This window comes from Flavobacterium denitrificans DSM 15936 (genome assembly GCF_000425445.1).
GTDB classification, from domain to species: Bacteria; Bacteroidota; Bacteroidia; order Flavobacteriales; family Flavobacteriaceae; genus Flavobacterium; species Flavobacterium denitrificans.
Genome location: NZ_AUDL01000013.1, coordinates 1 through 161675 on the forward strand (window position 1 = coordinate 1; position 161675 = coordinate 161675).

The window sequence follows — 161675 nt, forward strand, 5'->3', positions numbered from 1 at the left end:
TTAGAATATAGAATATATAAGTAATGCATTTAAAAAGAATATTTTAAAAAACAAAAAACCCGAATATTGCTATTCGGGTTTCGTGGTACCTCCAGGGATCGAACCAGGGACACATGGATTTTCAGTCCATTGCTCTACCATCTGAGCTAAGGTACCGTCTTGTGCTCAATGCGGGTGCAAAGATAGAATCATTTTTCGTTTATCCAAAACATTTTTTTAAAAAAATCAATTCGTATCTTCGCAAGGGTAAAAAAATAGATATGATTTTAACTGTTGATGTTGGTAATACACGAATTAAAGCGGCTGTATTTGAGGAGAATAATGTATTGGGAAATTTTGTTTTTGAGAAAAACGATCTCGAAAAAAAAATTGAAGAAATTTTAGAAAAATTTCAAAATTGTTCTGATTTGGTTGTTGCTTCGGTTGGAAATATCGAAAAACAATCTTTTTTGGCTTTCGAAAATCAACTCAATATCCATTTTTTTACTCATGAAGATATTTTTCCCTTCCATAATAAATATGCAACTCCAAAAACGCTCGGAATAGACAGAATGATTTTGGCGGCTGGCGCAACTTTGCAATTCCCCAAAAAAAACAGATTAGTAATTGATGCGGGAACATGCATTACTTACGATTTTATCGACGAAAATGACAACTATTTGGGTGGAGCAATCTCGCCAGGATTAAGATTACGATACGAATCTTTGCATCAATTCACAGCCAAACTGCCTTTGCTGACTTTTGAAGAACCCGAAAATTATGTAGGAAACTCAACTCAACAAGCCATTCATTCAGGAGTTGTCAATGGATTCGTCTATGAGATCGACGGTTTTATCGATGAATATCGAGCTGAATTTTCAAATTTTATAATAATTTTAACGGGAGGTGATGCAGAATTTTTGGCTAAACGATTAAAAAATACCATATTTGCCAATTCAAATTTCCTACTAGAAAGTTTGAACCAAACATTTCAATATAAAATCGACAATGATTAAAAAAATTATAATAAGTGCTTGTTTACTTATCTCGTTCGTTTCATTTGCTCAGCAAGGTACAGCTTCGCCATATTCTTTCTACGGAATTGGGGATGCAAGATTCAAAGGTACTCTAGAAAACAGATCTATGGCTGGGGTTTCAATAGAACAGGATAGTATTCACTTGAATGTTGATAATCCGTCAAGTTATGCTAGTTTAAGACAAACTACATTTACTGTTGGGGGAAGTTTTGGTACAGCTACGCTAAAAAATTCTGATCACTCAGAAAAAGCGCAACGAGCAACTTTCGATTATTTAGCAATAGGTATTCCGATGAAGAAATTTGGAGCAGCTTTTGGTTTGGTTCCGTTATCATCAGTTGGGTATAAAATCTTAAATGATAATACAGCTACTGAAGGAGCGACAAATAGCCAGTTTGAAGGAAAAGGTGGTATTAATAAAGTGTTCTTTGGTTTAGGTTACAAAATTAGGCCAAATTGGAATATTGGAGCAGATGTACAATATAATTTTGGATCGATAAATACATCAAGTGTTGAGGCGATCACTGGGGTGCAAAATGCAACTCGAGAAACTAATGAATCTGATTTGTCAGGTGCGAACTTTAATGTTGGGACAATGTATCAAACCAAGATCGATAAAAAAATGATGTTGTTTACAAGTTTGAACTATACATTCGCCAGTACATTAAATGCAAGCAATGTAAGAACTATTGAAGTTGATTCAGATCCAGATCCAATTGTGTCTGATCCAGTAGAAGCAAAATTAAAACTTGGAAGCAAATTGACTATTGGAGCTGGAGTTGGTGTTCCTAGAAAATGGCTTGTTGGAACAACGCTTGCTTTTCAAGGCAGCGGGCAGTATGAGAATTATTACAATTCAAGTGATGATGTTCGTTATGAAAAATATTCAAAATATGCACTTGGAGGTTATTATATCCCTAATTACACATCATTTGCAAATTACTTCAGCAGAGTTACTTACAGAGCCGGTTTGAAATATGAAAAAACAGGCTTGGTACTTAATAATCAAGAAATAAATGATATCGGAATGACTTTAGGTGCTGGTTTCCCAATTACGGGATCTTTTTCAAATGTGAATATTGGAATTGAATTTGGTAAAAGAGGGACAACTTCTGCAGGTTTGATCCAAGAGAATTATTTGAACTTCAGTGCAAGTTTTTCTTTCAACGACAGATGGTTCTCGCAACGAAAAATTGAGTAATACCTAAGCTATATTTTTCTAAGCTCATTACAATTTACTACTTTTGGCAAATGAATTTACCAAAAAGATATACTATAGCCGTTGTCACAGTTTTTGCTGTGACACTGTTTTTTGGATGCGAAAGTAATTTTAAAGAAGTGCAAAGAAGTAATTTTGCCGAATTCGTTCCGGGAAGTGATGCCGATACGGTAAATATAAAATATACAGATTCTGGTCGTATAACTGGGGTTTTGATAAGCCCGAAAATGCTCGATTATTCTAATCTTGAATTTCCTTTTACAGATTTTCCAAAAGGAATTGATGTAACGTTATATGACAAAAAGCAAAAACGTACTTTTATCAAGTCAAATTATGCAGTTTCTTATAAAAGTACAGGAATAATTGATTTGCAAGGGGATGTTAAAATCACTTCAGAAGCAGGCCAAGTTTTAGAAACCGAACAGCTTTATTTCGATCAAAAAAATGAGTGGTTTTATACCGAAAGAAAATTCAAGCTTACAGATGCAAAAGGAGTGTCAACCGGGCAAGGAATAGATTTTAGCAAAGATTTTAAAATGATCAATTCGCAACGAATAAGTGGTGAAATTGAGTCAAACGAATAAATATCATGGGTTATTTAAAATACACACAATACGTTTACATCGCATTTGCCGTATACTTTATATATGATGGCGTTATAAAACTAAATGAAGGGAACGAAAACTATGCCTTGAGTTTTGTAATTGCGGGAATGGCCGTTTTTATGTTTTTCTTTAGAAGGAAATTTGTCAAAAAATTTGACGACCGCAATAAAAAACAGTAAAAATGGAAATTAGTATTATAATATTGTGTTTAATACTATCAGCCTTTTTTTCGGGAATGGAGATTGCGTTTATTTCCTCCAATAAAATTTATCTTGAGATTGAGAAAAAACAAGATAATTTTTTGTCAAGAATTTTAACCAAACTTACTCAAAATCCGTCAAAATTTATTGCGGCAATGCTTATTGGCAATAATGTCGCTTTAGTAGTTTATGGGTTTTATATGGGAGATTTGATTCTTCGATGTATCATAAGCTTAGGGTTTCAGTTTTCTGACTGGACAAGCCTTTTGGTTCAAACTGTGATTTCAACCCTTGTTGTTTTAATTACTGCTGAATTTCTTCCAAAAGTGTTTTTTCAAATTTATGCAAATTCGTTAGTTAAGTTTTTTGCCGTTCCGGCTTATATTTTTTATAAGCTATTCTATTATATCTCAACTTTTTTTATCTGGATTTCCGATTTTGTTTTAAAGAAATTTTTTAAAACTGAAGGCGACCAAGTGCAATTGTACTTTAGCAAAATAGAATTAGGGAATTATATAACGGAGCAGATGAATGCCGTAGAAGATGATGAAGAAGTAGATTCTGAAATTCAGATTTTTCAAAATGCGTTGGAGTTTTCGGGCGTAAAAGCGCGTGATATTATGACGCCACGTACAGAAATTGTCGATATAGATTTGTTTGAAAGTGTGTCAGACTTAAAAACGCTTTTTATAGAAACTGGTTATTCTAAAATCGTGGTCAGTCAAAATTCGCTTGATGATATTGTGGGTTATGTGCATTCTTTTGACTTGTTTAAAAAACCAGCAACAATCAAATCAGTATTAATGACGGTTGAATTTGTTCCAGAAACAATTTTGATCAAAGATGCATTAAATCTCCTTATTAAAAAAAGGAAAAATGTTGCCGTCGTGCTGGATGAATATGGAGGAACTTCAGGAATTATTACAATAGAAGATATTGTTGAAGAGCTTTTTGGGGAAATTGAAGATGAGCATGATCTTGATGAAGAACTAGTCGAAGAAGATTTAGGAGAAGGTAACTTCTTGTTTTCAACTCGTTTAGATGTTGAGTACTTGAATGAAACCTACAAACTAGAAATTCCTGAAGAAGATTCATATGGGACATTAGGTGGTTTTATAGTGAATTCAACTAAGAAAATTCCGCAAAAAGGAGATAAAATTGTAATCGATAACTATCATTTTGTGATCGAAGAAGCAACAAATAAGAAAATTGAATTAGTGAAAATGTCCATAAAAGACTGATTTTTTTCAATAATTAAAAAAATTGTGCAAAATAAAACGCTAGTTGTATTGTTATTAACTAGATAATTGTATTTTCGCAAACTGAATATAAAATTAACGATAATAAAAATGGCAGTTTTAGCAAAAATTAGACAACGTTCCGCGTTATTGATAGGAGTTATTGCACTTGCATTATTTGCATTTATAATACAAGATCTATTCAACAAAGGAACATTTAGTCAAAGTTCAAAAGATGTGGGAAGCATCGACGGAAAAGATATTTCATTTGAAGACTTTAGAGTTAAAGTTAGTAATGTTGAAAAAAGTGGGCAAGGTATTACTTCCACTGAAGCTGCAAACAGAGTTTGGGATCAAGAGGTTTCAATCGCATTGTTATCTGCTCAATTCGATAAATTAGGATTAAGAGTAGGTGAGAAACATTTAATTGAAGTTTTAAAAGCAGATCCAAATATTGGTAAAAACCCAATGTTTTTAAATGCGGCAGGAATGTTTGATGTTGTAAAATTTAAAGATTACTTCAAAACTAATCCTGAAGCAGCACAATATATTTCGCAAAAAGAAAAAGATGCTGAATTAAATGCAAAATTCCAAATCTACAATACATTAATCAAATCTGGACTTTACACAACTGCTAGTGAAGGAAAGTTGAAATATGAAATGGAAGCAAACAAAGTAAACTTTAGTTATGCGGCAGCTTTATATTCTTCTATCAAAGATAGTGAAGTGAAAATTTCTGATGATGAAATCGTAGATTATATGAAGAAAAACGAGAAAAAATTCAAAGCGGATGAAACTCGTGAAATTCAATATGTTTTAGTTGAAGACAAAGCTTCAAAAGAAGATGAAGCTGAAATTAAAGCAAAAATCACAGGATTATTAAACGGAAGCGTAGTTTACAATGCAAAAACGGGTAAAAATGATACTTTGCCTGGATTTAAAAATGCTACAAACATTGCAGAGTTCGTAAACTCAAATTCTGATGTTCCTTATGATTCAACTTATGTTCCTAAAAATGCTTTGCCAGCTGTTGATGCTGACAAATTGTTCAGCTTACCTGCAGGAGCAATTTATGGGCCATATGTTTACGGAAGATATTATGCAATTTCTAAATCTTTAGGATTTAAAGCTGGTGTTAATGCAAAAGCTAGCCATATTTTGATTGCTTATGATGGATCTCAAACTCCAAATGCAAAAGAAAAAAGAACTAAAGAAGAAGCAAAAGCTAAAGCCGAAGAAATTTTAGCTCAAGTTCAAGCTAATCCAGATAGTTTCATGATGCTTGCTTTTACAAGTTCTGATGATTCATCTGCACAGCAAGGTGGAGATTTAGGTTATTTTGGTCAAGGCCAAATGGTAAAACCATTCAATGATTTTGTATTCAACAACGGAATTGGTAAAGTTGGATTAGTTGAAACTCCATTCGGTTTCCATATCATTAAAGTTACTGATAAACAAGACGGAATTCGTTTAGCTACAATTGCTCAAAAAATTGAGCCATCTGAAGCTACTTCTGATAAAGTGTTTACATTGGCAACTAAATTCGAAATGGACGCTGCTGATAAAGATTTTGCTGCTACAGCAAAAGAATTAGGTTTAAAAGTCTCTGCTCCAGTAACTGCAAAAGCTATGGATGAAGCGTTTGGTCCTCTAGGAAACCAACGTAACATTATCAGATGGGCATTTGACAAAGAAACAAGCATTGGTGATGTGAAACGTTTTGAATTAGCTAATATTGGTCACGTAATTGCTCAATACAAAAGCGAAAACAAATCTGGTTTAGTATCTGTAACTTTAGCTAGACCTTATGTTGAGTCAATCTTGAAAAACAAGAAAAAAGCTGAAATCTTAAAAGCTAAATTAACTGGTTCTACAATCGAAGCTATGGCTAAGAGTGCTGGTGTAACAGTTCAGCAAGCAACTAACGTAACTATGGATAATCCTGTGTTGCCAGGTGGTGTCGGGCAAGAGCCTAAAGTTGTTGGAAATGCATTTGCTTTAGCACCAAATAAAGTTTCTGCTCCAATTGAAGGTAATACTGGAGTTTATGTAGTGAAAAACGTAAGCACTGTTAAAGCTCCTGCAATTGCAAACCACGCAGAGTATGTGGCTAAGTTAAAATCTCAAAGTGCATCTGATGCAAGCAGAGTTTTGCCAGCTTTGAAAAGCAATGCTAAAATCGAAGATAATAGATTGCAATTTAACTACTAGTTTTTAGAAGTTAAAATTAAAATATAAAACCCGAAACTTTAGGTTTCGGGTTTTTTGTTTAAATAGTTATCTGCAACCTTTTTTTGTAATCCAAACAGCTTTGTTTTTTGTAAGTTATATAGGAATAATAGAAATATAATTTAAAAAATTTGGGTTATTAGAATTATTGCATTTAATTTGTTAAAATTTTTATTTAAACAGAATAAATTTTATCTGCACGATATTTAAAATAGAGAGACAAAAATGAATATGTACCTTAATAATCAGATGATTAATGTTTTTTGTATTTAGACTTTTTAGAAGAAAACCACGGGTATATTCCAAAATTGAGAATCATATTTACGGGATTATTATTGAGCTTTTGAAAGTGAGCAGTACTGACATCAATGTTGATGAATTAGGAGGTAAATACTACTTAAGTAATGAGGAGCAACATTTTAAAGTTACAATCTTGAGTAACGATTATGTAATCCGATTGACGAACACACGTGATTCTGTTGCTGAAAAATACGACAAAGGATTCGTTGAAGATGTTCTAAAGGCGGTAAAAGAAGAAAAACACAGGAGAATGGAACTTGTGTATGATTCGATTAACAGCAGCATTGAAAAGATGGCAGAACGTCTTCATAATACACTTATTGAGTCTAATGAATTAGAAAATCAAAAGGTTCGTCATTTACAATCAGAGCCTGAACTTTCTGAAGATAAAAAAGCCAATATTTAAATTATAAAATCATTTCTTTGTAAGTAAGAATGGTGTCGTATCCTTTTGATTGAAAATAGGCTGCCGGATTATCCTCTGCCACTACCATAACAAAATCCCCACCCCATGCTCCGAGGCTTTTAATCGTTCCATTGAAATCTGGAAAAGCTTTTTCTTTGATTGTGCTCATTTCAAGAATATTGCTCAAATGAGTTTCATGTCTTTGAATTTCGTGAGCGAATTCTTTTAATGTTTTAGCATGTAAGATTGCATGGGTAATTTTATTGTTTTCTGCGACACTTTTGGATAAATTTTGCTCCTTATGTTTGTTATAGGCCTGAATGGCAGCTTTGCTGTTTTGCTTTTTATTTAGGTAAACAAAGTAGATGTTTTTTGCGAAATCAGGATTGAAAGTTACAGGATGCACCGTATTTTTTTCTATTTTATAAAGAATTGGCGTATCATTTTGAGCGCATGCAATATCATAACCACTTCCGCCAAAACTATTTCTTAATAGCGTAAAAGCATTTATTTTTGTCCATTGAGCAATATTATTGATCAAAGTTGATGAAGTGCCCAATCCCCAGTTTCTAGGAAAAGTTAGATTTGTTGTGATTTTATAACCCTCAGAATTGTTTATGAAATCTGGATTTAATAAATAGGCTTCGTGAAGAATATTTATAAGCGTTGTCTTTACAGTTTCTATCTCTGAATTGATATTGTTGATGATTTCATCAAATGAAATGGTGTTTTCAAACCAAAGCGTATTATCGTAATCATAGCTTTTCCAATCAATGATTTTGCCTTTTGCATTTTCGACAATTAAATTCTGCCCAAATTTGGTAGGCAAAGCAAATGCATCTGCACCATCTAAAACTAAATATTCTCCAGAGATGAATAATTTTCCGTTACTGTAAAAGGTTGTTGACATACGTATTTTTTAGCCCCGATAGTAGTGAAAATCCTTTTGTGCCGGTCCCGATAGCTATCGGGAGGCAAAAGATTGTGACGGATATCGGGATTAGCTTCTAATTATTTTCTTAAATTTTCGATGAACTCAACAACAGCACTATGCGAAACTGCTGTTTTCTTGAAATGAGCTTTAATTAATTGGCGTTCTTCATCTGTTGCTTCAAACTGGTTGATGATATTATTTAAATGCATTTTCATATGGCCCTCTTGAATTCCAGTTGTTGTTAGAGAACGAAGCGCTGCAAAATTTTGTGCAAGACCTGCTACGGCAGTAATTTCCATCAATTCTGTCGCCGAAGGTTTTTGAAGAATTTCCAAACATAATTTTACCAGCGGATGCAATGAAGTCAAGCCACCTACGGTTCCTAGCGCTAATGGAATTTCCATCCAAAAAGTAAAGATTCCGTTTTCGATTTTTGCATGCGATAAACTAGAATATTGTCCGTTTCTTGATGCGTAAGCGTGAACTCCAGCTTCAATAGCTCTAAAGTCGTTTCCGGTTGCCAAAACTACGGCATCAACACCATTCATGATTCCTTTGTTGTGTGTGACAGCTCTAAAGGGCTCTACTTCGGCAATTTGAACAGCTTGAACAAAACGTTCAGCAAATTCCTGTGGATTCGAAATATGTTTTTCTGATAAATCTTCAATTGGACAAGAAACTTCGGCTCTTACAAGACAATGAGGGACATAATTAGATAAAATGCTCATAATTACTTGCAAGTTGTCTTCTTCGGAAAACAAATCAGAATTCTGAAATTCCTCTTTTAAAGTCGAAGCAAACTGTTCCAAACAAGAGTTGATGAAATTCGCACCCATGCTGTCTTTAGTTTCAAAAGTGGCATGAAGCTGGAAATAATTTTCAAGCAAATTTCTTTTGTCTTTAAGCTGAATGTCTAAAATACCGCCGCCGCGTTGTTGCATATTTTTTGTAATGCTTTGCGTTTCAGAAAAGAACTTTGGTTTTATTTCCTCAAAGAAAGAATGAAGTTTTTCAGCGTTTCCTTTAAAGGTAAAGTGAACTTGTCCGATTTTTTCGGTACTGATTATTGTGGTTTTGAAACCACCACGTGTTGACCAGAACTTGGCGGCTTTTGAGGCTGCAGCAACAACGGAGCTTTCTTCAATTGCCATTGGAATTGTTTTGTATTTTCCATTTATCAGAAAATTAGGTGCAACTCCAAGAGGAATGTATAAATTGGTAATTGTGTTTTCGATAAATTCGTCATGAAGCTGTTGAAGCTTTTCATCTGAATTCCAGTAATTTCTTATAATATTTAGCGCCTCTTCGGGTGTAGAAAAATATTCGTTGGCGATCCAATTAATTTTTTCTTTTTTGGATAATTTAGAAAATCCGGAAACAGCGTTGTTCATTCTCAATGTATTAAATAATATTGTGGGCACAAAGATACTATTTTAAGAGTTTTGATTGCAATCTATTTCAGACATGAAAGTCCGCAATCGTTATTTTTTTTAACATTTAACACTTAAAATGTGTATTATGTTTATTTTTTTTACTAAAATTGGGCTCTTTTTATATTTAAAATAATTATAATGAATACAAGCAAATTTACTGCAGTGCTTTTATTTTTAACTGCGGTTGTTTTTGGGCAGCAGAAAATAACTGTCGAAAACATTTTTGGAGGTACATTTCGTGCTAAAGGAATGGACCAAATGCAATCCTTAAAAAATACTAATCAATATACTGTTTTAAATGTCGATCAGGCAAGCAGAAGTATGCAAGTTGATTTGTATGATTTTGCAACTTTAAAAAAGGTCTCAAATTTAATTGATACTAAAAACTTTGCAGCACTTGCAGACGGAATTGACAGCTATACTTTTGATGCTTCTGAAAAGAAGATTTTAATTGCTTGTAATTCATCTAAAATTTTCCGTCACTCATTTACTGCAGATTATTTCGTGTATGACATCGCAGGAAAAACTTTGACAAAATTGGTTGATTCTCAAATTCAAGAACCAACTTTTTCGCCTGACGGAACAAAAATCGCTTATGCAAAACAAAATAACCTTTATATCTACGATGTAGCTTCAAAAAAATCGACTGCAGTTACAACAGACGGAAAGAAGAATGCTGTTATAAACGGTATCACTGACTGGGTTTATGAAGAAGAATTTGCTTTTGTGCGTGCTTTTGACTGGAGTAAAGACAGTAAAAAACTAGCGTATATCCGTTTTGATGAAAGCCAGGTTCCAGAGTTTTCAATGTCAATGTTTCATAAAGATTTGTATCCAACAATTGAAACGTTTAAATATCCAAAAGCTGGAGAAAAAAATTCACTAGTTTCATTACATATTTTTGACGCAGCAGGAAATGCTTCTAAAAAAGTTGATTTAGGAAATTACAATGATTTCTACATTGCTAGAATGCAATGGACAAATGACAATAACGTATTGTCGGCTCAGGTTTTAAACCGTCATCAAGACAATTTAGATTTATTATTTATCGATGGAACTACAGCTACTTCTAAAGTAGTTTTAAGCGAAAAAGACAAAGCTTATATTGATGTTACAGATAATTTGACTTTCTTAAAAGACAATAGCTTTATCTGGACGAGCGAAAAAGACGGGTTTAATCATATTTATGTTTATGATAAAACTGGAAAACTTAAAAATCAAGTTACGAAAGGAAACTGGGAAGTTACTAATTACTATGGTTTCGACGAAAAAACAAAAACTATTTTCTATCAATCAACAGAAAATGGTTCTATAAATAGAGCAGTTTACCGTATTTCATTAGACGGAAAAAATAAAACAGCCTTAACTACTAAAATTGGGACAAATGCGGCGACTTTCAGCCCAAATTTCCAATTTTTCATCAACACTTATTCTAGTGCTTCACAACCAACAATTTATACTTTAAATGAAGCAAAAACTGGAAAAGAAATTCAGGTTATCGAAGACAATAAGGCTCTTGCTGATAAATTGAAAGATTTTAACCTTCCTTCAAAAGAATTTTTTGTTTTAAAAACGGCTAAAGGAAACGAATTGAATGCATGGATTATGAAGCCAAAAGATTTTGACGCTTCAAAAAAATATCCAGTATTTATGATTCAATATTCTGGTCCGGGATCGCAACAAGTGGTGAATGGATGGGGAAGTTCGAATGAATATTGGTTCGAAATGTTGACGCAACAAGGTTACATCGTTGCTTGTGTTGACGGAAGAGGAACTGGATTTAAAGGTGCTGCTTTCAAAAAGGTAACACAATTACAATTAGGTAAATATGAAGTTGAAGATCAAATCGATGCTGCAAAAGTAATTGGCTCATATCCTTATGTTGATGCTTCAAGAATTGGTATCTGGGGATGGAGCTATGGTGGATTTATGGCGTCTAATTGTATTTTCCAAGGAAATGATGTTTTCAAAATGGCAATTGCAGTTGCTCCAGTTACAAACTGGCGTTTTTATGACAGTGTTTACACAGAAAGATACATGCAAACGCCACAGGAAAATCCAACTGGATATGATCAGAACTCTCCTATCAACCACGTTGAAAAATTAAAAGGCAAATTTTTATTGATTCACGGTTCAGGCGATGACAATGTTCACGTTCAGAATTCAATGCAAATGATGGAAGCTTTAATTCAGGCAAACAAACAATTTGATTCTCAAATCTACCCAGACAAAGATCATGGTATTTATGGCGGAAAAACGAGAATTCAGCTGTACAATAAAATGACTAACTTTATCAAAGAAAATTTATAATCTAAATCTAATAACTTAATTAATACTGAATAATATGGAAGAAACTAAAGTAAAAACTGGGCATCCAAAAGGGCTATGGGTATTATTTGGAACGGAGATGTGGGAGCGGTTCAATTTTTATGGAATGCGTGCTTTATTGACTTTATTTCTTGTAAATTCATTGTTGATGAAGGAAGAAGAAGCTTCATTGATTTATGGAGGTTTCCTTGGACTTTGTTATTTAACTCCAATGCTTGGAGGATTTATCGCCGATAGATATTTCGGAAATAGAAATTGTATCTTATTGGGAGGTTTGCTTATGGCGATTGGCCAGCTTTTGCTTTTTACCAGTGGAAGTGTTTTTGAGGGTAATCAAGCTTTGGCGAGAGTAATCATGTTTTGTGGCTTGGGAACAATTGTATTCGGAAACGGGTTTTTTAAGCCAAATATTTCTAGTATGGTTGGTAGCTTGTATCCAAAGCAAGAGAAAACAAAACTAGATTCTGCTTTTACAATTTTCTACATGGGAATTAATATTGGAGCTTTCTTGGGTCAGTCTATTTGTCCACTTTTAGGGGATGTTAAAGACGCATCAGGTTTTAGAGATGTTCATGCGTTTCGATGGGGATTTTTAGCGGCTGCTATCGCAATGCTTTTAGGAACGATTTTATTTTATTTCTTAAAGAATAAATATGTGGTTTCTCCAGAAGGAAGGCCGTTAGGAGGATTGCCGTCAAAAAATGTTGCTGAGGATTTTGAAGAAGGAGAAGCGCAAAAAGCTAATTTTTCAAGCCAAGCATTAACAATTGCAGGAGTTGCATTTTTAATTTTAGGAGCAATTATTCATTTTGTTTTTGGTCAGAATTTAATCTATACACTCATTTATTCGAGTGGTTTGGCTTTGGCTGGATTGATTATTTCAGATAAATCTTTAACAAAAGTTGAACGTGATAGAATCTTTGTGATTTATATTGTTTCATTCTTCATTATTTTCTTTTGGGCGGCATTTGAGCAGGCAGGTTCTTCTTTGACATTTATTGCAGACAATCAAACTGATAGAAATTTCTTTGGCTTTTTAATGCCGGCTTCTATGGTTCAGATTTTTAATGGAATGTTTGTAGTGATATTAGCTTTGCCTTTTAGTCTTTTATGGGATACTTTAAGAGCGAAAGGGAAAGAGCCAATTTCTCCAGTAAAATTAGCATGTGGTTTAGTGGTGATTTCTATTAGTTTCTTTATGATCGCTACTCAGGTTTCTTACATTGGAACTTCAGGTTTGCTATTGGTTAAATGGTTGATTTTATTATATTTCTTAAATACTTGCGCAGAATTATGCTTATCTCCAATTGGTTTGTCATTAGTTGGTAAATTATCTCCAAAACGTTTTGCTTCTTTATTATACGGAGTGTTTTTCTTGTCTAATGCTTCAGGATATGCATTGGGAGGAACTTTAGGAGCAATCTTGCCTGCTACTGGTGACAAGTTTGCTAAAGCAAAAGACTTAGGGATTGATTTACAGGCTGTTTTAGATAAAACGGTTACACCAACTGCAGAGCAATTAGCATTATTGGAAAAAAATCAAATTAGTGCTGCAAACCACTTTTTTGCAGGATTTGAAATTCATAATCTTTATGAGTTCTTTATGGTGTTTGTTGTACTTACGGGTATCGCGGCAATTGTATTATTTGCTTTGACTCCATTATTGAAAAAAATGATGCATGGTGTTAGATAAAATGGAGAATACAATTACATTAGAAGAAATTCAAAATTTTAAAGGCAAGTACCCAAAACAGTTATGGTACTTGTTTTTAGTTGAAATGTGGGAACGTTTTTGTTTCTACGGAATGAGAGGGGTTTTAGCAGTTTTCATGGTAGACCAATTAGGTTTGGTTGAAGGGGAAGCAAATCTTCAATATGGCGCTGTACAGGCTTTTGTTTATGCTTTTACATTTATTGGAGGAATTTTTGCAGATAAAATTTTAGGTTTTAAAAAGTCACTTTTTTTTGGAGGAATCGTTATGATTTTGGGTAATTTATTGATTGCTGCAAATCCGCATGATTTCTTTTATTATGGAATAACGCTTTCGATTATTGGAACAGGCTTTTTTAAGCCAAATGTTTCTTCGATGGTTGGAGAATTATATCACGAAGATGATGTACGCCGTGATGCAGGTTACGGATTATTTTATGCCGGCATTAATATTGGCGGAATGCTGGGAGGAGCTATTCCTATTTATTTAGGAAAAAATTATTCATGGAGTTTATGCTTCCTTTCTGCTGCAATTGTTATGATTATTGGGGTCATAACATTTCTTTTGACTAAAAAGCATCTTGCTCCAATAGGGAATTCTCCATTAGAAAAACAAACACCTAAAAAACGCAGTCTTTACGAAATCGCAGTTTATGCTGGTTCTATAGTGGTAATTCCACTTGTTTACATAATGGTTATAAATTCTGATTATACAGAGTATTTCATGTATACAATAGGGATTTTGGCATTAATATATTTTATATATGAATTAATATTGATTAAAGAAGGAAAGCAGCAACTTAAGCTTTTGGCAGCATTTATCTTTATTTTTGCATATTTTATGTTCATGGCTATTTCTGAGCAATCAGGTGGTTCGTTGTCTTTGTTTGCAAAAGATAATTTATCTACTAAATTGTTGTTTTTTAACATTGATCCAAATGTGGTAAATAATAGTATAAATTCATTATACGTGATTATTTTTAGTCCATTAGTTGGTTTGTTGTGGATATATATGGCGAAGCGAAAAATTGAGCCAAATACGATTATTAAATTTAGTTTGTCATTTCTTTTACTAGCGGCTGGATTCTTTATCTTTTATGCGGCAAGATTTTTTGTTAATAAAGACGGATTAAGTTCTCTTGATGTTTTTGCTTTAGGATACCTTCTATATACACTTGGAGAATTATGTATTGGTCCAATCGGAATGTCTGTGATTACTAAGTTATCTCCTAAAAGATTATTTGGAATGATGATGGGATTATGGTTTTTATCTAGTGCATTTGGGCAGTTTGCTGCTGGAAAATTAGGAGCTGAAATGTCAAATGCAAATACTGGAACTACTTTAATGTCTAAGTTGATTGCATATACTGATGGTTATTATCAATTAGCTATTTATGCAGTTGTTGCTGGTGTTGTTTTCATAATTGCGATGCCACTGATCAAAAAATTAATGCAAGAAGTAAAATAGAAGATGTTTTTCTGATTCCTTTTTTATTTAAATTTGTGGAAAAATATAGAATATGAAAAAGTTTTATTTAATCGCTTTATTTTTTATTGGAGCTTTGACTTCTCAAGCTCAGGAACTTAAATGGTATACTGATGTAAGAGAGGCTATCACAGTAAGCAACACTGTCCATAAACCAATGTTGATGTTTTTTACAGGAAGCGATTGGTGCGGGTGGTGCATCCGTTTGCAAAATGAAGTTTTGAAAACACCTGAATTTAAAAAATGGGCAACTGATAATGTTGTTTTGGTTGAATTGGATTATCCACGAAGAACTCCTCAGACTCCAGAAATTAAAAACCAGAATAATGAATTACAGCAGGCTTTTGGGATACAAGGTTTTCCAACAATCTTTTTCACAAGTGCTGAATCTAAAGATGGTAAAGTGAATTTTAAAGGTCTTGGGCAAACCGGTTATGTTGCCGGCGGTCCAGCAGCATGGCTGACTGTAGCAGACGGAATTGTAAATCCGAAGAAGTCTTAAAAACTTTCCTACTAAACAAGAAGCTCCTTGTGCTATTTTGCACAAGGAGCTTCTTGTTTAGTAGGAAAGTTTTTATTTAATTTTTAGTCAAATTGATTATTTGATATTTTATTTGGTATAAAAAAACACATTATGTATTTTTTGTATTAATAAAAATTGGATAATTAAAATATTATGTTAATTTCGTCCCACTATCTAACCAAAACCAATATAATATGACTAAAAAATTACTTATCCCACTGTTTTTTTTAGGTTCATTTTTTATGCAGGCGCAAAATCTTGTTTGGAAAACAAATATGGCAGATGCAATTGCAATGAGTAATGACCAAAGAAAACCAATGTTAATTCTTTTCACTGCCTCAGGTGTACCAGAAAATCTTCAAAATGAAATTTTTAAAACGCCAGATTTTGCTGTATGGTCGCGTGATAACGTGATTTTAGTAAAACTTGATTTATCTGATAGTGCAGCATCTGATAGCGATAAAGAACAAAATCTTAAACTGAAAAATGCTTTTGGTGTTGAAGAGCTTCCCCAGGTTTGTTTTGCCAGCGCATCTATCAGAAAAACCAAGACTACTTTTAGTGCTTTAGGAAAGATCTCTTATAAACCAGGCGGAGCAAAGGCATGGATTGCTGAATCTAATGCAATTTTGCATCCAAGTGAGTAAATATTCAGAAGGTTTAGCCTTAAAAATCCCCTTTTCTTATTGAAAATGGGGATTTTTTTTGAGGTCTGGTACAAATGGTTTGACAATTTTCGGGCTTATTTTTTTTTAATTTTTTATTTATTTAACTTTTAATTAGCAATTTCGATTTTCTTAACTTTTTTTTAATTTTTTTTGTTTAAATATGGGAATTGTAGAGGGATATTATATTACTTTAGTCGAAATTAACCTACTCTAAAACCCAAATTATTATGACTAAAAAGACACTGACCTTGCTTTTTTTACTTGGTTCGTTTTTTTTGCATGCGCAAGGATTAGTCTGGAAAACTTCTATGACTGATGCAGTTGCAGCAAGTATGGAACAAAAAAGACCGCTATTTATTTTCTTTACAATTGCGGGAGCACCAACAAGACTTCAAAATGAAATTTTCAATACCCCAGATTTTGTTGTTTGGGCTAGAGATAATGTTGTTTTGGTAAAACTTGATTTATCTGATGCAACAATATCTGACGCTGAAAAAGAGCAAAATGTGAGTTTGAAAGCAGCTCTTGGTGTTGTGGAATTGCCGCAGGCTTGTTTAACTTTAGCTAATGTGCGAAAAGCCAAGACAACTTTCAATTTGTTGGGCAGATTGCCTTATAAGCCAATAACCGCAAAAGCATGGATTGCTGAGGCTAACATTATGATGAATCCTGACTAAAAAACTTTATTTCAAAAGATAATATCCCTTTTCGGCAGTGGCATGAAAAGGGATATTTTTTTTTCGGCAGGTTTCTTTCCAGATTTTTTGAATGGAATTAGAATTGGAGGCATCTGCAATAATTTCGCGCGGGTGCATTTCTTCCAGAAGTCGGCTTAAGTTTATTTTTGGAGATTGTATCAATAATAAAATATCGGGTCGAATGTTGTTTTCATAAACTCCAGAACTATCAATGACAAAGATTTTTTTGCCCTTGTAAAACAGCATGTTTTTTATTGTATGTACTGATTTTATTTTGCTGAAGTTTCCAACTAAATATGAATTTAGAGTATTGTTTTTTGGGTCAGTCAAAAGCGTTTTGTCATTTGAGAAAAGTGTAATATTTTTTCCGTCCCGAATTGTGATCAATGTTCTTTTCTTTTGATTGTAGACGATCATTTCTGTTTTAGTTTCGTTTTCCTTTTTCGTATAAATAAATGAAATCTGAACCAGGATTATTGCAATTAAAATCATTGTGAACTTCATAAAAGCTGGTTTTTTGAACCAAATAATTGTTGAAATTATCAATAAATAAAAAGTGACTAAGAGATAAAAATTAAAGCTGATGTCAAGTATAACGCATGATCTCACAGATGCAACTTCATGTATAATCTGATTTAAGAGATAAATGCTCTTTTCCAAAATTTTGACTAGTAATAGTGGTGGTGTATGAAATGCAGCATAGACCATTACGATAATTCCTGCAATCATTACAAAGGCCAAAACGGGTATAATAGCAATATTTGTAATAAAAAACAAACCCGGAAATTGATGGAAATAATACAGACAAAGCGGGAAAGCACCAATTTGAGCAGCAAATGAAACTGATAAAGCGTCCCAGATATAAAGAACAAATTTGTTAGTTGGGGACCATAATTTTTTCAATAAAGGTTGTAACCAAAGAATAAAAAACAGAGCAATATAGCTTAATTGAAAACCTGCGTCAAATAAAAAGTAGGGTTCAAAAAGCAAAATTAATAGCATAGAAACCAAAAGCGTGTGATAAATATTTCCTGTTCTGCGAAGATGGTTGCCAATCGCAAGAAAAGAAAACATTACAACAGAGCGCAAAACGGAAGGAGATAATCCTGAAATAACGGCAAAAAAGCTTAAAGCTGACAAAATGGAAACTAATTTTATAAGTGAGCCTTTTCGGGTGTTTGGAATAGGTTTCAGAATAAAATTTATCAGCAGCATGATAAAACCGACATGCAGTCCTGAAACTGATAATATATGTGTGGCACCTGAATATTGATAATCTTGAATAATATCTGGAGAAATTTCTTGTTGTTGACCTAGTATTAAGGCGAGCGCCACATTCATTTCTGCAGCGTTGAATTGCGCTTTTTCAAGATTTTGGATGATTCTACGATGCAGACAGCCAGAATAATACCAAATGTCTTTCTTGATTTTTTTATTGATTTTAATATTTGATTTATTTATGTAAACTTGAGCATAAATTTGGCGATCAGATAAATATTTGGCGTAATCAAATTGATTTGGATTTTTATTGGATTTGTTAGGCTGTAATGTAGTGTTGACTTTTATTTCATTTCCAATTATGATAGAATGGTCCGTGCTGTCTTTAGCGATATTTACAATGATTTTTCCAGAATAATTTTTTCCATTTATAGTTTTTATTATGGCGGTATAGCGATCACTATAGGAATTGCTTTTTAATTTTTCGCGAACGGTGAAAATTATTTGTTGCGAGGATTGAAAAGCTTTTTCATAATGAATGTAGCTTGATTTCTGAAGAGAATCAGTGTGGGTGATAAGTGTAAAGCCACCAATGAAGAAAGAAGTAAAGTAAATGCTCAATCCAAAATATGAAACTAATTTTTTGTTTTTTTTAGATAAAAAATACAAAACTAAAACCGCAGAAGTTCCTACAGTAAGTGCAATGGTGGTAATTGTATTTTGAACGGGAACGTTATAAAAAAATAAAATACCTATAAGAAACCAAAGGGTTATTCGGAATAAGGGAAAATCAAATACTTTCATAAATATAAAAGTATTAATTTTTTTGTAAGAAAAAGAATATAATTTGTTTGTTATTACAGAATTCTATTGACCTGAGCGAATGAATTTTGATAATAAGGCTCTTTTGTAGACGAAATGATTACGCCTTTTGTTGTGGAAGAATGTATAAATTTAATCTCGGAGGAATTTACTTCTGTTATAAGTCCTACGTGATTTATTTGCTTGCTTTTGTTGGTTTTAAAAAAAATCAAATCACCTTTTTGAGCTTCTTTTAGCGGAATCACAATTCCAATTTTTGCTTGCTCAAAGGAGCTTCTCGGTAATTTTATATTTTCTGATTCGAAAGTAGTAAAAACAAGCCCAGAACAGTCAAAACCATTTTTAGTTGTTCCGCCAGCTTTATATTTTACACCAATATTTTCAGATGCAGTTTCGATTAAATTATTTACAATATGCTTGTTTTCTCGTTTTGTCTCCTTTTTGCTGACTACGCTTGAAGAAGATTTACAAGACACAAAAACGATTGCTAAAAGCAGTAAAACAATTATTTTTTTCAAAATCAAAAAAATTTTAAGCTTGCTTTAAGTCGGCAACAATAAGTTTTGCTGTTTTTTTGCTTGCGCCAACACCGCCAAGTTTTTGTTCCAAAATATCGTAATTCTTTAGTAATTTTTCGCGTGAAGCTGGCTCTAGCAATTTTTGGAGCTCTTCTTTAATGCGTTTTGTGTTGCAATCATTTTGAATTAATTCGGTTACAACTTCTTGATCCATAATTAAATTGACAAGTGAAATATATTTTAACGTAATAATTCGCTTAGCAATTTGGTATGAAATCTCGCTTCCTTTGTAGCAAACCACTTCTGGGACTTTAAAAAGAGCAGTCTCTAATGTTGCAGTTCCTGACGTTACTAATGCAGCTGTCGAAGAACGAAGTAAATCGTAAGTCTTGTTTGAAACAAATGCAATGTTTTTATTTTTTAAAAACTGCTGATAAAATTCATATTCTTGGCTAGGCGCGCCGGCAATTACAAATTCATAATCTTGAAAATCATCAACAACGCTCAACATTACACTCAGCATTTTTGTGATTTCTTGTTTTCGGCTTCCCGGAAGTACAGCAATTATTGGTTTTTCTCCCAAATTATTTTCTTTTCTAAAAACGGCTTCATCAAAAGCAGGTTGATTCTGAATCGCATCAATTAAGGGATGTCCAACAAAATCAACAGGAAAATGATGTTTGTCTTCATAGAAGCTTTTTTCAAAAGGAAGAATCACAAACATTTTGTCTATATCCTGTTTGATAGCTTTGATCCGGTTTTCTTTCCAAGCCCAAATTTGAGGTGAAATATAATAATGTGTTTTGTAGTTTAAAGCTTTAGCCCATTTTGCAATACGCATATTAAAACCTGGATAATCAATAAAAATGATTACATCTGGCTTGAATTCAGAAATGTCTTTTTTGCAAATTTTGATATTGTTTAAAATGGTTTTTAAGTTAAAAATAACTTCAACAAATCCCATAAAGGCCAAATCGCGATAGTGTTTTACTAAAGTTCCGCCGGCTTTTTGCATTAAATCGCCGCCCCAAAACCTGATTTCGGCTTGTGGATCTTCTTCATACAAAGCTTTCATTAAGTTAGAACCATGTAAATCTCCAGAAGCTTCTCCAGCTATTATGTAATATTTCATATCAATTTTTTTAAAAGTGCGCCTCAATTACTAAGCACAACATTTTTTTTTGCAGAACAAAGATAAGGTTTAAATAAATAAAGTTGTAATTGCCAAAACAATCACGGCAAAAACAACACCTCTTGCCATTAATTCCTTGTTGCGTTTTAGCAGAAATAAAAACAACAAAAGGTCTAAAACAGTACCTAAAGTGACTACTTTTCCTAAATATCCATATTGTTTTATGGTTTCAAGTCCGTTTGAAAGATCAAATGAGGTAAATAATTTAATGAAAAGAAAACTTCCGATAAGTGAAGCAATAATTCCAAGAAAAAAACCAATAAGCATATCTAATTTATTCATTTAATTTCCAAGTGTTAAGTTGTTGCATAGAATGGTGAGCGGTTAAATCAAATTGAACAGGAACGACAGAAATATATCCATTTTCTAGTGCCCATTCATCGGTGTCCTCACCTTTGTCTTCGTTCGTGAATTTTCCAGTAAGCCAGTAATAATCTTTCCCGAAGGGAGTTTGTCTCTTGTCAAATTTTTGTGCGTAATAGGCTTTTGCTTGACGGCAAACTTTAATTCCTTTTATTTCCTTTTCTTTCAATTTTGGGAAATTGACATTTAAAACGACGCCGGTAGGTAATTTATTGGCAAGGGTTTCTAAAACTATTTTTTTGACAAAAGATTTTACGGGTTCAAAATCGGCATTCCAATCAAAATCTAATAAAGAAAAACCGATTGCCTGAATTCCTTCAATTCCTGCTTCGACAGCGGCACTCATAGTTCCCGAATAAATTACATTGATAGATGAATTTGAGCCGTGATTTATTCCTGAAACACAAAGGTCAGGCTTTCGTCTTAAAATTTCGTTTACAGCCAGTTTGACACAATCGACAGGGGTTCCAGAACAGCTGTATTCGGTGATTGCATCATCATTTTTCGAAATTTTGTCTAAAAATAAAGTATTGTTTATAGTAATCGCGTGACCCATAGCGCTTTGGGGTTTGTCTGGAGCAACAACCACAACTTCGCCAATAGTTTCCATAACACTAATCAAGGCTCTGATTCCGGGAGCCAAAATTCCATCGTCATTGGTTACTAATATTAAGGGTTTTTCGTCTTTCATGGTGTAGCGGGATTTTTTGTTTTATCAAAATTAAGGCTTCTTTAGGCAAATGTAGCAACAGATTTTGGTAGAATACTAACAAATAAATAAAAATTGTAAACTAAATCTTAAAGGACTTTTGAACAACAAACTATTTTATATCTTTAACAAAAAATTATAGTGAGCTTGGCTTTGTTGGCACAGTTTTTACCGTAACTTAGATTAAAAAATTTGATGAATGCTATTATTAAGTTTATGAAAAGAAATTATAAAATACTTATAGCCGTATTATGCTTGTCAGTGACGTTGTTTGCATTTAAATTAAATGCTGATAAGTCTGAAGATCCGGACCCAAATAGAGACAAAACACTTTTAGAACTGCTTGCCTTTGTTATTGAAAAAGGACACTATAGTCCGGCTGAGATAAATGATGAGTTTTCTAAAGGTATTTTTAAGGATTATATAGATGCGCTAGATCCTTCAAAAAGGTTTTTTCTGCAATCTGATATTGACGAATTCAAGCAGTATGAATTACAGCTTGATGATCAGTTTTTGAATAAAGACCTAACGTTTTTCAATCTTACTTATACAAGATTGATGAAACGTATGGAAGAAAGCAAAAAACGTTACAAAACGATTTTGGCACAACCTTTCAACTACAATGTTGATGAGACTTTTAATGCTGATTATGAGCATATTCCTTATGCTAAAAATACAGCAGAAATAAATGAAAGATGGAGAAAACAGATTAAGCTTTCAACGCTTTCGTCATTGGTTACGAAACAAAAATTGGAAGAAGACAAAAAGAAATCTGATCCTGCATACAAAGAAAAATCTTTTGAAACATTAGAAAAAGAAACTCGCGAGAGCTCTTTGAAATCTTTAGATGATAATTTTGGGTTAATTAAAGATTTGAATAAAGAAGATTGGTTTTCTGTTTATGTGAACTCAATCATGACTCGTTTTGATCCTCATACAAGTTATTTTGCTCCTGAAGAAAAAGACCGTTTTGATGTAAATATCAGTGGGAAATTAGAAGGAATTGGTGCTCGTTTGACTAAGAAAAATGATTTTACTCAAATTGACGAATTGATTTCTGGAGGGCCAGCTTGGAAAGGAAAACAGCTTGAGGCTGGAGATATGATTTTAAAAGTGGCGCAAGGAAACGAAGAGCCAGTTGATGTAGTTGGAATGCGTCTTGATGATGTTGTGAAAAAAATCAAAGGCCACAAAGGAACTGAAGTAAAACTTACTGTTAAAAAAGTTGACGGAACGATTAAAGTAATTTCAATCATTAGAGATGTTGTTGAAATAGAGGAAACGTATGCAAAATCTAGTGTTGTTGAAAGAAACGGATTAAAATACGGAGTAATTTATTTGCCTAAATTCTATATTGATTTTGAAAATAAAGATGGTCGTGACGCTGGAAAAGATATTGCTCTTGAAGTAGAAAGACTTAAAAAAGAAGATATTAACGGTATCGTGCTTGATGTTCGTGATGACGGAGGAGGATCTCTTTCTACAGTGGTTGATATCGCTGGTTTATTTATCGAAGAAGGACCAATCGTTCAAGTAAAATCTGCTGGTAAAAAGAAAGAAGTTTTATATGATAAAGACAAAAAAATCGAGTGGGACGGACCATTGGTAATTATGGTGAACAGCTTCTCTGCTTCGGCTTCTGAAATTTTGGCGGCAGCAATTCAAGATTACAAACGTGGTGTAATCATTGGAAGTAAACAAACTTATGGAAAAGGAACTGTGCAAAATGTACTTGACTTGAACCAATTTGTTCGTAATGCAAACTACGGCGATCTTGGGGCTTTGAAAATTACAGGACAAAAGTTCTATAGAATCAACGGAGGTTCAACTCAATTAGAAGGTGTTCATAGTGATGTTGTGATGCCGGATCGTTACGCTTATTTGAAAATGGGAGAGCGCGACATTGATAACGCAATGCCATGGGATAAAATTGATCCAGCTGATTACAACACTTGGACTTCTAATGAAAAATTCAATCAGGCGATCAATAACAGCCGAAACAGAATTGCAAATAATGATCAATTCAGATTGATTGAAGATAATGCAAAATGGATTGATGTTAAAAATAAAGAGAATACTTATAGTTTGAATATCAAAAACTTTAAAGCAACTCAGGAACAAGTTGAGAATGAGGGTAAAAAATACAAACCAATTGCAGATTATAAAAACAATCTGGTTTTCAAATCATTGCCATATGAAGAGCTTGAAATGAAGAGCGATGCTACATTAAAAGAAAAAAGAGATGCTTGGCACCAAGCATTATCTAAAGATGTTTATGTGGAAGAAGCTTTAAATGTTTTGGATGATTTACAAACAAAAAGTTATGTAAAAAACACCGTTTCTCCTAAAATGAAAAAGGATAAACTGGTAAAATCTTAGTTCAACAGAATTAATTTGTTATTAAAATGCTCCATAGATTTAATATTTATGGAGCATTTTTTTGTAAGTTTATTTTTGAAATAAAATATGCAGAAGATGAAGAATTATATTGTTTTGGGTTTGATGGTTTTTATGTTGGTTTCATGTAAAAAGGAGATTATTGAAAGAGGGGAAACTAGTCAAGAAAAACAAAATTCTTTCACTTCAACTTCAGTTCAAAATTCTACAGATTCTTTGTATACAGTTGCTTATTTGCCTAGCTCGACTACCGGACAAATTGTAAAGCATAAATATTATACACTTTCATATAATGAAAAATTTGAACAGGCGGAATGGGTAGCGTACGAATTAAAAAAAGAATATTTGAAAAATGGAGATTATAAACGCCCTTATTTTATTGAAGATCCAAAAGTAACAACAGGTTCTGCTGATTGGAGAAATTATAAAAAATCTGGATATGATAAAGGACATCTTTGTCCTGCCGGTGATATGGAGTTTAATAAGGAGGCGTATGATGATACTTTTTATACTTCGAATATTTCACCTCAAAACCATGATTTCAATAGCGGAATTTGGAATAGAATTGAACAAAAAACACGTTATTTTGCTCAAAAGTACAATGATATTTATGTAGTAACGGGCGGAATTCTGAAAGATTCAGATAAAAAAATAGGGACAGAAAACGTTGCTGTCCCTAAATATTTTTATAAAATTGTTATCGCTAAATCTGGAAAAGAACACAAAGCAATCGCATTTTTAGTTCCGAATGAAGACAGTGACAAGTCAATTTATGATTTTGTAGTTCCGATTGAAACTTTAGAAAAAATGACCGGAATTGATTTCTTCCCGAATTTAAAAAACTTAAAAAGCAGTAAGGACTTTTAATTCGGCAATCGTCTGAATTGGGTTTTCTGCTTTAAAAACAAAGCTTCCAGCAACTAAAACATCTGCGCCAGCTTCTACTAATTGTTTTGCGTTTTTGCTTGTTACGCCACCGTCGATTTCAATTAATGTTGAAGCATTTTTGCGAGTAATTAGAGCTTTTAGCTTTTTTACTTTATCATACGTGTTTTCAATAAATGATTGTCCTCCAAAACCTGGATTTACGCTCATAATGCAAACTATGTCGATATCATTGATCACGTCTTCTAGTAAGTCAACATTTGTATGAGGATTCATAGCAACTCCTGCTTTCATTCCTTCCGCTTTAATAGCTTGAAGTGTTCTGTGCAAATGTGTGCAAGCTTCGTAATGTACCGTTAATCCATTCGCACCTAAATCAGCAAAAGTTTTAATGTATCGATCTGGATCAATAATCATTAAATGAACATCGATATATTTTTTTGCATGTTTTGAAATGGCTTCTAACACCGGCATTCCAAAAGAAATATTCGGAACAAAAACTCCGTCCATAATATCAATATGAAACCAATCAGCTTGGCTGTTGTTGATCATTTCGATATCGCGCTGCAGATTTGCAAAATCAGCAGCAAGAACTGAAGGAGCAATAAATGTATTTTTCATTTTCTGTTGTGTGTTGTTTTATACAAAGGTAGATTTTAACCGCAAAGTGCGCAAAGAATTACGCAAAGTTCGCAAAGTTTTTTTGCCACAGATTATAAAATTAAAATGATTAATCTTTTCTAATACTTTAATCTGTGGCAAAATAAAACAAAATAAAAAACTCCGGTAATCAGCCGGAGTTTCAATCATCAATCAAAAAACGAACAGTCAATCAAACTGTTGTTTGCGTTACAAAGGTTTCGTGTTTCATGTTTCAAGCTACGCAAAGCAACTTGAAACCTTAAACCTGAAACAAATATTGTTTTATCCTAAGTATGTTTTAAGGATTTTACTTCTAGAAGTGTGTTTCAATCTACGGATTGCTTTTTCTTTAATCTGACGAACACGCTCACGAGTTAAGTCGAAAGTTTCTCCAATTTCTTCAAGAGTCATTGGGTGTTGATCGCCAAGGCCAAAATACAAACGAACAACATCAGCCTCTCTTGGGGTTAATGTTTCTAATGAACGCTCGATTTCAGTACGAAGAGATTCGTGAATTAATTCTCTGTCTGGGTTTGGAGATTCACCAGAACGCAATACGTCGTAAAGGTTAGAATCTTCACCTTCAACAAGAGGTGCATCCATTGATAAGTGACGTCCAGAGTTTTTCATAGACTCTTTTACATCATTTACAGTCATGTCAAGTTCTTTTGCAATTTCCTCAGCAGAAGGCGGGCGCTCATTAGATTGCTCTAATAAAGCATACATTTTGTTGATTTTATTGATAGAACCAATTTTGTTTAAAGGTAAACGAACGATACGAGATTGTTCTGCCAATGCCTGAAGAATCGATTGACGAATCCACCAAACGGCATACGAGATAAATTTGAATCCACGAGTTTCATCAAAACGTTGTGCAGCTTTGATAAGTCCTAAGTTTCCTTCGTTAATTAAGTCAGGAAGAGTTAATCCTTGATTTTGATATTGTTTAGCAACCGATACAACGAAACGTAGGTTGGCTTTTGTTAATTTTTCTAATGCTCTTTGATCACCCGCTTTAATTCTCTGTGCTAATTCTACCTCTTCATCTGCGGTAATTAGGTCAACTTTTCCGATTTCTTGTAGATATTTATCTAACGATGCAGTTTCACGATTGGTTACCTGCTTGGTGATTTTAAGTTGTCTCATGTTTTTGTCTCCTCAATTTTTAAGTGTACAAGTTGTTATACGTATGAAGTATCAAAAAAGTTACAACTAATTTAAAAATATTTTAAAATTTATAATTAAGTATTGTTTTTGTTGATTGTTTTTATGGTTTTGAATCTCTAATATGTTTGTATTTAACTGATAATCAGTTGTGTGTTTTTGGTTTTTCTTTTTTCTTTAAATAAGAATTAATTGCTGGTTTTTTCTTTTATTTCTATGAAATCTTTAATAAAAACAGGTTTGCCTGAGGCTGAAAATCCTTCAAGTGTTACCTCATATTTGCCTGCAACATCAGAAGCATAAAATTTACTGTTTGTTGTTTTGCTTAAATCAATATTTGGTTGCCATAAAAGTTGATGTCTGTAATCCGGGATTCTTGCGTTCTTGTTGTCTGCATAATCGGGACTAAAATAATTTTTCTTAACCTGAGGTCTCAAAATTTCTGGTCTAACAATAAATTTGCCTTTAAGTTTAGTGTCGTAATCGCCATTTTTTGTTGTGAACGAAACAATACCATTATATGATTTTGATCCATAATAATAAATCCCTCTTACTACATTTACTTTTGAAATGCTTTTAGGAGTAAAGGCGAAAAACTCATTCAAATTTTCAAGAATTAATCCGTCAACAAGAATCATAGCAGGCAATGCTGATTCGTAGTTTTCGTTATAATCATAAACATGAATCGTGTATTCATTATCGTATTTTCGGTAATATACTCCTTTTAAGATTTCTGTTATCGTTTCTTCAATATTTGGAAATCTTGTAAAATCGTCTAGTTTGAATTCTTCAGATGCTAACCCAAAAAACGGGATTGAAGGAGCGGGAGGCAATAAGCTATCTTTTTTTACGTCATAATACGCATTTTCAACTTGGGTTGAAATTAATCGGTCTGTGATGTTTTGTTTGAAATCTGAATTGAATTGAACTGTAGGAAAAGTTAAATTAGAAAAATCTACATCTTTTTGTTTGTCGATTTCAATTGCATAATTTTCTTTTCCGGTTTCGAGGACTTGAACAATAATATTTGAATTTGGGTTTTCTTTTTCTAGAATAAAATAGAATTTGCCTTGATCATCTGTTTTTGCAATTTTCAGATCAGAATCTTTTCCAACTACTGAAAGCGCTACTTTTTTATTTTTAATATCCGCATTTTCAGAAGTTATTTTTCCTGTTATGATTTCGCCACGTAGTTCTGGAAGTAAAAAATTACTGCCTGTAATTTCACCAGATTGGCCTTCTGTATTACTAAAAGTTGCTTTGTTTTGAACCAAATATCCATCAGACTTCCTAACAGATAGAGTATAATTGCCTTTTGTAAATTCTTCCGAATTAGATTTGATATTTAAGTCAATTAAATCTCGGGTGTTGTATGATTTATTTTTTATGTCAAATGAAATATTGCTGTTTTGTATAGCTTCGGAAGAAACAGCATTATAAGAAACCGTATTAGTGCTTGGATTTTCTTTATATGGATTTAAGATATAAATATCGGCAGAAAAATATTCTTGAGCACTTTTATTGAGCATCCAGTTTGTATATCCAATTAATTTATAGCTTCCAGTTTCTAATGTTGTTGGGATAAAAAAATCACCATTACCGGTAGCTTTGTCAAGAAACAGTTTGTGAGTGAAGACAGTTTTCTTGGTATTGTCTACTAGTTGTACGTAAGCTATTTTGCTGAAAACAGAAGCTGTTTTTGCTGATTTGTCAATGCAGAATATTTTGTAATACAAAGTTTCACCAGTTAAAAACGAATTTGCATTTGTGCTGACGTAAATTGACTCATTGATTTTTTTGTCAACTTCATTCAGTTCACTTACAGAGTTGTTTTTTTGAGCAAATACAATTTGCTGGCAGCTAAAAGCTACTGTTATCAATAATATGTATCTTAATCTATCCAAAATGGTGGTTTTACGTTTGACGAAAATGAAGTGCAATCTCCGCATTCTACTGGGTATAAAATGTAACTATTAGGTGATTCGGTAGGGAAATAAACTTTAAAGCCGCTTGAAAGCAAATTCATAATTAATTCTCCTTGACATTCAAAATCAGGGTTTTTATTAAAACAATAATTAAAGATATACTGCTTCACTTGGTCATCAGGAATCGGTGAAGGACAGGTGTAAGGATATTTAGGAATTGGTTCTCCACTCAATAAATCTGTAAAGCTAAAAAACAGTCTTTTTTCAGAATAAGAAGATACATCAAAATAACCAATAACTTTCTCGTTCGGATTTTCAACGGATTTCATATTTCCATAGAAAAATCCTGGCTGTGTCTGTGATAAAATACTTCCAGAGTTTGATATTTCTTTAAGCGTTTGAAAGAAAGTATGAGCTGCAAGACTTTGTACATACTGTTTTACTAAGATGCTATATCTGCTTGCAATAATATAATCAGTACTTGCAAGAAATCGTACAGGGAAATTACTTACTCTATCTTCTGATAAATCATTAGTACTGGTCAAAAGAAGCTCATTTGAATTTTGGTTCGAGTAACAAACTCTCACATCTTCTGTTCGGTCTTCTAAAACAACTTGTCCAGGAGGATAAGAGCCAGCTGGAAAATAAACAGGAATCGCTTTTTTAGGATAATATTTTGGAGCCACAATTCTATATGTTTCCTCATATTCATATCTATAATAATGCGAGTTGTTTGTAGGGTCAAAAGTATTTACGGTAATTTCAACACCTAGCTGGTTGTCTTTTGTTTTTTTAGTAGCTTCTATGCTTTCAATTTCGGTTTGTTGTGGTAATGTTTCGTTGCTGGAAGCGTAGTTTCTGCCGTCTTTGGTACGCACGTGCAATTGATACTGTTTACCTGCAACAACTTGAAATGGAGCAACTGAGGTATAGTTCTCAGTATTTTCCTTAAAATCGTATTTGTTTCCAGTATTGTCAGTAACATATACTGTTGCTCCTTTTTCAAAAATAGGGGCTTTGTCATCGAGCTTGTAAGCTCTTGTAAGTTTTACTTGTTGCGTTTTATTTTGATTCGTGATCGTTGATTCAATGACAATGACATCTTCATATCCGCTACTTGCTTGGTAATCATAAGGCGTTGTGCAGCCAAATGTCGCAGCGAATAATGTTGTTATTAGAAATCTAATTAAAAAGATTTTTTTCATAACGGTTAAAATTTAAAATTATAAGTAATAGTTGGTACTGGAACTGCAAAAATTGAGGTTTGATAAGCTTTTATCTGTCCATCTTTGGTTACAAAAAACACTGAATACGGATTGTTTCTTCCCAATACATTGTAAATTGATATGTTCCAGAAACTATGTGCTAATTTTTTAATTTTATGATTTCCTTCAATATTTAATCCAATATCTAAACGGTAGTAATCTGGTATTCTGAATTTGTTTCTATCCGTGTATAACGTGTATTCGGCGCCATTATAATAATATTTTCCAACAGGATAAGTAACAGGTCGTCCGGTTTGATATACAAAATTAGATGAAAAACTGTAACGATGTGTAAACTTATAGTTCATAACAATGCTGAAATCGTGGGGTTTGTCAAAATTACTTGGAAAATACTCTCCATTATTTACTTTTTCATCGTTAAATTGACTGTTTAATTTGATGAGAGATCTAGAATAAGTATAGCCAATCCAACCGTTAAGTCTTCCGATGGATTTTCTAAGCAAAAATTCAATTCCATAGGCTTTTCCGTCACCTTGAAGCAATTCTGTTTCTAAGTTTTGATTAAGCAGGATTTGTGATCCTACTTTGTAATCTAAAATGTTTTTTGAAGTTTTATAATATCCTTCAAGGCTCAACTCAAGGTCGTTGTATTCTAATTTTTTGAAGATTCCCAAAGAATACTGCAGGCCACTTTCAGGCTTCACATTTAAATCAGATAATTTCCAAGTATCGGTAGGAGATTGAGTCGTATTGTTTGTAAGTAAATGAATGTACTGATAGTTTTTATCAAAACCTGCTTTTACAAAAAGACTTTCGTTAAAAATATAACGCAAACCAATTCTTGGCTCAAAACCACCGTTTTTGCTGATGACTTCGTTATTACCGTATGTCTTTTGCTCAATAACTGTTGATGGAGTTTTAGGCACTCCCTCTTCGTAAATATTTTGTGTCGATGGACCAAGAGCCATATAATAGGAGTATCGGGCTCCAATATCTAATAATAATTTTTCGGAAATCTGGAATTTGTCAGAAAGAAAAGCGGCTGATTCCAATCCCTTTTCATTTTCTATCATTATTGGTGTTACTAACGAGTTTTCTCCATTTGGAGTCATTTCCCCTGGATTTACTTTGTAAAGTTTGCTTGCAACGCCATAAGTAAGTTTGTGTTTGCTGTTTAATTCGCTTGTAAATTTAAAAACAGCCTGACTTTCGTTTATTTTGTATTTTAAAAGAAAAGATTCAGGATTAACTGATTGGTAATTAATGCTGTATTTGTATTCACTATTTGTCACATTAAATTCGCTGTTGTTTTTTTCATTAAATGCGTGTTTCCATTTCAATGAAATTAAGCGATTACTGTATTTAAACAATGAGTCGGGAGTCAAAGTATAGGAATCCTTGCTGTAATAGCCTGTCCCTTCGACTGAGTTGTTTTTGTTGATTTTGTGATTGTATTTGGCAAACAAATCATAAAAAGATGCTTGACTGTTTTTTAATCGATCATCATCCAAAGTTTTTAAAATCCAGTCTGAATAAGTCGCTCTTCCACCAACTAGTAAACTAGCTTTGTCTTTTACAACAGGAACAGACAATGTAAGATTACTTGTTACAGGACCAATTCCTCCTTCTCCAGAAATTTTTTCATTGTTACCATTCTTAGAAATAATATCAAAAACAGAAGATAAGCGTCCTCCAAATTCAGATGGAATACCACCTTTGTAAATATCCACTCTGTTGATTGTATATGGATTAATTGAAGAAAAGAAACCAAATAGGTGAGTAGGGTTATAAATTGTAGCATTATCCAACAATACTAAATTTTGGTCCTCTTTTCCACCTCTAACATTAAATCCCGAAGATCCTTCACCTGCTGTTTTGATCCCAGGAATGGTCAATGCTACTTTTAAAATGTCTCTTTCTCCAAGAACTAAAGGAATATTTTTTACGCCTTCGGCCTCAATTGTTGTAACTCCTGTAATAGCAGTTCTAATGTTTTGAGTGTCTTTTCCTTTTACTAAAACCTCGTCCAGTTGATTGATTTTTTCAATAACAGAAAAGTCTAAAGTTCCGTTGCTGTAAATCATTATTTTTCGAGAAGTGCTATTGTAAAATAAAGATTCAACCTCGATAGTGCTTAGTCCTGTTGGAAGTTTGAAGCTGTAGAATCCTTCGGCATTGGTAGTCGAAATGATTGCAGTATTTTTTACTTTAACATTAATGTCTGCAAGGGGTTTTCCATCTTTTAAATCGGTAATGTGGCCGGACAAAGTATAAAGATCAACATCAGAATCAGCTGCTTCTTTACCAATTAATGCAATAGGTGCAGTTGTGCCCGATTTGTCTTTTTTAACCGAATCATATTGCTGGAAAAAGATAGGAGCATTGGCATCTTTTTTATTATTCTGCAGCTTGTCATAAATGATGCTGTTTTTTGTCAATATGATTTTGTTTTTATTGATATAAAAATTAAGCTCAGTATCTTCTAAAACTTTTGACAAAACTTCTTCAATTGTTTTATTTTGATAATCGCCGGAGATTAATACATTTTTATCAAACCAACTGTCTTGAAAATAGAATTTATACGAAGTCGAAGCTTCGATTTTTTCTAAAACCGCAACTCTGTTTATATTGCTGAAAGTTAAGTTTATTGTGTTTTTTTCGCCTTGTGAATGCAGTACCTGATTAAAACCGAAAAATAATAAAAGGATAGTAAATATTCTCATTTGTAATGTTTTTCCAGATTTTAATTATTTATAAATTTCATTAAATTTTTCATGAATAATGCTGTGTTTTCCTTTCGTAGGTTTCTGTTCATGAGGTAGAAATCATTTATTTTTCTTTTGCTATCAGGGAATAATGCTATAATCGCTTTTTTGTCATTGATTAAATTAAATTTGTTTTCTTTCCACAAAATGAATTCATATCTGGAATTGTATTCAATCAAATTAAATTCTTCCTTGACATTTTTCTTTTTCTCTTTGTAGTATTTGATATAAAATATTTGGTTATTGCCGATTGCTACTTCTTCGTAGTAACCTCCTTTAAAAGAAGTATTGTTTAATTCTTTTAGATTTACAAAATTTTCATTGCCAATCTTAAAATTAGAGGTGTTTGCTTTGATGATATTGATTTTTGTAGTGTTCTGACCATCATATGGACGCAAAACAAGTTCATCACTGTTGATGTCGTATTTTAAAGATAAATCAAAGTAGTTTTGGCCGTTGTATTTGATGTTTCCTTTTTTGAATTCATCTGTACCGTAATAACGATGCTGATTGTCAACGGTTTTATCAAAGTTTAAATGAGCAGGTCCATTTTTAATATCTAATGATTCAACACCTGCATTTTTATCAAACCAATTAAAGATTTCGATTTCTTTGACGCTTTGGCTATGTATCGAAGGAATGTTTAATAATATTCCAAATAAGCAAAGGAATATTATCTTTTTTTGGGAATTTTTCAAAGGATCGGTGGATTTTTGATTTTGTTTCGGTTGATTTCAAAAGTATTAAAAAAAAGTTATAAATGACACTTAAAACTGTTAAAATGTAATAAAATATTCATATTTTAATGTAAAAAACACCTCAGTTTACTAGTAAACCGAAGTGTTTTTATAAAAAAGGGGCAAAATTATCTTTATTAGAGATTGTCTTCCGGAGCATCCAGAATCTCGTCAAATATTTTTTTTAGTGACTTTAAATAGATTGGAAATGATATAAGCAACAGAATGTATTCTTTCCTTAGCACGGTAACGTCATCCAGAATAATATATAAGCTCGGGATTATTATAGCGAGTGATGCTACAGCTCCAAACCATGGATTTTTTGCTAATTGTTTTAATAATAATAGAGGCTTCATTTCTGGTTGGTTGGTTAGCGCAATTTTCATTTAAAACTATTTTGGTTTATTTGTGATGTAAAAATAATTTCGATTTGCCAAGTTTGCCCCGAAAATGTCATGAAAGCTATTTTTCTTGTCATGAAAGCCTGAAAATTGGCTTGCAGTTTGAAATTGATGTGTACAAAATAAAAAATCCTCTTTTTTAAAAGAGGATTTTGAGATCTTGCGCTGAACATTTATTACGATAAAATGTTCATTTTCTTTATGAAGTCTTTATAAGTGTCGCTTAGGTTTATTTTGTGATTCCCTTTTAAAATAATTAGGTTGTCGGCTAAAATGATTTCTTCAATTTTGTCTGCGTTTACAATTGTGTTACGATGTGTTTTGATGAATTTATTTTTATCCAGTAAATCGCTTATTTTGGTAAGCGAAATTAGAATTACGAATTTTTCTTTTTCAGTAATAATATTGCAGTAACGTTCTTCGACTTCAATATAAAGAATGTCATTTATGGAAACTTTTTTTAATGCATTTTTCTTTTTTATAAATAAATGATCGTCGCTTATAACGGTATCTTGTTCTTCACCTAAAAAAACATTTGTTTGCTCATAGAATTTTTCGACTGCCATTTCTATTGCATACAAAATTTCAAGTTCATTGAAAGGTTTCATTAAAAAACTGAAAGGTTTAGTCAATTTGGCTCGTTCAAAAATTTGACGATCTTTTGAACTGGTTAAAAACACGAATGGTTTTGAAGCATTCGGAATAATATTGATTGATTCGGCAAAAGTAATTCCATCTGGTTTTCCGTCCAGAAAAACGTCGATAATAATAATGTCAATTGTGTTTTCGTAAAATAGTTTAAGCGCATCTGTGAAATTTCGGGCGACTCCTACAACAGTATAATTGTTTTCAAGCAATACTTTTATTAAAGCATCACTTTGTTCCGGAGTATCTTCGATAATTAAAACATTAATATTATCCATTTTTTGTTATTTTTGAGAATGTCAATATTATTTTAGTTCCCTTATTTATTTCGCTTTGAATTGAAAGTGTTCCGCCGTTTTTTGCCGTCATTTGCTTACATAATTGTAAGCCTAATCCGGTTCCAATAATTTCAGAATTATTTTTCTTTACTAATGTTTCGCTATCCTGAAGTAGTTCTGAAATTGTATTTTGAGACATTCCAATGCCAGAATCCTCAATAATAATTTGGCAAAATTCAGAATTGATTTCAGCGGTGTAAAAACGGATTTCGTCATTATGTTTTGAAAACTTAATTGCGTTATCAAGCAGATTCCTGAATATAATTTTAAGCGAATCAAGATCTACAAACAAAAATATATTTTTTGGAACAACATTTTCAAATCGAATTTCTTTTTCCTGTAATAAAGATTTATAGTTGTATTCAATCTGTTGTACTATTGAATATAAATGAACTGATTCTTTATGAAAATACAATTGTTTGGTTTGTAACATTGCCCAATGAAGCAAATTGTCTAGTAAACTGTAAGTGTCATTTGCAATGCTGCTATTTTGCGTAATTAATTGGTTTAGTTCTTCGTAATTTTTGGTCTGTAATGAATCTGATAATTTTGAATTGCTTGTTTTTAAGGCGTTTACCGAAGAGCGCAAATCGTGGCTTACAATTGAAAAAAGCTGATCTTTATTCGCATTTAGCTGGTCAAGCTTATTTCGTTGAATTAATATTGTTTTTGCACTTTTTGCTTTTTGGGTATACATGTAAACTCCACCTGTTAAAAGAATTAGTAAGCCAATTGCTGAAAAAAATAAGCTGTTTCGTTGTGTGTTCTTTAGTTGGTTTTCTACTTCAAGTACTTTTATTTGTTTTTGTTTTTGGGCTACAGCAAATTTTTTCTCATAATCTGCAACTGCCCAAACTTTGTTTTGATTATTTAGAGAATCGTTCCACTGTTCGGCTTCTTTTCTGTATTCTAAGGCTTTTTTGTAATTGCCTCTATTTTCTTCTACAACAGCCATATTTAATGACGCATCCCATTTTTTATTAAAATCATTTACTTTTTTAGATAATAGATATGATTTTTCGAAATAAGGGAAAGCTTGTTCGTCTTTGTATTGAACATAATATAGATTTGCAATATTTATATACAAATTGAGTAAAGATCCGTTGTCATTCTCTTTTTCTTTTAGATTTTTGCTTTTAAATAAATATTCTTCGGCCTTCTCAAATTGATTAAGATGTAAATAACATGTGCCAATATTTTGGTATATAGTGCTAGCTTTAAACCCTTGTTTATTTGTTATAGAAGGATTTTCTATTTGGCTGAAATACTCAATGGCTTTTTTAAATTCTTTTAATTGCATTGAAATTTCACCTAATGTTTTATTGGCTAAAGGGTAAAAAATGAATTTTTTAGATATTAAGTTTAATTCTAATTTGGCTTCTTTAAAAAGCTTTTTTTTATGAAATGTAAATCCTCTAAAATAGTGGCAATAATCATTTAGTTCTTTATTGCTGCTAATGCTAAGATGTCTCATTGAATAAACCAGCGTAGAATCCCAATTATTTACTTCAAAATAATGTTGAGCTTTTCGGAAATTTGTTTCTTCTTTAAATATTTCAGCTCTTTTTTTACTTTCAATGTTTAGTATGTTGTTTGCAATTTTACTTTGCGAAAAGAGGCTTGCGGAATACATGGAAAGGAATAGTAAAATAAGAAGATAAAATTTTCTCATATTTAAATTGATGTAATAAAAAACATCATTTCTATTCTTAAGGAAATGATGTTTTTTTAAGTTCTATATTTTGTGATTTAGTCGCCTACCGTTGTTTTTGTTCCTCTTGAGGTTTCAGGATCAATATCTTTTAGATAAGAAATAATTTCAGTTATATCTCCTACAGTGTCAGAAGTATAATCTACTTCTACATACCAAACATCACAACTCTCAGGTGTTTCCTCGGAAAAATCATAATCAAAAAAGAGTGTTAGTGTATTTCCATCTTGTGTTGGCTCTTCAACAGTTGGATTGTTGGGGTCTTCAGAGTTAATGTATAAAGTCGCTCGAATTTTTAATGTAAGTGCTCCGCCTTCAGGGGTGTAGAATGCTGCAGATACTAAAGGTGGTACAGGATAAGTAACTGTCTCTGGATGAGTAAAAATAAAATCACTTGTATTAATTCTGGTGTTCTGTAAAACGGTAGAAGCCATAAGTATGGTTTTTTAAGGTTAATACTATTATTTTTGATAAGTTAAAGATATTTTTTTTTTGCCAATAAATATCATGAAATCCTGTTTTTTAGAGCTTTATATGGCTTTTTTGAAGAAAATAGCACAATTTTGTTCTGTATTTTTCTTTAAACATTAAACAAAATGTATTTGGATTAAACAAAAAACGAAAAACCCCAATTCAATTGAATGAATTGGGGTTTCCTATGAATAAACCTTTAGTAAACTAAGATCTGATTACTCTTTTTTCTCCTCACGTGGAGGTCTTGGAACAAGTGCTTTTTTAGACACTTTTTCTTTTTTAGTTTTAGGGTCAATTCCTAAGTATTTAACTTGGAAAACATCTCCCATTTTAACTACGTCAGCAACATTTTCTGTACGCTCCCAAGCTAATTCAGACACGTGAAGTAATACCTCGTTTCCTGGTGCAGCAGTATATTCAACTACAGCTCCAAAATCAAGCATTTTAATCACTTTTACTTCATAAGCTTCTCCAACTTGTGGTTTGAAAGTTAAAGCGTCAATTTTAGCTAATACAGTTTTGATTCCTTCTGGATCAGTTCCTAAGATTTCAACTACACCTTGCTCGTCTACTTCGTTGATAACGATAGTAGTTCCTGTAGCTTTTTGTAATTCTTGAATTACTTTTCCGCCAGGTCCGATCAACGCTCCAATAAAGTTTCCAGGAATAGTTCTAGTAATGATTTTAGGTGCGTGAGCTTTAACGTCTGCTCTCGGGGTTGCAATAGTTTCAGTTAATTTTCCTAAAATGTGCAAACGTCCGTCGCGTGCTTGAGCTAAAGCTTGTTCCATAATGTCATAACGCAATCCCTCGATTTTGATATCCATTTGGCAAGCTGTGATTCCGTCAGCAGTTCCAGTTACTTTAAAGTCCATATCTCCTAAGTGATCTTCATCTCCTAAGATGTCAGACAATACAGCAAATTTCTCACCGTCAGTAATCAATCCCATAGCAATACCAGAAACTGGTTTTGTCATTTGAACTCCAGCATCCATAAGGGCCATTGTTCCAGCACAAACTGTTGCCATAGAAGAAGAACCGTTAGATTCTAAAACCTCAGAAACAACACGAATTGTATAAGGGCAATCAGCAGGAATCATATTTTTTAAAGCTCTTTGAGCTAAGTTACCGTGACCAACTTCTCTTCTTGAAGTTCCTCTTAATGGTTTTGCCTCACCAGTAGAGAAAGGAGGGAAGTTATAGTGTAAGTAGAATTTCTCTTCACCTTGCTCGCTAGGCGAGTCGATTTGGTTCGCTTCTCTAGAAGTTCCTAAAGTTACTGTAGCCAAAGCTTGCGTTTCTCCGCGTGTAAATAAAGAAGATCCGTGAACAGATGGCAAGTAGTCAGTTTCACACCAGATTGGTCTGATTTCTGTAGTTTTTCTACCATCTAAACGAATTCCTTTTTCAAGGATAACGTTACGTACCGCTTCTTTGTTTGTTTTGTAGAAATATTTTCCAACTAAACCTGCAAGATCTGCATTTTCAGCATATTCTTCTTCTGTAAATAAAGCTTTTGCTTCTTCTTTTACAGCAGCAAATTTTTCACCTCTTTCTGCTTTTCCAGAAGCTTCTTGAGCAATTGCATAGCATTTATCGTAAGCAGCAGCTTTTACTTTAGCGTAAACAGCTTCGTCTTCAACTTCGCCTTCGTAAGTTCTGTATTCTTGAGAACTTAATTTTGCTCTTAATTTTTGTTGAGCAACAATTTGAACTTTAATAGCTTCGTGAGCAAATTTAATTGCTTCAACCATTTCAGCTTCTGAGATTTCTTTCATCTCACCTTCAACCATTGCAACAGAATCCATAGAAGCTCCAATCATCATGTCGATGTCTGATTTTTCTAATTCTTCTCTGCTTGGGTTGATTACTAGTTTTCCGTCAATACGAGCAACGCGTACTTCAGAAATTAGGTTGTAAAATGGAATGTCTGAAACAGCTAATGCAGCAGATGCAGCTAAACCGGCTAATGCGTCTGGCATAACGTTGTCATCATGAGACATTAATTGAATCATAACCTGAGTTTCAGCGTGGTAATCGTCTGGGAAAAGCGGACGCAATACACGGTCTACTAATCTCATTGTCAATACTTCACTGTCGCTTGGTCTTGCTTCTCTTTTGAAAAATCCTCCTGGGAAACGTCCAGCAGCAGCAAATTTTTCGCGGTAATCTACCGTTAATGGTAAAAAGTCAACACCTGGGTTAGATGTTCTTGCAGAAACTGCAGTAGCTAAAAGCATACAGTTTCCTAAACGTACAACAACTGAACCATCGGCTTGTTTTGCTAATTTACCAGTCTCGATTGAGATGCTTCTTCCATCTCCTAAATCGATAATTTCTTGTGAAACTTGTGGAATCATAAATTTTTCCTTTTTGATTATACAATGGGTTTTAGTTGTGTTGTAGTTGTTGTTGTGTGTAGTTGTTGTTATCTAAAACCCAATGAAAAACCAAACTTTTTTTCTTGTAATATGCTTATTATAAACAGCTGTAATGTAAAAACAAAAAGAGGCACTCTCGCACCTCTTTTCTATATTGATTATTTTCTGATATTCAATACTTTAATGATCTCACGATATCTGTTGATATCTTTCTTTTTCAAGTAATCCAACAAAGCTCTTCTTTTACCTACTAATAGTACAAGAGAACGCTCAGTGTTGTAATCGTGACGATTTTTTTTCAAGTGTTCAGTTAAGTGAGAAATTCTGTAAGTGAACAATGCAATTTGACCTTCTGCGCTTCCAGTGTTTGTTGCACCACCGTGTTGTGCGAAAATCTCTTCTTTCTTTTCTTTAGTTAAATACATTCCAATATTATTTAATGATTTTTATGTATGTCAATACAACTTTTGTAAGACGGGTGCAAAATTAAGGTAAAAAAACAAAAGAATCAAACAAAAATAAAAGAATCTAAAAAAAGAATATCGCTTTTTGATTTTTGAATAATTTTGAAACGATTCGATTTTTTAATTTGTTACCGTTATTGGTATTGCATATATTACTCTGACTGGTACACCTCTTTGTTGTCCCGGAATCCAATTTTCGTAACCTGTAACAACTCTTATCGCTTCCTCATCAAGGCCGTATCCTAAAGATTTTAAGATTTTTGGTTCAATAATTTTACCATTTTTGTCAATTACAAATTGAACGACGAGTCTTCCCGAAACTTTGTTCATTACTGCTTCTTTTGTTTTTGTAAAATTAGCTCCAACAAATTTGTAAAAATCACCGATTCCTTTTTGGGGTAATGGTTTTGATTCTAAGACTGTGTATTGTCTTTCTGTACCTTCTGAATTTATGCTTTTTCCAGAAATAAATTTTCCTTCATTATAAATGTCAGTGTATTGATAGTTGGTTTCTTTATTGATTCCTTTCCATTCGCCATCCTTAAAACCATTTTTTAATTTTCCTTTTGCTGAAGAACTGCTGCCCCATTCTTCTTCGAAAAAGCCATTGCCATTTTTTACGACATGTTCATTTTGAGAATTCCAATAGTCGTAAATTTTTAATTCTGAATTAAATCCTTTTTCAGATTCTGTGTACTCACCTTTTAATTTCGGGTTTCCGTTTTCGTACCATTCTGAAAAATTCCCGTTTAATCTTGATTTATGATAATTTTCGGTCCTTTTTTTCTTGCCGTTTTCATAGTAGTAGACATACTCGCCTTCTTTTGAATATCCATCTTTTGTTTTAGAATTTCCTTCAATTTTTAAAATACCAGACTTGTAATAATCTTTTACTTCATACAAATCTTTTTCTATGTAATAATCTTTTATGATTCTATAAAATTTGTAGTTTTCTTTAGTGGCATCTTTCCCAATAGAATCAAAATAAATAATTTTATCTGTTGAATTTTGAGCAAAAAAGAAGGAAGGGAGTAAAGCTAAAAAAACGAAAAAAGTTTTTTTCATAGATTGGTTTTGTATAGTTAGGAGTTTATTTTAGAATAATTTCGCAACCTCTTGATTCACAAATTCTAAAAATCTTTCGTCAGCTTCTGTAAATGGATCAATAACATGGCTGTCAATATCGATTTGGCCAATGTTAACACCATCAACAAAAAGGGGTACTACGATTTCTGATTTTACGGTTAAACTGCAAGCAATATAATTGTCTTGTGCTTTTACGTCTGGCACAACAAAATTGGCATTACTCTCAGCAACTTGTCCGCAGATTCCTTTTCCAAACGGAATAACAGTATGATCAGTTTCAGCACCTACATATGGGCCCAAATGAAGCGTTTTGTTTTCGTGATTGGCAAAGTAAAAACCAACCCAATTGTAGTATTCTACATTTTCATTTAATAATTGGCAAATTGCTAATAATTTTTCGTCTCTAACAGTGTTGTTATCAGCTACAATAGCGCTTATTTTTGGTTGTAATTCTTGAAAAGTCATGATAAATAAATTTTATACAAAAGTATTTAAAGCCTGACTTAAAAAATACATAAATTTGAAAAAAAATTCCGTTGAAAAAATATTTAGCACAATTTAAACCTTTCCTGATTTTTATAGGCACTTTTTTCTCCGCTTATATTTTACTGACAATAGTTTATAAATTCTATTTGAGCAGTTTTGGCCCAATTGATCTCGACGGAATTTCAAGAATAGTTGGAAAAAATGTTGAGCAACTAATGTTGCTTTTTAATTGTGATATTAATATTGTAAAAAGTCTTTCTCAGCCTTATTTAGAAGTTTGGTACAATGATAAATTTACACTTCGAATTGTCGAAGGCTGTAATGCGGTAAGCGTTATTATTCTGTTTATTTCGTTTGTAATCGCTTTTTCAGGAAAACTCAAAACGACTTTATTGTTTATTCTGTCGGGAACACTTTTCATTTATATTTTGAACATTTTCCGAATTATGTTTTTGACAATCTTGCTTTTTAGATATCCAGAAAAGGAACATTTTTTACACGGTGTTTTATTCCCGTTGATTATTTACGGGCTGGTTTTTCTTTTGTGGGTTATTTGGGTCAATAAATTTTCGAAGTATGCTAAATAGTTTATTGAAACATAAATTTAAAATTCTGATTTCGGTTTGTATTGTAATATGTTTTGGAATTATTCGTGCATTTGAAAACAGTCTGTTTTACGATCCTTTTTTGGAATATTTTGAGAAAGATTTCAAAAATTTGCCTTATCCTGAAAACGATTCTGTTAAACTTTTCTGTGGACTTTTTTTTAGATATTTTTTGAATGCAATCCTTTCTCTGTCTTTGATTTACGTGCTGTTTAGAGATATTGATATTTTTAAATTCAGTTTCTTCTTATATGCCTTTTTCGGAGTGATTCTTTTTGTGGCATTTTTTGTGGTTTTAGATTGTTTTCCAAATGCAAATTGGCTTCTTTTTTACGTTCGAAGATTTATAATTCAGCCAATATTTGTTCTTTTGTTTATTCCTGCATTTTATTATCAGCAACAAAATTTAAAAAAAATAACAGATCATTAAATATTTCTTTCAGTCTTTTTGAATAGTTTTGCAGTATGAATATAAAAAAGTGCACGGGATTATTTTTAGCTTTCCTATTGTTGGTTTCCAACATTGGGTTTGCTTTTGACGTGCATTATTGTGGAGGTGAAATCGCTTCTGTGTCTTTGAATACATCAGTAAAAGCTTCTCCAGAAAAAAAATGTTGTGGAGAAAAAGAAAAAAAATCTTCTTGTTGCAAAGACAAAGTAGTTCATATTGAGAAAAAATCAGACAATGCTACTTTTAAAATATTCTTTTTTCAGCTTGCTTTTCCGGCTGTAATCCAAGAATATAAAACTATTGCTTTTTTATCAATTCCAAATTTCAAAAGCAATCAAATAACTTCGTATTATTCTGATGCGAATGCGCCTCCTTTTTACAAGTTATATAATCAATACATTTTTTATTCCTGATTTTAATGTTTAGAATCAAGCCGTTTTCTTGCGCTTGAAAGTCGCTGTTTATCTTTTTTTACAATAAAACAGCTTTTCTAATAACATTAAAATTCATTTATATGCACAAAAATATTATGCTTTTTAGTATGATTTTGTTGTCTGCAACTGCTTTTTCGCAGGAAGATTTGCAGGAAGTAAAAGTCACTAAAAAGCAAAAAGGAATTAAAAAATCCTATACACTTACATCCAATACATCTGTTATTACAAGTAAAGAACTGCTAAAAGCAGCATGTTGTAATTTGGCAGAAAGTTTTGAGACAAATCCTTCAATCGATGTCAATTTTTCGGACGCTTTAACGGGAACCAAACAAATAAAAATGTTAGGTTTGACAAGCCCGTATTTAATGATTACCGAAGAAAATATTCCTTCAGTCCGTGGCGCTTCTCAAGCTTACGGACTATCTTTTACGCCTGGAACTTGGATTGAAAGCGTTCAAATTACAAAAGGAGCGGGGAGTGTTATTAATGGGTACGAAAGTATTTCGGGACAAATTAATACAGAACTTTTAAAGCCTTTAAGCGATATTCCGTTTTTTTTAAATGCCTACGGTTCTACCGATGCGCGTTTTGAATTAAATACACATTTCAATAAAAAAATATCAGACAAATGGGCGACAAGTCTTTTTGTTCATGGAAATGCGCGTGTTGCCAAAAACGACATGAATGATGATGGATTTTTAGATAATCCGTTAGGAAAACAAATCAATGTTTTGAATCGATATCAATATTATGATCCTGAAAGCGGACTGGTGAGTTTTATCAATTTCAGATATATGAATGATAAAAAACAAACCGGAGAAGTTGATTTTGATAAAGATATTGACCGAGGCACTACAAATCATTGGGGTTCTGAAATCAATACAGAGCGGTTTGATGTTTCAACAAAAATAGGTTATGTTTTTCCAGATATGCCTTACCAAAGCATTGGTTTTCAAAATGCTTTTAATAGCCACAAGCAAGATTCTTATTTTGGACTAAATTTGTATGATATCAAACAGAATAGTTTTTATTCGAATTTGATTTTCAATTCGATTATCAATAACACGAAACATAAATTTACGACTGGATTGAATTTTACATACGATCAATATCAGGAATTTGTGAATGTTGTAGACTACAGTCGAATCGATAATTCGGTAGGAGCGTTTTTTGAATATACCTATGATAATACAGATAATTTTAGTTTGATTTTGGGCGGAAGAGTAGATAATCATAACCGATTGGGCTTTTTTGTAACGCCACGTTTGCATATGAGATACAATCCTTGGAAAAATGGAGTGATTCGTTTTTCTGTAGGAAGAGGAAAGCGTTCTGCTAATATTTTTGCTGAAAACCAACAGCTTTTTGCAAGTTCAAGAGCGTTTTCGATTTTGGATACAAATGGGAAAATATACGGTTTGAATCCTGAAATAGCATGGAATTATGGAATTAGCTTTTCGCAAAAATTCAGAATTTTTAATAAAAATGCCGAAGCGGGATTTGATTTCTATAGAACTGATTTTCAAAACCAGGCTGTTGTTGATTTAATGCAAAGTCCACAACAAGTTTTGTTTTATGATTTAAAAGGAAGCTCATTTGCTAATAGTTTTCAATTTGAATTCAATTATGAACTTATTCATAACCTGAATTTAAGAACTGCATATAAATATTATGACATTCAAACAGATTATTTAAGAGGTACATTCCAGCGCCCGTTGCAGGCTAAACATCGTTTTTTAGGAAATCTTGAATACGAATTGGCTTCAGATAATAACAAACAATGGAAGTTTGATTACACTTTCAATTGGACAGGAAAACAACAATTGCCTTATACAGCTTCAAATCCGGCGGAAGATCAATTCCCTGATCTCTCTCCAGCTTACCTAGTTATGAATGCACAAGTGACAAGAGTTTTTTCTGAAGTTTTTGAAGTGTATATTGGCGGAGAAAACATTGGAAACTACAAACAGCAAAAAGCCATTTTAGGTGCTGATGATCCTTTTGGATCAAATTTTGATGCGTCAGTAGCATATGCTCCAATATTCGGACAAATGTATTATGCAGGATTACGATTTAAAATAAAATAATAGAATAATAGAATAATAGAATAATAGAATAATAGAATAATATCAAATTTAATATTTAGACAAAATGAAAAAAATAATTTTAATAGCAATAATTGGATTTTTAGGATTTTCTGCCCAAGCGCAAACTAAGAAAAATAAGAATTTAAAATATACTACTGAGGTAAACGGCAATTGTGAACAATGCAAAAAACGTATTGAAAAAGCGGCTTTTAGTGTTCCGGGAGTAAAAACGGCAAATTGGGATATTACTTCTCACCAACTGTCGGTAATTTTGAATGAAGAAAAATCATCTCCAGCCGATTTAAATAAAGCAATTGCTAAAGTTGGCCACGATACAAAAGAGGTAAAAGCAACTCAAACAGATTATGATAATTTGCACAGCTGTTGCAAGTATGTAAGAGAATAATAATATTTGAAGCCTCAAGCTTTTTCTTGAGGCTTTTTTATAGTTAATTAATCTTTAAAATACCACATTTTATTGTGGTTGAAGTAAATTATTGTTACTTTCACGAACTTAAATTAAGTATAACCAAACCATTTTTATGAATAATTTTGATTGGACACAATTAGTCAACCCTGAATTTTATATAACTTTAAGTATCGGTGGTTTTCAAATTGGTTTATACATCGTGCTGTTTATTGTTTTTGCTGAAACCGGACTCTTTGCTGGTTTTTTTCTTCCTGGTGACAGTCTGCTTTTTTTATCAGGTATTTACAGCCGTGACTTAATTGAAAATGTTGTTTATATTCCGAGTGATTTCATAAACGTTTTTATACTTTCTACTTTAGTTGCCGTAATGGGAGTTTTAGGAAACATGACTGGATATTGGTTTGGGGCCAAAAGCGGTTATTATCTGTTCAAAAAAGAAGATACGTTTTGGTTCAAGAAAAAATACTTGTTGCAATCAAAAGATTTTTTTGAAAAATACGGTGGAAAAGCAATTATTTATGCTCGTTTCCTACCAATCTTTAGAACTTTTGCGCCAATCATTGCGGGAATAGTTTCAATGGATAAAAAGAAGTTTATGTTCTATAATGTTTTGAGTTCATTTTTATGGTCGTTCATATTGATCTTTTCTGGACATTATTTATACGGAGTGTTTTTAGAGCATGGAATTGATTTAAAAGAGCATATTGAAGTTATCGTAATAGGAATAATCATTGTATCGACATTTCCAGTTTTCTTAAAGCTTATTAAAAAGAGAACAAGCCACCAGGAAAAAATATAATCATAAAAAATCCGAAGTTTAAAACTTCGGATTTTTTTTAGACTATTGTTAAGGTAAATCTGTTTTTGGTATGATTTGTATAGGTTTCAATCATTAAGAATAAGAAATGTATTGAGATCCTGTGGCGCTTGAAATATTTGAAGCGGTTGAATAGGTTTTTTTCTTTGGTGTTTTTAAACGTTTGTAAAAAAGTTGTTATAAATTAACAATTAATAAAACTACCATTCATTTACTTTATTCGCATCCATTTTTAAGAAAATAAACAGTAAAATAGTGAATCCCCAGAGTCCAGAACCTCCGTAAGAAAAGAAGGGCAGCGGAACACCAATAGTTGGGAAAATGCCAATAACCATTGCAATATTTACAAAAAAGTGAATGAATAAGATTCCAGCAACGCAGTACCCGTAAACGCGGCTAAATTTCGTTTTTTGTCTTTCAGCCAAATAAATGACTCTTAAAAATAAGCCTACAAAAAGTGCAATAACGGCTAAAGAGCCAACAAAACCCCATTCTTCACCTACGGTTGTAAAAATATAATCGGTATGTTGTTCAGGTACAAATCCTCCTTTTGTTTGTGTTCCTTGTAAAAAGCCTTTTCCAAGCCATCCGCCTGATCCAATTGCAATTTCAGATTGGTTGGTGTTATAACCGATGCCTTTCATGTCGACTGTTTTTCCAAGCAAAATATTGAAACGATCTCTGTGGTGTTGTTTGAAAACGTGATCAAATACATAATCTACAGAGAAAACAAATGCTGAAACAATAGCTAGAAAAATGGCGCTCATCAATAGATTTCGATCTACAACTCGACCCTTAAAATGAATAATTGCCAATACCAATGCCGCCAGTAGTATAACAACATATGGTTCTAAAACCAATGTCAATACAAACAATAAAATTGTAATAAATCCAGTCCATACATACCAAGACGGTAAGCCTTCACGATACAAAACTATGATGAAAACACTATAAATCAACGCACTTCCAGGGTCTGGTTGTGGCAAAATTAGAAGTACTGGCAAAAATACTATGGCTAGAGCTTGAATTTGTCTGTTTACTTCCTTAAGATTGATTTGGGTATCACTTAAATATTTTGCCAAAGCTAATGATGTAGCGGCTTTAGCAAACTCAGAAGGCTGTAAAGTAAAGCTTCCAATGGCATACCAACATCTTTGTCCGGCAATGGTTTTTCCAAAAATAAACAAGCCTGCAAGAGATAATAATGATACTCCAAAAATAATACTCGCGTATTTTTCGTAAAATTTTCCGTCAACAAAAAGTACAACAAAAATTAGAGGAATAGTACATCCAATAAAAATTAATTGCTTTTGATAAGTGCCTTCCGTAGATAATAATGAAGAGGAATAGATGTTTAGCCACCCTAATATTACTAACGTGATATAGATAAAAACACTTATCCAGTCAATGTTATTTTTTACACTTTGATTTTTCATTTGAAATAATCCTTTGTTAGTTTTTCTTAGTAGTGTCTACCGCCGTTTTTTTGACTTCTGTTTTTGTGGTCGTTGTAGCTGGAGCTTTTGGTTTTACAATTTTAGCTTGCAACACAGAGTCTTTTGGAACAGATTCAATTTTGCTAGCTTCATTCATTCCTCCAAGTTTGGCATATTCAGAGGCTAAACTTTTATTTAATACTCTTGTTTCTAAATCAGTTCTTGTAATTTTTCTTCTTAAATATTTTTCAATCATCAAACTCGCAATTGGTCCAGCTACACTTGCTCCAAAACCTCCGTTTTCGATCATAATAGCAATGGCAATTTTTGGATTATCTTTTGGTGCAAAAGCAACAAAAATAGAGTGGTCTTCTAATTGAACTCTTTTTCCTCCAATTTTAGCAAAATTCTCAGCAGTTCCTGTTTTTCCACAAATATCAATTCCTTCTACTCTTAATCTGCTTGCCGTTCCCATATTGTATACATCAAATAGGCCACTTATGATTGGTGGGAAATATTTTTGATCAATAGTTGTAACATGCTTGGTTGTGAACTTTTTGTCGATGGTTTCGCCTTCAATTTTTTTGATGATATGAGGAGTGTAATAATAACCCTGATTTGCGATTGTCGCCATCATATTGGCAAGCTGAATTGGCGTCATTACAACCTCTCCCTGACCAATTGCATTAGAAACAATAGCAGTACTTCTCCATCCTCCGTTAGGATACATGCGCTTGTATGTTTTTGAAGTTGGAATTTTTCCTCTTTTTCCAGTTGGCAAATCATAACCCATGAACTCTCCTAATCCAAAACTTTTAAGGTGAGAACTCCAAACATCTACAGCAGCACTTGGCTTTGTGTATTTATTGATAGTTCTCATGTATGCAGTTGCAAAATACGTGTTACAAGATTGATAAATACCTCTGTGCAATTGTAATTGTCCTCCGCTACAGTGGCATCTCATAAAACGGCCTCGAGCATAGCTAAAACCATGATGACAGGAAACAGTGAAAGTGTTTTCATCAATTACGCCTTCTTGAAGGGCTACTAGTCCGGTCAATAATTTAAAAGGAGAACCAGGAGGATATTCTGCCAAAAGTCCTCTGTCGTATAATGGCTTTGCAATAGAATCATTATATAAAAGAGTGTAGTTTTTAGATCTTTGTCTTCCAACTAAAATTCCAGGATCGTACGAAGGTGCTGTAACAAGAGCTAAAATTTCACCTGTTTTAGGCTCAAGCGCTACGATTCCGCCTCTTTTGTTAATCATTAATTCTTCGCCATATTTTTGAAGTTCAGCATCAATAGTTAAATTGATGTCTTCTCCCGCAACAGCGATTGTGTCGTATTTTCCGTTTTTATAAGAACCTATTTCACGATTGTATTTGTCTTTTTGAATGTATTTTACACCTTTTATTCCACGTAAAATTTCTTCATAGCTTTCTTCAACACCTTGTCGTCCAATTAAATCTCCACTATTATAATATGGATTTTTTGCAATTTGGCGTTCATTTACTTGTGTGATAGAGCCAAAAATATTAGCGCCATAATCTACTTCGTAATCACGAAGTGATCTTTTTTGGAAATAAAAGCCTTCAAATTTTCTGATTTTTTCTTGAAAGGCTGCAAATTCACTTTTGTTTAGTTGCGCTAAAAATACAGAAGGTAGTCTTGGACTGTATACTTTTGCCTTTGCAATTCTCTTTTCGTAATCTTCTTTTGTGATGTTTAATAATGTACAAAATTCATCTACGTTCAAATCTTCTTTGATATCTTTTGGAATTACCATGATATCATAAGAAGCCTGATTGGCAACTAAAAGTTTGCCATTTCGATCATAAATGTAGCCTCTTTCAGGATAATCATATTGCTTTTTTATTGCATTATTTTCTGATTTTAATTTGAAAGAATCATCAATAATTTGCAAATAAAACACCCTGATCACCAGCAAAGATCCTGCAATGATAATTAAAGCGGGCAGCAAAATTTTTCTCATCGTTTATTTGGCTTAATAAGGTAGATTATTATGATTGAAGTTATTATTGTAAAAATCGAACTGAACAAGGTTCTAAGTAAAATATCCCATATAAATTTAAACTGGAAAGCTTCAAGAATAAATAATATAATATGGTGTAATAATACCGAGAGCAGTATAAATGAAAAACGTTCAGGAGTTAGCGATTCGTTTAGTTTGATGGTTTGGTATTCATAGCTTAATCCAAATGAAAACTTAAAAATATAAGGTCTGTAATAAGCAAGAATTACACATGCCGTTGCGTGGATTCCTCCCGAATTGCAAAACATATCCATTGTTAATCCAAGCAAAAAACTTGAAATAATCAAGCCTGATTTGTTGCTGTTGACAGGATAAAGGATGATATATAAGATATACGGAAAAGGACTTATATAGCCTAAAAAATTCATGTTATTAAAAATAACAACCTGAATTGCCAGCAACATAATAAATCGAAAAATATTGACTAACAATGCGCTATTCATCTTTTTCCTTTTTTTCTAAATTAATAAGTTCTTCTCTGTCTTTGCTTTTTATGATATAGACATGACCTAGGTTTGTCATGTCGTTAAATAGTTTCACTTTTATCACATAAAAACTAGTGCCTTCTTTTTTGTATATAACATCTACAGTTCCAATGTTGATTCCTTCAGGGAAAATTACCGATTGACCTCCGGTTACGATAGTGTCACCTTTTCTAATTGATGCTAATCTTGGAACATCTTCTAGCTGAACAAATCCGGTACTTTTTCCGTCCCAGGTTAAAGAACCAAAATGATTTGATTTTTTAATCTTAGCATTAATCTGTGATTTCATGTTTAAGATACTAACAACGGTCGAGTAATTAGGAGAAGTATTATCAACAACCCCAACAATTCCTAAGCTGTTAATTACCCCCATATCTTCTTTAACTCCTTCTTTTGTCCCGGAATTAAGAGTAATATAGTTTTCATGTCTATTGTAAGAGTTATGAATCACTTTTGAAACAATAATGTCGGTAGGTTTTATACCTTTTATACTATCTGGTAGTGGTGCTTTTGTAGTGTCTTCTTTATTAAATAAAAGACTTTTTAATCTTGCATTTTCAAGTACAAGTTCGTCATTTTCAGCTCTTAAATTCAAATATTCGTTTACATGATTAATTCTTTCATAAACACCACCGCTCAAAAAGTTAGCAGAACTGATTACTTTGCTTCTGTGATAGGAATGGGATTGAATTGTGAGCGTCAACGAAATACCTAAAAGCAGCAAAAACAGCAATCGATTACTGTTTCTTATAATGAAATTAAATATTTGCTGCATTTCTTGTCTGGTTATTTTGTTTCAGGATATGCTTTAGGTTTCAAATTTTATAAAGGTCAAATCATATACATTTGACCTTTATAAAAGTAAATTAGTTTGTTATTTTGAATCTTATTTGATTAAGATGCTTTTAAATTTTGCAATGTTTTTAAGTGCCATTCCAGTGCCGCGAACAACAGCTCTTAATGGATCTTCAGCAATATAAACAGGTAAATCTGTTTTTTGAGAAATACGTTTGTCAAGACCTCTCAACATAGATCCACCACCTGCTAAATAGATACCAGTATTGTAGATATCTGCCGCTAACTCAGGAGGAGTTTGAGATAATGTTTCCATTACAGCATCCTCAATACGTTGGATAGATTTGTCTAAAGCTTTTGCGATCTCACGGTAAGATACATCTACTTGTTTTGGTTTACCAGTAAGCAAATCTCTACCTTGAACTGACATGTCTTCTGGTGGCCCGTCTAAATCTTCGATAGCGGCTCCGATTTGAATTTTGATTTTCTCAGCAGTACTTTCCCCAACAAATAAGTTGTGCTGTGTACGCATGTAATATACGATGTCATTTGTGAAAACGTCACCCGCAATTTTTACAGATTTATCACAAACAATTCCGCCTAATGCAATAACAGCGATTTCTGTTGTACCACCTCCAATATCTACAATCATGTTTCCTTTTGGTTGCATGATATCGATTCCAATACCGATTGCAGCAGCCATTGGTTCATGAATCAAGTAAACTTCTTTTCCGTTTACACGCTCACAAGATTCTTTTACTGCACGCATTTCAACCTCAGTAATTCCAGAAGGAATACAAACTACCATTCTCAAGGCTGGTGTGAACATTCTCTTTTTTAATGCCGGAATACTTTTAATGAACATATTGATCATTTTTTCTGAAGCATCAAAATCGGCAATTACACCATCTTTCAAAGGCCTTATGGTCTTGATGTTTTCATGTGTTTTACCTTGCATCATGTTGGCTTCTTTACCAACAGCGATGATTTTGCCTGAAACTCTGTCGCGTGCTACGATAGAGGGGCTGTCAATAACAACTTTATCATTATGAATGATTAAAGTGTTTGCGGTACCAAGGTCTATTGCAATATCCTCAGTCATGAAATCAAAAAATCCCATAAGTTTTTTAGGGGTTTAAAATGTTATAAATTATTTATCGAACAAAGTTAAACAAATTAATGTTTAAAATGACGAGTTCCTGTAAATACCATTGCAAGATTATTTTCGTTGCAATAATTTATGCTTAATTCGTCTTTTATCGAACCTCCTGGCTGAATTACAGCAGTTATTCCTGCTTTTTTAGCTAATTCTACACAATCCGGAAACGGGAAAAATGCATCACTTGCCATCGAAGCTCCGTTCAAATCAAATCCAAAAGCTTTTGCTTTGTCAACAGCTTGAATTAAAGCGTCAACTCTTGAAGTCTGACCTGTACCTGATGAAATCAATGTTCCGTTTTTAGCAAATACAATTGTGTTTGATTTTGTATTCTTGCAGATTTTAGAAGCAAAGATCAAATCTTCGATCTCTTGAGCAGTAGGTTCTGTAATTGTAACGGTTTTTAAATGCTCTTTATTATCCGTAATATTATTTCTGTCCTGAATTAACAAACCATTAAGACAAGTTCTTACTTGACGAGAAGGTAATTCAACATCATTTTGAACTAAAATGATTCTGTTTTTCTTTTCTTGTAAAACGGTAACTGCCTCATCATCATAGGCTGGAGCTATTACTACTTCACAGAATAATTTGTTGATTTCCTGTGCAGTTTCTAAATCAATTTTTGTGTTAGAAATTAACACTCCTCCAAAAGCTGAAGTTGGATCACAAGCCAAAGCCGCTAAATAAGCTTCGCTGATTGTTTTTCTCGAAGCTAATCCGCAAGCATTATTGTGTTTCAAGATCGCGAATGTTGGTCCGTCAGTTTTAAATTCAGCAATTAAATTAACTGCAGCATCAACATCAAGCAAGTTGTTATATGATAATTCTTTTCCGTGAAGTTTGTTGAACATTGCGTCAAAATCTCCAAAGAAGAATCCTTTTTGGTGAGGGTTTTCACCGTATCTTAAAACTTGACCGTTTGCAATGCTTTCTTTGTAAATAGTCTCGTCTGTATTGAAATAATTAAAAATAGCTCCATCGTAGTGAGATGAAACGTGGAAAGCTTTTGTAGCCAACAATCTTCTGTTTTCAAGAGTTGTTGCTCCATTTTGCTCTGTAATCAAATCCAAAAGCAAGCCGTATTCGTTAACTGAAGCAACAATTACAGTGTCTTTGAAATTTTTTGCGCCTGCGCGGATTAATGAAATCCCGCCAATATCAATTTTTTCGATTATATCTTGTTCGCTTGCACCAGAAGCAACAGTTTTTTCAAAAGGATACAAATCAACAATTACTAAATCAATTTGAGGAATATCAAATTCTTTCATTTGCTGGACATCGCTTTCGTTGTCTTGGCGGTTTAAGATTCCTCCAAAAATTTTCGGGTGCAATGTTTTTACTCTTCCTCCAAGGATTTCTGGGAATGAGGTAATGTCTTCAACCGGAACTACAGGAATTCCTAAATTTTTAATGAAATCTTCAGTTCCTCCAGTAGAGTAAAGTGTTACATTTTGCTCGTGTAATTTTCTAACGATTGGCTCTAATCCATCTTTAGAAAAAACAGAAATTAATGCTGATTGTATTTTTTTAGTTGTGCTCATTGTGTAGTTATGATTTTCAGACTGCAAAAGTAGTTTTTTTATATATTATTTTAAAGAAAATTAATGTAACATTATGCTAAAAAAATCTACTGATGAGTAAGTTAACTTTTATTAGGTTTTTGATTTTAAATTATTGAATTTTACTTTATTGAAAAATACTATTATATGCTTCTTTACCTTCGATTATTAAAAGAAAGTCTCAGCTTTGCTATAAATGCACTGCGAAATAATAAATTAAGAACTTTATTGTCGCTTTTGGGTGTGACAATTGGTATTTTTTCGATCATCGCTGTTTTGGCTGCTGTAGATTCTTTGGACAGAAAAATTTCTAAAGATTTGAGCAGTTTAGATAAAAATACGATTTATTTAATGAAATATTGCTTTGGCCCTTCAGAAATTCCACAATGGAAGAGAGAGCAGTTTCCAAATGTGAAATATGATGAGTATGTAGCGTTAAAAAACTCTTTGAATAATACAGACCAAGTTGGTTATCAGCTTTTTGTTGCTAGAGAAAGTTTGAAGTATGATTCAAAAACGGTTGCTGATGTAAATATTATTCCATCTTCATTTGAAATGGTTGATGTTGACGGATTAAGTTTTGACAAAGGGCGGTTTTATAATGAATCGGAATCAAATTCAGGAACGGCAGTTATAGTGCTGGGATATGATATTGCCGAAGGACTTTTTGGGACAAGCGATCCGCTTGGAAAAAATATTCGTTTGTACGGACAACGTTTTACTGTTATTGGCGTGATTGCAAAACAAGGAGCTGGATTTTTTGGAGACAGTAATGACACATCTGTTTATTTGCCTGCTAATTTCTTGCGCCGAATGTATGGTGATAGTGATTCAATGACGCCTGTGATTGTTTTGAAACCAGTAAAAGGTGTTGATATGGATGCCTACAAAGCTGAAGTTGCTCAAAAACTTCGTGCTATTCGCGGTATGAAAGCTGGTGAAATCGATAATTTCTTTGTAAACGTACTTTCTGGTTTCACTGATTTTATTGATGGCATATTAGGGACTTTAAGAACAGCTGGAATTTTCATCAGTATTTTTTCTTTCTTAGTTGGAGGCTTTGGGGTGGCCAATATTATGTTTGTTTCTGTGAAAGAACGAACTAATTTGATCGGAATCCAAAAATCTTTAGGAGCAAAAAACCGATTTATTTTATTCCAGTTTTTGTTTGAAGCCGTTGTGCTTTGTTTGATTGGTGGCGCAATTGGATTGTTTATTGTCTGGCTGCTGTCGCTTCTTCTGACTAATTTGTTGGAGTTTGAATTTGTTTTAAGTTTCTGGAATATCTTTATTGGCGCAGGACTTTCTATTTTTGTTGGGATAATTTCGGGGATTTTACCGGCAGTTTCAGCAGCAAATCTAGATCCTGTTGAAGCAATTCGAACAGGAATGTAATATTGTTTTTGTGTTATTTTACTGTAAATTTTGATGGCTCGAAATAATTAGATATTTTTGATAGACCACTGACAACTTAATCCGCAAAACAAATGAGCTTTAACCTTAGATCTGTTGATACTGTTGAGTCTATTTCCAGAGAAGATTTTAAAAAGAATTATTTGGATAAAAGAAGACCTTTAATTATAAAGGGGCTTACTAAAGATTGGCCTGCAAGAGAAAAGTGGTCAACTGAATATTTTAAGCAAATCGCTGGAGATATAGAGGTTAAACTTGTCGATAATTCAAAAGCAGATCCGAAAAAAGTAATCAATGCTTCAATAGCAAGTATGAAATTTGGCGAATATCTGGATTTGATAAAACGCGAACCAACACAATTGCGGATTTTCTTTTTCAATCTTTTCAAGCACAGACCCGAATTAATTGATGATGTCAAAATCCCAAAAGAATTAATGGGCGGTTTTATCGAAAGTATGCCGGCAATGTTTTTTGGAGGTTCAAAGGCAATTACTTTTTTGCATTATGATATTGATTTACCGCATCTTTTTCATACTCATTTTGGCGGAAGAAAACATATTATACTATTTGACAACAAATGGAAAAAAAGATTGTATTGTCTTCCAAATACAACTTATGCCTTAGAAGATTATGATGTCGCAAATCCTGATTTTGAAAAATTCCCTGCTCTAAAAGGGGTAGAGGGATATGAAGTTTTTCTGGAGCACGGAGATACTTTATTCATGCCAACTGGAATGTGGCATTGGATGCGTTACATAGATGGTTCTTTTTCTCTTACGCTTCGCGCATGGGATTCATCGGTTTCCCGTAAAATTGCCAGTGTTTGGAGCTTGTTTATGCATGGTGCTGTAGATAGTGCCATCAAAGTAGTTTTTAGAGAACGTTACGCAATCTGGCGTGAAAAATTAGTTTTTAAAATTGCTGAAAAAGAATTGAAAAAGGATTTGAAAAAAGCCAGTTAAAAATAGGATTTCCAGATGCCTTCGTGCAAGGTTTTCAAAACCTTGTAGGTTTAGTTTGAGTTTTAAAATTAAAAAAAGCACAATATAAAAATACCTACAAGGTTTTGAAAACCTTTCAGGAAAAGCTTAACTGTACTTATATTTCTTATATGGTTTAAAACAAAAAAATCCCGAGAAGCAATTTTTCTTGGGATTTTCTATTTTGAGTAGTTTTAAAACTATCTAATATCATTATTTTGAATCAAATCGATATATAAGTTGATCTTATCTTTCAATTCTTTTCTAGGCGTGATAAAGTCCAAGAAACCGTGTTCTAATAAGAATTCAGCAGTTTGGAAACCTTCTGGTAAATCTTTTCCTGTAGTGTCACGAACAACACGAGGACCAGCAAAACCAATCAAAGCGCCCGGCTCAGAGATATTGATATCTCCTAACATTGCGTAAGATGCAGTTGTTCCACCCGTTGTTGGATCTGTACAAAGAGAGATATAAGGTAATTTAGCTTCCGCTAATTGAGCTAATTTTACAGAAGTTTTTGCTAATTGCATTAATGAATAAGCAGCTTCCATCATACGAGCTCCACCAGATTTAGAAATCATAACAAAAGGAAGTTTGTTTTTGATCGCATGATCAATTCCTCTTGCGATTTTTTCACCTACAACAGCTCCCATAGATCCGCCAATAAAAGCGAAATCCATACAGCAAATTACAAGTTCTCTTCCTTTAGATTTTCCTACTCCCGTACGTACAGCGTCTTTTAGGTGAGTTTTTTCCATTACATCTTTCAATCGCTCTGCATATTTTTTTGTATCAACAAAATGCAAAGGATCTTTAGAAGTCATGTTTTTATCTAACTCAACAAATTCGTTGTTGTCGAATAAAATTTCAAAATAGGTTGCGCTTCCAATTCGAACGTGAAAATCATCTTCAGGACTAACGAATAAATTTCTCGCTAATTCGTCAGCATCAATAATTTTTCCAGTAGGAGATTTGTACCACAATCCTTTCGGAACGTCCATCTTGTCTTCTGTCGCGGTCGTAATCCCTTTTTCTTGTCTTTTAAACCAAGCCATATTTTTAATTGATAATTGATAATTGACAATTGATAGGATTAGTTATCAATTGTCAATTGTTAATTGTTAATTACAACGTATTTACGTTATTCAAATCAGCAAAAGCTTGTTCAAGTCTTGCGTTGAATGTTACTTCGCTTTCACGAACCCATCTTCTTGGGTCATAATATTTTTTGTTTGGAGCATCTGGACCTTCTGGGTTACCAATTTGAGATTTTAAATAATCTAAATTTTTAACCATGTAGTCACGGATTCCTTCAGTGTATGCAAATTGTAAATCTGTATCGATATTCATTTTGATAACTCCGTAGCTAATTCCTTCTCTGATTTCTTCAAGTGTAGAACCTGAACCTCCGTGGAAAACGAAATCAACTGGGTTATGTCCTGTGTTGAATTTGTTTTGAACGAAATCTTGAGAATTTTTTAAGATTTTTGGAGTTAATTTTACGTTTCCAGGTTTGTAAACACCATGAACGTTTCCAAAAGCAGCAGCAATTGTAAATTTAGGGCTCACTTTAGATAATTCTTCGTAAGCGTAAGCTACTTCTTCTGGCTGTGTGTATAATTTTGAGCTATCAACATCAGAGTTGTCAACACCATCTTCTTCACCACCTGTAATACCAAGCTCGATTTCTAATGTCATACCCATTTTGCTCATTCTAGCTAAATATTCTTTGCAGATCTCGATGTTTTCTTCGATTGGCTCCTCAGACAAATCGATCATGTGAGAACTGAATAATGGTTTTCCTGTTTCTGCGAAATGTTTTTCAGAAGCATCTAATAAACCATCAATCCATGGCAATAATTTTTTTGCACAGTGGTCAGTGTGTAAAATTACAGTTGCACCATAAGCTTCTGCCAAAGTGTGAATGTGTTTTGCTCCAGCGATTCCTCCAGCGATTGCTGCTTTTTCACCTGCGTTAGATAATCCTTTTCCAGCGTTGAATTGTGCTCCTCCGTTAGAAAATTGAATAATAACTGGTGCGTTTAGTTTTGCTGCAGTTTCAAGTACACCATTGATTGTGCTTGATCCAGTAACGTTTACTGCAGGTAGTGCAAATCCTTTTTCTTTTGCATAGTTAAAAATTTCCTGAACTTGATCTCCTGTAGCAACTCCTGGTTTGATATTGTGTGCCATTGTAATTTTTTTTATAGTTGTTTTTAGTTTTTAGGTTGCAAAAATAAGAATTAATTAGCATTAGAACGGATAATTTATTCCAAAATTTAAAACCGAGTGACCAAAATTGTATTCTTTAAACCATCTGTCTCCCTTCTCATGCGCCGGATTATAGGTCTTGAAGCCTAAATCTAATCGAACAACAAAAAAGCTTAAATCGTATCGTAATCCAAATCCTGAGCCCAAAGCTATTTCAGCTAAATCGTTTACGCCATTAAATTTTGCCTTTTCGTCGATGACATTATCGAGCACATTCCAGATATTTCCGGCATCTGCAAATATTGCTCCTTTAACGTCTCCAAGAATTTTGAAACGATATTCGGCGCTAAATGCTATTTTCATATTTGCCTCATTAAAATCATCCATTGCATCTGTACTTCCCGGACCTAATGAGTAAGGTTGCCACGCACGGTTGTCATTTGAGCCTCCAGAGTAATAGCTTCGTGAAAACGGAATGTAATTTGAATTTCCAAAAGGAATTGCGATTCCAAAAAAGCTTCTCACAGCCAAAACTTTTTCTTTTCCAAAATCCCAGTGTTTGATATAGTCAAATTCGGTTTTAATGTATTCAGAATATTCAAGATTGAATATCTCGTAGTTGCCGTTTATGTTTTTAGGCAAATTGGCAATCTCTGAAACAGCAGATAATAAAGTTCCTGCTGATTCTATTTTGGTTTTAAATTGATAAAAATTATTGTCGGCAAGGTCTTTTTTTGTTGTTTTTGTAAATGTATAACTTGTTGCTAAAATAAAGTCATTTTCAGTCAAACGAACTCTTCGTTCTTCGATACTTTCAACATCTCTATATTGAGGGTCTCCGGGTTGTAATGCAGTTCTGTTATTCAATACATCGTCGGTAAATCCTGTAGTTCCTTGAGGAATGGTTAGATTTTTTCTAGCTTGTTCTTCTGGTGTGGTTCCCCAGTTTGCATCATTTATATTATAATCTTTACCTATGCCGTTTAATTCATCATATGAAGAAGTATAAACATTAAAATAATTGTTTGGGTTTAAGTTTCGAACATATTGTGCGTTCAGCAATTCTAATTTTGCTGTATTATGACGTTTTGGGGACCAATTGTACGCAATTCCTCCGGTAAAATTCTCTTTATCCAAACCAATATTTCGCTGTTTAGAAAAACCGCTTGATATTGATGTGGAAGGAATCATTCTTTTCGGAATAATTTTTTCGGTTCCGAAAGGGAGTAAAATCCTTGGGAAATTCAATTTCATATCAAGTCCATATTCAGAAACATTGAAGAAATTATTGTTTGGATTTGCCATGTCTTTTGATGATCCAATATTCATTCTTGCCGAAATTTCAAGTGTTTCAGCACGGTTAAATACATTTCGGATAGTCTCAGAAATACTTGCCCCAATACCAAAATCCTGAATATTAGAGTGTGTCACGTCTAGCGTTGCTCCAAAACTGTATTTTTTTCTTGGTGTCAAATAAACATTGGCAATTAAAGACTGTGCAGTCGAATCTCTTTTATCGACTTCATATTGTATCGAAGGATAATTGAAGATTTTTAAATTGTTCAAATATCTAGAAGAAAGCGTCGTTCTCGTGTCAGAGAAAGTACTTCCTTTTGTAATAAAAACAGCATCGGTAATTGCCCGTGGTTTGTATTTGATTTTTTTATAGCCATACAAATTAAAGTTGTTGTACGAAATACTATCGTTGATTCTTGATTTTGCATTAGCTGGTGAATAATCAGTATAAATATTCACGTCGCTGATTTTATACAATTTAAAAGGTTCTGTTCGGCTTGAATCTTTTTCTTGTATACTATTATTGTTGATGATTAAGTTTACATCGGCTTTATTTTGTTTGCCAATGGTGTCGATGTCAAAAGTTACATACGTAGGCTGAAAATAATAAGCACCGTTATTTCTGAAGTAAGTTGTGATACGATTTTTTTCTTCTTCAAAATCAGTTGTCTTATATTGATTTCCGGATTTCAAAACAGATGGTTCTCTGCTGCTGTGGTATAAAGAATCTAGTGCAGGAGTTAAAATTGTAGTTCTAATGGAATCTAATGTATAAGCGGGGCCAGTTGTAATATTGTAGTTTATTTTGGCTCTCTTGATTCCAACTGTGTCAATAGTATAGTCAGTTTGTACTTTGAAAAAACCGTTGTTTAAGTAGTAATATTTTAATCGGACTAAAGTTTTTCTTGTTTTTGCCGTGTCAATTATTACGGGAGCTTCTCCAGTATTTTTCAAAAAGTCATTTAATCCCTTGTTTATAAAAGATTGTCCCAAACGATCAACTTGTTTTGCAGATAATACTTTTGACCAACGCTCATATCTTCCAGGATGATTGTCGAATTTTGCTTGATAGGTAGAATCGGGATTCAAATTGGCAAGATTGTATAAATTCAAACGTAATTTAAAACCTAATAGTTTTCCGTTAGGTTTTTGGTACATTTGATTCGTGGCAATTTCATCATTTGATGATTTTCCGTTTACAAGAATATTATTTTTTACAAGAAGGTTTTTTCCATCGGGAACTCTTTTTACGGCATTACAAGCACAAATAAGTGTTGCTATTAGGATAAATGCTGTTATTTTTGTGGAATTATTTTTCAAGTGTTTATAAATATTTAATTCAAAAGTACATTATTTTATGGTTAGTAAAAACCAAATAAAACTTATCTCAGGCTTGCATCAAAAAAAACAGCGTTTTGCAAATCAATTGTTTTTTGCCGAAGGAGTAAAAGTAATTCAAGAATTGTTGCAATCCAACTTTGAATTAGAGCATTTATACACCACGCAAAATGATTTTGAAGTGGTTCATTCTTCAAAACGTACTCTTATTAATGAACAGGAGTTAAAGAAAATAAGTGCTTTGTCAACTCCAAATACTTGTTTGGCTGTATTCAAAATCCCTGCCGAAAATAAAATAATCGAATCAGGATTGATTTTGGCTTTAGACGACATTCGTGATCCCGGAAATTTGGGAACAATTATGCGTCTTTGCGACTGGTTTGGCATCAAACAAATCATTTGCTCCAAAGAAACGGTAGATATTTATAACCCAAAAGTGGTTCAGGCTACAATGGGATCTATTACCAGAGTAAATGTAAATTATGTTGATTTGAAAAACTTTATCGCTCAAACAAAACTGCCAATTTTTGGGACTTTTATGGACGGCGATAACATTTATAAATCAAATTTGCCTCAAAACGGAATCATTATTATGGGTAATGAAGCCAATGGTATTTCGGCAGAAATTGAAAAAATGGTTACAAGCCGACTCACAATTCCTCGATTTGGAGAGCTGCAAAAAACCGAAAGTTTAAATGTAGCTACTGCAACAGCAATTATTCTCAGTGAATTTAAACGAAATAGTTAGCTATTTGTTTTAGTGAAAAGTAAAATTTATTAAAATAGCTCTAGATTTCATTGAGTCTATGTTGCCTGTCCATGGACTATTTGGGTCGTTGTCTCTAATTAATTCATCTGTAATTCCAAACATTCCTCTGATTGATGGAGAAAAAATGAAATATTCTGTAAAAAAATCAATTCCAACACCCATTTCGTAAGCGGCTGTCCATTGTTTAACCCTGAATTTTTGCTCAGAATTGTCGTCTTGCGATTTTGCATTGCTTGACAAATTAAGTGTGGTCGACATTCCTCCAACTAAATAAGGACGAATATTTCCAGTACGGAGAGAAGAGAATTTCAGCAATAATGGAAAATGAATATAAGTACTGTTTACTTCTCTCAAGTAATCTGTTTTTGAGGTAAAGTTCGGGTAGTATAAATCACGTTTTGTATAGTATAAACCTGGTTCAAAACGCAGGTTTATATATTCTTGTAATCTTAAATCAGCTACAACACCAACATTGAATCCAGTAGTTTTTTTTACCTGAATGTCTTGATTTGCAACATCTTTATAGTCAAATTTAAAGTCAAAACTATTAAGCCCCAAATAATAACCAAAATACAGACGCTGTTTTTGCCAGTTTTCTAGATTAATAATGGGATCTTTGCTAAACATGCTTTTAGCAAATTGCGAGTATCCTTTTGTCGATAAGACTAATAAAAGTAAGATTACTGTTTTTTTCATACTATTTTTTAGAAGCAGAATAAATGGTTGCAACTCCAAAAGTTTGAGGCATAGCCACAACATCTATAAACCCAATTTTTCTTAAAATATTGTTTAATGCTTCTCCGTAAGGAAAAACCGCAGCAGATTCTGATAGATAGCCATAAGCTGAATTATCTTTAGAAAATAATTTCCCAATTATTGGAAGTATATTTTTGCTGTAAAATTTATAGCCTTGCTTATATGGAGTTTTGTCTGGAACAGAAGTTTCAAGAATTACAAACACACCATTTGGTTTTAAAACTCTTAAAATTTCAGCAAATCCTTTTTCTAGATTCTCGAAATTTCTAACACCGAAACCTACAGTTATTGCATCAAAATAATTGTCTTCAAAAGGTATGTTTTCAGAATCCCCTAAAACTAAATCAATAACATTGGATAGTTTTTTTTCTTCCACTTTCTTTTTTCCAACCTCAAGCATCCCAGCAGAAATATCTAAACCAATTATTTTTTCTGCCTTAGTTTGCGCCATCAAAATAGCAAGGTCACCAGTTCCTGTGGCAATGTCAAGAATGATTTTTGGTTTTGTGTCAGATACTATTTTTAATACTTTTTTTCGCCATTTCACGTCAATCCCAAAAGAGATTACGCGGTTCAAATTATCATAGTTCCCAGATATGTTGTCAAACATTTGGGCTACTTGTTCTTTCTTTCCTAAAGAAGAGTCTTTATATGGTGTGATTTTTTCAGACATTTTTTTTATTTAGGCAAATATAATACAATCTGGCTTAACTGTAATTGGCTTTTTTAAAATGTAAATCAAATGTTTTAAAAGAAAGATTTTTGGTTTTCTCATCATGCGTTTTAGTGGTTAAAATGCATCACCAAAAGCGGGTATTTTTAAAAAATCACCAAAAATGGGTATTGTCTAATGCAGTATTTATGCACAACTTTGTCAAAGATAAAATGATAAAATTTAATGATTGATTCGAAAATATGACTTAAATCAAGTGGTTGCTTTTTTGTGCTGGCAGTTCCATTTGTTCTTGTAAGTAGTTTTCAGGTATTGTTCTAAAACAATACTTTTTTAAAGTGCAAAATACGTTCTTAGGATTAAATTTGTTTTTGGAAATTTTAATTTTCTTGCCTTTAATATCTTAGTGGTATTTGTTATTAAAGGCTCTTTTGGGGCTCGTTCCCAATTAACATTTATGTTATTCAGTTATTTCAGATGTTTTTAAACATTTGTGATTTTTTTTTTACAAAAACTATTTCTCGAAAGAGTCAAAATCTAAAAATCAATCTTTTTAAAAAACATCCTTCAAAAGAGGATGTTTTTTTATTTGCGTATATATGTTTCGTAAGTGTAATCATAAAGATGTTTGTCGTCTTTAAAATTTTCTTCAGACTCTACAAGTATCCATTCACGCTCATTGATTTTTGGAAAAAAAGTATCCGCATCAAAAGTATGATGCACTTTGGTTATTTCTATAATATCGGCGTATGGTAAAGCTAGATTATAAATTTCGCCACCACCAATAATATAAGAGTCTTCATTTTCTGGGCAAGCAGCAATTGCTTTTTCAATACTGTCAACCACAATACAGCCTTCAGGATTATAATCACTTTGTCGCGTTATGATTACATGGGTTCTATTCGGCAAAGGTTTTGGGAAGCTTTCAAAAGTTTTTCTTCCCATTATTATATAATGATTTGTTGTGAGTGATTTGAATCTTTTAAAATCATTTGGCAGATGCCAGACTAAATCATTGTTTTTTCCCAAGGCATTATTTTCGGCTACAGCCGCTATCATTATAATCATGGCAATCTAAACTAAAAAAATTATTTCTGAGTATCCTCGTTTATTTTGGACTCTAATTGACTGATTCTCTTTTGTTGTAATGCAACAAGTCTGTCAATTTGTTCTCTTTCCCATTTTTTATTCATAAAACGGTCAGTGATATACACTTTTATAAAATGCAGAATGAAAATGAAAAGCCAAATCGTTATTCCCCAGATGCACCAATTTTGATTTGAACCTTCTCCAAAACCAAAAAATCTGTTGGCAATAAATAAAAATAAACTTCCTAGTAGAAAAAGTACAAAGTGAAAATACAAGATTTTCTTTTGTCTAAGTCTTCTTCTGGCATATTCATACTGTTCGTGTACTTCTTTTTCCATAGAATATTTGAATGAATGAGGTTATAAAGTTAAAATTTATTTTGAAAACAAGGGATTTTGATTCTATAATATTTGTCCTGGAATGTGTTTTGAATCTGAATTCAAAAAAATATCACGGATTAATTTATGGATATGATTAAAAAAATAATGCATTTTTGTCATTGTCACAAATCGGATATTGGAGTATTGAAAGTTCAGGCGAATTTGTGTAATTTAGAGGTATCAATCTAAAAACTAATTAGTTATGTCTTTAAAAAAGCAATTTATCAAAACGAAACCAGTGTGTAAGGTTACTTTTTCTATAGAAGCAAAAGATGCAAATTCGGCAGCAGTTGTTGGGGATTTTAATAATTGGAATCCAGAAGAAGGAACTTTGAGTAAGTTAAAAAACGGAACTTTTAAAGCTACTTATGACTTGGTAAAAGATGCCATTTATGAGTTTAAGTATTTAATTGACGGAGTGTATGTTAATGAACCTGAGGCAGATTCATATAAATGGAATGATTTTGCTGGAAGTGAAAACAGTGTTCTAGCAGTATAAAAAAATCCGCTTAAATTCTAAGCGGATTTTTTTGTGTTTTTATACAGCGACACTTCCTTTTATAGCAGGATGTGGATCATAATCAACAAGTGTGAAATCCTCATAATCAAAATCAAAAATGTTTTTGATCGCAGGATTTAAAATCATTTTTGGAAGCGGTTTTGGTTCTCTTGAAAGTTGTAATTCCAATTGCTCAAAATGATTGTTGTAAATGTGTGCGTCTCCAAAAGTGTGAATAAATTCGCCAGCTTCAAGATCGCAAACTTGAGCAATCATCATGGTTAATAATGCATAAGAAGCAATGTTAAAAGGAACTCCTAAAAAGATATCGGCGCTTCTTTGATAAAGCTGACAAGAAAGTTTGCCTTTTGTTTCGCCTTTTTCAATATCGGGACTCGACACATAAAATTGAAAAAAGGCGTGGCAAGGAGGCAAAGCGGCTTTGTTGTTTGCTACGTTTTCTTCAAAAGATTTTTTAGTGTCTGGCAAAACTGAAGGGTTCCAAGCCGAAACGAGCATTCTGCGGCTGTTCGGATTTGTTTTTAATTCTGTAATCAATTCTGATATCTGGTCGATTTCTTCACTGTTCCAATTGCGCCATTGATGACCGTAAACTGGTCCCAGATCACCATTAGAATCAGCCCATTCATCCCATATTTTAACTCCGTTTTCTTGAAGGTATTTGATATTTGTGTCACCTTTTAAAAACCAAAGCAATTCGTAAATGATCGATTTTAAATGGAGTTTTTTGGTCGTAACCATAGGAAAGCCTTCACTTAAATCAAAACGCATTTGGTAGCCAAAAACGCTTTTAGTTCCGGTTCCGGTTCTGTCTCCTTTTTGATTTCCGTTTTCTAAAACGTGTTTTACTAAATCTAAGTATTGCTTCATTGTTGTTTAATCGTTTAATCGTTTATTCGTGTAACTGTTTAATCAATTAAAGGATTAAACAAATCCACGATTAAACATAAATTTATCTTTTTGAGATTTCGTCTCTAATTTTTGCGGCTTTTTCGTAATCTTCTTGAGAGACTGCCTGGTCTAAAAGCTCATTTAATTCTTGCAATGAATGTTTTGCGTAAACATCGCCAGATTGATTGCTTTCTTCTTCGTGTCCAAAAGTTTCTGGATTAGAAAGTACATCGTCGATCTCTTGAGAACCTTGGTCGCCATCTCCAGAATTTGATTTTAAATAAATTCCGGCTTTGTCCAAGATGTTTTTATAGGTGAATATTGGTGCGTTGAAACGTAATGCTAATGCAATTGCGTCTGAAGTTCGCGCATCAATAATTTCTTCGATTTTATCTCTTTCGCAGATCAAACTAGAATAAAAAACACCATCAACCAATTTGTGTATGATTACTTGTTTTACAACAATGTCAAATCGCTCTGCAAAGTTTTTGAATAAATCATGTGTTAACGGGCGAGGAGGTTTGATTTCTTTCTCTAAGGCAATAGCAATCGATTGGGCTTCAAAAGCGCCAATTACGATTGGTAATTTTCTTTCACCATCAACCTCATTCAAAATTAAGGCATAAGCGCCGTTTTGAGTTTGGCTGTATGAAATTCCTTTTATGGATAATTTTACTAGACTCATATATGATTGAAAAAAGGGCACTTAGCGCCACATTTTAATACTTTTTTTGATTGGAAAATAAAGGTGCAATTTTAATCAAAAAATATGGAACAAAAAAGCTGCCTTAAAACAAAGATACGATTATCTTGTTTTTAGGCAGCTATATTGTTTAAGAATTCTTTGATTAAGAATGCTGAGCTTTAAAAGCTTTAAGTTTCTCAGTTAATTGAGGAACAATTTCAAAAGCATCACCAACAATACCATAATCAGCAACTTTAAAGAAAGGAGCTTCAGGGTCATTATTGATTACTACTTTTACTTTAGAAGAGTTGATTCCTGCAATATGTTGGATTGCTCCAGAAATTCCGATTGCAATGTATAAGTTTGTTGCAACTGGTTTTCCTGTTTGACCAACGTGCTCGCTGTGAGGTCTCCATCCTAAATCTGAAACTGGTTTAGAACATGCTGTAGCAGCACCTAAAACTTCAGCTAAATTTTCAACTAATCCCCAGTTTTCTGGACCTTTCAATCCGCGTCCGCCAGAAACTACAATATCTGCATCAGCGATAGAAACTTTTCCAGTTACTTTTTCAACAGATTCTACTTTTACACCAAAATCATTGTCTCCAATTGTTGGGTTGAAATCTTCCGCAGCTGCAGCTCCTGCACTTTCGAAAATACCGTAAGAGTTTTTAGCTAAACCAAGAACTTTTACATCAGTATCGATTTGAGTAATATTGAAAGCTTTGTTTGAGAAAGCATTTCTTTTTACTTGAAAAGGAGAAGTGCTAACTGGCAATCCCACAACGTTCGATGCAAAACCAGCATTTAAAGCTACTGCAACTAATGATGAAAGATAAATACTGTCTGTTGTAGACGAAAGTAAAACTACTTTTGTTCCTTCTTTTTCAGCAGCTTGTTTGATTACATCGGCATAAGCCTTAGCAGTAAAACCAGCTAATTTATCGTTATTTACTTTTAGAACTTTATCAACTCCGTATTTGCCTAACTCGCTTACATCGCTGATGTTTACTGTTAAAGCTGTAACAGTTGTTCCTAATGATTCGGCTACTTTCTTAGCGTAAGAAGCTAATTCGAAAGCAACTTTTTTAAATTTTCCTTCTGCAGATTCTGCATATATTAATATTGACATAACAATTTTAGATTTTAGATTTTAGATTTCAGATTTTTGAAAATTGAAACCTAAAAATGATTATTGATTTTAGATTTTGAAGTGAATCAAATGTTGATTTTAGATTTAGTATTGCGTTCTGCAATCTAAAATCTAAAGTCTACAATCTTAAATCACCTTAGCCTCGTTGTGTAATAAATTGATTAACTCATCTAAATTATCTGCAGAAACTAATTTCACTGCTGATTTTGGAGCTGGTTTTTCAAATTTCACCGCTTTTGTGTTTGCAGGAGCGTCAACTGGCTCTAGAATAGTTAAAGCTTTAGTTCTTGCTGTCATGATTCCTCTCATGTTTGGAATACGTAAATCTTTTTCTTCAACAAGACCTTTTTGACCTCCAATAATTAATGGTAGTGTAGTGCTAACAGTTTCTTTTCCACCATCAATTTCACGAACTGCTTTTACGTTGTTTCCATCAACAGTTATTGCTGTACAAGAATTTAAAAAGTTAGAACCTAAAATTCCAGCAATCATTCCAGGAACCATTCCACCATTATAATCTAAAGATTCTTTTCCTGCAATTACAAGGTCATAACCACCATTTTTAATTACTTCTGCTAATTGTTTTGCAACAAAAAATCCGTCAGTTGGGTTAGCGTTAACACGAATTGCTTCGTTTGCACCAATTGCTAATGCTTTACGTAAAGTTGGTTCAGTATCTGGTCCTCCAACATTAACAACAGTTACCGTTGCTCCTTGTTGTTCTTGAAACCAAATAGCACGTGTTAAACCAAATTCGTCATTTGGATTGATTACATATTGTACACCATTGGTATCAAATTCTGAGTCACCGTTGGTAAAGTTAATTTTTGAAGTAGTATCAGGCACGTGGCTGATGCAAACCAATATTTTCATAAGTATATATTTTGAATTTAATAATATGCTTTGACAAATTTAGAAATTAAAATCGGAATAATATACTATGCGTGCATAATATTTTTTAAAAACTATTACGTTTTCGAAGATTTTGAAATTTGGAAGTGGTTTTGTCTGGTTGTGAAATCGAAAATTCAGTTATTTTGCCTGATTCTTAGCAAATTCGCAATGGATGAAAAGGCTTGAACTGTTAAAATTAGAGCAGATTTATACTAGATTTTGATTAATCCCGTTTAGATAGTCGAATTTAAATAAATCAGAATTCAACAAATAGAGTCGGATTTGTATGAAAAGTGTTTTTTGGAAGAGAATAATAACAATTATATCGATTTCGTAAATATCATAATAAGTTTTAAAAAGTTAAAAGCGAAAGAAGAGAAGAAAGTTCCTGTGATTTTAAATTTAATTTATGCTTTTAAGTGATTTAAAATATTTATTTTTGCTCTTCAGAAAATTCAACATACAATATAAATATGAGAACAATACAATTTAGAGAGGCCATTTGCGAAGCGATGAGCGAAGAAATGCGTCGCGATGAATCCATATATTTAATGGGAGAAGAGGTTGCAGAATACAACGGAGCTTACAAAGCTTCAAAAGGAATGCTTGCTGAGTTTGGTGAAAAAAGAGTAATTGATACTCCAATTGCTGAGCTTGGTTTTTCAGGAATTGCAGTAGGTTCTGCAATGAATGGGAACCGTCCTATTGTAGAATATATGACATTCAACTTCTGTTTAGTTGGTATTGATCAAATTATAAATAACGCTGCTAAAATGCGTCAAATGACTGGTGGACAATTTAATGTGCCTATCGTTTTCCGTGGACCAACTGCTTCTGCAGGTCAATTAGGAGCTACTCACTCTCAAGCTTTAGAAAACTGGTTTGCAAATACTCCAGGTCTTAAAGTTGTTGTGCCTTCAACTCCTTACGATGCAAAAGGACTTTTGAAATCTGCAATTCGTGATAACGATCCAGTAATTTTCATGGAATCGGAGCAAATGTACGGAGACAAAGGTGAAGTGCCGGACGGAGAATATACAATCCCGCTAGGAGTTGCTGATATTAAACGTGAAGGAACAGATGTAACTATCGTTTCATTCGGAAAAATCATCAAAGAAGCTTTCATCGCTGCTGATGAATTAGCTAAAGAAGGAATCTCTTGTGAGATTATCGATTTAAGAACAGTTCGTCCAATGGATAAAGACGCAATCTTAAAATCGGTTAAAAAAACAAACCGTTTAGTAATTCTTGAAGAAGCTTGGCCGGTTGCCAGTCTTTCTTCTGAAATCACATATATTGTTCAGGAACAAGCATTCGATTTCCTTGATGCGCCAATTCAGCGTATCACAACTGCTGATACTCCTGCGCCTTACTCTCCTGTATTGCTTAAAGACTGGTTGCCAAATGCTGGTGATGTAGTAAAAGCAGTAAAGAAAGTAATGTACAAATAAGAAATTCAACAATACTTATAAAACTTCATCAGTCATATTAATTGATGAAGTTTTTTTTTGCCAAATGATAAAAAGAATAATTTTACTCAGCCTATTTTTTGTATTCGCCTTTGTGAATCTTGGAACTGCACAAACAAAAGTGAGTGGAATTGTTTTGGATAAATCAAATCAGCCAGTACCTTTTGCAAATGTTGTTTTCAAAGGTTCTAATACCGGAATTGTTTCTAATGAAGATGGACGTTTTTATCTTGAATCTCCCAATACTTATACGGCATTATTAGTTACTTCAGCTGGATTTTCAGATAAGGAAGTTCCTTTGGAAAAAGCGGTCAATTACAATTTTAAAATTATTTTGTTCGAAGAACAAGTGTTGAACGAAGTTGTAATTTACACTGGAAAAACTTCTAAAAAGAATAATCCTGCATTGGATATTTTGAGGAAAATTTGGGAACGAAAGCGTAAAAACGGACTTTACCAATTCAATCAATATCAAATGCAAAAGTACGAGAAAGTCGAGTTTGACATGAACACGATTGATAGTGCTTTGATGAAAAATAAACTTTTCAAAGGAATGGAGTTTATTTTTGATCATGTTGATACTTCTGATGTTACGGGCAAAACCTACCTGCCAATTTTTATCAACGAATCAGTTTATGATGTTTATGGTGATAATAAGATAAAGAAAGTTAAAGAAAATCTGACAGGAAATAAAATGTCTGGTTTCAACGGAAATCAGCAGATTTTATCTTTCGTAAAAGACCTTTATTCGGATTATAATATTTACGACAATCACCTTAAATTTTTTGACAAAAGTTTTACAAGTCCGCTTTCAAAAACCGGAATTGATGTCTACAACTATGTTTTGAAAGACAGTGCTTTTGTCGATAAAAAATGGTGTTATAATATTGTTTTTTATCCGAGGCGAAAAAACGAATTGACTTTTAAAGGAGATTTTTGGGTAAACGATACCACTTTTGCCATCAAGAAAATTAATATGGGCGTAACGAAAAGTGCCAATATTAACTGGGTAAAAGATATTTATATCGAACAGGAATTTGAAGTAGAAAACGATTCTGTTTTCCTTCTGACGCGTGATTATATGATGTCTGATTTTGCTTTGAATAAAAAAGAAAAATCAAAAGGAGTTTACGGAAAGCGAACAACTTTATATCGAAATCATAAATTCAACATCCAAAAACCGGAGAAGTTTTATAAAGAAGAAGTCAATTTTATAGACAATGCCGTTTACGCCCGCCCGCCCGAATTTTGGGAAGAAAATCGTTTTGAGAAATTAAATAAAGACGAAGCCGGAATTTATAAAATGCTCGATACGCTTCAAACAGTCAAGCGTTTTAAGCAATTGTATAGTCTTGTCTCTATTTTAGGAAGTGGATACGTCGAGTTTAAAAACTTCGATTATGGTCCTATTTTCTCCACTTTTGGTTATAATGAGGTCGAAGGTTTGAGGGTAAGAGTTGGTGGTCGAACTTATTTTGGGCCAAATGATCCATGGCGTGTTCAGGCTTACACTGCGTATGGTTTTAACGATAACAAATTCAAGTATGGAGTTTCAGGAAAATGGATGGTTGACAAGAAAAACCGAATCATTATTTCTGGAGGAAACAGGCGCGATATTGAACAAATTGGAGCAAGTTTAACTACGACAAATGATATTTTAGGTAGAAGTTTTGCGTCTTCTGCGTTGTTTACAACGAGCAGTAATGGAAAATTGACGAATATTAATTTGAGCAATGTTTCGTTTGAAATTGAAGCCAAGAAGAATTTTATAATTCAGACAGGTTTTTCATATCGAACTTTGGAATCGGCTTCACCTACTTTTAGTTTGGATTATTATTCTACTTTGCCAAGCCCTTCAAATCCTAATGGCGTTATAGAAAGCAAAGTGAGACAATCTGAAGCCAATATTCAGTTTGAATATATGCCAAATCGTAAAACTATTGGTTACGGAGTTGAAAGAGATTTAGTTGATAGCCCATTTAGCCATTTCTTTGTAAATTTCAGTTACGGTTTAAAAGGAGTTTTTAATAGTGATTTTGCCTACGAAAAAATTCAGATCTACTACAAACAACCAATTATTATTGGGCCGTTAGGAAGAACGGATATTATTGTTGAAACCGGAAAAACGTTTGGCACAATTCCGTTAGGCTTGATGAGCGTTGTTCCTGGAAACCAAACATACTGGACTATTGAAAATACTTTTAGTAATTTAAATTTCTACGAATTTGTTACCGATCAATATACAACCTTGCAATGGCAACATAATTTTCAAGGAAGATTATTTGCAAGAGTTCCTTTTATGAGAAAACTAAACTGGAGAGAATTTGTCGGAATTAAAGCGGTTCACGGGACTATTTCGGATGCCAATAGAGCAATTAATGCTTCTGGTCAGCCATATAATGCGCCGGAAAATGTTTATTGGGAGTATAATGCCGGAATCGGAAATATTTTTAAAGTGTTCCGAATTGATTTCTCTTGGAGAGGGAATTATTTGAATATGCCTGATGCTAATAAATTTGCTGTAAAAGGCTCATTCGGGTTCTACTTCTAAAAATGTTTTGTTAGATTTAATAAAAGCGAAAGCTGTTTAATAATCTCGCAAAGACGCCAAGTCGCTAAGTTTTTAATTTCTTTGCGTCTCTGCGCCTTTGCGAGATTCTTTTTTTATCTAATTTTGGAATAGACTTAAAAGCAAAGCCATGCAAGAAGCGATTGATTTTCTAACCAATAAAAATCCGATTTTTCAGGAAATAATCGAAAAATACGGAGTGCCTCCAATCCCAAAACGTCCTCAGGGTTTTGAGACTTTGGTATTGTTAATACTCGAACAACAGGTTTCTATAGATTCAGCGAAAGCCACATTTTTAAAAATCAAAGCTTATAAAACTTGTAATCCAGAAAACATGGCTGTTTTATCTGACGAAGAATTTAGAAATCTTGGTGTAAGTCGTCAAAAAACAAAATATATTAAAATTTTAGCGGAAGCGGTATTAAACAAGGAATTAGATATTGAGAGCTTGCCTTCAAAATCGGCAAGGCAAGTCAGAGAAGAACTTATTAAGCTAAAAGGAATAGGAAACTGGACGATTGATATTTATTTGATGTTTTGTCTTCAGGAACCAGATTTGATTCCGCTTGGCGATATTGCAGTAATCAATACCATCAAAGAATTATTAAATATTCACGATAAACAAGAAATGGAAATTCATGCGGAACAATGGAGTCCGTATCGATCTTATGCTACTTATTTGCTTTGGCATTATTACTTAAAAAAGAGAAATAGAACAATTACCTATTAAATGCTTGTTTTTTAATAGATAATGCAGATAATTTAACCTGTTTTTTTATTGTAAAAATAGAATGTTTGGTTACTTTTGCAACCGAAATTATAAGATATAATAAAAAACGAAAATGACCGCAGACAAACTAACAACTTTCGATGTGTTAATCGAAATACCAAGAGGAAGCAGAAATAAATATGAGTACGATTTTGAAATCAAAAGAATGCGTTTCGACAGAATGTTATTCTCTTCAATGATGTACCCGGCTGATTATGGATTTATTCCTGAAACTTTAGCTTTAGACGGTGATCCTCTTGATGTATTGGTTTTGGTAAACGAACCAACTTTCCCAGGATGTGTAATGGAAGTTAAGCCAATTGGTGTTTTCCACATGGCAGATGATAAAGGACCAGACGAAAAAATTATTTGTGTACCAGTTTCAGACCCAATCTGGAATTCATTAACAGATTTATCAGATATCAACCCTCACTTAGTAAAAGAAATCGAACACTTTTTCCAAGTTTACAAAGATCTTGAAAACAAAAAAGTTGATGTTGAAGGATGGGGAGACGTAAACGAAGCTTACGCAATTATTGCTGAATGCACGAAACGTTTCGATGATATTGAAAACAAACCAGCAGGATTATTTAGTATTAAATAATTTTAGCATTCATATTTTATAAAAAAAGCAATACTCCGTTAGGAGTATTGCTTTTTTGTTTAAATTCGTTTTAGTTAGAATATTGACTATTAACCAAAACCAATAAAATATTATGAATGCATTTATGATTTACCTGCCAATTATTATGGCAGTTTTAGGATTACTTTTCATGGGAATAAAAAGGACTTGGGTTTTAAAACAAGACGCTGGAGACGGTAAGATGAAAGAGATTTCAGATTACATCTATGAAGGAGCCTTAGCCTTTCTAAAAGCCGAATACAAATTGTTAACCATCTTCGTAATTATTGCCAGTTTAGCTTTGGCAGGAATCACTTTTATTCCGGGAGTAAAAACCCATTTATTAATCGTAGTAGCATTTATTTTTGGAGCTTTATTTTCGGCTTATGCTGGAAATATAGGAATGAAAATCGCAACTAAAACAAACGTTAGAACTACTCAGGCCGCACGCACAAGTCTGCCTCAAGCTTTAAAAGTTTCTTTTGGCGGAGGAACAGTAATGGGGCTTGGCGTTGCAGGTTTAGCCGTTTTAGGATTAACTGCTTTCTTTATTATTTTCTTTAATTTATTTTCAGGCGGTGTTTGGAAAGATACAGATACAATGACTGTTGTTCTGGAAACTCTAGCAGGGTTTTCATTAGGAGCAGAATCAATTGCGCTTTTCGCGAGAGTGGGAGGGGGAATTTACACCAAAGCAGCCGATGTTGGAGCTGACTTAGTTGGTAAAGTTGAAGCAGGAATTCCAGAAGATGATCCACGAAATCCAGCAACAATTGCGGATAACGTTGGAGATAACGTGGGTGACGTTGCAGGTATGGGTGCCGATTTATTTGGGTCTTATGTAGCAACTGTTTTAGCAGCGATGGTTCTTGGAAACTATGTTATAAAAGATATGGGCGGAAGTATTAATGACGCTTTCGGCGGTATCGGCCCAATTTTGCTTCCAATGGCAATTGCTGGTTTCGGAATCTTATTTTCGATTATTGGAACAATGTTGGTGAAAATTTCAGATGATAACGCTAGAGAAGCTCAAGTGCAAAAAGCTTTAAATATTGGAAACTGGGTTTCTATAGGATTAACAGCTATTGCTTGTTTCTTTTTGGTGCAACATATGTTGCCAGAAGTAATGACAATGGAATTTTTTGGAGAAGGATCCCAGCAAATTTCTTCAATGCGTGTTTTTTACGCTACATTAGTTGGATTAGTTGTTGGTGGAGCAATTTCATCGGTAACCGAATATTATACAGGATTAGGAACAAAACCAGTTTTGGCAATTGTACAAAAATCATCAACAGGAGCGGGAACAAACGTGATTGCAGGTTTAGCGACTGGAATGATTTCGACTTTTCCAACGGTATTATTGTTTGCTGTAGCAATCTGGATTTCATATGCTTTGGCAGGATTTTATGGAGTGGCGCTGGCGGCTTCAGCAATGATGGCAACAACGGCAATGCAATTAGCAATTGATGCTTTCGGACCAATTTCTGATAATGCGGGAGGAATTGCAGAAATGAGCGAATTGCCAAAAGAGGTTCGTACCAGAACCGATATTTTGGATTCAGTAGGAAATACAACGGCAGCAACCGGAAAAGGTTTTGCAATTGCATCTGCGGCTTTGACTTCATTAGCATTATTTGCCGCTTATGTGACTTTTACAGGAATTGACGGAATCAATATTTTTAAAGCACCAGTTTTAGCAATGTTGTTTGTCGGCGGAATGATTCCGGTAGTTTTCTCCGCTTTAGCAATGAATTCAGTTGGAAAAGCTGCGATGGATATGGTTTATGAAGTGCGTCGTCAGTTCAAAGAGATTCCGGGAATTATGGAGGGAACTGGAAAACCAGAATATGGAAAATGTGTTGAAATTTCGACAAAAGCCGCTTTACGTGAAATGATGCTTCCAGGAATTTTGACAATTGGTTTTCCTATCGCAATTGTATTAATAGGAAAATTAGTTTATGCAGATAACAATCAGTTGATCGCTGAAATGTTAGGCGGATATATGGCTGGAGTTACGGTTTCTGGCGTACTTTGGGCAGTTTTTCAAAACAATGCGGGAGGTGCTTGGGACAACGCTAAAAAATCATTTGAAGCTGGAGTTATGATCAATGGCGAAATGACTTATAAAGGTTCTGATGCACACAAAGCTGCAGTAACTGGAGATACAGTTGGGGATCCGTTTAAAGATACTTCTGGACCTTCAATGAACATTTTAATTAAATTAACTTGCTTGATCGGATTGGTTATTGCGCCAATTTTAGGTGAAGGACATTCAGCTGCAGGAATGGCTGAAAAAGGTTCTTGTTGCGTTAAAATGGAAATGCATGCCGGAGCTTCTAAATGTGGCGATATGTCGGGAATGACTAAAGAAGAATGTATTAAAATGTGTAAAGAAAAAGGCTGTACCGAAGAAGAAACAGTTAAATGTTTAGCACACTTTGATAAAACTGGAAAATATCAAAAAACAGATTGTTTTGACACAAGTAAATATGAGAAAAAGTCTCTTAAAGTAGAACTGAGAAAAGAAAATGGCAAAACCATTGGGACAGTTACAAAAACAGAAAACGGCAAAACCACAACTGAAGTTTATGAAGGGACTGAAGACGAGGTTAAAGCTAAAATTGACGCTGTAAAATAGAATAACTCGATAGCTTTGTCAAAGTTTTAAACTTTGACAAAGCTTCTTAAAACAGAAAATGCCTCTAGATAATTTTAGAGGCATTTTTTATTGATTTAAAGCATATTCTTTAATCAAAGTTGAAGCTGGAATATGAAGGGTTTCGGTTAAAATTCTTATTTGTTTTATCGTTAAAGCTCTTTTGCGATTAAACAATTCAGAGACTCTTGAGCGACTTTTTAGAATAATTCCTAAATCGGCATCGCTTAATCCATTTTGTTCCATCATGAATTTGATTGCTTCAATGGGATCAGGCTCAGGAATTGGATAATGTATTTGTTCGTACTTTTCTATAAGTGTTACCAGAATATCTAGCTCATCTCCTTCGGGAGTATCAGGTTTGGCATCAAAAATAAGATTAACTCTTTCCAATGCAAAACTATAGTCGTGCTCTGTTTTTATTGGCTTTATATTCATATTATAAATTTTTAATATCTTTTAAATTGTCATATTCATTATGTGTTCCGATAAAAAGAATATACACAATTTGGGTATCGTAGTTAATTTTTACAATTAGACGATAATGATTTCCACAAATATTGAAGACTACTTTATTATTGCCGACAAAGTCTGCGGTTCCAAAAGATGATTTTATAACATTAGAATTTAAAAAATCATTTTTGTCAAAAATTTGATACCAAGCTAATAATTGCTGTTTAGAATTTGGATATCGTTCCCAAAAATTTTGCAACGTTCTCTTTGCTATTATTCTCATAATTAGTTACGCAAATATATTTATTTTTTCCCAATTTGGGAAATTATTTAAAATAAAGCAAATGTAGGAAAATGAAATCAAAAAAAAATGCCTCCAAAATTATTTAGAGGCATTTTTTTATTTTGTAAAAATTCGTGTTCTAAAACAACCCATTCAATTCAGCATCAATTCTATTAATGATGTTTCCTAAATCTTCTGGATTGTCAACAAAGTTAATGTTGTCAACATCAATAATTAATAGTTTTCCTTTTGAATAAGTTTGAATCCAAGCTTCGTATCTTTCGTTCAAACGGCTTAAATAATCAATCGAAATTGAGTTTTCGTACTCTCGTCCGCGTTTGTGAATTTGACCTACTAGATTAGGAATAGAACTTCTCAAATAAATCAATAAATCTGGCGCTTTTACCAAAGATTCCATTAATTCGAACAAAGAAGTGTAGTTTTCAAAATCACGGCTCGTCATTAAGCCCATAGCATATAAATTGGGAGCAAAAATATGTGCATCTTCATAAATCGTTCTGTCCTGAATGATTTTTTTGCCACTTTCACGAATTTGCTGCACCTGACGGAAACGGCTGTTCAAGAAGTAAATTTGCAAATTGAACGACCAGCGCTCCATTTGGTGATAAAAATCGTCTAGATATGGATTGTCAACCACATCTTCGTAATGAGGCTCCCATTTAAAATGTTTGGCTAATAATTTAGTCAAGGTAGTTTTTCCTGCGCCTATATTTCCTGCTATTGCTATGTGCATTACGGTGTTACGATTTTATAATTTACAATTTCTTTAGCTGTAAAAATAGATAAAATTTGGTCTTTGTAATAGAAATTGTCAAACGATTTTTGTAAAATTTCAATTTCAGAAATTACTTCGGTTTTCTCTTTGCTAATGTCTCTTAAATACAAGTGATTACCTTTGCTGAAAATGTATTTTTGTGCATCAATTATTTCCATTTTATCAAAATCTTGCACATTTCCGAGGCTGGTGATTTTTCCAAAAAGATCACATGAAAACCAGTTGTTTTTTTTATCAATCCAATAAAAAGTATTGAAATCGGTGTGGTAATATTTAATAGGTTCTGTAAAGGGAATCGAAATTGTTTTATATTCATTTTTCAAATAATCAAACAATCCAATTTGTTGATTCAATGCATTATAAATCCATAATTGATTTTGAGTTGACATTCCAATCGCGCTTACAACAATTGGTATAGTATTCAACGTAAAATTGATTTCAGTAATTTTGTTTAGCTGATTGTCCAGCAAAACAACTGTATTGAAATCTTCATAATACAAAACCATTTTCAGCGGATTTTGCAAGTCGGTTCTTGTAATGCTTCCTAATGAGACATTTTTGTATTCAAAAACCTCTTTTCCTTTTATTTTACTGAAAACATTGTTGTTTATTTGATAAATAAAACCAAAAGAATCGTAGCCTAAAAATGTATCAGCATTAAGAACTGTTTGAGAAATTGAAACCGGATTTATTTTTAAATTTTGTGCCAAAAGAATAGACGGAAAGCCGGCAATTAAAATAAAAAATAGAAATGTAAGTGCCTTTTTGGTCATGATTTTTTTGGTTTCTGTAGAGCCAAATTACAAAAAACTGTATTATTGAGGACTAAAAAAGTTCGTTTTTACTGATTTTACAATTTAAACCTTTTTAAAACGTAATAGTCTAAAAAATAGTACATTTTGTCTATACCTTATTAGAACTCATATATTATTTTTTTAGTATTTTAAAATAAATAATACATTTGAGTGTAAGTTTATCGGATTTGCCGATTTAAATAAAATGAAAATGAAAAAAGTGTTTTTTTATATGTCTTTACTGCTTGTTTTCTCTCAAATGCAGGCGCAGAAAGATTTTCAGGGAATGGCCGTTTATGAGTCAAAAACCCAAGCTCCAAAAATGGATGGAATGCGTGCCAATAGAGATATTACACCTGAAATGCAAAAAAACATGGAGGAGCGAATGAAAAAAATGCTTGAAAAAACCTTTATTTTAAATTTTGACAAATCGGCTTCTATTTATAAAGAAGAAGAAAAACTAGAAACTCCAGGACAACAAGGAGGAGGAATGCGCATCATGATGAATTCCTTCATGGGCGGTGGAGGCACTTTTTATAAAAATGTAAAAAGCAAATCGTATACAGTTGATAAAGAATTTATGGGAAAAGAATTTCTAGTGGTAGATTCTTTGCCAAAATTAAATTGGAAAATGGAATCTGAAACCAAACAAATTGGAGGTTATACGTGTTACAAAGCAACAGCCGTAAAAGAAGCCAGCAAAACCGATTTTAGAAATTTCAGACCAAAAAATGCTGATGATAAAAAGCCTGAAGAGAAAAAAGATGATGCAAAGAAAACTTCGGGCGAAACGAAAACGAACTTTCAGGATAACTTCGAAATTCCAAAAGAAATTATTATAACAGCATGGTATTCTCCGGAAATTCCAGTGAACCAAGGGCCAGAAAATTATTGGGGTCTTCCGGGTTTGATTTTGGAAGTAAATGATGGAAGAACCACTATTTTATGTTCGAAAATTGTTTTGAATGCCAAAGATAAAGTCGAAATAAAAGCGCCTACAAAAGGAAAAGTGGTTTCTCAGAAAGATTATGATCAAACCGTAATCAAAAAAATGGAAGAATTCAGAGAAATGAACCGTGGCCGTGAAGGTGGTCCTGGTGGCGGTCCAGTAATGATTAGACGCTAATTTTTGAATATCATCTTTTAGATTTTCTCCATGAAAAATGTATTTCTTTTCGTCATTTTTTTAATGACCTCGATAACTTTTGCTCAAACGGTTCGTTTTGATGGAATTATTCAAGACGAGCAAAAAAATCCGTTGGAAATGGCCAACATTATGGCGGTTAATAACGGAACTAAAGCAATGGATTCTTATGGCATTACAAATGATAAAGGTAAGTTTCAGCTGACTTTAAAGCCAAATACTTCATATACAGTTAAAATAAGTTATCTGGGAATGAAATCTAAAGAAATTTCGGTTTCAACCAATACAGAAAATATTGTTCAGAATATTGTAATGGATGGTGCGGGAATTGAACTTGAAGGTGTTGAAATCGTGCGTGAAATGCCAGTTTCTATAAAAGGCGACACAATTGTCTATAACGCCGATTCGTTTAAATCGGGTACAGAAAAAAAACTGGAGGATGTTTTGAAAAAATTGCCAGGCGTTGAGGTAAATGCTGATGGTGAAATCGAAGTGGAAGGAAAAAAAGTCAGCAAATTAATGGTTGAAGGAAAAGATTTTTTTGACGGAGACACTAAACTCGGTGTTAAAAATATTCCCGCTGATGCGATTGACAAAGTTCAGGTTTTAAGAAATTATAATGAGGTAAGTCAATTAAAAGGTCTTGAAAACGATCAGGATAATGTGGCTATGAATATTAAACTGAAATCGGGAAAAAAGAACTTTTGGTTTGGAGATGTTACGGCAGGAATTGGCGTTGCAGAGCTCGACAGTCGTTATATTATTAATCCGAAATTGTTTTATTACAGTCCGAAATACAGTATTAATTTAATTACCAATTTTAATAATATTGGCGAATTGCCTCTTACGGCGCAGGATTATTTCAAATTTACGGGAGGTTTCAAAAATATGATGAAAAAGGGCGGAAGCAATTTTAATGTTTCGTCAAATGATTTGGGAATTTCAATTTTAAGAAACAATCGTGCTAAGGAAATCGAAACCAAATTTGGCGCAACGAATTTTTCGTATAATCCAACAAAAGCTTGGAATATTAGCGGTTTCGGAATTCTTTCGGTTTCAAAAACAGATTTAGAAACCAAATCGCAAACTACAATTTTAGATTCTGGAGATCAACAGAAACGTGATGAAATGACGCATCAAAAAAATAATTTGGGACTTTTTAAATTGAGTTCGAGTTATAAGCCAAACGATAAATTTCAGTTTGATTACGACATTTTGACCAAGTTGTCAAAACAAAATGAAGATACAGATTTACTTCGTGAATCGGTTGTGAGTAATGTTTCATCGTTGGAAACCATTTTAACACAGAAAAAACAAGATCCAACATCGGTAAACCAAAACTTAAGTTTGTATTACACGCAAAGCGACAAAAACATTTTTGCTTTTGAGGCACAGCATTTATATCAAGAAGAGAATCCGTTTTATAATGCCAATCTTCGTTCGCAACCTTTTGATTTGGCGGGATATATTTCAGGACAAAATAGAAATGATTTGAATCAGGATCGTTTTGTGAAAACAAATAAGGTAGATGCAAAACTCGATTACTATTATATGGTAACGCCAAAAAGCAATTTCAATGTTACTTTAGGAAATACGTATTCGTACCAAAATTTCAATTCGCATATTTTCCAGATGTTGGATAACGGAAATAAAAACGACTTGAATGCAGCAGAAAACAACAATGATGTTGATTACAGATTTAATGATGCTTTTTTAGGATTCCATTATAAAATCTTGACAGGGAAATTTACTTTGACGCCGGGACTAAGCATACATTCATACAATATGACAAATGCGCAATTAGGAACAGATTATTCTCAAAGTTTTACGAAAGTGTTGCCTGATTTCTTCGCATTATATCAAATCAAAAAATCAGAAACGCTGACATATAATTTCTCTTTGTCAAATGATTTTACAGATATCAATCAGCTTGCGGCGGGTTATGTTTTGTCTGATTACAGCAGTTTGTTTAGAGGAAATCGTTTGTTGGAAAATGCAACTTCACAAGTGCATTCGCTTCGTTATTTTAAATACAATATGTTCAATTTTGAAAATATTTTTGCCAACGCGACCTACACTAAAAAAGTTGATGCCATTAAAACGAAAGCTAATTTTGACGGAATTAATCAATCTTCGATTCCTTATAATTCCAATTTAGCCGATGAAACTTTAAGCGGAATGGGAAGTTACGGACGTTCTTTCTTGAAAAATTACAAAGCATCGGCAACAGCAAGTTTGAATTGGTCAAAATTCAATAATATTCAGAACAATGTTTTGGCAACAACTGAAAGTTTTGTGCAGAGTTATACGGTAAAAGCAGCTACAAATTATAAAAACTTACCCAATTTAGAAATTGGTTATAATGCGCTGATCAATCAATATAGCGGTTCAACGTATTATACTGATAAACCTTTTGCAAGATTGGATTATTATTTCTGGAACAGTTTTTCATTTGTTTCCGAGTATGAATTTTATCATTACTATAATGGAAGCAAAACGGTGGATAACGAGTATGATTTTTTAAGCGCTAGTTTGGTTTATCAAAAAAAGGACAGCAAATGGGAATACAAAGTCTCGGCGACAAACATATTAAATACAACTTATTTGAATGATGACAGCTTCTCGCAGTTTTCTACACGAGTTTCGCAATACACTGTTCAACCACGTTACATCATCTTTTCAATGAAATATAATTTGTAGTATTTTGATTTCAAAATTTTAATTTTTAGGTATTTTTTTCATTTTAATCAAATATCTTTACGCTTCATTATTAGCACATAAAATAATAGTCATGCGTAATTTTATTTGGAGCTTATTGTTCTTGTTTTCTGGAATGCTTGTTTCTTTTTCTCAAACCAAAGGAATTGAAAAAGGAACTTATTTATCAACAAATAAAGGCGGAAAAATCAAGCTGAATTTGCTGGATAATAATAAATATGAACTGGTTTTTTATTCAGGAAACTATGAAATAAAAGGCGATTCCTTAATTTTTATTCAAAATGAAAAATCTGAAAGTAATTTTGAACTTGCTTATGTAATTGATAAAAAGGCAAAAAAAATAAAAATTAAGTTTTCTGATTCATCTTACTATTCCATTTATATAGGTACACAAAAAGGTTCTGAAGATGTTGTTTACCAAAGGTTTTCTGATATCAAAACAAAATTAGATCCAAATTGGGAAAAAGCAGATTTAGAATTTGAAATTGAAAAAACAGATTACTTATACTTGGTTTATGAAGATTATGACGGAAAAAGCAATGTTTGTAAATATGCACTGCCAAAAGATGTTTCTGAGGTAAGCATCAATTATGAGTATGGAGCTGTTGGTGATTTGAAAATTGGTGGCTATTTTGACAGAAAAACAAATGAATTAAAGATTTCTGAGCCTGCAGGCAAAAATCCGTTAGTATTTGTAAATGAAAAAAATCCGCAGCCAGAAAAAGTAAAGAAAGTAATTCCAATCGAAAACCAAACAATTTCAAATTGGACTTATCCAGGAAAAGAAACTGTTTTATCAACAGAGGATTATGGTTCAGAGGCAATTCCGGTTGATAGCGCTGCCGTAGTAGATTATGCAGTTGCACCTCCTGCCGTTCCTGCTCAATACGATTTTAAACTAAAAATCGAAAACAATCTAAAAAATGCATTAGCAGCAACAAAAGAAGGAAAACTTAAATTTTTAATGTTTTATGCCAACAGCAAAGATAAAGCTGCAAAAGAGAATTTTGATGCCTTTGTAAAAGATCAAGAAACGCAGGCTGCTTATAATATGTATGACTCATATAATCCAATTTATGATGTATACAATTATTATTTAGCTGGTGCAGATGATAAAAAATGGCTGAAAACTAATAAAATCACAGATGATCCGAGCATATTAGTTTTAAACAGCGATGGTGATATTTTGGCAAAAGCAAAATCTGACTTATCAGACAAGAGTTATCAGTTTAGCTATTATGGTGATTTATATAAAAAATTACAGCGCGCAAATACTTTTGTATACATTAATAAGGTATTCAAAAATAAAAAAGCAACGGATGCAGATTTGATCAGAGCTTTTAATAGAGCTGCAGTTTTAGAAATTTCATACGATTATGATTCAGATTCTGGAACTGAAGTTGCCAACTCTACAGAATTTGTATTAACCAAAATTTCATCAGATAAAAAAGAGGTTGCACAAACTTGGAAAAACTTGATAGAAGCGCATCAAAAAGATACAAAACCAGATATGTATTTGGTAGAAACAATTACAAGAGAAATCAAAAATCAAGGTTTTACGAAACAGCTTTTTAATGAAGAACGAGTTTTGAATGATACCGATTTTCTTGCGATAGATTACCTTTTGAAACATTCCGATAAAATTGAAGAGAGTCGTGCGGATTTCAATAATAAAGAAGGAGAAGTACACAATTTAGGAAATGTAATTTCTGAAATTTCTTCGGCCCTTCAATCTAATACTTATATTGCTCAAGAGAAATCTTCTTCAGATATAAATAAGGAGAAGAATATTTCAATTTATAAGAAGATAATTGCTCTAGGAAAAGGAAATTTTGAATCGTACAGCAATTATTTCCAATATTTAAACAATGCAGAAGATGCAACAAAATCTAATATCGATTTCTTAAAAGAGTTCAGTACCTATTTTGATTCTAATTTAACTTCATCAAGTCCAATTGAAAAATTGGATACAATGTTTTCTGCTTTAGATTCTTCTTCGCCATATTCATATGACGGATGGAATTCGTTTAAAGAGTATCATTCTAATCTTTGTAATAATGCGGCATGGTCAGTAGTACTGCAGCCACAAAATTCAAACTTTTTAAAAGAAGCTATTAAATGGTCTGAATACAGTTCAGTTGTAACTAAGAACAATCCTTATTACTTGGATACTTTGGCACAATTATATTATAAAGACGGCCAGAAACAAAAGGCAATTGAAACACAAAGTTTGGCAGTTAAATATATAAATGCTGTGACGGAACCAGAAACAGCAACTGATATTAAAGAAACTTTGACAAAAATGCAAAACGGAACTTACTAATATTTAGTAGTTATGAAAAATGCAAGGTTGTCTGTCTAGACAGCCTTTTTTGTTTGAAATTTGCTGTTAAAGCCTGTTTTTGATGTTAAAAAAACAAAGATTTTGCTGTGAAATGATTAAGTTTGGATTAATAAAATTAAAACACATGAAAAACAAAATGATCCTTGGTTTACTTGCCTCCGGTGCAATGACTTTTGCGCAGGCAGTGAAAAAACCATTAGTTGCGGCAATAACTGACAAAGATCTTAAAACTGATATGTATCAAATGGCCGGCGACCACTTTAACGGCCGTGAAGCGGGGACTCTAGACGAATTAAAAGTATCAATGTGGCTGGCTAATAAAGCAAAAGAAGCCGGAATGGAGCCTGCAGGAGATGATGGAACTTATTTCCAATTTTTTGATTTGTACAGACACCAAGTTACGCCAAATACAAAGTTTAAAATTGGACAAAAAGAGTTTAAACTTTGGAAAGATGTTTTAGTGGCAGAAACTACTAATATTAAGGTAGAAGGTTCATTAGTTTATCTAGGCGCAGCAACAAAAGAAGAAATTGAAAAAGCAGATGTTAAGGGAAAAGCAGTAGTTTTATTAGCTTCAAAAGAAGGAATTGCTGATGATATTTCGCTTTTTGACAGGCGTTATCCTGGGTTAGTTAGAAATAAATATTATGACCTCGTGGTTAAAAAAGGAGCAATCGCACTTATTATGGTTGCAGACGAATTGGCTGAGCAAAGTTGGTCACAAGTGGAGCCACAAATGACAAGAGGTATTTACGGGATTGAAGGTTTCCGTGATAAAATAGGATCTACGATGCCAGTTTTCTGGGTTCACGGTGATCAATTAAATTATTTAAAAACGACTAAAGATTTATTGTCTGCTGAAGTTATTTCTGAAACTTACAAATATCCTTCAGTAAACGTCGTAGGTACAATTGCAGGAACTGATCCTAAGCTGAAAAATGAATATGTACTTTTCAGCGGTCACCAAGATCATGATGGTGTGCGTCAAAAATACGGACAGGATTCTATTTATAATGGAGCCGATGATAATGCAAGTACTTGCGTGGCAATGTTGGCAATCGCACGAGCTTATAAGCAACAACCTGGAAAAAGAACATCTTTGTTTGTATTTCACGGTTCAGAGGAACGCGGTTTGTTGGGATCAAGATGGTATGCAGCACATCCTACCGTTCCAGAAAAAGACATTATCGCAGTTTTAAACGGTGATATGATTGGAAGAAACAATGTAAATCAAGCGGCATTATTGGGTTCTAGTTCGCCACATGAAAATTCATCTGATTTGGTTGCCATTGCCAAAAAAGCAAATGACGAAGGTCCAAAATTTGATTTGGATAAACTTTGGGACAGGCCAGAACATCCAGAATATTTTTACTTCCGTTCAGATCATTTGCCATATGCAAGAAGAGGAATCCCTTCAGTTTTTTACACCAGCGTTTTGCACAGTCAATATCATACGCCAATGGATGAATCTGAAAATATTGATTTCGTAAAATTGCATAAAATGACAGAGTGGATTTACAGAACGGGTTGGATTTTGTCTAATGATCCTAATCGCCCTAAAACATTGCCAAATGTGCAATTGGAAAGATAAGTTCATAATAAAATTAAAAACCCGATTTCAATTTGAAATCGGGTTTTTTTATGTTTAAGATTTAGATTGAATTACAATCCAAATGCAGCTTTAACTTGGTCAACAAAATCAAGTTTTTCCCATGTAAACAATTCAACAGTAACAGTTTTTTCGTTTCCACCTGGAGCAGAGAAAGTTTTAGTAACCGTTTCTGGTTTACGTCCCATGTGTCCGTAAGCAGCAGTTTCGCTATAAATTGGGTTTCTTAATTTCAAACGTTGCTCAATAAAGTAAGGACGCATATCAAAGATAGCTTCTACTTTTTTAGCGATTTCACCGTTCGTTAAGTTTACTTTAGAAGTTCCGTAAGTTTCAATGAAAATACCCATTGGTTCAGCAACTCCAATTGCGTAAGAAACCTGAACTAAGATTTCGTCAGCAACACCTGCAGCAACTAAGTTTTTAGCGATATGACGAGTTGCATAAGCAGCACTTCTATCTACTTTACTTGGATCTTTCCCAGAGAATGCACCACCACCGTGAGCACCTTTTCCACCGTACGTATCAACAATGATTTTTCTTCCTGTCAAACCAGTATCTCCGTGAGGTCCTCCAATAACGAATTTCCCTGTTGGGTTGATGTGGTAGTTTATTTTATCGTTGAATAAATGAGCGTGTTTTGGATTTTTAGCTATAATTCTTGGAATCAAGATTTCAACGATATCTTTTTTGATTTTAGCCAACATTGCAGCTTCTTCATCAAAATCATCGTGTTGAGTCGAGATAACAATTGCATCAATACGAGTTGGTTTGTTATCGTCGCTGTATTCTAAAGTTACTTGAGATTTAGCATCTGGACGTAAATACGTGATTTCTTTGTTTTCACGTCTTAAGATTGCTAATTCTTGTAATAATTTATGAGATAAATCTAATGCCAAAGGCATGTAGTTTTCAGTTTCATTTGTAGCGTAACCAAACATCATTCCTTGGTCACCTGCACCTTGCTCTTCTGGCTTAGCTCTGTCAACACCTTGGTTAATATCTGCAGATTGCTCGTGAATTGCTGATAAAATTCCACAAGAATTTGCCTCAAACATATATTCACTTTTAGTATATCCAATTTTACGGATTACCTCACGTGCAATTTGCTGTACATCAAGATAAGTATTCGATTTTACTTCACCTGCTAAAATAACCTGACCAGTTGTAACTAATGTTTCACAAGCTACTTTTGAGTCAGCGTCAAATGCCAAAAAGTTGTCAATTAATGCATCCGAAATTTGATCTGCAACTTTGTCTGGATGCCCTTCACTAACAGATTCTGACGTAAATAAATAAGCCATAATAATGTATTAAATTAAAATTAATCGAGGAAAATAATTGCTAAAAAAGGGCTAAAGGAGAGTTTCTGCTTTAGCATTTTTTACTGCCGAAATTAATCTCTCGGCGCTCATAACGAACCATTTCATTATGAAGAGGTTGCAATCAGTTCAAATTTTTCCTCTGTATTCAGGTGCAAAGGTATAAAACCATTTTGATTTGCAAATTAAAGTTCAACTTTTTTTATTTTTTTAAAGAGAAATTTAACAGTAGCATACTAATCTGATAGGGTAATGGAAAATATTTTTAATTTTGTTTGGCTGATTCAAAAATAGTTCGCAACTTTGCCTCGTTGAAATAAAAGAAAAACAAAAATGAAATTTACAATTTGCAATATGATGTCTTGTATGATGCCGGAATATTCCGCAGAGACACTATTGTGATTTTTTTTTCAGAAAAAATATATATAGAACCTCTGCTGACTGCAGAGGTTTTTTTTTGGGGCAAAAATGAAAATTTATACAAGAAAAAAATAAAACTGATTTTTAATTTGGTGGATAAAAAAATACTTATTACATTTACTCTATCAAATTGGTCGAATTTAAAAAAAGAAAATAATTTTAATTAAAATGAAAACAATAGCAAGAAAAAATACGATGTGTTGTAGCATGATGCAAATGTGCATCCCAACTTGCTGTTGCCAAAAGTGAAAGATAAAATCTTTGTTATAGTTTCAACTATAAGCCCTTTTGGTCGCCATCCGAAAGGGCTTTTTTATTTACCATTTAAAATTAAAATCATGAAAACATTAAATTCCATAGCAGTAGAATATTTATTGAGAAACGATTCTCAAAACAATAATAAATCAGAAGATATCACAAGAGAAGTGAGCAGAATAAATTCAGAGCAATATCTGAGAAATCAAAAATCATTGTTGCTTCAAATGTATGAATTGGAAGAAGGCGACTTTTTTGCTTAAGCCAATTCAAACCAATTATAATTTAAAAAATCAATTACACTATATATAGTATTAACAATATCTAAAAAACTAAGAAATCATGAGTACACAAAAATTTGCAACAAACGCATTACACGCAGGACACGATGTTACTAAAAACGCAGGAACTAGAGCTGTGCCTATTTATCAAACTTCATCATATGTATTTAATAATGCTGATCACGCTGCCAATTTATTTGGTCTTGCCGAAGCGGGATTTATTTACACACGATTAAATAATCCAACAAATGACGTATTGGAACAACGTCTCGCCACCCTTGAAGGTGGCATTGGAGCAGTAGTAACGGCATCAGGAGCATCGGCAATTTCGACAACATTATTAACACTATTAAGAGCCGGGGATCATATCGTTGCTTCAAACAGTTTATACGGCGGAACTTATAATTTATTAAGTGTGACTTTGCCACGATTAGGAATTACCACCACTTTTGTAGACCCTTCAAAACCAGAAAACTTCACCAAAGCTGCAAAAGAAAATACGAGAGCTTTTTTTGTGGAATCATTAGGAAATCCAAAGCTTGATGTTTTGGACTTAAAAGGAATTTCGGCGGAAGCCAAAGCATTCAAAGTGCCGTTTATAGTAGATAATACAGTTGCGACACCTTATTTATTAAACCCAATTAAATATGGTGCCGATATTGTAATTCATTCCTTGACTAAATATATTGCCGGAAACGGAACTTCATTAGGTGGCGTTATCATCGATGCTGGAAATTTTGATTGGGCAAACGGAAAATTCCCTGAATTTACAGAGCCTTCAGCTGGATATCATGGATTAGTATATCACGAAGCGCTTGGAAATGCTGCTTTTATTGCAAAAGCCAGAATCGAAGGTCTGCGTGATTTTGGCTCGGCTTTGAGTCCGTTTAACGCATTCCAGATTATTCAGGGATTAGAAACCTTGCCAATCCGAATTAAAAAACACAGCGAAAATGCTTTGGCCTTGGCTGAATGGCTTGAGAAACAAGATGAGGTGGTTTGGGTAAATTATCCAGGTTTGAAATCAAGCAAATACCACGATTTAGCAAAACAATATTTGCCAGAAGGACAAAGCGGGATTATCACGTTTGGTTTAAAAGGCGGTTTTGATGCTGCAAAAAAAGTAGTTGATGAAACAAAATTATTCTCATTGCTGGCTAATATTGGTGATACAAAGTCATTAATCATACATCCAGCAAGTACTACGCACCAACAATTGTCTGAAGAAGATCAATTGTCAACTGGGGTTTCTAAAGATTTAATCCGACTTTCTGTCGGGATCGAAGATATCGAGGATTTAATTGCCGATTTGCAAGCGGTTTTCGAAAGCGTTACACAAGCGCAATACAGCATCAATAAAAATTAGGTTTTTTTGTTTTTTGTTTGAAAAATTGCCTTTAGCGGTGTGGTGCCGCTAAGGGTGATTTTTTATGAATAAAAATTTCAAAATAAAATTTCACCATATAAGCAATATAAGTTCATTTAGTAGAGACGTACCGCAGTGCGTCTAACTCGAAACATGAGGTTTCTAAATTGTAAACATTTGATATTAAATGAACTTATATTGCTTATATGGTTAAACATTTAAAAAGTGAGAAATTATGTCAAAGCTTAAAATAAATATTATTCTTTTTGGGATTGGAAATATTGGAAGCACTTTAATCAATCAGATTATCGAAAGTCAGGAATTTTTTCTGCAAAGTAAAAACGTCGATTTTCATTTTCCTATTATAACTAACTCAACCGTTGCTTTTTTCGAGAAGGAAGGCGTGGGGTATTCATGGGAAACCAATTTTAGAGAATTGGCGGTGCCTTTTAGAGTAGAGGATATTGTAGAATTTGCAAAAGAAAATGAATTTGAAAATTTGATTGCCGTTGATGCTACAGCCAGCGATGAGTTGATTGGCCATTATAATACGCTGATTGAAAGCGGATTTAATATTGTGGCGGTAAATAAAAAAGCCAATACACTCCCAATCGATCTTTATAAAAAGCTGAGAGAAAATTTAAAAAAATACGACAAAGAGTTCTTGTATGAAACATCGGTTGATACTGGATTTCCAGTTTTGCAAACTTTAAGAGATTTGTATTATTCGGGCGAAAAAATCACAAAAATCAGAGGTGTTTTTTCTGATCATCTGAGTTATATTTTCAATAGATTTTCCGCAGAAGAAAATTCTTTTTCAGCTATTTTGAAAGATGCCAGTCTCCTCGGATTAATGCGTTCTACTTTCAAAGAAGATTTGTCAGGAAATGATACAGCTCGAAAATTATTGATTTTGACTCGCGAAATCGGGAAAGAGTTCGAATTAGCAGATATAAAAATCAATCCTATTATAAGAGAAGAGCATTTAGAGAAAAACGGAATACTAAATAAAGACGCCATTGACAAATCGTATAAAATAGCAAAAATCACGCAGCCCGAAAATCATGTGTTGCGATATGTAGGTGAATTTGATGTTGAGAAAAACACGCTCGAGGTTAAATTGGTTTCAGAACCTATTACATCAGCAATTGGCCAATTGAAAGGATCAGATACCATTTTTGAAATTTATACGCAATCTTATACAAATGTTCCTATTGTCATACAAAGCGCATCACCTACAAAACAGGCAATTTCAAGAGGAATTATTACCGATATTTTGAAAGTTGCCGAAAAAATTAAAAACAAAGAAGCAGTTTGGCTTTAAGTGGTTTTTTAAATAGTAGAAAAAAAGTTCTTTGAAAGATTGAAACAGAAAAAGTTAGTTAATTTTTGTAAGATAAAACTGTTATTTTGTTAAATTGTGATTTTGTAAGATGTTTTTTGACGATAAAAATGTGTTTTTTAACGTTTTTTTAGAAAAAATAAGCTTTTGTAACTTGGAAAATTAAAAAAAAAGTCGCAAATTTGTAAGACAAGTAAGGTTTGTTAAAAACAGGCGCTTAATTGTTAAAAAATAAATGACTATTTCCTTTTAGATCTTAATCAAATCTAAAAGTTATTAAAGAAAAGTAAATGCAAGATTTAATTAAAATAGAATTCAAATCACAGATGAATAAGTCCCTACAGATGAACAAGATGTTTAACGTCGCACGTATTTGTGTATGCGTCTGTTGATACTAAAAGTATATATAAGTTTCTATAAAAACTTAAACCCTTTTGGTATTAAAAATCCAAAAGGGTTTTTTTATTCATTTTGATTAACATAACACAGATTTAAAGAAAAAGTAAAGATTATAAAACGCAAACTAACTTAAACTTAAATATCATGAGCACATTAAACTACTTAAGAAAAAAGATTACAACTTTCAAAAGCATCAAAAATGAAAGAAACAATCCGCCTCCAACAAATGAGTTGATCCACCCAAGTTTCGGAATCACGGAGACAGATAAAAAAGAGGTGAGAAAAGAACCAAATTCTTTATTGTTCTTGATGTATTCAAAAGAGAATGAAACGCTTTTTATCTAAATCGAAAAGCATCATAAAATAGGGTAAAACCCGCTTAATTTTACTGGGCAGTTTGTTCGGTAATTTTTTGCGTATAATAGTTTTTCATAATTAAGAAGAGAGATTGTCATATTTATTAATTGATGTCAATTTTTTTGACTTTATGACTTTTATCCCGAGGCTTCAGGATCGACTTATTCTAAAGGATGTTTAAGAAATGGAGGAATCAGTTTCGATAAAATTTGCTAGTTTAAGAAATAAGTAGTTAATTTGCACCGTTAAGTTCAAAAACGTATTGAAATGTTATAAAGAAAGGAGGAGGGATTAGACCCGATGAATCCTTAGCAACCCTTCGTTAATTCGAAGAAGGTGCTGCATTCTACCACGCCCAAACGTGGAAAGATAACAACAAGAATTTTTCTAGTTTCAAACTCTAGACTTTCTTTCTAATATTTCCACATACAAATCAATTAATAAAAAGATTTGAAATTGGAAAATATACCAAATCCCATCATAATTCAAGATTTCATCACAGAAAGTGGTGCGATATTTTCATCATTACCGTTAAGTTTTACGCTTTCTGGCTTGCCGTTGCATACTGCGCCAATTGTTTTGGTCAATCATGCTTTGACCGGAAATGCGCAAGTAACTGGCGAAAACGGCTGGTGGAATGATTTGATTGGCGACGGAAAAACAATTGACACCAACAAATACACAATTTTAGCCTTTAATGTTCCTGGAAATGGAAATGATTCATTCCTAATCGAAAATTATCAAGATTTTACAACTAGAGATGTTGCGCGCATTTTTATTAAAGGTTTGAGAGCATTGAATATTGAAAAAGTGTTTGCTGTAATTGGGGGTTCTGTTGGCGGCGGAATCGCGTGGGAGATTTTGGCATTGGAACCAAATATTACAGAACATTTAATTCCGATTGCAACCGACTGGAAATCGACGGATTGGATGATTGCAAATTGTTACCTGCAGGAGCAAATTTTGAATAATTCATCCCGACCAATTGAAGACGCCAGAATTCATGCCATGCTCTGTTATCGATCTCCGGAATCATTCAAAGAAAAATTTCAGCGAACCATCAATCAGGATCTTTTGATTTTTAATATCGAAAGTTGGTTGGATCATCACGGGAAAAAATTGCAAAAAAGATTTCAATTGGCTTCTTATAAATTGATGAACCAATTGCTCAAAACCATAGACATTACTCGAAATAGTGAGGATTTTGAAACTTTAATGTCTAAAACGCCGGCATCGATTCATATTATCGGAATCAATTCGGATTTGTTTTTTACGCCAAAAGAAAACCTGGAAACCTATCAAGAATTAAAAAGGTTTAAAGACAATGTTTTTTACAGCGAAATTGATTCGGTTCACGGACATGACGCTTTTTTAATCGAGTACAAACAATTAGATCATTTACTTGCCGATATTTTTAAGGCAGAAACAATAGCAAAATAAAATGAAAGTATTAAAATTTGGAGGCAAATCGTTATCAAACGGAGAAGGACTTAACAAAGTAGTTTCAATCATTTCAGACAAAGTAAATCAAGGTGAACAAATTGCCGTAGTTGTTTCTGCGCGCGGTAATGCAACAGATGAATTAGAAGATATTTTAAGAATTGCCGCTAAAAACGGAAATTATAAGCCATTATTGGAAAGCTTCAAAGTGTATCAAACTTCGGATTATCCGCAAGTTGATTTGTCTGAAGAATTCAGTATTTTGGATAAACTTTTTGAGGGAGTTAGCCTTATTGGTGATTACAGCAGTAAAATTAAAGATCAGATTTTGTCTAAAGGCGAATTGCTTTCGGCTAAATTATTAACTGCGATTTTGATTGAAAAAGGGATTCCTGCAAACTTTGTTGATACAAGAGAATTGCTTAAAACCGATTCGAAATTTGGCGACGCTCAGCCTTTGGAACAACTTTCAAAGAAAAACGTAATCAATTATTTCAAACTTCATAACGGAGAAACGGTGAATATCGTAACAGGCTTCATTGGTTCAAACAACAACAACGACACTACGACTTTAGGAAGAAACGGAAGCAATTATACGGCTTCATTAATTGCGAATTACTTAAATGCCGAAGAACTTCAAAACTTCACGCACGTTGACGGAATTTATACAGCTAATCCTGATTTAGTTGCTGATGCTAAAAAAATCGAATATTTGTCGTTTAATGAAGCAAACGAGTTGGCTAATTTTGGTGCAACGATTCTTCATGCAAAAACAATTATTCCGTTATTGGAAAAAAATATTCCGCTTCGTATTTTAAATACATTCAATCACGAAAATCACGGAACTTTAATCACGTCAAATTCACAAAAAGAAGGAATTAAAACGCTTTCGGTTTTAGAAAATGTTTCGCTTGTAAATCTTGAAGGACGTGGATTATTAGGGAAAGCGGGAGTTGATGCCCGAATTTTCAAAGTAATGGGCGATCACAACATCAGTGTAAGTATTATTTCACAAGGTTCTTCAGAAAGAGGAATTGGATTGGTTGTTGCAAAAGACAAAGCGACGCTTGCAATGGTTGAATTGGAAAAAGAGTTCGAAAACGACTTTTATTCTAAAGATGTAAACCAAATTACGGTAACAGATAATGTATCAGTGATTTCAATTATTGGTCAGGATTTGAGCACTTTCCATAAACCATATACAGCTTTAATCAAAAACAAAATTGTTCCAATTTTATTCAACAACACGGTTACAGGTAAAAACGTGAGTTTGGTTGTTAAAAAAGAAGAATTAAACAAAGCTTTAAACGTAATTCACGGAGAGATTTTTGGAGTTTCTAAAAAAATCAACATTGCAATTTTTGGCCATGGATTAGTGGGAGGAACTTTGATCAATCAAATTTTAGAATCGGCTTCTGCAATTGAAAAACGTAAAGACATTAAGCTGAATGTTTTTGCCATTGCCAATTCTAAAAAACTGCTTTTAAATAAAAATGGAGTAACTTCAAATTGGAAAAATGATATCCAAACAAAAGGAGAAGCTTATACGCTGAATGATATTATTGCTTACGCAAATGAATACCATTTAGAGAATTTAATTGCCATAGATAATACAGCAAGTGCATCATTCGTAGAAAATTATATTCCGCTTGTAGAAAGCAGTTTTGATTTGATTTCTTCAAATAAAGTGGCTAATACATTGACTTATGGTTTTTATAAAGAATTAAGAAAAGCTTTAGCAGAAAATCAAAAGAATTATCTATACGAAACCAATGTTGGAGCAGGTTTACCATTAATTGACACAATCAAATTACTGCATCTTTCAGGAGAAAACATCACAAAAATTAAAGGAGTTTTCTCTGGAACTTTGAGTTATTTATTCAATAATTTTTCTGCAAAAGATGCGCCTTTCAGCGAGATTTTGCAAGAAGCAATTGATAACGGATATACAGAACCAGATCCGCGCGAGGATTTATGCGGAAATGATGTGGGAAGAAAATTATTGATTTTGGCAAGAGAATTAGATTTGCAGAATGAATTTGAAGAAATCTCAATTCAGAATTTAATTCCGGAACATTTAAGAGAAGGAAACGTTTCTGATTTCTTGACGAAATTAAAAGAATTCGATCCAATTTACGAGAAAATAAAAGCCGAACAACAGCCAAATCACGTGTTGAGATACATTGGTGAGCTGTCTGGAGATTTGCAAAATGATAAAGGAAATTTAGAAGTAAAATTAGTTTCAGTACCAAAAGATACTGCATTAGGCGGATTAAAAGGTTCTGATTCTTTCTTCGAAATTTACACAGAATCGTACGGAGATCGTCCAATTGTTATTCAAGGAGCCGGTGCAGGTTCTGCGGTAACAGCAAGAGGGGTTTTCGGCGATATTTTGAGATTGTCTGACAAAGGATAATTGATTTTGAATTTTAGATTTTAGAGTTCAGATTTTAGATTGAAATCTGAAGCCAAACAAAAACAAAAAATAACAACACAATGAAAGTAACTTTAAACAGAGTAAATGACGCATTTCATTTCAAAGTAAAAAATGAGCGCGGACACGTAGTTGACGTTGACAGCAGAGCCGAATTTGGCGGAAGCGATTTAGGTGCAAGTCCAATGGAATTGGTATTAATGGGGGTTGCAGGATGCAGCGCTATTGATATGATTTCAATTTTGAAAAAGCAACGTCAGGAAATCACTTCTTTCAATGCTGAGGTTGAGGGTACACGCGTACAAATCGAGGAAGCAAAACCTTTCAAAGAAATTGATGTGGTTTTCTATTTAGAAGGAGAAATCAACCCAGAAAAAGCTAAAAAAGCGGCACAGCTTTCTTTCGAGAAATATTGTTCAGTTGCCAAAACAGTTGAGCCAACAGCAACAATCAAATACAAGGTAGTTTTAAACAACGAAGCTTTGTAATAATTAGAAAATTAGTCAATTAGAAAATTAGAAAATGCTCAGATTAAGCATAAATGATTGACTTGTTTTAGTTTGGATTTCAGTTTTAAAACTTGAAACTTGAAACTTGAAACCTGAAACAAAAAAAAACAAAAAAACAAAAAAACAACACAATGAATATAGAAGATTTGGGTTTTGAAACACAAGCCATACGAACACATTTAGAAAGAACACAATTCCAGGAGCATTCAACCCCTTTGTATTTATCATCAAGCTTTATATTTGAAGATGCAGAGGATATGAGAGCTTCTTTCACAGAAGAAAAAGTCCGCAATATTTATTCTCGTTTCAGCAATCCAAATACAACAGAATTTGTTGACAAAGTTTGTGCAATGGAAGGTGCCGAAGCCGGTTACGCTTTTGCAACTGGAATGGCGGCGATCTATTCTACATTTGCTGCATTGTTAGAATCAGGAGATCATATTGTTTCTGCTGGAAGTGTTTTTGGGTCAACTCATGCGTTATTCATGACGTATTTCCCAAAATGGAAAATTGAAACTTCTTATTTTGATATCAATCAACCCGAAACAATTGAAAGCTTTATTAAGCCAAATACTAAAATTCTTTATGCTGAAACGCCAACTAATCCGGGTGTAGATGTGATTGATTTAGAATTGTTGGGTCAAATTGCAAAAAAACACAATTTAATTTTAATAATTGACAACTGTTTTGCTACGCCATATATTCAGCAACCTATTAAATATGGAGCGCATGTCGTAGTGCATTCGGCTACAAAATTAATGGATGGTCAAGGTCGTGTTCTGGGAGGAATCGCAGTTGGGGAAGCAGAGTTAATTCGTAAAATTTATTTGTTTTCAAGAAATACAGGGCCAGCAATGTCACCATTTAATGCATGGGTTTTGTCAAAAAGTTTAGAAACTTTGGCTGTTCGTGTCGATAGACATTGTGAAAATGCTTTAAAAGTGGCTGAATTTTTAGAAAGCCACCCAAATGTAAATAATGTGAAATATCCATTCTTGAAATCACATCCAAAATATGAAATTGCCAAAAAACAAATGCTTTTAGGGGGTAACATAATTGCGATTGAAATTAAAGGCGGTCTTGAAGCAGGGCGAAACTTTTTGAACAAAATTAAGTTATGTTCTCTTTCTGCAAATATTGGTGATGTAAAAACAATTGTTACGCATCCAGCATCAACGACACACAGCAAATTGTCTGAAGAAGACCAATTGGCAGTTGGAATCACACAAGGTTTGGTTCGTATTTCCGTTGGTTTAGAAAAGGTAGAAGATGTAATTGCCGATTTGAATCAAGCATTATCATAAAATATAATCATGAAAATGGAAAGGGCTATTTGTTTTAAATAGCCCTTTTTTGTTATCTTGAAATTGCTAAATTAGAAGTTTGCCTAAATATGATAAAGCCAAGATTAATTTTGCTGTCTGATTTGTTTGGAGGCAATCCCGAATGGATTCAATATTACGTCGAAATATTAGAGCCTAAATTTGATGTTCAATTTTATGATGTTTTAAAATTAGCTCAGATCGATTCTTCAAACGAAGAAAAAGAAATCCATAATCAATTTTTAAGCGGGGGAATTGAAAAAGCCGTAGCAAATTTATTGAATTATGAAAAGGGAGATATAGCCATTTTAGGTTTTAGCATTGGAGGAACAATTGCTTGGAAAGCTTCTTTACGAGGGTTGAAAACAATACAATTAGTGGCAGTTTCTTCAACAAGATTGCGTTTCGAGACTGAAGTGCCAAATTGTGAAATGCAACTTTATTTTGGCAGTAATGATTTTAATAAGCCGAATCAGCAATGGTTTTCAAATTTAAAGATGACAAGTCAAATTTTTGAAAATGAGGATCATTGGCTCTATTCGAAGAAGAACAATATTTTGTTGATTTGTAGTAATTTTTTGTAATTCATTCGCCAAAAAGTATATTTTTGTTAATGCCAAAATTAAAATAAATTATTAACCAAATTAACTTAACCAACTATGAGTAACTCTACCTATGTCCTTGACGATAAATTATTAGCTTCAACTGGGCAAAGATTTCTTAATTACATTTTAGACACTGCAGTAGTTTTTGTATTAGTGTTTTGCTTGGGGATTTTTTTAGCTTTACTTGCAACTTTGCTCGGGCTTCCGGGATTACTAAGTTGGCTTGAAAATATAAGCACATTAGAAGATAGATTGCTTTTTATTCTTATTCACATTATTTATTATGTTTTTACAGAAGGCCTTTTTGGGAGATCTGTTGGTAAATTGATTACAGGAACTGTTGTTGTAGATGAGAACGGTTTGAAGCCTACTTTTGATATTATTTTGAAAAGAAGCTTATGTCGTATAATTCCTTTTGATGGTCTTTCATTTTTTGGATCAAGAGGATGGCACGATTCTCTTTCGGATACTTATGTTGTCAATAAAAAGGATCTCGAGGAAGAATTAAAAACATTCCATGAGTTTAATTTAATTGGAACCAGTGAAGTAATCTGATAGGTTAAGTAGAATTTAACTTCTGTTCTTTTATTATTCTCATTTAAAAAGCCTATTTTTGTTGCAGAAAAGAATACGTCGATTTCGATGTATCAAATTCAGAACAAATATTTTGCAATTTAAAATTTAAAGATGCTTTCAAAGAAAACAAAATACGGAATTAAAGCTTTAACTTATTTGGCGAGAAGAGAGAATAATGAACCTGTCCAAATTGCTGAAATTGCAAAAAACGAACATATTTCGATTAAGTTTTTGGAAAGTATTTTGCTGTTGCTAAGAAACTCAGGATTTCTTGGCGCCAAAAAAGGAAAAGGTGGCGGTTATTACTTGATAAAAGACCCGAAAGATATCAGTATGGCGAAAGTCTATCGTATTTTGGAAGGACCTATTGCATTACTGCCTTGTGCAAGTCACAATTTCTACGAAAGATGCGATGACTGCGATGACGAATCCACTTGTGCGGCACGACGCTTAATGACAGAAGTTCGGGATAATACCCTTAAAATATTAGAAAGTAATTCTTTGGCAGATATAGCATTTTAAGAATTAGGAATAGAATTATTTAAAAAGACCATTTTTATAGAAATGGTCTTTTTGTTTCAGTTTATTATTAAAAAATCAATTTATATCCAGCCATAAAAAGCATTACGGCGATCGCATTTCTAAGAAATTGATCGGGCACTTTTCCGCTTAACATGCTTCCACAATATATTCCAGGAAGTGATCCCATTAATAATTGCCCGAGTAAGCCCATATCTAAATTCCCCATTGATGCATGTCCAAGACCTGCAACTAAAGTTAGTGGAACAGCATGCGCAATTTCAGTCCCAACCAAGCGAGGCGTTGGCAAAAGTGGGTATAAGAAAAATAAAGTTACAGTTCCTAATGCTCCAGCTCCAATAGAAGTTAGCGTTACCGTTGCGCCTAACAAAACTCCAATTCCAATTGTAAGCATGTTTTGAGTTGTGCTTTCATTATGAAATTTATCTCCAGCATGTTTTTGTGAAAAAACCAAAATCTTCTGTTTGAATATAATTGCAACTGAAGTAAATAATAGTGCCCAGCCTAAACTATACTTAATAACGCTGTTGATTTTTTCAATGTCAGTTTTAATACTGTTTAGTATCCATAACGTCAATAAAGCAGCAGGAACACTTCCTAAGGTTAGCCAACCGGTAATTTTCCAGTTGATATTTCCTTTTTTGTTGTGAACAAATACTCCTCCAGCTTTGGTAAATGCAGCATAAAGTAAATCGGTTCCAACGGCTTTTGTTGGCGGAATCCCGAAATATAATAAAATAGGAGTCATTAACGAGCCTCCGCCGACACCAGTTAACCCAACAATAAACCCAACAACCAAACCTGCAATTACAAGACCAATCTGAAAATCCATACTAAAAATTTGGCGCTAAAATAATAACAATTTTATAATTATCCTATAGATTTGGTAGAGATTAAATATGTATTTTTACAAATCACAAAATTAAAGTACACTGTTAAAATCTAACGAAGCAGCGTATAATTTGTTAAATAAATTATTTAATCCTTTATTAAATCTCTTTTGTCTTGGTTTGTAGGATGATAGCTTCTGCAAAAAACTAAATATATTGTTTTGATATTTCAAAATATATAGTACATTTGCAAAGTAATCTACTAAGCCGATAGGATAATGGATTTTTAAGAAAAAAAATCTTAGAAATATGGAAAATGAACTTAAATTAAACAATACTGCGATTAAGTCTAATGCTTTGTCAAAGGGAAATTTATGGGTTTTGATACCTATTGTTCTATTAGTGGGTTTGCTGGGTACATTAATTTACAATCATCACGCGGAATTTACATGGGATGGATTTGTGAATGGTTTTAATGCAGAGTTCTTAGTGTTTTTAGCCATTGGAGTTTTCGCTCAGTTGGTCGACGGAACGTTGGGAATGGGATATGGAGCAACTTCTACGTCATTTTTATTAGCTTATGGAGTTCCGCCGGTTGTGAGTAGTACAGCGGTTCACGTTTCAGAAATGTTTACTACCGGAGCATCGGCGCTTTCGCATCATCGTTTCGGAAACATCAATAAAAAACTGGTAAAGCATTTGTTGATTCCGGGGGTTTTAGGTTCAATCACAGGAGCTTATTTATTGTCAGATGTAATTAATGGAGATGTAATTAAGCCGTTTATTGCGGTTTATATGATTGTTTTAGCGGTAATCATTATCAGAAAAGCGTTAAAAAAGAATATTGTAAAAAAGAAAACTAAAAAGTTAGGCGCTTTAGCTGTTTTTGGAGGTTTTATGGATTCCGTTGGCGGTGGAGGCTGGGGGCCAATCGTAACTTCAACTTTATTAGGAAGAGGAAGAAATCCGAGATATACTATTGGTTCAGTAAACGCAGCTGAGTTTGCGATTTCATTTGCAAGCGGTATCACATTTATGCTTTTTGGAGGAATCCACGGCTGGCAGGTAATTATCGGACTGATTTTAGGTGGAGTGGTTTCGGCACCTTTGGCGGCTTATTTAGTGAATAAAATCAAAAGAAAACCAATGATGGTTGCCGTTGGGATTCTAATTATATTATTGAGTTTAAAAACATTATCTAAATTATTGTAAAAGATAATTTTAGAAAGGAAAAGAATTATGAGTGCGAGTATTGTACAAGAATTATTAGAGAAAACTAAAGACCTTTCGCTTGACAAAATCTTAGTTTTTTTAGCAAAAGAATTTCCAGGGAAAGTAATTTTCTCAACATCTTTCGGTCAAGAAGATCAGGTAATTACTGATTTCATTGCAAAAAGTAATACGGATATTAAGGTGTTTACTTTGGATACAGGAAGATTATTTCAGGAAACGTATGATGTTTTTCACAAAACATTAAAAAAATACAAAAGACCGATTGAGGTTTATTTCCCAGAAGCTGCTTCAGTAGAAAATCTTCTGAAAACAAAAGGACCAAACAGCTTTTACGATTCAGTTGAGAATAGAAAAGAATGCTGTTTTATTCGAAAAGTAGTTCCGTTGAGAAAAGCTTTGGCAGGAAATTCGGTTTGGATTACGGGTTTAAGAGCTGAACAATCGGAGAACAGACACGATTTAAGTTTGTTTGAATACGACGGAAACTTCGAAATCATCAAATTCAATCCGTTATTAAAATGGACTTTAGAAGAAGTTGAAACGTATTTGTCAGAAAACAATGTTCCGCAAAATGCATTGCACAAACAAGGTTTCGTAAGTATTGGATGTGCGCCTTGTACCAGAGCAATTTTTCCAGGTGAAGATATCAGAGCCGGAAGATGGTGGTGGGAATCAAGCCATAAAGAATGTGGGCTTCATAGTGCTAAGAAAGAGTAGGTAGAAGAAAGAAGCAAGATGCAAGACTTTCTTTTAGAGAATAGAATATAGATTATAGAATAAAGAGTGGAGATTTTTAGATCAGGCAACTTGAAACCTAAAACTTGAAACTCACAAAATATCAAACAAAAAAACAATGAGTTCAGTATTAAAAACAAACGCTTTAGAGAGTGAAGCGATATACATTTTCAGAGAAGTAATTTCACAGTTTGACAAACCGGTTTTGCTTTTCTCAGGAGGAAAAGATTCTATTACATTGGTGCGTTTAGCGCAAAAAGCATTTTTTCCTGCTAAGATTCCGTTTCCTCTTTTGCACGTTGATACAGGACACAATTTCCCTGAAACAATCGCTTTCAGAGATAAATTGGTAGAAGAATTAGGTTTAGAGTTGATCGTTCGTAATGTTCAGGATGCTATAGATGAAGGAAAAGTAGTTGAAGAAACTGGGAAATATTCTAGTAGAAACAGTTTACAAACAACAACACTTTTAGATGCAATTGAAGAATTTAAGTTTGATGCTTGTATTGGTGGTGCGCGTCGTGACGAAGAAAAAGCAAGAGCAAAAGAACGTATTTTCTCTGTTCGTGATGATTTCGGACAATGGGACGAAAAAAATCAAAGACCTGAGTTGTTTGATATCTTGAATGGAAAAATTGAAAATGGACAAAACGTTCGTGTTTTCCCAATTTCAAACTGGACAGAATTAGATGTTTGGAGTTATATCGAGAAAGAAAAAATCGAGATTCCGTCAATCTATTTCTCACATAAAAGAAAAGTTTTTTTGAGAGACGGTTTAATCTGGTCGCATTCTCCTTTTGTGTACCAAGAAGAAGACGAACAAATCGAAGAAAGAATTGTTCGCTTCAGAACCGTTGGAGATATGAGCTGTACAGCAGCTGTTGAATCTTACGCAGCAACAATCGAAGAAGTTGTTGGCGAAATCAGATCATCAACCATTTCTGAAAGAGGAGCCAGAATCGATGATAAACGTTCTGAAGCTGCAATGGAAAAAAGAAAACAACAAGGATACTTTTAATTCAATTAAAAATCGAGAATTAAAAATTAAAAGTTAGAATCAAGAAAACAAAAACATACAGATTTAAGTTTCGAGAAAACATGAAACCTGAAACTTTAAACCTGAAACAATATATTAAGATGGACGTTTTAAAAATAGCAACAGCAGGAAGTGTAGATGACGGAAAAAGTACTTTGATCGGGAGATTATTGTATGATACAAAATCATTGACAACTGATAAAATAGAAGCAATCGAAAAAAGCAGTAAACAAAAAGGTTACGATTACCTTGATTTTTCTTTGGCAACTGACGGTTTAGTAGCAGAAAGAGAACAAGGAATCACGATTGACGTTGCGCATATTTATTTTTCGACTGCAAAGAAAAGTTACATTATTGCCGATACTCCAGGTCACGTAGAATATACAAGAAACATGGTTACAGGAGCTTCGACTTCTCAGGTTTCGATCATTTTGATTGATGCCAGAAAAGGAGTTATAGAGCAGACGTATCGTCACTTTTTTATCAATAATTTATTGCGAGTAAAAGAAGTAATTGTTGCTATTAACAAAATGGATTTGGTTGATTACTCAGAAGAAGTTTTCAATAAAATCAAAGCTGATTTTGAGGCTTTAAATGCAAAAAGCACATTCAAAGAACAAAATGTAAGTTACATTCCGTTAAGTGCAATCAATGGCGGAAACGTTGTGGATAAATCGGAAAATATGCCTTGGTATGATGGACAAACAGTTTTAGAACATCTAGAAGGATTGCATTCTCACGATGTTTACGAAGCAGGAAAAGCACGTTTCCCAGTTCAGACGGTTATTCGTCCAAAAACTGAAGAATACCACGATTTTAGAGGATATGCTGGAAAATTATACGGAAACTCAATCAAAGTTGGAGATGCTGTAACAGTTCTTCCTTCTTTAACAGAATCAACAGTTACTAAAATTCACTTTTTCGATAAAACATTTGACGAAGCTACAGCGGGTTCTTCAATCACAATCGAATTAGAAAATGATATCAATGTAACAAGAGGCGATATGATTGTAAAATCTAGCGAGCTTCCAAAAATTGAAAAAGACATTACCACAACAGTTTGCTGGATGGACAGTAAAAAATTGGTTGCAGGAACTAAATATTTGGTGCAACACAATACCAACAGAGTTTTAGCAAAAGTAGAAAGCATCAAAAATACAATTGCAACAGATTACTCTGGAACGACAGAAGCTTCACAATTGGCCATCAACGAAATTGGAGAAGTTACGATCAAATTAAGCAAACCGTTATATTTTGACTCATACAACGAAAACAAATCAAACGGAGCTTTCATCTTAATTGATACAGCAACAAACACAACAGCAGGAGTAGGCTTTATAAGATAGTTGATGGTTTTTAGTTGATAGTTGATGGTTTTTAGAACCAACAACCAACAACCAGCAACCAACAACCAAAAACTAAAGAGAAATGGAAAGTTTTAGAACAGAAATAGAAAATCCGGTAGTTCAGAAGGAGATTATCGAATTAGAAAAAAAGATTCACTTATTCCGTGGAGGAAAAATTGATGATGAGCGTTTTCGTAGTCTTCGTTTAGCGCGTGGAATCTACGGTCAGCGTCAGGAAGGTGTGCAGATGATTCGTATCAAACTGCCATATGGTAAAGTAACCAGCGAGCAATTAGTGCGTATCACACAAGTTTCAGACAAATATTCTACGGGACGTTTGCATATTACAACGCGTCAGGATATTCAGATTCACTATGTGAGTTTAGACCGAACTCCTGAACTTTGGGCAGATTTGGCTAAAGACGATATCACGCTTCGTGAAGCATGTGGAAACACAGTAAGAAATATTACAGGAAGCGAATTAGCTGGAGTTGACGTAAACGAACCATTTGATGTTTCGCCTTATGCACACGGACTTTTTCAATACTTATTAAGAAACCCGATTTGTCAGGAAATGGGACGTAAATTCAAAATTTCGTTCTCTTCTTCAGACGAGGATACGGCTTTGAGTTATTTACACGATTTAGGATTTATTCCGAAAATTAAAGACGGACAAAAAGGTTTCAAAATCATGTTCGGAGGAGGTTTAGGATCTCAGCCAGCACATGCCGAATTACTTTCGGAGTTTATTCCGGTAAACGAAATCATTCCAACAGCAGAAGGAATCATCCGTATTTTCGATAGATACGGAGAACGTGCAAAAAGAATGAAAGCGCGTATGAAATTCTTAATCAAAGAAATGGGAAGAGATGTTTTCCTGGATTTGGTTGAACAAGAGAAAAAAGCCATCGCTTTTGAAACATACGAAATAGATACAACAGCTTTTGATGGTCCAATTCCAGAACCATTATTAGAAGTTCCGCAGGTTACAATCGAAGATACAGAAGCGTATGAAGCGTGGAAAAAATCGAATGTAATCAAACAGAAACAAGACGGTTATTATGCTATTGGAATCAAAGTTTTATTAGGTGATTTTTATACTGATAAAGCCAGATTATTAGCCGATTTAATTAAAAATTACGGAGCAAATGAATTACGTTTTTCATTGCGTCAAAATATTGTAATACGTCACATAAAAGAAGAGAATTTACCTTTCTTTTATCAAGAATTAGCGAAGTTGGATTTTGTTCAGCTAGGATATAATTCAGTTGGAGATATTACGGCATGTCCGGGTACTGATACTTGTAATTTGGGGATTGCAAGTAGTACCGGTATTGCAGAAGAATTAGAAAGAGTTTTAACGGCAGAATATCCTCAGTATTTAAACAACCGCGAAATCGAAATTAAAATTTCAGGTTGTATGAATGCCTGCGGACAACATAATATGTCTGCAATTGGATTCCAGGGAATGTCTATCAACTCAGGAAAATTGGTTGCTCCGGCTTTACAAGTTTTATTAGGCGGAGGAAGATTAGGAAATGGAGCAGGACGTTTTGCTGATAAAGTAATCAAAGTGCCTAGTCGTAGAGGTCCTGATGCGTTGCGTACCATTTTAAATGATTTTGATGCTAACGGTAGCGGACAAAAATTCCTTGATTATTATGATACAAAAGGAGAAAAGTATTTCTACGAAATCTTAAAACCGTATGCTGATGTTACGAATTTAACAGAAGCTGATTTTGTGGATTGGGGTAATGCAGACAATTATGTAAAAGCAGTTGGAGTTGGAGAATGTGCCGGAGTTGTGATCGATTTAGTAGCAACATTATTGTTTGAAGCTAAAGAGAAATTAATCTTGGCTCAGGAATCTTTCGATGAGAAAAAATGGTCAGATGCAATTTATCATGCTTATGCAGGATTTGTAAATGGAGCAAAAGCGTTGTTATTGTCAGAAAACCAAAAAACAAATCATCACGCAGGAATTGTAGACTTGTTTGATACTGTTTTTATCGAAAACAACAAAATCGAATTAAACTCAACTTTTAAAGACTTGGTTTACCAAATCAATAAAAATGAACCATCAGAAGCTTTCGCTAAAGATTACATTGCTCAGGCAGTTGTTTTCTTTGACAAAATCGAAACTTTTAGAGCTCAGGAATTAGAAAATGCTTAATATAAAACCCAAAATAACTTTAGTCGGTGCAGGTCCGGGCGATCCCGATTTACTTACGCTCAAAGCTGTAAAAGCATTGGCTGAAGCTAATGTGGTTTTATATGACGCTTTGGCCAATGAAGAAATTCTGGATTACGCACCTAAAAATGCTATTAGAATTTTTGTTGGAAAAAGAATCGGAAATCATGCTTACACGCAGGATCAAATCAATCAATTGATTGTGGATAATGCATTGACATACGGAAACGTGGTAAGATTAAAAGGCGGAGATCCATTCATTTTTGGAAGAGGCGGAGAAGAAATTGATTTTGCAGAAAGTTTCGGAATTGAAACAATCGTGGTTCCTGGAATTTCATCAGTAGTTGCGGTTCCTGCAAGCCAAGGAATTTCAATTACAAAAAGAGGTGTTTCAGAAAGCTTTTGGGTCATTACAGGAACAACGTCTGACAGAAAATTATCTTCGGATATTGCCTTATCAGCGAAATCATCAGCAACCGTTGTGATTTTGATGGGAATGCACAAATTGCCTCAAATCATCGATTTGTTTCAAAAAGAAGATAAAGGAAATTTACCCGTTGCCATCATCCAAAACGGAACAACAACAGAAGAAAAAGTAGGCGTTGGAACAGTAGATTCGATTTTAGAAGTTGTAAAACAAAAAGAATTGGGTTCACCAGCAATAATTGTTTTAGGCGAAGTTGTAAGAGAAAGCAATAAGCTAAAAGGATTTTACGAAGAATTTCTATCAAAAGAAATTGCAAGATAATAAAACATAGCCTTGGGTTTCAACCCAAGGGAGAAGGAACTATTCATATTGTAGCGTCGAGTTTTAACTCGATGTACGCATGGTAATAACGTCGGATTTTAATCTGGGAAATAAAACGAAAGATTGGAATACATAGCCCGAGGTTTCAACCTTCGGGAACGCATGGATATTTAATTCAATACGCATCAAAAAATCATCTAATTTTGTTTAGATGAAATTAAATTAAAATGGAACAAAACGAATTATATCCCATATTCCTAAAACTTCACAATTTGAACGTTTTAATTGTGGGCGGAGGAAATGTAGGTCTGGAAAAGCTTTCTTTCTTGCTAAAATCAAGTCCGAATGCTAATGTTGAGGTAGTGGCGCCTGATTTTCATTTAGAAATTAAGGTTTTAGCAGAAAAACATCCTTCAGTTAAATTGACGGAAAAAAAGTTTAAAAAGAAAATGCTCAAAAAGCGCCACATGGTAATCGCTTGCACAGACAAGTTGGAAGTCAATAAAAAGGTTTACGATTTAGCGAGAAAACGCTATTTGATTTGCAATATCGCCGATACGCCAGATTTATGTGATTATTATCTAGGCGGAATCGTAACAAAAGGAAATGTAAAAATAGCCATTTCAACAAACGGAAAATCGCCAACGACAGCAAAGAGATTACGTGAGTTTTTCGAAGAAGTAATTCCGGAAGATATCAATCAGATGGTTGAGAACCTAAACGAATACAGAAAGACCTTAAAAGGTAATTTTGAAGAAAAGGTTAAAAGAATGAACGAGATAACCGATTCATTGAAAAATAAGGAATTGTAAGAGTTCCGGAGGAATGTTTCATATTGTAGCGTCGGGTTTTAACCCGATGGACGAACGAGATAACCTCTTCATTAAAAAATAAAGAGTAAAAAGGTTTCGGGAAGAAATTAATGATAAAAATCATAGAAAATACAAGGATTTATTCGTTTCTTTGCGTTATTAAGAATGATTATAAACAACAACCATAATGATTAAAACAGATATACTTATAATTGGAGCAGGCCCAACAGGTTTATTTGCCGTATTTGAGGCAGGATTGTTAAAATTAAAATGCCACATTTTAGATGCTTTGCCTCAGCCAGGAGGACAGCTTTCAGAATTATATCCTAAAAAGCCTATTTATGATATCCCAGGTTTTCCAGAAGTATTGGCCGGAGATTTAGTTGACGGTTTAATGGAGCAAATCAAACAATTTGAGCCAGGATTTACATTAGGAGAACGTGCAGAAACAATCGACAAACAAGAGGACGGATCTTTCATTGTAACCTCAAATAAAGGAACTAAATTCCACGCGCCTGTTATTGCAATCGCTGGAGGTTTAGGAAGTTTCGAGCCTCGTAAACCACTTATCGAAGATATCGAGTTTTATGAAGATAAAGGAGTAAAATACTTCATCAAAAATCCTGAGAAATTCAGAGACAAAAGAGTTGTTATTGCAGGAGGAGGAGATTCAGCATTAGACTGGTCAATTTTCTTAGCAAACGTAGCTTCTGAAGTAACTTTAGTTCACCGCAGAAATGAATTTAGAGGAGCTTTAGATTCTGTTGAAAAAGTACAGGAATTAAAATCAGCTGGAAAAATCAAATTGATCACGCCAGCAGAAGTTATCGGGATCAACGGTGCTGAACACGTAGAATCATTAGATATCGAAGAAAACGGAGCACACCGTAAAATTGATTGCGATTATTTCATTCCGCTTTTCGGATTGACTCCAAAATTGGGTCCAATTGGAGACTGGGGATTAGAAATCGAGAAAAATGCCATTAAAGTAAATAATGCATTAGATTACCAAACAAACATTCCTGGAATCTTCGCTATTGGAGATATCAACACTTACCCAGGAAAATTAAAGTTAATCCTTTGTGGTTTCCACGAAGCAACTTTAATGTGCCAAGCTGCTTACTCAATCATCAATCCAGGTAAAAAATACGTATTGAAATATACAACAGTTTCTGGTGTAGACGGTTTCGACGGAACTCGTAAAGAAGCACCAAAAGCGGTTGTGAAGGCGATTGTCTAAGGTTCTAAGTTGCTAAGACACTAAGATTTTTATATACAAAGCTCAAACTTTTAGTTTGGGCTTTTTTTATTCATCACGCAGAATCCCAGAGGGATGACATATTTATAGAAAAGAAATTATTCATTTGCAAAAGAGCTCCAGCGGAGCGACATATCTCAAATGTGTCGCTCCGCTGGAGCTTTTATTTGCTTGGTTAATTGTTTCTATAAATATTATGCTCCTCCGAAGCTGAACAGTATAACAAAAAATGTATAAAACATAGCCAGTGGTTTCAACCACTGGAACACAACGAATAGACGCAACGGATAATCACAATACGTTTCCTGTGGTTGAAACCACGGGCTATATTTGAAAATCGAGGGATAAACTTTAAACTTAGAAACTCAGTATCTTAGAGTCTTAGCGTCTTTAAAAAAACATTTGCAAATCGAAACCCTATTTCATACCTTTGCACTGTTCTTAAAATTATTGTTCGTTATCACGAAAGGCGGAGGGATAGACCCGATGAAACCTTAGCAACCCTTTATCATAAAGAAGGTGCTAAATTCTACTTTATACGACATTTTCCAGTATTAAAGATAGATAACACAAATACATTACTCGTATTTCTCAAAACTTTTCTCGATAACATATAATATTTACTGAAACAGATGCTGTATCAGGAGCGAATCATTGGCGTATTTTTGCAGTCAGTAGTTCCCGCTGTACACAAATATCTTTTATTCTGAACCCCAGAATAAAAGGATATTTGCTTCCATCGGGGCTAATGAGCCAACAATAGTGCACTTTTGGAATTAATCTAAAAAAAATATCCGAAGCAAACCTAACAGGTTTTAAAAACCTGTTAGGTTTAAACTTCACAATCATAATAAAAAAAACTTAGCATCTTAGTCCCGATAGCTATCGGGATAGATCTTAGAAGCTAAAACAAAAGAATATGGCAATTACGATAAAAGAAGCAATAAAAAAAAATATCCTAATCCTTGACGGAGCAATGGGAACAATGTTGCAGCGCTATAATTTCTCAGAAGAAGATTTCAGAGGAGAGCGTTTCAAAGATTTCCCGCATCCGTTAAAAGGAAACAACGATTTACTATCCCTAACACAACCACAAGCGATCCGCGATGTACATGCCGCTTATTACGAAGCAGGCGCCGACATTGTAGAAACCAATACCTTCTCAGGGACGACAATCGGTATGGCCGATTATCACATGGAAGATTTGGTTTACGAGTTAAACTACGAATCGGCAAAAATCGCAAGACAAGTAGCCGATGAGTTTACCGCAAAAAATCCGGAAAAACCACGTTTCGTAGCCGGTTCAATTGGGCCGACAAACCGTACAGCAAGTATGTCGCCAGATGTAAACGATCCAGGTTACAGAGCCGTAACGTTTGACGATTTACGAATTGCGTACAAACAACAAGCTGAAGCTTTAATGGATGGAGGATGTGATTTACTTTTAGTAGAAACCATTTTCGATACGTTAAACGCAAAAGCTGCGCTTTTTGCGATTGAAGAAGTAAAAGAAGAACGCAATCTGGATATTCCAATCATGGTTTCAGGAACCATTACAGATGCTTCAGGAAGAACACTTTCTGGGCAAACTGTTGAAGCATTTTTGATTTCAGTTTCGCATATTCCGTTGTTAAGTGTAGGATTCAATTGCGCTCTTGGAGCCGATTTGTTGAAACCGTATTTAAAAACATTAGCGCACAATACAAGCTTTAATGTTTCGGCGCATCCAAACGCAGGATTACCAAATGCTTTCGGACAATACGATGAAACACCAGAACAAACTCAGGCTTTTATTAAAGAATATTTAGAAGATAATTTAATCAATATCATCGGCGGTTGTTGCGGTACAACTCCAGATCATATTCGATTAATGGCTGAGGTTGCAAAGGATTACAAGCCAAGAGTTGCTCCGGTTTTTGAATGATGATCTAATGAAAGTATTAATTGCTAATTATGAGTCTAGAGAAACAACCATATAGTGAACTTATTGATAAAATTGGCAGTTTGTTGCAACAAGGTAGACAACAAGCTGTACAATCAGTCAATACAATTTTGGTACAAACTTATTGGTATATAGGTCAACATATCGTAGAGTTCGAGCAAAAAGGAAGTCAAAAAGCAGAATACGGAAGTCAATTATTTGAAAGGCTTTCAAAGGATTTGGTACAAGCCTATGGTAAAGGGTTTAGTAGATCTAATCTTTTATACATGCGTAAGTTATATTTATCGTTTCCAATAAGTGAGACACTGTCTCACGTATTGACTTGGAGTCATTATTTTGAAATTTTGAAAGCTGACTCGGAATTAGAAATTAGTTTTTATACTAAACAATGTCAGCATGAGCGTTGGAGTGTGAGAGAATTAAAACGTCAAATGAAGAGTTCATTGTTTGAAAGATTAGCTTTGAGCAAAGACAAAGAAGGCGTTTTGAGATTGGCTAAAGAAGGACATATTGTTGAAAATGCAGAAGATTTAATTAAAGATCCTTTTGTATTGGACTTTTTAAATATTCCTGAACAACATCAATATTTAGAAAATGAACTGGAAGAAAAAATCATTTCCAATTTACAGCAATTCATTATGGAAATGGGAAAAGGATTCGCTTTTATAGGCAGACAATACCGAATGAGCATTGGGGGAAAACATTTTTATTTGGATTTGCTTTTTTATCATCGAATATTGAAATGTTTTGTTTTGGTAGATTTAAAAAGAGGCGAAATTGATCATCAGGATATTGGTCAAATGAATTTGTATCTGAATTATTTTAAAAAAGAAGAAGCAACAGAAGGAGATAATGAACCAATTGGTATTGTATTGGGAGCACACAAAAATCATATTTTGGTTGAATATGCTACTGATAGTATTACAAATAAGGTTTTATTGAGCAAATATCAATTGTATTTGCCAGATAAAAAAACGCTTCAGAATCAATTGGATAAATTGCTGGAAGAATAAAATAATAAAAATTCGGAAAAACGTAAATAGTCTTATAAAACCGAGTTTGCGTGAGGGATAGAAGTGAAAAGCCCACAGCCTGACGAAGGAAGAGCGAGGACTTGTAACGGATAGCCCGACCCGGAGGGGCACGCCCAAATTAAAATATTGAAAACGAATATACCTATAAGGTTTTTAAAACCTTGCAGGAAAGAAAATAGAATAAAAAACTTAGAATCTAAGTCCCGATAGCTATCGGGATAGAATCTCAGTAACTTTAAAAGAAATGACAGAAAAAAGAAGAGACCTTGTATTATCAGGATTAGAACCGTTGATTATTACGCCGGAAAGTGTTTTCGTGAATGTTGGAGAGCGTACGAATGTAACAGGTTCAAGAAAATTCTTAAGATTAATCAAGGAAGAGAAATATGACGAGGCGCTTGATATTGCAAGACAGCAGGTAGAAGGTGGAGCACAAATCATCGATATTAATATGGATGAAGGAATGCTTGACGGTGTAACTGCAATGACTAAATTTTTGAATTTAATTGCTGCAGAACCAGATATTTCGAGAGTGCCAATTATGATCGACAGCTCGAAATGGGAAATCATTGAAGCTGGTCTAAAAGTAGTACAAGGAAAAAGCGTTGTAAACTCGATTTCGTTAAAAGAGGGAGAAGAAGCTTTTATTCACCATGCCAAATTAATCAAACGTTACGGCGCGGCAGCGATTGTTATGGCTTTTGACGAAGTAGGTCAGGCGGATAATTACGATCGTCGTGTAGAAATCTGCCAGCGTTCGTATGATATTTTGGTAAACAAAGTAGGCTTTCCTCCGCAGGATATTATTTTCGATTTAAATATTTTCCCAGTTGCAACGGGAATGGAAGAGCATAGATTGAACGCATTGGATTTCTTTAGAGGAACAAAATGGGTTCGCGAAAACCTTCCGCATGCACATATCAGTGGTGGAGTGAGTAACGTTTCGTTCTCTTTTAGAGGAAATGATACGGTTCGTGAAGCGATGCACTCGGTGTTTTTATACCACGCCATAAAAAACGGAATGACGATGGGAATCGTTAATCCAGAGATGTTGACGATTTACGATGATATTCCGAAAGATTTATTAGAATACGTTGAAGACGTAATTTTAGACCGACGTGACGATGCAACCGAAAGACTTTTGGATTTTGCTGAAAGTGTAAAAGGCGAAGCAAAAAGCGATGAAAAAGCCGTTCAGGAATGGCGTTTTGGAACGGTTCAAGAACGTATTACGCATTCGTTAGTAAAAGGAATTGATGCTTTTATTGAAGAAGATGTTGAAGAGGCACGTTTGGCGGCAACAAAACCAATCGAAGTTATTGAGATCAACTTAATGGCAGGAATGAATGTGGTTGGAGATTTATTCGGAAGCGGAAAAATGTTCTTGCCGCAGGTAGTAAAATCGGCTCGTGTAATGAAAAAAGCGGTGGCTTATTTATTGCCATTTATCGAAGCCAGCAAACAAGCCGGTGATAAACAAGGAAACGGAAAAATCTTGATGGCAACTGTAAAAGGAGACGTTCACGATATTGGTAAAAACATCGTTTCGGTGGTTTTGGCTTGTAACAATTACGAGATTGTTGACTTAGGTGTAATGGTTCCTCCAGAGAAAATTATTGCAGCGGCAATCGAACATGAAGTAGACATTATCGGATTAAGCGGATTGATTACGCCTTCGCTTGACGAAATGGTTTATTTGGCCAAAGAATTAGACAAACAAGATATCAAGATCCCGATTATGATTGGTGGAGCAACCACTTCGCGTGCACATACGGCCGTGAAAATTGCGCCTCAATACAGAGAAACTGTAATTCACGTGAACGATGCTTCAAGAGCCGTTACTGTTGCAGGAAATCTGTTAGATCATAATAGAAAAATATATGCAGCAGATATTCGTGCAGAATATGATTCGTTTAGAGAAACATTCTTAAATCGTTCAAGAGATAAAAATTTCTTAACGATTGAAGATGCTCGTAAAAATAAATTACCATTGGATTGGAGCGAATATACTCCAGTTAAACCAAAAGTAATCGGTGCTCAAACCATCGAAGTAGAATTGGATGTTTTGGTTCCGTATATCGACTGGACGCCATTTTTCCAGACTTGGGAATTGTACGGAAAATATCCGACGATTTTAACAGATGAGGTTGTGGGCGAACAAGCAACTTCTGTTTTTAACGATGCTCAGGCGATGTTGAAAGTAATTCTGGAAGAGAAAAAACTAAAAGCCAAAGGTATTTACGGAATTTTCCCTGCAAATCAGGTTGATGACGACGATATCGAATTGCGTGATGAAAACGGAAAAGTTTTAGAAAAATTCTTAACGCTTCGTCAGCAGTCACAAAAAACAAAAGGTGCTCCAAATATCGCTTTAGCCGATTTTATTCTGCCAAAAGAAAGCGGAATAGAAGATTATATGGGAGCTTTTTGTGTAACCACAGGTTTTGGTGTTGATGAATGGGCAGCGGAATACGAAAAGAACTTAGACGATTACAATTCGATTATGGTAAAAGCGCTTGCCGATCGTTTTGCTGAGGCTTTCGCCGAATATCTTCACGAAAGAGTGCGTAAAGATTTCTGGGGTTATGATAGTGAAGAATCTTTAACCAACGAAGAATTGATTAAAGAAAATTATAAAGGAATTCGTCCTGCTCCGGGTTATCCGGCTTGTCCAGACCACTTGGAAAAACCAACAATTTGGAAGCTTTTGGATGTTGAAAAACAAATAGGGGTGAAACTAACAGAAAGCATGGCGATGTGGCCAGCTTCATCGGTTTCAGGATACTATTTTGGAAACCCAAAAAGCCGCTATTTCGGCCTCGGAAAAATAAAAGAAGATCAGGTTACAGATTATGCCAAACGCCGAAATGTACCACTTGATTACGCAATGAAATGGTTAAATCCTAATATAGCAGATTAGATTGGTTGATGGTTTTTGGTTGATAGTTGATGGATTGACTATAAGAACCAATAATTTTCACAGATTAGAATGGTTGATGGTTTTGGTTAATAATTGATTTAGGTAACTATCATAACTAACAACCATCAACCGACAACAAACAACTAAAACAAAAATGGAATACAGTAAATTGGATGTATGGCTGGAAGCAAGGAAGTTGGTGAATTTATTGTATGATTTTTCCAAATTGTTTCCAAAAGAAGAGTTATTTGGATTGACGAATCAAATGCGAAGAGCATCAATTTCAATACCTTCAAATATAGCAGAAGGTTGTGGAAGACAAACATCAAAAGAAACAATACATTTTCTTCATATTTCAAGAGGATCGCTATATGAATTGGAAACTCAATTTTATTTGGCTTTTGATCAAAAATATATCGAAGAAAATAATTTTAACATCGCACTTGCACAGATTGAAATGTGCAAGAAGTTATTAAACGGATTTATTAATTATTATAAAAAAATAATGTAGTTGAAGTTGTGATTGTAAAGTTCCACAAGAACCATCAACCATCAACCATCAACCATCAACCAAAAATAAATGAAAGTAACAGAACATATAGAAAACGCCAAAGGAAAAACATTATTCTCATTTGAAATTATTCCGCCTCAAAAGGGGAAAAGTATTCAGGAATTATATGATAATATTGATCCGTTGATGGAGTTTAAACCGCCGTTTATTGATGTGACGACTTCTCGTGAAGAGTATATTTACATTGACCGTGGTAACGGACTTTTGGATAAAAAATTAACTCGTATGCGTCCAGGAACGCTTGGAATTTGCGCTTCTATAAAACATAAATACAATGTCGATACCGTTCCGCATTTGCTTTGCGGTGGTTTTACCAAAGAAGAAACCGAATACATGTTGGTTGACTGTCATTATTTAGGAATCAACAATGTAATGGCGCTTCGTGGAGATGCTATGAAAGACGAACAATCTTTTGTACCTAAAGCTGGCGGTAACCATTATGCGATTGATTTGGTAAAACAAATCAACGATCTAAACTGTGGAAAATACCTTCACGAAGTTATGGATGCTGATAACAAGGCCGATTTCTGTATTGGAGTTGCGGGTTACCCGGAAAAACACTTAGAATCTCCTTCTTTACAATCAGATTTAAAACGATTAAAAGAAAAAGTGGATGCAGGAGCAGATTATGTGGTAACACAAATGTTTTTTGACAATTCGAAATATTTTGCTTTTGTAGAAAAAGCGAGAGAAATGGGAATCACAATTCCGATTATTCCTGGAATTAAGCCAATTGCGGTTCAAAGACACTTGCAAGTTTTACCACAGATTTTCAGAATCGATTTGCCAGAAGATTTAATCGATGCTGTAGATAAATGTAAAAATAATGCTGAAATCAAACAAGTCGGAATCGAATGGGCGATTCAGCAGTCATTAGAATTAAAAGCTGCGGGAGTTCCGTTTTTACACTATTATTCAATGGGTAAATCTGAGAATATTCGCCAGATTGCAAGTCAGGTTTTTTAGTTTTTTTACCATTTAGAATTAAGCTCATAAAGTTTGGCGCAATCTTCTTAATGCCTTAATGGTAAAAATGAATTAAGCTTGTTTCTGGAAGGCTAAGAATAAAAAGTTTTAGGAGCTAATTCCAGCTGTCCACTGTATCTTTTGTGGCGAACCCCGCCACAAAAGGATGCCGTTCCCATCTGGGCTAGGGCATCAGGAATTTTATTTTCAATTTTTCATTAATTTAGACATTATGAAACAAGAAGAATTACAAGCCATAGCCTCTCAGTTAAAACATCCATCGGGAGAAAAGGGAATCGAAATGGGAAATATGATGAACGAAACGAACATCAATATGACCAAACATTCGATTCAGAATCTCAATATTTCTAAAGAAAATACAATTCTGGAATTGGGTCACGGAAATGGGGGCCATGTTGAATTTCTTTTCGAACAAGCAGACAATCTAAAATATTACGGACTAGAAATGTCAGAACTGATGTTTCAGGAAGCACGCCAGATCAATCGAAATTTTGTTTCTCAAAAACAGGCTTTCTTTTCACTTTATGACGGAAACGCAGTTCCGTTTGAAGATGGATTATTCGATAAAATATTTACCGTAAATACGATTTATTTTTGGCAGAAGCCTGAAGAATTACTTTCAGAAATTTATAGGGTTTTAAAACCAAATGGAAACTTCTGTTTGACGTTTGCTCAAGAAGATTTCATGAAACAACTTCCGTTTACTCAATTTGAATTTGAGCTTTACAGCACCGAAAAAGCACAAAAACTAATTGAAAAAACAGCTTTTAAAATTGTTTACATTGAAAGTCAGACAGAACAAGTAAAAAGTAAAACGGGCGAACTTGCCGACAGGGTTTTTACTACGATTGTTTTGGAGAAATAGATTTTTTGCCACTCCCGATAGCTATCGGGATAAGAGATTAACACAGATTAAAAAATCTTTTCTAATCTTTTAATTTGTGGCAAAAAAATCTTCAAAATTTTTTGAGTACTTTCATTCTTTATATTAATCTATCTGAATTATAATCCGCTACAATTATGGAAGTAAAAAAAATCAATTTTTTGCAGAGTTACAGCAGTATTTTATGGCTTCTTGGCGGTATTATAATTGGGAGCATTTTTGGGTTAGTATTTGGAGAAGATGTTTTGATCATAAAACCGCTGGGAGATATTTTTCTGAATTTACTTTTCACAGCTATTATCCCACTGATTTTTTTCACGATTGGTTCGTCGATTGCTAATTTGGAACGAACAGAAAAATTAGGAAAACTATTTGTTATCATGATTTTGGTTTTTCTCGCTACCATTTTAATTTCGGCCATTGTGATGATTTTTGCCGTTTATCTTTTCCCAATTCATGAAGATATTGCAATTGCTAGAGTTCCGTTTGAAGAAGTAGCCTCAGGATCGGCTGGAGATCAAATTGCAAAACTGCTTACCGCTAATGATTTCTTCGAATTATTGTCCAGAAAAAGCATGTTGGCGTTGATTATTTTCTCTTTTTTAGTTGGTTTTGCAACATTACAATCGGGAGAAAAAGGAAAAGCTTTCAAGAGTTTTTTAGATTCAGGAAACGAAGTCATGAAACAGCTTTTGAATATCATAATGAAATCTGCACCAATAGGTCTAGGAGCTTATTTTGCTTATCAAGTTGGAGTTTTTGGACCACAATTATTGGGAGTTTATGCAAAACCAATGGCGGTTTATTATGGAGCTTGTGTATTCTATTTCTTCGTATTTTTCAGTTTATATGCCCTTGTCTCTGGAGGGAAAAGAGCTTTTAAAATTTTCTGGAGTAACAACATAACTCCATCTTTAACTGCAGTAGGAACCTGCAGCAGTATTGCTACTATTCCAGCCAATCTGGACGCAGCAGAAAAAATGGGAATTCCAGCACATGTTAGAAACTTAGTGATTCCGCTTGGAGCGCCTTTGCACAAAGACGGTTCGAGTATGTCGTCTATCTTAAAAATAACTTTTTTATTCGCCATGTTTGGGAAAGATTTTACAGATCCGATGACGATTCTTTTAGCACTCGGAATTACAGTCGTAGTTTCGATTGTTGAAGGCGGAATTCCAAATGGCGGCTATATTGGTGAAATCTTAGCCATTACCGTTTATGGTTTTCCGATGGAACAAGCACTTCCAGTCGCCATGATTTTAGGAACTCTGGTTGATCCGATTGCCACTTTATTAAATGCAAACGGCGATGTAATTTGTTCTATGATGGTTTCTAGGTTCTCTGAAAAAACAAAATGGTAGCTTAAATATGTAGTCAAAAGTCATAAAGTCGAAGGTTGTAAAGTCTTAAGCTTTTGACTTTGTGACTTTTAACTTTATGACTTTAAAACTCTATACTATGAATTCAATACTACAACATGATTTAAACGATTTCGAAAATATCTTAGAAAAAGCAAAACAACAGGGGATTAATTTTCTAAATAACCTCAATAATGTTCCTACCTCAAATAAAAATACAATTGATCTTGTAAATAATCTTAACGAATTTGGCTTAGGTTCGATTGAGGCTTTAAAGGAATTTAATGAGCGTTTGGCTCCTTTAATGGTTTCTTCTCCTGGACCGCGTTATTTAGGCTTTGTTACCGGTGGTTCAACGCCAGCATCTATTGTTGGTGACTGGCTTGCTTCGGTTTACGATCAAAATACGCAGGCAGTAAAAGCACAAGGAGGCGTATCGGCATTAATTGAATTTGAGACAATCAATTTATTGCTGCAATTGTTAGAATTGCCAGATTCATTTCTTGGCGGATTTGTAACAGGTGCAACCATGTCCAATTTCACTTCTTTAGGTGTTGCCAGACAATGGTTTGGAAAACAACTAGGAAAAGATTTTGCTAAAAACGGAATCTCTGAAACCATCAATATTCTTACTGCAACACCACATTCTTCTTCTATTAAGTGTCTGTCAATGCTCGGAATTGGAAGTCAAAATTATACCACGGTAAAAACAATCGAGGGCAATCGTGAAGCAATTGATCTTCATGATTTAGAAGAAAATATTCAAAAATTAAGTAGCAAACCATTTATCTTGATTTCAAGCGCGGGAACTGTTAATACAGCCGATTTTGATGATTTCGATGCCATTTCGAAATTACGTGATAAATATAATTTCTGGTGGCATATCGATGCCGCTTTTGGTGGTTTTGCAGCTGTTTCAGAAAAATTCAAACATTTGGTTGAAGGTTGGGAAGGTGCAGATAGTATTACAATTGATTGTCATAAATGGCTGAATGTGCCGTATGAAAGTGCTTTTTATTTGATCAAAAAAGAACATGGAAATCTGCAGATTGAAACATTTCAAAATTCGAACGCGCCTTATTTAGGAAATCCGTTGGAGAATTTTAATTATTTGAATGTGCTTCCCGAAAATTCTCGTCGTTTGAGGGCGCTTCCTGCTTGGTTTGCCTTGCGTGCTTATGGAAAAGAAGGATTTAAAGATATTGTGGAGAACAGTACTTCGTTGGCATTGCATTTTGGAAACGCCTTGATTGCCACAGAAAGTTTTGAATTATTGGCTCCCATTAGGCTTAATAATGTTTGTTTTACTTTAAAAGGAAGTCATAATCAAGAGAAAGTAGGTGAGTTTTTGAACATCGTCAATGATAAAGGAAAGGTCTTTATGACACCGACTGTTTATAAAGGCAGAAAAGGAATTAGAGCGTCATTTGTGAATTGGCGTACTAACGAGGAAGATATCAAGATCATTATGGAAGAGCTAAAAACATCTATTCTTGATTTAGAAATATAATAGTTTCAAAAAAAAATAAAAAGAGCCTGCTAACTACAAACAGGCTCTTTACTAACACAAAAAAAAACAAAAAACAAGAATCGAAAGGTTGATTAAATCATGAAATTACGATAATTCTATATGCAAATATAATATTATTTATATCAAGTCTAAATAAAAATAGTTAAAAAGAAGCAATAAAATTTTAATCGTTTGATAACGAGTTAATAAGCTGTTGCTAAAAAACAGAAAAGTTGAAAAAGATTTTTTCGAACTTTGTTAAAGAAGAAAAGCCGGTTTGTTTTGTGAAAAAACAAACCGACTTTATATGTTGTGGAAAAAATATTATTTGGTGATTTCTCTGAAAACAGCTTCCAGATTTTTGTTTTTCTGATTTAGCTGCAATGTTTTTAAACCATTTTCATTAGCAAAATCAAATATTGCGGGGCGCATGTCTTTCTCCGTTACAAAAGTCAGTTCCCATGTCATGTCATGCGTATTTACGTACGAAGTGATGTTTTCTAGTTTTGCCAAAAGCTGTTGTTCAACTTGGTAATCAAACTCAACTTCAATTACTTGCTCTTTATCTGTCGAAACTAAATGATCTAATTTGTTGTCGGCAACTATTTGTCCTTTGTCAATAATTATGACACGATCGCAAATCGCTTCAACTTCCTGCATGATGTGTGTTGATAAAAAAACAGTTTTATCTTTCCCAACATTTTTGATTACATTTCGAATTTCCATTAATTGATTCGGATCCAGACCTGTAGTTGGTTCGTCCAAAATTAAGACATCAGGATTATGCAATAAAGCATTTGCAAGTCCCACACGCTGGCGGTATCCTTTTGACAATTGGCTTATCTTTTTATGACTTTCCGGTGTCAGTCCTGTCAGTTGAATAACTTCTTCAATTCTTGATTTTGAAACTTTATAAACATCAGCATTAAAAGCCAAATATTCACGAACATACAAATCCAAATACAACGGATTGTGTTCCGGTAAATATCCAATTGAGCGTTGTACCTCTTTTGCGTTTGTCATGACATCGTGGCTATTTACAAGGGCTGAACCGCTATCGGCAAGTAAATAAGTGGTCAAAATTTTCATCAACGTAGATTTTCCGGCTCCGTTTGGGCCAAGAAATCCCACGATTTCTCCTTTCTCAATTTTAAAAGAAATTTCATTTAAAGCTTTTTGCTCTCCGTAACTTTTTGAAATACTGTTTACTTCTATCGACATGGACTTTTTATTTACTGCAAAAGTAACGAGAAATAGTTTCGATTGCTACAATTTGTCTTTTAAAGTATTTATAAAAAAAATCGTAAGCCCCGCAATTCACGGCATTGTTGTTGTTAAAGGAAACATAAATTTTAAAATAAACCCAAATCATGAAAAAAATTTTAGTGATGGCTGCATTAGCTATCTGCAGTTTTGCAAACGCTCAAAAAGGAACAATCTTAGTTGGTGGTAACATTGGTTACACTTCTGAAAAATCAGAATTCCAATTTAGCGAAGCAAAAGCAAGCACATTTAGCTTTTCTCCAAAAGTAGGTTACCAATTTAATGATAACTGGACAGTAGGAGGAGAGTTTACCGCAAGTTCAGCTACTACTGACAACGGAACTATTGAAGAAAAAGACAATAACTTCAGATTAGGAGCATTTGTGCGTTATTCTGTACCATTGAGCCAAACTTTTTCTGTTTTTGCAGACATGGGTGCAGGTTTCCAAAACTTAAAAAACAAAACCTACGGTCCTGGAAATGGCTTTTCAAAAGACAAAGCTGATGGAATGTATGTTGGAATTACTCCAGCTCTTTTCATCAACATGAAAAAAGGTTTCGGATTAAACTTCAGCATTGGTGGTTTAGGATACGAAACGTTAAGTTTTGACAACAATGGAGCTGATTACAGTAACTTTTACTTCAACTTTGGTCAAACATTTAATATTGGAGTTTCTAAAAACTTCTAGTCTTAAGTTTTATATTCAATTTCAGAAAGCATCCGTCTTGGCGGATGCTTTTTTTTTTAAGGTTTATAATGTGTTGCAAATGTGTCTTTTTTAAGAAATCCACAAAACAATTTTACGGCATATTTCTTGTTAAATTGATTGATTGAATTTAACAAATAACATTTATGAAAAAAATTCTAGTTATAGTTGCATTAGCTATGGTTAGCTTTGCCAATGCCCAAAAAGGGACATTTTTAGTAATGGGAAGTATTGAATATAATTCTCAGAATGGATCAGGACAAGGTTCAGAAACTAAATCCAGATCTTTTATCTTTTCGCCAAAAGTAGGATACCAATTTCATGAAAATTGGACAGCGGGTATTGAAGGGGGAATTGGAACCTCAAAAACTGAATTGACTACTACTGAATATTCTAAATCGAAATCTGATTTTTTTTCGTTAGGAGGGTTTTTGCGTTATTCTAAGCCTTTAAATCAAACTTTTTCTGCTTATGTAGATTTAGGGACGGGGTTTACAAATCAGAAAAACACAAGTATTAATGGGGTCAATTCTTCTGATAATAAAGCAAATGGGTTTTATGTTGGCCTTACTCCCGCAATTTTCATTAATGTTGATAAAGGATTTGGTTTGAACTTTAACATTGGCGGTTTAAGGTATAATAATTATGATTATGAAGACGGTATAAATGTTGTTAAAAGTTTTAATTTTAATTTTGGAAAAGCATTTTCTGTAGGTGTTTCAAAGAATTTTTAATTCTAATTTTTTATATAATTAAAAAGCATCCGCGAAAGCGGATGCTTTTTTTATTGAAAGTTCTTTTGAAAATAAAAATTTCTCGATTAGCCCCGATTGAGGCGATATCCTCTCCTCCCGATGGCAATCGGGAGGAGAGATAAAGCCGAAAGCGGGACAGGAGTTGTTTTGAAAACAAGAATTTCTGCTTCTAAATTTTAAAATTTAAGGCTGATTAAATTAAAAAAAATAATGCCAGCAAGAGAGCAAAAACCGAATCATAACTAATTTTAAGCTCCACTTGCCGACATAAAAAAAACAAAAATTATATTTAAACAAAAGTATTAACTCACAGGATTTTCAACTGCTGTTCTCATTTCTTGAGCCGCTTTAACCATTTCGATTAACGCTTTTTTGGTTTCATCCCAATGACGTGTTTTTAGTCCGCAATCTGGATTTACCCATAATTGATCTACTGGAATTACAGCCGAAGCTTTTTCCAGCAAACGCACCATTTCGGCACTTGACGGAACGCGTGGCGAGTGAATATCATAAACTCCTGGGCCAATTTCGTTTGGATATTTAAAGTTGGCAAACGCATCTAAAAGTTCCATTTGAGAGCGTGAACATTCGATTGTAATGACATCGGCATCCATATCGGCAATGTTTTGAATAATGTCATTGAATTCGCTGTAACACATGTGTGTATGAATTTGCGTATCGTCATGTACACCACTTGCTGAAATTCTGAAAGCGCGAACTGCCCAATCCAAATATTTTGCCCATTCTTCTTTTCGCAACGGCAAACCTTCGCGAATTGCTGGCTCATCTATTTGAATGATTTTGATTCCGGCTTTTTCCAAATCAATTACTTCATCGCGAATAGCCAAAGCGATTTGCGTACAAGTTTCTGAACGAGGCTGATCATTGCGTACAAACGACCATTGCAAAATCGTTACCGGACCCGTCAACATTCCTTTAACCCATTTTGATGTCAACGATTGTGCATATTGCGACCATTTTACTGTCATTGGTTTTGGGCGAGAAACGTCTCCGTAAATAACTGGAGGTTTCACACAACGGCTTCCGTAACTTTGAACCCAGCCGTTTTTAGTAAACGTAAATCCGTCCAATTGTTCGCCAAAATATTCCACCATATCGTTGCGTTCAAACTCACCATGAACTAAAACATCAATTCCTGTTTCTTCCTGAAAACGAATGGTTGCTTCGGTTTCTTTTTCGATTAAATCGTTATATTCTTGAGTTGATAATTCACCTTTTTTGAATTTCGCTCTCCAGCTTCTCACTTCAGCGGTTTGTGGGAATGAACCAATTGTTGTAGTTGGAAATAAAGGTAGATTTAAAGCTTCAATTTGGCTTTTTCTTCTTGATGCGAATGTACTTTTTCGTTGGTCATCAGAAGCTGTAATTCCAGCAACACGTGCTTTTACTTCGCTATTATGAATTAATTTTGAAGTTTTCCGGTTTTCATTTGCAATTAAATTTCTTTCGTAATCAATAGAGTTTTTAATGTCAATTTCGTTTGAAGCTGATAATTGTTTTAAAATTACAATTTCGTTGATTTTTTGTTTTGCAAAAGCCAGCCATTGCTTGATTTCTGGAGTAAGTGTTTCGTCATTTGTCTCTAAATCCAAATCGCACGGACTGTGGATTAGGGAACAAGATGGTGCAATCAAAATTCGGCTTTCGCCTAAAGAATCAACAGCCTTTCTGATTAATTCTAAAGATTTTTTGAAGTCGTTTTTCCAGATATTTCGTCCGTCAACAACTCCAAGAGAAAGATTTGCATTTGAAGCCAATTTTCCAGATTCTAAAATATCATCCAATTGCAACGGACAACGCACTAAATCTAAATGGAAAGTATCAACAGGCAAAGCCAAAGCAGTTTCTAGATTTTCTCCGAAACAGTCAAAATAATTGGCTAAAACAATTTTGAGTTTTGGGAAACGTTTGCTGATCTCATTATACACTTTCGTGAAAGTGCCTCTTTCTTTATCAGTTAGATTTAATGCCAAGAAAGGTTCGTCAAGCTGAATGTATTCGGCATTTTCAGTTTGCAGTTTTTCAAGAATTTCAAAATAAACAGGAAGTAGAGCATCAAGAAGATCAATTCGGTGAAAACCTTCTTCTTTTTCTTTTCCTAATAATAAATACGAAACAGGCCCAATTAAAACTGGTTTTGTTTTAATTCCAATTGCGTTTGCTTCTTTGAATTCATTGATTATTTTTTCAGAAAACAATTCGAACTTTTGGTTTTTAGTGAATTCAGGAACAATATAATGGTAATTGGTATCGAACCATTTTGTCATTTCCATCGCGACAACATCTTGACCTTCTTTTTGTGAGCCGCGCGCCATTGCGAAATACAAATCCAGAGAAGAATTATTTTTAGCTAACGCATGATAACGTTCCGGGATTGCACCCAAAGTCAAAGTCAAATCCAAAACTTGATCATAAAAAGAGAAATCGTTAGACGGAATTAAATCAACTCCAGCTTCTTTTTGTAAATGCCAGTTTTTAATACGGATTTCTTTTCCGGCGGCAATAAGTTCTTCTGCAGAAATTTTTCCTGCCCAATACAATTCAGAGGCTTTTTTGAGTTCTCTGTTGCTTCCAATTCTTGGGTAACCTAAGTTATTTGTTTTCATTTTTGATTCAGTATTTTTTACTGAACAAATTTATTTCATTAGATTTTAATACTTAAATTTGAGCTTGTTTTAAGTAAAATGTGTTTTAAAATGTTGTTTCAAAAGATTATTTTACTGATAATGTATTTGAAAAGAACCTTTAGCCGTAAAAAAAACTATGGAAAATCTAGATAAAACTGATTTATTGATCTTGAAATACCTTCAAGAAGATTGCAATATCAATACAAAAGACCTTGCAAGCAAATTATTTCTGACTGTAACGCCAGTTTATGAACGAATTAAAAGACTGGAAAGAGATGGATATATTACAAAATATGTCGCGCTTTTAGACAAGAAAAAAATGAATCGCGGTATGACGGTTTTTTGCAATGTCCGTTTAAAAGAACATGCAAAAAATGTGGGAAGCAATTTTGTAAAAGATATTGTAGCGCTTCCTGAAATTATAGAATGTTATAATATTGCCGGAGACTATGATTTTATGCTGAAGATTTTGGTGCAAGATATGGCTAGTTATCAGGATTTTGTCATGAACAAATTATCGACTATAGAAAATATCGGAAATACGAACAGTATTTTTGTTATGGGAGAAATTAAGCATAGTACGGCATTAGAGTTTTAATCAGTATAAAAATTTTAAAATAAAACGTATTTTTGACCGTCCTTAAATCTAAAATCAACAATCTGAAATCTAAAATCAAATGAACTGGGAACAACTTTTATCATTAAAACGACAAGGCGATACAAGCAAAAGATTACGTGTAGAACAAGATGATACACGTTTAGGTTTTGAGGTTGATTATGACCGAATCATATTTTCGTCGGCCTTTAGAAGTTTGCAAGATAAAACACAGGTTATTCCACTTTCAAAAACAGATTTCGTGCATACGCGTTTGACGCATAGTTTAGAAGTTTCTGTTGTAGGGCGCTCGCTAGGGCGTTTGGTTGGGAAAAAGATTATTGAAAAATATCCTTACCTGAAAGAAGTTCATGGGTATCATATGAACGACTTCGGTGCGATTGTAGCAGCGGCATCTTTGGCGCATGATATAGGGAATCCTCCTTTTGGACATTCTGGCGAAAAAGCGATTGGAGAATATTTTTCAAGTGGAAAAGGTTTAAAATACAAAGACAAACTTACCGCAAAACAATGGCAGGATTTAATTGATTTTGAGGGAAATGCTAATGGATTTTCAGTGCTTACGGCAAGTCGTCCAGGAATCGAGGGAGGACTTAGAATTTCGTACGCAACGCTGGGTGCTTTCATGAAATACCCAAAAGAGAGCCTTCCAAAAAAGCCGACAAACAAAATTTCAGATAAAAAATATGGCTTCTTTCAATCAGATAAATTATTCTTTGAGGAAGTAGCTCAGGATATGGGATTGATTGCCAATAAAGAGGATGGCGATATTGGTTTTGAAAGGCATCCGCTAGCTTATTTGGTTGAAGCAGCAGATGATATTTGCTATACTATTATCGACTTTGAAGATGGAATCAATTTAGGTCTGGTTTCTGAAGATTACGCTTTAGAATATTTGATCAAATTGGTAAAAGACAATATTGGCGTTGCCAAATATAAATTATTAGAAACTAAAGAAGATCGAATCAGTTATTTGCGTGCTTTGGCAATTGGCGCTTTGATCAATGATGCGGTTGATGTTTTTATTGAAAATGAAGAGGCGATTTTGGCTGGCGATTTTCCATATGCTTTAACAGATAAAAGCAAATACAAAGCGCAGATGAATGACATCATCAAATTAAGCGTCGAAAAAATCTACCAGAGTCGTGAAGTTATAGAAAAAGAAATTGTTGGTTATCAAATCATCCAGACTTTATTAGATAAATTCATAACAGCATTTAACAACAAATTTGAAGGAACGGCATCAAATTATGATAAACTGATTCTGAAAATGCTTCCTGAAAAACATCATTTAGAAAAAGCTAATTTATACGAACGTTTGCTTCATATTTGCCATTATGTTTCGCTGTTGACAGATGGAAATGCCTTGGAATTATATGAAATGATTCAAGGACGAAAAAAGAGATAAGTCATAAAGTCGAAGGTTGTAAAGTCAAAAGAATACTATTTGACTTACTCTAATTTCTTAAATTTTTATGATTTTACAACTTTCGGATTTAAGACTTTTGATGCTATTGAAAAGCATAAACTAAACCAACTCCAAGAACTTGGCGTAATTGCATTTTTGGTCCAGCGTTAACCTGTGTTTTGGCTCCTGTGGTTGGGTCAATAACATCTTCTTTAGTTTTGATGTCGTCGTCATAAATAATATGAACACCCACGTTTGCTTTTACATATGCATTTACCACAAGGTCTAATTTTGTGTCATAATCGACATCGACGTTTCCAAATTTATTCAAATAATCAGTATATAAACTTAAACGATTTTCGTAGAATACGTTTTTGTAGATTTCGGTTTTCATATACCCAGTGCAAAGAATACCAAATTCGGCTTTTACTTTCTGACCTTCTTCTACAAGAATTTTATTGTTTGGGTCTGCAGGATCAGTAATATAAACCGCTTTTTTAACCCCAAATGATCCTTGGTTGGCTAAATATTGGTCTAAAACCAAAGTAGTTTTAAGCGTTATTGGTGAGAAATAAAAAGTTCTGTTTTTCTTTTTATTTGAATTCTCAGCTCCGGCTCCAAGGAAAATATAAGCTGGTGCAAATGGTTTCGAAATCGCGATATCTCGGTTAGGATAGTTGTAACCGTTTGTAAACTGCGTGTTGAAATTTAATTTTGAAGAATAATACCAATTTGAAACTGTATCTTTTCTGAAACCATAAGTAGAGTTGAATTGAAACGCGTCATCTGTTTTTCTTAATTCGATTCCGTCTTGTTTGTTTAAGCCATATTTTACGATAAGCTCGTTTACCCATTTATGATTTCCTTTGATATAAGTTCGTCCAAATTCCCCTTTAAAAAGCCCGGAAATTGAGCTAGTTCCTCCCGCGCTCCAGTTCACAAAAGCAATCTCCGAAATATCAAAACCTAGCTGGTTTTTTTTAGTCCAGTTTGTCGGAAGTTTTGGAAGCTGAGATGGATCTAAAGTGGTTCGAATAATTTGGGCAAAGTTATTTGAAGAACACAATAGCAATAACAGGAAAAGGGTAGAACGCAATAATTTCATTAGGCTTATTTTAGTTTTTGGTTGTGCAAAATAATTATTTTGAGCAGTTAGAAAAAAGATTTACCAAACTTTTAACGTCAATTTTACACAAATGTTGCAACTCTGACACACTTCCGTGCTCAATAAAATGGTCTGGAATACCCAAAATTTCAATCTTATTTTTGAAATTTTTTGATGCTGCATATTCTAAAACAGCACTTCCAAAACCACCATTTTTCACCCCATCTTCTATTGTTATTATGCCCTCAAATGATGAAAATATATGGTTTAATGTGTTGATGTCTAATGGTTTGATGAAGCTAAAGTTATAATGGGCAAAGTCGTCAGCATTATCGCATTCTTTCAAGGCCTCAATAACATTGTTTCCAATTGTTCCGGTCGAAAGCACAGCAATTTTCGTACCATGTTTTATGCATTCGGCTGGACCAATCTCAATTTTTTCATAATGTTCGAAATTTTCTATTTCCCAATTTGGTAAAACACCTCTACCGCGAGGATATCGGATAGCAATAGGATGTTCCAATCCCAATTGCGCTGTATATAGAATATTTTGAAGTTCAATTTCATTGATTGGAGCGTAGATAATCATATTTGGAACTGCTCTTAAATAAGCAATGTCAAAAACACCATGATGCGTTGCGCCGTCTTCGCCAACTAATCCTGCTCTATCTAAACAGAAAATAATTGGCAAATTTTGCAAAGCTACATCATGAATAACTTGGTCGTATGCGCGCTGCAAAAAAGTCGAATAAATATTGCAGTAAACAATCATGCCTTGAGTAGCCATTCCGGCGGCAAGCGTTACAGCGTGCTGTTCTGCAATTCCAACATCGAAAGCACGTTCTGGCAATTCATCCATCATAAATTTTAATGAACTTCCGGATGGCATCGCAGGCGTGATTCCGATTATTTTTTCATTCTTTTTTGCCAAATCCAAAATGGTCAAGCCAAAAACATCCTGATATTTTGGAGGAAGATTTTCTTCAGATTTAAAGTGAATTTCGCCAGTCGAAGCATCAAATTTTCCAGGTGCATGATATTTGACCTGATTTTCTTCTGCCTGTTGCAGACCTTTTCCTTTTGTGGTTACAATGTGAAGGAATTTTGGCCCTTTTATTTTTTTTAACCGATTTAATTCTTTGATTAATTTTGAAAAATCATGACCATCTATTGGTCCTGAATAATCAAAATTCAGCGATTTGATGATGTTATTCTGTTTTGGATTTTTTCCGTTTTTAACTGCGGTCAGGTATTTTTTCAAAGCACCAACGCTTGGATCAATCCCAATTGCATTATCGTTTAAAATGACCAAAATATTGGCATCCGTAACGCCAGCGTGATTTAAACCTTCGAAAGCCATTCCGCTGGCAATCGACGCATCACCGATTACAGCAATATGTTCTTTTTCAAAATCGCCTTTTAACTTAGAAGCAATCGCCATTCCGAGTGCTGCAGAAATAGAAGTAGAAGAATGGCCTACGCCAAAAGTATCATAAATGCTTTCGCTTCTTTTAGGAAAACCAGAAACACCGTCTATTTGTCTGTTAGTATGGAAATTTTCTCGTCTTTCGGTTAGGATTTTGTGGCCGTAAGCTTGATGGCCGACATCCCAGACCAATAAATCATCGGGCGTATTAAAAACATAATGCAAAGCGATTGTTAGTTCTACAACGCCTAAACTCGCACCCAAATGCCCTTCTTTTACAGAAACAATATCAATGATAAAATCTCGTAATTCTTTTGCCAGTTGTGGCAATTGACTTTCGTCTAGTAAACGTAAATCGGCTGGATTATATATGTTTGAAAGTAAATCGCTTTTCATTGTAAGGTAAAAAGCAAATTTACGGTTTTAATTTTATTTTATAGCGGTGATCTATTCTAATACGATTGGCAGTGAATAATGCATTGTGATTTTTTTTCCATTTGATGTCCCAGGTTCCCATTTTGGACATAATTTTAAAACTCTAATAATTTCGTTTTTTATAGTTTCATCAACTTCTGGATCAGATTGAAGATAAGTTACAGATCCGTTTCTTTCTATTGTAAATGAGAGTTTTATTTTTAGTTTTGTGATATCAGATCCTTCGGGTTTTTTAAATTCTTTTTCAAAAAAGTTATAAAATTGTTCGATTCCACCAGGGAAATCGGCATTGGTTTCAATAGCGACTCCTCCATTATAAACGGGTTCCTCTATCGTTTCCTTTTTTGTTTTATTCGTTGAGTTTGTCTTATTTTCTAAAATTACTTCACCGGTTGTTTTTTGGACGGGTTTTTCATGATTATCTTGTTTGTCTTGTTTCAAAGGAGGTGCTGGTGGCGGTGGAACTTGTTCTGCATTCTGCTTTTTATCCTTGACAACTTCAATTTTATCTATTTTTTGTTTTTTCCCTTCTTTATCTGCACAACTAAACAAAGTAGTTCCCATTGCTATAAATAATGCTAGCAAAAACATTTTATAATAATTTGTTTGTGAATACAAAACGTTATTAGGAATTTGAATTGTTACCGAATCTAATTGTGATTTTCTGAATCTTCCACAGATTTTATTATTTTGATTTTGGATGAAAAAATGCTGAATTTCTTCAGGCAACATTGAAGTAAAGTCAACAACCGTTTTAGAGCAGCTTAAGCAGAAACGGCCATTTTCATTTGGAGTCATTTTGTCCCAGTTTTCATGGCATGGTTCGGGAATAGTGATTTTATGTTTTCTTTCCATATTCAAATATCAAAAAATAAATGTAATAAAAAATAAGTTCTAAAATCTTATTTTTGCATTTATGGAAAATCCTTTTACCGACGAATTTTTTATGAAAAAAGCACTGCAGGAAGCAGAAGAAGCCTACTCAAAAGGTGAAATTCCTGTTGGAGCTATTATTGTTGTTGCAGATAAAGTCATTGCTAGAAGCCACAATTTGACCGAATTGCTGAACGATGTTACCGCTCACGCCGAGATGCAATCCATAACCGCAGCGGCGAATTTCTTGGGCGGAAAATATCTGAAGGATTGTACACTTTATGTAACGTTAGAGCCTTGTCAAATGTGCGCAGGAGCTTTGTATTGGAGTCAGATTTCAAAAATTGTTTTTGGCGCACGAGATGAACAACGCGGATTTCTGAATATGGGAACAAAACTGCATCCAAAAACTACAGTTGTTTCAGGCGTTATGGCAAATGAAGCCGCGGATTTAATGAAACGTTTTTTTCTAGAAAGACGTAAGTAATTAAAACAAATATCCTCCCAAGTAAAAACATATAAAAATCATAAAAGAATTAAAACAAACGATATTGTAAAATGTGTTTTGAGAAAAACCTTTTTTTGAGAGCATTATTTTTAGACTTATTCCTAATGAAAGAAGCAAGATAAGGCTGGTGTAAAATGAAATTCCATTTATGCTTAACCCACTTGCAAGTAGGTTGGTATAATCTTTTTTCTCAGACTTTACGGTTGTTACAGATTTAAACAATAAAGAAGTCTCAATTAAAATGTTGCTTTCTTCAATAAATTCTTTTGCTGTAGAAAAGGTATATCCTTTTTGTGTGAAATAATGATAAGAAACTCTTTGATTTGATTTCCCAGAAGTTCGAACTAAGTAGTGAGTTATTACATCATTTGTTTTTGAAGCAGGTAAAACATAATAATCTGTAAAAGCGATTAAAACAAAAAATGTTATCACGCTCAGCAGATAAACAATTATACTTTTGTTTTTGATAATAAATTTGTTTTCAGTAGAGTAGCTGTTCGAATTGTTTGACATTCTTTTTGAAATTTAGAAGTATGAATATAACATTTTAATAATTCGTTTTTTGCGAGACTTCAACAAAAGTTAAAAATCATTAGTAAAGAAAATTCTTCTTAAAAAGGCAGGAAAAATATTCTATATTTACTACAATATAACGATGATTTGTTAGTTATGGTTTTAACAGTCAAATGTTAAAATGTTCTCTGATTTTTTAAATTTTGTAACCCATTAACTCTAAATAAAAGTGAAAGCAAAAGGATTAGTTTTCGTGTTTTTTGTGTTTTTTATTTTTCAATCTTGTGGCCGAAAATCAGCAGCCGATTTTAATTCTGATTTTTCATTGTTTAAAGAGTATATAGTCAGTTTCACGGGAGGAATAGTCTCTTCGGAATCTGATATAAGGGTGGTTTTGGCTTTTGATAAAAAAGAATGGAAAGCCAATCAAGAATTAGACAACGATTTGTTTGATATTTCGCCAAGTGTTGACGGAAAAGTGGTTGCGCTTTCGCCAAATACAATTGCATTTATTCCAGAAAAAAAGTTGAAACCCGGTACTGAATATCAGGTGACTTTGAAGTTGGATAAATTGATAGTACTTCCAAAAGAGAAAGAAAAAACACTTTCCGAATTCAATTTTACGGTTAAAACAATAAAGCAGGATTTCACCATTAATACCGCCGACATTCAATCGTACAGCAAGGAATATCAATACCTAAACTGCGTTTTGAAAACAGCAGATAATATTGATATTGAAACGGCAAAAAAGTTGGTTGAAGCCAAGCAAAAAGGGAATAATCTTAAGATTAAGTTTGATAACAGTCCAGCTTCGGGCAAAGAATTTCATTTTATTATTGACAGTATTCAACGTTTTTCTGAAGTTTCAAATCTGGAAATTTTATATGATGGAAGCGATTTTGATATTGATCAAAAAGGACAAATCGATTTCCCAATTACCAATATAAATGAGTTTAAAATTGTAAAAGTTGAAGTTCCAGAGGGAAGCAATCAATCGGTTTTGATAAACTTTTCTGAGCCGTTAGAAAAAGGACAAGATTTTAAAGGTTTGGTCTCTATTCAGAATACTAATAATTTAAAATTTTCTGCTGATGGAAATTTGTTGAAAGTTTATTTTAATAATGAAAAAGAAGCTCCTGCAAAAAAAGAAGAAGTTATTCCAGTTGAGGAAACTGCAGTCTCACTTGTAGATTCTACAGTGGCTATAGTTGATAGTGCCGCAGCGGTAGTTTCAGAGCCAGTTGAAGTGGTTCAAGAGGAAGAATCTGAACCAGAACAAATCGTAGTTGGCGATTTATTAGTTGAAGTTTTTCAAGGAATTGAGAGCCAATATGGCAAAAAAATGGATGCAAATTATTCGGAGAAAATTTCTTTTGACCAAATAAAACCAAGTGTTCGTTTTATTAAAAACGGAACAATTTTGCCAAGTTCAAACAATTTGAAACTGAATTTTGAAGCCGTAAACTTAAGAGCTGTTGATGTAAAGGTTTATAAAATCTACAAAAATAATATTCTGCAGTTTTTGCAATATAATGAATTAAATGGAGGCCAAAATCTCAAAAAGGTTGCTCAGCCTGTTGCAAAAACAATGCTTAATTTGGTCGAGAGTAAATTAACGAATCCAAGTAAATGGAACACTTTTGCATTGGATTTGTCAAAAATTATCAAACCAGAACCGGGAGCGATTTATAGAGTAGAATTGGAATATAAAAAGAAATATTCGCTTTATACATGTGAAACATCAGATGCAGATCAAGACGAAAGTGAAGACGAGGAAGAAGTTGATGAAAATGATGTAAACTACAGCGGAAATTCCTATGACGATTACTATTATGATGATTATGAGTGGAGAGAAAGTCAAGACCCTTGCTCGAATTCCTATTTTTATAATGCAAAAATAGCAACCAATATTTTAGCTTCAGATTTGGGAGTTATTGCCAAAAGAGGAGAAAATAAATCATACTTATTTGCGGTAAATAATATTGTTACGACCGAACCAGTTTCGAATGCGAGAGTGGATTTGTATAATTTCCAACAGCAGAAAATAGCAACTCAGGCTACGAGTAGTGAAGGAATTGCATCTTTCCAATTGGACAAATTCGCTTATTTTGCTATTGTTACTTTGGGAGATCAATCGACTTACGTGAAACTGGATGACGGACTTTCATTATCTGTCAGTAATTTTGATGTTGCCGGCGAGACTTTGCAGAAAGGTTTAAAAGGATTTATTTATGGAGAAAGAGGCGTTTGGCGTCCGGGAGATAATTTGTATTTATCATTTATTCTGAATGATCAAGCGAATAAACTTCCGAAATCACATCCAATTAAATTCAGATTGAATGACCCGAATGGAAAAACAGTTTATCAAACCGTTCAGAAAACAAACGATTTAAATCATTACTCTTTTATTGTACCAACAAACCAAGACGCACCAACAGGAAATTGGGAAGCAATGGTGAGCGTTGGTGGAGCAAAATTCTATAAAAGTATCAAGATTGAAACGATAAAACCGAATCGTTTAAAAATCAAAAATAAATTTACAAGAACGACACTTTCATCGTCTTACCCAAATACAGATAATCTTGAAGTGACTTGGCTTCATGGCGCAATCGCGAAGAATCTGAATGTAGAAATGCAAGCTAAGTTTTCGCAGCAAACGACGACTTTCAAAGGTTATGAAAAATATACTTTTGATGATTTAGTTCGTCGATTCAGCACAGAGGAGATTAATGTTTTCTCAGGAAAATTAAACGAAAACGGAAAAGCGTCTGTGAATATTCAGCCTAAATTGCAAGGTCAGGCGCCGGGCATGTTACGTGCTTCTTTCATCACAAAAGTTTATGAAGAGGGCGGAGATTTCAGTACTGATGTTATTTCTACAACTTATTCTCCATATAAAACGTATGTCGGAATCAAATCGCCAGAGTTGAACAAATACAATATGCTTGAAACTAGAACGAATAATCGTTTTGATATTGTGACCGTTGATGAAAATGGAAGACCAAAATCAGTACGAAATTTGGAAGTAAAAGTATTTAAAGTAGACTGGCGCTGGTGGTGGGATTCTTCAAGCGATAATTTATCAAATTACAATTCTTCGGATGCAACGACATCTTATAAAACATTTATAATTAATACGGATTCGAGCGGAAAAGGTAGTATTCAGTTTTCACTGACGGATGAAGAATGGGGCCGCTATTTGATTCGTGTTTCAGATAGTGCAGACGGACATGCAACAGCTTTGACAGTAAATATTGATTGGCCAATTTGGTCTGGAAAAACACGCAACAGAGACGCTTCGACTGCTAATATGTTGGTGTTTTCGACAGACAAGAAAAATTATGCTGTTGGAGAAAAAGCACAAATTTCTTTCCCTTCAAGCGAAGGCGGACGTGCTTTGATTTCAATAGAAAACGGTTCAAAAGTAGTGCAAACGCTTTGGGTAAAAACAAAAAATGGAGAAACCAAAGTTGAAGTTCCAATCACGGGAGCAATGGCGCCAAATGTCTATTTCAATATTACATTATTGCAACCTCATGCTTCAACTAAAAACGATTCTCCAATTCGTATGTATGGAATCGTTCCGATTGAAGTTGTGGACAAAAACACGATTTTGGCACCAACCATTAATATGCCAGATGTTTTGAAGCCAGAACAACCGTTTACAGTAAAAGTGGGTGAAAAATCAGGAAAAGAAATGACCTATACAATTGCAGTTGTAGATGAAGGTCTTTTGGATTTAACTCGTTTTAAAACACCAAATGCATGGGATAGTTTCTATGTTCGTGAAGCTTTGGGCGTAAAAACATGGGACGTTTATGATGATGTAATTGGCGCTTACGGAGGAAAAATAAACCAGATTTTCAGTATTGGTGGTGACCAGGATTTGGGCGGAGGAAAAGCTAAAAAAGCCAATCGTTTTAAACCTGTTGTATTGTATTACGGACCATTTAAATTAGAAAAAGGGCAAACTAAATTGCATCAATTAAAATTGCCAAAATACATTGGGTCAGTTCGAACAATGGTCGTAGCAGGTAATGCTAATACAAGTGCTTACGGAAGTGTTGAAAAAGCCACTCCAGTTAAAAGCCCGTTGATGGTTTTGGGCTCATTGCCAAGAAAAATTTCACCATCGGAAAAAGTAACGCTTCCTGTAACCGTTTTTGCCACTGAAAATAAAATCAAAAACGTTTCGATTCAGGTAAAAACAAGCAACGGATTGAAAGTAATGGGAAGCGCGGTTCAAAGCTTGAATTTTGCACAGCCGGACGAGAAAATGGCTTATTTTAATTTGGCAGTAGGATCTGCAACTGGAATTGCAAAAGTTCAGGTAATTGCAACATCTGGAAGTGAGAAATCGGTTTATGATGTTGAAATTGATATGACGAACCCGAATCCGGTGACGAGTACTTTTACAGATGTTGTTTTAACGCCAAATAGTACCAAGACAATTTCATGGAAAACATTTGGAATTGCAGGAAGCAATAAAGCAAGATTGGAAGTTTCGTCAATGCCGTCTATGAATTTGAATGGAAGATTACAATTCTTGATTCAGTATCCTCATGGATGTGTAGAACAGACTACTTCATCTGTTTTCCCGCAATTGTATTTAGGCGATGTGGCGGATATAGATGCAAAACGCAAAAGTCTGATTCAGAAAAATATCACAGCAGGAATTGCAAGATTGGGGAATTTTCAATTGTCCAATGGTGGAATGCCGTACTGGCAAGGAAATGCAGTTGCAGACGATTGGGGAACATCTTATGCAGGACATTTCTTGATTGAAGCAGAGAAAAAAGGATATGTATTGCCAATTAATTTCAAATCAAAATGGCTGTCGTATCAGCAAAAAGAAGCAAAACAATGGCGTTTTGAACCGAAATACGGAAATGATTTAGCTCAAGCCTATCGTTTATATACTTTGGCTCTAGCCGGTAATGCCGATTTATCATCAATGAACAGATTAAGAGAAACAAAAGGCATTTCAAATGAAAGTATGCTTCGTTTGGCTGCAGCTTATGTTTTAGCAGGTCAAAAATCAGCTGGGCAGAGTTTATTTTTGAAAACGAGTATCGATGGAAGTTCAGATGGTTACAGCTATTACTATTATGGCTCAAGCGAAAGAAATAGAGCAATGGCTTTAGAAACGATGCTTCTTTTAGATCAGAAACAAAAAGCATTTGCAACAGCTTCTAAATTAGCTAAAGAAATGTCAGCTAACCAATGGATGAGTACGCAGACAACCGCATATTGCTTGTATGCAATGTCGAAATTTGCCGTGAGCAATGGCCCAAAAGGAATCAATATTCAGTTTAGTAAAAACGGAAAAGGCGAGACGATAAACACAGGCAAATCGGTTGCAGATCGCAGTTTGTCTGTGGCTTCTGGTACAAACAGTATTATGCTAAAAAATAATAAAGCCAATACAGTTTATGTTCGTGTATTGAATACAGGAATATTGCCAATTGGTCAAGAAAATGCAGTTCAAAGTGATGTTTCGGCTTCTATTGTTTTCAAAAACAGAAAAGGAAGTGTGATCAATGTTTCCAAAATTAATCAGGGAACCGAATTTGTTGCCGAAGTAACGATTAAAAACCAAAGGGGAGAAAGTGTTCAAAACGTGGCGTTATCACAAATTTTGCCTTCGGGATTCGAAATTGTTAATACCCGATTCACAGATTATGGAGATGCTGTAAATAACACTGCCGATTATATTGATATTCGTGATGACAGAACTAATTTCTATTTCGGAATGAAATCTAGAGAAACCAAAGTTTTCCGTATTCTGCTAAATGCGTCGTATTTAGGAAATTATTATCTGCCAGGATTACAATGTGAAGCGATGTATGATAATACATTTTTGGCACGAACAAAAGGATTCTGGGTTGAGGTGGTGAAGTAATTTTATGGGCCACAGATTGTACAGATTAAGAGGATTTTTAATATCTGTGGCAAAAAAAATGTGAATAAAAGTTTCCTGCAGATTTTGCAGATCAAGCAGATAAAAATAAATCTGCCTAATCTGCGAAATCTGCGAGAGAAAAACTTAGCGAACTTAGCATTTTTACTTAGCGCCTTTGCGGTTAAATAATTATTACATTGAAAAATAAACTTAAAGCGTTCTTCCAACGCATCATAAACTGGATCAAAAGAAACAAAATAAAATCAGCAATTGCATTTCTGCTCTTGCTGATTTACTATTTTTCGATACCGCGAACCTTATTCAAAGAGCCTTATTCAACCGTAATAGAAAGTAAAGAAGGAGAATTGCTTGGAGCTAAAATTGCACGTGACGGACAATGGCGTTTTCCGGCACAAGACAGTGTTCCGGATAAGTTCAAGAAATGCATTGTTTATTTTGAAGATGAGTATTTCTACAAACATCTAGGCTTCAATCCAGGTGCGATGATAAATGCTTTTAAACAAAATAGAAAAGCTGGAAAAGTGGTTCGAGGTGGAAGTACGCTGACGCAACAAGTAATTCGATTATCCCGAAAAGGAAAAAACAGAACCTATTTCGAGAAAATTATCGAAATTATTCTCGCAACAAGATTAGAGCTAGGTTATTCTAAAAACGAAATTCTCGAAATGTACGCAGCGCATGCGCCATTTGGAGGAAACGTAGTAGGATTGGAAATGGCTTCGTGGCGTTATTTTGGAGTTCATTCGAATCAGCTTTCATGGGCAGAAAATGCAGTTTTAGCAGTTTTGCCAAATGCACCAAGTTTAATTTATCCAGGGAAAAATCAGATTAAGCTTTTAAACAAAAGAAACCGACTTTTATTAAAACTGCATCAGGAAGGTATAATCGACAAGCAAACATACGAACTGTCAATAGAAGAGCCATTGCCTCAAAAACCATACGATCTTCCTCAAATAGCACCTCATTTACTGCAGAGAGTGGCAAAAAATGAAGAAGGAACAAGAGTAAAAACTACTATTGATTATGCTTTACAAAATCGTGTCAATCAAATTGCACGATACTATTACAATCAGTATAAACAGAATGAAGTGCATAATATGGCCATTTTGGTAATTGATGTTCAGAGCAGAAACGTAATGAGTTATGTTGGAAACTCTCCAGCTGATTCAGATCACCAAAAAGATGTAGATATTATCGATGCGCCAAGAAGTACGGGAAGTATTTTAAAACCACTTTTGTATGGAGCGATGCTCGATGATGGCGAATTATTACCTAACACTTTAGTTGCTGATATTCCAACACAAATTTCGGGTTATACGCCACAAAACTTTAATCTGACTTTTGATGGAGCAGTTCCGGCACACCGCGCATTATCGCGTTCGTTGAATATTCCGGCAGTTTTAATGTTGCAGGATTTTGGTGTAAACAAATTTTATGAAGAATTGCAGAAGTTCAAATTAAAGAACATTAATAAAACACCCGACCATTATGGTCTTTCTCTTATTTTAGGCGGTGCCGAAAGTAATCTGTGGGATTTGTGTCGAACGTATGCGAATCTTTCTTCTACAGTCAATTATTATACGAAAAATAAAGGGGAATATAGAACTAACGAATTTACTGAGCTGAATTATAAAAACGATTTTAAGCCCGATTTTGGTTCAGAAACAGATCAAAAGAATATTTTGGGTGCAGGATCAATTTGGTTAACGTATAATGCAATGGAAGAGGTAAATAGGCCCGAAGGAGATGAGGCTTGGAAGTTTTATGACAGCTCTTTAAAGATTGCATGGAAAACAGGAACAAGTTTTGGGAATAGAGATGCTTGGGCAATTGGTACTAATTCAAGATATGTAGTTGGTGTTTGGGTTGGAAACGCAACAGGCGAGGGACGCCCAACTTTGACGGGAGTTACCAGCGCCGCACCAATTTTATTTGATGTTTTTAATTTACTTCCTAGACAAAGATGGTTTGATACGCCTTACAAAGATTTAGCTGAAGTTGAGGTTTGCGGATTAAGTGGTTATCTGGCAAAAGACAATTGTCCTAAAATTAAACAATGGGTTCCTAAAAAAGGAAAATCAACAAAAGTTTGTCCGTTCCATAAAACGATTCATTTAGATAAAACAGAGCAGTTTCAGGTAAACAGCAGTTGTGAAAGCGTTGAGAATATTGTGACTAAAAATTGGTTTGTTTTGCCTCCAGTTATGGCTTGGTATTACAAAAGCCAGCATATTGAATATTTGCCATTGCCACCTTTCAAAGAAGGTTGCGAAGGAACGCAAACCACCACAATGGATTTTATTTATCCCAAAGCAAATAGTAAAATTTACTTAACAAAAGATTTCAACAGTAACGTTCAGCCTGTTATTTTAAAAGTAGCGTATTCTGAAAGGGATAAGGAATTATTTTGGTATGTTGATGATGTGTATAAAGCTACGACGAAAACTTTTCATGAATTGCCAATCACGCCAACAACTGGAATACATTACATTACCGTTGTAGACGCTTCTGGAAATGAAATTAGGCGTAAAATTGAAATAGTTCGAGAATAGTTTTTGCCAAGAATTACACCAATTAACACAAATTAATTCGTGAAATTCGTGAAATTCGTGGCGAAAAAAAGCCATAAAAAAAACCGCCAATCTCACGAAAGGCGGTTTTTGTTTTTTTATTCTGAAATAACATTTCCTTTTTTATCATAGAAATGGTATTCTAAGTACGTGTAAGCGTCACGAGGTATGATTTTCACCCACTTTTTATGTTCAAAAAACCATTTTGAACGTAATGATGGAAAACCTTTGCTGAGGTATGCAGCCACAAACGGATGTGTGTTTAGCACAACTTTATTGTGGGTTTTTAAAAGTCTTTCTAAATCAGCGGCGATCTTGTCAATTATTAATATTGGCGCTTCAATTTCGCCATTAATTTTATCAGGATCTTCTTCTCTGGTTTTAATATTAACTTCTGGTCTTACGCGCTGTCTTGTAATCTGGACAAGTCCAAATTTACTTGGCGGTAATATTTTATGCTTTGCTTTATCGTCGCTCATTTCTTCTCGCAAGAAGTCGAACAAAACTTTCCTGTTTTCAGGATTAGACATATCGATAAAATCAACAACTATAATTCCGCCCATATCACGAAGACGTAATTGTCTTGCGATTTCTGCTGCGGCAATCATATTAACTTCCATGGCAGTATCTTCCTGATTGGTTGCTTTGTTTGAACGGTTTCCGCTGTTTACGTCTATAACGTGAAGTGCTTCAGTATGTTCTATGATAAGATAAGCACCTTTGCTCATGGAAACAGTTCGGCCAAATGAAGTTTTGATTTGTCTCTCTATATTGTATTTCTCGAAAATCGGAGTGTCATTTGATTGATAAAACTTGACAATCGATTGTTTTGAAGGTGCAATTTCTTGCAGATATTCCTTCGTTTGATGGTACAACTCTTCATCATCTATTTGGATACCACTGAAGGTATCGTTAAATACATCTCTTAATATTGAAGAAGCTCTGTTAAGCTCTCCTAATACTTTTGATGGATGATGAGCAGTTGGTAATTTTTTACACATTGCAGACCATCTGCCAAGCAGGTTCTGCAAATCTTTTTCTAATTCGGCTACGTTTTTGCCTTCGGCTACTGTACGAACAATAACACCAAATCCTTTAGGTTTGATCGATAGAACAAGTTTTTTTAGACGATCCTTTTCTTTTTTGTCTTCTATTTTTTGAGAAATAGAAACGCGATCAGAAAAAGGAACTAGAACGATAAATCTTCCGGCAAGAGAAAGCTCAGCACTTATTCTTGGGCCTTTGGTTGATATAGGTTCTTTAACTACTTGAACTAAGACAGATTGATTGGCACTTAAAATATCAGTAATGATGCCATCTTTGTCAATCTCTTTCTCAAACTGAAAGGTTTTTAGGGAGAAATCTTTTAATTTACCTGCGCTTACAAGTTTTATGAATTTCAGCTGGGAAGCTAGATTTGGACCCAAATCGTGATAATGTAAAAAGGCATCTTTTTCGAAGCCTACATTTACAAAAGCAGCATTAAGTCCGGCAACTGGTTTTCTGATTTTGGCAATAAAAATATCACCAACCTGAAAGTTGCTTTTTTCTTCTTCTTTGTGTAATTCAATTAGTTTTCCATCTTTTAATAAGGCAAAATCTACTGCTTCAGAACTAGATCTAATGATTAATTCTTTATTCACACTGTAAATTTTTATCTGTTTTTTCAGAAAATAGAAAATAGAGTATAGAAAATAGATTCAAAAAAAATCTAAAATCCTCGATCTAAAATCTAAAATCTTATCTACAGATGGATTAAACAATATTTTTAACAGGTATTAACCCGGTGAAAAGAAGATTGGTAGAGAATAGAGTAAAGAGAATAGACTTTTGCTGGTCTATATTCTATTTTCTTTTCTCTTTCATCTTTTTTCAATTTCAATGAACGTTTAAAAAGAAAAAAGTAGTTTAAAACTACTTTTTCTTTTTGTGACGGTTAGCTCTCGCTCTTTTTTTACGTTTGTGAGTAGCTACCTTATGTCTCTTTCTTTTTTTACCACTTGGCATATCGTGTCAGATTTTATGTTAATTAATAGTATTATTTTGCTTCGTTGTTCGTTTTTACTCCTTCTACAAAAACTTTTGCAGGTTTAAACGCAGGGATGTTGTGTGCTGGAATTTTGATTGTAGTGTTCTTAGAAATATTTCTACCAGTCTTCTCAGCTCTTGTTTTAACGATAAAGCTTCCGAAACCTCTTAGGTAAACGTTGTCTCCAGTTTCCAATGAAGTTTTAACTTCTTCCATAAAAGTTTCTACTGTTGCTTGAACATCTCCTTTTTCAAGACCTAATTTCTCTGAAATTTTCGCTACGATATCTGCTTTCGTCATTTTCTTTCCTATTTTATTTTATAAATGATGTACTATTTTTTTGAGTTTGCAAATATAGGAATTAAAAAAATAATTAATCAAGCTAAATCGTTAAATTTTAATTACATAAACATTTACTTTTGTTTTCTAAGTATTTTTAAATGGATTTTCATAACGTATTGATAAATTGGTATTTACAAAACAAACGCGATTTGCCTTGGCGTAAAACGGTCGATCCGTACCTAATTTGGCTCTCAGAAATTATGTTGCAACAGACTCGAGTTGCGCAAGGAATGCCTTATTTTTTTGCATTTACGAAGGAATTTCCTACTGTATTTGATTTGGCAAATGCCTCAGAAGAGCAAGTTTTGAAACTTTGGCAGGGATTAGGATACTATTCTCGTGCTCGAAATTTGCATAAAACGGCTCAATATGTGGCAAATGAGCTCAATGGCATTTTTCCTGAAAACTATAAGGGTCTGTTAAAATTAAAAGGAGTTGGTGAATATACAGCTGCGGCAATTGCTTCTTTTTCGTACAATGAAGCTGTTCCTGTTGTTGATGGAAATGTTTTCAGAGTGCTTTCTCGTTATTTTGATATAGAGTCAGATATAGCATTGCCGGCGACTAAAAAAGAATTTGCCGAACTGGCTTTTGAATTAATGCCAAAAGACAATCCAGCAATTTTCAATCAAGCGATAATGGAGTTTGGTGCTTTACAATGTGTGCCGAAGAGTCCTAATTGTATGGCTTGCGATTTTAGCCAAAGTTGTGCTGCACTGCAAAAGAAGAAAGTGGCTGATTTGCCAGTAAAGCTTAAAAAGACAAAAGTGACAAATCGTTACTTTAATTATTTGGTTCTAGAAGATGCTTTAGGAAATACATTGATACAGAAAAGAACAGCTAAAGGAATTTGGCACAATTTATATGAATTTCCTCTTTTTGAAACGGATGAAATTGTGGGTTTCGAAGTGATTTCAAAAGCGGTGCAAAAGAATGTTTTTCCGTCCTATACTATTATAGGTATAGAGGAATGCGCAGAAACTACTGTTGTACACAAACTTTCGCATCAACACTTGCATATACAGTTCTGGAAGGTCAAGATTAATGATAAAATAGGGAATGGTTTGAAATACAGTGAGTTAAAAAGTTTTCCTTTTCCGATTGTGATTTATAATTTTATTGAAAAGCAAGAAATAAATTGCTAAAAAAATGTATCTTTGGGAGAAATACTACCAAAAACTATGAACGGAACATTAAATAAGGTGATGCTAATTGGCCATTTAGGTGATGATGTAAAAATGCATTATTTTGATGGGGGAAACTGCATAGGACGGTTTCAATTGGCTACAAATGAAGTTTATATCAATAAAACGACCAATGAAAAAATAACTTCAACGGAGTGGCATAATCTAGTTGTGCGTAATAAAGCCGCCGAAATTTGCGAGAAATATTTATCTAAAGGAGATAAAATTTATGTCGAAGGCCGAATTAAATCGCGCCAATGGCAAGCAGAAGATGGCACCACAAAATATACTACGGAAATCCAGGTGACCGAGTTTACTTTCTTGACTACCAAAAAAGAAACCGGAAATCATAAGCAAAATCAAGAGCAGGAATCAGCAAAAAATACTACCTTTGATGCGTCTAATGAAGGCTTGCCTATAAACGACTTGCCTTTTTGATTGTTTAACTAATCTTTTTTAATTTGGACCCAGAGCCCAGTTTGTTTTTATCTACCACTTTAGACATCAATTTAATAATTGGTTTTGTCGGAATATTCATTTTGCTGTTTTTATCGGCGATCGTTTCAGGTGCCGAAGTTGCTCTTTTTTCTTTGTCTCAAAAAGATATCGACGAAGCCTTGAATGAAAACCTTTCTAAAGGAAAAATCATTTCCAATCTTTTGGATAAGCCTAAAAAATTGCTTGCAACGCTTTTAGTTGCTAATAATTTCTTGAATATCGGAGTTGTTATTTTGTTTTCTTTTATTGGACGAAATATCTTTTCTCGTATTGCTTCGCCAGCTTTTAAGTTCTTTTTAGAAGTTGTTCTGGTTACTTTTCTGATTTTGCTTTTTGCAGAAGTTTTGCCGAAAGTTTATGCGAGCCGAAACAATATAAAATTTGCGAAACGTGTTGCTTACCCTATTGCTTTTTTAGATAAATTACTTTCGCCAATAAGTTTGCCAATGCGCAGTGTTACCTTATATTTGCAGCGAAAATTAGGGAAACAGAAAAATAGTTTTTCAATCAATCAAATTTCACAGGCGTTAGAACTTACAGATTCTGAAGGCACATCGACAGAAGAACAGAAAATTCTGGAGGGAATTGTTTCTTTTGGAAATACAGATACGAAGCAAGTTATGAGTCCGAGGATTGATATTTTTGCTTTAGAAATTTCAGAAACATTTGCAGAAATTTATCCGAAAATTATTGAAAGTGGTTTTTCGAGAATTCCGATTTATAGAGACAATATCGATCAAATTGAAGGCGTTTTGTTCGTGAAAGATTTATTGCCTCATATTGATAAGGAGGAATTTGATTGGACTGCCTTAATGCGAGAAGCGTTTTTTGTTCCGGAGAATAAAAAATTGGATAATTTATTAAAGGATTTCCAAGGCCTTAAAAGCCATTTGGCAATTGTCGTTGATGAATATGGCGGAACTTCTGGATTGGTTTCTTTAGAAGATGTTATTGAAGAAATAGTTGGGGATATCAGTGATGAGTTCGACGATGAGAATTTGAATTTCTCACAGATTGATGAAAAGAATTTTCTTTTTGAAGGGAAAATAAACCTGAAAGATTTTTACAGAATTGTAGATGTTGATGAAGATGTTTTTGACGCGCACAAAGGCGAAGCTGAAACATTAGCCGGATTTATTCTAGAAATCTTGGGGAATTTCCCGAAAAAAGATCAAAAAATAGCTTTTGAAAATTGCGTTTTTACAATAGAAACAGTTGACAAAAAGCGTGTAAAACAAATAAAAGTAACGATAGATTAAAATGTTAAAAAAGATAATTTCAACAGCGGTAATTTTACTGACTCTAACTTTAGTAAGCTGTAAAGATGACGTATTGCCAAAACCGGCAAGTTTTCTGCGTTTAGATTATCCCGAAGCAAAATATGTTCATTTTGAAAATACTTGTCCGTTTGCTTTTGATATGAATGAAGCGGCGGTTATTAAAGGCGAAAAAGATTGTGGATTTGCGATTACGTATCCAAAAATGAAAGCCACAATTTATCTGACTTATAAACCGGTTCATGGAGATATCAATAAGCTTTTAAAAGATGCTCAAAAACTTACTTACGAGCATGTAATCAAAGCCGATGATATTTTAGAACAACCGTATTTAAACCCTGAAAAAAAGGTTTACGGAATGTTTTATCAAGTAGATGGAAATGCTGCTACAAATTCTCAATTTTACGTTACAGATAGCACAAAACACTTTATAACAGGTTCGGTTTATTTCTATGCTAAACCTAATTTTGACTCAGTTATGCCAGCGGCAAGTTATATTAAAAACGATATGCAGCGGTTGATGGAGACTTTGAAGTGGAAATACTAAAAAAAAGGCGTTCAAATTTGAACGCCTTTTTTTTAGTATTAAATTTCGAATTTAAGATTTAAAATTTGAAACCTTATATGTTTTTCCGTCTCCAGTTTTTTGAACTACTGTTGTTAAAGAATTTTCGTTTTGAATGGTTTTGTCAAAAGTTACGGTTGCCGTTTTTTTATCAAAATCTACCGTTGCTTTTTCAACTCCATCCAGATTTGATAATTCTTTTTCAATAGTTTTGGCACATCCCATTGCGCAAGTCATTCCTTCGATTTCAAAACTTGCTGTCTGTACATTTTCAGCGGGGATTGCTTTATGTTCTTTTGTTGTTTCTAAAGGTTTTATGTTAGCCAAATTTTTATCTTCTTCTTTTTTACAACCAACGAACACCAAACCAGTGATGGCTAATGATGCTATTATTTTAGTGAATTTCATATGCATGATTTTAAATTGTCAATATGTTTGTTGCAAAATTAATAAAAACCAAGTGTTTAGTTCGTAAAATAATTACAAATTTGCAGTAAAATGCAATGTATGGAAACAAAACAGTTAAAGTGGATTTACTTAGTGATTCTTTCCCTAATTTGGGGAAGTTCCTTTATTCTAATAAAAAAAGGATTAGTTGGTCTAACTGCGGTTCAAGTTGGTTCCTTCCGAATTATTTTCGCAGCGTTTTTTTTGTTGATTGTTGGATTTAAAAGCCTAAAAAAAATCTCCCGTAGTCAGTGGAAATTTGTTGCCATCACTTCGCTTTTCGGGACTTTCATGCCCGCTTATCTTTTTGCTATTGCAGAAACTCAGGTCAATAGTTCAATTGTTGCCATTCTGAATTCCCTCACGCCATTAAATACATTGATTTTGGGAATTATAGCATTTGGAATTCAATTTCAAAAAAGACAAGTTTTAGGGGTTTTTGTTGGTCTTGTGGGTTGTTTGCTTTTGGTTTTGAATGGCGACTCGACGAGTGGCACTCAAAACTATATCTATGTTTTGTTGGTTGTTATTGCGACTTTGAGTTATGCAATCAATGTGAATTTAATCAAGAAATATTTGCACGATCTTAATTCGGTTAGTATAACCACGGGAAATTTTGCGGTCTTATTTTTGCCTGCTTTGATTATTTTGAGCACGACCGATATTAATGCTAAAATACATTTGGCAGAAACGCAGCATTCTATACTTTTTGTTATGATTCTAGGTGTTTTAGGAACCGGAATTGCAAATATCCTATTCTTTAAATTAATCCAAATGTCTTCTCCAGTGTTTGCAACATCAGTGACATATTTGATTCCGATAGTCGCTTTCTTCTGGGGATTATTGGATCATGAATTTTTAACGCCAATTCAGTTTTTTGGAGCGTTTGTAATTTTGATTGGGGTTTATTTATCAGCAAAAAAATAATGAAAGAGTTAATTGAAAAATTACTTTTGAAGGAATCGATAGAATTCAATGGTTCAATCGCGGAGTTAAAAGAAAAAATTGAAGTTTCAACAGAGCAAAAATTTAGACTTGAATGGATTTCTGAAAATGATTTTAAAATTCTCTCAAAAATCTCATTAGGAACTTTTATTCTCAATTCTAATTCTAAATATTTTGAAGGAATAAAAGGTTTTGGAAAGCTGAAAGAATTAAAAAATGGAAAAACCAAAATCGATTTGATTGCTAAACTTAGAATAGAACTCTATTTTATTGCTATTATTCCATTACTTATACTTGTTGGTTCGTTTTTGAATGGTGAAAAAATACCATTATTGAGCATCTTTTTAATTCCTTTTGTTATTTTATGGTTTTGGGTTATTTACAGATTCCAAGAAAAAATGCTTTTTAGGAAATTTAGAAATTTTACAATGACTGAATAAAAAAAAGCTTTGTCAAAGTTTTGAACTTTGACAAAGCTTGTAAGAAAGAAGTCTTAGCAACTTAGTACCTTAGCATCTTTCTTTAAAGAAAATCTGCATCAGAAACGCCTTCGTTTATTTTGATATCAGACATTTTAATGTCCAATTCAAAACCGACATTCTGAATTAAATTGAAAGGAACCTTCACGCCTTTTACTTCTTTGTAATCATTAAAATTGGTGATTTGAGTAACCGATTTTCCGCCTTGTTCACGAACTTTAGATTCTGCTACTTTTAAGCCAGATTTAATATCATAAAAATAGGTTATTTTGCCGTCTTTAATCGCATAAGCATCACTTCCGTTGATTGGTTCGATGCTGTCAACTTTCAAGTCAGTTCTTTTTGCCAATTGTAATTCCTCAAATGGAGCCGCATTAGCTTTCATGTCTTTTAGGTCATCACCTTCAAGATTTTTACGTTGGCCTTGTTGTTCAACATAAGCGCCTTTTTCGTTCACAACTTGTTTCATCAAGTTCATAGTTCCCATAGAAAGAGAAACCATCATTTTTCCTTTTGAATCTAATTTTGATGTGAAAGTTAATGGAGTAGGAGCTTGTGGTACCGTCGTGCTTCCGTTCATGTAAAGTGTTTTCACTGCAGTAACAGCTTTTTCACCACCAATTGCTTTGATGTAATTTTGAAAAACTGTTTGCGCTGTAACATTTGAAGGCGCATCTTTTTTAGTTGCCGGTTTTTCAACTGGATTTCCGTATTTATCGAAATAATAAATCGGAATTTGAGTTTTTTCTAAGCCGGCAATCACGTCAGATCCTTTTCCTGCAATAACAATTCGCATATTGTCAAGAAGGAAATATTTGTTTGCTACACGGTAAATATCGTCAGCAGTTACATTGTTTATTGTTTGAATGTATTTTTCGTAGAAATCAGCAGGAAGTTTTTCTGTTTCAATATTCAAGGCGTAACGTGCAACAGCCTGAGGTTTTTCAACCTGCATTACAAAACGTCCAATATATCCAGCTTTTACATTTTTCAAAACATCATCAGAGACTTTTTCTGTTCTGATTCTTTTGATTTCTTTGATAAATTGTACAACTGCACTATCTGTAACCGTGTTTCGAACTGCAGATGATGCTTTGAATTTTGTTACATATTTTCCACTTCCAATGCTTGAGTTTGCGCCATATGTCCATGCATGTTGTTCACGCAAATTCATGTTAAGGTAACTGTTGAAATCGCCTCCTAAAATTTGATTTGCAATTACTGCAGGGAAAAAATCAGGATCACCCATTCTTAAATTCACGGTATTTACCAATGAAATTTCAGACTGAACGGCATTTGGAACATCTACAAAATCAATTTGAAGCTTAGATGCATTTTCTGGATTTGGATACGTGTTTTTTGGAGCCGCTTGTTTTTTCCATCCGCCAAAAAGTTTCTCAACGGCCGGTTTTACATCTTTGAATTTTACGTCTCCGATAATCACTAAATAAGCATTTTCAGGAACAAAATACGTGTTGTAGTTTGCTTGAACATCTGCAAGCGTTACATTTTTTACTGTTTCTTCAGAAAGATATTCTCCCGATGGATGATTTTTGCCAAAAGCCAAAACATCAACGACACGATTTGCTATTGCAGGAACGCTTTTTTCTTCAGCTTTTAAGCCTTCAAGTAGTTTAGCTTTTTCTTTGTCAAATTCAGTTTGAGTGAAATTTGGCTGCAAAGCCCCTTCTGCCAAAAGTTCTAAAACACGTCCAGAATATTTAGAAAGCGAGCTTGCAAAAGCGCCTTGCGAAGTGAAATTGATGTTTGCGCCATAAAAATCAATTTCTTCGTTAAAAGCTTCTTTAGTTGTTTTTTTGGTTCCGTTTCCAATTAAGCTACTCGTCAAATCATCAACACCTTTTTTGTTTCCTTCGGTAAAAGGAGCATTGTCTAATGTTAAGTTAAAGCTAACTTTTGGTAATTTATGGTTTTCGACAACTAAAACTTTCATGCCGTTTGCCAACACAAAAGTTTGTGGCTTTTTAATGTTGACTACTGGGGCGTTTCCTGGTTTTGGTTGTGGACGATCTTGTGCTGTCATAATTCCTGTTAGGAAAAAAAGGATTAAAAAAGGATATATTTTTTTCATGATTCGATACTTCTTAGTTTTGAGATTTTGCAGTTGGAATGTAATCTAAAATTAAGCGTTGGTTGGGATTTAAGTATTTTTTCGCAACTTCTCTGATTTCTTCTCTGGTAATAGAATGGTAAATATCAATTTCAGTATTGATCAAATTTACATCTCCATAAAGCAAGTAATAAGAAGCAAGATTTTCTGCAATTCCTTCTACGCTTGAATTGGCGTTCACAAAATTATTATCGAATTTATTCTGTAATTTTTCGTAATCTTTCTCAGAAATCAAGTCAGTTTGGATTTTTACGATTTCTTCATCCATTTCTTTTAAAATGTCTGCTGTTGTGTTTGGTGCCATTGGTAAACCGTATAAAATATATGTTCCATAATCTTCTTGACTAAAACCAACTGCTCCAATTTGAAGTGCCATTTTTTTGTCGTCAACTATTTTTTTGTAAAGTTTAGAGCTTTTTCCGTCACTCAAATACGAAGAAATTAAATCTAAAACTCTCGCGTCTCTGGTTTTCATTGAGGGCGTTCTGTATGCTGCAACAACCATCGGAATTTGGATATTTGGATCTTCGTAAGTTGCTTTTATAGTTTGTGTTATTGGTTCTTCTGTAAAAGTCTGTTTTTTTAATACTTCGCCTTTTGGAATTGGTCCGAAATATTTCTGAACCCATTCTTTAGCTTTCGTTTTGTCAAAATCTCCTGCAACCACCAAAACGGCATTGTTTGGAGTGTAGAATTTTTTATTGAACGCCTGAAATTCTTCAAGAGTTGCGGCATCCAAATCTTTCATAGATCCAATAGTTGTCCAGCGATACGGGTGATTCTTGAAAATGTTCTTTTTAACCTCAGGAAGAATATTTCCATAAGGTTGATTGTCGTAGCGCATTCTTTTTTCTTCTTTTACAACTTCATTTTGCGTATCAACCCCAATTTTATTAATAATAGGATGCATTAATCTTTCAGACTCCATCCATAAACCTAATTCTAGGTTATTTGAAGGGAAAACTTCATAATAATAGGTTCTGTCGTCAGAAGTATTGGCATTGTTGACACCTCCATTTGCCGTAACGATTTTCATCCATTCACCGCGTTTTATGTTTTGAGTGCCTTCAAATAATAAATGTTCGAAGAAATGCGCAAAACCAGTTCGGTCTGGACGCTCGTCTTTTGAGCCCACATGATACATAACAGAAGTAATAACCACAGGAGCAGATGGGTCGTTATGCAGAATTACGTGCATTCCGTTATCCAAATTATATTCTTCAAAAGCCACCTTTTGAGCATGAGCTACTCCGCCAAGCATTAGTGCAGCACTTAACATCATTATCGAATTTTTCATATAAGATTAATAAATTTATGATACCTAAAATAAATAGGTAGCTAAAAGTTGATTATAGTTACTTCAAAAATAGTCTTTTTTGCGTAGTATTTGAAGATTTATGCATTTATCATTTATAATTAACAGAAAATTACTTATATTTTTAAATTTGAAATTGTTTAAAAGACTTGGAAAACAGCAGTTAAACATGAAAATAATATTTTTGCATTTAGAGATTGCGTAGTAAATTATTAGTTGTATATTTGCAACCTTAAAAATCAATAAATCAATTTGATATGTATGCAATCGTAGAGATAGCAGGGCAACAATTTAAAGTAAGCAAAGACTTAAAGGTTTATGTTCACCGTTTAGCTAACGAAGAAGGTTCAAAAGTTTCTTTTGACAAAGTTCTTTTGTTAGATGATAATGGAAATGTAACTTTAGGCGCCCCAGCTATAGAAGGTGCTTCAGTAGAAGCTAAAGTGTTACAACACTTAAAAGGTGATAAAGTTATCGTTTTCAAAAAGAAAAGAAGAAAAGGATACAAAAAAAGAAATGGTCACAGACAATATCTTACTCAAATTGTAATTGAAGGTATTACTGCAGCAGGAGGAACTAAAAAAGCAGCAGCTAAAAAAGCAGTTGTAGCAGAAGAAGCAGCTACTGAAGAAGTAGAAGCTCCAAAAGCAAAAAAAGCAGCTCCAAAAGCAAAAAAAGAGACTACTAAAGAATAATAACAATATTTAAACTTATACGTCATGGCTCACAAGAAAGGTGTCGGTAGTTCGAAGAATGGTAGAGAATCAGAATCAAAACGTCTAGGCGTTAAGATTTATGGTGGTCAAGCTGCTATTGCTGGTAACATCATCGTAAGACAAAGAGGTTCTAAACACAATCCAGGTGAAAATGTTTACATCAGTAAAGATCACACACTACACGCAAGAGTAGCTGGAGTTGTTAAGTTCCAAAAGAAAAGAGATAATAAATCTTATGTATCTGTTATTCCTTTCGAGGCATAATAATCATAGATTACTTTTTATAAAAAACCCGTTCTGAAATGAATGGGTTTTTTGTTTTTATTTATTGCGAGGAACGAAGCAATCTCACGCGCTAAATCAATTGTTATTATGCTCTTGCGATCCTTCCTCCGTCAGGATGACAAGATTGCGCTGAGTGTTTGAAAATAAAAAAACCTTTGTCAAAACTTTAAATTTTGACAAAGGTTCACGAAGTATTTTCAAATTGGAATTTGGAATTTAAAAAATGGAGTTTTAAAATTTTTACTCCTCAGTATCTTTAGTTTCCTCCAAATCCTGAGTTTTCTTTCCAACCTTTATTTTCGGATTGTCCTGCGTTCCCGTAACGGTAAGCGGAATTCCGAAGATGCCTAATGGAGGAAGTCCTAAACGCATTTTTAGGTTGAGTTTTCCGTCTAAGCTTGTTGTGCCTTCAATTCTTGGTCGGAAACCGGCAAATTTAAATTTAAAACGTTCCACTGTCATAATATTATTTTTGATCGTGGTTTTAATGTCAACTTTAGAAAGGTCAGGATTTTTCATTGATTCCGAATTGGTTTCCTTGCTTACAGCTGTGAACATTTTAAGGCCTCGCACTTTTACATCTTTTACTGAAAGTGTTCCTCCGCCGGTTAATGATGGGTAAACAGGTTCCATATTGGCATTTAAACGGCCCTTTAATTGGTAATCCAAAGAAACAATCCCTTGCGCTTTTTCTGCGGCGCTGGCCATTTTTCTGAAAACTTCGACTTCATTATAAGCTCTTTTGATGTCAAAATCGGTTGCCTTGATGGCATAATCAAAATTAGCTTTTTTAGGTGTAACTGCTTGATAATTAGCATTCATTGTTACTTTGCAACCTATTAAGTCAAAACCTGTATTTTGCATCGTCAGTTTGCCATTTTTCATGCTTAAATTTCCAGTCGCATTTTGCAGATTCAATTTATCGAAATTTACTTTTTGAGCATTAGCTGTAAAATTCAAATTCAAATTTGTTGGAATAATTATAACGCCACTTTGTGTATTTTCTGTTTTTTCTTCTGGTTTTGGAGCTGAGTTTTCTGTTACAGAAGTTCCGGCTGTCGTTTCGGACATAAATTCATCAACATTAATATATCTTGATGAGGATTTGAATGAACCTTTTAAGACTCCTGTATTTGTAGTTGCATAGTTAAAAACATTCTGCAAATAGCCATTCATTGTAAAATCAGATTTTCCGTAAGAGGCCAAGAAGTTATTGAAATACATTTTATCCTGATTGATTTTAAAAATTCCTTCTTTTATAATGAATTTTTTAGGCAGATATTCTGATGTAATACCAATGTTTCGCAGTTCAAGCGTTCCTTTATTGTGCAATTTGCTGTAGTTTCCTTTTTCGGCATCGCTTTGTTTTCCTTTTAAAACAACATCAGCTTTTACGAAGCCATCTAAATCAAGACCTTTTTGAGAAAAAACTTTATAGATTTTGTTCACATCTAGTTCTCCTTTGGCTTTTATGTCATAAGTCAAATCATCAAAATTGCTTAAATCTGCTTCTACAAAAACAGGTTTTCCTTCAAAAGTAAATTGCGCTGGTTTTAGTTTTACCTTCAAATCGTCATACGTTCCTTTTTGGTTATCAATATTTGATTTAATAGTGATATTTGTAATTGGATTTGGATAATAAGGCGTTTTTAAATAACCGTTTTCCAGATTAATTGTTCCTTTTGTTTTTGGGAAAAGCCTGTTTTTTTGATCGAATTTACCATTTACTACAGCATCTCCGTCAAGATTTCCTTTCAATACAACATTTGAAATTCCAAGAGCTGTCATTAATTTTCCAAGATCGATTTTAGCTTTTAAATCGGCATCAACAACTGGAGTATTTACTCCGGTTACGTGAAATTTAGATTTTAAATAATCTTTATTAATGTTTAATGATAGATTTTTTGCATCAACATCTACTAGGTCTGGATTTAAATTCGGGACTTTAGTTTTAACATCTAAATTAAGGTTGGAAACCGGAAAAGCACTTTTGTTGTAATTCACAAATCCGCTGTCGATTTTTACATCAAGATCAAGTTCCGGAGCAATATTTTGTGAAGCAATATAATCACCTTTTAAAGTCAGAAGAAGATTGGTGTTTCCTTTCAATTCTGCTTTAGAGAGCCATGTAATATATTTTGGAGGAAGAGCAGTAAAAACGTCATACAGTTTGCTATTATTTGATTTTATTACAAAATCCATATTATAGCCATCTTTCAAAAAGTCAAATTTTCCTTTAAAATCGACTAAAAGCTGATTGATTTTTAAGTTGTTTTGCTGGAAGAAAAAAGATAACGAATTGACATTTACTTTAGTGATCAAATCGGCGTCGACCTTTTTGTTCATTAAATAAGGTTCATTTTCGTAAACAATATTTAATTTTTCGATTTTAGCTTTCGAATACAAATCAAATACCGATTTATTCAGGTCACCTTTGCCTAAATAATTAAAGCCAAAAGCATCAAAATGAACTTTAGTTGACTGATCGTCATAAATTATTTTGCTATTTAAAATTTCAATTCGCTCTAATTTTAAAGCAGTTTCCGTGCTGTCTTGAGGATCTGAAGGTTTTGAGGATTTGTAAATATTATAATTTGCCTCACCTTTCTCATTTACTTTTACATTGATAAAAGAATTGGATAAGTAGATTTGGTCAATTTTTACCGTTTTACTAAAAACCAGACTGGCAACATTTATTCCAAAAGAAACTTCCTTTGCTGTAATGAATTTTTCTTTAGTATACGGAGCAGATCCGTTAAGGTTTAAATCACTTAAAGTTAGCGTAAGCGAAGGGAAATGATGAAAAAATGAAACCGAAACATCAGAATAGTTTAATTCCGCGCTAAGCTTTTCATTTGCTGTTTTTTTAATCTGTTCTTTAATTTTATCCGCAAAAATAATTGGCGTTAAAAACAATAATCCTATAATAACAACAAAGGTTATTCCAAGATATTTAAGGATTTTCAATACTATGGATTTCTTTTTACTTGTAGTCATATCAAATTATGGTATTTGTTTTTAGAAAATATTCAGAAAAAATTACCCATGTACAGTTTCGCTTTTTCCGTAATTGGTAATTATGGAACCTTCATATTCAATCCATTCTTTCCAGCGTTTGTCAATGTCGATATTATCTTGATATTTTCTGGCGAATCCTAAAAAGGTGGTATAATGTCCAGCTTCAGAAATCATTAAATCTCTGTAGAATTTTGCCAATTCCTCATCTTTAATATTTTCTGAAAGTACTTTAAAACGCTCACAGCTTCTGGCTTCAATCATTGCCGAAAATAATAATCGGTCACAAAGCGCATCTCTTCGGCTTCCGTCCTTCTTCATGAATTTGAAAAGTTCATTTACATAATGGTCTTTTCGCTCACGCCCTAATGTAAGTCCGCGTTGTTTTATAATGTTGTGAACCATCTGAAAATGCTCTAGCTCTTCTCTGGCAATTTCAAGCATTTCAGTTACTAATTCCTCTAATTCAGAGTTGTAAGTAACAATGCTGATTGCATTTGAAGCCGCTTTTTGTTCGCACCAGGCGTGATCCGTTAAAATTTCTTCGATATTTGATTCGACTATATTTACCCAACGTGGGTCTGTCGCTAACTTTAATCCTAGCATAATCCTTAAAAAAAATGTTCCTACAAAATTAGTGTTTTTTTGGAACCGATTCTTGGGAAATTGGGTGCAAATCCGCGGAAAAAAGCATTATTTTGTAATATGAAACAAATATTATGAATCAGATTAAAAAACTTTTAATTATTGGGTTTGTCTGGCCCGAGCCAAAGTCTTCTGCAGCAGGCGGAAGAATGATGCAATTGATTTCTATTTTCAAAGAAAATGGATTTGAAATCACATTTGCAAGCGCGGCTCAGGACAGCGATTTTATGGTTGATTTATCTGAATTTGGAGTAATAAAAAGAAGTGTCGAACTCAATTCTTCCAGTTTTGATGATTTTATAAAAGAATTAAGTCCAGGTGTTGTCTTGTTTGACCGATTTATGATTGAAGAACAATTTGGATGGAGAGTGATTGAAAACTGCCCAAAAGCAATCCGGATTTTAGATACCGAAGATTTACATTGTCTGCGAACAGCAAGACAAAATGCTTTTAAGGAAAAACGAACTTTTGAGCTTGTCGATTTGTTATCTGAAGAAGTTGCAAAACGAGAAATCGCCAGTATTTTAAGATGTGATTTGTCTTTGATTATTTCTGAGTTTGAAATGAATATTCTGAAAGATGTTTTCAAAATTAATCAAGATTTGCTTTTTTATCTTCCTTTTTTGGTTGAAGAAATGAATGAAGAAGAATTGCTGAAACTGCCTTCTTTTGAAGATCGTAAGAACTTTGTCTTCATCGGAAATTTTCTTCACGAACCAAATTGGAATACGGTTCAATATTTAAAAGAGGCAATTTGGCCATTTATAAAAAATGATTTTCCAGAAGCAGTTTTAGAAGTTTACGGCGCATATCCATCACAAAAAGTATTACAATTGCATCATCCTAAAAATGGTTTTTATATTATGGGAAGGGCTGAAGATGCTAATGAAATTGTAAAAAAATCAAGAATTGTTTTGGCGCCGATCCGTTTTGGTGCAGGCTTAAAAGGAAAATTATTAGAAGCCATGCAATGTGGAACGCCAAGTGTTACAACTTCAGTTGGTTCAGAAGCTATGCATTTAGATTTAACTTGGAATGGTTTCATTGAAGATAATCCCGAAGTTTTTGCAAAAAAAGCAATCGAACTTTATCAAGATGAAAATCTCTGGAAAGAATCTCAAAAAAATGGAATTGCAATCATTAATGAGTGTTATCAAAAAAACACTTATTCAGATAAATTAACTTCATTGATAAATTCTCTTTTAATAGATTCCGAAAGTCATCGTCTTCATAATTTTATGGGAAATCTGCTCCAGCATCACGCCTATAAAAGCACCATGTATATGTCAAAATGGATTGAAGCGAAGAATAAATAGTCACAGTTTTCAGACCTAATAATTACTGAAAATTGTGACTGAAAACTGAAAACTCTAAACTAAGCTTCCATTTTTCCAAATCCTACCGTTTCACGATAGATTTGAGGCGAAACATCGGCATTGGTTTTAAAGAAACGGCTGAAATAATGTTCGTCATCATAACCTAATTCATAGGCGATTTCTTTAACCGTTTTGTTGGTCATGTATAATTCTCTTTTGGCTTCTATAATAATTCTTTCCGAAATTAAATCGGTTAAGGTTTTGTTGAAATAATTCTTAGATAATTTTGCCAATGCTTTTGGAGAAATATTCAATAAATCAGCATAATTACCTGCCGAATGTTTGGTTTTGAAATTCAGTTCAATCGCGTCTTTTAAATTTTGAAGAATAATAGGCTCTTTTGAATCTGGAACCGATTTCATTTCTTCCAATTGTTCTGTTTTTAATCTTGAAGCTGTGATTAAAAAGATCTTTAAATACGAAATAAGCAATTCATATTGCGCCAATTCTGCATTTTGAATTTCGTTTTTCATTTGGTCAATCACCATTTTAAAAGTCTGCGAAGCCTGTTCTGTAACCTGAACATACGGTGGCTGATAAATATTATTGAATAAAACGCCATTGCAAGAAACCTCCTTTTGATGCATGTGAATGCAATAAAAATCAGGATGAAAATGAATCGCGATTCCTTCAATTGGTTCACTTACGCAAAGCATAAAAGGCTGATAAGGCGAAAAGGCGAGGAGTGAGTTTTCTTCAAAATGATGTTCTGCAAAATCAGCTTTTACTTTCCCTTTTCCTTTGGTCACCCAAATCAAAGAATAATAATTGTTTCGCTGTAAATGGTCAAAATAGCTATTGTCTTCAAAAGGAAGAATTTTAAAAGCCAAATTCCCATTCTGCGGATTTATTAAAGTGAAAACATTTTGAGAGCTCATATTCGGTTTCATTTTTAAAAATATAAAGATAGTCATGAAATGAATTCACAACTATCTCTATAGCTTGTTTTTTGTTTGTATTAGTTGTGTAATTCTAAGTTAGAAACTGCTGGAAAGTCAATTTCTGTATTTGCTACGTTGTTAAAGTAGTTGGTTAGAACATTCAAAGCTACATGGCCAATAGTTTCTGCAATTTCAGCATCAGAAACTCCTGCGGTTTTTGCTTTGTTTACATCTTCATCGTTTACTAAACCACCTTTGCTGATTAAGGTTTTGGCCAATTGTAAAATTGCTTCGGTTTTAGCATCTGTAGAGTTTCCTGTTCTTGCTGCGTGTAAAACTGCTGGATCTGCTTTAACTAATTTTTCTCCAATAAATGTATGCGCTGCTAAACAGTAATCACAAGAGTTGCTTTCTGAAACTGCCAATGCGATCAATTCACCTGTTTTTGCACTTAATTTTCCGTGGCTTAATGCACCGCTTAAGTTCAAATATCCTTCAAGAACTGCCGGAGAATTTCCCATTGTTCTCATCATGTTTGGAACAACGCCTAATTTTGCTTGAACTGCGTTGAATAAATCTTTAGTTTTTCCTGTAACTTCTTCTGGGTTTAATGCTGTTAATCGTGCCATTGTATTTAATTTTTAAAGTTGTTATTTGTTGTTGTCTTTTGACATTACAAAGTTGCGACGATTACAGATTTTAGAACATGGAGAATGTACGCTATGTGATGGACAATTTTCCCTTGCTGTTTTTTCAGGAGCTAATCCAGCTTTCCGTTTCAAGTCCTCACCGCAAACCCTTATTTTTCTAAGCCATAAAACGAGCTTCCGTTGGTCGCTGTTTTCTGGCAAGAAAAATAAGGGTTTGCGGTTCCGGGCTTTTCACTGCAATCTGGGCTAGGGCACTCGGTTTCATAAGGGTGTATCTCGGTTAGTTTGTCAATTTCGAGGAACGAGAAATCACACTGGAAATTCTGCAAACAATTCACACAATCTTGTCATTTCTGTAAAGGTTAGATATTTCGGTAACAAAATTTAAATTTAATAAATTTTGTTACGATGAGAAATAATAGTCAAGATTGCACATTAGAGAGGAACTA

136 protein-coding genes, 1 tRNA gene and 2 riboswitches are annotated in these 161675 nt (G+C 33.7%); of the genes, 77 read left to right on the forward strand and 60 right to left on the reverse strand.

The window, feature by feature from the left end:
- Positions 1-83: 83 nt before the first annotated feature.
- Positions 84-156, reverse strand: a tRNA-Phe gene (locus H600_RS0108885).
- Between the two features lie 104 nt (positions 157-260).
- Between H600_RS0108885 and H600_RS0108890 the strand changes: the two genes are divergently transcribed.
- The 7 genes from H600_RS0108890 to H600_RS0108920 all read left to right on the forward strand — a co-directional run bounded on the left by H600_RS0108890 (position 261) and on the right by H600_RS0108920 (position 7213).
- Complete coding sequence (locus H600_RS0108890) at positions 261-995, forward strand: type III pantothenate kinase (protein ID WP_026728453.1); 735 nt, start codon at positions 261-263, stop codon at positions 993-995.
- The gene (bamG, locus tag H600_RS0108895; RefSeq protein ID WP_026728454.1) at positions 988-2217 is read left to right on the forward strand and encodes a BamG family beta-barrel-assembly machinery protein; all 1230 of its coding nucleotides are present in this window, start codon (positions 988-990) and stop codon (positions 2215-2217) included. Before H600_RS0108890 ends, bamG begins: the two co-directional genes overlap by 8 nt.
- A 50-nt stretch (positions 2218-2267) precedes the next feature.
- Positions 2268-2819, forward strand: a complete 552-nt coding sequence (gene lptC / locus H600_RS0108900; protein ID WP_026728455.1) for an LPS export ABC transporter periplasmic protein LptC — start codon at positions 2268-2270, stop codon at positions 2817-2819.
- 5 nt (positions 2820-2824) lie between these two features.
- A complete protein-coding gene (locus tag H600_RS0108905; RefSeq protein ID WP_026728456.1) occupies positions 2825-3019 on the forward strand; it encodes a hypothetical protein in 195 nt (64 codons plus the stop codon).
- A 2-nt stretch (positions 3020-3021) separates the two neighbouring features.
- The gene (locus tag H600_RS0108910; RefSeq protein WP_026728457.1) at positions 3022-4281 is read left to right on the forward strand and encodes a hemolysin family protein; all 1260 of its coding nucleotides are present in this window, start codon (positions 3022-3024) and stop codon (positions 4279-4281) included.
- Positions 4282-4389: 108 nt separating this feature from the next.
- The gene (locus tag H600_RS0108915) at positions 4390-6489 is read left to right on the forward strand and encodes a peptidylprolyl isomerase (RefSeq protein WP_026728458.1); all 2100 of its coding nucleotides are present in this window, start codon (positions 4390-4392) and stop codon (positions 6487-6489) included.
- 274 nt (positions 6490-6763) lie between these two features.
- Positions 6764-7213: a hypothetical protein gene (locus H600_RS0108920; protein ID WP_026728459.1), complete on the forward strand. Its 450-nt coding sequence runs from the start codon at positions 6764-6766 to the stop codon at positions 7211-7213.
- A 1-nt stretch (position 7214) separates the two neighbouring features.
- Here H600_RS0108920 and H600_RS0108925 read toward each other — a convergent pair whose 3' ends face one another.
- The gene (locus H600_RS0108925; protein WP_026728460.1) at positions 7215-8123 is read right to left on the reverse strand and encodes a GYDIA family GHMP kinase; all 909 of its coding nucleotides are present in this window, start codon (positions 8121-8123) and stop codon (positions 7215-7217) included.
- Between the two features lie 101 nt (positions 8124-8224).
- Positions 8225-9538, reverse strand: a complete 1314-nt coding sequence (locus H600_RS0108930; protein WP_026728461.1) for a hydroxymethylglutaryl-CoA reductase, degradative — start codon at positions 9536-9538, stop codon at positions 8225-8227.
- Between the two features lie 180 nt (positions 9539-9718).
- On the opposite strand from H600_RS0108930, the gene H600_RS0108935 reads away from it, so the two are divergent.
- The 6 genes from H600_RS0108935 (at position 9719) to H600_RS0108960 (ending at position 16973) form a co-directional block, all read left to right on the forward strand.
- Complete coding sequence (locus H600_RS0108935) at positions 9719-11890, forward strand: S9 family peptidase (protein WP_026728462.1); 2172 nt, start codon at positions 9719-9721, stop codon at positions 11888-11890.
- A 34-nt stretch (positions 11891-11924) separates the two neighbouring features.
- On the forward strand, positions 11925-13601 hold the full coding sequence (locus H600_RS0108940) for a peptide MFS transporter (protein WP_026728463.1): 1677 nt from the start codon (positions 11925-11927) through the stop codon (positions 13599-13601).
- Position 13602: 1 nt separating this feature from the next.
- Positions 13603-15087 carry a peptide MFS transporter gene (locus tag H600_RS0108945; protein WP_026728464.1) on the forward strand — a complete coding sequence of 495 codons (1485 nt, stop codon included), beginning with the start codon at positions 13603-13605 and terminating at the stop codon, positions 15085-15087.
- Positions 15088-15139: 52 nt separating this feature from the next.
- Positions 15140-15607 carry a thioredoxin family protein gene (locus H600_RS0108950; protein WP_026728465.1) on the forward strand — a complete coding sequence of 156 codons (468 nt, stop codon included), beginning with the start codon at positions 15140-15142 and terminating at the stop codon, positions 15605-15607.
- A 215-nt stretch (positions 15608-15822) separates the two neighbouring features.
- Entirely contained in the window at positions 15823-16275 is a 453-nt protein-coding gene (locus H600_RS0108955; RefSeq protein ID WP_026728466.1) for a hypothetical protein, read from the forward strand.
- 248 nt (positions 16276-16523) lie between these two features.
- The gene (locus H600_RS0108960) at positions 16524-16973 is read left to right on the forward strand and encodes a thioredoxin domain-containing protein (RefSeq protein ID WP_026728467.1); all 450 of its coding nucleotides are present in this window, start codon (positions 16524-16526) and stop codon (positions 16971-16973) included.
- A 6-nt stretch (positions 16974-16979) separates the two neighbouring features.
- On the opposite strand, the gene H600_RS0108965 is transcribed toward H600_RS0108960, so the two are convergent.
- From H600_RS0108965 to surE, 5 genes are all read right to left on the reverse strand, one after another.
- The gene (locus H600_RS0108965) at positions 16980-19016 is read right to left on the reverse strand and encodes a ComEC/Rec2 family competence protein (protein WP_026728468.1); all 2037 of its coding nucleotides are present in this window, start codon (positions 19014-19016) and stop codon (positions 16980-16982) included.
- A 53-nt stretch (positions 19017-19069) separates the two neighbouring features.
- Complete coding sequence (locus H600_RS0108970) at positions 19070-19552, reverse strand: C40 family peptidase (RefSeq protein WP_026728469.1); 483 nt, start codon at positions 19550-19552, stop codon at positions 19070-19072.
- Between the two features lie 13 nt (positions 19553-19565).
- Positions 19566-20684: a lipid-A-disaccharide synthase gene (gene lpxB / locus H600_RS0108975; protein WP_026728470.1), complete on the reverse strand. Its 1119-nt coding sequence runs from the start codon at positions 20682-20684 to the stop codon at positions 19566-19568.
- 69 nt (positions 20685-20753) lie between these two features.
- A complete protein-coding gene (locus H600_RS0108980; RefSeq protein ID WP_026728471.1) occupies positions 20754-21026 on the reverse strand; it encodes a hypothetical protein in 273 nt (90 codons plus the stop codon).
- Positions 21019-21798, reverse strand: a complete 780-nt coding sequence (gene surE, locus H600_RS0108985) for a 5'/3'-nucleotidase SurE (protein ID WP_026728472.1) — start codon at positions 21796-21798, stop codon at positions 21019-21021. The genes H600_RS0108980 and surE overlap by 8 nt, the downstream gene beginning before the upstream one ends.
- Positions 21799-22011: 213 nt before the next feature.
- On the opposite strand from surE, the gene H600_RS0108990 reads away from it, so the two are divergent.
- A complete protein-coding gene (locus tag H600_RS0108990; protein WP_026728473.1) occupies positions 22012-24195 on the forward strand; it encodes a carboxy terminal-processing peptidase in 2184 nt (727 codons plus the stop codon).
- 96 nt (positions 24196-24291) lie between these two features.
- Complete coding sequence (locus H600_RS0108995; protein WP_084157370.1) at positions 24292-25080, forward strand: DNA/RNA non-specific endonuclease; 789 nt, start codon at positions 24292-24294, stop codon at positions 25078-25080.
- Here H600_RS0108995 and rpe read toward each other — a convergent pair.
- From rpe to H600_RS0109070, 14 genes are all read right to left on the reverse strand, one after another.
- Positions 25057-25719: a ribulose-phosphate 3-epimerase gene (gene rpe / locus H600_RS0109000; RefSeq protein WP_026728475.1), complete on the reverse strand. Its 663-nt coding sequence runs from the start codon at positions 25717-25719 to the stop codon at positions 25057-25059. The two genes, H600_RS0108995 and rpe, sit on opposite strands and share 24 nt — an antisense overlap.
- A 303-nt stretch (positions 25720-26022) precedes the next feature.
- Entirely contained in the window at positions 26023-26886 is an 864-nt protein-coding gene (locus H600_RS0109005) for a sigma-70 family RNA polymerase sigma factor (RefSeq protein ID WP_007804760.1), read from the reverse strand.
- 206 nt (positions 26887-27092) lie between these two features.
- Entirely contained in the window at positions 27093-28808 is a 1716-nt protein-coding gene (locus tag H600_RS0109010; RefSeq protein WP_026728476.1) for a hypothetical protein, read from the reverse strand.
- The gene (locus H600_RS0109015) at positions 28796-30034 is read right to left on the reverse strand and encodes a DUF4249 domain-containing protein (protein ID WP_026728477.1); all 1239 of its coding nucleotides are present in this window, start codon (positions 30032-30034) and stop codon (positions 28796-28798) included. The genes H600_RS0109010 and H600_RS0109015 overlap by 13 nt, the downstream gene beginning before the upstream one ends.
- Positions 30035-30039: 5 nt before the next feature.
- Positions 30040-32778, reverse strand: coding sequence for a TonB-dependent receptor (locus tag H600_RS0109020; protein ID WP_026728478.1), 2739 nt, complete (start codon positions 32776-32778; stop codon positions 30040-30042).
- A gap of 20 nt (positions 32779-32798) precedes the next feature.
- Positions 32799-33518, reverse strand: a complete 720-nt coding sequence (locus tag H600_RS0109025; RefSeq protein WP_026728479.1) for a hypothetical protein — start codon at positions 33516-33518, stop codon at positions 32799-32801.
- Positions 33519-33694: 176 nt separating this feature from the next.
- Positions 33695-33943, reverse strand: a complete 249-nt coding sequence (locus tag H600_RS0109030) for a hypothetical protein (protein WP_026728480.1) — start codon at positions 33941-33943, stop codon at positions 33695-33697.
- Between the two features lie 191 nt (positions 33944-34134).
- Positions 34135-34881, reverse strand: coding sequence for a LytR/AlgR family response regulator transcription factor (locus H600_RS0109040; protein WP_026728482.1), 747 nt, complete (start codon positions 34879-34881; stop codon positions 34135-34137).
- Positions 34874-36613, reverse strand: a complete 1740-nt coding sequence (locus H600_RS0109045; RefSeq protein ID WP_026728483.1) for a tetratricopeptide repeat-containing sensor histidine kinase — start codon at positions 36611-36613, stop codon at positions 34874-34876. The genes H600_RS0109040 and H600_RS0109045 overlap by 8 nt, the downstream gene beginning before the upstream one ends.
- 77 nt (positions 36614-36690) lie before the next feature.
- Entirely contained in the window at positions 36691-37086 is a 396-nt protein-coding gene (locus H600_RS0109050; protein ID WP_026728484.1) for a hypothetical protein, read from the reverse strand.
- A gap of 255 nt (positions 37087-37341) precedes the next feature.
- Positions 37342-39486, reverse strand: coding sequence for a polyribonucleotide nucleotidyltransferase (locus H600_RS0109055; RefSeq protein ID WP_026728485.1), 2145 nt, complete (start codon positions 39484-39486; stop codon positions 37342-37344).
- Positions 39487-39665: 179 nt separating this feature from the next.
- A complete protein-coding gene (gene rpsO / locus H600_RS0109060) occupies positions 39666-39932 on the reverse strand; it encodes a 30S ribosomal protein S15 (RefSeq protein ID WP_008466503.1) in 267 nt (88 codons plus the stop codon).
- A 159-nt stretch (positions 39933-40091) separates the two neighbouring features.
- Positions 40092-41036 carry an energy transducer TonB gene (locus tag H600_RS0109065; RefSeq protein ID WP_026728486.1) on the reverse strand — a complete coding sequence of 315 codons (945 nt, stop codon included), beginning with the start codon at positions 41034-41036 and terminating at the stop codon, positions 40092-40094.
- A 30-nt stretch (positions 41037-41066) separates the two neighbouring features.
- Positions 41067-41522: a GAF domain-containing protein gene (locus tag H600_RS0109070; RefSeq protein ID WP_026728487.1), complete on the reverse strand. Its 456-nt coding sequence runs from the start codon at positions 41520-41522 to the stop codon at positions 41067-41069.
- A 71-nt stretch (positions 41523-41593) separates the two neighbouring features.
- Here H600_RS0109070 and xrtF point away from each other — a divergent pair, with 71 nt between their 5' ends.
- The 6 genes from xrtF to H600_RS0109100 all read left to right on the forward strand — a co-directional run bounded on the left by xrtF (position 41594) and on the right by H600_RS0109100 (position 46349).
- Entirely contained in the window at positions 41594-42130 is a 537-nt protein-coding gene (gene xrtF, locus H600_RS0109075) for an exosortase family protein XrtF (protein ID WP_026728488.1), read from the forward strand.
- Positions 42120-42578, forward strand: a complete 459-nt coding sequence (locus tag H600_RS0109080) for an exosortase F system-associated membrane protein (RefSeq protein ID WP_026728489.1) — start codon at positions 42120-42122, stop codon at positions 42576-42578. Before xrtF ends, H600_RS0109080 begins: the two co-directional genes overlap by 11 nt.
- A 35-nt stretch (positions 42579-42613) precedes the next feature.
- A complete protein-coding gene (locus H600_RS0109085; protein WP_026728490.1) occupies positions 42614-43012 on the forward strand; it encodes an HYC_CC_PP family protein in 399 nt (132 codons plus the stop codon).
- A gap of 101 nt (positions 43013-43113) precedes the next feature.
- Positions 43114-45120, forward strand: a complete 2007-nt coding sequence (locus tag H600_RS0109090; protein WP_026728491.1) for a TonB-dependent receptor plug domain-containing protein — start codon at positions 43114-43116, stop codon at positions 45118-45120.
- Between the two features lie 64 nt (positions 45121-45184).
- Positions 45185-45526 carry a heavy-metal-associated domain-containing protein gene (locus H600_RS0109095; protein WP_026728492.1) on the forward strand — a complete coding sequence of 114 codons (342 nt, stop codon included), beginning with the start codon at positions 45185-45187 and terminating at the stop codon, positions 45524-45526.
- Between the two features lie 136 nt (positions 45527-45662).
- The gene (locus tag H600_RS0109100) at positions 45663-46349 is read left to right on the forward strand and encodes a DedA family protein (protein ID WP_026728493.1); all 687 of its coding nucleotides are present in this window, start codon (positions 45663-45665) and stop codon (positions 46347-46349) included.
- 218 nt (positions 46350-46567) lie between these two features.
- Here H600_RS0109100 and rodA read toward each other — a convergent pair whose 3' ends face one another.
- The 6 genes from rodA to purH form a co-directional block, all read right to left on the reverse strand.
- Positions 46568-47803, reverse strand: coding sequence for a rod shape-determining protein RodA (rodA, locus tag H600_RS0109105; protein WP_026728494.1), 1236 nt, complete (start codon positions 47801-47803; stop codon positions 46568-46570).
- 16 nt (positions 47804-47819) lie between these two features.
- On the reverse strand, positions 47820-49799 hold the full coding sequence (mrdA, locus tag H600_RS0109110; protein ID WP_026728495.1) for a penicillin-binding protein 2: 1980 nt from the start codon (positions 49797-49799) through the stop codon (positions 47820-47822).
- Positions 49796-50302, reverse strand: a complete 507-nt coding sequence (locus H600_RS0109115; protein ID WP_026728496.1) for a hypothetical protein — start codon at positions 50300-50302, stop codon at positions 49796-49798. The genes mrdA and H600_RS0109115 overlap by 4 nt, the downstream gene beginning before the upstream one ends.
- Positions 50295-51119, reverse strand: a complete 825-nt coding sequence (gene mreC / locus H600_RS0109120) for a rod shape-determining protein MreC (protein WP_026728497.1) — start codon at positions 51117-51119, stop codon at positions 50295-50297. Before mreC ends, H600_RS0109115 begins: the two co-directional genes overlap by 8 nt.
- Before the next feature lie 111 nt (positions 51120-51230).
- Positions 51231-52259: a rod shape-determining protein gene (locus tag H600_RS0109125; RefSeq protein WP_008466528.1), complete on the reverse strand. Its 1029-nt coding sequence runs from the start codon at positions 52257-52259 to the stop codon at positions 51231-51233.
- A 56-nt stretch (positions 52260-52315) separates the two neighbouring features.
- A complete protein-coding gene (gene purH, locus H600_RS0109130) occupies positions 52316-53842 on the reverse strand; it encodes a bifunctional phosphoribosylaminoimidazolecarboxamide formyltransferase/IMP cyclohydrolase (RefSeq protein WP_026728498.1) in 1527 nt (508 codons plus the stop codon).
- A 165-nt stretch (positions 53843-54007) separates the two neighbouring features.
- Here purH and H600_RS0109135 point away from each other — a divergent pair, with 165 nt between their 5' ends.
- Both H600_RS0109135 and H600_RS0109140 read left to right on the forward strand, forming a co-directional pair.
- Positions 54008-55255, forward strand: a complete 1248-nt coding sequence (locus H600_RS0109135) for an ABC transporter permease (RefSeq protein ID WP_026728499.1) — start codon at positions 54008-54010, stop codon at positions 55253-55255.
- A gap of 92 nt (positions 55256-55347) precedes the next feature.
- Entirely contained in the window at positions 55348-56235 is an 888-nt protein-coding gene (locus tag H600_RS0109140; protein WP_026728500.1) for a cupin-like domain-containing protein, read from the forward strand.
- 218 nt (positions 56236-56453) lie between these two features.
- Here H600_RS0109140 and accD read toward each other — a convergent pair whose 3' ends face one another.
- The 3 genes from accD to tamL all read right to left on the reverse strand — a co-directional run bounded on the left by accD (position 56454) and on the right by tamL (position 61080).
- The gene (gene accD, locus H600_RS0109145) at positions 56454-57308 is read right to left on the reverse strand and encodes an acetyl-CoA carboxylase, carboxyltransferase subunit beta (RefSeq protein ID WP_026728501.1); all 855 of its coding nucleotides are present in this window, start codon (positions 57306-57308) and stop codon (positions 56454-56456) included.
- A gap of 70 nt (positions 57309-57378) precedes the next feature.
- Positions 57379-58446: a class II fructose-bisphosphate aldolase gene (gene fbaA / locus H600_RS0109150; RefSeq protein WP_012023542.1), complete on the reverse strand. Its 1068-nt coding sequence runs from the start codon at positions 58444-58446 to the stop codon at positions 57379-57381.
- A 60-nt stretch (positions 58447-58506) separates the two neighbouring features.
- Positions 58507-61080: a translocation and assembly module lipoprotein TamL gene (gene tamL / locus H600_RS0109155; RefSeq protein ID WP_026728502.1), complete on the reverse strand. Its 2574-nt coding sequence runs from the start codon at positions 61078-61080 to the stop codon at positions 58507-58509.
- A 37-nt stretch (positions 61081-61117) separates the two neighbouring features.
- On the opposite strand from tamL, the gene H600_RS0109160 reads away from it, so the two are divergent.
- The gene (locus H600_RS0109160) at positions 61118-61846 is read left to right on the forward strand and encodes a TrmH family RNA methyltransferase (protein WP_026728503.1); all 729 of its coding nucleotides are present in this window, start codon (positions 61118-61120) and stop codon (positions 61844-61846) included.
- 9 nt (positions 61847-61855) lie between these two features.
- Here H600_RS0109160 and porT read toward each other — a convergent pair whose 3' ends face one another.
- From porT to H600_RS0109180, 4 genes are all read right to left on the reverse strand, one after another.
- Positions 61856-62563 carry a type IX secretion/gliding motility protein PorT/SprT gene (porT, locus tag H600_RS0109165; protein WP_026728504.1) on the reverse strand — a complete coding sequence of 236 codons (708 nt, stop codon included), beginning with the start codon at positions 62561-62563 and terminating at the stop codon, positions 61856-61858.
- Position 62564: 1 nt separating this feature from the next.
- On the reverse strand, positions 62565-63296 hold the full coding sequence (gene ubiE / locus H600_RS0109170; RefSeq protein WP_026728505.1) for a bifunctional demethylmenaquinone methyltransferase/2-methoxy-6-polyprenyl-1,4-benzoquinol methylase UbiE: 732 nt from the start codon (positions 63294-63296) through the stop codon (positions 62565-62567).
- Between the two features lie 585 nt (positions 63297-63881).
- The gene (locus tag H600_RS0109175; protein WP_026728506.1) at positions 63882-64364 is read right to left on the reverse strand and encodes a dihydrofolate reductase; all 483 of its coding nucleotides are present in this window, start codon (positions 64362-64364) and stop codon (positions 63882-63884) included.
- A gap of 20 nt (positions 64365-64384) precedes the next feature.
- Positions 64385-64723 (reverse strand): 2TM domain-containing protein, encoded by a 339-nt coding sequence (locus H600_RS0109180; RefSeq protein ID WP_026728507.1) that lies wholly within the window; start codon positions 64721-64723, stop codon positions 64385-64387.
- Between the two features lie 244 nt (positions 64724-64967).
- Here H600_RS0109180 and H600_RS0109190 point away from each other — a divergent pair, with 244 nt between their 5' ends.
- A complete protein-coding gene (locus H600_RS0109190) occupies positions 64968-65264 on the forward strand; it encodes an isoamylase early set domain-containing protein (RefSeq protein ID WP_026728508.1) in 297 nt (98 codons plus the stop codon).
- 39 nt (positions 65265-65303) lie between these two features.
- Here H600_RS0109190 and H600_RS0109195 read toward each other — a convergent pair whose 3' ends face one another.
- From H600_RS0109195 to H600_RS0109210, 4 genes are all read right to left on the reverse strand, one after another.
- A complete protein-coding gene (locus tag H600_RS0109195; protein ID WP_026728509.1) occupies positions 65304-66155 on the reverse strand; it encodes a thymidylate synthase in 852 nt (283 codons plus the stop codon).
- 82 nt (positions 66156-66237) lie between these two features.
- Positions 66238-66861 (reverse strand): bifunctional nuclease family protein, encoded by a 624-nt coding sequence (locus H600_RS0109200; protein ID WP_026728510.1) that lies wholly within the window; start codon positions 66859-66861, stop codon positions 66238-66240.
- Positions 66862-67024: 163 nt separating this feature from the next.
- Positions 67025-67993: an electron transfer flavoprotein subunit alpha/FixB family protein gene (locus H600_RS0109205; RefSeq protein ID WP_026728511.1), complete on the reverse strand. Its 969-nt coding sequence runs from the start codon at positions 67991-67993 to the stop codon at positions 67025-67027.
- 147 nt (positions 67994-68140) lie between these two features.
- On the reverse strand, positions 68141-68887 hold the full coding sequence (locus H600_RS0109210; RefSeq protein WP_026728512.1) for an electron transfer flavoprotein subunit beta/FixA family protein: 747 nt from the start codon (positions 68885-68887) through the stop codon (positions 68141-68143).
- A 494-nt stretch (positions 68888-69381) separates the two neighbouring features.
- Here H600_RS0109210 and H600_RS0109215 point away from each other — a divergent pair, with 494 nt between their 5' ends.
- From H600_RS0109215 to H600_RS0109235, 5 genes are all read left to right on the forward strand, one after another.
- Positions 69382-70359: a pyruvate dehydrogenase complex E1 component subunit beta gene (locus H600_RS0109215; RefSeq protein WP_026728513.1), complete on the forward strand. Its 978-nt coding sequence runs from the start codon at positions 69382-69384 to the stop codon at positions 70357-70359.
- A 64-nt stretch (positions 70360-70423) separates the two neighbouring features.
- Entirely contained in the window at positions 70424-72928 is a 2505-nt protein-coding gene (locus tag H600_RS0109220) for a DUF5686 family protein (RefSeq protein WP_425337360.1), read from the forward strand.
- A gap of 148 nt (positions 72929-73076) precedes the next feature.
- Positions 73077-73676 carry a DNA-3-methyladenine glycosylase family protein gene (locus tag H600_RS0109225; RefSeq protein ID WP_026728515.1) on the forward strand — a complete coding sequence of 200 codons (600 nt, stop codon included), beginning with the start codon at positions 73077-73079 and terminating at the stop codon, positions 73674-73676.
- Between the two features lie 112 nt (positions 73677-73788).
- Positions 73789-74319 (forward strand): inorganic diphosphatase, encoded by a 531-nt coding sequence (locus H600_RS0109230; RefSeq protein WP_026728516.1) that lies wholly within the window; start codon positions 73789-73791, stop codon positions 74317-74319.
- A gap of 112 nt (positions 74320-74431) precedes the next feature.
- The gene (locus H600_RS0109235) at positions 74432-76975 is read left to right on the forward strand and encodes a sodium-translocating pyrophosphatase (RefSeq protein WP_026728517.1); all 2544 of its coding nucleotides are present in this window, start codon (positions 74432-74434) and stop codon (positions 76973-76975) included.
- A gap of 87 nt (positions 76976-77062) precedes the next feature.
- Here the strand turns inward: H600_RS0109235 and H600_RS0109240 are convergent, their stop codons facing one another.
- The 4 genes from H600_RS0109240 to H600_RS0109255 form a co-directional block, all read right to left on the reverse strand.
- Positions 77063-77431, reverse strand: a complete 369-nt coding sequence (locus H600_RS0109240; RefSeq protein WP_026728518.1) for a helix-turn-helix domain-containing protein — start codon at positions 77429-77431, stop codon at positions 77063-77065.
- A 1-nt stretch (position 77432) separates the two neighbouring features.
- Positions 77433-77729 carry a type II toxin-antitoxin system HigB family toxin gene (locus H600_RS0109245; RefSeq protein ID WP_026728519.1) on the reverse strand — a complete coding sequence of 99 codons (297 nt, stop codon included), beginning with the start codon at positions 77727-77729 and terminating at the stop codon, positions 77433-77435.
- Between the two features lie 139 nt (positions 77730-77868).
- Positions 77869-78483, reverse strand: coding sequence for a deoxynucleoside kinase (locus H600_RS0109250; protein WP_026728520.1), 615 nt, complete (start codon positions 78481-78483; stop codon positions 77869-77871).
- Positions 78483-79298: a hypothetical protein gene (locus H600_RS0109255; RefSeq protein WP_026728521.1), complete on the reverse strand. Its 816-nt coding sequence runs from the start codon at positions 79296-79298 to the stop codon at positions 78483-78485. The genes H600_RS0109250 and H600_RS0109255 overlap by 1 nt, the downstream gene beginning before the upstream one ends.
- Before the next feature lie 232 nt (positions 79299-79530).
- Between H600_RS0109255 and H600_RS0109260 the strand changes: the two genes are divergently transcribed.
- From H600_RS0109260 to H600_RS0109275, 4 genes are all read left to right on the forward strand, one after another.
- Positions 79531-80445 (forward strand): GLPGLI family protein, encoded by a 915-nt coding sequence (locus H600_RS0109260; protein ID WP_026728522.1) that lies wholly within the window; start codon positions 79531-79533, stop codon positions 80443-80445.
- Positions 80446-80475: 30 nt separating this feature from the next.
- Positions 80476-83163 (forward strand): carboxypeptidase-like regulatory domain-containing protein, encoded by a 2688-nt coding sequence (locus H600_RS0109265; RefSeq protein WP_026728523.1) that lies wholly within the window; start codon positions 80476-80478, stop codon positions 83161-83163.
- Positions 83164-83254: 91 nt separating this feature from the next.
- Positions 83255-85504, forward strand: a complete 2250-nt coding sequence (locus H600_RS0109270; RefSeq protein WP_026728524.1) for a hypothetical protein — start codon at positions 83255-83257, stop codon at positions 85502-85504.
- 145 nt (positions 85505-85649) lie between these two features.
- Positions 85650-87116, forward strand: coding sequence for a M28 family peptidase (locus H600_RS0109275; RefSeq protein ID WP_026728525.1), 1467 nt, complete (start codon positions 85650-85652; stop codon positions 87114-87116).
- Between the two features lie 71 nt (positions 87117-87187).
- On the opposite strand, the gene metK is transcribed toward H600_RS0109275, so the two are convergent.
- Complete coding sequence (gene metK / locus H600_RS0109280; RefSeq protein ID WP_026728526.1) at positions 87188-88438, reverse strand: methionine adenosyltransferase; 1251 nt, start codon at positions 88436-88438, stop codon at positions 87188-87190.
- A gap of 776 nt (positions 88439-89214) precedes the next feature.
- Between metK and H600_RS22865 the strand changes: the two genes are divergently transcribed.
- The 11 genes from H600_RS22865 (at position 89215) to H600_RS0109340 (ending at position 100284) form a co-directional block, all read left to right on the forward strand.
- Positions 89215-89394, forward strand: coding sequence for a hypothetical protein (locus H600_RS22865; protein WP_157509894.1), 180 nt, complete (start codon positions 89215-89217; stop codon positions 89392-89394).
- A 79-nt stretch (positions 89395-89473) separates the two neighbouring features.
- Complete coding sequence (locus H600_RS0109295; RefSeq protein WP_026728529.1) at positions 89474-90778, forward strand: O-acetylhomoserine aminocarboxypropyltransferase/cysteine synthase family protein; 1305 nt, start codon at positions 89474-89476, stop codon at positions 90776-90778.
- A gap of 235 nt (positions 90779-91013) precedes the next feature.
- Positions 91014-92102 carry a homoserine dehydrogenase family protein gene (locus H600_RS0109300; protein WP_026728530.1) on the forward strand — a complete coding sequence of 363 codons (1089 nt, stop codon included), beginning with the start codon at positions 91014-91016 and terminating at the stop codon, positions 92100-92102.
- Positions 92103-92663: 561 nt separating this feature from the next.
- The gene (locus tag H600_RS0109305) at positions 92664-92864 is read left to right on the forward strand and encodes a hypothetical protein (protein WP_026728531.1); all 201 of its coding nucleotides are present in this window, start codon (positions 92664-92666) and stop codon (positions 92862-92864) included.
- A gap of 279 nt (positions 92865-93143) precedes the next feature.
- Positions 93144-93252: riboswitch (SAM riboswitch) on the forward strand.
- An 80-nt stretch (positions 93253-93332) separates the two neighbouring features.
- Complete coding sequence (locus tag H600_RS0109310; protein WP_245176548.1) at positions 93333-94316, forward strand: alpha/beta fold hydrolase; 984 nt, start codon at positions 93333-93335, stop codon at positions 94314-94316.
- Between the two features lies 1 nt (position 94317).
- Positions 94318-96732 carry a bifunctional aspartate kinase/homoserine dehydrogenase I gene (thrA, locus tag H600_RS0109315; protein ID WP_026728533.1) on the forward strand — a complete coding sequence of 805 codons (2415 nt, stop codon included), beginning with the start codon at positions 94318-94320 and terminating at the stop codon, positions 96730-96732.
- A gap of 80 nt (positions 96733-96812) precedes the next feature.
- The gene (locus H600_RS0109320; protein WP_026728534.1) at positions 96813-97238 is read left to right on the forward strand and encodes an OsmC family protein; all 426 of its coding nucleotides are present in this window, start codon (positions 96813-96815) and stop codon (positions 97236-97238) included.
- A gap of 152 nt (positions 97239-97390) precedes the next feature.
- The gene (locus tag H600_RS0109325) at positions 97391-98563 is read left to right on the forward strand and encodes a trans-sulfuration enzyme family protein (protein ID WP_026728535.1); all 1173 of its coding nucleotides are present in this window, start codon (positions 97391-97393) and stop codon (positions 98561-98563) included.
- 89 nt (positions 98564-98652) lie between these two features.
- Complete coding sequence (locus tag H600_RS0109330; RefSeq protein ID WP_035108526.1) at positions 98653-99165, forward strand: hypothetical protein; 513 nt, start codon at positions 98653-98655, stop codon at positions 99163-99165.
- Between the two features lie 75 nt (positions 99166-99240).
- Positions 99241-99741 (forward strand): RDD family protein, encoded by a 501-nt coding sequence (locus tag H600_RS0109335; protein WP_026728537.1) that lies wholly within the window; start codon positions 99241-99243, stop codon positions 99739-99741.
- Between the two features lie 132 nt (positions 99742-99873).
- Positions 99874-100284: an RrF2 family transcriptional regulator gene (locus H600_RS0109340; RefSeq protein WP_026728538.1), complete on the forward strand. Its 411-nt coding sequence runs from the start codon at positions 99874-99876 to the stop codon at positions 100282-100284.
- Positions 100285-100351: 67 nt separating this feature from the next.
- On the opposite strand, the gene H600_RS0109345 is transcribed toward H600_RS0109340, so the two are convergent.
- A complete protein-coding gene (locus H600_RS0109345) occupies positions 100352-101134 on the reverse strand; it encodes a sulfite exporter TauE/SafE family protein (RefSeq protein ID WP_026728539.1) in 783 nt (260 codons plus the stop codon).
- Positions 101135-101441: 307 nt separating this feature from the next.
- Here H600_RS0109345 and H600_RS0109350 point away from each other — a divergent pair, with 307 nt between their 5' ends.
- From H600_RS0109350 to H600_RS0109425, 16 genes are all read left to right on the forward strand, one after another.
- Complete coding sequence (locus H600_RS0109350; protein ID WP_026728540.1) at positions 101442-102344, forward strand: sulfite exporter TauE/SafE family protein; 903 nt, start codon at positions 101442-101444, stop codon at positions 102342-102344.
- Between the two features lie 27 nt (positions 102345-102371).
- Positions 102372-103082, forward strand: coding sequence for a phosphoadenylyl-sulfate reductase (locus H600_RS0109355; protein WP_026728541.1), 711 nt, complete (start codon positions 102372-102374; stop codon positions 103080-103082).
- Between the two features lie 136 nt (positions 103083-103218).
- Positions 103219-104118, forward strand: coding sequence for a sulfate adenylyltransferase subunit CysD (gene cysD / locus H600_RS0109360; protein ID WP_008466601.1), 900 nt, complete (start codon positions 103219-103221; stop codon positions 104116-104118).
- A gap of 119 nt (positions 104119-104237) precedes the next feature.
- On the forward strand, positions 104238-105482 hold the full coding sequence (locus H600_RS0109365; RefSeq protein ID WP_026728542.1) for a sulfate adenylyltransferase subunit 1: 1245 nt from the start codon (positions 104238-104240) through the stop codon (positions 105480-105482).
- A gap of 82 nt (positions 105483-105564) precedes the next feature.
- Positions 105565-107655 (forward strand): HEPN domain-containing protein, encoded by a 2091-nt coding sequence (locus H600_RS0109370; RefSeq protein WP_026728543.1) that lies wholly within the window; start codon positions 105565-105567, stop codon positions 107653-107655.
- Entirely contained in the window at positions 107648-108421 is a 774-nt protein-coding gene (cobA, locus tag H600_RS0109375; protein WP_026728544.1) for a uroporphyrinogen-III C-methyltransferase, read from the forward strand. The genes H600_RS0109370 and cobA overlap by 8 nt, the downstream gene beginning before the upstream one ends.
- A 227-nt stretch (positions 108422-108648) precedes the next feature.
- Positions 108649-109233 (forward strand): precorrin-2 dehydrogenase/sirohydrochlorin ferrochelatase family protein, encoded by a 585-nt coding sequence (locus H600_RS0109380; protein WP_026728545.1) that lies wholly within the window; start codon positions 108649-108651, stop codon positions 109231-109233.
- 187 nt (positions 109234-109420) lie between these two features.
- Positions 109421-110473, forward strand: coding sequence for an NAD(P)/FAD-dependent oxidoreductase (locus tag H600_RS0109385; RefSeq protein ID WP_026728546.1), 1053 nt, complete (start codon positions 109421-109423; stop codon positions 110471-110473).
- 472 nt (positions 110474-110945) lie between these two features.
- Positions 110946-111062: riboswitch (SAM riboswitch) on the forward strand.
- A gap of 348 nt (positions 111063-111410) precedes the next feature.
- A complete protein-coding gene (locus H600_RS0109390; RefSeq protein ID WP_026728547.1) occupies positions 111411-112415 on the forward strand; it encodes a homocysteine S-methyltransferase family protein in 1005 nt (334 codons plus the stop codon).
- 29 nt (positions 112416-112444) lie between these two features.
- Entirely contained in the window at positions 112445-113446 is a 1002-nt protein-coding gene (locus tag H600_RS0109395) for a PDDEXK nuclease domain-containing protein (RefSeq protein WP_026728548.1), read from the forward strand.
- Positions 113447-113711: 265 nt separating this feature from the next.
- On the forward strand, positions 113712-116387 hold the full coding sequence (gene metH / locus H600_RS21990; protein WP_084157371.1) for a methionine synthase: 2676 nt from the start codon (positions 113712-113714) through the stop codon (positions 116385-116387).
- 154 nt (positions 116388-116541) lie between these two features.
- Positions 116542-116898 carry a four helix bundle protein gene (locus H600_RS0109405; protein WP_026728549.1) on the forward strand — a complete coding sequence of 119 codons (357 nt, stop codon included), beginning with the start codon at positions 116542-116544 and terminating at the stop codon, positions 116896-116898.
- A 69-nt stretch (positions 116899-116967) separates the two neighbouring features.
- Positions 116968-117924 (forward strand): methylenetetrahydrofolate reductase [NAD(P)H], encoded by a 957-nt coding sequence (gene metF, locus H600_RS0109410; protein ID WP_026728550.1) that lies wholly within the window; start codon positions 116968-116970, stop codon positions 117922-117924.
- Positions 117925-118156: 232 nt separating this feature from the next.
- Positions 118157-118810, forward strand: a complete 654-nt coding sequence (locus tag H600_RS0109415) for a class I SAM-dependent methyltransferase (RefSeq protein WP_026728551.1) — start codon at positions 118157-118159, stop codon at positions 118808-118810.
- A gap of 155 nt (positions 118811-118965) precedes the next feature.
- Entirely contained in the window at positions 118966-120189 is a 1224-nt protein-coding gene (locus H600_RS0109420) for a dicarboxylate/amino acid:cation symporter (RefSeq protein ID WP_026728552.1), read from the forward strand.
- Positions 120190-120286: 97 nt separating this feature from the next.
- On the forward strand, positions 120287-121696 hold the full coding sequence (locus H600_RS0109425) for a pyridoxal phosphate-dependent decarboxylase family protein (protein WP_026728553.1): 1410 nt from the start codon (positions 120287-120289) through the stop codon (positions 121694-121696).
- A gap of 324 nt (positions 121697-122020) precedes the next feature.
- Here H600_RS0109425 and gldA read toward each other — a convergent pair whose 3' ends face one another.
- On the reverse strand, positions 122021-122917 hold the full coding sequence (gene gldA / locus H600_RS0109430; protein WP_026728554.1) for a gliding motility-associated ABC transporter ATP-binding subunit GldA: 897 nt from the start codon (positions 122915-122917) through the stop codon (positions 122021-122023).
- A 149-nt stretch (positions 122918-123066) separates the two neighbouring features.
- On the opposite strand from gldA, the gene H600_RS0109440 reads away from it, so the two are divergent.
- Positions 123067-123648 carry an outer membrane beta-barrel protein gene (locus H600_RS0109440; protein WP_026728555.1) on the forward strand — a complete coding sequence of 194 codons (582 nt, stop codon included), beginning with the start codon at positions 123067-123069 and terminating at the stop codon, positions 123646-123648.
- Between the two features lie 164 nt (positions 123649-123812).
- Positions 123813-124400, forward strand: a complete 588-nt coding sequence (locus tag H600_RS0109445) for an outer membrane beta-barrel protein (RefSeq protein ID WP_026728556.1) — start codon at positions 123813-123815, stop codon at positions 124398-124400.
- Between the two features lie 323 nt (positions 124401-124723).
- Here H600_RS0109445 and metE read toward each other — a convergent pair whose 3' ends face one another.
- Positions 124724-127048, reverse strand: coding sequence for a 5-methyltetrahydropteroyltriglutamate--homocysteine S-methyltransferase (metE, locus tag H600_RS0109455; RefSeq protein WP_026728557.1), 2325 nt, complete (start codon positions 127046-127048; stop codon positions 124724-124726).
- Between the two features lie 157 nt (positions 127049-127205).
- Between metE and H600_RS0109460 the strand changes: the two genes are divergently transcribed.
- Together H600_RS0109460 and H600_RS0109465 are read left to right on the forward strand one after the other, a co-directional pair.
- The gene (locus H600_RS0109460; protein ID WP_012023598.1) at positions 127206-127667 is read left to right on the forward strand and encodes an Lrp/AsnC family transcriptional regulator; all 462 of its coding nucleotides are present in this window, start codon (positions 127206-127208) and stop codon (positions 127665-127667) included.
- A 79-nt stretch (positions 127668-127746) separates the two neighbouring features.
- The gene (locus tag H600_RS0109465; RefSeq protein WP_026728558.1) at positions 127747-129093 is read left to right on the forward strand and encodes a deoxyguanosinetriphosphate triphosphohydrolase; all 1347 of its coding nucleotides are present in this window, start codon (positions 127747-127749) and stop codon (positions 129091-129093) included.
- A 103-nt stretch (positions 129094-129196) separates the two neighbouring features.
- On the opposite strand, the gene H600_RS0109470 is transcribed toward H600_RS0109465, so the two are convergent.
- From H600_RS0109470 to H600_RS0109480, 3 genes are read right to left on the reverse strand one after another with little or no spacing between them, the layout of a single operon-like run.
- A complete protein-coding gene (locus tag H600_RS0109470; protein ID WP_026728559.1) occupies positions 129197-130198 on the reverse strand; it encodes a DUF3078 domain-containing protein in 1002 nt (333 codons plus the stop codon).
- Positions 130199-130232: 34 nt separating this feature from the next.
- On the reverse strand, positions 130233-132020 hold the full coding sequence (locus H600_RS0109475) for a 1-deoxy-D-xylulose-5-phosphate synthase (protein WP_026728560.1): 1788 nt from the start codon (positions 132018-132020) through the stop codon (positions 130233-130235).
- Between the two features lie 51 nt (positions 132021-132071).
- The gene (locus H600_RS0109480) at positions 132072-132914 is read right to left on the reverse strand and encodes an energy transducer TonB (RefSeq protein ID WP_051234400.1); all 843 of its coding nucleotides are present in this window, start codon (positions 132912-132914) and stop codon (positions 132072-132074) included.
- A gap of 61 nt (positions 132915-132975) precedes the next feature.
- On the opposite strand from H600_RS0109480, the gene H600_RS0109485 reads away from it, so the two are divergent.
- On the forward strand, positions 132976-133419 hold the full coding sequence (locus H600_RS0109485; protein ID WP_026728562.1) for a nucleoside deaminase: 444 nt from the start codon (positions 132976-132978) through the stop codon (positions 133417-133419).
- Here H600_RS0109485 and H600_RS0109490 read toward each other — a convergent pair whose 3' ends face one another.
- A complete protein-coding gene (locus H600_RS0109490; protein WP_026728563.1) occupies positions 133420-133953 on the reverse strand; it encodes a hypothetical protein in 534 nt (177 codons plus the stop codon).
- A 229-nt stretch (positions 133954-134182) separates the two neighbouring features.
- On the opposite strand from H600_RS0109490, the gene H600_RS0109495 reads away from it, so the two are divergent.
- Together H600_RS0109495 and pbpC are read left to right on the forward strand one after the other, a co-directional pair.
- Positions 134183-139855 carry an alpha-2-macroglobulin family protein gene (locus H600_RS0109495; protein WP_026728564.1) on the forward strand — a complete coding sequence of 1891 codons (5673 nt, stop codon included), beginning with the start codon at positions 134183-134185 and terminating at the stop codon, positions 139853-139855.
- Positions 139856-140052: 197 nt separating this feature from the next.
- Complete coding sequence (gene pbpC / locus H600_RS0109500) at positions 140053-142428, forward strand: penicillin-binding protein 1C (protein ID WP_026728565.1); 2376 nt, start codon at positions 140053-140055, stop codon at positions 142426-142428.
- 116 nt (positions 142429-142544) lie between these two features.
- Here pbpC and H600_RS0109505 read toward each other — a convergent pair whose 3' ends face one another.
- Together H600_RS0109505 and H600_RS0109510 are read right to left on the reverse strand one after the other, a co-directional pair.
- Positions 142545-144089, reverse strand: a complete 1545-nt coding sequence (locus tag H600_RS0109505) for an Rne/Rng family ribonuclease (RefSeq protein ID WP_026728566.1) — start codon at positions 144087-144089, stop codon at positions 142545-142547.
- Between the two features lie 395 nt (positions 144090-144484).
- The gene (locus H600_RS0109510; protein ID WP_007805026.1) at positions 144485-144775 is read right to left on the reverse strand and encodes an HU family DNA-binding protein; all 291 of its coding nucleotides are present in this window, start codon (positions 144773-144775) and stop codon (positions 144485-144487) included.
- Positions 144776-144915: 140 nt separating this feature from the next.
- On the opposite strand from H600_RS0109510, the gene mutY reads away from it, so the two are divergent.
- From mutY to gldD, 4 genes are read left to right on the forward strand one after another with little or no spacing between them, the layout of a single operon-like run.
- A complete protein-coding gene (mutY, locus tag H600_RS0109515; RefSeq protein ID WP_026728567.1) occupies positions 144916-145962 on the forward strand; it encodes an A/G-specific adenine glycosylase in 1047 nt (348 codons plus the stop codon).
- 36 nt (positions 145963-145998) lie between these two features.
- Positions 145999-146439, forward strand: coding sequence for a single-stranded DNA-binding protein (locus tag H600_RS0109520; protein ID WP_026728568.1), 441 nt, complete (start codon positions 145999-146001; stop codon positions 146437-146439).
- A 23-nt stretch (positions 146440-146462) separates the two neighbouring features.
- On the forward strand, positions 146463-147758 hold the full coding sequence (locus tag H600_RS0109525; RefSeq protein WP_026728569.1) for a gliding motility-associated protein GldE: 1296 nt from the start codon (positions 146463-146465) through the stop codon (positions 147756-147758).
- A gap of 1 nt (position 147759) precedes the next feature.
- Positions 147760-148323, forward strand: coding sequence for a gliding motility lipoprotein GldD (gene gldD / locus H600_RS0109530; RefSeq protein ID WP_026728570.1), 564 nt, complete (start codon positions 147760-147762; stop codon positions 148321-148323).
- A 51-nt stretch (positions 148324-148374) separates the two neighbouring features.
- On the opposite strand, the gene H600_RS0109535 is transcribed toward gldD, so the two are convergent.
- Positions 148375-148749, reverse strand: coding sequence for a heavy-metal-associated domain-containing protein (locus H600_RS0109535; RefSeq protein WP_026728571.1), 375 nt, complete (start codon positions 148747-148749; stop codon positions 148375-148377).
- A gap of 99 nt (positions 148750-148848) precedes the next feature.
- On the opposite strand from H600_RS0109535, the gene H600_RS0109540 reads away from it, so the two are divergent.
- Positions 148849-149715, forward strand: coding sequence for a DMT family transporter (locus tag H600_RS0109540; RefSeq protein WP_026728572.1), 867 nt, complete (start codon positions 148849-148851; stop codon positions 149713-149715).
- Complete coding sequence (locus H600_RS0109545; protein ID WP_026728573.1) at positions 149715-150173, forward strand: hypothetical protein; 459 nt, start codon at positions 149715-149717, stop codon at positions 150171-150173. Before H600_RS0109540 ends, H600_RS0109545 begins: the two co-directional genes overlap by 1 nt.
- An 82-nt stretch (positions 150174-150255) precedes the next feature.
- Here the strand turns inward: H600_RS0109545 and H600_RS0109550 are convergent, their stop codons facing one another.
- Together H600_RS0109550 and H600_RS0109555 are read right to left on the reverse strand one after the other, a co-directional pair.
- The gene (locus H600_RS0109550; protein ID WP_026728574.1) at positions 150256-152304 is read right to left on the reverse strand and encodes an insulinase family protein; all 2049 of its coding nucleotides are present in this window, start codon (positions 152302-152304) and stop codon (positions 150256-150258) included.
- A 13-nt stretch (positions 152305-152317) separates the two neighbouring features.
- Entirely contained in the window at positions 152318-153640 is a 1323-nt protein-coding gene (locus tag H600_RS0109555; RefSeq protein ID WP_026728575.1) for a M16 family metallopeptidase, read from the reverse strand.
- Positions 153641-153915: 275 nt separating this feature from the next.
- Between H600_RS0109555 and rplU the strand changes: the two genes are divergently transcribed.
- Both rplU and rpmA read left to right on the forward strand, forming a co-directional pair.
- A complete protein-coding gene (rplU, locus tag H600_RS0109560) occupies positions 153916-154353 on the forward strand; it encodes a 50S ribosomal protein L21 (protein ID WP_026728576.1) in 438 nt (145 codons plus the stop codon).
- 24 nt (positions 154354-154377) lie between these two features.
- Entirely contained in the window at positions 154378-154638 is a 261-nt protein-coding gene (gene rpmA, locus H600_RS0109565; RefSeq protein ID WP_026728577.1) for a 50S ribosomal protein L27, read from the forward strand.
- 261 nt (positions 154639-154899) lie between these two features.
- Here the strand turns inward: rpmA and H600_RS0109570 are convergent, their stop codons facing one another.
- Both H600_RS0109570 and H600_RS0109575 read right to left on the reverse strand, forming a co-directional pair.
- Entirely contained in the window at positions 154900-157656 is a 2757-nt protein-coding gene (locus H600_RS0109570; RefSeq protein WP_026728578.1) for an AsmA family protein, read from the reverse strand.
- Between the two features lie 42 nt (positions 157657-157698).
- A complete protein-coding gene (locus tag H600_RS0109575; protein ID WP_026728579.1) occupies positions 157699-158280 on the reverse strand; it encodes a MiaE family protein in 582 nt (193 codons plus the stop codon).
- 113 nt (positions 158281-158393) lie between these two features.
- Between H600_RS0109575 and H600_RS0109580 the strand changes: the two genes are divergently transcribed.
- Positions 158394-159635, forward strand: a complete 1242-nt coding sequence (locus H600_RS0109580) for a glycosyltransferase family 4 protein (RefSeq protein ID WP_026728580.1) — start codon at positions 158394-158396, stop codon at positions 159633-159635.
- 59 nt (positions 159636-159694) lie between these two features.
- Here the strand turns inward: H600_RS0109580 and H600_RS0109585 are convergent, their stop codons facing one another.
- Together H600_RS0109585 and H600_RS0109590 are read right to left on the reverse strand one after the other, a co-directional pair.
- Positions 159695-160585: a helix-turn-helix domain-containing protein gene (locus H600_RS0109585; protein ID WP_245176549.1), complete on the reverse strand. Its 891-nt coding sequence runs from the start codon at positions 160583-160585 to the stop codon at positions 159695-159697.
- Between the two features lie 68 nt (positions 160586-160653).
- Entirely contained in the window at positions 160654-161205 is a 552-nt protein-coding gene (locus H600_RS0109590; RefSeq protein ID WP_026728582.1) for a carboxymuconolactone decarboxylase family protein, read from the reverse strand.
- Between the last annotated feature and the right edge of the window lie 470 nt (positions 161206-161675).

What these genes read in the sequence shown, in the direction of transcription:
- H600_RS0108890 (WP_026728453.1), top strand. Translation starts at nt 261, where the DNA reads ATGATTTTAACTGTTGATGTTGGTAATACACGAATTAAAGCGGCTGTA.
- bamG (WP_026728454.1), top strand. Translation starts at nt 988, where the DNA reads ATGATTAAAAAAATTATAATAAGTGCTTGTTTACTTATCTCGTTCGTT.
- lptC (WP_026728455.1), top strand. Translation starts at nt 2,268, where the DNA reads ATGAATTTACCAAAAAGATATACTATAGCCGTTGTCACAGTTTTTGCT.
- H600_RS0108905 (WP_026728456.1), top strand. Translation starts at nt 2,825, where the DNA reads ATGGGTTATTTAAAATACACACAATACGTTTACATCGCATTTGCCGTA.
- H600_RS0108910 (WP_026728457.1), top strand. Translation starts at nt 3,022, where the DNA reads ATGGAAATTAGTATTATAATATTGTGTTTAATACTATCAGCCTTTTTT.
- H600_RS0108915 (WP_026728458.1), top strand. Translation starts at nt 4,390, where the DNA reads ATGGCAGTTTTAGCAAAAATTAGACAACGTTCCGCGTTATTGATAGGA.
- H600_RS0108920 (WP_026728459.1), top strand. Translation starts at nt 6,764, where the DNA reads ATGTTTTTTGTATTTAGACTTTTTAGAAGAAAACCACGGGTATATTCC.
- H600_RS0108925 (WP_026728460.1), bottom strand. Translation starts at nt 8,123, where the DNA reads ATGTCAACAACCTTTTACAGTAACGGAAAATTATTCATCTCTGGAGAA.
- H600_RS0108930 (WP_026728461.1), bottom strand. Translation starts at nt 9,538, where the DNA reads ATGAACAACGCTGTTTCCGGATTTTCTAAATTATCCAAAAAAGAAAAA.
- H600_RS0108935 (WP_026728462.1), top strand. Translation starts at nt 9,719, where the DNA reads ATGAATACAAGCAAATTTACTGCAGTGCTTTTATTTTTAACTGCGGTT.
- H600_RS0108940 (WP_026728463.1), top strand. Translation starts at nt 11,925, where the DNA reads ATGGAAGAAACTAAAGTAAAAACTGGGCATCCAAAAGGGCTATGGGTA.
- H600_RS0108945 (WP_026728464.1), top strand. Translation starts at nt 13,603, where the DNA reads ATGGAGAATACAATTACATTAGAAGAAATTCAAAATTTTAAAGGCAAG.
- H600_RS0108950 (WP_026728465.1), top strand. Translation starts at nt 15,140, where the DNA reads ATGAAAAAGTTTTATTTAATCGCTTTATTTTTTATTGGAGCTTTGACT.
- H600_RS0108955 (WP_026728466.1), top strand. Translation starts at nt 15,823, where the DNA reads ATGACTAAAAAATTACTTATCCCACTGTTTTTTTTAGGTTCATTTTTT.
- H600_RS0108960 (WP_026728467.1), top strand. Translation starts at nt 16,524, where the DNA reads ATGACTAAAAAGACACTGACCTTGCTTTTTTTACTTGGTTCGTTTTTT.
- H600_RS0108965 (WP_026728468.1), bottom strand. Translation starts at nt 19,016, where the DNA reads ATGAAAGTATTTGATTTTCCCTTATTCCGAATAACCCTTTGGTTTCTT.
- lpxB (WP_026728470.1), bottom strand. Translation starts at nt 20,684, where the DNA reads ATGAAATATTACATAATAGCTGGAGAAGCTTCTGGAGATTTACATGGT.
- H600_RS0108980 (WP_026728471.1), bottom strand. Translation starts at nt 21,026, where the DNA reads ATGAATAAATTAGATATGCTTATTGGTTTTTTTCTTGGAATTATTGCT.
- surE (WP_026728472.1), bottom strand. Translation starts at nt 21,798, where the DNA reads ATGAAAGACGAAAAACCCTTAATATTAGTAACCAATGACGATGGAATT.
- H600_RS0108990 (WP_026728473.1), top strand. Translation starts at nt 22,012, where the DNA reads ATGAATGCTATTATTAAGTTTATGAAAAGAAATTATAAAATACTTATA.
- H600_RS0108995 (WP_084157370.1), top strand. Translation starts at nt 24,292, where the DNA reads ATGAAGAATTATATTGTTTTGGGTTTGATGGTTTTTATGTTGGTTTCA.
- rpe (WP_026728475.1), bottom strand. Translation starts at nt 25,719, where the DNA reads ATGAAAAATACATTTATTGCTCCTTCAGTTCTTGCTGCTGATTTTGCA.
- H600_RS0109005 (WP_007804760.1), bottom strand. Translation starts at nt 26,886, where the DNA reads ATGAGACAACTTAAAATCACCAAGCAGGTAACCAATCGTGAAACTGCA.
- H600_RS0109015 (WP_026728477.1), bottom strand. Translation starts at nt 30,034, where the DNA reads ATGAAAAAAATCTTTTTAATTAGATTTCTAATAACAACATTATTCGCT.
- H600_RS0109020 (WP_026728478.1), bottom strand. Translation starts at nt 32,778, where the DNA reads ATGAGAATATTTACTATCCTTTTATTATTTTTCGGTTTTAATCAGGTA.
- H600_RS0109030 (WP_026728480.1), bottom strand. Translation starts at nt 33,943, where the DNA reads ATGAAAATTGCGCTAACCAACCAACCAGAAATGAAGCCTCTATTATTA.
- H600_RS0109040 (WP_026728482.1), bottom strand. Translation starts at nt 34,881, where the DNA reads ATGGATAATATTAATGTTTTAATTATCGAAGATACTCCGGAACAAAGT.
- H600_RS0109045 (WP_026728483.1), bottom strand. Translation starts at nt 36,613, where the DNA reads ATGAGAAAATTTTATCTTCTTATTTTACTATTCCTTTCCATGTATTCC.
- H600_RS0109050 (WP_026728484.1), bottom strand. Translation starts at nt 37,086, where the DNA reads ATGGCTTCTACCGTTTTACAGAACACCAGAATTAATACAAGTGATTTT.
- H600_RS0109055 (WP_026728485.1), bottom strand. Translation starts at nt 39,486, where the DNA reads ATGATTCCACAAGTTTCACAAGAAATTATCGATTTAGGAGATGGAAGA.
- rpsO (WP_008466503.1), bottom strand. Translation starts at nt 39,932, where the DNA reads ATGTATTTAACTAAAGAAAAGAAAGAAGAGATTTTCGCACAACACGGT.
- H600_RS0109065 (WP_026728486.1), bottom strand. Translation starts at nt 41,036, where the DNA reads ATGAAAAAAACTTTTTTCGTTTTTTTAGCTTTACTCCCTTCCTTCTTT.
- H600_RS0109070 (WP_026728487.1), bottom strand. Translation starts at nt 41,522, where the DNA reads ATGACTTTTCAAGAATTACAACCAAAAATAAGCGCTATTGTAGCTGAT.
- H600_RS0109080 (WP_026728489.1), top strand. Translation starts at nt 42,120, where the DNA reads ATGCTAAATAGTTTATTGAAACATAAATTTAAAATTCTGATTTCGGTT.
- H600_RS0109085 (WP_026728490.1), top strand. Translation starts at nt 42,614, where the DNA reads ATGAATATAAAAAAGTGCACGGGATTATTTTTAGCTTTCCTATTGTTG.
- H600_RS0109090 (WP_026728491.1), top strand. Translation starts at nt 43,114, where the DNA reads ATGCACAAAAATATTATGCTTTTTAGTATGATTTTGTTGTCTGCAACT.
- H600_RS0109095 (WP_026728492.1), top strand. Translation starts at nt 45,185, where the DNA reads ATGAAAAAAATAATTTTAATAGCAATAATTGGATTTTTAGGATTTTCT.
- H600_RS0109100 (WP_026728493.1), top strand. Translation starts at nt 45,663, where the DNA reads ATGAATAATTTTGATTGGACACAATTAGTCAACCCTGAATTTTATATA.
- rodA (WP_026728494.1), bottom strand. Translation starts at nt 47,803, where the DNA reads ATGAAAAATCAAAGTGTAAAAAATAACATTGACTGGATAAGTGTTTTT.
- mrdA (WP_026728495.1), bottom strand. Translation starts at nt 49,799, where the DNA reads ATGAGAAAAATTTTGCTGCCCGCTTTAATTATCATTGCAGGATCTTTG.
- H600_RS0109115 (WP_026728496.1), bottom strand. Translation starts at nt 50,302, where the DNA reads ATGAATAGCGCATTGTTAGTCAATATTTTTCGATTTATTATGTTGCTG.
- mreC (WP_026728497.1), bottom strand. Translation starts at nt 51,119, where the DNA reads ATGCAGCAAATATTTAATTTCATTATAAGAAACAGTAATCGATTGCTG.
- H600_RS0109125 (WP_008466528.1), bottom strand. Translation starts at nt 52,259, where the DNA reads ATGGGATTTTTTGATTTCATGACTGAGGATATTGCAATAGACCTTGGT.
- purH (WP_026728498.1), bottom strand. Translation starts at nt 53,842, where the DNA reads ATGAGCACAACTAAAAAAATACAATCAGCATTAATTTCTGTTTTTTCT.
- H600_RS0109135 (WP_026728499.1), top strand. Translation starts at nt 54,008, where the DNA reads ATGCTTCTTTACCTTCGATTATTAAAAGAAAGTCTCAGCTTTGCTATA.
- H600_RS0109140 (WP_026728500.1), top strand. Translation starts at nt 55,348, where the DNA reads ATGAGCTTTAACCTTAGATCTGTTGATACTGTTGAGTCTATTTCCAGA.
- accD (WP_026728501.1), bottom strand. Translation starts at nt 57,308, where the DNA reads ATGGCTTGGTTTAAAAGACAAGAAAAAGGGATTACGACCGCGACAGAA.
- fbaA (WP_012023542.1), bottom strand. Translation starts at nt 58,446, where the DNA reads ATGGCACACAATATCAAACCAGGAGTTGCTACAGGAGATCAAGTTCAG.
- H600_RS0109160 (WP_026728503.1), top strand. Translation starts at nt 61,118, where the DNA reads ATGGTTAGTAAAAACCAAATAAAACTTATCTCAGGCTTGCATCAAAAA.
- porT (WP_026728504.1), bottom strand. Translation starts at nt 62,563, where the DNA reads ATGAAAAAAACAGTAATCTTACTTTTATTAGTCTTATCGACAAAAGGA.
- ubiE (WP_026728505.1), bottom strand. Translation starts at nt 63,296, where the DNA reads ATGTCTGAAAAAATCACACCATATAAAGACTCTTCTTTAGGAAAGAAA.
- H600_RS0109175 (WP_026728506.1), bottom strand. Translation starts at nt 64,364, where the DNA reads ATGATTATAATGATAGCGGCTGTAGCCGAAAATAATGCCTTGGGAAAA.
- H600_RS0109180 (WP_026728507.1), bottom strand. Translation starts at nt 64,723, where the DNA reads ATGGAAAAAGAAGTACACGAACAGTATGAATATGCCAGAAGAAGACTT.
- H600_RS0109190 (WP_026728508.1), top strand. Translation starts at nt 64,968, where the DNA reads ATGTCTTTAAAAAAGCAATTTATCAAAACGAAACCAGTGTGTAAGGTT.
- H600_RS0109195 (WP_026728509.1), bottom strand. Translation starts at nt 66,155, where the DNA reads ATGAAGCAATACTTAGATTTAGTAAAACACGTTTTAGAAAACGGAAAT.
- H600_RS0109200 (WP_026728510.1), bottom strand. Translation starts at nt 66,861, where the DNA reads ATGAGTCTAGTAAAATTATCCATAAAAGGAATTTCATACAGCCAAACT.
- H600_RS0109205 (WP_026728511.1), bottom strand. Translation starts at nt 67,993, where the DNA reads ATGTCAATATTAATATATGCAGAATCTGCAGAAGGAAAATTTAAAAAA.
- H600_RS0109210 (WP_026728512.1), bottom strand. Translation starts at nt 68,887, where the DNA reads ATGAAAATATTGGTTTGCATCAGCCACGTGCCTGATACTACTTCAAAA.
- H600_RS0109215 (WP_026728513.1), top strand. Translation starts at nt 69,382, where the DNA reads ATGAGAACAATACAATTTAGAGAGGCCATTTGCGAAGCGATGAGCGAA.
- H600_RS0109220 (WP_425337360.1), top strand. Translation starts at nt 70,424, where the DNA reads ATGATAAAAAGAATAATTTTACTCAGCCTATTTTTTGTATTCGCCTTT.
- H600_RS0109225 (WP_026728515.1), top strand. Translation starts at nt 73,077, where the DNA reads ATGCAAGAAGCGATTGATTTTCTAACCAATAAAAATCCGATTTTTCAG.
- H600_RS0109230 (WP_026728516.1), top strand. Translation starts at nt 73,789, where the DNA reads ATGACCGCAGACAAACTAACAACTTTCGATGTGTTAATCGAAATACCA.
- H600_RS0109235 (WP_026728517.1), top strand. Translation starts at nt 74,432, where the DNA reads ATGAATGCATTTATGATTTACCTGCCAATTATTATGGCAGTTTTAGGA.
- H600_RS0109240 (WP_026728518.1), bottom strand. Translation starts at nt 77,431, where the DNA reads ATGAATATAAAGCCAATAAAAACAGAGCACGACTATAGTTTTGCATTG.
- H600_RS0109245 (WP_026728519.1), bottom strand. Translation starts at nt 77,729, where the DNA reads ATGAGAATAATAGCAAAGAGAACGTTGCAAAATTTTTGGGAACGATAT.
- H600_RS0109250 (WP_026728520.1), bottom strand. Translation starts at nt 78,483, where the DNA reads ATGCACATAGCAATAGCAGGAAATATAGGCGCAGGAAAAACTACCTTG.
- H600_RS0109255 (WP_026728521.1), bottom strand. Translation starts at nt 79,298, where the DNA reads ATGACCAAAAAGGCACTTACATTTCTATTTTTTATTTTAATTGCCGGC.
- H600_RS0109260 (WP_026728522.1), top strand. Translation starts at nt 79,531, where the DNA reads ATGAAAAAAGTGTTTTTTTATATGTCTTTACTGCTTGTTTTCTCTCAA.
- H600_RS0109265 (WP_026728523.1), top strand. Translation starts at nt 80,476, where the DNA reads ATGAAAAATGTATTTCTTTTCGTCATTTTTTTAATGACCTCGATAACT.
- H600_RS0109270 (WP_026728524.1), top strand. Translation starts at nt 83,255, where the DNA reads ATGCGTAATTTTATTTGGAGCTTATTGTTCTTGTTTTCTGGAATGCTT.
- H600_RS0109275 (WP_026728525.1), top strand. Translation starts at nt 85,650, where the DNA reads ATGAAAAACAAAATGATCCTTGGTTTACTTGCCTCCGGTGCAATGACT.
- metK (WP_026728526.1), bottom strand. Translation starts at nt 88,438, where the DNA reads ATGGCTTATTTATTTACGTCAGAATCTGTTAGTGAAGGGCATCCAGAC.
- H600_RS22865 (WP_157509894.1), top strand. Translation starts at nt 89,215, where the DNA reads ATGAAAACATTAAATTCCATAGCAGTAGAATATTTATTGAGAAACGAT.
- H600_RS0109295 (WP_026728529.1), top strand. Translation starts at nt 89,474, where the DNA reads ATGAGTACACAAAAATTTGCAACAAACGCATTACACGCAGGACACGAT.
- H600_RS0109300 (WP_026728530.1), top strand. Translation starts at nt 91,014, where the DNA reads ATGTCAAAGCTTAAAATAAATATTATTCTTTTTGGGATTGGAAATATT.
- H600_RS0109305 (WP_026728531.1), top strand. Translation starts at nt 92,664, where the DNA reads ATGAGCACATTAAACTACTTAAGAAAAAAGATTACAACTTTCAAAAGC.
- thrA (WP_026728533.1), top strand. Translation starts at nt 94,318, where the DNA reads ATGAAAGTATTAAAATTTGGAGGCAAATCGTTATCAAACGGAGAAGGA.
- H600_RS0109320 (WP_026728534.1), top strand. Translation starts at nt 96,813, where the DNA reads ATGAAAGTAACTTTAAACAGAGTAAATGACGCATTTCATTTCAAAGTA.
- H600_RS0109325 (WP_026728535.1), top strand. Translation starts at nt 97,391, where the DNA reads ATGAATATAGAAGATTTGGGTTTTGAAACACAAGCCATACGAACACAT.
- H600_RS0109330 (WP_035108526.1), top strand. Translation starts at nt 98,653, where the DNA reads ATGATAAAGCCAAGATTAATTTTGCTGTCTGATTTGTTTGGAGGCAAT.
- H600_RS0109335 (WP_026728537.1), top strand. Translation starts at nt 99,241, where the DNA reads ATGAGTAACTCTACCTATGTCCTTGACGATAAATTATTAGCTTCAACT.
- H600_RS0109340 (WP_026728538.1), top strand. Translation starts at nt 99,874, where the DNA reads ATGCTTTCAAAGAAAACAAAATACGGAATTAAAGCTTTAACTTATTTG.
- H600_RS0109345 (WP_026728539.1), bottom strand. Translation starts at nt 101,134, where the DNA reads ATGGATTTTCAGATTGGTCTTGTAATTGCAGGTTTGGTTGTTGGGTTT.
- H600_RS0109350 (WP_026728540.1), top strand. Translation starts at nt 101,442, where the DNA reads ATGGAAAATGAACTTAAATTAAACAATACTGCGATTAAGTCTAATGCT.
- H600_RS0109355 (WP_026728541.1), top strand. Translation starts at nt 102,372, where the DNA reads ATGAGTGCGAGTATTGTACAAGAATTATTAGAGAAAACTAAAGACCTT.
- cysD (WP_008466601.1), top strand. Translation starts at nt 103,219, where the DNA reads ATGAGTTCAGTATTAAAAACAAACGCTTTAGAGAGTGAAGCGATATAC.
- H600_RS0109365 (WP_026728542.1), top strand. Translation starts at nt 104,238, where the DNA reads ATGGACGTTTTAAAAATAGCAACAGCAGGAAGTGTAGATGACGGAAAA.
- H600_RS0109370 (WP_026728543.1), top strand. Translation starts at nt 105,565, where the DNA reads ATGGAAAGTTTTAGAACAGAAATAGAAAATCCGGTAGTTCAGAAGGAG.
- cobA (WP_026728544.1), top strand. Translation starts at nt 107,648, where the DNA reads ATGCTTAATATAAAACCCAAAATAACTTTAGTCGGTGCAGGTCCGGGC.
- H600_RS0109380 (WP_026728545.1), top strand. Translation starts at nt 108,649, where the DNA reads ATGGAACAAAACGAATTATATCCCATATTCCTAAAACTTCACAATTTG.
- H600_RS0109385 (WP_026728546.1), top strand. Translation starts at nt 109,421, where the DNA reads ATGATTAAAACAGATATACTTATAATTGGAGCAGGCCCAACAGGTTTA.
- H600_RS0109390 (WP_026728547.1), top strand. Translation starts at nt 111,411, where the DNA reads ATGGCAATTACGATAAAAGAAGCAATAAAAAAAAATATCCTAATCCTT.
- H600_RS0109395 (WP_026728548.1), top strand. Translation starts at nt 112,445, where the DNA reads ATGAGTCTAGAGAAACAACCATATAGTGAACTTATTGATAAAATTGGC.
- metH (WP_084157371.1), top strand. Translation starts at nt 113,712, where the DNA reads ATGACAGAAAAAAGAAGAGACCTTGTATTATCAGGATTAGAACCGTTG.
- H600_RS0109405 (WP_026728549.1), top strand. Translation starts at nt 116,542, where the DNA reads ATGGAATACAGTAAATTGGATGTATGGCTGGAAGCAAGGAAGTTGGTG.
- metF (WP_026728550.1), top strand. Translation starts at nt 116,968, where the DNA reads ATGAAAGTAACAGAACATATAGAAAACGCCAAAGGAAAAACATTATTC.
- H600_RS0109415 (WP_026728551.1), top strand. Translation starts at nt 118,157, where the DNA reads ATGAAACAAGAAGAATTACAAGCCATAGCCTCTCAGTTAAAACATCCA.
- H600_RS0109420 (WP_026728552.1), top strand. Translation starts at nt 118,966, where the DNA reads ATGGAAGTAAAAAAAATCAATTTTTTGCAGAGTTACAGCAGTATTTTA.
- H600_RS0109425 (WP_026728553.1), top strand. Translation starts at nt 120,287, where the DNA reads ATGAATTCAATACTACAACATGATTTAAACGATTTCGAAAATATCTTA.
- gldA (WP_026728554.1), bottom strand. Translation starts at nt 122,917, where the DNA reads ATGTCGATAGAAGTAAACAGTATTTCAAAAAGTTACGGAGAGCAAAAA.
- H600_RS0109440 (WP_026728555.1), top strand. Translation starts at nt 123,067, where the DNA reads ATGAAAAAAATTTTAGTGATGGCTGCATTAGCTATCTGCAGTTTTGCA.
- H600_RS0109445 (WP_026728556.1), top strand. Translation starts at nt 123,813, where the DNA reads ATGAAAAAAATTCTAGTTATAGTTGCATTAGCTATGGTTAGCTTTGCC.
- metE (WP_026728557.1), bottom strand. Translation starts at nt 127,048, where the DNA reads ATGAAAACAAATAACTTAGGTTACCCAAGAATTGGAAGCAACAGAGAA.
- H600_RS0109460 (WP_012023598.1), top strand. Translation starts at nt 127,206, where the DNA reads ATGGAAAATCTAGATAAAACTGATTTATTGATCTTGAAATACCTTCAA.
- H600_RS0109465 (WP_026728558.1), top strand. Translation starts at nt 127,747, where the DNA reads ATGAACTGGGAACAACTTTTATCATTAAAACGACAAGGCGATACAAGC.
- H600_RS0109470 (WP_026728559.1), bottom strand. Translation starts at nt 130,198, where the DNA reads ATGAAATTATTGCGTTCTACCCTTTTCCTGTTATTGCTATTGTGTTCT.
- H600_RS0109475 (WP_026728560.1), bottom strand. Translation starts at nt 132,020, where the DNA reads ATGAAAAGCGATTTACTTTCAAACATATATAATCCAGCCGATTTACGT.
- H600_RS0109480 (WP_051234400.1), bottom strand. Translation starts at nt 132,914, where the DNA reads ATGGAAAGAAAACATAAAATCACTATTCCCGAACCATGCCATGAAAAC.
- H600_RS0109485 (WP_026728562.1), top strand. Translation starts at nt 132,976, where the DNA reads ATGGAAAATCCTTTTACCGACGAATTTTTTATGAAAAAAGCACTGCAG.
- H600_RS0109490 (WP_026728563.1), bottom strand. Translation starts at nt 133,953, where the DNA reads ATGTCAAACAATTCGAACAGCTACTCTACTGAAAACAAATTTATTATC.
- H600_RS0109510 (WP_007805026.1), bottom strand. Translation starts at nt 144,775, where the DNA reads ATGACGAAAGCAGATATCGTAGCGAAAATTTCAGAGAAATTAGGTCTT.
- mutY (WP_026728567.1), top strand. Translation starts at nt 144,916, where the DNA reads ATGGATTTTCATAACGTATTGATAAATTGGTATTTACAAAACAAACGC.
- H600_RS0109520 (WP_026728568.1), top strand. Translation starts at nt 145,999, where the DNA reads ATGAACGGAACATTAAATAAGGTGATGCTAATTGGCCATTTAGGTGAT.
- gldD (WP_026728570.1), top strand. Translation starts at nt 147,760, where the DNA reads ATGTTAAAAAAGATAATTTCAACAGCGGTAATTTTACTGACTCTAACT.
- H600_RS0109535 (WP_026728571.1), bottom strand. Translation starts at nt 148,749, where the DNA reads ATGAAATTCACTAAAATAATAGCATCATTAGCCATCACTGGTTTGGTG.
- H600_RS0109540 (WP_026728572.1), top strand. Translation starts at nt 148,849, where the DNA reads ATGGAAACAAAACAGTTAAAGTGGATTTACTTAGTGATTCTTTCCCTA.
- H600_RS0109545 (WP_026728573.1), top strand. Translation starts at nt 149,715, where the DNA reads ATGAAAGAGTTAATTGAAAAATTACTTTTGAAGGAATCGATAGAATTC.
- H600_RS0109550 (WP_026728574.1), bottom strand. Translation starts at nt 152,304, where the DNA reads ATGAAAAAAATATATCCTTTTTTAATCCTTTTTTTCCTAACAGGAATT.
- H600_RS0109555 (WP_026728575.1), bottom strand. Translation starts at nt 153,640, where the DNA reads ATGAAAAATTCGATAATGATGTTAAGTGCTGCACTAATGCTTGGCGGA.
- rplU (WP_026728576.1), top strand. Translation starts at nt 153,916, where the DNA reads ATGTATGCAATCGTAGAGATAGCAGGGCAACAATTTAAAGTAAGCAAA.
- rpmA (WP_026728577.1), top strand. Translation starts at nt 154,378, where the DNA reads ATGGCTCACAAGAAAGGTGTCGGTAGTTCGAAGAATGGTAGAGAATCA.
- H600_RS0109570 (WP_026728578.1), bottom strand. Translation starts at nt 157,656, where the DNA reads ATGACTACAAGTAAAAAGAAATCCATAGTATTGAAAATCCTTAAATAT.
- H600_RS0109575 (WP_026728579.1), bottom strand. Translation starts at nt 158,280, where the DNA reads ATGCTAGGATTAAAGTTAGCGACAGACCCACGTTGGGTAAATATAGTC.
- H600_RS0109580 (WP_026728580.1), top strand. Translation starts at nt 158,394, where the DNA reads ATGAATCAGATTAAAAAACTTTTAATTATTGGGTTTGTCTGGCCCGAG.
- H600_RS0109585 (WP_245176549.1), bottom strand. Translation starts at nt 160,585, where the DNA reads ATGAAACCGAATATGAGCTCTCAAAATGTTTTCACTTTAATAAATCCG.
- H600_RS0109590 (WP_026728582.1), bottom strand. Translation starts at nt 161,205, where the DNA reads ATGGCACGATTAACAGCATTAAACCCAGAAGAAGTTACAGGAAAAACT.